Origin of the sequence: Algoriphagus taiwanensis (genome assembly GCF_036245645.1) — a bacterium.
In the GTDB taxonomy this organism is placed as follows: Bacteria; Bacteroidota; Bacteroidia; order Cytophagales; family Cyclobacteriaceae; genus Algoriphagus; species Algoriphagus taiwanensis.
The window spans coordinates 173,015-403,700 of record NZ_BTPE01000002.1; the positions used below are offsets into that span (position 1 = coordinate 173,015).

Sequence of the window (230,686 nt, forward strand, 5' to 3'; positions counted from 1 at the left end):
GAAGAAGAAATTGCCGAAGAATTGGAAATAGAGGTAGAAGCCAAGTCTCAGGAAGAAGAGGTTCCTGAGGAGGAAGTTCCCTTGGAAGTGCCTAAAAAAGAAGCAGAGGAACCCTCTGTGGCTAAAGAAGATCCAAAGAAATCTTCAGGCTCATTTTTTGACCAGTTTGACTGATGGGGAAAGTAGCACTGGAAGGGATTGAGTTTCATGCCTATCACGGAGCCTATCCGGAGGAATCTATTTTGGGAAATCGATTCACTTTGGATTTGGAGTTGGAGACTGACTTTAAAGATGCGATGCTCTATGACAGCCTGAAGGACACCGTGGACTATGCCAAGCTATACCAGTTGATCAAAGCCAGAATGGATGTGAAGGTAAAACTGCTCGAGCACCTAGGTCATCGGATTGTTTCCGATATTTTGGAGACTTATCCCAAAGTAAAAAGCGTCAAATTAACCCTGAAAAAGCATCATCCAGCACTGGGCGGAATAGTGCAGTACTCTGCCGTGACTGTATGCTTTCCTGAAGATTTTGCCTGAATTCCATGTTTTCAAGAGCTGAGCTATCCAAAATCCGGACTGAGTTCTGGATTGCTTTTGGGCAGTACATGAAGCCCGTTCCCAATGCCCAAGGCCGAAAAATCAACTGGCCCAATTACAAAACCGGAATCAAGGATATTTACTTTCGAATGCGTGCTGAGCGGGGCTATGCCTCTATCGGTATCGAGTTGGGACACGGGGATCCTGAGCTTCAGGAATTGTTTTTTGATCAGTTCAAAGAATTGAAAAACTTACTCAAAGGAAGTCTAGGGGAGGAATGGGACTGGAAACTGCATGATCTCAACGAGAATGGACAGCCGGTCACCAAAATCGAAAAAGTCCTGGAGGGTGTTCAGGTAACAAATAGGGAAGACTGGCCGAAAATCATTTCCTTTTTGAAACCACGAATCATCGCTTTGGATGAGTTTTGGGACAATGTGAAGCCCGGATTTGAGGATTTTTAGAGGGATTTTTTAGTATAAGTAAAGGTCTCAATTTGGGCTTCGGCTCCATTCGAGATATTGACCTGGAAAACCAACTGATCCCCTTTTCGCTCGATGGTCATTCCATTGAGCCAGACCTTTTGATCACCCATCTCGATCAACTCAAAAGTCGTCCATTCTTCCTTTTCCTCCCAGCCCGAAAGATCCGCTCCAAAGTGCTTCAGCTTCATGCTTACACTTTCCCCTTCTTGGACCAAATTCATGAATTCCGAGAAAATCAATTTGCCCTTTTCCCAAAAACGGAAGGTGCCAATCATATGCCCATCGACTGCCGGCATCCAGACCTCTTCGCATTCACCCCCCAGTCCCGGACCGGACCAATAGCCCACCATCCAGCTAAAGTCTTCAACAGTGCCTTTCCCGGGAGTTTGATTGGGTTCAAGACTCCTGACTTGAGCAGTAGTAAAGTAACTGATGGTCAGAAATAGAAAGAGGATGGATAGTGCCTTCATATTCAAAGTGTTGGTTTTGAACAAAAGGTACACAAAAAATCATTGATCGTGACGCTTTGGAATGTCCGGATTGACAAATGTAAAGCCCCGTGCTTCCTCCCCTTCAAAGAAATCAATCTGCATTCCCATCAGAAACATGTAATGCTTTTTTTCGATCAAAACGGGGATTCCGCTGATTTCAAACTGCTGATCCTCAGGCTTGGGCTTATCAAATCCCAAAGCATAGGACATTCCACCACATCCACCGCCTTTCACCCCCACACGAAGAAAATACTCCGCAGGGATGTTTTTGTGCTGCATGATATGCTTGATTTCGGCTTCTGCTTTGGATGTGATCTGAATAGGGATAAGCATGCTTGGGAAATCGGTTTTTTGGAGTTTTGGTTCAGAAATTTTAGCAAAAATACCCTTTGGGCCGGTTTTTTGAGCAATTAGAATTGCGCATATTCGAGCATCAAAACTTAACCCATGGATTTTCTTTTAGAACTGTTAAAAATCATCCTTCCAGCTGGAGCTGTATTGTACGGCATGTATCTGGTGGTGATGTCCTTTCTTTCCAAAGAAAGAGAAAAAATGCTGGTGGACCTCAAAACCCAAAATACACAACTAGTCCTGCCTATTCGGCTTCAGGCTGCTGAAAGGCTCTGCCTGCTTTTGGAACGAATTTCTCCCAATAATCTGGTGCGAAGATCCAATCCCTCTCAATTTACTGCTGCCGAACTGCACCCGATGTTGCTTTCCGAGGTAAGAGAGGAGTTTAATCACAATCTGAGTCAGCAGGTATATTTCAGTGAAGAGACATGGGAAGCCGTAAGAAGAGCTGTGGAGGATGTGATCACTTTGCTAAATATGAGCCGGCAGGAATTGGGTCCTGATGCCTCGGGAATGGAACTGGCGAAAGCTATTTTCACCCAATTTTTGGATAAAAAAAATGATGCTATAGGCTATGCTTTGAAACAGGTCAAGTCAGAAATTCAATTATATTTCTAATCCCATGGCTAAATTTTCTGACCAGTCCTCGAGTATTCTTGATCGTGCCAAAAATCTCTTTGGCAAGCAGGTGGATGCCATTGTCCGACAGGAACAAAAGGTGGTCGAACTCCTCCATGGTGTCAAAGAAAAGCTGGCTAAGCTGGGAGATAATCCTAAGGTCAAGAAACTGATTGAGCCGATTTCGATTTTGATCCGAATGGTCAGAGCTCATTTTAGAGGAGAGCATCGGATTGCTTTCTCCACCTTGGGATTGATTATTCTGGCCTTGGTTTATTTTTTGTCTCCGATTGATTTGATTCCTGATTTCCTCGGATTTTTTGGATTCGCTGATGATTTATCAGTCGTAATGGCCGTTTTTGCGAAAATCAAGGATGAAGTCGATAGTTTTTTGGATTGGGAAAGAACCCAATTGTAACTTCTCCTGTTTGGCTAGGGAAACAAACCAACACAGATTTTATGGAGCAGCATTTGGGATCGATCACTCGAGACCTGATTCATCATTCGATGAGCTATCAGGAATACCGAACTCTTATTGATCAACTTTTGGCAGAAAATAAAACAACAGGACACAATCACTCAGAAGCGTATTTGGACTACACCAGGATGAATGTAAAGCGGATGAACCGCTGGGACAAAACAGCCAAGGTTTCACCTTTGCTCAAAGAAATGGTGGAGGCTATTCAGGAGGATCAAATCTGGCTGGCCATCACCGAGGCTTGGTGTGGAGATGCTGCACAAAATATTCCTTATTTGGTCAAATTGGCTGAACATAACACAAGAATCCAAGTCAGGTTTATTCTCAGGGATGAGCATCCTGAAGTGATGGATGAGTATTTGACCCATGGCACTCGTTCTATTCCAAAAGTAATCGGGATGACTGCTGATTTGAGCTGCGAATTGTTTACCTGGGGACCAAGGCCTGCCAGCGCGCATGAATTGGTCTTGGAGTACAAGAGAGATTCCAAAGGGATGAGCTACAAAGAGTTTTCAGAAACTTTGCATCTTTGGTATGCAAGAAACAAAAATCAGGAGCTTGAAGCTGAGCTATTGCCTCTGATCCAATCGACCTTAGTTTCATGAAATGCCCATGTGAATTACTTCTCACCACAAGGATTCAATTTAAAGGCATTCCATTTGGGCTATAAGGGAAAATTATAATCCTATGAAAATAGCAATACTATCAGGCACTTCAGGACTGGTCGGCATGCAATTGCTGCATCAGCTAATGAAAAGCAGCTATTATGACTTTATCCTGAGTGTGGGTCGGAGAAAACTGGCCTTGAAACATGAAAAGCTTGTACAGATAGAGGGGGATCTTTTTTCGCTCTCCTCGTGGGACTGGGAGGAGAAAGTTCGTGCCGAATCATTTGGAGGAGCTTACAATGGATTTATTGATGCCATAAAGGCAAAATCAGCCGAGATTCATGCTTTTTCAAGCTTGGGAACCACCATCAAGGTGGCGGGTTCAAAGGAAAAATTCTATGCTATTGACCATGATTTGGTAATCGGTTTTGCTGCTTGGGCCAAAAAGCTGGGCGCTTCCAGATTTCTTTATGTTTCGGCAATGGGGGCAGATGCTACTTCATCGATTTTCTACAACAAGGTCAAAGGGGAAACGGAAGAGGATTTGAAAGCCTTTCAGTTTACCTTCCTTGGCTTATTCAGACCTTCTCTTTTATTGGGAAATCGGTCCGAGTTTCGTTTCGGCGAACAAGTTGCATCCATTATCATGAAGCCATTGGTTTGGCTGAAGTTGGCTAAAAACATCCGTCCCATTTATGACTATCAGGTAGCCAAAGCAATGGTGAAAACAGCTCTTTCTACCACTTCAAACCCGTTTGAAATTATTACTTCCGGCCAAATGCAAGACCTCAGCCAATGATAGCCGTCATCCAAAGAGTAAGTGAGTCTTCGGTCAAAATCGAAGGAAAAGTAAAAGCTATAATCGGTTTGGGCCTGATGGTGCTTTTGGGAATAGAAGATGCCGATACCCAAGAGGATATCGATTGGCTTTCCAAAAAAATCGTCAATCTGCGGATTTTCCCAGATGAGAATGAGGTGATGAATCGAAGTCTTTTGGATGTCAATGGAGAGATTTTGTTGATTTCTCAGTTTACCCTGCACGCCAGTACCAAGAAAGGAAACCGGCCTTCTTACATCAAAGCGGCCAAACCGGATTTCGCCATTCCCATGTACGAAAAAATGATTTTGGCCCTGGAGAGCGAACTGGGAAAAACCATCGGCACAGGGGAATTTGGGGCAGATATGAAGGTGAGCTTGGTTAATGACGGACCGGTGACCATAGTGATTGATTCCAAAGACAGAAAATAAAAAAGTCCTCAACGATTGCTGAGGACTTTTAGCATTAGGTTTTGGTTCAGTTTAATTTTCGTTGGATACAAACCCAATAGGAGCTAGCAAGACTTCTCCCTTGGCAATGTCGATTCCTTCACCCTGGGTTCTTGCGGTGATTCCAGGAGTGTTTCTAGGCAGGTCGTATCTTTCGCCTCTACTTGCACTGGTATATCCCAAGTCTCTCACAGACCCGGCTGTAATTCTACTAAGCGGATTTACTCCAAGGTTGATAAATCCAGTCATCAGTTCATTTCCTAAAGTGGCTTCATCCCAATGACTAAATTGGGTTCCGGGGCCAAAATCACCCTCAATAGGCAGGAAGTTTAGACCACCTTCTGCATTCCAGAAAGTATTGGCCATTTTTCCGTCAAAATAAGGAAACCCTTCAGGATTGAATTTTCTCAATTCTCTGATTGCAGGAACATTCCACAAGGTACCTACTCCCAAAACGTGGCCCATTTCATGGACAATTACTTCTTCAAAAAGGTCGAAAAAGTCCAATAAGGCCAAATCATCTGTGTCAAAAAACATTACTCCAGAAACAGGGAGATTGTCAACATTTCTGACGAATACAGGGCCTGCAGCACCCAATGTACCCCCCGGGCCATCAATCGGTATAAGGGCTACTTCGATAATCAAATCATCAATGGTCTCTCCATCAGCCACTGGAGGTAGACCAATAAAGGCAGAAGGAAGTGTCGTTGTAATGGACGGTACATCGCCGATAATAATGCCTTCCCATCTTCCCGCAGCATCATCAAACACCTGAAATTGTCTTTGAGTTACAGGAGTTACAAATTTTAAAGTGATGTTGAATCTACCTCGATCAGGACCACCGGCTTGGGTAGCCCTTCTGTCATTGACCATAGGGGCTGAGTCATCATCATATTTGGCCAAAATATTTACCGGACCGGAAGAGGGTTTCCAGAGAGTCAATTTTTCAACTTTTTGGTCTACATCCTGAATGACAACAGGAGCCTCTGTGTCTTCAGTACAACTGGCAAAAACAGCCAAAACAATGCCTGCAGATAGCAGGCTCTTCCAGGAAAAGTCCCTGAAATTAAGGACAGTGAATTTTTTGTGCATACAAATAAGATTTGGTTAAATAGAAATTTTAAAGAATTAATCTACTCATTAATATCACAAATCAAAAAGCAAAGGAATTGTTATCCTTTTTCCTTGATTTATTATAAATCCAATAATTCGAGGAAATTGAGTTGTTTATCCCTTAATTGAGGCAAATGATAGTGCAGGATGGTCAATATATTTTTTTTCGATTTTTTTAATCTCATCCTGGCATATGAACCTTCCCTACTTCTTTTTCCTATCCTTTCTTCTGATTCAAGGATCAAATTATACCCTTTCAGACAAGAGAGACTCTCCAAATCTAATCATCGTCCTAGCCGACCAATGGCGTGCTCAGGAAATGGGCTATGAAGGGCAAAAGCAAATCATCACTCCCAATCTGGATCGATTTGCCAGCCAAAGCCTGATTTTCGAAAATGCAGTGGCTACACTTCCGGTTTGTGCGCCTTGGCGGGCGAGTTTTCTTACCGGGCAATACCCTTTGACCCATGGGATTTTTTACAACGATAAGCCGCTCCCCAATGAAGCCTTGACTTTGGCTGAAATATTAAAAGCGGAAGGATATCAGACGGGATATATCGGAAAATGGCACCTGAATGGGCATCAAAGAGGGGAGGAGCCTTTTAGCGGCCGGGACAAGCCTGTGCCAGCAGATCGCAGGCAAGGCTGGGATTATTGGAAGGTTCGGGAAGTGACTCACAATTACAATAACAGCTTTTACTTTGATGAAAAGGATGAAAAGCATACCTGGCCTGGCTATGATGTCTTTCCCCAAACAGACAGTGCGATCAGTTTTATCTCCAAAAACAAGAAGAATCCCTTTGTCTTGATGCTTTCTTACGGACCTCCTCATGATCCCTATTTTTCGGCTCCTGAGGAGTTTCAGAAATTATACAATGCTTCCAAGCTTCAGCTCCGGCCCAATGTGCCTGAAGAGTTTCAGGACAGCGCCAGAAGGGTTTTGGCGGGATATTATGCTCATGCGACAGCCATAGATCATGCTTTTGGCAAATTGATCAGGTCCTTGGACAGTTTGGGGATTTCGGATCAAACCTTGGTATTATTCACTTCCGAGCACGGAGATATGCTGATGTCCAAGGGCGTATTGAAAAAGCAAAGGCCCTGGGATGAAAGCATCAAAGTACCCATGCTTATCCGGTATCCTGAAAAACTTGGAAAAAGCTCCAGAAGAATCAAAAATCCCATTGGAACTCCGGATCTTTTGCCTACTCTCCTAGGTTTGAGTGGGGTAAAAATCCCGGAATCTGTGGAGGGTAGGGATTTTTCAGAGGAATTACTTTCAGGAAATGATATTTCTTCGGAAGCTGCACTGATTATGCTTCCGGTGCCTTTTCATGAGTGGAGATTTGGAAATGGGGGTAGAGAATACCGAGGAATCCGAACCGATAGATATACCTACGCAAAAGATTTAAAGGGGCCTTGGCTGTTGTATGACAATCAAACCGATCCATATCAGATGAACAATCTGTCGGGTAATCCTGAATTCAAAGAACTTCAGGATAGGATGGAAAAATTGCTCCAAAAAAAATTAGCGGAAAGAAAAGATGAATTTCTTCCCGCCGATGAATACATGACCCGATGGAATTACCTCTACGATCGAAATGATAGCATTCGTGCCACCAATTATTTGGAGATCAATAGGCTACCTTAAATCAGAAATGCTTCCATCCTTGGGCTTTGATCTGCACAGCCGTTCCGCTTTTGGTGACTAGATATTTGCCTTCCTCAGCTTTGGTGATGTGGCCGATAAAGTGGATATCCGGATGCTTTTCCAGCTTCGCAAAGTCCTTCTGATCAATGGTGAAAAGCAATTCGTAATCCTCACCTCCATTTAAAACACAGGTAATCGGATCCAGATTGAGTTCTACTGCCGTATCAAAGGTCTGCTTGTCTATCGGAAGCTTGTCTTCGTAAATGGTCGCTCCGACTCCGGAAGCTTTGCAAATATGGAAGATTTCGGAAGCCAAACCATCCGAAATATCCATCATGGAGGTAGGTACAACACCCAGTTCTCTCAATTCATGAATGATATCCATTCTTGCATCTGCTTTGAGCTGTCGACCTGTTACGATGGTGTATTTTTCCAATTCAGGTTTCATGTCGGGATTTGACAGAAACACCTGTTTTTCTCTTTCCAGAATCTGTAAGCCCACTAAAGCCGCTCCTAAGTCCCCAGTAACACAAAGAATATCATTGACCTTGGCTCCTGATCGATAGCTGAGTTCTTCTTTTTTAGCTTCACCAATCACGGTGACGGAAATGACCAAACCACTTCTGGAAGCAGTCGTATCACCGCCTACTAAATCCACACCATAATGTTCGCATGCGGCATGAATCCCGGAATACAAAGCATCTACCGCTTCTACAGAAAATCGGTTGGATAGCGCAATGCTTACCGTGATTTGCTTGGGAATAGCATTCATCGCAGCAATGTCTGAGACATTTACAGCTACCGCTTTGAAACCCACATGAGGAAGGGGAGCATAGGCCAAGTCAAAATGTACTCCTTCCAAAAGTAAGTCAGTCGAAACGACCTTTACATGATCTCCTGCATCAATCACCGCTGCATCGTCTCCTATCCCTTTGAGGCTGGAAGAATTTTTGATCTTTACTTGGCTATTCAAATGATCAATCAGGCCAAATTCACCCAATTCACTGATTTCTGTTCTCTTATTCGACATTCGGATTTACGATTTATTTTACCTTTTATTTCCCGCAGATTTGCACAGAAAAAGACACAGATTTTAGCATTTTTTTTCTAACTCTTTTGCCTCCTTTTCAGACTTCTGAATTCATCTTTCTGACTTTCAGAATTTTTGCGAACTAAGACTGCCTATTTCTTTTCCTGGCATAGCTCCACCAGCACTCCATTGGTACTTCGCGGATGCAAAAATACCACTAATTTATTGTCGGCACCTTCTTTGGGTGTTTCATTCAGGATTTCAAAGCCTTCCCCTTTTAGTCGGGCTACTTCTGCACGGATGTCCTCTACGTCAAAGGCAATGTGATGAACCCCCTCTGACTTTTTCTCCAAATACTTGGCAATCGGGCTGTCAGGACGGGTAGCCTGAAGCAATTCCACCTTGGTTTCTCCCACTTGGAAAAAGCTGGTTTCCACGCCTTCTCCTTCGACGATTTCTGTCTTAAAATGCTCTTTGCCAAGGAGTTTTTTAAAAAGTTGATTGGATTTTTCTAAATCCGCCACGGCAATTCCGATGTGTTCGATTTTCCGAAAGTTCATAATTTGTATCTTTGTAACTGAATCTTTTTGGGAAAGCGCATGTTTTCCCATCGTTCGAAAGTACTATCAAAGGTAAAGTATAAAAGCTATGATCATCGTTTCAGATAAGGCAAAGGATCGAATTCTTGAATTAAAAAGAGAAGAAGGCCGTACAGAAAATGAAAATATTCGGGTTTCTGTGAAAGGTGGAGGCTGTTCTGGATTGATGTATGATTTGGGTTTTGATGCTCAAATCGTCGATACCGACCACGTTTTCGAGGACAAAGGAGTGAAGATTGTTGTCGATAGAAAAAGTCTTCTTTATCTGGCAGGAACTACCCTGGAATTTTCCGATGGGTTGAATGGAAAAGGGTTTCAATTTATCAATCCGAACGCAAGCCGTACCTGTGGATGCGGGGAAAGCTTTTCCGTCTGATATTCATCCCTTTTATCAACTCTAGTGAAGGCAGCTCAAACAAAAGCTGCCTTTTTCTTTTTATCCTTGGTAAAAATTAAAAATCACCGAGGCTGAATTGTCCTCAATCCTTACCTTTGCCCACGATAAAAAACGACCCAAATATGGAAGAACAAGTCAAAAAAATAGCCCTGAATGATCTGCATGTAGCCCTAGGAGGCAAAATGGTTCCTTTTGCCGGTTTCAACATGCCCGTACGCTACAGCTCGGATAATGAAGAGCATCTCTGTGTACGAAATGGAGTAGGGGTTTTTGATGTGTCTCACATGGGTGAGTTTTTTGTGGAAGGTCCTCATGCCTTGGACTTGATCCAGAAAGTGACGTCCAATGATGCTTCCAAACTGGTGGTAGGTCAGGCTCAGTATTCCTGCTTCCCCAATGAAACCGGAGGAATCGTGGATGATTTGATCGTTTACAAGTTTTCCGACGAGAAATACATGTTGGTAGTTAATGCCTCCAACATCGACAAGGACTGGGCTTGGGTGAATAAATACAACACCATGGGAGCCAAATTGACCAATGCATCAGAACAGTATTCTCTTTTTGCCGTGCAGGGTCCAAAAGCAATTGAGGCAGTTCAGTCCCTTACTCCTGTCAATCTTTCTGAAGTGAAATTCTACCACTTTACCGTAGGTGAATTTGCGGGAATTCAGGATGTGATTATCTCCGGAACAGGCTACACTGGTGCGGGAGGATTCGAGATTTATGTGAAAAATGAAGATGCCGACCACGTTTGGAAGGCGATTTTTGAAGCAGGAAAAGACTTTGATATCAAGCCGATTGGACTTGGCGCCAGAGATACCTTGAGATTGGAGATGGGCTATTGCCTGTATGGAAATGACATCACAGACACGACTTCTCCGATTGAAGCGGGTTTGGGTTGGATTACCAAATTCACCAAGGATTTTACCAATTCCGAAGCGTTGAAAGCTCAAAAAGAAGCCGGAGTCGAGCGAAAACTGGTGGGCTTCATCATGCAGGAAAGAGGAATCCCTAGAGGTCACTATCCGATTGTGGATGCTGCCGGTGAAGTAATCGGGGAGGTCACTTCCGGTACTCAATCTCCAAGCATGGGCGTGGGTATTGGTTTGGGTTACGTTAAAACCGAATTCAGCAAGCCTGGAACTGAGATTTTTATCCAGGTTAGAAATAAAAACCTGAAAGCTCAGGTTGAAAAACTTCCCCTTTACAAAGGCTAATGCATCAGGTCGAAATCTGTTTCAGTCCCGACCTGATTCAGCATCATGAGTTGGAAGGCAAAATCGTAGTGGTAGTCGATATTTTTCGGGCTACCTCTACGATGGTAGCTGCCCTCGCCAATGGAGTGAAGAGAATTCTTCCTTTTGCGGATTTGGAGTCTTGCAGAGTCATGCAGGATCAGGGTTACCGAATCGCCGGAGAAAGAAACGGACATACAGCTCCGGGTTTTGAATTGGGAAATTCCCCCGTTGCCTTTTTGAATGATGCCTATGCTGGAATCCAGTTGGCGATGACCACGACCAACGGAACTCAAGCAATCGAGAAGTCAAAAGGTGCTGCAGAGATCCTAATTGGAGCATTTCCTAATCTTCAAGCCACTGTAGCCTATATCCAAGCTCAGCAAAAAGATGTATTGATCCATTGCGCAGGCTGGAAAGGCCGGTTCAATCTGGAAGATTCCCTATATGCCGGAGCCTTGGTAAAATCTCTAGAATCTTCTCACAGCGCCGTTGAGGACGGAGCTTTGGCCATGAAGTCACTTTTTGAGCGGGAAGGACATCGTTTGAAAGAGTATCTTTCTCAGGCTTCCCATGCCAAAAGACTCCAAAACCACGGGATAGAAAAGGATATTGAGTTTTGTCTGACTTATGACCTGTATGATCTGGTGGTCAAAGTGGATCAAAATGGGTTCTTGGTAAGCATTTGATATTCTTCAACTAAATTTTAAAACACTAATTTTTTTCTTAGATTATAAAAGAAATTTGGGCCATGGTTTATTTGACTTGGAGCTTACTCAATCTCTTTTTTATTCTTTCTTTTTTCTTTTTCGCAATCACCTTGATAGTCAAGGGTAGGAAATATTTAAAGTCTTATTCGAGGCCTTTTGTAATCTTCGTCCTGATTTTTGGATCCATAGGTTTTTTGAATTCTGCAAATAAAAGAGGGGAAGTAAAGGCCAAAATAAATCAAAGACCATCCAAAATGAGTGTGCTTCCTGTGAAGGAGGGGCTAAGTACTGATTTAAGCTTGACTTTAATCCAAGATATTGAGACAGGTGAAATCAACCAGGAATTTTCTTCATCCAACCTGCATGGTTTGGTCTTAGGTCTAAAATGGAATCATCTTCAAGTGATTGAAAAAAATGGGGTTCTTCAGGTGGAAGGTTGGTATGATTGGTACTTGATGGGGAATCGGGTGTTTACCAACTTTGAGACGTATTCAATAACCGAAAAGAATTCTGTCTTAAGGTGACCTTTGTCATGAATTAAAAGGAGGTTTTCCTTTAGTATTGTCAAAAGAACAAAACCCAGAAATCATGATCAAAAAGCATCCCCTAACGGAAGAATTTCCAGAATTTGAAAATAAAATCCTTGAGCTCAAGGTCGATAATGAGCATTTTAAGAATCTCTATGAAGCCTATGATGAGGTAGATCATGAAATCTACCGGATTGAGTCTGATGCCGAACCTGCCTCTGACGAGACAGCCAATCAGCTTCGAATCAAAAGACTTCATTTGAAGGACGAGATTTATAAGTTTTTGAAAGAGAATTAATTGGGAGCCCGGCTAGCCGGGCTTTTCTTTTTTTAATCAAGTTCCTCTCAGCTTTTTTTGAGGCCTCCTACCCAAATTTTCCCTAGATAGATGAGAAGAGTGTTATCTTCCGTTTCAGAAAATTTGAATCCAAAACCATGAAAAACACCTTTTTGATTCTATTGGGACTGATTTTACTTTTCTCCTGCGGGGAAAAAGAAACCCAAAAAGAACTTCCAAGAATCGCGATTGCAGGATTGGCGATAGAGTCCAGTACTTTTTCACCAGCCAGATCTACCGCTCAGGCTTTCCGGGTTCGAACAGGAGAGGAGATTTTTTCTTATTATCCTTTTATGGAGCCGGACTCTGCCAATCGAAAACGGGCTCACTGGTTCCCAACCCTTAGGGGACATGCGATACCTGGGGGCATGGTCACCAGAGAGGCTTATGACTCCTTGGTAGGGGTGACTTTGGAGATGCTTCAAGCTAATTTGCCTTATGACGGACTGTTTTTTGATATTCACGGAGCAATGAGCGTGGAAGGGTTGGATGATCCGGAGGGTGATTTTATTCTTAAAGTGAGAGAAGTGGTGGGGCCGGAAACGCTTATTTCTACCTCTATGGACCTGCATGGGAATGTCTCTCCAAGACTCGCAGAGCAGTCGGACCTGATTACCTGCTACCGAATGGCTCCTCATGAGGACGCTTTGGAGTCCAAAGAAAGGGCTGTGGACAATTTGTTGGAGCGACTGGAAAGCGGTAAGGGCAAACCAAAATACAAGGCTTGGATTCCTGTACCGATTTTGCTTCCGGGAGAAAAGACAAGTACCCGAATCGAACCTGGAAAGGGGCTTTATGCCAAAGTGGATCCAGAAACCAAAAAAGAAGGAGTCATCGATGCCGCCATTTGGATCGGCTATGCCTGGGCTGACGAACTCCGAAATCATGCCGTGGTGATGGTTACAGGCGATGATGAACAGCAGGTGAAGGAAAGTGCAGAATACCTGGCGAAGAGCTTTTGGGAAGTAAGAAATGAGTTTGAGTTTGTGGCTCCCGTGGCCTATTTGGATGAAAGTCTGGAGATGGCCTTGAAGAGCGAAAAGAAGCCATTTGTCATTTCGGACATGGGGGATAATCCCACGGCTGGTGGAGCTGGAGACGTGACTTGGACTTTGAATGAGATTCTGGAAAGACCGGAGTTTAAGTCTGAAAATGGTCCTGAATTGATCTATGCATCGATTCCTGGACCAGAGCTTATTGAAAATGCCTTGAAGGCAGGAGTGGGCAATCCTGTAGAAGGAAAAGTAGGAGCGATAGTGGATGATCGATTTGCTCCTCCGGTTTTGCTGAAAGGAACTGTGGAATCTATCAAAGAAGGAGACAAAGATGCCGATGTGGAAGTGGTGGTAAAGGTCGGTTCAGTGAAAGTAATCGTGACACAACGCCGGAAGCCTTATCACTATGAAAAGGATTTTACAGATTTAGGGTTGAAACCAAGAGAAACAGATATTTTGGTGGTGAAAATTGGGTATTTGGTACCTGAACTCTACGATCTAAGAGGGGATTGGGTGATGGCCTTGACTCCGGGAGGAGTGGATCAGGATTTGGAGCGATTGGGCTATAAGCGGATCAATCGCCCGATGTTTCCTTTAGATAAAGACATGGCTGATCCTGACTTGAGTGTGAGATGGATAAAAAGCTCTTCGGAGGTTATTGGGAAATAAAAAATTACCCGAGGTGAATGCCTCGGGTTTTTGTTTATTTCAGCTTCTCATTATTTCTGTGCCGATCCAGATCCCGGACATTTTTCTTCTCAAAATTCTTTTGCAGTGCCTGAGTCAAATCCACCCCGGTTTGATTGGCTAAACAGATCAGTACCCAAAGCACATCTGCCATTTCATCTCCGAGGTCTTTTCCTTTATCGGATTCTTTGAAAGATTGCTCACCGTAAGTTCTGGCCATGATTCGGGCCAGTTCCCCTACTTCTTCCATCAAGATGGTCATGTTTGTCAGTTCATTGAAATAACGAACGCCGACCGTTTTGATCCATTGGTCTACCAGTTTTTGAGCTTCTGAGAGGGTGATTTCTTTATTTTCCATACTATTTCTTTTTCTTCACCGGAAGTCTCATGAAAATCTGAGGAATTGCCTTTTGCAAATCAGCCTCCAAGTCCGTTTCAAATCCTAACTTTTCCTGAGCCCATCCTCTCCAGAGCAGTCTTCCTGTTTGGGTTTCCAGCATTTCTATGGTCAGAATGCCCTCATCGTATTCTTTGGTGACCATTTGTCCACCGGACACAGGTACAGCTCCTCCGACGTAATAGCCGGGTCCACCAAATCCGATCCCCATGCTAACTGTAGGAGTTCTATTGTAGGATATTTTATGCTCTATTTTCGTATCAAACTGGAAAACTACCTGTGGATTGATCGTATCGAGTTGAAAGCCTCGGGCTCGGATTTCGGCGTCCGCATGCTCCAAAATGAAGCGTGCATATCGTTTTTCGTTTTCCTGATCCTCACTTACAAAATGCTTGAGGTTGACCCAAGCATAAGTTTGGTATTGATCAAGGTCCGCACCTTTTGCTTTATAGGAATTCGTTGTAAAACTCGAGCAACTGACTAAGCCAATCCAAACGAAAGAGATCAGGATGAAGGAGAAAATTGAATTTTTCATGAGGTCAAAATAAAAGCTCAGAGAATGGATTTTCCCTGAGCTTTTGAAGATAAAAGGAATCAAATTAATTCCCCATAAATACGTATCCCAAATTGATGGAAACGTAGTTTTGGGAAGCATCCAAATCTCCCGCTCCGAAGGCCATATTGTATCTGGCAGCGATAGAAATGGCAGAGAAGGTACTCACTTTGTAAAGGAAACCAATTTGCGGAGTCAGTCCGAAACTGAAGGCGTCCTCTTCCCATCTGTAAATTCCCATGTCCGTGGCTCTTTGGGTGTAAACACCCCCGATAGCCGCACCGATGTAGGGATTAAAATCATTTCCCGGCTTCAGGTAATAATCTGTCGCAAACATTAATGGGGCGCTATTGGTGTAGCGGTATTGCTTTCCACTGATGGCGTTGTTTCTGAGAGTGTAGGTATCGTAGGGTTTTTCTTGATAGAATACATTCCAACCGGCATAAAAACCTACTCCCAAGTTGGGTTTTACCAATTTTCGGTAATCAAAGGCAATTCCTCTAAAGCTAGCGGAGGAGATGTATTCTCCTAAATCCCCGGTAGGAATCCCGATAGAATAGGAAGTGGTGCTGAGGCTTTGTGCAGAAAGATTATTCCACACACAGGCCATAACAAAAGCGGCGATAATTAGTGTTTTTTTCATCTTTCTGATTAGTTAAGGTCGAGGTAAGTAGATTGTTCAAAAGCTTGATCGACCGCTTTATTTACTCGGTCTACATTGTTGGATCCGGAAAGCAAACCATTTCCGACCATCAACCAGGCAGTTTCAGATTCTCCCACGATATTCGTTCTTTCAGGATCGCTTAAAGTGATAATCACTGTACCTGTTGTAATGGTAGAGACAGTGAAATAAGGAGGGTAATACCAGCCCCAACCCGGATAAAATCCGCCATACCACCAGTCATACCAGTAGGAATAATAAACAGAGGTTGATTTGGTTGCTGAAGGAGTAAGCAGCATGCTTGGATTTTGGGAAATTTCCACTCTAGTCCATCCAAAGTTCTGCATGTTGGCTTGGATATTTTGCAAAATGGGTTGGGCAAATCTATCCTCCATGTAGATGTAGGTAGTATCCCCATTTTTGATCTCCACATCGATCACAATTTTGTCAGGCATTGCAAAAGTGGACTTGCTGTTGAAGTCAAAATCATCCTTTCTGGTCGTGTAGACAATGTCCGTGTCTTCGTAAAACTGGACCCCACCCGGATAGCAGCTTCCAAGTAGCCCTAAGACTAAAAGAAAGAGAAGTCGGTTTAGTGTTTTCATAGATAATACTGGATATAAATTAAAACTGCTTTAAAAGTAGTAGAAAGGTATTTGAAAAGCATAAATACCTTTTGTTTTACGGTAAATTACACGTTAAATCGGAGTCAAATTCAGGTTTTTATTTCTCCTAAAGGGTATTTGCCAAGAAATGGATGAATTGCTGTACCTCTTCTTCTGAATTGTAAATATGAGTGGAGACTCTGATAGCATTTAGGTTAGCTTCATGAATCAGCCTGACTCTGAAGCCGGCCTGACCCATTAATGTGTTTAATTCTTCCGAGCTTAAACGGTTTGAGCGAAAGGTTACCATCGAAATCCGGGAAGAAGATTCTTCTGGAGTGAGGATTTCTATCTTTTCACCCAATGTCCCTAGCCCGTCAAAAAGTAAACCCGACAATTGGCGAATTCGCTGCTCTACTTTTGCTTTTCCTATTTCCAGATGAAAATCCGTTGCGGCTTTGACTCCTGCAAAAAGTGCCTTGCTTTGGGTCCCATAGTCATAGCGATGGGCTGTAGGTACATATCCTTTGAGCTCCGGTGGATTACTCAGCATATCCCAACCTAGATCAGAATATCCCCCGATTTGTATCGCCTGAAGTTCGTCCAACTTTTCTCTTTTTACATACAGAAAACCGGTTCCACTAGGTCCAAGAAGCCATTTGTGAAAGCATCCTGCGTAAAAGTCACATCCCAAACTGGTCAAATCCAAGTCAAAAGTCCCAGCGCCATGTGCTCCGTCAATTGCCGTGAATATTCCTTGGTTTTTGGCAAATTCACAAATCTGCCGAATGGGAAAGACCAGGCCGGTAGTACAAGTGATATGAGGGATGGCGATCACTTTGGTCTTAGGGCCACAGAGTGATTTGATCAGGTCAAAGTTTTCCTCTTGGGTATTTTTGGGGCTGAAGGTTTTGAGTACGATTCCATGCAATTTGGCCCGATTGAGCCAGGGAAGGGCATTTCCGGCGTGGTCATGAGTCGTGAGAATTACCTCATCTCCAGATTTTAAGGGCAGGCCCCAAGCCATGATATTGATCCCTTCGGTTGTATTGTGGGTGAGACTCAACTCTTCGGTTTCCACGTTTAGAAATCGTGCCAGGTCTGCACGCTCTTTGTTCGAATTCCCATATTCTCCGGTAGTAGACACGGATAAATTGATCTCTTCCAGTTTTTTTAAAACAGGGTAAGGAGCAGGACCAAAAGTTCCATTGTTGAAATAAACCCGGCTTTTGGATAGGGGAAAGGCGTCCCTGATTTGTTTCCAATATTCGGATGGAGATAAGTCGGATTTAGGAAAAAGAAAATCGGGTAAAGGTGGGGTTAGTTCTGGTATTCCAGGAAGGATCAGACCCAAACCTAGCTTTTGCAGAAAAGTACGACGCTGATTCATGTTGCCTTTCATTCTTTTGAAAAAGCTATGAAATCTCCATCTACTTTTCCTTCCATCCATCCAAAAATTCAAAATTTTATGGTTTTGGGGATTCGAACCTCGGTCAATAATCAGATATTGAATCTCTAATCCCAGAATCCTTTGATGAATCCAAAAGCCGAATCCGTTGAAGAGTATTTGAGTTGGTATGAAGGACCAATTCGCGAAAAGCTGGAGCAGATCAGGGCTATTTTGAAGGAAGTAATCCCCGAGGCAAAGGAGGTGATCAGCTACCATATGCCTGCTTATCGTACTTCAGAGGTTTTGGTTTATTTCGCCGGAGCAAAGAATCACTTGGGCTTTTATCCAACCAATACTCCGATTGTAGAATTCAAAAAGGAACTCGAGGGCTACGTAACTTCTAAGGGAGCTATCCAGTTTCCCTACGACCAGCCACTGCCGGTGGATTTGATTAAGGAGATTGCAATCTTCAGGCTGGAAGAAGCCAAGTTCAGAGCCGAGAGAAAAAAGCCTAAGAAGTGACTATTCCAAGGTGAATATCCGGTCAACAGAATCCGGGATATCTTCCCGGTAGTGACTTACATAAATCAAGGTAAGTCCAGTTTTTTCGAGAATTTTTTCTATTGTGTGTTTGAAAATTTCCCTTTGTCTTTCGTCCATTCCCTGAGAGGCCTCATCCAGAATGAGAAGTTTTGGAGCTTTGATCAGTGCTCTGGCAAGGAGAGCCCAACGCTGATTTTCCAAGGGAATTCTTTGGATAGGATGGTGTAAAAAGGGTTTTAGCCGAAACAAATCAACCCATTCTTGGATTTTTGACTCTTGTTCAGAATTCAATTTCTTGAACAATCCCATGGTGTCAAAAAAGCCTGAGGCGATGACTTTGTAGACCGTTTGGTTGGCAGGAAAAAAGCGGACCAGCTCCGGTGCAACAAACCCGATCGGTTTTTTGACTTCCCAAATGCTTTCTCCCGATCCTCTTTTTCGTCCAAAAAGCCAAAAATTCTGTGAGTAGGCCTGTGGGTTTTCCCCGATCAAAAGACTGATCAAGGTGGATTTCCCGGAGCCGTTTTTACCCCTCAACTGCCATCGGTCTCCAGCCTCAATGGTCCAGTCGATTTGACCCAGAATTACTTTTTCACCATACTGAATATGGATATTTTCGAGGCGGATAACCTCCTCTTTTGGGATATGAAAATTGGCACAAAGTCTTTCCAGCAAATCCATATCCCAAGGCAACTCCTGAGTAAATCCAGAAGATTTGGGATATTCCTTAATAGGCCAAGTTTGGGTAATCTGTCCCAATCCCAATTGGGCGATATGGGTAATGCCGTCCGGAATTTCCGTCGACGGAATCGTAAGAAGGACATGAATTCCTTTAGAAATTATCTCTTTTAGAAAGTCACCAAAGGCAGCCCGACTTTCTTGGTCCAAGCCTGTCATCGGTTGATCCATGAGGTAGATTTTGGGTTGTCGAAGTAGTCCCAAAGCCAAGGCCAGGCGTCTTGTTTCTCCATTGGAAAGCTTCAGAATCGAAGAGTCCAAAAGGGGAGATAGGCGAAGCAAATCGGCTACCACTTCCAAGCTCCACGGGCCTGGAGTTGGGGTGGAATTTTGGATCAGATACTCTTTGACAGTGGCAGTTTCATCCGCCTCAGAACTGTTGAACCGTTGCTGAAAGTAGAAGTTTTGGAGGTTGGATTTGTTTCGGAATCGGTACTGTTGGGAGACATAAGCGATCAAGTCCCGGAAGCTGTGGACAATCCCTTCTTCGGTTTTTTGGATAATGTATTGGTCTGCAAAAGGTCTTTCAATCTTCCCTTCGGGCAGGTGAGTTGTCCCTCTTAAGGTCTCCAAAAATGCGGTCAACTCTCTTCCTGAATCCCCCGTGATGGCCCAATGTTCTCCTTCTCTCCAAGTGAAATTGAGATCTTCAAAGCTGGCTTTCCCAAGGTAATTCACTCGGGCATTTTCGATTTGAAGCAGAGTTTTGGAAGTCAAGGATTTAGGTTTTGAGATACTGATCTAATGTAAGTCCTTTTGAATTGATAATGAAAAAGAAGGAGTTTTTGCTTCAAATTGATCTAAAAGTAGAGTCATTTAATTAATTGATTATCATAAAGTAAAAAGGCTTTAGCTAATTGGTTGCTAAAGCCTTTTTTTATCAATCATTGGGATAGGGTACATACACAAAACTGGTAAATGCCCCGTCGATCACAAAGAGACAACAGAATTCGTCGGGGTCTTTGTAGGCTTTTTTAAACTCATCTAAAGCTTCTTCGGCGATCAGTTTCCGCTGCACAAATTCATCCACGTAAGTGATGAAATAATTCCAGTCCAGGTCTTTCTCCGCCTTGCCGATAAAGATCTTTCCTATGGGTTGCATGTCCTTAGAAATCGGGAAAATCGGATAGTCGGAAAATCCTCTGGACCGCACTTGATAGGAGGCCTCTTTGAGCACATCACAGATCTTGACAAAGTCGCTGGTAATCGTGCCGAGGTATTTACCGCTGAGTTCGGGATCGTTGAAATCTGAGATCATGATTTGAGGGTTAAGCGTACGACATTTTCGACATGGTAGGTCTGGGGAAACATGTCCACGGGTTGGACTTTTTCTACCTGATATTTTTCTCCTAAAAGTGCCAAATCACGAGCCTGCGTGGCCGGGTTGCAGGAGACATAGACGATGGTCGGAGCCTCGAGACGGAGGAGCATTTGAACTACCTTTTCATCCATCCCTGCCCGTGGCGGATCGGTGATGATTACGTCCGGTTTGGCATGGGTAGAGATGAACTCTTCGTTGAGGATATCCTTCATGTCCCCAGCGTAGAAAAGGGTGTTTTCAATGCCGTTGATTTGGGAGTTGAGTTTGGCGTCTTCGATGGCCGCTTCGACGTATTCGACCCCGATTACTTGCTTAGCTTGTTTAGCCACAAAGTTGGCAATCGTGCCGGTTCCGGTGTATAGATCATAGACCACTTCATCACCTTTCAGTTGGGCAAAATCTCGGGCTACTTTGTAGAGTTCGTAAGCCTGCTCGGAGTTGGTCTGATAGAAAGACTTGGGACCGATTCGAAATTTCAATCCTTCCATCTCCTCTTCGATATAAGGAAGTCCTGAAAAGGTCACCAACTCCAAGTCATGGAAGGTCTCGTTGCCTTTGGTGTTGATGACGTAGAGGAGGGAGGTGATAGATGGGAATTGCCTTCTCAAAAACTCCATCACCAGCTTTATTGACTCTTGGTCATTTTCTCCAAACTGGACAATAACCATCGTCTGATTGGTGCTGGTCGTCCGGATAATGAGATTTCGGAGTAAGCCAACTTGCTCCCGGATATCGTAAAAGCTAAGCTTGTTTTCCAAAGCAAATTCCCGGAGTGAGTTTCTAACCTCATTTGAGATCCCACCTTGCAAATAGCAATGCTCGATATCGATGATCTTATCAAACATCTTCGGGATATGGAAGCCCAATGCATTTCGGTCAAATTCTTCCTCAGAGCGGATTTGATCGAGAGTCAACCACTTTTTATTGGAAAAAGTAAAGTCGAGTTTGTTGCGGTAGTATTGGGTCTTTTCCGAACCCAAGATCGGTGCCACTTCCGGGATAGGCACTTTGGCTATTCGCTGAAACTGATCCAAAACTTGCTGACGCTTATAGGTCTTTTGCAGGTCGTAGTTGATGTGTTGCCATTTGCAGCCTCCGCAGGTACCAAAGTGGGAACAGAAAGGTTCGATCCGGTCTTTGGAGAACTCATGGAATCGGATCGCTTCCCCTTCCATAAAGGAGCTTTTTCCTTTGGTAATCCGAACATCTACCACGTCTCCCGGTGCGACGTTGGAGACAAACACCACCTTGCCTTCATGATGTCCCACGCATTTCCCTTCGGAGGCGATGCGCTCGATCAGTAGGTTGGTGATGACCTTATTTTTCATTTTTCTCGACATGGGCGCAAAATTAGGGAAAATGAGGCAGAAGACCTTTGGGGTTTTCAAAACCCCGAAGGTCTAGGATTAAATGAATTCGTCAATTCCCTCGATTCCCTATCTTTACCCTCAAATTTTACCCATGAATTTCAAAGACAAAGTCGTCATCATCACCGGTGCCACTTCTGGAATCGGCGAGGCCTGCGCTGAGGTATTTGGTCGACAAGGTGCCAAAATCGCCATCACCGGAAGAAATCCCCAAAAGCTGGAGCAGACTACCCTAAAACTCCGGTCGCAACACATCGAAGTTCTTCCAATCCTCGCAGATGCCGGTTCCGAAGCTGATAATCAACGAATGGCTGAGGAGACACTTTCGCATTTTGGCCGGATCGACATCCTGATCAATAATGCGGGGATTTCCATGCGAGCACTTTTTCAGGATCTGGACTTGGAGGTTTTCAGGAAGGTTATGGATACCAATTTCTGGGGTACGGTCTATGCTACCAAGTTTTGCCTTCCGGCTATTTTGGAGTCCAAAGGCTCGATCATTGGTATTTCTTCGATCAATGGCTACCGAGGCACTCCGGCACGCACGGCCTACACAGCAAGTAAATATGCTATGAATGGCTTTTTTGAAGCACTTCGGACCGAAGTTATGAAAAAAGGCGTCCATGTTCTCGTGGTGGCTCCTGGCTTTACATCCTCTAACATCCGAAATACAGCGCTCACTGCTGACGGTTCCTCTCAGGGTGAATCTCCCCGTGACGAGTCGAAAATGATGACCTCGGAGGAAGTGGCAGAACATATTTTGAAAGCTACCCGCAAACGGAAGCGAGATATCGTTTTGACTTCTCAGGGTAAATTGGCTGTGTTTCTAAACAAATGGATGCCGGGAATTCTCGACGGAATTGTCTATAATCAGATGGCCAAAGAAAAAGACTCGCCCTTTAAATAAATGCCCGAATCCATCTTCCAAACCTACCTGAATCGGCTCACGGATCTGTCAATTAAAAACAGATCTTTGTATTTGCCGAAGTTGGAAGGGTATGGGATGCTGGATTTTCGGGATTTTGATTTTTTGACTGGGGAACCTGCCTTTGAAATTCTCAGAAAGTCCATCGAAGGTAAAAAGAAAATCACGCTCACACCTGATCTCGATCCGAGGTCAGGGGATGCCAATCAGGTGTCCAAGTCACTTTCCCGAATGGCTTTTCGGGACCAGTTGACTCAGGAAGAAACCGGGGAGCAAAGTCTCTATCTGGCCTGGCTCTTTGCCGAGGGAAAGCTGATCAACGGGCAGATCATCCGCAGTCCTTTGCTTTTAAAACCTGTTCAACTCAGTAAGGAAAATGGCTTTTGGAGCTTGATTTCGGAAGAAAACTGGCAATGGAATCCTGCGTTTTTGCTGGCTTGGAGGCATGCCACTGGTCAGCAGTTGTCTGATGATTTTTCTGATGAACTTCTGGAAAATCTGCCCAAGGATGCGCTGGAGTTTCGGACGGCATTGGCCAAACAAATTCCCGAGCATTTCGCTATTCAGGTTCAATCCAACCTGCTGGAGGATCAGATTCTTCCTTTTCCTAATTCCCAGATTTCTCTTGATCAGGAGCGTTTTTCCGAAGGAAAAGTGAGCCTAAAACCTTATGCGGTATTGGGTCAATTTGCCCAAAAGGGGAGTTTTTTGTTTTCAGATTACGAGATCTTGATGCAAGACCATTCCGAAAGTTCGCTGGAGGAATTGTTTCAGCACCTTTTTCTTTCTGAGGAAAAGGAAACGCAGATTCGGGAGGAAAATCTTTTTCCGGTCTTTCCCCTTGATGCTTCCCAGGAAAGCGCATTGATCAAAGTTCGCCAAGGAAAAAGCCTGGTGATCCAAGGTCCTCCCGGAACCGGAAAGTCCCAATTGATTGCCAATCTGATCTCGGATTATATCGCAAGAGGTAAAAAAGTCCTGCTGGTTTCCCAAAAGAGGGCCGCTTTGGATGTGGTATTTGAGCGATTGGAAAAAGCAGGTTTCGGTTCTTTCCTTGGTTTGGTTCATGATTTTCGGGGAGATCAGAAAGCCCTTTTTGAAAAGATCAAAACCCAGATTGAGTCTGTCGAGAACTATCAAAGTCAAAATCGGGGAATCGATGCGATCCAATTGGAGCGGGAACTCAGCCTGCTTTCCAAAACAATTTCCAGACTTTCGGTAAAGTTTGAAGAACTTCGAACGGCCCTATTTGATGAAAAGCCTGCCGGGCTTCCTATTAAAGCGCTTTACCTTCAGGCGGATTTGCGCCAAGCCTCATTTTCGCATCCTCTTTTGCTTCAACTGGACATGGAAAAAGCAAAGACTTTTGAACAGGATTTGCGGGTTTACACGGGCTATCAGGAAAAATTTAAAGGAAATTTTTGGGAAAAACGTCACTCTTTTTCGAGGGTTCAACCCGCTGATTTTGCCCAAATTTCTGGTGCGCTAAATGGAATTGAGAATCATCGAAAACAGCTTCCTGAAGTTCTGAAGGGTGAAAAAGGTAAAAATGTTCTTTGGTCCGTCTGGTCTAGTCGGGGGTTTTTGGAGAAGGTTGAAAAGCTTCAGCTTACTTTAAATGATCTTGCTGATCCGGAGAGAGACTTTGCCTTGGTCTTTCAATCCAAAGAACAAAAAGCTCTTCTCAAGATTCGGAAATTTCTGATTCAGGCAATAGCGACTTCTCAAAGCTGGAAACTGGAGTTGGGACCTGATTTGGCAGGTTTGAGCAAGGAACTGGAACCATTGATTCCGCTTTCAAAAAGTTTTTTCGGAAAGCTTCAGGCTAGGTTTTCCAAGTCGAAATTTCCGCTGGTTTTTCGAGCCTTAGCCCAAAATTACCTGACTTTTGAAACTCAGCTCCTTCTTGCTATTCAGCTAGAATCCGAGTCAAAAATCCAGATTCAAGCTCAGGCATCTGAGCTGCCGAAATCGTATTTTTTTAGTCCCACGGGGCAATTTTCAAGTGATTTGATTCAAGTTGAAAAGCTTCTGGCTTGGAAAGAAAACTGGGAAGCCATTTTTGAGATTCAGGAATTGTTGGATTGGAAAAAGCTAACCTTTTCAGGGTTTAGAACTGCTTTGGATCAGATTCAGACTTGGTCTGAAAGCTTTTCATCTGATTTGGTGTCCTATCGGCTTTGGTTGCATGAAGCGCAGTTTTTGGCACTGATGGAAAATGGTTTGGAAAAGGCATTTTACGAGAATCCGCTGAATTGGCCATCGGTTTTTGCTGAATTGAAGGCCTTTGATCAGTTTTTGGAAGAATGGAAATTCAGAGAATTGGGTGAGCATTTGGTGGAGAACTTTTCCGATTTGAGCTTGATTCAGCATATTTCAATCTTTTGGAATTCTTGGCGATTGGCTTGGATAGGGGAGATTGAGCGGCAGCATCCGGTGTTGAGCGAAATGGGGTCCCTGCGTCTCAGTCATGAAATGGAGGAACTCAAAACTTCCATTCTTGAAAAGCGAAAAAATACCCGGCATTTGGCTTTGCTCAGGCTTCGGGAGCGGGTGGCCGAGCACCTGGATTACAATAGACTGGGCAATCGCCTGACTTATCGGGAACTGCTTCATCAAGTCAGTAAAAAGCGCCAAAAATGGTCTATCCGGAAGTTGGTGGAAGAGTTGGGAGAAGAGGTCTTTCGGGTGCTTCCATGCTGGTTGGGCAGTCCGGAGACAGTCTCGGCAGTTTTTCCAACAAGTCAAGTGTTTGATTTGGTCATATTTGACGAGGCTTCCCAGTGTCCTGTCGAGCGAGGCTTGCCGGCTATGCTGCGAGGAAAACAGGTGGTTGTGGCCGGTGATTCCAAACAGCTTCGACCTTCGGATTTTTATCAGGTGAAGTGGGAAAATGAGGAAGAAGGGATGGAGTACGAAGCTGAGTCTTTGCTGGAGTTGGCAGGCCATTTTTTTGAAAATTTGCAATTGAAAGGGCATTATCGCTCTGCAGACCCTGCTTTGATTCACTTTTCCAATTCACATTTTTATGGAAATCGACTTGAAACCTTGCCTGATTATGACACGGTCAAGGCTGGAAAAACTCCTTTTTTCTGGGAAAAAACAGAAGGAATCTGGGAAAATCAGATCAATCGAACGGAAGCGGAAGCGGTCTCGAATCGAATTCAGGTGATTTTGAAAGAGACTCCCCAAGACTCCATTGGGATTGTAACAGGTAATTATTTTCAGATGGAGCTGATTCGGGAACTGCTTTGGAAAGGAGGTTATCAGGATGCAGTCATCAAAGTTCGGAATATTGAAAATGTGCAGGGCGATGAATTCGATCAGGTGATTTTGTCTTTGGGGTACGCGTCTAATCGGGAGGGAAAATTGGTGACCAATTTTGGTCTCTTGGGCAAATCCGGTGCTGAAAACCGGTTGAATGTCGCCATCACCCGCGCCAGGAAAATGCTCCATGTCATTTCTTCCATCGAGCCGGAGGATTTCCGTCCCGGTCAATTGAGTAATCCGAGTTTGTCCTTGCTTCGGGAGTTTTTGGCTTTTGTGAAAGCGCAAAGCAAGACACGGAAGATTCCTGCCCTAGAGGTCAAAGTACCTGGTTTTGAGTTGGATTGGAGTTTGAAGAATCAGCTATTAAATAAAGATGATACTTATTCCAAAGAGATTCCTTCTGCGGTGATGGATTTGATGAAAACTGATTCCGATGGAAATCAGACTGCGATTTTGACCGACGATCAACGGTTTTTTGATGCACCTTCAGCCAAAGCAGCTATGGCTTACCATCCGATTTTACTGGAGGAAAAAGGCTGGAAATGGGAGTGGATTTGGAGCAGATTCTGGAAGGCAGAAAGATGAAGTCAGAAATCTGAAGAAAGTTAACAGTAGGCAGTCTCAGTAGGCAGATTTTGGAAGACTGATGGCTTAAATTAGAAAACTGATAAGAATAAGCAGTTTCGAAGTTCTGAATTTATGTCGAGAGAGAAGTTTAAATTATTAAGGGGCTGGATTAACCATTGAAAAAGCATAAAGCAAATCGCGACTATCTTTTACTGATTATTTTATAGGGAGTGATTTATCATTCCTTATAATATATTTTTTGATTTAATGAATGAATATTGATTCATAAAATAATTTTGAAATTCCAGAAGTCTCGCTTATGTCTAGCGTCTTACGTCTATCATCTTTATTCATATTTTTGATTGATTTTTCATTCATTAAATTGTAAAAATGAGTTTTATGTATGATATTTAATGCATGGATATCGCGCAGCTTTCAGATATGGCCATTCTTCGCATGATCGGGGACTTCATCAAAAAGAAGCGGATGGCCCTCAATAAGACTCAGGATGAGATGGCTACAGAGGCCGGGATGAGTCGTTCTACCCTCAGTTTGCTTGAGCGCGGGGAGAAGGTTCATTTGCTGACTTTGATTCAGGCGCTTCGGGTTTTGGATGAGTTGCAGTTGCTCGAGGCTTTTGAGGTACGTCAGCAGATCAGTCCTCTCGAATACATCAAGCTCCAAAAGAAATATCAGCGGCAGCGGGTAAGGCATCCGGATATCGCAGCCGAGGATGATCGTCCTTCAGAATGGTAGTCGCAGCGGAAGTTTGGCTTTGGGATCGCTTGGCTGGTGCAATCCTTTGGGATGAGACACAGCAATTGGCAAGCTTTGAGTTTGATCAGGGCTTTTTGCGCTCGGGCTGGGATATAGCACCTGTCACTATGCCGCTGAGACAGGGCAAGCGTTTGTATTCTTTTCCGGAAATCAGGCGAGGGCGAAATGATGCCTTTGATACCTTTAAAGGCCTTCCCGGACTTTTGGCGGATATGCTTCCCGACAAATACGGCAATCGGCTCATCAATGCCTGGCTGGTGCAAAACGGCCGACCAACCGACAGTCTCAACCCTGTGGAATTGCTTTGTTTTATTGGAAAGCGGGGAGTAGGGGCACTTGAGATCAAGCCTTCACTTCGATCAGAAAGCAGTACTTCGAGTAATCTGGAACTGGATAGTCTGGTATCCATCGCCAACAAAATCTTAAACAGTCGTGAAAGTTTTCAAACCGACCTTTCTCAGGAGGAGGAAGAGGCCTTGGCCGACATTCTTAAAATCGGAACTTCTGCAGGAGGTGCTCGTGCAAAGGCAGTAATCGCATATAATCCTAAAACCGGGGAAGTAAAAAGTGGACAGGTGAAAGCCCCCAAAGGATTTACCTATTGGTTGATCAAATTTGACGGGGTGACGGACAGTCAGTTTGGAGCTTCGGTGGGGTATGGTCGGGTAGAAATGGCTTATTATCTGATGGCCAAAGAAGCTGGAATCGAAATGAATGAATCCCGGCTTTTGGAGGAAAATGGGCGGGCTCACTTCATGACTAAGCGATTTGATCGGACCGATACCGGTGACAAAATCCACATGCAAAGCTTATGTGGGATGCGACATTTTGATTTCAATCAGGTGGGCGTTTACAGCTATGAGCAGGTTTTTGAAACGATGCGGATGTTGAGATTGTCCTATCCTGAGGCAGAACAGATGTTTATCCGTATGGTCTTCAATGTCCTTGCCCGCAATTGCGATGACCATACCAAAAACTTTGCTTTTCTGATGAATCAAAGCGGAAAGTGGACACTTTCTCCAGCCTTTGATATTTGCCATGCCTATCGGCCCGGGAGCTTATGGGTGAGCAGCCAATCCCTTCAAGTCAATGGAAAAAGGGAAGGAATAGGCGATGTGGACTTTCTGGAAATAGCCCGGAAAATGAATATCAAAAAGCCGGAAGAAAAGATCGGTCAGGTCAGAAAAGCAGTGAAGCGGTGGAATGAATTTGCTGATGAAGTCCAAGTCGATCCCAAACTCCGGGATTCGGTCCAAGCGACTCTTTTGGTTTAGTCTTGGGGTTTTGCCCCTGCTCCTCTGAGATTGACCAGTTTGTTCAAGGTCTGAAACCAAAATGGAGCACCCACAATTCCTGCGATAATCGAGAAAATCAATCCTAAAATCTTGTTTGTGAATTCTCTGAAACTCAGTTCCCCGTCCCCTTTTTGCCATCCAAAGGGAAGCTTTGTAGCATCCAAAGATGCCTGTATTTCCTTTAATTCATTGATTTTAAGATCAATTTTGGCTTCTGTGCTTAAGGAATCAGGAAGAGCAGCTTGATTATTTGGATCGAGATTCTCAATATTCTCACTGATCCGATCTGCTAATGCCGCGGACTCTGCGGGGTGGTTGTATAGATATTGGATAATGTTGATTGAGTCTACGTTGAGGAAAATGACCACAGCTGTTGAAATGATGACGATGAAAAATTGAGCTTTCTTTTTGTAGGTTCCGGAAATCCTGTCCATGCAGTCATTAAACCAGCCTTCAATATCTCTCCGTACATCCTCTAGGCCATTTTTGGCTTCTGAAATGCTTTGAAGCAATCTTCTTTTCAAATCCTCGGGAAGGTCTGAAGCTCCTACAGATTCTTTAAGGGATACCAAATCATAAGGCATTTCTTTTTTGTTGACCAAGTCCAGTAAGACTCCCGAAAAAACCTTGGAAGGGATATAACTTGCCCTTCTTCCCTGGGCAGTCAACCCGTCAATTAATCTGTGATTAAGGAATTTTTCTCCCAGATTATTTTCCCGAAAAGTATCCTTAAGCCACTTTTCCAGATTTTCGGCCCTCAGGTCCAGATAGTGGGCAATCAATTCTTGGATGGTCGAACAGGCTAGGGCAATCAGAAAGTAAATAAAAACCAGACCGATGACAAGGTTGAGGATAGAAGAGAAGTCCATGGATAAGAATTTATGGTTGCAACTGGAAAAATTTACCTTGATTTACAGAATATACTTCTGAAAATCAATAGGTTGCTGGAAATTTTTTACGCCAAGTCCAAAGCCAATAAAACCCTAATTTCCGCAAGGATTGGCCATAATCGGAGCAAGTTCCTGATTGTAGACATTCATTTTTTTAAAGAAAACCTGCTGGGAATCGTCTCCATATTGCCTGTCGATTTCTGTGAATTTGTCATAAATCCCTTCGAAAATCGCCAACAGCCTTTTTTGACAATCCATCGTTTTTTGCTTTGCATCCCGCTCTTTAGAGTCCAGGGAGTTACCCAGAAGGGCTTTTTCATCTTTCAAAATGCTTTCCTTGAGTTCAAGCTTTTGAATTTCCACAAATTCATTCCCTTCAAACATGGACTCCATTGCATCCTTTGCTGATTCTATGGAACCTTGTTTTTTACTAAACTCCTTAGACTTGCTGATAGCCTTGGATTCCAAAACCTTCCTTTTTTCTAAAATCTGCTTTTTGATTTCTACAATTTCCACATCGATTTGTGCTCTTCGGACACTGTTTCCTTCTGGCGAAGCTGTGGCCAGGCGCTGTCTGGCAGCAGCCTCCTGCCTGGCTAGAGCATCTTGCTCTTTGGCTCTGGCTGCATCCATTTTTTCGCCGGTCTCTATGATTTTTTCCTCGATCTTTTGTTGCAGTGGGGTGTAATCTTTTCCATTGAAAGAAAGGTTTACATCTTCGATTTTTTCCAGTCTGGAGACATAATCATCACTTTCCCAGCCGGTGATCAAGTAGGTTTGGTTTTCAAAGAAAACATAGCCTATTCCAAAAGGACTCATGATCAGCATTCGATTTTCAGGATTCATCTGAAAGTCTGTGTTTTTGGAAAACCAAACCAACATATGGCCACCTTCTTCCAGATTTACTCCTTGAAAGCTTTCTGATGGAAATTGAGATTTATCACCCACGTAGGTTTTATTTCCATCCCGCTCCATGTAGTCTTTGAAAAATTGGGGCTCTGTGACTCCTTCCAGGTAATCCGGCAAATAGGAAAGCATTTCCCAAGTAATCATGGCGATTTTGTCTCCGGTTCGCTGTCGGGTCGAATAGGTAAAAAACTCCCCCGTTTCCAATTCCACAGCAAAGTCCATTTCATTGAACAATTCCGAACCTTTTTGTCGCTTGAGCTGCTCGGCAAGATCTTTATCCATTCCGAACAGGCCATTTTTGGTGTTCATGTAGAAATAGGAATTGACTTGGATCTCGGAGGTTTTGGCCGTGAAGTAGAATTTTTTGTTGAAGAAAAATTCCTGATCAAGGGTGAAAGGGGACTTGAGTGAAATCTCCTGCAATTGGAATTTGTCCTTATCCGATTTTTCCTTAAGGCCTTGAGGCACTTGTGCTAGGGAAAAGTGGAAAATTAGACTAAAAACCAGGGAAAGTGCGACGCGGGTCATAGTGACATTCTTTTCCCCTAACTAGCAAGTCTAGTCGAAAAGTCCCTGTAAAAACCCGCTAAAATCACATATATCCCACTATGCTATAAACGGTAATTCCGATCCATTCCTTAACCAACTTGTGCCAATAAGAAATGGAATCCGCATCAGGAAAGAGCAAGGCCGGTAAATCATATTTCACCTCATGGGAATAATAGTCCACTGGGAAAGTCACTGTTTGCAACCCAACTTGATCAAAACATCCCTTAGCCCGCTTCATGTGAAAAGCCGAGGTAATCAATACAAATTCCTGATCGGTGGAGATTCCATTTTTCTCCAAAAAGGCCTTGGTAAACTGTGCACTTTGGGCTGTGTTTTTACTCTGATCTTCGATTAGAATATCCGATTCAGGCATTCCAGTCATGAGCAAAAACCGTTGGAGCACTTCCGCTTCCGATTGGGGATTGACTGGATTTAGGCCTTGACCTCCGGTAATCAGGATTTTTTTGATTTTGCCCATGCGGTAGAGTTGGAGGGCATGGGTGATGCGGTCGGCCCCTTTATTGAAAAAGGTTCGGTCGTAAGCGGTTTTGCTCAAGTTGGTGACTCCGGTGAGGACAATGCCGATTTCATGGGTTTCAATTTCTTCAAAAGACTTGAAATCGGGTTCCCAAGCCAATAAAGCCAGATTGGAAAGGAAGGGATTGGTGAAAAAAAGCAAGAGTCCGATTCCTGCCCAAAGCAGCTTTTTACCCCATTTTCTCTTTAGAAAAATCATCCCTGAGACAATCAATATCAACACAATCGTAAGAGGCATCGCCAAAAAACTCAGAAACTGGGAGAGGTAGAAGAACATGTAGGTGTGATAATTTTATTGACAAAAAAGGGTTTTAATGATCAATTTTCAAATTCAATGGACAATGTTCAAGGTCGTTGCGATTCTTGACCATTGGTAATTGAGTTTGGTTATTGATAATTGGGCATTGATTTTTCTCCCAAGGTAATTATGGTAAATTGAATCAATAATTTAGAGCATGATGGAAAAGGATATTCGTTGGATTCAGCGCTTGGATAACTTTCAAAAGGCAGTTAATCTGCTATTGGAAGTAGAATCGATGGATTTGGGCGAGCTTTCTCAATTAGAAAAGGAGGGGATTGTCCAGAGATTTGAATATACCTTGGAATTGGGATGGAAGACGCTGAAGGATAAAATGGAGTCAGACGGCTTGATTTTGGATCGGATTTCTCCAAAAGTAGTGTTAAAGGAAGCGTTTCAAACCAAATACATTGATCAGATTGATATTTGGATGGAGATGATTAATGACAGAAATTTGCTGAGTCATAGTTATGATCTGGAGACTTTCGAATCGGTAATTCCTGATATTCAGTCTATTTACACACCTTTATTAGCCACTTTGGCAAAAAATCTTTCGGAAACGCAATGATGAAAAACTTTGGCCTAAGCGATAAATCCTTCGAAATCCTAACGAGCATTTTTAGTACTTGCCCTGCTATTTCTGAGGTGAAAGTTTATGGATCTCGTGCCAAAGGAACTCACAACGAACGAAGTGATTTGGATTTAGTGATCATGGACGATCTCGACCGAAAGACTTTGGGTAATATTTGGATGGAGATTAATTCCAGTGATTTTCCCTTAACCGTCGATCTTCAAGTTTGGAAGGATATTAAAAATGAAAACCTGAAAGATCACATTCGTAGGGTCGGAAAGCTGTTATATTCCGCTTCACGACAGAAAATCAGGGTTTAGCTCATTTCGTGAATCTGTTGCTAATTAGCAAATTCCCTCCAACAACAGCGAAAATCAATCCTGTCAAAGTGACTATCAGGGTAACTTCTGAACTTAATTTGGGACTCTCAAACCAAATAGAAAGGACATAGGAAAGAAGGGAAATCACCCCCATAACGGTAAACAATAGAAAGCCAAAAAAGGGTAATCTATTCATCTCTGCGTTTTCTCGCTCTTTTTGAGATAGGCTATTGTACCCGGCAAGGATATTTGGATAAACTCTGATGATGAGTCCAACTGTCAAAAAAATAACACCTGAGATAATTGATCCCATGATTTTCTGGTTTTAGCGTAGTTGTTAAATCGTACTTTTAAGATAGTTGAAGAGCTTTGAAAAACAAGTTTTTCACTAATTTATTATTACCACCATTATTTTATCGGCTATCTGTATTTTTGACCATGCTTTCAGACCAACCTAACCTAGTACCTCATTTAGAAAAACTGGCCGCCCAATTGGAGGGCAGTTTGCAGTTTGACCGACTCACCCGGACCCTGTATGCCACTGATGCTTCCGTCTATCGGGAGATGCCTTTGGCCGTGGCTTTTCCCAAGTCTGAGTCGGATATTCAAAAGCTAATTCAATTTGCTACCGAGCATGGCACCTCGTTGATTCCCCGGACAGCCGGAACTTCCCTTGCCGGGCAATGTGTGGGTAATGGTATCGTGGTCGATGTATCCAAGCATTTCACTCAAATCTTAGAATTCAATAAAGAAGAGCGCTGGGTTCGTGTACAGCCGGGGGTCGTTCGCGATGAGCTGAATCGATTCTTGAAGCCTCATGGTCTCTTTTTCAGTCCGATTACGTCCACTGCAAATCGTGCGATGATAGGGGGAATGGTTGGAAATAACTCTTCAGGGACCACTTCGATTGTATATGGGGTGACTCGGGACAAGGTGATTTCCCTGAATACCATTCTAAGTGATGGGAAGAAGGTGGTGTTCGGAGAGATATCTCAGGATGAGTTTGATCGTAAATGCGGGCAAAAAGACCTTGAGGGCACGATTTATCGTCAAATCTTCGACGAGCTCAACAATCCCGAAATCAAGGAAGAAATCCATGCCCAATTTCCCAAAAAGTCCATTCATCGCCGAAATACTGGCTATGCGGTCGATGAATTGCTAAAGGCAGAGCTTTTCGAAGGCAAGGAAAAATTCAACTTCTGTAAGTTGTTGACAGGTTCGGAGGGGACTTTGGCTTTTACCACCGAAATTAAAATCAGCCTAGACCCACTTCCTGACCCGGTGGAAATAGTAGTCGCAGCCCATTTTGAAAGCATTCATCAGAGTATGAAATCCGCTCAGGTCGCCATGAAGCATCCGGCAACTGCGGTGGAACTGATGGATAAAATCATTTTGGACTGCACCAAAGAAAGCATCGAATATTCCAAAAACCGCTATTTCGTTGAGGGTGATCCAGAGGCGATTTTGATGATTGAGTTTCGGGGCAAAACGCTGGAAGAAGCCATGGCCAAAGGTGAGGCGTTGGTAGCTGACTTGAAAGCAGGCGGTTATGGCTATGCCTATCCAATTATCGAGCCGGCCAAAGTTGCCTCTGCATGGGCTCTTCGAGCGGCAGGGTTAGGATTGTTGGGAAATATTCCCGGGGATCCCAAGGCTGTTGCTTGTATTGAAGATACGGCAGTAGATATTGAAGATTTGGCCGATTACATTGACGAGGTCGATGCGATGATGGAAGGTTTTAACCAAAAGCCGGTTCACTATGCCCATGCGGGTGCAGGTGAGATTCACCTTCGGCCTATTTTGGATTTGAAGAAAGCCGAGGACGTGGAGGAGTTTTACCAAATTTCCTTGGCCTCAGCCAAATTGGTTAAGAAATACCAAGGTTCGCTTTCCGGGGAACATGGAGACGGACGGGTGCGAGCGGCTTTTATTCCGCTGATGGTAGGAGAAAAGAACTATGAGCTTTTCCGTCGAATCAAATACACCTGGGACCCGAAAAACATTTTCAATCCAGGCAAAATCGTGGATGCGGCTCCCATGAATCAATTTCTCCGTTATGAACCGGGAATGAAAACTCCCGAGCATCAGACGGTTATGGATTTTTCCAATGTGGGGGGAATTCTTCGTCTGGCAGAAAAGTGCAACGGATCCGGAGATTGCCGAAAGCTGCCGGGTTCTGGAGGGACGATGTGTCCGAGCTATATGGCTACCCGAAATGAGCGGGATACTGTGAGAGGACGGGCCAATACATTACGTGAGTTTTTGACTTTGGATAAAAAGGAAAATGCCTTCGACCATCCCGAGATCAAAGAGGCCCTAGACCTTTGCTTGAGCTGTAAAGGCTGTACCGCCGAGTGTCCCTCCAATGTGGACATGGCGAGCATGAAGGCTGAATTTCTCTACCAATACCAAAAAACGAACGGAGTACCGCTTCGATCCAAGGCTTTTGCCTATATCAATGAACTGAATGGACTGGGCTCTATCGTGCCAGGAATTGCCAATTTCTTCCTGAGTAATTCTCTAACCGGGGGATTGATGAAATCGGTCTTAGGAGTGGCTCCCGAGAGAAATTTGCCGGAGATTAGTTCCATCAGTCTCCGAAAGTGGTACAAAAAGAATTATACCTCCCTTGCTGGACCTGCAAAGCCGATCAAGTCCGTGTACTTTTTCGTCGATGAGTTTTCCAATCACAACGATACCCAAATCGGGATAAAGGCGATTTCCCTGTTGAAAAAACTGGGCTACGAAGTCAAGGTGATCGATCATGAGGAAAGCGGTCGTTCCGCACTTTCCAAAGGTTTGTTGCTCAAGGCCAAAAAACATGCAGAAGCCAACGTGAGGATTTTCACAGATTTGATCGATGGAAATACCCTGTTGATCGGTTTAGAGCCTTCGGCGATCTTGAGCTTCCGGGATGAATATCCACGAATTGTCAGTCCTGAGTTGGTGCCTGCAGCGAAGAAACTCAAGTTTCATGTGAAGTTGATCGATGAGTTTTTGGGTCAGGAAATAGCTGCCGGAAACATCAAGGCGGAGCAATTCACTACCAAAACCCAAAAGATCAAGCTCCACGGGCATTGCCATCAGAAAGCACTTTCTTCTTTGACCTGGACGCAAAAGATCCTTTCCCTTCCTGCGAACTATTCTGTAGAAACGATCCCAAGTGGTTGCTGTGGGATGGCAGGCAGCTTTGGCTATGAGGCTGAACATTATGAAGTTTCTCAGCAAGTGGGAGAGTTGGTGCTATTTCCGGCGGTAAGAAAAGCCGAATCAGATACCCTCATCGCTGCGCCAGGAACTTCTTGTCGTCATCAGATTGCCGATGGTACGGGACGCAAAGCCAAGCATCCGGTGGAGATTCTTTGGGAGGCGCTCAACCTTTGATCCCGAACCTTCGGGATCGAAGGTTTTGTAGCCTTTGCTATCCTGCTTCTCCGGAAGCAGGATTTTTGCTTTTACAGCCTTTCCAAAAGCTGAATGGGTGTCAAAATGGGAAGATGCGGCTTGGAATGTTTTAAAAATTTCTGATCGTTGGTCACGATTCCTTCCATATCAGAATTACTGCAAATAAAATAGGGGATAGCATCCTCGATATCATCAAATTCTGATTCAATAGCACTCAAAACTTCGTATTTGGAACCATCCAAGAAATCAAACCTTCTAGCAATTACCCCGGCGATTTGTTTGGTTACTTCCAAGCCTTTTGCAAGCTCGAGGTAATAGCAACAGGTCTGTAGAACTGAAATGGAAACAAAACCTTGAATTTTCCCTTCTTCGAGTTTTTGGAATAGTTCGTTCAACTGATCTTGGTTGGGACTTCTTTCCAGAAAAAAATCCAAGATCACATTTACATCAAAGAAGATCTTCATAGCCCCATTTCTTCGCTTTTGCCCGGTAATATTCGTCTTTCCAATCCATTCCTTCTGGAAATTCGATCTTGGATTTTGGTAAGGACTTCATGTACTCCACCAATGTCATCCCATTAGGCAAAGTGGGGCGAGGCTTGAGCAAAGTCTCAAAATGCTCCTGAACCAAATCTGATACGCTTCTATCTTTTGACTCAGCATAGGCTTTGATTTTTTCCAGAAGATTTTCCTCGATGGTGATGTTGAGTTTCTTTTTCATAGTTATGCGTATGAATGCTCTAATGTACGTATAAAAGTCTGGAAATGATGCCAATCTCCATAGCTAAAGCCTTTATAAATAGTGAACCAGATTTGCTTCAAAAAGTGTAATTCTTGCTTCCTTATCTTTGGATTCCCTAATTTTTTAAATGAGTAATTGGAAATCAGTCTGAATCAGCCTTTTCTCACCCGAACACTAAACAGCCAAACCATCAGGAAACAGGCAAAGGGAAGGAAGAAAGAAAAGTTTACCTCAGGAACTCCCAAAATTTGGGTATCCGTGTAGCCCTTTCCTCCCAAATCCAAAATCATCCCCTGCAATGTTGGCATAATCGCTCCCCCGACAATCGCCATGACTAAATAAGCCGCTGCAAACTTGGAATCCTCTCCCAATCCTTCCAAAGCGATTCCATAAATCGTGGGAAACATCAAGGACATGGCAAAGCTGATTCCTACCAGAGAATAAAGCCCAGTCATTCCTTCCAGAAAAATAGCGCCTAAGGTGAAAATCATGGCCAGAATGGAAAAGGAAGCCAATAATTTTGGAGGTGAAATGATACGGAGCAAAGCGGTGCAAATCCATCGCCCAATCAAGAAGACACCCAGGGAAGCATAGGCATAATTGACTGCATCATAGGTAGAAATCCCGATCGATTCTGCATACTGGTAGATATACGTCCAGACCATGATTTGCGCTCCCACATAAAACATCTGGGCTAGGGTTCCTTCCACAAAATTCCTATTTCTCAAAAGCCTTTTCATGGTAGGCCCAAAGTTGATTTTCCCATGAGAATCCTTGTTTTCGGGCATTTTGGCTAAGGCAATCACGACCAAAATTCCCAAAACCACCAAGCCCAACATCACATAAGGATTTCGAATCACCAGAAGATCATTGGTTCTTACTACGGCCTTGGATGCAGCGTCCAAGGTGTCATAAATCAAATTGCCATTTTCATCCAGATTATTGGATTGGAGGGAGTTGAGAATGAAAGTTTTGGCTACAAAAAGCCCTGCCAAAGCCCCCATGGGGTTGAAAGCCTGAGCTAAATTCAGTCGCTGAGTGGCAGTAGCTTCGGGCCCCATGGACAGGATATAGGGGTTGGCAGTAGTTTCCAAAAAGGCCAAACCAAAAGTCAAAATGTACAAGGCAGCCAAAAAGAAGCCATAGCTTTCCCAAGATGCTGCCGGAAAAAACAATAAGGCCCCGAAGGCATAAAGGCCCAAACCCAACAGAACCCCGGTTTTGTAGCTGTACTTTTTTATAAAAAATGCAGCAGGCAAAGCCATGGTAAAATATCCTCCGTAGAAAGCCAGTTGCACCCAAGAAGCCTGGGTATTATTCAATTCTAAAACCCTCTTGAATGCAGCCACCATCGGATTGGTGATGTCATTGGCAAATCCCCAAAGCGCAAATAAAGACGTGATCAGGACAAAGGGGAATAATAGGTTTTTTGGAACTAAGGCAGGTTTTTGGCTCATAAGGATCGGTCGAGATGGGTATAGCCACCGTCCACGTAGAGATGCTGTCCGGTGATATGGGAGGCCTTATCGGATAGAAGAAATATCGCCATGGCAGCGATTTCTTCTGAAGTAGTCATGCGCTTTCCCAGAGGGATTTTTTGGTTGATTTCTTCCAGTTTTTCATGAGGATTTGGAAAAGACCGGATCCAGGATTCATACATCGGAGTATAGACTTCGGCAGGTAAAATCGCATTGACCCGAATCTGGTAGGGTAGGAGTTCCACCGCCCATTCCCGGGTGAGGGCTAGTTGGGCTCCTTTGGCAGCCACATAACCTGAAGTCCCTCCCTGACCGGTGACGGCAGTTTTGGAAGAAATATTCACTATAGCCCCTTTACTTTTTTTCAGATAGGGAAGTGAAAAATGCGCCAAATGATAGTAGTGAAATAGGTTGTTGGCGAGGGATTGAGCAAATGCTTCCGGGCTTCCCTTTTCCAAACCAACTCCGTCATTGGCACCTGCATTGTTGACCAAGCCGTCGATTTTTCCAAATCGATTCATTGTATGGTCTACCACCTCTTTGGCTTGATCAGCAGAAAAAAGTCTAAAGGGAAGATGTAAAGCTTTTCCCTCAGCCAAATCAACCAAAGCTTTTCCTTCTTTTTCCGAAGGATCAATGATCACAGGAAAGGCACCTTCTTCGATGAGTCCTTTGGAAATAGCTCCTCCTATGCCTTTGGCACCGCCGGAAACCAGAATGACTTTCCCTTCTAAATTTAGATTCATGGCTCAGGATATTTGGTAAAATTCCAGTGCAGTTTCCCCCCAAATTCTGTCCTGCTCGGAGGAGGAAAGTTGGGAAGTGAAGTCTTCGATAACCCGAAAAACCTGTTCGTATTCTCCAGTCACCAAACAAACCGGCCAATCTGACCCAAACATTAAGCGATCCGGGCCGAATAGCTCCAAGCTGATTTCCAAATAGGGAAATAGGTCCTCAGGTTTCCATTTTTTCCAATCTGCTTCGGTAACCATTCCCGATAGCTTGCAAAAGACCAATTCCCGTTCAGCAAGGGGTGAAATCAGCTTTTTCCAATCTTTCCATTCTCCAGATTTGATATCCGGTTTGGACAAATGATCGATGACAAACCGCTGATTTGGGCATTTCTTTATCAATTCCAAAGCAGATTGAAGATGTCGGGGAAATGTCAGAAGATCGTATGTATAGCCTTTTTCGCCTAGTTTATGGATACCTCGGATGAATTCTTCCCGAAGCATGTATCGAGGGTCTTTGCTTTGCAAAACCTCCCTAAAGCCCACGAGATGAGGATTTTCGGTGTAGTTTTCCAAGACCTTTTCCAGGTCATCCCTGCCTAAATCTGCCCATCCTACAACTCCCAGAATCCATTCATGCTGATCCGCGAGATCGAGAAGAAAGTCCGTTTCACGCAAGCTTTCCTCAGCCTGGACTGCTATACAACCATCAATTTTGGCGTCTTGAAGCAGGGGAAAAAGATCTCCTGGAAGAAAATTTCTACGGATCCTTTTCATGTCATCAGTGATCCAGTCCTGTCTTTTGGGATCATACTCCCAAAAATGCTGATGGGAGTCGACTTTCATGCTTCCGGGTCGTTGATGGCTACTTGCTTGGAAACACCAAGTCCTTCAATACCGAGTTCCACCACATCTCCATCTTTGAGATATTGAGGTTCAGGCTTTAGGCCCATTCCTACCCCGGCGGGAGTTCCGGTAGAAATCACATCTCCTGGTAACAAAGTCATGTATTGGGATAAATGCTCGATCAATGTGGGGATATCAAAGATCAGGTCAGAGGTATTGCTGTCCTGAAGGATTTCCCCATTCAATTTGAGCCAAAGTCTCAGATTATGTGGGTCTTTAATTTCCTCTTTGGTGACCAAAACAGGTCCTAGAGGGGCGAAATGATCGGCACTTTTTCCTTTCACCCATTGACCTCCGTGGTGCAATTGGAAATCTCGCTCACTCACATCGTTGTGAAGGCAATACCCTGCGATATAGTCGAAGGCATTTTCCTTTTTTACATATTTTGCCCTTTTGCCAATGACTACTGCGAGCTCGACTTCCCAGTCTGTTTTTACTGAGTTTTTTGGAATAAAAATGGGATCATACGGACCGCAAAGGGAAGAGGTGGCCTTCATAAAAATGATGGGTACCTCCGGTACAGCCATTCCAGCTTCTTCAGCATGCTTTCGGTAATTAAGCCCGATGCAAATGATTTTGGAGGGTCGGGCAATCGGAGAGCCTAGCCGCAATCCTGTGGGGATTTCTTTGAGCTGTTTTTGGTTGGTATTTAGCCAATCAGTGAGTCGCTCTAATCCATCAGAATTAAAAAAATCTTCATTCCAGTCTTCTCCGAAACCGGAGCAGTCCAGGTTTATTCCTTCAGGTGTTTGAATGCCGGGAAGTTCTTTCCCTTTTTCTCCAAATCGAATAAGTTTCATGAGGTTATTTAGGTTTTTGGTTTGAAAGCTAAATGGAGACTACATTTTGAGGCCCATAAAACCTCCATCAATATTGAAATTGGCGCCGGTGATGAATCCTCCAGCATCTGAGCTGATAAAGTAAGCTAGTTCTGCGATTTCTTCCGGAGTTCCCATTCGACCTATGGGTTGGGTAGCGGCGAGCTTATCGTACATTTCCTTTTCCTTTCCGGGGTAGTTTTTAGCCAAAAACCCATCCACAAAAGGAGTATGGACCCTGCCTGGAGAGAGGCAGTTGCAGCGAATTCCCTGATCAACATAATCTCTGGCCACGCTCAAGGTCATAGACAGAACAGCGCCTTTAGTCATGCTGTAAGCAAATCGGTCGGGAATCCCAATGGTGGCTGCTACTGAACATAGATTAAGAATAGAGCCTCCGCCATTTTCTATCAGTTTGGGTAGGGCCGCCTTGATTGCGTGAAAGACTCCTTTGATATTGACCGAATATAATCTGTCAAAGTCTTCGTCGGTGGTGTTTTCTACCTTTCCGATATGGGAAATCCCGGCATTATTGATCAAGACATCTATTTTTCCCGGAATGGAATTGATCCCATGTCTTACGGCTTCGTAATCGGTTAGATTGATTTCTAGGAATTTTACCGGGTAGCCTTTTTCATGTTCCTCAAGTTGTAGCTTGGTTCCTTCCTGATGGTTGGTGTCAATAAAATAGACAGTACTTCCTTCTGCTGCGAATTTTTTGACCATGGCTAAGCCTATTCCGCTAGCTCCTCCGGTGATTAAGACAGTTTGGTGTTTCATAGGTTAATAAGCTTATAAACGAACCACTTCCCCTGTTTTCACCGAGTCGTCGCAGGCGAAGGCAATCTTCAGACTGTTCAGCGCATCGTCTAAGTGGTCAGTTAAATCCAGGTTTTCTTCAATAGCCTTGAGAAAATAGGCCTGCTCCCGGTTACAAAGTTCCTGATGGTTGGGCTCATCTTTCATGTCGATCCATTCATCAGATTTAGTGAAATGGTTTTTATCATCTAAATCCGCATGGTGAACACGGATGGATTCAGTTTTGGTATGGGAATCCACGTCATCGGATTTACCTGATTTTCCAGCTTCCTTTGCCACAATGGATACCGCTCCCTTGGGGCCGAAAACATCTTTGACAAAAAAGGCAGTCTCGCTGACCATAGGACCCCAGCCAGCCTCATACCAACCGACCGAACCGTCTTCAAACCGGATTTGGAGTTGACCATAGTTATAATTGTCCTTGGCAATATCCTCGGTCAATCTGGCACCAATAGCAGAAACCCAAACGGGTTTTGACCGGGTCATCTGACACATGACATCGATGTAGTGGACTCCACAGTCTACGATTGGACTTAGGGATTTCATCAAATTTCGATGTACGTCCCACATGAATCCATGACTTTGCTGATTGAGATTCATTCGCATGACCAGAGGTTTTCCCAACTTTTGGGCCTCTTCGATAAAGCGAATCCAAGAGGGATGATGCCTCAAAATATAGCCAACAACCACTTTTTTATTTTTTTCCTTGGCTTTGGCAATGATCCTTTCGCAGCCTAAAACAGTATCAGCTAGTGGTTTTTCGATAAAAATATGACATCCTGCCTCCAAAGCCCTCAAGGCAAATTCCTCGTGAGTATCTGGGTAGGTCGAAATACACACCGCGTCGGGATTGGTCTGCAGAAGAGCCTGCTCGTAGTCTTCGAAAAGGGGATAGTCAGTGTTCAGTTTTTGGTTTAGCCGGACTTTGCTCTCTCCTCGGGCTACTAATCCACAGATTTCAAATTCTGGCATGTGGTAGTAGGCTGTGGCATGGGAGGCTCCCATATTTCCGCATCCGACTACCAGGATTTTGATTTTTTGGTTCATTAGGCTGGGTTGGGTTTATTCCTCAATAAGCTTATTAAATTCCTTTTTTGAAAGATAAATGATGTCAATATCCAAAGTGATTGTGTGTAGTGGTTGGTCATTTTCATCTCGTTTGACTGAGACAATTTGATCAACGATTTCCATTCCTTTGATCACTTTTCCGAAAATGGTATAATTCCCATCCAGTCTACTTAACCCTTCCTTATTTTGGACTATATAAAACTGACAGCGGGCTGAAAGCTTTCCGGGATTGTCATCCCGGCCGGCTCCTAAGGCCCCATAGGTATGGGTAAGTTCAGGATGAAATTCTGGCTCGAGCAGGTATTCCGGGTCATTAAATCCCTCTGGTGTATCCGGGCATCCTCCCTGAGCTACAAAATTGGGAATCACCCGGTTGAAGCTGAGGCTATCCCAATACCCGGCTTCTGCCAATTGAATAAAACTTTGTTGATGCTTGGGGGTCCTGTCGTCCAGTTGGATGTAGATTTCCCCCAAGGGAGTTGAAATCTTTCCTACGGGGATTTGACTCTTTAATTGCTGGGAATGACCTATACCTCCCCAAATTAGAAAAAGTAAGAAAAGGATAAATCGGATCATAAGTTGCCGAGTTTTGTTTTGTCTTTTCAAGGTACAAATCCACAGCTAATTCCGAAAAATCTAACGTTAGACTTTACTTAACCTTTGCTTTTTAATTGGTTATCCACTGGATTAGCATACATCGCTAAAAAGTTTTTTACCAAAAAATCATTCTTTGCATCCACTTTTTCTTCCAACCTTTTGACAAAAGCATTTTTCTCTTCTTCGGTGTAGTTTTCCCTATAAGTTGAAGTTCCGTTCAGGAGATCATGGGAAATATAATTACTTGGCCAGAGTCTGTATCCTGCCCATATTTTTTGATCAATGAGCCCAGCTAAATCAGTTAGTTTTTCTCCCAGGTTGATTTCAGAGGCATTTATTTTTTTTATTTCCTCGTCCAAAAAGCCATTTACTTGGATGTGAATTCTCTTTTTCGTTCCAAGGATGCCTCTCAGCAAATTCAAAAAATCTTCATTCTCACTTTTGACATATTTTTCCTCTCTCGCTTTTGCCATTAATTCGGGCATTTTTAATACATCCGTCGGGTCATATTCATAGGAAATGGAAACAGGAACCAGCTGGATTTTTTCAAATAAATCGAACGGGTTTTTGCCCTCTTCTGACAAGGTGAGCATTTTTAAAACACCCTTGTGGGTACTGTCATTTCCATCCTTAGTCCTGCCTTCCTTTTGGGCAGTCCAAACAGATCTGTTTTCCTTGAGTAAAGATTTTCTTATAAACTCTGATACCAATTGGGAACTTTCAAACAAGGCTCTTCCAGTCAATCCTCTTCTAATGGCAAAATTTCTATTAAGCTTGGAAAGCACATGTAAGAAAGGCTGACGGATCAAGTTGTCTCCGATGGCCGAAGTGGTCATGACTAACCCATTTTCATACAATGCAGCATTTAGCAGAGATGTGTCTAGGATAATATCCCGATGGTTTGAAATAAATAGGTAGGCTGTGTTAGGTTTCAAGCATTCAAAACCACCGATGGTTAATCCATCAGAGCTTTTTTCCAAAACCTTCTTAAGGGCAGGATAAATGAAATTGATCTGAAAATCCCTTAGAGAATGGGTATGAAGCATTAGATCCTTCCAATGTTCCGTACGGTCATTAGGAAAAGCAAAATTCATTATAGCATCCAGCATGGGATCGTCAATGATCTGCTTGATGGCAGTATTGACTTCGGCATCATAAAAAGGTCTGATAGAATCGAATTTTGACATAATTGGGGTGAAAATCTGGCTGCAAAAAGCAGAATTTTATGCAAATCGCGAAATGGATTGGGTCTAAAGGTAGACGTAAAAAAAGGAGATCAAGGTCAGTTTTTGATAAATGATATCAGGGTTTTCCAAAAGATTCCGCGTTTTTAAACCACGAACTGAGTAAAATCAGGAATGAAAATAAGCTGTTTTTGTATATTCTCAACCGAAAACCCAAAGCTATGAGAAACCTTCAAGCAGTCGCCTACATCCTGATTATAGTAGTATTTGGAGCCCTGTTGATGAAGGAAGGGTCCTTTATTCTAGTGCCCTTGGTATGGGGTATTTTTTTTGCTTTTGCACTGAATCCCATGGCTGTTTGGTTTGAGAAAAAGGCTATTCCCAGAGGGATGTCTATTGCTTTGTCCATTTTGCTGGTAAGCTTGGTAGTCCTAGGAGTTTTTTACCTTTTGCTCAATCAGATGATCGGATTAATCCGGGAAATTCCCGAAATCGGAGAAAATCTCCAGCTAAAAATCGAGCAATACTCAGACGAGATTTCTTTGATTTTAGGAGAGGGTTTTACCGACCCTGACCATAAATCTGAATTTTGGTCGATTCTTAAGCCTGAAAACTTCAATCAAACTCTGTTTACAACCGGTAAATCTTTGACACTTGCCGGAATTATTCCGCTCTATATTTTTCTCCTGTTGTACTACAAGGATTTTTTTGCTGAGTTTTTGGTGAGGATTTCAAAGGAAAAAAAAGAGGAGGTGATGGCATGGATTAGAGATTCTGGGATAGTCATTCAATCTTACCTTATTGGAATGATTCGGGTTACTATAATTGTAGCCATTCTTTCGGGCATTTTTTTCTTTTTGATTGGGGTCAAATACTTTTTGCTATTTGCTGCATTTATTGCCATCATGAATCTGATTCCCTACGTAGGAGTGGTGGTGTCTTCCTTTTTTGCGATTTTGTATGTGTTTTTGACGAGTGACACACTTTTTTATCCCTTGATTACCTTTTTTGTTCTTTGGGGTATTCAGCTATTTGAAAATAATATCATCACTCCCTTGGTGGTGGGAGCAAAGGTTCAAGTCAATGCTCTAGCCGTTATTTTAGCGATTCTCCTTGGAGGATGGCTTTGGGGCGTATCAGGTATGGTTCTATTTATTCCCTTGGTTGGAGTTTTGAAAATTACCTTGAGCAGAAGTGAGCAACTCAGGCCTTTTGCCTACCTTCTTGGGGACGAAATTCCAGTCACAGAAGAAAGTGAAAACTTTGTGAAGATTCTTTCCCGGAAGCTTAGGCGTCAAAAGTGATTTTTCGAAAAGGATTGAGCATGTGGGATGTCCCGGAGGAAAAGAAAAGAGATTTGGGCATAAAAAAACCTCTCAGTTATTGCTGAGAGGGACTGCGTGCGCATGAGAAGATTCGAACTTCCACACCCGAAGGCGCTGCCGCCTGAAGACAGTGCGTCTACCAATTTCGCCACATGCGCAAGTGTCAATAAAACTAAGTCGGGGTGGCAGGATTCGAACCTACGACCTCCACATCCCAAATGTGGCGCGATACCGGGCTACGCTACACCCCGAACTTTAAGAAATCTTTTGGATTAAGGCCATATGCCTCAGGCGGTAATTTTTTCGGAGTCGTTTTTGAATCCAAATTCATTGCAGAGAGTGGGGGATTCGAACCCCCGGTACGGTTTGACCCGTACGACAGTTTAGCAAACTGCTGGTTTAAGCCACTCACCCAACTCTCTTTCCCATTGGCCTTCCGCCAAAGTGATGCAAATATAAGCCAATTGAGAAGATTTAAACAAGAGCTCTGGCAAAATGGAGTCATCTTTACTTTTGGCTGATTTAAAGCTCTGAAAATCAACAGAAATTTTTTTGAAAAAAGTAAAATACCCAGTTGTGGGTATTTTTTTCTCCATGATCTCTTCTACTTTTATTGCATAAACCATTATTATTATGATTATTCAAACTTTGAATGCCAAATTTTTGATTGAATCCTCATCTGATTGTGATGGATGCTTAATGGTTTATTCTGACAACTCCGAGCAACTTCAACGGCTTTTTGGCTCATCAGTACATCATTCGCGCAATTTCAGCGAAATGCCTTTTCTGACCAAAACCTGCAAACAGGATTTTGCACATACTTTGATTCTTTTGGTAAAGGAAATTGACTATTCCAATTTTCCTTCAATATCCGGTAACCTGCCTGTTATCTCCCACTTATCCTAATTTTTCCTTCGTTCGAAAATTTTTTTTTAAAGATTTTTTATAGGATTTTGGATCAAAAACATTTTTCATCTTCAAAACAACTTTTTTTCTATCATAAAATATAATTCTGAATAAGAGCGAAAAATGATATAATATTTTTAGAATAATTACTTTTTATTATTAAAATTTTTTTAACCATATTTCGACTGTCACCCAATTTATTGCTTTGATCTGTACTGAGAACATAGAAAATCTCATTCCTGAATCCCTAATGAATTCTGGACATTTCTTCTTCGTCATTATGGACGTGGAGGGAAAGGTGCTGAAGTCTAATGGGCTTTTTGAGAAAATAGCACCTCGGTCTACTAATCGAGAGTTTTGGAACTTTTTATCTCTGGATACAGCAGAGGAATTTTGCTATTCGCTAGAACTGATGTTGGGCGCTCCAAAAATAAGACGTCACCTGATGCTTGAGCACCCTCTTTGCAATCAAGACTCCTTTTCTCAAATCTGGTGGGAGTTTTCCGTAGTCACTACTCCTGAGGGGGATATTTCATCGGTGATTGGGATTGGAGTGGGCATTCAGCTATTGGAAGATGAAATGCCTTGGGATAATCTGGTAGATGTTTTGGGTTTTGGCAAGCTGGTATTGGACAGAAGGCTGAGAATCACTTCATGGGATAGCAGGGTGGAATCTTGGTTTGTCAAAGATGGTTTGGCATGGAAGAATAAAGATCTCCTGCAGACTGCAGAGTTTGGAGATGACCCCAACTTGTTTTCCAGTTTGCAAAAATTGCTTGAGGGAGAAAACCCAGTCTTCTTTACCTTTATTGGAAATCAAAGGGAGTTTGCCGGACTACTTTACAAGTCGGGACAGGAGTTTCATTTCTTTATGGGACCCAAAGAAAAAAAACCTGCTGAGGCCTTCTCAAAAAGGATATTTTCTCAAAAGGAAATTAATCTGATTCCTGGTGCAGTATTCATTTTGGACAAGGACTCCTGTTTAGTTCAGCAAAACCAATCTGCAAAAGAGTGGTCAGAAGTACTTTTTGGGAATTCATGGATTGAAGGAGAAAATTTTGATAAATCAGGCAGTTCGATTGATTCCGTTAAGCTAAAGTACGCCATTAATGAAGCCTTAGAGGGAAAGCCATTCCTTTTCGAAATCCGGCGATTTTCATCAGGTAGTCAGGCTCTGTTTTGGGACGTGACGGTCAATCCGATTTTTGAAAATGGGGAGGAGATTCAGGGAGTATTTATCCATATTTGGAATAATTCCAACTTCCAAAATCAGGTGCTCAGGCTTCACCAAGAAAATGAGAAACTCAGAAGTCTTGCTTTGCAGCCCTCTCATATTTTACGAGGACCTCTATCCAGTATGCTTGGTATTTTAGACTTGATTGATTTTCAGTCTCTCCATGAAGAGAATAAAAAATTGATTGGCTATTTAAAACCATTAGCCGAGGATTTGGACAAAAAAATCCGGGAACACGCCAAAAAAACGGGTAACCTCTAATTAAGGGGAGGTTATTTTTTTAAAATCTTCAGTCCTAAAGCTTCAATTCCTTTTACCTCTTCCTTTCTCATGTATTGGACAAGTTTTACCCTTACCGTTTCTTCTGAAAGTGTAAGGGGTAACGTGTCATATTTAGTATAGGTATTTCCAAAACCCTTTCCCAAAGGTTTGCCGCTCTTGCTGTCGAATAAAGGGATATTGATCAGTTTGTTTGATAGAATTCTCATGGAGGTGTCCTCCATGAGAAGCCGAACATAAAGATTTGAGAAGGGATAAGAATCAGCGTATCGGACCGCAATCAAATCAGTTTTCATATCGGTTTCCAAGGAGCCAATCTCAAAGGAAAGCGTGTCGGTGACTTGCCAGGAATCCCCTTCAATGGATTGGAATTCTTCAAATAGGCGATCACCTCCACACGAGGATAATAGCAAAGTGAATGAAATCAACCCCAAACACAAATACTTACTCATTGCTTCCTTTATTTGGATTTTGATTTCTCCTTGGGGGAAACTTCCTTTTCTTCTGCTCCTGAGGATTTTCCCCTTGAGCTGAAGGACTGCTTTTCGGTTCTGCCCCCTGTTGATTGACGTTTGGCTTTTGATTGGGATTGGGCCTGTTTCTAGGCTTCTTTTTTCTTCTGTTTTCCCGATTAGGCTGAGGAGTGGAAGATTGATTTTTCTCCTGAAAATCTGCCCGTGGACGTCTGGTATTATCAGAAGAACCTGATTCTTCGTTAGAGCGATTGGGTTTGGGGCTCTGTCCTTGTTGAGATACTGCTTTTTGTTCTCCCTCCGTGGGTCGGGTGTCTTTGCTGCGTTTCTTTTTCTTCTTTTTCTTTTTAGCAAATTTTTTGTCCAACAACTCCAATTCTCGGGTGGATTGAGCGGCAAGGTCTTCCAACTCGTCCGCCTTGTCTACTTGCAAATTGAATACCTTTTGGCCTTTTTCGTTGATGGCTTGAATTTCTCTGACTCTATCGCAAGAGATGCTATGCCAGTCGTTGTCATTGTTGTAGCTAAACCACATCAGTTTTCTGAAGATGTCGGTTTTTTGGAGTTTGGCAGGGCCCTGTTCAGTCTGTAGAGGACGATCAATGGATGGAATATCTTTGATTGCATCCATGTAGGTGTCCAGCTCATAGTTGAGGCAGCATTTCAGTCTTCCACACTGTCCACTGAGCTTACTTGGGTTCAAAGAAAGGTTTTGATATCGGGCAGCAGAAGTGGTGACATTTTTGAAATCGACCAGCCAAGTGGAACAGCAAAGTTCCCGTCCGCAGACTCCGATTCCTCCTAGTCTCCCGGCCTCTTGTCTGAGGCTGATTTGTCGCATTTCTACGCGGATTTTGAATTCCCCAGCCAATACCTTTATCAGTTCTCTGAAATCTACCCGGTCTTCTGCGGAATAGTAAAAAGTAGCCTTGGAGTTATCGGCTTGGTACTCCACATCAGACATTTTCATTTGCAGACCAAGCTCATCTACGATTTGCTTGCATCGATAGAGTGTGGGAATTTCCCGGTTTTTGGCTTCTTCCCATTTTTCTATATCCTTTTCATTAGCTAATCGGTAAATCCTCGTGATGTTATCATCGTTTCGGATTTTCCTTTTTTGCATTTGAAGTCTGACCAATTCCCCTTGGAGAGAAACATAGCCGATATGATGTCCACTAGGTACATCCACTACGACAGGGTCACCGGTATTGAGGGAGAGGTAATCTACGTTTCGGAAGTATTCTTTTCTTCCTCCTTTGAATTTGACCTCAACAATATCAAAATTATCGACCTGCGGGATTCCCAAGTGGGAAAGCCAGTCAAAAGAATTCATTTTATTACAATCGCTCGTGCCGCAGGTGCCGTTGTTTTGGCATCCACCTGTTCCTCCGGAGGAGGTAGAGCAAGTACTGCATCCAGACATAATTTATATTCAGGGCTTTCGCCTCGTTTAGTTTTGGGTTTATTTCATCAATTTCAAAATATCCTGGCCGATGTCTTTTCTAAAATAGACTTGGTTCCAAGAAATTGAATTTACTGTGGAGTAGGCATTGTTTAAAGCCTCTTCCAAGGTATTGCCTTTTCCCGTCACTGCAAGGACACGGCCACCTTGATTGGTAAGCTTTCCTTCCGAATTCCTTGCGGTACCTGCATGGAAAATAATCCCTTTTGGCTCTCCCTCTGGAAAAGAAATGGGGAATCCTTTTGGGTATGATCCGGGGTAACCTCCGGAGACCATGACCACTGTGGTGGAATAATCCGGAGAAATTTCCAATTGGTATTGATCAAGATTTCCTTGGCCCATTGCATGGAGCATTTCGAGGAAATCACTCTCGATTCTGGGAAGAACAGCTTCGGTTTCAGGGTCTCCCATTCTCACGTTGTATTCAATTACATAAGGATCTCCGTTTTTATTCATCAAACCGATGAAAAGAAAGCCTTTGTAATCGATATTTTCCTTGGCCAATCCGTCGATGGTCGGTTTTACGATGCGCTCTTCTACTTTTTTCATGAAGTCTTCGTCCGCAAAAATCACAGGACTCACTGCACCCATACCTCCGGTATTCAATCCGGTATCCCCCTCACCGATTCTCTTGTAATCCTTGGCTTCCGGCAGAATTTTATAGCTTTTTCCATCAGTAGCTACAAATACAGAAAGCTCAATGCCGGTTAAGAATTCTTCTACGACCACTTTTGAAGATGCCTCACCAAACTTCGCCTCCAAAAGCATTTCCTTCAGGGAAGATTTGGCTTCTTCCAGAGTCTGACAGATCAACACCCCTTTTCCTGCTGCCAATCCATCGGCTTTGAGTACAATAGGAAGAGATTGCTTTTCCAGATAGGCAAGACCGCTTTCGATTTGGTCTGGGGTGAAAGTTTCATAGGCGGCCGTGGGCACACCGTTTCTGAGCATGAATCGCTTAGAAAAGTCTTTACTGCCCTCCAATGTCGCTCCCAAGCTACCAGGACCGACTACAGGAAGCTTGGCCGTCTCCCGCTGTGATCGAAGATAGTCAACCAATCCTTTGACCAAAGGCTCTTCCGGGCCTACGACCACAAGGTCTATTTTCTCATTTAGTATGAACTGGTGCAAGGCTGGAAAGTCTGTGGCAGAAATAGCCACATTTTCAGCAATCTCTGCTGTACCTGCATTGCCTGGTGCCACAAAAAGTCTGGAGCATTGGGGACTTTGTGCCATTTTCCAAGCGAAGGCATGCTCTCGTCCTCCGCTACCCAATAAGAGTATATTCATTTAATCGTTTCGGTTATTTAATTGGCATGTTGGGAAATAAACTTGATCCTATAGACCCGTAGCTCGTCTTCTGCGAAGTCTTCGTCACTCAGTTCTTCCAGTGCCGTTTTGATGTGATCGGTTTCTGCATTCATAAAGTAGTCATGGAGAATCTCCTCTCGCTCCTCATCCATGATGTGGTGAATGTAGTAATCGATGTTGAGTTTGGTACCGCTGTAGATAATCTGCTCCACTTCTTGGAGTAGTTCATCCATGGAAATATTGAGATTTTCGGCAATCTCATCCAGGTCGATTTTGCGGTCAATCTGCTGGATAATGGAGATTTTTACTTTGGATCTGTTGCCGGATGTCTTGACTACGACATCTGAGGCGGTTTCGATCTCGTTTTCCTCTACATAGTTTGCAATTACCTTGAGGAAGGGTGCCCCAAATTTGGCCACTTTACCCATGCCCACTCCATTGATTTGAGCGAGTTCCTCACGGGTGGTGGGGTAGACTGTGGCCATTTCTTCCAAAGAGGGATCTTGAAAGATGACGTATGGAGGAAGCCCTTTTGCGCGGGCTACTTTTTTCCTCTCGGCTTTAAGAAGTTCGAAAAGCTTTTCATCGTAAGCCGGACCTGTAGATACGGTGACTTCCTGAGTTTCTTCCTCAGTTAGCTTTTCAAAGTCATGATCTTTGAACAGATCGACAGAGAAAGGAGAGTCCATGTATTCCTGACCCTTCTGAGTCAATTTGAGCACTCCGTAGTTTTCGATGTCCTTTTCCAGAAAAGCCAAAATCATGGCCTGTCTGATGATGGATATCCAATGTTTCTCCTCTTCTTCTTTGCCTTGACCAAAAACAGGTAGGAGGTCATGCTTGTAGCTGGAAACGTATTCGTCCATTTCTCCGCGGATGACTTTGACCAAATGGGTAAGGTTGAATCGCTCCTTGGTCTGCTGCACTGCTTGAAGGGCTGTAAGCAAAAACTCCATTCCCTCGAAGGTTTCTCTTTCTCTTTTGCAGTTGTCACAGAATCCGCAGTCTTCCTCCATCATTTCGCCGAAATAATTGAGGATAAATTTCCTTCTACAAACGCCTGTTTCTGCATAAGCAGCCATTTCCTGCAGAAGCAGTTTGGCGTTTTCCCTTTCGGTTACTGCCTTGTCCTTGTTGAATTTGTCCAGCTTGATGATGTCCTCATAGCGATAAAACATCAGACAATGGCCTTCAAGCCCGTCACGACCTGCTCTTCCAGTCTCCTGGTAATAGCCTTCCAGAGATTTTGGCACATCGTAGTGAATCACGTATCGGACGTCAGGCTTATCAATCCCCATCCCAAAGGCGATGGTGGCTACGATGACATCGAGTTCTTCGTTTAGGAAATCATCCTGAGTTTTGATCCGGACAGCTGAGTCAAGCCCCGCATGGTAAGGTGCAGCATTGACTTGGTTTACCTTGAGCAGTTCGGCAATTTCCTCTACTTTCTTTCTACTGAGGCAATAAATGATTCCCGATTTGCCTTTGTGCTGCTTGATGAATTTGATGAGTGCTTTTTTGCTCTCATTCTTCACCTTGGGCCGCACTTCATAGAAGAGATTGGTTCGGTTGAAAGAAGATTTGAACACATCCGCTTCTTCCATTTGTAGATTTCGCTGAATATCCTGCTGCACCTTGGGAGTAGCTGTGGCAGTAAGGGCAATGATCGGAAGATTGGGGGCGATTTGCCCTACAATGGATTTGATCTTTCGGTATTCAGGTCTGAAATCATGTCCCCATTCTGAGATACAATGAGCTTCATCGATAGCTACAAAACTAAGCTTGGCAGTTTTGAGAAAGGTGATGTTTTCCTCTTTGGTGAGGGATTCAGGGGCTACGTAGAGTAGTTTGGTTTTCCCTTTCAATACCTCACTTTTGACTTTGGTGGCTTCTGCTTTTGTAAGTGTAGAGTTCAGAAAATGCGCATTAATTCCAACAGCATTCAACTGGTCTACCTGATTTTTCATCAAGGCTATCAAAGGAGAAATCACAATGGCCGTACCCTCATTAACTACTGCAGGGAGCTGGTAACACAAAGATTTTCCTGCACCGGTGGGCATGATCACAAACGTGTTCCGCTTATTCAGCAGATTGTCTACAATGGGTTCTTGATTCCCACGAAACTGGCTGAATCCGAAGATTTTCTTAAGGTCTGCTTTGACTTTTTCCTCCACTTGAAGAAAGGGCTAGTAAGGTTATAATCCCAGTAAACAGGATTGAATGATTAGTTTTTTACCTTTGTACAAAATTAATGATAAACGCAGGTAAAATTGAATTTAGCTAAAAATATTAGAAATACTGCTTCCCGGGTTTTGCAAAATGAGGCAAATGCGATTTTGGGGGTAGTTGATTTTTTAAATGGAGATTTTGAAGCATGTGTGGAGCAGATTTTGGCTTCCAAAGGACGAGTCGTGGTGACCGGTGTAGGCAAAAGTGCCATCATCGCCAACAAGATTGTGGCTACGCTCAATTCCACAGGAACACCCGCCTTGTTCATGCATGCCGCGGACGCTATTCATGGTGATTTGGGTATGGTGCAAGAACATGATGTGGTTATTTGTATCTCCAAATCCGGAAATACTCCGGAAATCAAAGTTTTGGTTCCTCTTCTCAAAAAGCTGGGTTCGGTCTTGGTTGCCTTGGTTTCCAATGTGAATTCTTATCTCGCTGAGCAGGCAGATTTTGTTCTGAATGCGACCATAGGAGAGGAGGCTTGTCCGCACAATCTGGCTCCGACTACAAGTACTACTGTTCATTTAGCCTTAGGCGATGCCTTGGCTGTTTGTTTACTTGAGGCAAGAGGATTTACTTCAGATGACTTTGCCAAGTATCATCCTGGAGGGTCTTTGGGTAAGCAGCTTTACCTGAGGGTAAATGATATTCTTTCCAAAACCCAAGTACCTGTGGTATCTGAAGAGGCCAGTCTTGCGGAGGTCATTGTGGAAATATCAGGAAAACGTTTGGGTGCCACTGCCGTACTAGATTCAGTAGGTAATCTGAAAGGGATTATTACTGACGGTGATTTGCGGAGAATGCTTCAAAAAAGCTTGGATATCGCCAATCTCAAAGCCAAAGATATCATGACTGTCAACCCAAAAACCATTGATGCGGATGAATTTGCCATTCGAGCGCTCAATTTGATGCGCAATCACAATATCACGCAGTTGGTTGCTTTGGACGGGGGAAAAATCGGAGGATTTATCCATATTCATGACCTGATGAAAGAAGGAATTGTTTAAGCCAAGCATGAAGCAAAAGCCCTATATCGTAATTATGGCCGGGGGAATAGGTTCCCGTTTTTGGCCTTACAGCCGGAAAAATAAACCCAAGCAATTTCTGGACATCTTGGGTGCCGGTCGTTCACTTTTGCAGATGACCTATGATCGATTTAGAGAAGTGGCTGATCCAAGTCGGTTTCTTATCGTCACACACAAGAATTACCTTAATCTCGTACTTGAACAACTTCCGGAATTAAATCCTGATCAAATCCTAGCCGAACCCCTTCAGAAAAATACAGCTAATTGTATCGCATATTCGGCTTATAAAATTCACGCTTTTGATCCAGAAGCTACCTTGATTGTCACTCCTGCGGATCATTTGATCCTGAGAGAAAACCGGTTTCAGGAATCCATCCAAAAGGCTTTGGACGCAGCCCAAGAAGAGGGACATTTGATTACGATCGGGATCAAACCCAATCGGCCTGAAACGGGGTATGGCTACATCCAGTACCATGAGGATATTCAGCAAGGCTCTGCTCAAAAAGTTAAAACCTTCACAGAAAAGCCCAATTCCAAGCTTGCAAAGGCTTTTTTTGAAAGTGGGGATTTCGTCTGGAACTCGGGGATGTTTGTCTGGAAGGTGAAAAGTCTCATAGACGCATTCAAAGCTCATATGCCGGATGTGGCCGAGGTTTTTGAAGAGGGCTCGGAGCACTTTGGTAAAGCCACGGAAGAGGAATTTTTAAACCGGGCCTATACTCTCGTCAAAAATATTTCCATTGACTATGGGATCCTTGAAAAGTCCGATCAAGTCTACGTAGTGCTAGGGGATTTTGGATGGTCAGATTTGGGTTCTTGGAGAAGCCTTCATGAAATCAGAGAAAAGGACGAACATGACAACGTCGTCGAAGCCAATGGGATGCTATTTGACACCCATCACTCTTACATCAAATCTCATTCAGAAAAGTTGGTGGTAGTTCAGGGACTGGAAAATTACCTGATCAGTGATACAGACAATGTCCTTCTGATCTGCAAGCTTGACGCCGAGAAGAAGTTCCGGGAGTTTGTAAGCAATGCCCGAAAGAAAGGGGAGGACTTCGTTTGATTTAGTATTCCGGTTCCAGAATCAAGCTTTCTTCTAGGGTAGCAATTAGTTTCAGGGTAGTTCCTTTTTGCATGGGAGAGGTTGAGATCTGCAAATCCCCTTTGAGGATTTTGGCCCGTGAATTCATATTTCTCCAGCCGTTTCCTTTTCCTTTTTTGAGTTGATTCAGGTCAAATCCCGAGCCGTTGTCTTTGATTTGGAAAAGCAGTTGATTCCAATTTTTCTCCAGGATTACTTCGATTTGATCAGCATCCGAATACTTGATGATGTTATTGATCCACTCCTGAGCTAGTCGATAAAGCGACACCTCCTGAATATCGCCCAATCTTTCCTCCAAGCCCGTCGCTTTCACCCGAATGCTGACTTTTCCTGTATCATTGATTTTCTGGGCAAATTCACGGATTCCTGCTTCTATCCCAAATCGGATCAGTGTGTCCGGCATCAGATTGAAACAGATCGCCTTCAACTCGTCATACATTCCTTCTAAGATTTGAGTCGAGGACTGGAAAATATTTTTTTCGTCCAATAGTCTCGATTCCAGCGACTTGATATTTAGCAGGAGCACGGTGATCATCTGCCCCAAACCGTCATGCAGGTCTTGGGCAAACCGTTTTCTTTCCTGTTCCTGTGATTGAACGGTCGCTTTCAATTCAGCTTCCTGAAGTTGGATTTCTCCTTCTTTTCTTAAAATCTCCTGCTGTTTGGAGGCTTTATTTTTTATCAAAATTGCCAGAGTAATAAGCAACAACACAAAAATCACCAAGATGCCAATGATCAGATAGTTTCTTTGATTGATTACATTTTGCTCGGCGAGTTGGGCATTTTGAAGGGCGATTTGCTGCTCCTTCTTTTCAGTTTCGTATTGGATCAAAGTTTCTGCGATAGCCTTTTCTTTTTCCTCCTGAAAAAGAGAATCCCGGTATTGATTGGCGAGAACCAACTGATCATAAGCCAGAGCCTTTTTGTCCCAGCTTTCATACAGATCGGCTAAATTTTTTCTGATATCATAGAGCTCATAGGTATTTCCTGTTTCGGAGGAGAGTTCCAAAGCAAGCATGAGGTTCCTTTCTGATTCTCCGTAATTGCCGACCGAATGCCAAAAAGAAGCCAAGTTCAAGTGACTGTCACTTTGAAGTGTAGCGTTATTCAGTTTTTTGGAGATGGTCACGGCCTGAGTGAGGGCAGCCTTAGCATCTTCGTTTTTCTCCATTCGTTTATAGAGGTTGCCCAAATTGGTGATCAATTGCCACTGCACAGTCAGGTTGGGATTGGAGTTGGGAAGTAATTCCAGACCTTGCTTATAGTTGATCAGGGCGGAGTCATACTTCAGGGCATTTTTGTAAACGATCCCGAGATTGTTGAAAACCCTTGCCATGCCCAAGGAATCTTGGAGTTCTTTTCGGGTTGCAAGGGTGTTTTTGTAATAACCAATTGCACGGTCAGAGTCACCGATTTCGTCCAATACGGTTCCGATCGAAAGCTGAATTCTGGACAGGAGGATTAGGTTGTCTTCATTTTTTTCCTTGGAGACTTCAGCTTCCTGAATTCTCAAGGCTTCGAATAGATGCTCCAGACATTCATCAAATTCCCCCAAGCGTTGGTAAGATTGGCCCAGACGATTCAGGGAATTGATCTGATTGGATGTAGAGATGTTCTCCAGCCTCAATACTTCCTGAAAATAATAAATGGAGCTATCGTACTGTCCCAAATAAAAATGGCTGCTTCCGATCAGATTGAGCTTATCATATGAATCTTCCTGAATGGAATTGGCCAGCCAAATTGCACTATCATACTTTCGCTGCTGATAGAATTCTTGTGCTTTTTCTAGGGGTTGTTGGAAAAAAGTAAAAACAATCAAAAATAGGGTATTCAACATGGTTTAGAGGAGTTTTTATCCTCGAAAAATAGCCAAAATTGAATGCAGAACAAGTTTTTTATTTTTAATAACGACTGAATAATCAACCCATCTGAAAAACAAATTGAAGCCACCCTTCTCTTTTGGTTATTTGTAAAGGAGAGCGGATTAATTGAGGATTTGTAAGAAGGAAAATTCAGGATTTGCCTATCAAATGGCTTGGTTCCAATTACTTTTTTCTCTGGCGAATGACTTCATAAATAGCCACTCCGGCGGATACCGAGACATTGAGGCTTTCAATTTTTCCAGCCATCGGGATTTTTACCTTTTGATCTACAATCCCCATGATTTCCTGAGAAATACCGTCTTCTTCTGAACCTAATACCAAGGCAACAGGAGATGATAGGTCCGCTTCGTACATGATCAGTTCGGTCTTTTCTGTGACTGCGACTAGGGCCAAGCCCATCTTTTGCAAATCCCTGCAGGCATAAAAGAGGTTTTTTACCCGGGCTACAGGAAGAAAATTAAGCGCACCGGCTGAAGTCTTCACCGCGTCGGAGTTGATCTGAGCACTGCCTCTTTCAGGAATGACGATCGCATCCACTCCGGCGCACTCAGCAGTTCTGGCGATTGCACCGAAGTTTCTCACATCCGTGATGTGATCCAAGACCAGAATAAATGGAGCCTTACCTTCAGCATAGCAAGTATCGATGACATGATCCAGAGAAGCATATTCGATAGCCGACATCTGGGCAATGACTCCCTGATGATTTTTTCGGGTAATTCTGTTCAGCTTGGCTTCAGGCACCCGAACCACCGGAATTCCTGCGCTTTTACAAAGCTGAAGCAATTCCTTGATCAGATCGTTATTGAGTTCTTTTTGAACCAAGGCCTTATCGATCTCTTTGCCTGCATGAATGGCCTCCATGACTGCACGGGTTCCAAAAATAAAATCCTTATCGTGGGCTCCTTTGTCTATCAGAAAGCCATCCTTCCGCTTCTCCATTGGGAAATGTTTTTGAACCAAATCGGCTGATAAGCTCTGGACCGGTTCAAGGTGTAGAAATGTGGGGTCAAAAGGGTTTTTGACCGGACAAAAGTAAACTTAATTTTCGAGGTAGCATCCATGCCGGCGTAAGTCCACACTTCACGGTCCATAGAAAAGTTGACTTCCTGAGGTGGTCCCATGACGATATAAACCATTCCTCGGTCTGTTTTCCAGCCTTCTTTAAAATCAGTAAACAGAATATTTGAAAATTCTACCATCCGGAAGTAGTTGCGGATCAGCTCTTTGGCAGTTTCCGGGTTTCTAGTTAAAGAGATCCAATATTCATCCAAAGCTTTCTTTTTGTCTGATGCCAAAAGAAGAGTCTCATGTTCCTTGCGGGTAGAAATATAAGTGACCATCTGGATCATTTCATCCCAGTCTTTCACTTTTGGGAAAGCGTCATGAGTGGATTTCAAAAGAATTCCTGTGGGGGCAAGTGTGTCGGTTTGGAAGAAATAGTAGCCTTCCTCCTCGATTTCTCTTGGAGTATTGGCAAAAAAGTCACCCTGATTAATTACTTCCAGTTCTTTGGGGACATCTGCGGGGCGGGTTTCCATTGGAGGAAAAGGCACGTCAAACTTAATCGGGTAGTAAAAACTATGAATGCTTGGTCTTCTTACTGTTTTGAAAAGCAAGGATTCTTTGATGTTTATGTAATTCTGATCGAATGGAACTTCATTGGAAAAATAAATTCCAAAGTCCGGAATGGATGAAATGAATGGGCTTTTCAGATCGGTGTGGTACACGTATTCATCTCCCTGTCTGGTGTCCAAAGCTGTCAGTAGCACAACAGCAACTTGGGTGGAGGGCTTTAGGCTGATGGTTTTTTCAAAAAACCAATGCCTGTCTGTATCGGTGAGTAAATCTGCCGAAGTGAGCAGATTGACCTTCTCGGATGAAATTTCTTCATCGTAGGAATTTAGAAGCGAATAGCTGAAGCTGAAAGAATTGAAATCAGGTTTCTCTTCGATCTTTTCAATGACAAACTGAACCTTGAAGGTGGTATCATTGACTTGAACAGGAATCACCTTCAATCCAAGCCGTGAATAAAGAGAATACCTCAAGGACTGGTCTAGAGTCGATAGGGTTTTCTGTGCGGAAGCAATTGAAGTTGAAAAAATAAGTAAGATTAGGATGAATAAGAGGGGTTTTCGATTCATTGGGTACAAGTTCAGGTTTTAAAAATTAGCCTTACTTTTGCCAAAATACTAAATTTTAGAATGGCTACCTACACAACGGAAATCGCATCCGATAAGTTGATTAGTGATAATCCTATTCATCAACGCTTATTGAAAGCATACCTCGCGGCAAAGCCCTGGATCAGTGGAGATTTGCTGGAAATCGGCTGTGGAGAGGGGAGAGGTGTAGATGAATTGCTACCCCTTGCAAAAAGTTACCTAGGCTTGGATAAAATCGGAGAAGTGATCTCCATGCTCCAAAGCAAGTATCCTGGTGTAGATTTCAGGCAAGCCGTAATTCCGCCTTTTGATGGATTTAAAGAGGAGAGCTTTGATACGATCGTCAGTTTCCAGGTGATTGAGCACATTGAGAATGATCGACTTTTCTTGGAAGAAATCTACCGAATGCTTCGCCCGGGAGGTAAAGCGGTTATTTCAACTCCCAATAATACGCACACCCTTTCCAGAAATCCTTGGCACGTAAGGGAGTACCTTCCTCATGAATTGATTCAGCTTGCCTCGGGGATTTTTGACCGGGTAGAGGCTAAAGGAATCGGAGGGAACCAAAAAGTGTGGGATTACCACGAAGCCAATCGAAAGTCCGTGCAAAAAATCATGCGTTTTGACGTGTTGGATCTTCAGCATCGACTCCCCGCTTGGGTATTGAGAATGCCCTATGAGGTTCTGAATCGGATCAACAGGAACCGACTTCATCAGCAACGGGGAGAGTCTGTAGTGACCATTTCCCACGAGGATTATCCTCTTGTAGAGAATCCTGAAAAAGGACTGGATTTATTTTATATCCTTTGGAAAAAGGAATAGCTGTAAAAACAAAGAGAGTCGGGATTTTCCCGACTCTATTTGTTTTATCTTCTTTCCAGAATTCCCGGTTCTGAGCTTTCGCTTCCAATCAGGCTTTCCAATCTGAGTTTGAGATTTTGGGCTTCTTCCTGATAGCCTCTTTCTTCGAGAAGTGGAATGAAATACTTCACCATTTCGATGGAGATCATCATTTCCCGATCATAAGCTCTATCCTCCTGAGTATAAAACTCGATCATATCGAGGGACTTTTTGGAGATTTTGTCCACAATATCCAAAGCCTTCTCATCTTCTCCTACTTCAAAGAAAAGAGGTACGGATTGCCCGCTACTCAGATCGTAAGGAATGGCTTCATTCGGCATTACCTCCAGATTGCGATTAAGTACCTCTGCGGCTTCTTCCAGTTTGTCCTCATCCAATAGTGCCATGGCAATGCTATTGGCCACACTTCGGTGATTAGAGGCAAATCTGCGATATTCCTCATCCAGATAAGCATTTGGGTTATCCATGCCTCGGAATGCAAACTTTTCCATGAAGTTTTCATAGGCTATGTCTGTATTGACCAATTCTTCCCGAATGTAATCCGGCTTTCTCACAGGCAATAATCGGTAAGCCATACCTTCCATTACCACATGGTTGGAAATATTCAAGGAAATGGTAGACAGGGAGGTGTTGTTGAAATAAATCGGCCTGTCCCAGTTGTTGCTCACGATCAGGTCTATCAGCATCATATTGCCTTTGGTCAGGTAGTTGCCTTTTACTTGGAGATTGATTTGCGGAGCAAACAACTCTTTGAATTGTGGGGGAACGATTTCATCTTTATAAAGGAAGCTACTGTCTACTTCTAGAATCAAATTTCTGGAAGGAACCATATTCACCACGCTTTTTCCTCCGGTTTGCATTTTGAGCAAGTCTGAACCAGAGTTGAGCAGTTTCAGGTATTCTTTTGCGGAGATTGCATTTAGATTTTCCCGTTCCATGACGTAAAGGACATCATTGGTGCCTTTTTGGTAGCGTTCTTCAGATAGGGAGAAGGGGAGAGGATCAGATTCGTCTGCCTTCTTGGTCATCTGCTCCACATACCAGTCCGTATCAAAGTAGCTCAGTACAATCACCCGCACGTCTGTACGGAAGCCTTCCACCTCCTGCACGTACCAAAGCGGGAAGGTGTCATTGTCTCCACCGGTGAAGAGGATGGCATTCGGTGCGCAGGATGCAAGGAAATTTCGAGCCGAATCGACTGAGAAATAGCGTCCTTTTCTGTTGTGATCATCCCAGTTTTGTGCGCCCATAAGACCGGCAACAGGCAAAGTAAGCAAGGTGGCGATGATGCCTCCAGTTCCCAGATTCTTGGTCAGCTTGCCAAAAGCATGAGCCAGACCAAGTACTCCCAAGCCTGCCCAAATCGCAAAGGCATAGAAGCTACCCACGTAGATGTAATCACGCTCTCTAGGCTCCACCGGAGGTGAATTCAGATACAGCACCAATACCACCCCCATCATGAGGAAGAGCATCAGGTTCACATAGAAAAACCTCGGATCTTTTCTTGCTTGGAAAAAGAGCCCAATCAGCCCCAAAATCAAAGGCAGCATGAAATAGTTGTTATGCCCTTTGTTTTCGGTAATGTAGTCGGGGTATTTGTCCGAGAAAGAATCTGCCAGACTGATCCATGGAGCATCGGTGAAGTCACTTTCTCGTCCTGAGAAATTCCACATGAAATACCTCCAGTACATATGCCCAAGCTGATGGCTCAGCATGAAATAAATGTTATCACCAAACGTAGGTTCTTGACCTTCTCTCAGTCCCAGCTTGGAGCGGTAGATTCTTTTGTGATTTTCCTGAGTGGAATAAATCCTCGGTAGTATGGTTGTCTTTTCTGGATCGTAGGTGTTTTTCAGCTCATAATCCACAATCTCATACCGGTCTTTTCCTTTCATGTAGATAGGGGCTCCTTCTTCTTGAGAAACCAGCTGAGCGGTGAAATACTGCCCATGCAAAAGAGGCCGATACCCATACTGTTCACGCTTCAGATAAGAGACGAAGCTGATGATATCTTTGGGAGCGTTTTCATTGATGATGGGATCCTGATTTGCCCGCACGATGATCAGGGTATAGCTGCCATATCCGATAAGTATAAAGACCAGGGAAAGTAAAATGGTATTGAGCGTTACCTTTGCTTTCTGAACAGAATATCGGATTCCGAAAATCAATGCTCCCAAGAAAAGGGCAATAAACACCACGATCCCTGCGCCAAAAGGCAATCCCAGACTGTTGACGAAGAAAATCTCCATCGAACCCGCCAAAGAGGGAAGTCCGGGAATGATCAGATTATTGATGATAATCAGTGCTATCCCACCCAAAAACATGGCGTAAATCGCTCCTTTGAGAGTTGGGCTAGGATACTTTTTGAAATAATAGATCAAAGCCAAGGCTGGAAGCGTAACTAAATTCAGCAAGTGAACGCCTATAGAAAGCCCGACTAGGTAGGCGATGAAAATCAACCATCGGTTTTCCTCTTTCGGATCTTTGATCACATCCCACTTCAAAAATGCCCAAATCACAATTGCTGTAAAAAAGGAAGACATGGCGTATACCTCAGATTCCACCGCAGAAAACCAGAAGGAATCAGAGAAGGTGTAAATCAAAGAACCTACGATTCCTGCTCCCATCAAGGCGATGACCTGACCTTTGGACTCTTGTCCATCCTGAATCCCAAAGATCTTTCTGCCGAATAGGGTGATTGACCAAAACAGGAATAAAATGGTGAATCCGGAGAAAAGCGCACTTCCGATATTCATCCAATAGGCTACCTGAAGTCCATCTCCCATAGCCAAAAAGCCAAACATTCGGTAGACCAATAGCATGAATGGAGCCCCTGGAGGGTGAGGTACCTGAAGCTTGTAAGAAACTGCGATAAACTCTCCCGGATCCCAGAAACTGGCGGTTTGTTCTACAGTAAGGACATAGACCAAGGTAGAAACAGCAAAAATGATCCACCCGGTTAGATTATTGATCTGCTTGTAATTGAGCATTAAATCGGAAAATTAGACGGGCGAAAATATAAAATTTTACTCCAATTCAGGGGATTTTAGGACTTTTTAAGGGGGGAGAAAATGCTTAGAATTTGGATGTGACAAAAATTACTGTTCATGCGGCGCTTTTGGGTGTAGTTTTGTTCCATCATTTCAAACTCCAACAATTATGAGTGCACAACCAAAAACATTTCAGGAACTGATCGATGGAGATACCCCGGTATTGGTGGATTTCTTTGCCGTTTGGTGTGGTCCCTGCAAAATGATGCAACCCATTTTGGAAGATACCGCAAGACAATTGGGAGATAAAGTGAAAATCGTCAAAGTAGACGTGGACAGGAATCCTCTTGCAGCTAGCAAGTTTCAGGTTCGTGGAGTGCCGACTTTGATTTTGTTTCACAAAGGAAAAGTCGTTTGGAGACAATCCGGGGTAGTTCCTGCCCATCAGTTGGTCCAAATCCTCGAGTCCAATTTGCTGGCAAATGCTTGATGTCCATGTGACAAAAGTCATTTTAGCCCAAGAATCAGAAAAATAACTTTACACTACCTTTTAGAAAAAACAAACACAGCAAGGCTATGAAAATAGAACAGATTTATACCGGATGTCTGGCACAAGGTGCCTACTACATCGAATCAGAAGGAGAAGCAGCAGTCATTGACCCTCTCAGAGAGGTGCAGCCTTACATCGAAAAGGCTGAGCGAAGAAACGCCAAGATCAAATACGTATTTGAGACTCATTTTCATGCTGATTTCGTGTCTGGGCACAAAGATTTGGCTGCCAAGACAGGAGCCAAAATTGTCTACGGACCTACCGGTATGAAAATGGGCTTTGATGCCATCGTAGCAGAAGACAATCAGGAATTTACTCTAGGCAAAGCTAAAATCAGAGTAATCCATACTCCAGGTCATACCATGGAGTCAGTTTGTTACCTTTTGGTCAACGAGGAAGGAAAGGAAGAAGCCTTGTTTACCGGGGATACATTATTCATCGGAGACGTTGGGCGACCTGATTTGGCACAAAAAGTAATCAAAGACCTGACTCAGGAAAAGCTCGCCAGTCATCTTTATGATTCCTTGAGAAATAAAATCATGCCGCTTTCGGATGACTTGATCGTTTATCCGGCTCACGGTGCTGGTTCTGCCTGCGGCAAAAATATGAGCAAGGAAACTTCCGATACCCTGGGTAATCAGAAAAAGACCAATTACGCTCTTCAGCCGATGAGCAGAGAAGAGTTTGTCAAGGAAGTGTTGACAGGCTTGACTCCTCCTCCGGCTTATTTCCCACAAAACGTGCTGATGAATATCCAAGGATATGACAGTATCGATGAGGTATTGGAGAGAGGTATCAGACCTTTGAGCCCTGCCGAATTTGAAGTTGCTGCCAACGAAACCGGAGCCTTGATTTTGGATACCCGGGAAGCGCAGACCTTTGCCAAAGGATTTATCCCGAATTCAATTAATATCGGAATCGACGGAAGCTTTGCCGTATGGGTAGGGGCTATGATTCCGGACTTGAAGCAGGAAATCCTGGTAGTGGCAGACGAAGGAAGAGAAGAGGAAGTCATCACCAGATTAGCCAGAGTGGGATATGATTTTGCCATAGGTTACCTGAAAGGTGGCTTTAAGGCTTGGAAAGATTCTGGACAGGAAGTGGATTCCATTACTTCCATCACTGTGGACGAATTGGCAAAAATTAAAGAAGGAGATTCTTCCATTCATATTCTTGATGTAAGGAAAAACTCCGAGTTCATGTCCGAGCATGTAATCGATGCAGAAAATGCGCCGCTTGACTACATCAATGATAGCATGCTCAAGGTGAAAAAGGATCAAACCTACTACGTGCATTGCGCAGGTGGATACCGGTCTATGGTATTCAATTCCATACTCAGAGCTAGAGGGTATGACAACCTGATCGATATTGCAGGTGGATTCAAGGCTATCAAAGAGTCTGGCAAATTCAAAGTTTCGGACTATGTGTGTCCTACTACCCTCTTATAAGATTACGCAAGAGAAGTTGCATCACCTAAATGGCAGACCTGAGTGTCTGCCATTTTTAGTTTAATGATAGGAGATGTGATCAAAGTCACCAATTTCCAAGTCCATTTATGAAGAAATTTGCATCAGTTGTTTTCCTCTTTGCCTTGGTAGTTTCCTTGGTGTTGATGCCAAAAGCTTATGCCCAGCATCATGAAGCAAATGTGGATACAAGCTCAAACGAAAAGTTGTTTGGGAAAATATTGAAAACCGGACAGTTTGAATTTCACCTGAGGTCCTATTTCATGCATACTGAAAATCAGCCAGGCTTGCTCGACTACTCCACTTGGGGAACCGGTGCGGGATTGGGTTATTTCAGTCCAAGATGGAAAGGGTTTGGTGTGGGATTTAGTGGTTTTTTTGTTTTCAGATTTTTTGAAAACAACATCACCAAACTAGATCCAGCAACGGGTTTGGCCAATCGATACGAGCTTACCTTGTACGATGTGCATCACCCCGAAAATTACCATGACATGGATCGATTGGAGGAGTTTTACATCTCCTACGAAAAGGATAAATTCTCTACCTGGTTTGGACGTCATCATTTCGAAAGTCCTCTGCTCAACGCATCGGACAATAGAATGAGACCCAATCTATTCAGTGGAGTGACGGTAAACTACCTGCCAGGAAGGTTTAACCTTACTGGAGCTTGGTTTAATCACGTCATATCCAGAGGGTCTTTGGAATGGGTGTCCATTGACGAGTCTTTTGGCTTTTATTCCACAGGAAGAAATCCGACAGGATCGGATGAATCGTACAAGCATCATGTCCACTCAAAAGGAGTGGGGGTATTAGGTATCGAGTATTTTCTTCCCAAAGGAAAAATCCGATCCTGGAATTATTGGGCAGAGGGAGTGTTTGCCACGACATTCGGAGAAGTGACAGGGTCAACAGAGCTGGGAAAATCAGGCCAGTTCCACTACGGAGTGCAGGGTTTCTACCAATCTGCTTTGGGTGACGGAGGGAATCCGGACCCGAATAAGGCTTACACTCTTCCGGGAGAAAAAACTCACGGGGTTGGGCTCAGATCGGGAATTCAATGGGGGCATAATATGTTAAGCCTAAACTATCTCGGAATTTCGGATCAGGGAAGATTCCTGTTTCCGAGAGAGTGGGGAAGGGAGCAGTTCTTTGTCACCTTGAGGAGGGAGCGTTTTGAAGGAATGGGCGGAGTGAATGCAATCACCTTGCTCTATGACAAAACCTTCATTCATGACAAGCTGAAAGTGTCTTTAGGGGCTGGACATGTGACTACTCCCAATCTGGAGGAAATCCAACTGAATAAATATGGACTGCCTCATTACTATCACTTCACCGGTTTGATTGATTATCGCTTTGATGGATTCTTCAAAGGTTTGGACTTGCAGTTTTTGGTGGCTCACAAAAGAGAGGATACCGATCAGAAGCTGGGTCAGGAGTACGTGATCAATCGGGTCAATATGACCAACATGAATATTATTCTGGATTATAGATTTTAATTAATAAAAAAGAAAAATGGATCAATTTATTGAATGGATTAGTCAACCTTGGCCCTGGTATGTAGCAGGACCAATGATCGGGCTCACTGTCCCGGCCTTGTTGATTGTGGGGAATAAGACGTTCGGGATTTCTTCCTCCTTGCGTCATATCTGTGCGGCTTGTGTGCCGGCTGGAATTCCTTTTTTCACCTACAACTGGAAAAAAGAAGTTTGGAATCTCCTCTTCGTGCTTGGAGTAGCTATTGGTGGCTTTTTGGCTACCAATTTCTTGGCCAACCCCAACACGATTGTAATATCTGAAGCCACTCAGGCAGACTTGGCGGCATTGGGAATCACCAATTTCTCTGATTTGATGCCTTCTGACCTGTACACCTGGGAGTCGGTATTCACTGCCAAAGGACTCTTGTTCTTTGTATTCGGAGGCTTCTTGGTAGGTTTTGGTACCCGATATGCCGGTGGATGTACTTCAGGTCATGCTATTATGGGGATCAGTTCCCTGCAATGGCCCTCTGTAGTGGCTACGATCTTCTTCATGTTAGGAGGATTCTTGATGACCCACGTACTGATGGGACCTTTAATGAAACTTGTCGGATTCTAAAAAATTAAAATCATGTCAAAAGTATTGGAAAAGAAACCTCAAGTAGCCGATCCGCACTGCGTGGCTCCTAATCTCAGGGAAGATCATGATCGAGGTCTTGAGTTATTGAAATATCTGATTATCGGAGTGGTATTCGGAATTGTATTTGTCAAAGCTGAAATCATTTCTTGGTTTAGAATTCAGGAAATGTTCAGACTTCAGTCCTTCCACATGTATGGAGTGATCGGGTCAGCTGTAGTGACAGGAATTATATCTGTTCAGCTCATTAAGAGATTGAATGTGAAAACGATCCACGGAGAAGACATTGTGATCCCAGATAAGGTCTTTAGAAAAGGCCAAGTCATCGGAGGATTTATTTTCGGATTGGGCTGGGCGATTACTGGTGCATGTCCAGGACCGCTTTTTGCTCAAATAGGAAGTGGATATACTGTCGTATTGGTCACCCTGATTTCTGCCTTGGCAGGGACTTGGGTATATGGGAAGTTTGCCAGTAAACTACCCAATTAATTAACTTCAAATATACAAACTAGCCATCCCACGATTTGGGATGGCTTTTTTATTGAAATACCTTTTTGATGATAAAGCGGATCAGAAAAATGATGGTGAGGACAATTCCTCCTACGATGACAAATTCCATGTTGGCGTTTTTTTAGAAAACTTCATCAGAGGCGGAATGGTTTTTTGATTCTATAAAAGATATTTTTCTTTCCAGTGTCTATTTAAAAGGAAAGAATTTCTGACTTTGATTTTTCCGGCCTGTTGCTATTTTTCAAACACAGGCTTAAGTAATCACTATTATTTCCCGGTCATCCATTAAGAATGGAAATCAAGCCAATCTGCGTAACTTTGTGCGCTTTCTACCTTACCTATTTTCATGAATTACCTTCTCAAAAGAAGAATTGCCCTTGGGTCCATGTTCTTTTTCATCGGACTTTGTTTTGCTTCCTGGGCAGCAAGGATTCCTGATATTCAAGCCAAATTTCAGCTTTCAGAAGGGCAATTGGGGACGATTTTACTCTGCTTACCCATGGGCTCTATGATAGGGCTTCCAATTGCCGGCTGGTCAGTGCATCGTTATGGCAGCCGAATTGTGATTCTCATCGGCAGCTTTATTTACGCTCTTACACTTCCTCTGATTGGCCTCGCACCTACTATTTGGGTGATTGTACCGGTGTTGATTCTTTTTGGGATGCTGGGAAATATCATGAATATCTCACTGAATACTCAGGCTTTGGGTTTGGAAGATCAGATGGGGAAAAGCATTTTAGCATCTTTTCATGGTTTGTGGAGTCTGGCAGGGTTTACTGGGGCAGGAATCGGTGCGGCAATGATTTTTTTGAAATTCAGTCCGGCAGCCCACTATGCTGTGGTTACTTTGATCTCGGTCGTTATTGTTCTTTTCGCTCAGAAATTTGTCCTCAATGACAAAACCGACTCGGAAGATGGAAGTGGGTTGGTACTCAAGCGCCCTGATGACCTCTTGCTCAGAATAGGGCTAATTGCTTTTTTGGGGATGATGACAGAAGGATGCATGTTTGACTGGAGCGGGGTTTATTTCAAGAAAATTGTCTTGGCCCAGCCAGAGTGGGTGGCTTTGGGCTACGTTTGTTTTATGGGGGCCATGGCTTCCGGAAGATTTTTGACTGATAAGGCTACTGCCCGCTTTGGGAGAGTGCCCGTTTTACGGTTGAGTGGATTGATGATTTTCGTTGGACTGTTGCTCTCTGTGGCTTTCCCGATGCTTTGGGTTGCGGCTGTTGGATTCCTTTTGGTGGGCTTTGGTGTTGCCTCGATCATTCCTGTATCTTATGGGATTGCCGGTCGGTCCAAATTGTATCCACCGAGCGTGGCCCTAGCCTTGGTGTCTACGATCTCTTTCTTTGGATTTTTGCTGGGACCTCCTTTGATTGGTTTTGTTGCAGATTTGTTCAACCTGAAGTTTTCCTTTGCCCTGATTGCTGTGAATGGATTGGGGATTGTGCTCCTGAGTAGCATCCGGAAGCAGGTATTTTTCACTGACCAAAAACCCGCAGAAGCATGAGCTATCCGGAGAATTTCCAGTTTGCCAAAAAATTTGAAGTCGGTTCTTACCAGGTTCATCCTCATGGGTCGATCCGGCTGAGTTCCTTGGCAGATCTGCTCCAGGAAATTGCCTGGAGACACGCGGATTCCGGAGACTTCGGAAGAAATCTCCTAGCCAATCAACAAATGTGGGTACTTTCCCGACTGGAAATGAAAATGATCCAACCACCCAAATGGGGAGATCCGCTACAGATTTTTACTGGTGGGAGAGGTGCCGAAAAGCTGTTTGCTTTTCGGGAGTTTTTGGTTTGGGATAAAAACAAAAGACCGATAGCCCGGGCAATGTCATCTTGGCTTTTACTGAATTCCGAAACCAAACGGATTCAGCGTCCTGAATCGGTTTTGCCTCCTGAACTCTTCGATCCCAATAAAAAACCGGCTTGGATTCCTGAAAAATTGGAGTTGGCAGGTGAAAAAATCAAAGAAGAGACGATTCGGGTGCAGAATTCGGATTTGGATCTGTATCAGCACGTCAACAATACGAGCTACATCCGCTGGGTGGAGAATCTCCTGGCTGAAACTTCTCTTTTTCCCAATCAGATCAAAATCAATTACCTCTCCGAATGCCATGCCGGAGATCAGGTTACTTTGGGTTTATTTCGGCTTGAAGAAGGATATTTCGTCTCAGGCACAGCAGGAAATAAATTTGTTTTCCTCGCTGAGGTATTACAATTAAAGACTTGAAGGCATAGGAGAATCTCCTGCTGTTATCTGAGTCTAAGCTTGGGTTTTTATCGGAAATAAAGCTCAGAAACCCACTCGCTTTTGTGATGTTGATCACATCTTTCCTGCCTCAATCCTTTCCATTTTTGTATCTTAGAAACTTACTCAGATTACTATGATGCAGCCATTTGTCAAGTTGATCACCCTTCTGGTAGCCTTGCTAGGTTTGGCTACGGCCTTGGTTGGAGTGGTTGGTTTTGTGGTGTTCCTTTCTTTCTCAGGAGTACAACTTCCACCTCTTTCCTCTAGCCCTGTATCTGTGGCTCAGGCAGTCGCCGAAATTCCTGCTGTAAAGGCACTAATGGAACCTGAAGGAATGTGGATAGCACCAGACCTGTCTAATTTAGAGGGAGATCCTGATGCAGAGAAGATCAAATACGGACGTGAGCTTATAGCCAATACTGCAGAATACTTGGGGCCAAATGGGAAAGTAAAAGCGATTTCCAATGGGTTAAACTGCCAAAACTGCCATCTCCAGGCAGGTACAGCTCCTTTGGGAAACAACTACGGTGCTGTGGCATCCACTTATCCCAAAGTGCGGGCTCGCTCTGGACAGTCTGAGGATATTCCGAAGCGAATCAATGATTGCTTTGAGCGGAGCTTGAATGGTCAGCCTTTGGAAAGAGATTCAAAGGAAATGATTGCCATGGTCGCCTATATGGAGTGGCTGGGCAAAGAAGTTCCCAAAGGGGAAAAGCCAAAAGGAGTAGGAATCTATGAAGTTCCGTTGTTAGATAGGGCCGCAGATCCGGTTAAGGGCAAGCTGGTTTATGATAATCAATGTGTGAGTTGCCATCAGGCTGATGGACAGGGAATGCCAAGACAAGATGGATTGGGTTACATTTATCCGCCGCTTTGGGGAGATCATAGCTACAATCAAGGCGCTGGACTCTTCCGATTGTCAAGGTTTGCAGGCTACGTCAAAGCAAACATGCCTTTGGGGGCCACTTATCAGAATCCAATGCTAAGCGATGAGGAGGCTTGGGATGTCGCAGCTTATGTGAACAGCCTGGAGAGACCTTCCAAAGATCTGTCAGGAGATTGGCCTGATATCTCCAAGAAGCCCATGGACCATCCATTTGGTCCTTTCTCTGATGATTTCACTGAGGAGCAGCACAAATTTGGCCCTTTCAAGCCCATTCAGGAGGCCAAACAAAAAGCCAGCAAGTAATGCGATTTTCTTTTCTATTATCCCTACTCCTTTTGATAGGAGCAGGTGTGGTATGGGCTCAAGAGAAGGAAAGAAAGCTTGAACTGAGTCCAGATCTTCACTTTCGGACTTTTTGGATGAGTACTGCTTATCCTGGGTTGGATTTCAAAGAGGATTATGCCCTCGGAATGAGTCTCAATCTGGGAGGAAAAATTAAATACAGAGAAAACTGGACTTTTCATGCCGGATATCGGGTCTTTGCCAATGCATGGAGCTCGGATATTTGGGAGGCGGATCCCCTTTCATCCCAGAGTAATCGCTACGAGACAGGCCTTTTTGATCTGCTGAATCCAAGAGATCGGTTTTTTGGCAGGCTGGAAACTCTCTCTTTGGAATATTCCCAAGACAAATTTGGTGTAAAATTCGGTCGCATGGGCGTCAATTCAGATTGGATTAATGCCCAGGATGGGAGATTGGCTCCCACTGCAGTCGAAGGAGGATACGCTTGGTTTCAACCCGATAAGCGCTGGAAACTCGGAATTTGGGCGATTGGGAGAATGAATATTCGAGGAAGTAAGGACTGGCTGAATCCGGGAGAAACTGTAGGAATTTATCCTCAGGGAAGAACAGAAGGTGGAAAGCCTGCTAACTATTTTCAGAATACGGAGAGTAAGTCTTTGGTAATCGCAGAGGCTGATCGCATGTTAGAGGGCGGGGCGAAAATCCATTTTTCTACAACTATTGCTCAAAACCTGTTTTCCACTTATTGGTTGGCCTTTGAGAAAAACCGAAAGGGAGAAAAAAGAGCCTTGTTTTACGGATTACAAGCAGGACTTCAGCATGGTCTGGGAGAGGGGGGCAATCCTGATTTTGATTTGAGCTATAAGAATCCTGAGGATTTAAATTATGCTGTATCTGGAAGACTGGGCTGGAGTACCTCAAAATGGGTTACCCATCTCAGTTTTACGCAGGTAGGAGGAGACGGCAGATGGCTTAGTCCCAGAGAATGGGGGAAAGATGCCTGGTACACCTTTATCCCCAGGGAAAGAAATGAAGGATTTTCCTCTATCCAAGCTCTTGTGGGATATGGGGAGTATAGAATGGAAAAAATCCCGATGCAGCTCTACGTTCACGCTGGGGTCCACTGGCTAGCCGATGTGGATAATTCTGCAGGGAACAAGTATAATTTTCCGAGTTATTATCAGATGAATTTGGGGCTGAAGTATCAGGCAAAAAAGGTCAAAAACTTGGATTTTCATCTGATTTTGATGACAAAGCAGCCCTTGAATGGGGAGGACTTGTCCAATAATCAGATTTACAATAAGGTGGAGTTACTCCATATCAATGGGATCATCAACTGGAGGTGGAATTGAATCAATTCAGAGAGTTGGACAGAACCATTTCTAGGCCTAGATATGGATATTTTCCTAGAAAATTAGGAATTACAGAATGTTAGCCTCACCTTTGTCAGGTCGAAAAGATGTTTTCGACACTTGGCAACAAGTCATAGCATCGGCGATTCACCTGCCACAAGTAGCAAATCAAGAGTTCTCCAACATCAGGTTTTATTCTTCTTCTTCTACTTTTTTGATTCGAAACGGATCTTGATCTTTTTCAGAATTAAAACCTGCAGTTTATAATCAACACGAGAACCTTAGATTACCATTTATCATCAAAATTTCGTTTTCTTATTAAGACCATTCGATTTTCGGAATCAGCTCTTTCTGATTTCTCTGTTACCTTGCGCAATCGCGTAAATACCTATTTCAAGTCCACACAACAGACAAAGTTTGCAAACCGGGAAATGGTCCTCAAGACCATTTTTATGCTAGCCATCTATTTTGTGCCGGTTTTACTTGTCATCACCGGCGCGGTAGATCAGACTTGGCAACTCTACGCCTGCTTTATTTTAAGCGGCTTTGGCATGGCAGGTATTGGGATGGGGATCATGCATGACGCCATTCACGGTACATATTCCAGAAGGCCCCTGATCAATAAGCTTTTGGGCTATACCCTGAATATGGTAGGGGCTAATGCCACCGTTTGGAGGATTCAGCACAATGTTCTTCATCATTCTTATACCAATATTCATGAAGGGGATGATGATATCAATGCACCTTTCTTTCTACGCTTTTCTCCCAATGTGGAAAAAAATAAGCTTCATCCTTATCAGCACTGGTATACCTGGTTCTTTTATGGACTTTCCACGCTCTCTTGGGTGACTAGCAAGGATTTCATCCGCTTGAACCGCTATTACAAGATGGGCTTGCTTAAAGGAGAAAATGTCTATCGAAATACGGTATTCAAAATTGCCGCATGGAAGCTGGTTTATTTTGCATTCACTTTAGGACTTCCGATTGTCTTCTCTCCATTTGGGGTTGGACATATTCTTTTGGCCTTTTTTGTATTGCATTTTATCACCGGTTTGAGCATTTCCTTGGTCTTTCAGACAGCCCATGTGATGCCGGATATGGCATTTCCTCAGGCAGATGAATTTGGGATGGTCGAAGGGGAACGAATGCTTCATCAACTGGCAACCACGTCAAATTATTCCGAGAAAAGCAGAATTTTCTCTTGGATGATCGGAGGCTTGAACTACCAGGTAGAGCACCACCTTTTTCCAGATATCTGCCACGTGCATTATAGGAAAATAGCTCCGATCGTAAAAGCTACCGCCGCCGAGTATAATATTCCATACTTTTCAAAAAAGACATTTTTTGATGCTTTGAAGGCACATTTTCAGATGCTTCATTTCCTTGGAAATGCTGAGCTGGAACCTGTCAAGGCCTAATTAAAAACTCATGAACACAAGAAACAGAAATACTGCCAGGCCGAATACAGCACCCCGAGGAGGGAATGTAGACAGGAGGCAGAAAAAGAAAAAAGAGTCTTCCTTGGATCCCAAGCTTTTCGAGAAAAGAGCCAAGCCAAGTGGACAAGAAGGTTTTAGGACTGAAAAGTCCTTTGAGGATCTTCCCTTAAGCCCCAAAGTACTGAGCAATATTCAGGAAAAAGGATATCAGACATTGACTACCATTCAGGAGCAGTCCATTTTGCCTCTTTTGGAAGGAAGAGACATGATGGCTATTTCCAAGACAGGGTCCGGTAAAACAGCCGCCTTTTTGATTCCTATCATCGAGCATGCACTGAAAGACCCTAGAAACTACACCGCTTTGGTGGTGACGCCTACCCGGGAGCTTGCTTTGCAGATCGAAGAGGAATTCAAAAGCCTGACTTCAGGACTTCAATTGTACTCTGCTACCTTCATCGGAGGTACCAATATCAATTCTGACCCGGCTAAACTCAGCCGAAAACTTCAGGTCATCGTAGGGACTCCGGGCAGGCTTCTGGATCTCAGTGACCGCAAGGTTTTGGACCTTAGGAAAGTCAATACCCTGGTTTTGGATGAATTTGACCGAATGCTGGACATGGGATTTGTCCATGATGTAAACAAGCTGGTCAATCGAATTGGAACCCGGGATCAAACTTTGCTTTTCTCGGCCACATTGGAGCCAAACCAGAAAAAACTGATCGACGGATTGCTCAAAAATCCTGTAGAAGTCAAGGTGGATAGCGGCTCCGGAACCAATGAAAATATCGAACAGCAAACCATCCGGGTCCCAGAAGGCAAGGATAAGTTTGAAGTTCTCGCAGAGCTATTCCTGAATCCGGAAATGGAGAAGGTAATCCTATTTACCGAAACTAAGAGGCTGGCCGATAGGCTGGCAAAAAAACTGAATCAGTCGGGAATTCAAGCCGGACAGATTCATGGGGATAAGTCCCAGAATTTCCGAAATCGAATGATTGACGAATTCAAGTCCGGGGCTATCCGAGTGCTGGTTGCTACTGACGTGGCTGCCAGAGGGATCGATGTCGCTGATGTGAGTCATGTGATCAACTATCAGCGCCCGATGACCATGGATGCATACATCCATCGTATTGGCAGGACAGGCAGGGCCGGCAAGGTAGGCCATGCCATCACATTTGTAAACTAACCCCATTGCATGTCAAAAAATCAAAACACATTCATCAAAAAACAAAAAGCTGAGCTCAAAAGGAGAAAGCAAAAAGAGAAATTCGAAAAGAAACTGGAGCGAAAAGCACAGCCCAAAGACGGAAGTCTGGACAACATGATCGCTTATGTGGACGAATTCGGAAATATCTCGGACACGCCTCCTGCACCGCCAGTAGAGAAAAAAACAAATTCAAATCAATCCAATCAAAACAGAGTAAAAACAAATCAAAATTACAGAAATCATGAATGAAGGAACAGTAAAATTCTTTAACACTACCAAAGGTTTTGGATTCATCACGCCAGCTGACAACACTGAAGACGTGTTTGTACACCACAGTGGCTTGGTACACGAAATCCGTGAAAACGACAGAGTTACTTTTGACAAAGTTCAAGGTAAAAAAGGCGTAAACGCTGTAAACGTAAAAGTGGTAAGATAATCCAATCCTTGGATTTGATTTTAAGGCCCGGCTTGGTTTGCTCCAAGTCGGGCTTTCTTATGATATGGCGACTATATTGGTGAGGGGTTTTCCTTCTTCAAACTCAGTAATGTTTCTCAGCGTCGTCAGTGCGATTTGATCCAAGGCTTCCCGAGTAAGGAATGCCTGATGGCCGGTGATCAATACATTGGGAAAGGTCATGAGCCTGGAGATTTGCTCATCCTGAAGGATTTCTTCCGATAGATTTTTGAAAAAAATGTGCTCCTCCTGTTCGTAAACATCAATTCCAAGATATCCGATTTTTCTGGTTTTGAGGGCCTTGATCACAGCTTTGGTATCGATGAGTGCTCCCCGGCTGGTATTGATCAAGGCAACTCCATCTTGCATTTGCTGAAGCGTCTTGGAGTTGATTAGATGCCGGGTCTCTGGAGTGAGCGGGCAGTGGAGGGAGATTACATGGGATTTTGACAAGACTTCTTCCAGAGGCAAATAAGTAACCCCTATTTTTTTCATATCCTCACTGGGAAAAAGGTCATATGCCAAAACTTTGGCTCCAAATCCCTTGGCTATCCGACAAAAAGACTTGCCAATGGCTCCTGTCCCGATGACTCCGATTGTTTTTTCATAAATATTGACCCCTGTCAGCCCTTCCAAAGAGAAGTTGTTTTCTCTTACCCGGTTATAGGCTTTGTGGGTTTTTCTCAACAAGGTCAGCAAAAGGGCAAAGGCATGCTCGGCGACTGCCTCCGGACTATAAGCTGGAACACGCACGATCGAAATCCCCAGGTTTTTGGCGGCTTCCAGATCCACTTGGTTGTAACCGGCGCAGCGAAGAGCAATCAGCTGAATTCCCAAATCACTCAATTTTTTGAGTGTAGGCGCGTCCAATGGATCATTTACAAAGGAACAAATGGCCTGATGTCCTTCAGCTAGGGCCACGGTCTGTCGATTGAGCTGAGGTTCCAAAAAGCTGAATTCATGACCGAAGTCGGATGCATGCTTCAAAAAGCTTTCCCGGTCATAGGATTTGGTACTGAAAAAGGCGATTTTCACGGGAGTGGGAGGGATGAAGATGAAAGATAAATTTGCCTACAATTAAATAAATACCAATGAAAAAGCCATTTTACCTCATTATCCTTTTCCTATTGGGTGCAGTAGCCTGCGGACCCACCGAAAAACAACCTATTGTAGAAGACTCTATGCCACCAGAAACACAAATTATCGAGACTCCCATTCCCGACTCTGTCCTGCGTCATGTAGTACTCTTTGGATTCAAGGAAACATCCAGTCCGGAAGATATCCAGAAGGTTATTGATGCTTTCAAGGCTCTTCCTTCCCAAATCTCTGAAATCAAAGGATTTGAGTGGGGGGTCAATTCCAGTCCAGAAGGATTGAATCAAGGGCTGACTCATGCCTTTACCCTTACCTTTTATTCTGATGCTGATCGGGATGCATATTTGCCCCATCCTGCACACAAAGAGTTTGGAGCCGTTTTAGGCCCGCATTTGGAGAAGGTGACTGTGCTGGATTATTGGACTAAACCTTGATCAACGGTCTACCGGGAGGGTGCCGCCGTCTGAGCCTGCACTCTCCTGTACGTTAATTACTTCTGTGACTACAAATACGCTAGTCCCTCTCCAAGGCAGCATTCCGTTGTATTCTTTGTAGCGGAGTTCAAGGTGCTTTCCGGAATTTCTCTCCAGCTGAGCGGCAACTTCGGGATCGGTCACGCTGAATCTGAATTCATTGCTTTGGAGGGCCCCTGAAGTAGGACTTTGGAAGCCCTCTTGTACCATTCTGCCTTCGTAGGTCTTAAAGACCACCCCTTTTTTCACAAAATAGTTGAGGCTCCCTGCCTTTACTCCTTCCCCGAAAACAAAATAAAATTTCCACCAGAAAAAGATTCCGAGTACCAAAATCAGAATCAAACCTGAAATCCAAGCAAATTTTTTCATGATTCAATCAAATGAAGTTTTCGAAATATAATCAGGATTTTAAAATTCACTAGAGGCTGGAATTTTTAAACTTCGAAAAAAATTCAGGGTTTATTCTTCATGCAATCCTCCCTTTTCCCAAATCAAACTGAAAATCTTCTCCCATTTCAGGGAGAAATGTACTTGTTCCCTGATTTTTTCGCCAAAGAGCAGGCGGATCATTTTTTCGCAAAGCTCAGCGCTAGTTTGGAGTGGAGACAAGAACCAATTTGGATGTTTGGGAAAAGAGTCATGCAGCCTAGGTTGACGGCTTTGTACGGTGATCCAGAGAAGCCTTATGGATACTCAGGTATCCAAATGACCCCATCTGGATGGACTCCGGAATTGAGACATATTTTGGATTCTATTCAGGACTTTTCGCAAGCTGAATTCACCCATGTGTTATGTAATTTTTACCGGGATGGGAATGACAGCATGGGTTGGCATAGGGACAATGAAAAAGTTTTGGGGGAAAATCCTACAATAGCTTCGGTGACCTTTGGGGCAGAAAGAATTTTCCAGACTCGACCTTATTCTGAGAAAAGCCCCAAGCTCGACATATCCCTGACTCACGGGAGTCTTCTCCTGATGACTGGCGAGAGTCAGCACTTTTGGGAGCATCAACTTCCCAAGGCGAAAAGAGTCAATCAGGCGAGGATCAATCTGACCTTTAGAAGGCTTCTCTGAGGTGTAGACTTGTGACTTTTTCCTATCTGACAGGGATCTTTTTAGAAAAAAAGAGTGTCCTTGATCGCCTCAAGGTAATTCAGCTCCAATGGTTTTTCGATGTATTCGATGATGCAGGAGTACTTCAATGCTTTTTGTTTATCAGCCAGATTGACTGATGAAGAGATGATAAAGACTTTGATGCGTTGAGATTGATTCAAAGATTCTACGAAATCCGCCACCACCCAACCATTTGTTTCAGGCATATATAGATCCAAGAAGATAAGGATGTTCTCATTGGTCTCTTTGTTTTTTTCCAAATATTCAATGGCTTCTATTCCGGAATTAAAGCATTTAGGATCAGCATGAAACCCGGATTTTTTGGCGATCAATTTATGTATGAATTGATAATTGGAATCATCGTCCACGATGAGCAGGTCGAAATTCATTTTATTAAAGATTGGAATTTAGAGGTCTAATGAAATTTGATTTTGGTTGGATTTATCTGAGATATCTCTGATGATTTGATCAAGTTCTAAAGCTGCATTATAAGATATTTCCAGAATTTCTCTCAACTCCCCATCACATTTTTGCATGTCCATCGAATTGATGAGATCCAAAGCCCCCATCATCTTAGCAAGGGGAGCTCTCACAATGTGGGATTGAGTCCATGCGATCTCTTTGAGTGTTTTATTTTGTTGGAGAAGGGCCTCGATGTACTTGGACTTTTCGGTAATATCCCTGTAAATATTCATTACTGTACATTTTCCCTCGATTTCAATTTTGGTTGCTTTCACTTCGACGATTCGCTGTTCTCCGTCCTTTCGTTTGATTATTGTTTCAAAAGAAATTGAACCCTTTTCCTTGAGCAATTCAAATTTTGAATTAAAATATTCGGGGCTCATGTTGAGATCCACATCTTTGACACTGAGCTTTTCAAGCTCTTCTTTGCTATATCCCAGCATTTCCTCCGAGGCGGAATTGGATTCAAAAAATAATCCAGGACCACTTTCATCGATATGAAAGAGGTTAATGTTATCCAGATTGGATTCGAAAAGTTGACGAAATTTCTTTTCGTTTCGCTCCGCTTCTTCTTTTGCTTTTACCAATTCCACTGTTCTTTTTGCCACGATATCTTCCAGGTGATCGTTTGTGTTTTGAAGCTGGTCCAGTAGTGATTTGTAAAGGAGTTGATTTTTTATCCTCAGTTTGACTTCATTGAAGTCAAAAGGCTTAGTCATGAAGTCATTTGCCCCATTGGAAAGGGCTAAATCACGGGATTTTGGCTCTGCATCTGCAGTGATTACAATTATCGGGAAATATCCGAACTGGTTTTTTTGATTTTTGATTTGATCCAGAATATCAAATCCTGAAATCTTTGGCATCATTAAATCAAGCAATAGCAGGTCTGGTTGTTTATACAGTAATCTTTGGAGCAAAGCTTCAGGATCATTGGTAGTCCAGATGTTATTGTATCCTGTTAAAATCAAAAGATTTTCCAGGAGAAAGGTGTTTTGAATGTTGTCGTCGACAATGTAAATCAGTGGATTTGAGATTTCTCCGATTTGCTCCTGATTATTCATGGGATTTAAGCTTATTGTGACTGAGGATTAATTGCATCAATTTGTCCCAGTCGATGGGTTTGGTGATATAATGGTCTGCTCCTAAACATTTCAATTCGTTAAGTTGCTTGGAGTCAGTGTCTGCACTGATTATGATGACGGGAATGGATTGAGTCGATTGATTATGTTTAAGCTCTTTCAAGACTTCTTTTCCATTTGTGTCATTGAGTCTAAGGTCCAGTAGAATTAAGTCTGGACGATGGGAAATAGCCAAGCCTAAAGCTTCTTTTTCAAATTTTGTTTCAATTATTTCATGATTGGGGTTGGCATTGTTGATCAAAGCGGAAATCAATTGGATGTTAACCTCATTGTCCTCTACCAAAAGGATTTTTAATGGTATATTGGACTTTTCGATTGCCATAATATCCTGAAAAGCAAAATCACCTTGAGTGCTTGGAGAATAGGTCGGCAAATCTATCCAAAAGGTACTTCCAATACCGATTTGACTTTTGACACCCACATCTCCTTCCATGAGGATTATGAACTTCTTCACCACAGAAAGACCCAAGCCAGTTCCTTCAATAGAGGAATTTTCCAATCCTCCTCTTTCAAAGGGGTTGAAAAGTTTTTCAATTGCTGATTCTTCAATTCCAATCCCAGAATCTTCGACTGATATTCTTGTCATTTGAGTGGATGAAGAGGCTTTTGATTCAGGGGTGATTTGGATATTGACTATACCATTTGGCTTATTGTACTTGATGGCATTGTTGATCAAATTGAATAGGATCTGTTTCAACCGATGGGGATCGGCATTCACATAATTTGGAGTTCCGATCTCAGAGTTAAAATTTATCTTGATTCCTTTTTGGTCGGCTATAGGAAGCAGGGACTCTGTCACTTCCTGAATAATTCCTCCTACCTCAAGGGACTGGGTATGGATGGAGATTTTTCCGGCTTCAATGCTGGATATGTAAAGCACTTCATTGATCAGATTCAGCAGATGATTTCCGCTTTTGAGGATATATTCAATGTTTCTTTTCTGGTCATCTCTGAGAGGGGTGTATTCCATGAGCTGCGCAAATCCCAAAATAGAATTCATCGGGGTTCTGAGTTCATGGCTCATTCTGGAAAGAAATTCACTTTTTGCCCGATTGGCTGAATCCGCTTCGCTCTTGGCTTTTTCAAGTTCTCGGGTCCGTTCCTCTATTCGGGTTTCCAAGTTTTGGTTTAGTTCCAAGATTTCCCTCTCGTATTGCTTTCTCTGAGTGATATTCGAATCTGATCCTCTGTAGCCTCTGAATACCCCATCTTTATCAATAATGGAAGTTCCAAAAGTCTCAACCCAGATGATTTCACCGTCTTTTCGCTGAATAGGATTTTCCCAGTTTTTCAAACTTTTACCTGAATGAAGATAAGCCAATCCTTGTGTTTTGAACTCTTCAAAATACTCTGGTGGAAAAAGATCGTAGAAGTATTTTTTTCCAATCAACTCCTCAGGCTCATATCCAAAAACAATCTTTGAAACAGGACTTATATAGGTGTATAGTCCCTTATCATCGGTCTCCCAAATTACAGCCCCACTATGCTCGGCGATTTGACTAAACCGCTTTTCACTATCCTCGAGTGCTTTTTGCATTTTTCGGGATTCGGTTATATCCTTCCAAGCCGCAAAAAGTACCATTTCCCCATCCATCTCGATTTGGGCGAGCTTGACTTCCGACAAAAATTCTGTCCCGTCAATTCTTTTATTTAACCATTCAAATTTTTCAATCTGATTTACTTTTGCCGATTTCAGGATTTTTCTGGCCTTTTCACTACTTAGTTCTCCGTCAGGTTGGTATTCTGGAGATATTTCTTCTGCATGTTTTCCAAGTAAATTTTCTCTTGTACCCCCGATCATTTTCTCTGAAGTATGATTGCATTCGACAACAACCCCATCCTTGATCACCAAATATCCGTCGGGAGCCTCTTCAAAAAGGAACTTATATTTCTTTTCACTTTCTTTCAGTTCTTTTTCAGCTTTCTTGATATCAGAAATATCCAAGCCCTCACACTGCATTTCATAGGGATTGCCAAACGAATCAGTCAAACAAACAAATTCCCAACGAGTAGTCATGATGCTCCCATTTTTATTGGGTTTATCCAGTTCTACCTGATAAGATTTCCCAGGGTTTGCCATACATTTTTCTACCGTTTTTATGGCCTTTTCCACGTCATAGGTGCATATTGAAGAGAGAGAATCTGATTTGTGAAGGCCTTTGTTTGTATATAAATATCCAAAGTCCTCCTCAAACTTCCTGTTCCAAAAAGTGTGGAGCCCCTGAAGATCCGTACGGATTATATAGTTTGTCTGTGAATTGAGCAGGCTTTGTAGTCTACTTTGACTTTCCTGGATTTTTGTGAGGTTCTCTCTTGAGTTTACGGCTTGCTGAAGTGTGTAGAGGATAGTTTCTATAAAATCGTACTCTTCTTTGAGAAATCGATCGTTTTCCTTGATAAAAACATTCAGGAAAAACCAATCCCCGGTATCCAGCTCGGTTTTTCTGCAAATTGAATTGCCAGTCTCAAGAAACGGATCTGTTTGAAAGGATTGGGTTTTCCATGAGATTTGAACGGATGTTTCTTCTGGATTCAAAAATCCGGCTTGGATCACTCCCGCACTTCGTTGCAGTAAATCATTAATGGACACGCTGCTGTCATTGCCGAGTGCAGAGACTTGATATATAGCCCGAAGTTCCTTTTGCCTTTCTCTCTCGTTTTTTTCAATTAAGAATCGGCTGTGTACGTTGGAGAGGATGTCTGAAAAAATCCTTAAAATGGACAGTTCTCCTTCGGAGTATCGATGGATTTTTTTTACGGAATCCAAACCCAAGAAGCCCAGACATTGGGACTGATACATGATGGGCATGGTAAGAATACTCTGAATCCCCTGAGGTTCCAGGGTTTTTCTCAGTTGGTCTTCCGGGTCAAGTTTTGCCACCTCCTCCACATAAATCGGCTCTCCTTTTTTGTGGGAGTTGCCCCAGTGTTCCATTCCCTCCATACTGTAATTTTGGAGGTATTCGATTTGAGGCTCTATCCCATCTGCACACCATTCATAGGTGTTTGAGGTGGTGTGGGATTCCCAATCGTATTCGAAAATGTAGATTCTGTCAGCTTCCACAAATTTCCCTAGGCGCTCCAAATTGGTTTGGATTCCTAATCGGATTTCTTTTTCCGATAGATTGATAAACGAGCTGGAAACCTCCACCAGAGTCTGATTAAGCTTGGTTTCTTCCTCCAGTTTTTTTTGGGCTCGAATTTGATTGGTGATGTCAGAAAAAAATACGGAGACTAGATTTGGTTTTTCATCACTTGATAGGTTACTGGGTATTGCATTGATAATTATCCATTTATAGTCCTGAAGAATTGGGTTGAAGACTCCCATCGTTACCTTTTTTACCGATTTCCCGGTCTTCAGAGCGATTTGTGCAGGATGCTCTTCACCAGGAAAAGGGGAGCCGTCTAAGTAAATAGCATGCCAGCTAGGGTCAAATGAATCAAGACCCGTCAATTGATTAAGCGATAAGCCTAAAATTTTCTGCGCAGCTTTATTTGCATCTATAATCTTCCCTTCTCCATCATGAAAGACAACTCCTTCATCCAGAGATTTGAACAAGATTCTATAGCGGTCATTTTCACCATTTAGTTCTCCAGGTGCTGTCATAAGTTAAGCTATACTGTTTCGCAATAGGTTTTTTGGATCCTATTGAGGGCATTTTTAATTATTTAGTTTTATTAAGATCTTTATCTAGAAGGGAAAAAACCAGGTCTAAAAAAATGGCGATAAGTGAAATAGATGAAAGAATTATCTTGTTTTATATGAATATAATTCAACAATAATTAGAAAAATGCAGATTTTGGATTTTTATCAAAAATTTTTTTTAAATCTAGCCTTTACACAACTAGATTCAATCCAAAAAAAAAGGTTGGAGAATTTCTCCAACCTTTCCGAACAAATTTTCTGTCTCTTTAATCTACCAGCCAAAGGAATTCCCCATAGCCTTGGGCTTCCATTTCTGATTTGGGAATAAACTTCATGGCGGCAGAATTCATGCAATACCTCAAGCCTGTCGGCTCCGGTCCGTCATAGAAAACGTGTCCCAAATGGCTGCCTCCTAGCTTGCTTCTTACTTCCACTCTAGTCATGCCCAGCGTTCGGTCTATGGGCTTATCGATGATTCTGGCATCAATGGGCTTGGTGAAGCTCGGCCAGCCTGAGCCCGATTCATATTTGTCCTTGCTGCTGAAAAGGGGAGCACCCGATACGATGCACACATAGATTCCTTCTTCCTTATTGCCATTGTATTCATTTTGGAAGGCATACTCCGTTTCATCCTCCATAGTTACTTCATATTGAAGTGCGGTGAGGGTCTTTTTCAATTCTGCTTTGGAAGGAGCGGTATACTTCTTCTCGCTCAGCTCTGGCCAATGCGCCTTGATGAAAGCATCTCTTCCGGAACCGTTTCGGTAGGCATAGTATTCTTTGGGATTCTTTTTGTAATAATCCTGATGGTAGTCCTCAGCCGCGTAGAAATTGGTGTATTTGATGATCGGCGTTGCGATTGGTTTTTTGAATCTGCCGGACTTATCCAGTCTTTCTTTGGAGGCTTCTGCTACTTTCTTTTGCTCAGCATCATGGTAGAAAATCGCTGATTCGTATTGGGAGCCCCGATCATAAAAGGAACCTCCCACATCGGTGGGGTCGTAGGTCTGCCAGAAGATATCCACCAGTTCAGCATAGCTGATGACTTCCGGGTCGAAGGTGATCTGAACCGATTCGCGATGAGAAGTTTTGCCAGAGGAGACTTCTCCGTAGGTAGGGTTCTTTTCTTTGCCTCCCGAATAGCCGGAAACCACAGAAATAACCCCGTCCAATCCTTCAAAAGGAGCTTCCACGCACCAGAAACACCCGCCGGCAAACGTGGCTAATTCGGATTTGGCTGAGAATACGGCTACTTCTTCTTCGGTTTCGGCCGGTAAAGATTCATTGGTCTCGTTTTTTACAGCAGGGGAATTTCCACAAGCCATAAACAGGGCGAGGAACAGCCCAAAGACGGGAAGTTGTAATTGAAATGATTTGTTCATGTGTGAATTTACTTTTCCTAAAGGTGAAAATTGGGTCGGTTTTTGAAAGAAAACCAATCCAAACGATTTTGTGTTTCGCGCAACATCCAAATTAATGTTAATGCCCGAGGTCTCAAATACGAGCATAGATTCATTTTGGATGGTCGTCTAGGTTACAAAATCAGTTTTGGCTGGGACTTAATAAAAAAAACTATGCGCAAATCGATCTTTCTTTTCCTGTTCGGTTACTTCCTTGTACTGACTCCGCTAATTGCTCAGCAGGGAAGCGGATTCGGGGTAAAAGGTGGTTTGAACTTCAATACCAGTGGGAAGTACTTCCGGGATGCAGGTGATATTTTTACCAATCCCGGTGAGAATATGGGTTATCATTTGGGAGTTTTTTACCAGTTGACCAGCTATGATATTTCCCTGAGACCCGAGTTGATTTATACCAAGACAGAATTCAATACGGATTTGGGAATGGCAAAATATCAGAAGATTGACCTTCCTGTTTTGGTGAAGTTGAGGTTGTTTCAGATTATCGGTTTTTCAATAGGACCTTCCTTTCATTACACGTTTGATGAGAAGTTTTCCGCCCCTGAGCTATTCGAAAATTCTGATCCGTTTTCTCTGGGCTTTCAAATGGGCCTGGGTGTCAACTTTGGCCCCGTCGGGCTTGATTTGAGATTCGAGCGGGAGCTAAATGAGCGTAAATACACCTTGGATAATGTCTTGGGGAAAGAGGAGTTTAAAAATCAGCAGCTAATTCTTGGCTTGTCTTTCATGATTCCTTCCAAAAACTCAAAATAATTCCACTCCTTTAAAATTCTTCTGTTTTACTTTTTGATTTCCTTATTTTAAGAATTCTAAATATGCTTAAAATGGAAAAAAGACTAATGGCATGGGTAATGCTGGGATGGATGCTGTGGGGATGTGCCAAAAAGGAGGAAGATCCTTTTGCAACAGTCCGGCCGGAGGAAAGCCGATTTACCAAAATCACCTTGGTAGAACGACTCAATGAACCGATGGAACTGGAGGTTCTGGACAATCTGGACGTATTGTTTATCGAGCGGGGAGGAAAACTCCGAAAGTATGTGGCCGCAGAAGGGACAATAGAAGAAATCGGAGAACTTGAGGTCAATATCAATGGGGAGGACGGCCTACTTGGTCTGGCCAAAGATCCAAACTTTGAGCAAAACCAATGGATCTATTTGTACTATGCTCCGGTGGGAGAGCCTGCAATCAATCGCCTTTCCCGGTTCACTTTGGTAAATGGTCTGCTTGATAAGTCTACCGAAAAAATCATGCTGGAAGTGCCTGTCTTCAGAGGTTGCTGCCACTCCGGTGGATCGCTTGAATTCGATTCCAAAGGCAATTTGTTTTTGAGCATGGGAGATGATACGACTCCTTTTGAGTCGGATAATTACAATCCTATCGATGAACGATCAGGTCGTCCAGAAAATGTCGATGCGCAGAAAACCTCCGGAAACTCCAATGATTTGCGGGGATCTATCATTCGGATTACCCCACAACCTGATGGAACTTATACCATTCCCCAAGGAAATCTTTTCCCTCCAGGTACCCCAAATACCCGACCTGAAATCTATGTGAAAGGCAACAGAAACCCCTTTCGAATTTCCGTGGACCAGAGAAACGGCAACCTGTTTTGGGGTGAAGTGGGGCCTGATGCCTCAGTGGATAGCTTGAAGCGGGGACCTAAAGGCCATGATGAGTTTAATCTGGCTACCAAGCCGGGTTTTTTTGGCTGGCCGTATTTTGTGGGAAATAACAAACCTTATTGGAAGTACGACTTCGAAAAGCAGGAAAGTCTCTTTGAGTTTGATCCTCAAGCTCCTAAGAATACTTCCCCCAATTCCACAGGGATTGAAACTTTACCTCCCGCTACTCCAGCCTTGATTTGGTATCCCTATAATGAGTCAGAGGAATTTCCCATGCTAGGGACCGGAGGGCGAAATGCCATGGCTGGACCGGTGTACTACCGGGAGGATTACGAAAAGTCAGAGGTTCATTTTCCCGGCTATTTTGACGGAAAGGTATTCTTCTATGATTGGATGAGAAACTGGATTTTCACGGTGAAGCTGACTGAAAATTTCGAGTATGATACCATGGAGCGATTTATGCCTTCGACGGTTTTTGACAAGCCGGTGGATATGCAGTTTGCCAAGGATGGTTCACTGTATATTTTGGAGTATGGGACTTTTTGGAGTGCTCAAAACGATGATTCTGGTATTTATAGAATTGAGTTTGCATCGGGCAATAGAAAACCTGAGGCCAAAGCCACTGCCAATCAATTGACCGGAGCTTTGCCACTTCAGGTTCAGTTTTCTTCAGAAGGAAGCCGGGATTCAGATGAGGGAGATCGAATAGCGTTTCTTTGGGATTTTGGAAATGGAAAAACTTCCTCTGAAGCCAACCCTAATTTCACATTTGAAGAAGCAGGGGAGTATGCAGTGACCCTTACGGTGAAAGACAAAGAAGGAGCTGAATCTCAGGCTCAATTGATGATTTTGGCAGGGAATGAAACCCCTCAGATCAATTTGGATTGGAAGGGGAATAGAAGTTTCTACTTCGGCAAGGAGTCCATTCCCTACCGAGTAGTGGTGACTGACCGGGAAGATGGTGCCGTGGATTCCTCAAGGGTTGCTTTTTCTATTGACTATCTCGAAGGTGGCTTTGACCGCGTAGAGGTAGGGCATAAGGAGGAAGTATTCAGCCCGGGAGAAAATTACATCACCCAATCTGGCTGCAAGGCCTGCCATGCGATCAAGGACAAGTCCATCGGTCCGGATTATACCTCAGTTTCTGAAAAGTACCTGAACCAGCCTGATGCCAAAGAATACCTAATTGAGAAGATTACGAATGGTGGAGGAGGAGTCTGGGGTGAGCGGGTGATGCCCGGTCATACCCATCTGCCTGCTAATCAGATCGAGCAAATGGTGGATTATATTTTGGGTCTTTCCGATCCGAATTCAGGGCAAAGAAGCCTTCCTCTTGCTGGAACTTACCCGATTGATCGGGTAGATCTTCAAGAGGGATACTATATCATTCAGGCGAGTTATCAGGACTTGGGAGCCAATGGGATTCCACCTTTGCAGTCCAATGAACAGATTATCCTGAGAAATTCCCTACAGCAGGCCTCCTTAGCCGATCAGTTGGAAGGAGTAGCAAAAGCCAATGGCCCACAATACCAGTTTGTACGCTATACTGCTGCAGGGGCTTGGATCAAATACGAACAAATTGATTTAACGGAAATCTCTTCACTGGAACTGACTTTGAACCCCGGCAATACCCAGGGGAAAATCCAAGTCAGAATGGGTAGTCCCGAAGGTGAACTTTTGGGTGAAACGGTGCTTCTTTCCAAAGAGGATAGACCCAAAACTCAGGAAGGTCCATTCTTCCCGGTTACTATTTCTCTAAATAAAAAATCAGGCTTCCATGACCTGTATTTCGTGTTTGTTTCTGAGGGCGATGTCTCCATTTGGAATACTTTCAATATGAATACGATAAGATTTGTCAGGGAATAGAAATCAAAAAAGATCTCAGTCGGCAAAGGCTGAGATCTTTTTCTTCTAAGATGATTTTGAATACTTGGGGCTTTGCCAGTAACCTTCCTTGAAGGTTAAAAGAACTAAATAATGCTGATTTTTTGCATACTTCGGTCTTCCGTCATCGGTCATCTGGCCCAAAATCTGAGGAGTAGACGTTTACTGTTAAAATATCGCAAACTCAGATTTTAATTTCTTTCTTATTCCAAATGAGAGGCAAAGAATTCCTTGAGTCGGATAGCTTCTTCGTTGTCCACTTTTTTGTCTTCCAAGACTGATTTTACCAAGGGAAAGAGCTCATCAAAAGGAGGATGCTTCTGAAGGTGAGTATTCTTTTCCATCCATTGATTGAGTCGATAGATTTCATAAGTATTGACATCTCCACTTGCCAGAATACCCTGAAAAATACCACTCAGGAAGTAGAGATTGGGTTTTTCAAGTTTCTCCGAGCCCACATCTCCCACAAATTCCCGAAGGATATTTTTCATTTCTTCCAGCTCCTCGTTGTTTACCTTACCGTCCTCAACAATAGGGCGAATTTTTTCATAGAGACTTTGGAAGTTCTCGTTTTCACAAAGGGGTTCATTAGTGTAGCACCAGTCTTTTAGTGCTTCGTATTCGTTTTTATTGACTACTCCATCCAGGGAAACGCCATAGATCAGTCCTGCCAGTTGATAAGCTGCTTTTTGGGTTGCTTTGTCATTCAGGTTCATGGTATTTGGGTTTGTTTTGAAAAATAAATCACTTCTTAATTTAAGGCCCTTTAAGGGAATTTTTAAATTTAATTTCGATTAAATGAAGATTCTCTTTCCATTAAGCTGTTAGGTTTAAATAAGATCTTTCTACTCAAATCCTTTCTAAATCACCCCCAATGACACTTGTCTGCCAGAAAAGCCTTTTCTCTCTCGATTCGGACGTTTCCTATCTCAACAATGCTTACCGAGGTCCTATTCTAAGAAAGTCCGAAGAGGCGGCTCTCAGGGATTTGGAAGGGATGAGAAAGCCCTACCTTGTTCAGTCGGAGGATTTTTTTCTGGGTGTAGACCGAGTGAAGAGCCTTTTTGCCCAATTGATCCATAGTCAAAAGGAGCAAATTGCCCTAGTTCCGAGTACTTCCTATGGCTTTGCGGTTGCGCTGAATAATATGATTTCTGCTTCCGGGAAAAAAGCCATAACCGTAAGTGATGAATTTCCGAGCGGGTATTTTTCTTTGAAAAATTGGGCAGAAGCAAATGACGGGAAACTGGTAGTCATTCATCCGGACTCTAAATCTGAATCCTTCGGGGCAGACTGGAATGAACGAATACTCCAGGCCATCGACGGGGAAACATCCGTAGTGTTGATTTCTTCGGTTCATTGGATGAATGGGGTAGCTTTTGACTTGGAGGCAATAGGGAAAAAATGCTGCGAAAATGGGGCAGTATTTATCGTAGATGGAACTCAGTCAGTCGGAATGCAGCCTATGGATGTGGAGCGCTTCGGAATAGATGCCTTGATTTGCGCAACTTACAAATGGCTCCTTGGGCCTTATTCCTTGGCTTTGGCCTATTTTGGGGAGCGCTTCAATTCGGGAAAACCTTTGGAAGAATCTTGGATGAATCGAACCAACTCCCGAAATTTTTCAGGTCTCACTGACTATCAGGAAACTTATCTTCCCGGAGCTGCTAAATATGACGTGGGGGAGACGAGCCATTTCCTGACGCTTCCGATTTTGGAGCAATCCCTGATTCAGATTTTGGAATGGACTCCTGAAGCTATGCTCTCCTATGCCCGAGGGCTAAAAGAAAAGTTAGCCGAGTTTCAGCTGGAGCGAGGGCTTCATCTTTCCATGGATCGCCATAGTTCCGATCATCTGTTTGCTTTAACCCTGCCCACCGGTAGTGACCCTCAGCAAGTCAAAAAACAACTGGAACAGGCCAAAGTCTTTGTTTCCGTTCGTGGTACATCCCTTAGGGTTTCGGTCAATGTCTTCAATGAGGAAAAGGATGTGGAGAGATTGAAGGGGGCTTTGATATCTTGAAATCAGGTTGGGAAACTGAATTTCACCTAAAATTCAAACTGAACACCGTCTTCTTATCCGGCTCGGACTCCACGGTCAAGCTGCCCCGATGTAGGTTCATAATCTGTCGGGAAATGGCAAGGCCGATTCCTGAACCGGTTTTTTTTGTGGTGTAGAAAGGAACAAAAATTCGCTCCAAAGCTTCGGGGACGATCCCAGGGCCATGGTCTTCCACCTGTATCTGAATTCCCAAATCTCCCTGACCTACCGCTCTCAAACATACCTGACGGTCGGCTCGAGTCTGAAGAGATTCGGCCGCATTTTTCACCAAATTGATCAGAATCATCGAGATCTGATCGGGATCGCAGAGCACCGTCAAATCCTCGGGGAGAACCTGAGTTTGAACTTCCACCTGGAGGCTTTTCAGGTCTTCTTTCATCAATCCCAAAACATTTTCAAAAAGCCCTTTCACTGCAACTTGCTCCTTTTTGGGAACAGGTATGTTGGTGTAGTCACGGTATGCATTGACAAAGTTGACCAAGCCCTTACTTCGATTGGCGATCGTGTCCAATCCTTCCTGAATATCCTGAAAACCGTCTTTTTTGATCAGCATACCTTCCTTTTGCACATAGCTGTCCTCGTCGAGAATGGTCCGTAGCGACTCAACCAAACTGGAAATCGGCGTGATCGAGTTCATGATCTCATGCCGGAGTACTTTGGTCAGGTTTTGCCAGGCTTCCAGTTCATTGGATTGGAGTTCGGCATTGATGTTTTGGAAGGAAAGCAAGGTCCAACTTTGCCCGCCCATCTTGATCGAAGTGGACTGAATGATCAGATGTATGGAAGGATTGACCCGAAAAGAGAGTCTTTGTCCGGGTTTGATGCCCAAAATCTCTTCCAAAAGTTGGGGAGATAATCGGCCCAAATCACTGATATTTCGAAATTGGGGAATTTGAAGCAGGTGCTTTGCGGCATTGTTAATCACGCCGATATTGCCTTCTGCATTGAAAGAAATGATCCCGGTATTGATGTGCTGAATGATTACCTGGAGAAAAAGCATCTGCTCTTCTTTCTCTGCCCGGGTTTGCTTAAAAACCTCCATCACTTCGTTGAAAGCCGTGTTTACCTCACGAAAGGAAGCCCCCATCTTGCTGTCTGTGGTGAAGGATGAGGAAAAATCAGCGAATCGAATGGAGTCAAGAAATCTCGCCAACTTTTGGTTGATGGAGTTGACAAAATAGATCATTTCCCCAGTCAGGAGAGCGGCTACCATAACCAAAAGAAATGGCGCCAGAAGAAGATTTTGACTCAAATACAGCCAAATGGCCAGAAATAAAGCCGAAACGATCCCCAAAATCCTCAGGGAAATGCCAAAGGAGAACTTCTTATAAACCATATTTTTCCAGCCTTCTGTAGAGCGAAGAACGGGTAAGTCCGAGTTCCTCGGCAGCACGGGTAATGTGACCGTTATGCTTTTGTAGCGCTTTGCGGATTAAAATGCGCTCTACGTCTTCGATGTTGAGATGCTCCAAGCTGACGTTTTCCTCGGATTTTTCGGGTTGTCCCATCTTTTGGAGGAAAAGGTCTTCAGGCTGCAGGACGTTGTGATTGCTCATGATTACAGCCCGTTCGATGCTATGCTGTAGCTCGCGGATATTTCCCGGCCAATGGTACTTAGTCATCCGTTTGATCAGAGGCTCTGATGCTTTTCGGATATCCTTGTTGTATTTTTTGGAATAGTAGCTGATAAAGTGGTCAGCCAAAAGAGGAATATCCTCCACTCGCTCCCGTAGTGGTGGCAAGGTGATTTCAATCGTATTGATCCGATACAGTAAATCCTGCCGGAAGGTATTGTCATAAACCATATTGTACACCGGCATATTCGTGGCCGAGATCAGTCGGATATTCACGTCCACGGGACGGTTGGCACCGACTCGGGTGACTTGGCGATTTTGAAGGGCCGCCAAAAGCTTGGCCTGAAGGGGAAGTGGTAGATTCCCGATTTCGTCCAGGAAAAGTGTTCCTTTATGTGCCTGTTCGAAGCGTCCTGCGCGGTCCTCTTTGGCATCGGTGAATGAGCCTTTCTTGTGTCCAAACAGCTCGGATTCGAAAAGTGTATTGGTGATGGATCCTAAATCCACCCCTACGAAAGCCTCTCTGCTTCTTCGGGAATTTCGGTGAATGGCCCTTGCGATCAGCTCTTTTCCTGTTCCGTTCTCTCCCAAAATCAAAACATTGGCATCAGTTCCCGCTACGCGCTCGATGGTTTCAAATACCTTTTGCATGGCAGGACTTTGACCGATAATATCTTTGAATTTGTTGTCAATGTCCTGCTGAAGTGTTTGCTTTTGATCTTTGAGCAGATTGACCTCCAGTTTTTTCTGACGGAGTTGGAGCGCAGAATTAAGAGTCGCCAGCAGACGCTCATTTTCCCAAGGCTTGAGTACGAAGTCTGTGGCTCCTTCTTTGATGGCCTTTACAGCCAAGTTCACATCGCCATAGGCAGTAATCAATACCACGACCGCTGATGGATCAAGTTCCAAAACCCGATCAAGCCAATAAAATCCTTCCTGGCCCGAACTCACATCTTTGGTAAAGTTCATATCCAAAAGGATCACATCGTAGTTTTCATTGTGGGTGAGAATGGGCAGGAGATCGGGGTTGGTCTCGGTGTCCACTTGGGCAAAATGCCTTTTGAGAAAAATTTTCGCGGCCTTTAGCAGGTCCTCGTTGTCATCCACGATCAGGATTTTACCTATTCTTTGCTCATTCATGTCCTACAGTGCTTACTGATTAGTAATTAAAAGGTATATACCAGTTATTCTAAAAGTCTGCCGAAAATCAATTACGTAAGTTTTTTTTCAAAAAGTGCCATTTCCGGACAATTTTGGCCGTTTTTAAAGCGGATAGTTCTCATTTTTTGAATTGGAAAAGAAAAGGCTTGAACCAAGTTTTGTTCGCTGGCGGACGAAAATGTTCGAGTCAGCTATTAGTCCTTTGGAAAAAAAGTCCTTTTTCAGCCGTAAACAGCCCTTTTTGGATGGCACAGCAATTGGCAAATGGTGTAAAGCCAAAAACAGGCAATAGTACACATGGACAGAAAACTGGAAAAAAAGACGTGGACTCCCCGAAGAATCGCAGCCGTGCTCGGTGGCGTGTTGGTATTGGGGGGAATTATTTATCAGCTAGGTTTTGCCGACCACCGATCTACGATGAATGTAGAAAAGGACCGACTCAGTATCGGGACAGTCAAGACCGGTGAATTTACCGACTACATTTTGGTCTCAGGGCAGATTGAGCCAGCCAGAACTGTCTTCCTCGATGCGATAGAAGGCGGGGTAATCAATCGGGTAGTCAGAGAATCAGGTGCCTTGGTCAAAAGAGGAGATACTATATTGATTCTCAACAACTCCAATCTGCAGCTGGACGTGATGCAGAGGGAAACCATGCTCTATGAACAGATCAATAACCTTCGTCAAACCCGACTTCTTCTGGACCAAAACGACCTGAATCAGCAGGGTCAATTGGCTGAGATCGACTACCAAATCAGCTTGCTAGAGCCTCAGTATCAACGTTTCAAGGAATTGCATGAGAAAAAGTTGGTTTCAGATCGGGAGTTTGAAGAGGTCAAAGAACAATATGAGTACAATGTAAAGCGTCGCAAACTCACCTATGCCTCCTACCGTAACGATTCCATCGCCCGGTCCATTCAGCTCAATCAGCTGAGGATGTCCGAAAATCGGATGCAAGCTTCCTTGACAGGAGTAGGCAATATCTTGGACAACCTGGTCATTACTGCGCCTATAGCCGGACAATTGGCCACTCCGCAGCAGTTGGAGATCGGACAGGCCATCAATCCCGGACAGCGCTACGGGCAGATTGATATTCTGGATGAATTCAAAGTAAGAGTGCCTGTGGACGAGCTTTATCTTCCCAGAATCAGCACAGGCCTTCGGGGTAAGTTTAGTCTCAGTGGCAGTGAGTACGAACTGGAAATCAACAAAATCTATCCAACCATTACCAACGGGCGATTTGAAGTGGATATGATTTTCACGGGAGAAAGACCTGAGGGTATTCGCCGAGGTCAAAGTGTGAGAATCCGATTGGAACTGGGACAAAGTGAACAAAGTCTTCTTTTACCCACAGGTGGATTCTTCAAGGATACCGGAGGCAACTGGGTTTTTGTACTGAACTCTTCGGGTAATGCAGAAAAGCGGAATATCCGATTGGGTAGAAAAAATCCTGAATTCTATGAAGTTCTGGAAGGCCTGGTTGAAGGTGAAAAAGTCATCATCAGCGGGTACGAGAATTTTGGGGACAATGAGGTGCTTGAGTTGAAATAGTTTGGAAGTCCGATGTCGGATGTCGGGTGACCGATGCGTATTTGAGTCTTATGGTATTCAAATTATTTTTAACTGTAAATAATTGATTTTCAATAGTTAAAAAAGACTTGTCATGGAAGAATATCAAGCGCATTTCAAATTTGAAAACCTTAAGATTTGGCAAAAGGCCATGGATTTTGGAGAAATGATTTTTGACGAATCAAGAAATTTCCCAAAAGAAGAGACCTATAATCTAATTTCTCAAGCCAGAAGAGCCGCCGACTCGATAGCTCTGAATATTGCTGAAGGGTCAATCTCTCAGTCTAATCCTGAGTTTATCAAATTCATCAATTATGCCGTCAGGTCTTTAGCTGAGGTTGTGACTTGTCTGCATAAAGCAAAACGAAGAAACTACATCAATTCCGAAGTATTCAAGCAACTATATCAGGAAGCTTTTCATCTTATGAATATGCTTCAATCCTTTAAGTCAAAAATCAAATAATTACTATCAACTTCCGGTTGACGACATCGGACATCCGACATCGGGCATCGGACAACTATCAAAAAAATGGAAAACGTAATCAAAACCGTCAATCTCAAAAAACTCTACACCACAGAGGAAGTAGAAACTACCGCATTGGACGGAATCCAAATTGAAATTAAAAAGGGAGAATTTGTCGCAATCATGGGACCTTCTGGGTGTGGTAAATCCACTTTACTGAATATCATCGGCCTTTTGGACAATCCGGACAGCGGAGAGTATCATTTCCTGGACCAGGAAGTCGCCAAGTTTTCGGAGAGACAGCGGTCTTCTTTGAGAAAAGGAAATATCGGATTCGTATTCCAAAGCTTCAATCTGATTGATGAATTGACGGTTTTTGAAAATGTAGAGCTGCCTTTGCTTTACCTGAAAACCCCAGCCGACGAGCGAAAGAAAAGGGTGGAAGAGGTCTTGACCCGAATGAATATCATGCATAGAAGAAATCACTTTCCTCAGCAGCTTTCCGGTGGTCAGCAGCAGCGTGTGGCTATTGCCCGGGCGATAGTAGCCAAGCCTTCTGTAATCCTTGCCGATGAACCTACAGGTAACTTGGACTCTAAGAATGGTGAAGAAGTAATGCGCCTTTTGGAAGAACTGAACAACGAAGGAACCACCATCGTCATGGTAACTCACTCTCCTCACGATGCCAACTATGCCCACCGAGTCATCAACCTATTCGATGGCAAAGTGGTGACGGAAAATATTAGGGAGCAGTTTCATGTTTGAAGCAGGGGAGTATGGGAGTAAGGAAGCAAGGAAGTTAATTTCCGCCTGAATTTACGTTTCCATTTCCCGTGGCCTTCTTGGTTTTCAGAGTGGCCCGAAAGGCTCCCATACTATTCATCAAGGCATAGGCTTGGGAGTAGAAGTTCGAAAATTTAGCTTCAGTTAGATATTTCCTTCTTCTTGCTTTGTGCAAACAGGTGACAACTTCAGCCAGAGATCGTAAGGAATAACCAGTGAATTTTCGGAACTCCTTGGTTGATTGGCCAGTGGACCCTTCTGCGATATTTAAGGCTATGGAATCAGCAGCCCGACGTATTTGAGAAATCAAATTGAATTTTTCATCACTAGGAAATTTGCTCGATGCTTCAAAAATCAGCTCCCCAAAACCCATAGAAGTATGCCAGATTCTCAGTTTTTCAAATTTAAAAGTTTCCATGATTGTCTAGATTTATTGATGTTAAACAATTGAAATTCAATTTATTGAAATCCAAAATACTTTAAAACATCCCCCAAAAATTCTATTCGACATTCTCGTCAACTTCCATACCCCCAACTCCCATACCTCCTAACTTCCATACCCCCAACTCCCACACCCCCATACTTCCCAACTCTATGCTTTCCAACTATCTAAAAATCGCCTTTCGTGGCTTTGCCAAGCACAAGCTTACCTTTTTTATCAATCTTTTTGGATTGGCTTTGGGCCTTTGGGCAGCCATTCTGATCGGATTATGGGTGGATTCAGAGCTCCGTATCAACCGTGAATTTGCTGATATCGATCGGATTTATCGGGTGATGGAGCATCAACACTATGGTTCCGAAATTTTCACCACTACTTCTACCCCGGGAGTTTTGGCAGAGAGTATGAAAGAGACACTTTCAGAGATAGAGTTTGCCTCTACTTACACCTGGAATCAGACGCAGCTTTTTATCCAAGGAGACCAGCGAATCAAGTTGGATGGAATCTATGCGATGCCCGATTTGATCCATATTTACCAGTTTGAAGTGCTGGAAGGAGATCCCAATCGCATGCTGACGGAAAACAATCATGTGGTCTTAACTGAAAAAGGGGCTATTTCTCTTTTTGGACGAACTGATGTGGTAGGAGAGGATGTCGAGGTGAGGCAGGGAACAGATGTCAAAAATTTCATTGTTCAGGGAGTATTGAAAGATTTGCCTTCTAGTGCAACCCTGAAATTTGACTATTTATTGCCCTATTCTTTGTTTTTCAAGGAAAATGATTGGTTGGCTGAGTGGGGGAATAATGGGCCCAGTACTGTTCTCAAACTAAGGGAAGGAGTAGATGGAGAAGCCTTTTCCAAGAGTATTTCCAATTATATCGCTGAGAAAAATGATGGTTCAAATGTGGACTTGTTTGCCTATCCTCTCGGTGATCTTTACCTCTATGGACAATGGAACGAGGGTAAACCTGTAGAGGGCAGAATCAAAAATGTGAAACTGTTTGCCATGATCGGAATTTTTGTTTTGGTCATTGCCTGTATCAATTTCATGAATTTGAGTACTGCAAAATCTCAAAAGAGGGCCAAGGAAGTCGGAGTACGCAAAGTTTCCGGAGCTAATAAAAACTCCTTGATTTTCCAGTTTCTCAGTGAGTCGCTGCTAATCACTTTTTTTTCGGCTGCTTTTGCTGTGATTTTGGTTGAGCTTACTCTTCCCGTTTTTAATAATTTGACTGGGAAGGAAATGTTTGTGCCCTATCTATCGGGATGGTTTTGGATCAATCTTTTTGGCATCATCCTGATTACCGGTTTGATCGCTGGAAGTTATCCTGCATTCTACCTTTCGGCCACTAAAGTGGTATCTGTTTTCCGTTCTTTTACCAAATCGGGTAGAGGAGTGGTTCTAGCCAGAAAAGGCTTGGTATTATTTCAATTTATACTGGCCACCATCCTGATTGTTTCCACCTTGGTGGTTTATCAGCAGATAAGTTATGCACTCAATCAAGATCTGGGCTATTCTAAAGATCAATTGATCCAAGTCCCCTTGGAGGGGAAGCTTCTGGAGGATTTTGATATTTTCAAATCCGAGTTGGAGCGAAATGAAAACATTTTGGCCGTCTCCAGATCTTCATTTGGGTTTTTGGGAAGGAACTCCAATACAGGTGGAGTTGAATGGGATGGCAAAGACCCGGAAAATGCCGCTTTGTTTGAGATCATTCGGGTAGATTATGATTTTCTTGAATCCACTGGGCTTCAATTGGTAAAAGGTAGAGAGTTCTCGAGGGAAAATGGAACAGATTCGGTTTCAGGTGCCATATTGAATGAAGCAGCCCTTCGACTGATGGAACAGGACAAGGAGGGGCAAGAATTTTTCAGGCTTTGGGAAGAAGAAAGGAGTATCACCGGTGTGGTCAAAGACTTTCATTTCGAAAGCTTTAGACAAAATGTAGCTCCAGCCATCCTATTGCTGGATCCGGATAATACCTGGCAGGCTTTTGTCAAGGTAAATACCGAAAAGATTCAAGAAACGGTGGAATTTTTGGAGAGTACTGGCAAGAAACTCAATCCCGAGTTCCCATTTGAGTATAGCTTTATGGACGAAAATTACGCTCGCTTGTACCAGGAAGATGTGCGGCTAAGAGACTTGGCGCAATATTTCAGCATTTTGACCATTTTGATTTCTTGTTTGGGACTCTTGGGATTGTCTGCTCATGTAGCTGAGCAAAAGACCAAAGAAATCGGCATTCGCAAGGTATTGGGAGCTTCGACCTTTTCCATCCTTCAGGTAATCAACCGGGAATTTATTTTGATCGTAAGTCTTTCGATCATTATTGGTTCTGGAGTTGCCTTTTGGGTCATGGAAGATTGGCTATCCGGCTATCAATATCGGATTTCATTTGAGTGGTGGTTTATTCCTTTGGCAGCTGGGGCTATCATGGGAATTGCCTTCCTCACTGTCACCCTTCAATCACTAAAGGCTGCACATTCCAATCCTGTCCAAGCCATCAAGACAGAATAGATTCTGGTCGATATCGGGCGTTTTTGTTCGCTGAATTGGAATTGACTCCCCAAAAAATACTGAAATCAAGGGTTTTGGGGAGTTTTTTTATGGCACAGAAACTGGCCTTCATTTCAAAGATCTTTAGCTTTTATAACCTATGCTGAAAAACTATTTCAAAATCGCCCTTCGAAATCTGCTCAAAAGAAGACTTTTTTCTCTGGTAAATATTCTGGGGCTTGTGCTCGGACTTTTTTGCTTTTTGGTATTGCAGGCCTTTGTGGTCAGCGAATTTTCCTTCAATGATTTTCATGTCAATAAGGATCGGATTTATCGTTTGGTGGTTCAAGAGGGAAGTGGGGAATATGAAACCTATCTTGCTCCGGGATATGCAGGAATAATCGAGAGTAATTTCTCTCAAGTGGAAGCGGCTGATCGATTTGCAGGCTACATAGGCGGAGGACTGGTAGCTATTCCGGGTACTGATTTGGCTTTTAAGGAAAATGCAATCGGATTTGTTGAAGGTGATTTTTTCCAAAATTTCTCTTTTAGCCTGAATAGAGGCTCGGGAAATCTGGACCAACCCTATACGGCTGTTCTGACAAAGGCATTGGCCGAAAAATACTTTGGTGCAGAAGACGCTTTGGGTAAAGCCATTTCACTGAGCAATCAATTTGGGAAGGCTGATTTTACTATTACGGGGGTTCTAGATAAGATCCCCGCCCAATCGGATTTTGAAGGGGATATTTTCCTCTCTATTCACACCTTGGAGCGCCCCGAATACCGAAAAGGGAATGGCTGGGCAGACCCCAACGGCTTGGAGTCTGGTTTCGTGAATATGTTTTTACTGGTGAAGGAGGGAGAAAATCCTGAAAGTTTGGAAGCCCAGATGACTGATTTTATCCGGCAAAACCCCAATACCAAGGAGGATCAGATTTTTCTTCAGCCTTTGGAGGAAATTCATTTGGGATCGGGAATTTCAGACCCCCTTCCCAAAACTAGTTCAATGGGTAGCGTTTTGGTTTTTCTAGCCATGGCAGTTTTGATTCTTCTGATCGCCTTTGTCAATTACCTAAATCTTTCCTCGGCAAACCTCCTGACTAGAATCAAGGAAATCCGAATGAGAAAGGTGATGGGGGCATTTTCTTGGCAGTTGGCTCACCAGTTTATGGTCGAGACACTTTTGCTGATTGGGGTTTCCTTGGGCCTAGCTCTGGTTCTCTTTCAGCTTCTCAGTCCATTTGCCAGCGAATTGTTAGGCAAGCCAATCGCAGAAAATATCTGGGTTCAACCTTGGGCCATCGGAATGCTGGTAATGATCGTGGTTGCCGCTGCAGCTTTTTCCGGTGGCTATGTAGTTGTTCTTTCCGGGCAATTTGAGAAAAATTCTAAGCTTCGATTCTCAGCAAAAGACCAGCAATGGGGTAGAAAGGCCTTGGTAGTCTTCCAGTTTGTGATTTCCATCGGGATTATTTTGTGCACACTGGTAATCCAGGATCAATTGAGTTATATGCAAAGTCAGCCTTTGGGCATGGAACTAACCCAAAGAGTCATCATAGAAGGTCCTGAAGATTTTCAGGGAGATAAAGCCGGGAAAATGGACGCTTTCCGTCAAAGGCTTCTCGCTCAAAGTTTCGTTCAGGGTTTGGCCGGATCTAATTCCCTGCCGGGTTACAGCTATAATTTTTCGGCAGGAGGAATCACCCCCTCAGTTCCAAGACCGGAGGACAAGGATTACAACTACTCCATGTTTATCATTGATGATCAGTTCATTTCTACCTACGGCATCGAAGTATTGGCAGGAAGGAGCTTTAATCGGGGAGAAGCGGAGGCCAATTGGAACAACCTTAGAAAAGTCATGCTCAATTCCAAAGCGGCAAAGCAATTGGGATTTGAAAGTCCAGAGGCGGCCGTAGGCCAATCGATTTTGTGGGGAGAGCCTTTTGAGGTGGTAGGCGTGATAGCCGATTACCACCACATGTCTTTAAGAGAAGAAATCAGTCCGTTGGTTCTCTTGGCTGCTGAAGCCTCCGGTTATTTTACTTTAATTCTGGACAATTCGAATATGTCGGCCCAAATCGGGGAAATCGAAAAAATCTACAAGGAGGTATTCCCTGGAAATCCATTTACCTATTCTTTTTTGGATGAAATCTACGGCCGACAATACCAGCAAGAGCAGCAGCTTAGCCAGGCTTTCAGCGTTGCAGGCGGCTTGGCCATTTTGATTTCCTGCTTGGGACTATTTGGGCTTTCAGCCTATTCGGTGCAGCAGCGAACCAAAGAGATTGGGATTCGAAAAGTATTGGGTGCCAGTACTCCGAGTCTTCTAACCCTGATCAGCAAAGACTTTCTGATTTTGGTAGTGGTAGCCATGCTTGTTGCATTTCCACTTGCTTATTATGCCACGCAAGGCTGGCAGGCTGATTTTCCTTATCAGGCTGGATTTTCGGCATTGACTTTTGTTCTAGCCGGAGTCGGTTCCATTGGCTTGGCCCTATTGACCGTGGGTTTTCAAGCCATAAAAGCCGCTTGGTCCAATCCTGTAGAGTCCATTCGCAACGAATAGTGTCCGAACTGTTCGAAAGCAAGACAGGTAAGTTTTTTCCAAATACCTAAAAAGATGCCTCTGGAATAGTCCTGGAGGCATTTTTTGATTTTTTGACCGAATTGGAATCCTGCTTGCAACCTTTTTTTTCAGAGCTGCATCTCAGAAGTAGAAAACTAAACCAACTCATTTTTCCTGCCAACTAAACCAACCCCAGCTATGTGGAAAAATTATTTCACTATCGCCCTACGCAATCTCCAGCGTAATAAAATCTATTCAGCCATTAACATCATCGGTCTGGGACTGGGCATGGCGGCCAGTATCCTGATCGCGCTCTTTGTGCTTGATGAGTTGAGCTATGATCAGTTTATTCCCAACGGACATCGAATCTACCGCGCCAATGTCAGTGGGAAAATGAACGGAAATGAATTCACTTCCTCTACCTCAGCCACCCCTATGGCTCCCACGATGCTAAATGAACTTCCACAAGTGGAAGATGCAGTACGATTTGGGCTAATGAGAACCTTTCCTTTCCGATTAGAGGAGAAGGCCTTTACCGAGCCCATAGTGCTGGCGGCAGATCCCAACTTTATTGAGTTTTTTGGATTGGAAATGCTCAAAGGGGATCCAAAAACTGCTTTGGTGGGTCCCGATCGGGTTGTGCTGACTCAAAGTGTAGCCGAAAAATACTTTGGTGCGGAAGATCCGCTAGGCAAGTCCATTTTGAGCGGTTCTGAAAATAAACCTTTGGAAGTCACTGGTGTCGTAGCTGATTTCCCTACCAATTCCCACTTGGCTTTTGATGCGATAATTTCCGGAGAAAACTTTTGGTACTTCGAGCAGGAAAACTGGACGAGTAATAACATCTACACCTATTACCGATTGGTGGAGGGTACTGATCCTCAGCAAATCCAGCAGGCCATCAATGGATTTGTGGAAAAATACGTGGGAGAGGAGATTTTGGCCTTTTTGGGTATTCCTCTGAAAACGTTCCAAGAGCAGGGTAACGATTATGGGATTCATACCATGCCGCTTCAGGACATTTACTTAAAGTCAAATACCGATGACGAAATCAAAGCTTCCGGCAATGAGCAATATCTGATTCTTTTCACTGCCATTGCAATTTTCATCCTGTTGATCGCCTGCATTAATTTCATGAATCTGGCCACTGCCCGATCTGCCAACCGGGCCAAAGAAGTCGGAGTCCGAAAATCCATTGGAGCAAACAAGGGAAGATTGGTCGGACAATTCCTGGCCGAATCGCTTTTGTATTGTGTTTTTGAAGGAATTCTGGCCTTGGGAGTAATTCTGGTTTTGCTCAAACCATTCAATGCCTTGTCAGGGAAGGATCTTGGGTTCGGATTTTTGATCCAGCCTCAATTTTTGCTGGCTTTCGTTTTATTCCTTTTAGTGGTAGGCTTGATTGCAGGTTCCTACCCTGCATTTTACTTGACCTCCTTTTCTCCAGTGACGGTTTTGAAAGGAAAACTCAGAAGCGGAGTAAAGCGCTCCGGGCTGAGAAGTGGACTGGTGGTGTTTCAGTTTTTTATCTCCACCATTTTGATCATTTCCAGCATGGTGGTCTACAAGCAGCTGGGATTCATGCAGGCAAAAAACCTGGGTTTTGACAAGGAAAATGTGCTTTCTCTGCTTCATGTGCGGTCTTTGGGCACCAATCAGGATGCCTTCAAGCAGGATTTGTTGAGCCAAACGGGCTTTATCGAAGCTAGCTATGCGAGCAGTTTGCCTCCTAATACCAATTGGAATTCTGTAATGCGAACCAAAGACAAGCAGCAGGATATTCTTTGCAATATCAATGTGGTCGACGAAGATCATCTGAAGACTTTGGGGCTGAAGTTGGCTTCCGGTAGGTTTTTCTCTCGAGAAATCACGGCTGACACCGGCTCGATTCTAATCAATCAGGCCGCTATGGCTCAAATGGGTTGGACTGAGTTGGACGGCACACAGGAAGTCGGTGGCTTTTGGAGCGAAGATGGCTCGATTACTTATCGCAAGGTGGTTGGGGTTTTGGAGGACTACAATTATGAGAGCCTTCGCCAAAATGTCCGACCACTGGTAATGATGCTGGGAACCAGAAACGACTTCAACGAGATGGCGATTCGCCTGAGTCCAGGTAACTATTCGGATCAGATTGAGGTCTTGGAAGAAATTTGGAAAAAACACTCAGGAGGGGCTCCATTTGAATATTCTTTCTTGGATGCTGACTTTAATATGCTATTTCAGAAGGAGCAAAAGATGGGCAATATCATTCTCATTTTCACAGTTCTGGCTATTGGAATTGCATGTTTGGGATTGTTCGGCTTAGCGGCCTACACTACCGAGCAGCGTTCCAAAGAGATCAGTATCCGAAAAGCCTTGGGTGCTTCTATGCTTAATCTGGTGACTATTCTCAGCAAGGATTTTACTCTGTTGGTTCTGATAGCCTTTGTCTTGGGCGGACCGATCAGTTATTATTTCCTGGAAAAATATTGGTTGCAAAATTTCGCCTATCGAACAGAGATCGGTTGGTGGATGATTTTGGGAGCTGGTTTGATTTCCATTTTCATCGCTTGGCTCACCGTCAGTTACCAAAGCTTCAAAACAGCCGCTTCCAATCCAGTCGATTATTTGAAGAATGAATAATTGAACCGAAATCGGGGATTTTTCCTAAAAAACTAAGTCAATTCAAATCGTCCGCTCACGGGCAAAAAGCGCTGGCAACGGACAAGAGAAATTAAAAAATGTCGCTTTAAAGCAGTTCAAGGCAGATTTTGCCTTGGCATCATTCATGAAAAATAAATAATCACTAAACCAACCCAACTTCTAAAAACTATGAATCTTCAAAAATCTTTCCTCGCACTTTTACTCTTCCTGATGGGAAGTGTGCTGTCCCTTGCCCAAAATTCGGAGACCAGAACTCCTGGCTCTTTTACCCAAGTAGAAAACTCGGGGAGCTGGGATATTTATATCACCAAAGGGGCTAAGGATGAAGTCAGACTGGAATCTAGATCTTTTGACCTCAGCAAAGTCATTACAAAGGTTGAAAACGGACAATTGAAAATCCGATTGGAAAAAGGCAATTGGAGAAATGTGGACTTGACGGTCTATGTGACTGTCCGTGAACTCAACTCGGTAGGAAATGGAGGCTCTGGAAACATGTACTTGGAGTCTGATTTCGGTTCGGATTCATTCAACATGGGACTTTCCGGTTCTGGAAATATCCTGGCCAAAAATCTAAATGTTGGAAAAATCAATATTGGCATGAGCGGATCAGGAAGAATTGAAATAGACGGAGGAACGGCAGATAAAGCTACTGTAGGTCAATCCGGTTCCGGGGATTTGGATGCCTTGGATTTCACCGCTGACATTGTCGATATCGGAAAATCCGGCTCAGGAAATACTTCCATCGGAGTCAATGATTCTCTAACTATCGGCTCCTCAGGTTCAGGCAATGTCTACTATCGAGGCAATCCACAGAAGCAAAGCATCGGAGTGTCCGGTTCATCCCGAGTGATCAAGAAATAATACCCACCCAGCCCTATAATGAATAAAATGCCGGTAGAGTGCTGCTTTATCGGCATTTTTTCTTCCTAAAAAAGAAAAGCCATGTTTAAAAATTACTTCAAAATCGTCTTCCGAAACGCCAAAAAGCATCCCATGTATGTCCTGATCAATTTGATCGGGTTGGCGATTGGGATGGCGGTGAGTATCATCATTTTGCTCTATGTGCAGTTTGAGCTGAGTTATGATAATTACCATCCTGATGGGGATCGACTGTATCGGGTTTCCCGTGCATGGTTTAATCCCGACGGACAAATCAGCCTTCATTTGGGGCATACGGCACCGCCTTTTGGTCCCCTGATCAAATCCGATTTTCCGGAGGATGTGGAAGTTTCTGCCCGGCTTTTCAACTTCAATCCCCTGATCAAATCAGGAGGAAATGCCTTCGAGGAAGAACGGTTTTTCTTTGCGGATCAAGAGGCCTTTGATGTTTTTGGTTGGGAGGTGATCTCGGGAGAGGGAAAATCTGCCTTGGATCAAGCCGATGGATTAGTCCTGACGGAAAGCACTGCCAAGCGCTATTTTGGAGATGCACCGGCTGTTGGGAAAGAGCTCTTGGCCCTGCTCAATGGACAGGAAGTGACTTTCCAAGTCCGCGGGGTGATGAAAGACATGCCGGAAAATTCCCACTTTCATGTGGACTTTTTGGCTTCCATGGTACCTGTAGTGCAGTTTTATGGTGGTTTGGAAGCCTTCATGTCCAATTATGGCTCGAACAACTTCTCTACCTATATCAAGCTCCGGGAAGGACTGGATTACAAAGACTTCGAAGCAAAACTTCCCAGTTTGATCGATCGGCATATGGGAGAAACCCAATCAGGAATCCCCATGTCCAAGGGAACACAATTGTTTCTTTGGCCAATTCAGGATATCCATTTGTACAGCAATCTGGATTCTGAGATCGAGGCCAATGGGAATATCGATTATGTCTATATCTATTTGGCAGTGGCTTTCTTCATTCTGCTTATTGCCTGTATCAATTTTATGAATCTCTCCACCGCCCGCTCTTCTTTACGGTCGATGGAGGTGGGGCTTCGCAAAGTCATGGGTGCAGACCGAGGTTTGTTGGTTAGACAGTTTTTGGGGGAATCCTTTGTCATGACTGGGATGGCGATGCTTTTTGCTTTGATTTTGGTGTTTTTGTTTTTGCCAACCTTTGCTAACTTTTCTGAGCGGCCATTGAGTTTGAATTTCTTCCAAAATCCTCAATATTTCCTGGGAATTCTAGGAATCATGGCCTTTGTGGGTTTGATTTCAGGGAGTTATCCGGCCTTGTTCTTATCAGGCTTTATGCCTGCCAAAGTGTTGAAAGGCGCTTTCAAAGCAGGAAAAGTTCATGAACGATTTCGCTCCGTTTTGGTTGTTGGTCAGTTTGCGATTTCGGTGGTGCTGATCGTTGCAGTATTGGTGGTAGTCGGACAGCTGAATTTTATGGTGGGGAAAGATTTGGGTTTTGAAAAAGAAGACGTGGTCTATTTGCCTTCTAATGCTGAGATTCAAAATAACTACCTCATCCTCAAAGACCGATGGGAAAATCATCCCGGTATCCAGTCTGTTAGCATTTCAAGTCGGGTTCCTTCTGGAAGATTGCTGGATTCACAAGGGGCAACTGCCGAAGTGAATGGTGAAATGAGCCAGCTCAACATTCGGATTGCCGATATCCATGTGGCGCATAATTTTCTGGACACTTACGGCATCAACACGGTTGCCGGAAGAAACTTTAATTACGACTTGGCAAGTGACTCGACGGAAGCCTTTATCCTCAACGAGACGGCTGTCCGGGAGATCGGCTGGTCCAGTCCGGAGGATGCGGTTGGGAAACAGTTTTTGTATGGGGGGCGTCGGGGATTTGTGACTGGAGTCATGCAAGATTTCCACTTTGAAAGTTTGCATCAGCCGATAGTTCCGATCGTCTTCTTGATCGCCACCGATCGAAAGAATCCGGTCAGTTTTAAGATTCAAGCTGATCAGCGTGAACAGGTCATGGCTTACCTGGAGGCAGAATGGGCTCAACTGAGACCTGATTTTCCTTTTGAGCCGACCTTTGTGGACGAGGGCTTCAACAGACAGTATGAAGCAGAAGATCGGGTAAAAACAATTTTTACTTTCTTCTCAGCTTTGGCCGTATTGATTTCCATTTTGGGACTTTTGGGATTGGTCACCTTTGCGACTGAGCAAAGAACACGAGAAATCGGAATCCGAAAAGTGATGGGTGCCGAGACTGGAAATATTTTACTTCTTCTTGGAAAAGACTTCCTGAAGCTGGTAGGAATCGGCTTTTTGATCGCTATTCCGATTTCCTGGTTTGGGATGAATAGCTGGCTGGAGGATTTTGCCTACAGCATCGGAGTTCATTGGTCCGTGTTTCTTTGGGCTGGATTGGGTGCCGGAGTGATTGCCGCAGTGACGGTAGTGTCCCAGACGATCAAAGCAGCCTGGGCCAATCCAGTAAAGAGTATCAAGAATGAGTGATGAAGCAGGAGGCAGGGGAGTATGGAAGTATGGGGGAAGATGTTCCTCAGAACCTTGGTAAATTAAATCAAAAGGTAAAATTCAGCAGTCTGAAAAATTTCCATTGGCCTAACTTAACTTCCTTACCTCCCAACTTCCTTACCTCCTAACCCCTTTACATCAAAAATCCATTTTCTACTGGATAAGGTTCTGGAATATCTTTTTCGTCTAGCATTTCCAAAAGGTCAATCTCTATCACTCGGGTTATGGAGGAGATCGGAACGTCATTATATCCTGCTTCAAACGGATTTTCTGAAAAATCCCCAATTCGATCTACCAGGAAAAAAATCCAAATAATGATTCCTGAGAAGGGTACCGTCAACCAATAATGCATGGCTGGGGATTGTTCAAAAATATCCAAAAGGCCCAAGGGAATCAGAGCACAAAAGATGTAGGTAATCCAAAGTCCGGTGGAGGCATATTGTCTGGGAAATGGAAAATTTTTGATTCGTTCGCTCATTCCTTGCGTGTCGTAAAACCGGCTGATCAATTGGTGCAACCACACCTGTTTGTAAGAATCCAAAGCCCCCGATTCATGGATTTTTTCCAGCTCCAGACTTTGCCTTTTTAGCAGTTGGGTGGGAAAGTTGGAATAGGTCTGAATTTGCTCCCATTCTTCTGGGGAGAGGTATTTTGTGATTTCCGGATTCAGGCCATCCTTAATCTCTTCTTTGAAGGCGGGTGTGAAGACCATTTTCTCCACCGGCAAATTATGCTCCCAAGATTTTCCTTTTCTTAGGGCATGTTTTAGCGCTACCAGCCACGCCAGATGCCTAAAAATCATCTCTTTTTTCCAGGAAAAAACCACTTCACTCCCTGGTAAGGAAAGAATAGCCGTGGCAAAAGTCCTGCTGTCATTCACAATAGCTCCCCAGATTTTCCTGGCCTCCCAAGCACGATCGTAGGATGAGTTGTTTTTGAAGCCCAGGAAAAAGGCGACAGCTACGCCAATTACAGATATTGGTTGCCAAGGAAGGGAAAAGGGGATGGGAGAAATCTCATATAAAAAGACAATCAATGCAGAATAGATCAATCCATTGATCAGGGATTTTTTGGACCAGCGGACGGTCATCCAAAGGCTATAGTTTCTTTTGACGTACATGGGCTGATAATTTATTTAAGCTACTGATTTCTGTCCAATTTCCTTTTTTCCTAAGGAAAAATAGAATTGCCCGTCAGCGGACAAAAACGTCCGAGTAGAAAGCGAGAAATGCTGAAAATGACGTGTTTTAAGGCTTTTTTGCGGGATTGGTTCTGGCATAGATGTAGAAAAGATAACTGAATAATTACCTAGAATATCATGTGGAAGAACTACTTTAAAATTGCCGTCCGAAACCTACTTAAACACAAACTCCACACAGGAATCAACCTGATCGGTTTGTCTTTGGGCTTAGGAGTGAGTATTCTGATTTTTTTCTTCGTTCAGTTTGAGCTGAGCTTTGATGCATTTCATCAGGATTTGGATCGGATTTATCGGGTCAAAACCCATGAACGGATAGATGGGGAAATGAAGGAAACCTATTCTTCTCCGGTAGTTCTTGAGTCGGCTTTTAGACAGGAGTTTCCCCAGATTGAGGCGATTTCCGGTGTGACCAATGCAGATGTGCAGGCGGTCTTACCTGACCAAAGCACCCAAAACCAGCGAATTCGCTTAGTGCACCCAGACTTTTTGAAAATGCTCAATTTTCCTTTGTTCAAAGGTGATCTCTCTACCCAGCTGGTAGACAAATATTCAGTAGTTATCACCGAGGAAGCGTCCAACCGATATTTCGGTTCGGATGAGCCTATAGGCAAATCTCTTCAGCTTAAAATGGGAGAGGACTTTGTGGATTACCGGGTTACCGGACTCCTGAAAAATCCTCCCGCGAATAATTCCATCCCTTTTGAAATCCTCATGCCAATCGCAAACATGGATTTCTTTGCCGATGAAGAGAGTCTGGCTTCATGGTACAATGTATGGGGATTTAACCTCCTCAAGCTCAATTCACCGGATCAAGCAGAATCAATCCATCAAAGCATGGAGGCCTTCATGAAAAAATCCTTGGGAGAGGATTACGAAGAAGGTGGGCTATATTTTACGCTTACTCCATTGGCAGATATGCACTTTGCTGAAGGTGCCGGAAATGGAGCAGTAGAAACCACTCAGAAATCCCTGCTTTGGATATTGTCCGGGATAGCCTTTCTGGTTTTGCTGATTGCCTGCATCAATTTTACAACCATGGCTATCGGGAGAGCGACCTCCAGAGCCAAAGAAGTTGGAGTAAGAAAGACCATGGGAGCCAGCTTCAGTCAGCTGATCAATCAGTTTTTGACCGAGGCCTTTTTGACGACTTTGCTGGCTTCGGTGTTGGGTGTAGTCCTGGCCGAATTGTTCCTGCCTACCTTCAATGATCTATTTCAAAAAGAACTCGATATCATCTATGGCCCAGCCCAGTTTGGGATTTTGGTGGGGCTGATCGTGTTGATTTCTGCCATGGCCGGAGCCTATCCTGCCTTTTTCCTCTCCGGATTGCGTCCAATCAAGGTTTTGAAAGGAAACCTTTCCATTCACTTTGGAAAGCAGGGCCTGCGAAAAGGTTTGGTTGCTTTTCAGTTTTTTATCTCCTTTTTGCTGATTGCCTCGACCTTGATTATGGTCAATCAGATGAATGCGATTCGGGATTACGATTTGGGTTTTGACCAAGATCAGGTGATGGTTGTGGATATGCCGGATTATCCTTCCAAAAGTTTTGTGACCTCTTTGCAGGAAAGCTTCCGGACTGCCGAGAGCTTCAGACAAACGCTTTCTTCCCGAACAGAAATTGCCTCTACCGCTTTAACGGTGGCCACCTACGGGGATGATGCCTTTTGGCAGGTGGCATTTCCATTAGAAGACGGAACCCAGTTTTCTTTTAAGGTCAACTTTGTGGCAGGGGATTACATGGAAACTCTCGGGATGGAAATCATTGAGGGAAGAAACATAAACCCTGCAGTAGGTGCAGACAGTAGCGCCCTGATCATCAATGAGGCTTTTGCCCGGGCGTTCAATTGGGACGATCCTACCGGAGAAATGCTCCCAAGAACTGATTTTGAACCCCATCAGATTGTGGGGGTGGTGAAGGATTTCCATCATGCTTCCCTGTATCAGCCCATCGAGCCGGTGATGATCGCCAAATCTCCCATGGCAGTATTCAGTGGGATTACCAACCTGATGATTAATTCCAGTACCAATCCAAAGCTGCTTGTCCGGGCTGCGGGAGAAGATGTCAATCAAGTAAGGGGAGTAATCGAGGCCGAGTGGGAAAAGCAGTTTGCCGGTTTGCCATTGGAAATATCTTTCCTGGATGAAACGGTGGAGGCACAGTACCAGTCTGACCGAAGACTGGGGAAAATGGTTTTTATCGCGGCCTCCCTTGCGATATTGATCGCAGCTATGGGATTGTTTGCCATGGTGGCTTTGTCGATAGCCGGGCGTACCAAAGAAATCGGAATCCGAAAAGTACTTGGTGCCTCCAGCTGGAGTATTTCCTGGCTTTTTGGAAAAGAGTTTATGGTCACCACGCTCGCCGGGGTGGTTGTAGCACTTCCTCTTAGTATTTATCTGATGCAGGGTTGGTTGGATCAGTTTGCAGTCAAAGGATGGCCTTCTTGGATCAGCTTTGTGATTCTGGCTATTGGTGGAATTGCATTTACCCTGGCGCTAGTCTATGCCCAATCGCTCAAAGCCACCTTGACGAATCCTGTAAATACCTTGAAGGATGAATGATATTGAAGGATCAAGTATCAAGTATCAAGTATCTGGTATCAAGATATTAGATACATGAACCAAGATGCGAGAAGCGAGAAGCAAGAGACAAGAAATGAGAGATAAGAACCTAGAGGCAAGAAGTGAGTAGCATTGATGGTTGACGATCTAATTGAACCTTTCATCCTTTCAGTCCAAATTTTCCAATATTTCAATTTTAAAATTTTCCAACCCAGACCATGCTCAAAAACTATTTCAAAATCGCTTGGAGAAACCTGCTGAGAAACAAACTCAGAACGGGAATTCATATCCTGGGGCTGTCCCTAGGGATTTCGATCTGCTTTCTGATCTTCAATGTGGTGTGGCATTCGTATAGTTTTGATAAGTTTCACCCGGACGCTGAGCGGATTTTCAGGGTCAATACGCTCACACAATGGGATATGGGGGAAAGCTATCCCAACTCAGGAACTCCGGGTCCATTGGGAGAAGTGATTGATTCGGAAGTTTCGGCTGTGGAGACCAAAGGAAGACTCTACACGCTTTACCAAACCCTGGTTACCATACCTGAAGGCAATAAGGTTTTGGGCAGAACGAATGAGGTTACTTTTGCAGACCCTGGATTTTTCAGGATTTTCCCTAGAAAATGGCTTGCAGGCAATCCCGAAGAAGCTTTGAAGAATCCAAATTCAGCAGTCATCACCAAGAGCAATCTTAATCGATATTTCCCCGGTGTGGCGCCTTTTGATGCGTTGGGAAAGGAAATCATATGGATCGATGCCGATTCGATTTCTGCACAGGTCACGGGCGTGGTGGAGGATTACACGGAAAATACCGACTTGATTTTTAGAGATTTTATTTCCTATTCGACAATCTCTACTCCAGAACAGCAAGAGTGGTTTGGCTTGCATCATTGGGGAAGTGTGAATTCAAGTTCTCAGCTTTTTGTCAAAATCAGAGAAGCAGGCCTTAAGTCAGAGTTGGAAAAGGCGCTGGCACGAATTGCCGAGAAAAACTACAGTCCGGATGAAGAAGCTACTACCAGTTTTTCTGCAGAGCCGCTCAGCGATATTCACTTTGGCCAAAACTTCGATGATAGCTCAATTTCCAAGGTCTTCCTCCACGGGATGATTTATATCGGAGCGATTATCCTGATCTTGGCGACCTTGAATTTCGTCAATTTGGAAACGGCTCAGGCTATCGGACGCAGCAAAGAGGTGGGAATCAGGAAAACACTGGGTGGAAGGAGGAAAGAGTTGATTCTTCAGTTTTTGTCTGAAACTTACTTGATGGTCTTGATCGCATTAATCTTGGCCTTGGGTTTGGCGGAGTTGTTCAGGAATTTATTCGGCGACTATCTTCCTTCTGGATTCCAACTGAATCATCTTTCGTTTCCAAATCTGATCTTTTACGTGGTTTTTCCTTTGGGAATTACCTTTTTGGCGGGTATTTATCCAGCCATGGTTCTTTCCTCTTATCAGCCAGTCCGGGCGATCAAGGGAGAGAAAATTTCTACTTCCCCGGGATTTTCATTGGGAGTTTTTCTTCGAAAAAATCTCATGGTCCTTCAATTTTCTTCTTCCATTTCCTTTATCATTTTGGTATTGGTTCTTCAGGCTCAACTTAGATATATCAGTAGTCAGCCCTTGGGATTTGAAAAGGATGCAGTGCTGTATGCAAACCTGCCGTTTATGACTGGCGAGGATCAGATGGTTCGTCTGCGGCAGGTGATCAGTCAGCAAAGTGGGGTGAGTGGAGCGGCCTTGAGTGGTAGTTTGGTTTCTTCTAACAGCCTGTGGACTTCCGATGCTTGGATCCCTGTGGATACCACAGAAAGTCAGCTGTTTACCCAAGTAATGAATGTGGATTCGGCCTTTATTCGAGTAAATGGGATTCCTCTGCTTGCAGGTAAAAACACAACAAACCGAGCTGATGAAATCCTAGTCAATGAAAATTTCCTGAAAGAAGCGGGTTTTTCTGACTTTGAGGATGCGATCAATAAGAAAATAAGGTTTGGAAGAGAGGAACGAACAATAGTTGGTGTGGTAGGTAATTTTCATTCCAGAACCCTTCGCGAGGAAATTCGCCCACTTTTATTGACGTATAACCCGGAATATTTTCAAACGATCTCAGTCAAGCTCCGATCTGGGCAGAATCTGGCTCAAGCCAAGTCGGATTTGGAGAGGATTTATAAAGAAATCTATCCCTTCGAATCTGAAGAATTTCAGTTTTTGGATGAAGAGATTACCCAGTTGTATCAAGAAGACGTCCGAATCCGAAATGTGATGAGCGCAGCGACTATTCTGGCCATTTTGATCTCGGCCATGGGCTTATTTGGACTTTCGTCCTACACTATTTCCCAGCGCACCAAGGAAATCAGCATCCGAAAAGTGCTCGGAGCATCCCTGATGCAGATTTTGACCTTGATATCTAAAGAATATGTGGTGCTGATTCTGATCGCATTTACTCTTGCCATCCTTCCGGCCTATTATTTTCTGAAGGATTGGTTGGGAGGATTTACTTATCGGATCGATATGCCTTGGGTACTTTTTGGCCTTGCCGGATTTGGGGTTTTGTTGCTTTGCCTGCTGATTGTAGGGGCTCATTCCCTGCTTGCCGCCAAAACAAATCCTGCCCATGTGCTTAAAGATGAATAAAATAGCCTGCCTGCCTTTCTTTTTCGGGAAGGCAGGTAGCTATTGACCTTTTTTGAAAATTTTAAATAAGTTTTCCCTATTTTCTCTTTTTTTTATTTAGTCGGGTTGCAAAAAACGGGAGCAGTCGATTATCTTACAGGACTTTCCACTTCTTTGGGATATCTCTGCTTTTCCTATGAAAAAATTCCTGTTAGTTGTCTTTCTGGTATTTCTACTGAGTGATGCGGAAGTCTCCGCTCAGCAGAATACAGAGCCTGATTTCGTTTCCCTTTTCAATGGACAAAATCTGGATGGCTGGGTAGGGAATAAATCTTCCTACCGTGCCGAAAACGGCCTGATTATCATTGATCCCAAAGGCGGGGGAGGAGGTAATCTTTTTACCGAAAAAGAATACGGAAATTTTATTCTCCGTTTTGAATTCCAACTCACACCTGGTGCCAATAATGGTTTGGGAATTCATGCCCCCTTGGAAGGAGATGCGGCCTATGTAGGAAAGGAGCTTCAGATTTTGGACAATACTGACAAGAAATACGAAAAGCTCAAGGAGTATCAGTTTCATGGATCAGTCTATGGGGTAATTCCTGCCAAAAGAGGCTTTTTGAAGCCTGTGGGTGAATGGAATGTACAGGAAGTCATCGTGGAGCATCCCAAAATAAAAATCATGCTCAATGGAGAGATCATCCTAGAGGGGGACTATCTGGAAGCCAGCAAAAACGGAACCTTAGATGGCCGCGATCATCCGGGACTTCAAAGGTCCTCGGGGCATATTGGCTTCCTCGGCCATGGAGATGTGGTTCACTTTAGAAATATCAGAATCAAAGAATTGAAATAACCTTTAGCATAAACCTTTAAAAATGACAAAGAAATTCCAAGTGATCGACCGGCGTGACTTTCTCAAAAGATCCGCTCTCGGTGCAGTAGGGCTGGCATTGGCACCTTCTCTTATGGCCAAAGCCAAAGGAGCCGGTAAACTGAGAACTGCACATATCGGCCTGGGAGCCATGGGAATGGAAGACCTGAAAGCTATTGCTTCCCATGAATTGGTAGAGGTGGTGGCCCTTTGCGATGTAGACAAAAATGCCCTTGTCAACGCCACCGCACTGTATCCCAATGCCAAAACCTATGCAGATTACCGTGTTTTGCTGAAAGAAATGGAAGATGAGATCGATGCTGTGATCGTATCCACTCCTGACCATACGCATGCACCGGCTTCATTGATGGCTATGAAAATGGACAAACCCGTCTACTGCCAAAAGCCCTTGACCCACCATGTGACTGAGGCAAGAGCCATGAAGAAACTTGCGGAAAAGAAAAATCTGGTGACTCAGATGGGGATTCAGGTTCATTCCTTCTACGATTACAAGTTGGCTACTCTCCTGATTCAGTCCGGAATTATTGGAAAGGTTCATACTGTACGAGCTTGGTCACCCAAAAACTGGGGAACGGATGAACCTACTCCCACTGGCAGCGATCCGGTTCCGGCAAATCTGGACTGGAACCTTTGGTTAGGTACGGCTCCTGAGCGACCTTTCAAGGAAAATGAATATCATCCTGGCAATTGGAGAAAGGTATTGGACTTTGGCTGCGGTACCTTGGGAGATATGGGAGTTCACATCTTTGATACCCCATACAATGCGCTACAGCTGGACGTTCCGATGACGATTACCAATGAGTGCCGTCAGCCTACGGGTTATGGATTTCCGGAAAATAACATCGTGACTTATGAGTTTCCTGCCACCCCTTACACTGCAGAGACCCTGAAGTGGGTATGGTATGATGGCCCGGGAGCACCTGCAGATCATGAGGATTTGAAGCTTCCCAACGGAGATAAGCTGCCGGATCAAGGTGCCATGTTTATGGGTGAAAAGGGCCGATTGCTCCTTCCTCATTTCCAGCAACTTCCCCGTCTGATCGTGGATGGGCAATACAAGGAATTTGACGTGACTCCTTTCAATTTGGGTGCACCTGTCAAGGACTATGCAGGGGAAAGCAAGAAGCACTACCATCAGTTTGTAGATGCTTGTCTTGGCACAGCGGAATGTTCGGCTCCCTTTGAATATTCAGCCCGATTGACAGAAACCATTCTCCTCGGGGTGATTGCAGGCCGGTTCCCTAATCAGACTTTGCATTGGGACAGCAAAAAGGCAAAATTCGCTGAGAAAGAAGCCAATAAGTTTTTGGGCGGAAAGTATCGGAAGTTTTAAGGGAGTATCTAGTATCTAGAACCTAGGATCTAGATTTAAGACTCGAGAAGTAAGTATTTAGGATCTAGAGGTAAGAATTGAGATTTAATCGGCTCTCTATTTGGGGAGAAAAGAAGTAAACTGATCATGCCCTCCCATTACTGCCCACTGGTTACTGAAACCTGCCTACTGCAAACTGCCTCCCGTTTTGTTCGCCAGCGAACAAAAATGTTCGAGATATTTGATTCCTTCATTAGTAAAAATAGCCTCTGAAGCTAATTCAGGGGCTTTTTTTATGGCATAATAGTGGAAAAAGGAGAAAGCGAAATTCAGTTTTGGATTTTGAAAATCTGGACATACATGGTGCCGGGCCAAGAAATCAAGACTGAAGGATTGCAAAATTGAGTCTTTCCATCCGCCTCGGCGGACAAGTGTTTCAACTATCTCAACCTTCCAATTCCTATGTGGAGAAACTACTTTAAAATATCTTTTCGCAACCTTCAAAAAAGGAAGTTGTACGCAGGAATCAATCTGCTTGGGCTGACTGTGGCCTTGGTGAGCTTTTTGGCTATTTCCCTATATATCTACCACGAATGGAGCTATGATCGAATGTACTCAGATTCAGAGCGCATCTTTAAAATCAATCAGGAGTTTATCTCTGGGGGTGAAAAGCAATTGGTGGGCACTTCTCCCTCCATTCTTCCTGTTGTGTTGAGGGAGGAGTTTACCGAAGTGGAAAAGGCGACTTTGGTCTTTGATTTGGGTATTTTCTCCAGTGCTATGATCGACGCAGGGCAAGGCAATCAGGAGGAATCCAAGTTTGCCTTCACAGATGAATTCTTCTTCGATGTATTTGATTTCAAGCTTTTGGCAGGCCAAAAAACCGGTTTGCTTCAAAATCCCTTTGAGATGGTTTTGACCAAAAGTACCGCTGAACGCCTGTTTGGGAGTGTAGCCAATGCCATAGAGAAACCTTTGAAAGTAGATGGGAGAGACTACCAAGTGAAGGGAGTGATGGAGGACTTCCCCAGCAACAGTCATTTGGAATTTGATTTTTTGGCATCCTTCAAAACCCATCGCCACGGGAAAGAACCGGAGTGGTCTCCCAGCAATTATTACAATTATGTCAAATTAAAGCCGGGAGTAAGTGTAGCTGACTTTGAGAAGAATTTGGCTGAAATGGTTGATCGATACCTTGGAAGTGATCAAGAGCAGTACGGATTTCAGACCGATTTTTACACTCAAGCTGTCACATCCATCCATACCGGAGACCCCAATCTTTCTCCCATCAAGCCGGGGATCAATCTGAAGTACCTTTACATTTTTGGTGTAGTCGCTCTATTGCTCATCATGATCGGAGTGATCAACTATGTGAATCTAGCAACTGCTGAAGCGACTGAAAGGAATAAAGAAGTGGGGCTCAGAAAAGTAATGGGAGCCACTCAATCCCAGCTTTTTGGGCAGTTCGTTTCCGAATCCATGATTTTGACTGCAGCTTCCTTGTTCATTAGTTTGGTAGTTATCTATACCCTAAGCCCGATTATTTCAGATTGGGTAGAGGTTCCTCTTCAAATGGAGTTGTTGGGTAGTCCTGTGGGTTTGGTCTTTTTGGCAGGGGTGTTATTAGCTGTAGGTTTTTTCTCAGGGGCTTACCCATCATTGATCTTGTCCCGGATGGAGCCGATTCGGGCCTTAGGCAACAAAATTAAATTGGGCGGAGGTGCCTGGGTCAGAAAATCTCTGGTTGTATTCCAGTTTTTCGTGTCCATGGGGCTATTGATTTCCACCTTTGTGGTCAAAAGTCAGCTGGATTTCATGCGTGAGGTGACCTTGGGGTACGATAGAGAACAGCTAGTCGCCATCAGTTATCCTTATCAATCCAGAACCAAAATGCCTGCGATTAAGGAAGAAATGAAGCGAACTGGGGCGGCTGTATCCGTTGCCCAGGCTGCTGATATGCCAATTCATATCAAAGCAGGCTACAAAATCTTTCCCGGAGGGGACAATCAGCGAGAGTTGATGATCACAGGTTATGCAGTAGATCCTGATTTGGTTTCTACGCTAAACCTTCAACTTCTGGCTGGGGATAATTTCACCGAGTCTGACATCCAAAGGAATCAAATGGAGGATGGAAGTGAAGAATTCCCGATTTTGCTCAATGAGTCTGCCGTACGGGAAATGGGTTGGACAGCGGAAGAGGCTGTAGGCAAGCGGATCAATCTCGGCTACATGAGCAATTCGATTATCAAAGGGGTGATTGGAGACTTTTACTTCAATTCCTTGCATCAGAAGGTTGGTCCATTGGTGATCTTTCATGACCCTATGGAGGCTAATGTTCTTTTGATCAAGCTTCCTGCCGGAGATCCTGCTAACCATTTGGCAGCTTTGGAGAAAATCTGGAAAGAGCAAGTTCCTGATCGTCCTTTCAATCCTCAGTTTGTGGATCAGGCTTATGCCAATCTCTATGCTTCGGAGGAAAGGTCAAGTTTGGTGTTCACAATATTTGCAGGAATCGCGGTATTCATTGCCTGTATTGGTCTGTTTGGACTGGTATCTTATGTGGCATTGAGAAGAACCCGGGAAATCAGTATTAGAAAGGTTTTGGGTGCTACCCCTGCTGATGTGCTTTCGGTATTGGCTTTGGACTTCATGAAGCTGCTGGGAATATCTTCCTTATTGGCGATTGCATTTGGTCTTTGGTTTTCCAAAAACTGGCTGCAGGATTTTGCCAATCAGACTACCATCGGCTGGGCTCCCTACGTCCTTGCTATTGCGACGGTTTTGATTTTGGCCATGCTCACTATTTTCTACCGCACTTGGAAAGTATATCGGGTCAATCCCTCTCAAACTTTAAAATCAGAATAGACTTATTTCATATTTCATGATCGAACTAAAAAACATAGACAAATTCATTGAGTCCCGATTTCAGCGGATTTTCCTTCTCAAAGGAATCAATCTGACTATTCAAGAAGGGGAGTTTGTTACCCTGATGGGACCTTCCGGGGCAGGTAAATCTACCCTGCTCAATATTCTGGGTCTTTTGGATGAAGACTATGCCGGGGACTTCTTTTTCGGAGAAAAAAACATCCGTCAGATGAAGGAAAAAGAGCGATCCAGTCTTCACAAAAGTGAATTTGGTTACATCTTCCAAGCTTATCACCTGATCGATGAGCTTACGGTATACGAAAACATCGAAACTCCGCTGCTGTACCGCAAAGTGTCTTCTTCTGAGCGAAAGAGCATCATTGCTGAACTCTTGGATCGCTTCAATATGGTGGCAAAAAAAGATCTTTTTCCGGCACAGCTTTCCGGTGGACAGCAGCAGTTGGTCGGGATAGCCCGAGCTATAGCAGGCCGGCCAAGAGTTCTTTTGGCTGACGAACCCACCGGGAATCTTCACTCGGCTCAGGCCAAAGAAATCATGGAGGTATTTCAGGATTTGCACAAGGAAGGCACCACCATCATTCAGGCAACCCATGCCAGGGAAAATGCCGACTACGGCACCCGATTGATTCACTTAGTAGACGGAAGAATAGACAGCGATGAAAAAATCAGCTAAGCATTTACTCCCGGTGCTTCTGGCACTTGGGAGCTTTTCAATAGTACAAGCACAGGACACCCTTCAACTCAACTTCAGAGACGCGGTGATTTTGGCTTTGGAGAAAAACTTGGAGTATCAGATTCAGGTCAATCAGATGGAGGTACTCCAAAAGGAAAAGCAAGTGGCCATGCTTTCCCATTTGCCTTCTGTGGGTGTTAATTCCAATTTTCTCCGCCAATCCGGACAGCAGTTTCAGCAAGTGGAAGGCGAAATCGTCGTAACCAATGTGACCAATGATATCATCAGCGGAAATCTCAATGCAAACCTGCCCGTGTTTAATTCAGGCAGAAGAATTCTGGATACCCAATCAGCCAAACTTGCCTATGAAGCTGGAGAAAAGGGGCTGGAGCGGGCCAAGCAGCAGATTACATTCGATGTGGCTGGACGCTATTTGCAAGTTTTGCTGGATATGGAGTTGCTGAGAATTGCCCGACAGAATACGGCCAACCAAAAGGAAATTCTCAGGCAAATTGAGGGCTTTGTAGATGCGGGACTTCGTACCGTGTCCGACTTATACAATCAGCAATCTGAGGTGGCTAGGGTAGAGTCCGTGGAAGTGGATGCCGAAATTGCACTGGAAAATGACCTTTGGGCTTTTACTGAATATCTTCAGCTTGATCCCGGTGTGGTTCCTGCTTTGGAGGCCGTGGACCCGGCTCAGGCCTTGAGAGAATTTCAGGAATATGGAGTGGAAGAGCTGTATGATTTGGCGGTCCGAAACCGAGCCGATAAAGCACAGCAGACTTTATTGAAGGATTCCTTTCAAAAGGATCTGAAGGCAACCAAAGCCATGTATTATCCCCGAATCAACGCATTTTACAATTACAACACCTTCTTCACCTCATTGGATGATCGATCGATTCAGGAGCAGTTTTTGAAAATCTACCCTCAAAATACCTTGGGATTCAATCTGATCATCCCGATTTTCTCCAATTTCCAAAGCAGGCTGGATGTGGCAAGAAGTAAGGTAGCTTACCAAAATCAGGTTTTGAGAGAAAAAGCCATAGACAGAAAGGTCTATCAGGATGTGAAGCTTTCTCATCAAAACTATCAGGCTGCCGTGAGGAAAGAGAGCAATACCCAAGTGCAAGTACAAGCTGCCGAAGAAGCCTATAAGGCCGTTCAGGAGCGGTTTAGACTGGGATTATCCACTTTTGTGGACTTGGCTACCGCAAATCAGCAACTGGTAAGGGCGCAGGCCGATCAGGCTCAGGCATTGTATACCATGTTCTTTCAGGATGTCTTGATGAGATACTCCTTGGGTACTTTGGATTTTATCCAAGAATAGGGAAAGCATAAATAAAGCGGGCCTTTGGAGCCCGCTTTTTTCATTGTGGTAGTTTATTGGTTTGGTTTTTCCCTTACAGCATCGCAAAAAACATGTCAAGATCAGGAATCAGTACGATTCGGGTCCTTCTGTTTAGGGCCATGTTTTCTTTGGAGTCATTTTCCACGAGAGGCACATAGCTGGACCTCCCTGCTGCGATCATTTTTTCAGGAGCTACCCCATACTTCAGTTGCAGTTCTCTTACTATGGAAGTTGCGCGCTTTACGGAAAGATCCCAATTATCCTGAACCACTGCATTGGAGATTGTTCTCGGGTCAGTGTGGCCTTCGATCATGACCTGAAGGCTAGGCTCTGCATTGATGACCTCAGCCAGTTTGGAAAGCAGTGGATTTGCTTTAGCATTCAATCGGTAGCTTCCTGTATTGAACAGCAGTCTGTCTGAGACGCTGATCATGACCACCGTCTTGTCAATATCAATCTGCACGTCGTCTTCCGATCCATCGGATTCTGCGGTGATGTTTTGTTTGATATTGTACTCAATCGCAAGGTTTACTGAGTCCTCCAAGGTTTTAGCCTCAGCAAGTTTCGCAGGATCCACCTTGTTCAGGGTTTCTATCATTTTGTTTCTGGAGTTTTTTGACATCACTGCCGCTCCTTCGATGGATAGCATGGAGCTATTGGCGTCGCTTAGCTGATCATTGACTTCTCTGAGAGAGTTAATGCGGGCATTGTACTCGGCTATACGTGCTTCGATCGCGGCCATTTTTTCTTCCAACTCCGCTTTTTCCTGATTGGTGGTGGCGAGCTGAGCTTGAGTTTTGAAGAGATTGCTCTCCAATTCGGTGTACTTCTTTTTGGAGACACAGGAAGCCAAAAGTCCGAGGCTGAAAATTCCTGCTACGATTAATGATTTTTTCATGGTAGAATAATTTGTTGGTAGGCTCCATATTTTTCAAATGGTCTACCAAAAAGGACTTGGATGGATTTTTAAAATCTTAAAAAGTGTTAAAAAGTCTGTTTAGAGAAAATGGGAAAGGTTTTTTCATGGTGAAATATTTTTGAGTTTAGCCAAAAAAAATCCCCAAGCCTTGACAAGCTTGGGGATTCTTTAAAGGAATCGGGGATCATTCTCCTCGTTTCAAAATCTTAAATTCATTCATCACCCGGTAAGCTGCACGGGTAATGTCTGAGGGAAAAGTAGGGGAGTCAAAGTCAAAGTTTGCCGCAGTATACCCTTGCCAAATGGTGTTGCCCTTTCTGCTGTCGATTACATAAATGACAAGCATGCCGTTGTTTTCTGCGTATTTGACCATGTTGTAGGTTTCGTCTTTTTCCTGTTCCCGCTCGATCTCGCCTTCATCATTTCTGTAGGTCATTCCTGTGCGGTTAAGCCAATAGTCGAATTCCGGCTGTACATACCCTCGATAGCGAACCGAATCGGTGAAAATCTTATAGCTCACCAGCATGTCTGCTTTGGAGTCTTCTTCCCTGAATCCCTGGGAGCCGAGTCGGGCACCTATGGTGGCATTGAGCACAGGAGCGATAACCGTGGTGTCGATATCCTCAGACTGCACAAATGCGAAGGTCTTATACTTTTTGAATGAGCCTGTATAGTTGTAGTCGTAGTCCGTTACGTAGTCTTTGGAAGAAAAACAGGAAGCACAAAAAATCAGGACTAAAGCCGGGAGTAGAGTTCGGTATTTCATGGTGGTCAAGCTAGGTCTTGCCCGAAGGCAAATTCAATGTTCTTTAAACAGGGTAATCATTTATTTGTTTGTCAATTCTCTATTAATCAGATGACTAGAAACAATCAAAATTTAAATAAAACTCACTTAAAAGTCTATTCTTTTTATTTGTCCTGAGAAAAAATTGGCCAAAATGTAGTTTGCGCGACTTGAATTGTGATTTGAAATGGCTGTATGAATAAAAGTCGGTAGTTAAAAAAGGTCTGTCTTGTAAATTTATTCCATGAGTTTGAGTGACAAAAAGAATAGAGGTCTGGATTTGGTGGATCGGGTCAAGGCTTGCCAAATCTGTGAGGGAAAACTTCCCTTGGGTCCTAGGCCTGTATTTTCCATTCATCCCAAAAGCAAAATCCTGATCATTGGTCAGGCACCGGGAACCAAAGTGCATGCCACCGGAGTGCCTTGGAATGATCCAAGTGGAGAAGAACTCCGCCGATGGCTGAATGTGGACCGGGATATTTTCTACAATCCGGAGATTTTCGGGATTATGCCCATGGGATTTTGCTATCCTGGTCGGGGAAAAAGTGGAGATCTTCCGCCCATGGCGGAATGCGCCCCCAACTGGCACGGACAGCTGAAGAACCTGATGCCTGAGATTAGCCTTTCACTTTTGATTGGGAGCTATGCTCAAGGATACTATTTAAAGGATCGGATTAAGCAGAACCTGACTGAGACTGTTCGAGCTTTTGAAGAATATCTGCCCGAATTTTTCCCTTTGGTGCATCCTTCGCCAAGAAACCGGCTTTGGATGAAGAAAAATCCTTGGTTTGAGGAAAAAGTAATTCCTGAACTTCAGGCTTTGATTCACCAATTTTTGTCTTAATTTTAAAAAATTCATTTTCTTACTTTAACTCTTTATGAAAAAACATTTTCTAAGCCTTTTGGCCTGTGTATTTTTTCTGTGCTCCTGCGATAAAGCTTCTCCAGAAAAACCAACTTCATTTTCCCTCGTTTTGCAAGACTCCCTGCTGATAGATCAGTTGGAGCCACGGTACTTGATTGATTATGATGCTGCGAAAGGACATTATTTGCTTTCCAGCAATTCCTACTACCAGTACATGGAAGTGGATGAATCAGGCAACATTCTCAGCAAGGACAGTATTCCATGGGATGGTCCTGAGGCCGTCTCCATGATTTTGGGAATGGGATATGCAAATGGAAAAGTGGCCTTAGTAAGCGATTCCAAGGGGTTTCTTTTTTATGAAAATGGAAGACCTGTCGATGAATTGAAAGTCCCTTATGCCTACACTTCATTCAATTTCCTTCCAAAGTTATCTCTTCTGCCTTGGAAAGGAGGTTTTCTTTACCCTCGCTTCATGGCGGAAAGTGAGCATGAAGGAGGATTTACAGATGAGTTTTACAGCAAAACGTATTCAGACCCTCTTTTCTCCTTCCAAAAGGAGGGAGACTCCATCCGATTTATGGTGTCGCTTCCAGAAGAGGCTCAGTTTCTAGACGGACGATTCCACGGGAGTCTGGTGCTCGTCCCCTTTCTGAAAGGGAAGGATTTGTATCTGCTGGATTGGATTCGTCCGGAGATTTTGCATTATAGGGACGAAGGAGGGGAGTTTATCCATCAGAGGACGATCAATCTGCCTTTTGACAAGTGGGTGGGATATGATCCGGTGCCGATGAACCAAGCCTCATCTTTCTATGAGAGTTTTGGAAAGAAAATGCCGGGAACTGTACGCGATATCTTAGCTGTTGGAGACTATTTTTTGGTTCAGTATCAAAACGGGATTTCAGAGGAACTTTTTCCCCAAGCCAAAAATGAATCAGGAAGAATGGACCCTGAAAAGATCTATCAGCTCAATCCTCCTTTGCTTGCCGTTTTGGATCAAGAACTTAATGTACTGGCGAAAGGAATCGAACTTCCTCAGGGCGTGAATGGGCAAATGGTAGTCAATAAGCAAGGGGAGCTGGTCGGAATGAAAAATCCGAGCCTTTCTTCCACCGAAGAAGAAGGACTGATCCTATACCGGATGAAACTGATTGTGGATTAAAGACAGGAAGCCAAACCCTCTGCGAAAGGGGTGGGTTTGATTCCGAATTCTTTTTTGAGTTTGGAAGGATCCAGGCAGTAATCCATGGCTGTTTGGTATTTGAGTTCCCGTACTTCCTTTAGCGGGGGAATAAACAAGCCCAGTAGCCAAACCAAAAAGCTGGGCATGACCATCAGTTTGGTGTTTTTGCCTAGTTTTTCATTGAGCATTTGCGTGATTTCCTGAGCGCTGGGATAGCTGGGGTCTGTAGGGAGGTTCCAAGTTTGATTCCATGCATTTTCCTGAAGGGAGAGAAAGGCCGTGGCTTTTCCAGCATCGGGAATGTAGGTAAATGAGTGTTTTTTATCTCCTGCATAGGTCCATTGGGGATTCTTTCCGGCTTTCACTCGCTCGATAACCAATTCATTCAAAAAGCTGTTTTTGGCTTTAGGACCATAGAAATCAGCCGCTCTTACTACCATGGCCTGAAGCTGTTTCTGCTTTACAGCCAGCCAGAGCATTTCCAGAATTTGCTTTCTGACTTTCCCTTTCCTGCTTTTGGGGTTCATTGGAGTTTCTTCGGTAAGATGGCCCACTTTTCCCGGATCAAGGGCATACATGTTGTCAAAAAAGACCAGGCGGCATTGTTTGGCTATGCATGCTTCCAAGGTGTTTTTCATGATGATCGGCCAGTCTCTTTCCCAGATTTTGGCAGAATAAGTGATTCCAGCGCAGAGATAGACGATTTCTGCACCCTTTACCGCTTGATGCACTTGTTGGGCATTTAGCAAGTCAGCCTGCATAAGCTCGTCCGATTCATTGACTTTATTGGGATTTCGGCTGACTTGTCGGACTGAGATTCCTTTGGAAAATAGCGCTTGTGAAATGGCATTGCCAATGTTGCCATTGGCGCCGAGGATTACGTGAAGTGGCATGGCTCGCTGGATTATGTGATATAATTTACAGCTTTCAGGAAGTTAACTCCTTTACTTTGCCCCGGTTTTTAATAAAAGAGTATGAAAGAATTTTGGAACGCCCGATATCAGGAAGAAGCCTATGCCTATGGTAAAGAACCTAATGTATTTCTTCAGAAAGAACTGCCCAAGCTAAAGCCGGGAAAGGCGCTGTTTCCGGCTGAAGGGGAAGGCCGGAATGCAGTTTTTGCTGCTAGGTTGGGATGGGAGGTTACTGCTTTTGATTTTTCTGAAGAGGCTAAAATAAAGGCAGAAAAACTTGCCAAAGAGATGCAGGTAAATCTGGATTATCAGGTTTCGAGTCTTGAGGAGTTTTCAGCAGAGCCTGAGTCCTTTGACCTTTTGGTTTTGATTTTCGCACATTTTCCGGCAGGGAAAAGGAGAGAGTTTCACAGAAAGCTAGTGACATTTGTTAAGGCGGGAGGATTGCTGATTCTGGAAGGCTTCTCCAAAGATCATCTTCGCTTCAATTCAATCAATGCAAAAGCCGGAGGGCCTAAAGATGAATCCATGCTTTTCAGTTTGGAGGAATTGAAGATGGATTTTATGGGGATGGAGTTCCTGATGCTTGATGAATTGGAAACCGTTTTGAAAGAAGGGGAATACCATGATGGTAAGTCGGCTGTGGTCAGATTGCTCGCCCAAAAGTGACTTTGGTCTTCCGAATTGCTTTTTTAAACTAATTTCCTAAATTCCAGAAAACTTTTTCATTATGCTAGCTGAACAAAGACAATGCTTACACTGCGGAAAACCCATTCAAGGTCGATTGGATAAGAAGTTTTGCGATGATTCCTGCCGCAACACTTACAATAATTCCCAAAATGCCATATCCACCAATCTCATCCGAAATATCAATCATGCTTTGAAGAAAAATCGGAACATTTTGGAAAGTTGTATTCCGACGGGTGAAGTATTGGCCAAAGTGCCTAAAGAAAAGCTTCAGACAAAGGGTTTTAGCTTTCGTTATTATACCCATACCTATCAAAACAAAAAGGGCAATCTGTACCATTATTGCTATGATTATGGATACCTCGAACTGGACAATGACTGGTTCTTGGTAGTAAAGGGGAAAGAATCCTGATGTTTAACTTTTTTAAAAAATTTAAAAAAGTCTGCTTCTTTTCTTTTATTTTTCCCGTATGAATTCCAATCAATTTGATGCGATCGTAGTAGGCTCAGGAATCTCCGGAGGATGGGCTGCCAAAGAACTTTGTGAGAAAGGCCTGAAGACGCTGGTTCTCGAAAGAGGGCGCCAAGTGGAGCACCTGAAGGACTATCCGACCATGACTTCGGCCCCTTGGGAGATGCCCCATCGCAATCAGATTCCTCTGGAAGACAAAAGAGAAAATCCGGTGGTCAACCGCTGCTATGCTTACAAAGAGGATACTCAGCACTTTTTTGTGAAAGATTCCGAGCATCCCTATGTGCAAACCAAGCCCTTTGACTGGGTTCGCGGATATCAGGTTGGAGGAAAATCCCTGATTTGGGCCCGACAGACCCAGCGATGGAGCAAATATGATTTTGAAGGACCTGCCCGGGATGGATTTGCCGTGGATTGGCCGATTCGCTATGAGGACATAGCACCCTGGTACAGTTATGTGGAGCGGTTTGTAGGAATCAGCGGAAACTACGATGGCTTGGATACCTTGCCGGATGGGGAGTTTTTACCCGCATGGGAGATGAATTGTGTGGAAAAAGAAATCCAAAAGCGGATTTTGGACGCTTATGGAGACCGAAAGTTTGTCATCGGCCGATGCGCTCACCTGACTCAGCCCAAGGAAGTTCACGTCGCACAAGGTCGGGGGCAGTGCATGGCAAGAAATCAGTGCTATCGAGGCTGTCCTTTCGGAGGATACTTCAGCAGCAATTCTTCCACTCTGCCTACAGCAGCCAAAACCGGCAATTTGACCCTTCGGCCGGATTCGGTAGTTCATTCCCTGATTTGGGATGAGGAAAAAAACAAAGTCACCGGAGTACGGGTCATCGATCGGGTCACTCAGGAAGCGAAGGAGTACTTTGCCAAGGTGATTTTCCTGAATGCCGCCTGCCTGAATACGAATTTGATTTTGATGAATTCCATTTCCAATCGTTTCCCCAATGGACTGGGGAATGATTCCGGTTTGCTGGGCAAATACATTGCTTTCCACAACTACCGGGGGACGATCAGTGCAGGATTTGAGGGTTTCGAAGATGGATACTACTATGGACGGAGACCCACCGCGGTGATGCTGCCCAATTTCCGGAATGTGAAGAAGCAGGAGACGGATTTTCTCAGAGGCTATATGACCTTCTACTCAGCGGGAAGATCAGGATGGGGAGGGGCAAGAGATTTGCCTTTTGGAGCTGAATTCAAGGAGGCCAATTCCGTTCCTGGTTCTTGGTCTGTATTTATGATGATGCAGGGAGAGACCATTCCAAAGGAAAGTAACCAAGTCAGATTGAGCACAGATCAAAAAGATCCATGGGGTATTCCTCAACTGGAAATCGATGTGGCTTACGATGATAATGACGAAAAGGTCCTTGCTGATTTTCTCCAGCAGGGTGAGGAAATGCTGACCAAAGCAGGCTGCATCGATATCCGAAAATCAGACAGCAAGCAAGCGCCCGGACTGGATATCCATGAAATGGGAGGGGTAAGAATGGGTCGGGATCCTAAAACCTCTCTTTTAAACGGGTTCAATCAAATGCACTTGGCTTCAAACGTCTTTGTCACGGATGGAGCTGCCATGACTTCTACAGGCACCCAAAATCCTTCCATTACCTACATGGCCCTCACTGCCCGGGCGGTGGATTATGCAGTGCAGGAATTGAAAAAGGGGAGTATTAAGTAGGGGAGCAGGGGAGTTTGGGAGTATGGGGGTAAGGAAGTAAGTAAGGTTGAATACTTCTATTTCCCATTCCTAGGTCATGGGCTATTTTCCAAACTAAAATTTCCCTCTTTTGCTCTTTCAATTTCGAATATGGAACATCGAATTTCGAAGGAAGAAGGATCGAAGCCGTTTTCCAACCTTCCCCCTTTTCAATTTTCCAACTCTGCTGGTACTTCCAACCTCCCGACTTACCCGCCTTTCAAGTAATTTTTATTGGGCGTTCTTTAACTTTTGCGAAATTCCCTTCCAAAATCTCTCAAACCCAAAATCATCCCTATCATGAAAAAAAATCTGCTATTTCTTTTAGCATTCCTTACTATGCCCTTGCTGACTTGGGCAAATATTAATTCCCAACCTACCCCCGGAAGCTACAAACTGATCGTGGAAGGATTTGACTGGGGACCTGCGGTCAGTAGACTGGTACTCAGCATGGATCAGCCGATCGAAGAGCCAAGAGCCTCTGATTTTGAAATCTTTGTATCCAGATCATCCTCCCAGGGAGAGATTCCCGAAGCTGCACGAAATGGAAAACGAACTGTGGTTACTTCTTATTCATCAGACTCTGATGGGAACCGACAGGATGATGGAAAATTTTTGACCTTGGTTTTGGCAGTAAGCCCCAATAATCCGATTATGTCCTCCATGCAATACCTCAGGATGGGGAATCGCGCTTCCAATGTCTGGATTGACTATCAGGTCACCGTGCTTCATGCCAAATCCGGACAAGTTTGGAACCAATCCAACGGGACTTTACAGCAAGACTTAAAGGAATTTGACCTTAGTGGAAAATTCACCCATCAGAATACCACTTTAACCTACGGCGCTTTTGCTCCAAAAAATGTGACCGGCAAAGCTCCTTTGATCATTTGGCTGCATGGTGGAGGAGAGGGAGGTACTGACCCAAGCATTGCTCTTTTGGGAAATAAGGCATACAATTATGCCTCTCCGGAAATTCAAGTGCTTTTTGGAGGTGCTTATGTTTTGGCTCCTCAGACTCCTACTTTTTGGATGGATTCAGGACAGGGAATGACCAGAGGTCAGGTCAATGATATTTACAATGCCGCAGTCTTTGCTTTGATTCAGGACTATGTGGCAAAAAATCCCGGAATTGACCCTAATCGAATCTATGTCGGAGGTTGCTCCAATGGAGGCTATATTTCCTTGAAATTGATCTTTGAGCATCCGGATTATTTTGCAGCTGGCTACATCAGTGCTTTGGCTTTCAATAATGAATTCGTCACCGATCAAATGGTCCAAAAGATTAAGAACGTGCCCATTTGGTTTGTTCACTCCAAGGATGACATGACTACAAAACCTGACGAAACTGTAGTTCCACTTTTTGATCGATTAAAGAAAGCAGGAGCGAAGAATGTGCATTTCTCCTACTATGATAATGTCACTGATGTGACAGGCCTATACGGTGGGGAAGATTTCCGATACAATGGGCATTGGTCTTGGGTCTATTCCCATGCCAATACCGCCAGGTTGGATTTGGATGGTAAGCCTGTGATGGTGGATGGAAAGCCGGTTACCATCATGGAATGGATGGCAGCACAGCGAAAGAAAAAGTAAAAGGTGGTTGGTGGGGACACCAACCACGGCGAAAATCGAAAACTTTTCCAAAGTTCTAAACTTTGGAAAAGTTGAATCCATTTTCAGTTATCCTGCTTTTCCGAAAGCAGGATTATTTTTGGCTAGTCCTGCTCCGATAGCCATCGGAGGAGAAGCAGGACAGCTTCCTTTTCTTTAAAATACATTTCTCGCGAAGCCGCTAGGGCTCTAAGATTTTTGGCTTCTTTGCGACTTGCCGTCTTAGCGAGAGCATATTTTAACTTGCCAAGCTTCTGTAGAAACTGGATAGCCATTAGGTCTTTTTATTCGTAAACTTACTTCATGAAATTTTCCGAATTGATTAACACCGATTGGGCACAGAAAGCAGAAAAGCAGGGTCGTCTGACCGCTGAGATGCTCGAACTGATTTACCTTGAAAAATGGTTCAAGCTATTCGTTCCAAAGGAATTAGATGGGCTTGGATTGACCCTTCCGGAAGCTTTGCAGTTGGAGGAGCGAATTGCCCGGCAGGATGGTAGTTTGGGATGGACAGTGACCCTCTGTGCCGGAGCGGCTTGGTTTGTGGGGTTTTTGGATCAGGAACTGGCAAAGGAAGTTTTTGCTGACCCCAAAGTTTGTCTAGCGGGCAGTGGATTTGTGGGAGGAAAAGCAGACCTGATTGGGGAAGAGTATCTCATTTCCGGTCAATGGACCTATGCTTCGGGAGCTTTGCATGCCACTCATTTCACCGCCAATTGCGAGATTTTGGAAAACGGCAAACCGCTTTTGGACAAAAAGGGAAACCCTGTCGTCAAAGCATTTATTCTCAAAAAGGAGGAAGTTCAAATTCTCGATGGCTGGAGCTATATGGGCATGGTCGCTACGGGAAGTCATGCCTTCAAAGCCGAAAACATCAAGATTCCCTCCAATCGATCCTTTGAAATTCTCCCCTCGAAGGTCAAGCTGAAAAGTCCCATCTATCGGTACCCCTTTTTGCAATTTGCCGAGGCCACTTTAGCTGTCAATATTTTGGGGATTTCCCTGCACTTGCAGGAATTGATTTCCTTGACCTTCTGGAAAAGAAACGAAACCAGAAAGTACGATGAAAAGCACCTAAAATACTTCCGAAAACAGGAAAAGAAAGCTCTGGAAAAGCTGGAGAAGATGAGAGCTGATTTCTATGAGGTGGTTTCAAAGTCTTGGAAAGAACTCCAAAAAGAGGATAAAATCTCCAAAAAGACGCTCAGATCGGTCAGTAAAGTCAGCCGAAAGCTCACCTCCGCTTGCCGTGAACTCAATGCCAAAATGTACCCTTTTGCCGGGTTGGAAGCGGCCAAGACTCATACCGAACTCAATCGGGTTTGGAGGGATTTTAATACGGTCAGTCAGCATGCGCTGTTAATTTTTCCTTTTAACGATTGAAAGATTGGGTTGAAAGGCAAGGAAGCTTTGAAGTAAGGAGGTATGGGAGAAAGGGAGTCTGGAAGTTAGCTTCAGAGATATCCACCTGAAAAGTGTTCAAATCTAGGTTACCGGTTCGTAAATCGTAATTCGTAAATCCCAAATAAGCCGACATTTCCAGTCAAGTCCCTTTTCTTTTCTCAAAATAGGGTTAAAATAAGCTGCTTGATTTTGACAAAATGCTTGACAGGGAAGAGGAATATTTCAAAGGAAGGGGTGCACAGATTCAGTCTGGCAACCGATTTTTAGCCAATAGGATCGTAACGGAGCATATAGAGGGGATTGACGAGCCACTTTTGCTTTCTCCCAAAACCGAAGTCCGAATCGAGCATCCCAAGACCATTGTCAATCCCATTACCAGTCCTGATATCGGGTTGAGTTTTTCCCTCAATCCCTATCAGGGCTGTGAGCACGGCTGCATCTATTGCTATGCACGCAATTCCCATGAATACTATGGATATACTGCGGGTTTGGATTTTGAAACCAAGCTGATGGCCAAGCCGGATGCACCTAGACTTTTGGAAAAGAAACTCTTGTCCAAAAGCTGGAAAGTGGCGCCGATTTCCCTTTCCGGGAATACGGATTGCTATCAGCCTTTGGAGAAGGAGATGAAGATTACCCGAGAATTATTGAAGGTTTTTGTCCGGTACCGACATCCGGTAGGATTGATCACCAAAAACAGTCTGATTCTTCGGGATTTGGATCTTTTGAAAGATTTGGCCAGTGAAAACTTAGTGCAGGTTTATCTTTCGATCACCACCTTGGATGATGAATTAAGAAGGAAAATGGAACCGAGAACTGCCAGTGCGGCCAAACGACTGAAAACCTTGGAGTCTTTGGCGAAGGCTGGAATTCCGGTAGCAGTCATGAATGCTCCGATCATTCCCGGGCTGAATCACCATGAAATACCTGCTATTCTAAAAGCCTCCTCAGACCATGGGGCCAAAGGAGCGGGGATGATCGTGGTCAGACTTAATGGCAAGCTCGAGGAGATTTTCAGTGACTGGCTGCAAAAGAACTACCCCGACAGATTCCAGAAAGTCATGCATCAGATTGCCGAACTGCATGGTGGAAAAGTGCAGGACAATGAATTTGGAAGGCGGATGAAAGGGGAGGGAGTGCTGGCAGAAAGTATCCATCAGCTTTTTCGACAAGCTAGAAAAAGATATTTTCAGGATCGTTCTATGCCTGAGTTTAACCTGAAAGCTTTCCGAAAAGGTGGGAATTTGAGTTTTGACTATTGATCAAACGGCTTGTCCGAAAGTCAGCAAATTATGGTCTGGGTCTAAGACGGAAAATTCCATTTGTCCCCAAGGCTTAGCCTGAAGGGGTCCATTGGGATGAATAGGAACTTTTCGGTCTAAAAATTCCCGGTAAAGGCCTTTGATATCAGAAGTTCGGATATACACTTGCCCGTAGTTTTCCAAAGGATTGAGTTCTGGAAAGAGAAAAAAATGAAGCTCCACTTGATCTTTTTCCACCATGAGATATTCAGGGTAGTTCCCGCTTCCCATGGGCCTAAATCCGAGTAAATGGATGTAAAACTCCTCAGTGATTTTTTTGTCCCGCATGGGAAGTTTAGGATGGATGGTTTGTAGCATGGGGCAAATTTGTATGCGCTTGGTTTTTCCTCCAAAATTCATCCAATAGCTCAGCAAAAACCTTGGGAGAATCGGGGTCAAATCGAAAATAAAGGCAAGGTTCGATCAGCTCTAGTTCCATCAATGCAAAGGTGTTTTTCGTTGTCCTGACCAAATCAACCCGGGCATAAAATGGGGGCTGAGGCAGAGCAGCCATTGCTTTTTCTGCAGCTTTGAGAAGCCCTTCCTCAGGTTTAGAAATTGGAATAACTCCACCACCATGTTCTTCCTGAACCCGAAAATCTCCTTTTCCGACCGTTTTCAGGATGGTGTGGCTGAGTTTTCCATTGAAGTACATCAGAGAAAACTCCCCTTCCTCAACCACACTGTTCATGAAGGGTTGGAGCATGCCTACCTTATTCTTGAAAAAAGGAAGGACTATCGTCCAGGATGCTTCATCTGATTTTTTGATCCGAAAAGTATCATCTGCATTGGCACCAATCTGAGGTTTTACAATCAACTCATCGGTTTGAAATACTTCAAACGCATTTCGAATGTCTGCAAGTTGGAGGAAGGAGGGCTTGATCGTGGGAACCAATTCCACGCCCTTGGACTCCAATTCGAAAAGGTAGCTTTTGTTAACATTCCAATGCACCAATTCCAGGGAGTTTAAAAGAATGGCATTGGATTGATTGATTTTGTAAAGCACTCGCAGAAACTCCGTGAGGTGATTTTGGTAGTCCCAAGGGCTGCGGATGACTACCAAATCAAATCGGTTCCAGTCCGTGTCTTGATTCCAGGGAATGTTTTGAACAGTCCAGCCCAATTCTTCCAAATATGGGTGAACCAAATCATCATCGATAAACCAACCCTCGGTATTCGAAATGGAAAGAAAAGCGCATGCAGGCATAGAGGCAATTTTGTAGAAAAGTAAGCAAAAATTCTATTCGCGCTTATAGATTGATTTTCCTTCTTTGATTGTCTGCATGACTTGAATATCCTTGATGTCATCCGGATCTACTTTCAGCGGATTTTTATCCAAAATGACCAAATCTGCCAGTTTTCCGGCTTCCAAACTCCCTTTTTTATCCTCTTCGAAATGCTGATAAGCCGACCAGATCGTGATCGCCTGAAGTGCTTCATAGGGATTAAGTCTTTCACTTTCTCCGATAATTGCACCTGATCGGGAGGTGCGATTCACTGCTGTCCACACGACTCGCATCAGGTTGGGCAATGCCACCGGAGCATCGGTGTGGATCGTGACTTTCATTCCTTTATCCAAAGCAGTCTTCACCGGGCTGATTTTATTTCCCAATTCATCCCCGATGATCTGCTTGTGCCAGTCTCCCCAATAGAAGGTATGTAAAGGAAATAGTGAGCCGATTACATCGAGGTCTTTGAGTGAATCCAATTGATCTTCCCGGACATATTGCCCGTGAATCAGGGTGTTTCTTCGATCACCCAGTCCGTATTTTTCTACATTAGGTCTAAGAGTTCGGATCAATTGATCAATCGCAGCATCCCCATTTCCATGAGCAATTACCTGCCAGTTGTTTTGAAAGGCTTTTTCCAAATAGGCTTGAACCATGGAATCTTGGGGAATGGCTGGATAGCCTGCATAATCTTTGCCTTGTCCGTCGGGTGGAAGTAGGTAGGGCGTAGTCCTCCAGGCAGTTCTTCCTTGGGGAGAACCATCCAGGGTAATCTTCATTCCACCGATTCGGTAGTGATTGGTGTATTTCTTGGAATTCCAGGGAGTACTCATGTATGGATCCACAAAGAGATAGTCGATGTAGCTAACTACATCAATTTTCAGCATGCCTTTTTCAGCCTTATTGACCAGATCTTCATGGTTTTGCATGGCTCTTCCTTCCTGCGCTGTGGTGTACCCAAATGAGATGGCCATATTTTGACCTGCTTCAAAAAACTTATTCGCTGCGGCCATATCTTTTGGCATCAATCCATACATCATATTGGGTATGGCCGCCAGTTCTTCCAGCACTCCATTTGGAGTTTTTCCATCTTCCTCTCTTCGGATGATTCCCCCTTCCGGGTCAGGGGTATCGGCAGTGATGCCAAGAATTTCCAAGCCTTTGGAATTGACTACGGAAAAGTGTCCGGAGATATGGATGATCATGATGGGAAACTCAGTGGTCACTTGATCCAGGTCATGCCGGGTGGGGAAGCGTTTTTCTTCCAAAACCGAATCGTCAAAACCAGTTCCAATGATCCATCCGGTCAAGGCCCGGTTTTCAGGTGTGTTCCATTCCTTCAGAATCTGAATCATGGTTGGAATGTCCTTACAGCCAGCATCCGGTGGAGGTAGAAGTAGGGCAGCAATGGCCTGAAGACCAAAATTGGAAAAATGGGCATGTCCGTCGATAAATCCCGGGAGTAAAGTTTTTCCCTGAAGATCTACGGAAGCTGCATTTTTTCCAGCCAATTCCTGAGCTTCTGCCAGTGAACCCACGAATAGGATTTTTCCCTCTTGCTCCACCAAAGCCTCGGCGTATTCGGGTTGGTCTCCGGCCAGGGTAAGTATATCACCGCCAGAGTAGATCGTGCTTGGCGATTCATTTTTTGGGTTTTCGCAGCTCCAAAAAGTCACCATTGAAACTAGAAAAATGATCAATCCTTTAATTTTCATCGTCTTAACTATTAAAATTGGAAAGGTTGGAATTAATTAAAAATAGATAAAATAACTATCGGAGAAGAGGAGTGAGATCTGATTTTTAGCATGGGAAAAAATATTTTTTTCAGATGTTTAACCAATTTCCCTATCTATTGGACTAAAGCCCGGGAGGTACAAAGTGGCTTTGTCAAGCGTGGAATTAGAATTTTAAAAAGTGGATTTCTCTATTTCGGAATCACGTAGCTGGTGATTGTCTGAACTTTTTTTGCGCTAGCACTGGTAAAAACATAAAAATCTGCAAAACCAAACCTTTCTCCGTTTTCCATGACCATTTCTCCATGGACTGCGGCCTCCTTTCCGTGGGTAAGAATCTGGTGAATATGCAGTTCAGCGGCTGCATTTCCCATCATTTCCCCGAGGGTCGAAAGGAAATTTTCCTTGCCCTCGACAGGCGTATCTCCCACCAATGTCCAGGTGATATTCTCAGCCAAATAGGGCCGGATTCGCTCCAAATCATAGGAGGAAAAGGCAATGGTCAGGTCTTGGACGAGCTTTCCCTTGGGGGAATTGCCGTCTTGCATCAGGAGGAAAAGTTTCATAGGAATTGGGGGTTTTGAATCAAAAGCTACTGATTTTTAGATAAAAGTGAAAAGGGACTTACTGTCAAGGATAGGTATCTTGTTTCCTGATTTGGAAGAAAAATTCACTATAGGCAGTCTGATTCTATGACAGAAATCCCACTGCTGACCCAACAATCCTCATAGATCGAACAGTAGCAGACTTCTATCCGGATTTTTCCTTCGCGCAGTAATTGAAGGAAGTAACCAATAGTCTTCGGGCTGCTGGTCTGAAACAGCTGAATATTTTCACCTACCATAATCACCTGTCCCGGAAATAGGGAGGAGTAATTGAATTCGGATTGGAGAGAATCCGGCACATAGTCCATTAGATTTTGAATTCCCTCTACCTCCTTTTCATTGATTTGTACCTTTACTCCTTTCACCAAAGCAGGGCCGACCCCTTTATTGATTAGGTTCAAAGCCAAATAATCACTGCTCCAGGTGGGGCCAAAGGTCACATGAGGCCACACCGACATCATCTGTTGGGTTTTCATCAGACTGGACTGGTAGAGATAAACAAAAAGAGTTAGAAAGCTGATCAATACAGCCAAAAAGGCCATAAGCAGTTCCGGTTTCACTTTTTTTAAAAATTCAGTTTTGGAAGGTTTTTCGTCCATGGCTTCTGGTTTGGGGACTTGAGTAAACCGATCAATTGCTGGCAGAAAAAGGCCAGAAAACTGAAAATCGAAAAATTTTGGGAAATAGTCCACTGGATTTCAAAAAATCTGTTTCCTGGAATAAGGAAGAATATTATTTTGGAAAGAGCTGTGTTTTCTGTTTTAGCAGTGTAATTAAGTTGGGTTTTTAAACTCTTCAGCTTTAAGGAAGTTTTCTCCTCATGAAACCCTGCGCCATCATCGACGAATCTGATTTTCCACTGGTTTATATTCGATTTACAGGAAACTCGAGTACCGACGAAAACTTCCCCTCCTATTTGGAAAAGACCAAGGCCTGCTATCGGCATCAGCAGCCCTTATCTATCATTTTTGATGCGACAGAGGCAACTCTGCCCTCCCTTTCTCATCAAAAAATGCAGGCTCAATGGCTCAAAGAAAATGAGGAGTTGATGAAGGAATTTTGTCGGGGAACTGCCTATGTGATTCCTCAGGCGGCTATCCGTGCTGTTTTGAAAATGATCTTTTCCTTTCAAAAGCAGCCTGTGCCCTATCAAATCTTTAAGACAGCAGAAGAGGCAAAATCTTGGGTGAGTAGTTTGTAATTGAGAATAAAAAGAGGATCCTTAAAAGGACTTACTTTTTTACCTCAAAGGGTTTGCTGAAAACAAGGCCCGAATCTTCTCAATCTGCTGGTCGATGTTTTTGATTTTGGCAATGCTATAGATCAGGCTTCGTTTTTTGCCATCTGTCAGAGAATCAAATTTTGACTTCGCAACTTCATCCTGGGCTAAAAGTGCTTCTAAAACTTCCGGAATTTCAACGCCCAAAGGATCGGGGTCAGGATATACCTCAAAATGTATATTCTCGCCTAATTCTTTCCCCAACTCCTCCAAATGCCGGGTGGCCAGGATGATAAAGAAGTTTCCATCTCCCAAGTGATTTAACCCGCAGCGGAAAGTGATCTTTTTCTCCAAAACACAGATCAGTCGGGTGGCTTTTTTCTTTTCCCACTGATTGACAGTCTCGGCATCCAAAGTCAGATAAAAATATCCTCCTTTTCTTTTTTCGAGCTGTCGGATGGGTTGGGAAGCGAAATAGATTTGCATGGGCAAGAGTCAAATTTAACTCAAGGATAAAACACCGAAGTTGACAGAAGGTTATTCGGTTTGATAAAGAAAGAGGTGGAGAGTTGGGAGGATACTCGATGTATTAAGAAAGCTGAAGAAGTACGTTTTTTCTGCCTAGTGGGCAAAAAAAGCAAGCGAAGGGATTACCTCCGCCAGCCATTTAATTTTTTTAGACTTTTCATCCCACTATTCGATGATCTTTGGTCACATACTTTGCATAAACCAATAATGCCCCGATTACCATGATATTTCTGAAGATATTGAGCATATCATTTTCAGATTCTACAGCTCTTGGAATATGAACCAAGAGAATCATCAAAAAGACATACAGGGTCATCAGAAGGGTGCTCAGCTTATCGTATTTTCTCAAAAGCGCACTCACAATAAAAGCCAGAATACATACGCCGCAGAAGTAATTCCAAAACAAAGGGCCGGGTAGCCAAGTGGGTACAAAGCTGGCTCCGATTTCTGGCTGTCCAAAATGAAGCCCCACGTACATAAGGAAGGATAGGGGAAAGAGCCATCTTCCGAGATTGAGTAGCTTTTCCATCCCTTCAAAGTTCAAAGGGTGATACTTCCCGGATTTCTGTAAACCCAGTCGGACTCATCAAGATCGGGCAGGACTTGGCCCATTCACTTACTTCTTGGATGGAATCGGCCTTGCAGATCAGATAGCCGGTGACCATCTTTTTTTCCAAAATGCAGGGGGTATTTTCTTCGCCTTGGTTACTGACCAGCATTCCCTGGTATTGGATGGGTTTGGTGGAGATTAGCCTGCCTTTCAGGGCGATTTGACCAATCCAGGCTTGCCAGGCTTCCATCCCTTTTTTCATTTGTTCGGGATCAATTTGGTAACGGCCATCTCCGGTTTCGTTCCAAAAGAGTAATAAGAATTCTTTCATGATTTTGAGATTTGATTCGGTATCAAAGCTCAGAAAGAGCGATTCTTTTTCTCTTGACAATTGTCAAGGTTTTACAATTTGGATTTGAGGCGAGTCATGGTTTCCGGGCTGATACCTAGATAGGAGGCAATTAATTTGCTGGAGATCCGGGATTTGAGTTTGGGTTTGTTTTCCTGAAACCACTTGATCCGCTCAAGCGCATCCATTGAAGTGAGCGTATTGACCCGATAAACAGTGTTGTTGTAAGAAACTTCCAGGATCTGTTGGTAGATCGCCGCAAACTGGGGCACTGCTGTGGCGAGTTGTTGAAAGGAAGCATAACTGATTCTCAGCAGTTGGCAAGGCTCTACACACTTGATGAATTCGGTGGAAGGGATTTGGTTTTGAAAACCAAATATGTCTGTCACCCATTGGTCTTCCACATAAAGCTCCCGGGTAGATTCATTGCCATTTTTGTCAATCACATACACTTGCAGGCAGCCTTCTACCAGAAAATAAACATATCGGCAAACCTCACCTGCTTGGAGAAGGTGCTCTCCTCGCTTGGTGGAAATCGGCTCGAAATGTGGGATGACCAGATGGAGATTTTCCGGCTCTTTGCCTATCCGACCAATAATATGCTGCCTGAGTTTTTCAACCATTATATAAAAAGTAAAAGTCCTGCTTCGTTTTAAGATACAAAAATCACATTTTTTTTTTCTGAACGGGTACTTTAAAAACTATGCTTGGTCAAATGCTGATTCTACACTCAGAGAGAGTGTTTGGTTTTATTCATTTCAGTAACCTCTGCACGATAATTCGGTGTTTTCGCTGAAGAACGATAGGGTAAAAATTGAATAGAAGGTTGATAGCACATGTCCATAGCGACAAGGATATATGGCCTTTGACCCATAAGAATATGGCGATCAAGCCTAATAAGACAAAGGCTGCCAAATGACCGAATTCGGATTGTTTGGTATTGTAATCAAACAGTTTTAAGCCTGTTTTGGTACCATTGAAATACTTTTTGTTGTCGGCCCCGCGATAAAAGGTTTTCAATAAGAAAATCCTGAAAAAAGAGACTCCTAGCAGGTCGTACACGCGATTGAGCCTGTTGGTATTTTTGATTTTATAATAAGAGCTGGGTAAAAGTTTGCTTGTGGGGTAAGCAAAACCCAAGAAAGCTACCATTCCTGTTGTCACTAGATTAAATGCAAGGGCCGCAGCAAAATTGGCAACTCCAGACAATTCTTCAGGATTGAGTTTCTGAAAAAGTACGAGAAGCTTATAGACATTGTGAAGAAATACGAGGGAGAGGAGGGTCAGCCCGATTTTTTTTAAAATTTGCTTCGTTACCGACATCTGAGCGGGATTAATCTAGTTGGGTTTTACTGTAAATAATTTCCAAGGCATCGTAAATGCTTTTGGGCAAAACCGAGTGATGACCTTCATTTTCGTATTCGAGGTAGGTAAGGTTAAGTTTGGGATTGCCTTTCGGATTGAGGTATTCAATAAAAGTAGGCATTGGATCTTTCATCATTTTTATTTCTTCCGTACCCATCGCTACAAACATATTTGCCAATGATTTACTGATGAAGGATTCCCGATCTGCCAATAATTCGGATTGATTCCACCAGATAGATGGAGCGATCAAAATATACTTTGAAAACAGTTCGGGGTGCTGCAAGTAGGCGTATGCGCCAAATAATCCGCCTAAAGAATGTCCTAAGATTCCTCTGGAAGAGCGATCAACTTTATACTCCCTTTCAATGGTTGGAAAGACTTTCTCCTTCAAAAATTGAATAAATTCTTCTGCTCCTCCTGTGGTTGATTTATCTAGTGGAACTGCCCCGTTATTAAAAACTATGTTCAAATTAAATTTAGAGGGGGTAAAGTCCATGTTCCTCTGTCTGTTCCAATCCACTTCATTTCCTACTGATGAAATCCCAACCAGAATCACATCAAGCATAGTGTTGCTCAGGGATTTGTTCGAGAGGCTTTTTACCCGATAGCATCCCGGGACTAAGTCTCTCAGCCACCAAGCATCTAAATAATACATTACAGGATATTCCTTTTCTGCCTGGTAATCAGGTGGTAAAGTGATGATCAATTCATAGGATTTTCCAGCAGAGTTCTTGATTTCTTTAGTGACAGTTTGTGGTAGATTACTTTCAAATGAGTGGTTTTGAGCAAATATTTCTGATTGAAATAAAGCAAGAGGCAGAAGGAAAAAGAAAATCGATCGGTTCATGAAGTCTATTTTGGTTTGAAAAATGCTGCTTTTAGGCAGGTAAAAGTCTGCAGTCAGTCCGAATATATGGAAAAATGATCTAAAAGGGTTGAAATGGGCAGTGATCTCGGAATAGGAAAGATCTAACCTAATGCTGAACTCAAAGACTTCCTAACCGACCCAAGCAGGTTTGGGATTTTTTAGAGACAATTTGATTTGGGTTTTTGCCAGGGATAAGAAAAGAGGCTGACTCAAAAGTGAATTTTGGCACATTGAGCTAAGTCGAAATAGCCTCAAGAAGCTGGAAATGGCCTTCGACTCCTGTCACCCTGAGCACTTGAGAGACGGGAGTCTCGAAATCGAAGGGTCATTCTGACAGCGAAACGATTTATGACACAGCCTCCGGGCCAGATTGAAGGGTAGGAAAATTACGCTTAGTCCCTATTCCAATTCAAACATGGGGATTAACCCCAAAGCCTAGAGGTAAGGATTCAATTATCTTCCTCTTTCAGGTATTCGTAGATTTCTTCCTTTTCAGACTCGGTCAGTCGCGTGCTGCTTTTGGTTTTTTCCAAAAGTTCGGCCTTGTATCGGGTTAGTTTTTCTTGGTCGCCGATCTCTTGGGCATAGCCGATCAGTTCGATATGGAAATCCAGATAGTCCGGATAGTATTCCAAACCCATTTCAAAGAAGTCCATGGCTGATTTATAATCCTGCTCTCCGGCAAATTGGGAGGCTAGGGAGAAGATATGCGTGACGCTGGGATTCATGTCCAAACCCACTTCAGCACTTGCCTTTTTCAAATCAGCCTTGAAGTCTTCAAGGGGCATTTTTGAATTTTCAGCTTTTCCCTCTTCGTGAAACCACCGGTCCAAAATGGAATTGTAGGGAGAAAAGGCATCGATCAAAATGGGAGGCACGGACACCCAATAATTGGTCATATGATTGGCATTTGGGGTTTCCTGAAGGTCAATTTTGACATGCTCAGGCCAGGTTCGGGTTTTCAGCAAGCTGTCCATGCTTTTCATCTCTATCCAATAGGTGGATTCCTCAAGGGTGGTTCCGGCAGTGAAGTAATAGTGAAAGGGATGAGGAAATGAATTTTTATCAGTTAGTAAGTCAAAAAAGAGGGTTTGGGTCAGCGGTTTATCGTCAAAAAAACCACTCAAAGAGACTGCATTATGGACTTGATTGGGTCTTTGGAAGGTCAGGTAGTTGACCAGAAATCCCGTACGGGAATGACCGATCAGGGTGAGGTAGTCATTTGCCTTGTATTGGGCTTTGACCATGGGGAGGAGCTCTTCAAAAAGAAATAACTCCATCCGCTGAATGCCTGACAGGGTATTGTCAGGTTTGGTTTGGCTGGAGGTAAAGTAGCGTCTGTTTTGGAAGTTGAAAGGAACGCCTAAAATGATGGATTCCGGCATCTGAGTCTCACTGGTCAAAAGATCTATGGAGCTGATCAGCAGAGGATAGGTTCTTTCGTGTTGACTGTCAAAAATCAGGGTGATGGGATAGTCTGTGGATGCGGCGGAAAAAGCCTGCGTTTCCGGGAGGTGAAGATTGATGGTGATGGTTTCCTGCAGATGCTTGGATTCAATCGTGATCTGCTCATTGGAATACAAGCTGTAATTCTGTGCATGTAGGGAACTGAAACCAAAAATCAGAACCCAAGTCAAAATCGAGTGTTTCATAACGTCGAAAAGGTTAGAGGTCGGTAGGCCAAGATATTAAATAATCGTAAAACCGATGGAAGAGTAACTCTCATGCTCAGGGATTGTTGGCGATCTCGAAAGATTATATCTATACTCAAAACGGTGTATTTGAAGTCATTGCATTGGAATTGATCGAAAAGTAGGCGAGGATCAAGCCCAAGCCAATAAGGCAAAGGATGTCCCGATCACTATCGTCAGGTAAAGCGCGATCAAGATTAGATTCAGCTTCATTATCTTGGAATAGCTGACCTCCGGGGCATTGATGACCGACTTGACCATCAGGATATTTTGCAAGGAAATGCAGTTGCCGATCGCACTCCCAGTATTTAACAGGGCAGAGAGCAAAAACACATGGGCAGCAGCAAAAGCGGCCGATTGAATCGTGTTTCCGAAAATCAGATTGCTCATCGTGGCACTTCCGCTCAGGAAACTACCCAAAACTCCCAAGACCGGACTGACAACCAATTTGGCACTTTCGCTCAAACCCGAAAGTTGCGTTTGGGTAAGCAAGGCAATATCGATTCGGACCACTTGTGCATAGCAGACCAAAAGAAAGATGGTTAGGACAGTTTTGGATACGATTTGGCCGGTGTGCTCTAGGTGATGCCCAAAAGACAAAGAGCCCTTCCTTTGGGTTTTGATATACAAGTGGTACACCAGCGCCGTCAAAATGAAAACTGCCCCAGGCTGATACAAGGATACAGTTCGGGTGTCTGAAGTGATGGACCAGGAGATCTCAGAAAAGAAAAACTTGGAAGCCAAAAGCAGGACGATGAAAATGAGATAAGGATAAAAAGTGTCAAGCCAAGATCGCAATGGAGGATTTTCTTCCTTGGAAACAAAAAAGAAGGTGTAAAGCAGCATCCCGATAATGCCCGAAATCACGGATGCATATTCTATCGTCAGCGATCCGGTAGCAAGGTAAAGCAGGGCATAGATCATCCCTGCACCCAAGAGCATCTTCCAGTTTTTTGCCCAGTTTATTTGGGTTTGTTCGGTTTTTTCAAAGAGAAATGCGAGGAAAAAAGGGAGCAGAATGGCCGGAATAAAGTTGAGCAATACCGTAAATCGGACCGCTGCGTCGGGTTCAAAAATTCCCAGGCCGATTTTTAAAGGCGTTCCTAAAGCCCCAAAAGTGACTGCTGTGGTATTTGCTGCCAAGGGTATGATAATGCAGGTCTGCGGCCGAAAGCCCAAAGTCAACAACATGGGGGTGATCAGCATGGCGGGAATTCCAAACCCGGCAACTCCCTCCATAAAGCTGCCCAAAAAGTAGCTGAACAGAATGATCACCGTCAACCTGGAAGAAAACCCCGAAGTGATTTTATTGAGTGTGCGAAAGTGATCGTTGGATTGTAAGAGGTGGAAAAGAAGATAGGCGCCAAAAAGCAGCAGGGCCAGCTCGATACTGATGACAGTGCCATTGATGGCGGGATTGGCAAAATAGCCAAAGTCCACGCCGGAGGATAATTTTAACCCGATCAGAAACAACAAGGCCAAAGTGGCTCCTAGCCAAAGCTTTCTAAAGAAAAAGGCCCCAACCAACAGGAAACCGAAAGAGCCAAGCGTCGCTATCCAATCCATAAAATGAATTTTAGAAAAAAGATAAACCCTAAATCGAGCTTGTCGAAGTTGGGATCAAGCCTTCAAAATAGAAATTCAAGGCTAGCTTTGAAAATCAAGGCAAGGGTATAAAGTTATTAAGGAGCAATTTTCTTGGCCGGGAATAGCTTATTGCCATATCAAGACCTAAAATCCGCCAATGCCTTTGATGAACTTTAAAGATGGAAGGAAGGGACTAGGCTTAGATGGGAGGGGAGCTTACGGCACAAGCTTACTTTGTAACCAGAATCTATCCGTGTAAGATTGACTCAAACTGTGAAATGGATTTTATCTGAACTTTTGGAAAATCTATTTCCTTAAGCTCTTCAAAATGTTTGTCCTCTGTGAGGATGAAGTCAGCATTTGCAGCTATTGCACAGTCTACAAACTTATTGTCGTCTGGATCAGCCGAGATTAAATTAAATCTGAATGAAGGAATGGTTTGGACCAAATTTTCTAAGTTTTCCAGTAATCCCAAGATATTTTCGGAAACGGTTGTGCCCATGTGTTTTTGGATAATTTCGGAGTATTCGGACAAAATCTCCTTGGAAACTATTAAATCAAACTTTTTTGTAATAATCCCCTGAAAAATCCAGTGGTAGGGAGATCGGCTCGATATACTCACCAATAGAACATTTGTGTCAATGACAATCCTCATTGCCCATAGGGAGTCCTCTCGGAGTCATTTAAAATTGACTTTAATTTTTCCTCATCCCAATTTTCACTTTCCCATACTTTATCAGCGGCTGAGATGGCCTTTTTTGAGAAATAGTCCAATAAAAGGGCTTTAATTTCTTTAAGTTCCGATTCAGAGAGATTGTGTGAAAACACCTTCAGCAGCTCAAGTTGAAGGTTAGTTAATGGGGTTTTGAGAGCGTTTTCCATAGTATTCATTCCGAAGGGTGTTCTAATTTAATGAAAATGTGAAAACGGTTTTCGAAAATTATGCCAAGCCTTAGTTCATAAGGCGAAATGGGTGGTGGGATTGGTTCCGATTTCTATCGTGGATCCTTCCCATTGGCCACTTTTATTTCAAAGGTAAATGAAGCAGGCTAAGGATAGGAGAGTATAGAGTTAAGAAGGAGCAATTTTCTTGGCCAGGTGTCGCTTATTGCCATATCAAGACCTAAAATCCTCCAAGACCTTTGCTGAACTTAAAGATGGAAGGAAGGAGCTACGCTTAGAAGGGAGGGGAGCTTACGGCACAAGCTTACTTTGTAACCAGAATCTATCCGTGTAAGATTGACTCAAACTGTGAAATGGATTTTATCTGAACTTTTGGAAAATCTATTTCCTTAAGCTCTTCAAAATGTTTGTCCTCTGTGAGGATGAAGTCAGCATTTGCAGCTATTGCACAGTCTACAAACTTATTGTCGTCTGGATCAGCCGAGATTAAATTAAATCTGAATGAAGGAATGGTTTGAACCAAATTTTCTAAGTTTTCCAGTAATCCCAAGATATTTTCTGAAACGGTTGTGCCCATGTGTTTTTGGATTATTTCGGAGTATTCGGACAAAATCTCCGTGGAAACTATTAAATCAAACTTTTTTGTAATAATCCCCTGAAAAATCCAGTGGTAGGGAGATCGGCTCGATATACTCACCAATAGAACATTTGTGTCAATGACAATCCTCATTGCCCATAGGGAGTCCTCTCGGAGTCATTTAAAATTGACTTTAATTTTTCCTCATCCCAATTTTCACTTTCCCATACTTTATCAGCGGCTGAGATGGCCTTTTTTGAGAAATAGTCCAATAAAAGGGCTTTAATTTCTTTAAGTTCCGATTCAGAGAGATTGTGTGAAAATACCTTTAGCAGCTCAAGTTGAAGGTTAGTCAATGGGGTTTTGAGGACATTTTCCATAGTTATCGACTTGTTAGAACTCCAATTTAATTAAAAACCATAATTTTCTGATTTTTGGAAATGGGTAAGTTTGTAGTTTCATCGCATGGTGAATTCGAAAAGATAGTAGCGCGAAGTTACTCCCGTACAATTGTCGGGACTTTACCAAGCACCTAGTTGAACTTCAAAGCTTCATAATGGAGTCTAAGCCCATTGTGGGATTTTCCTTTTTATTGGTTTTACCCAGGAGGAAGTATTTCAAAGTCACCCTGATCAAATTGTTTGATGACCTCGAGTGAACCTTTTGTGGGTTTCCATTTTAGGATTCGTTGGGCATAGGACGAATCATATACTCGATCAATCGATTTGGGAAACTCCCAGCCTCTTTTATCAAACTCCTTCGCAAGAAGGGGCTGACGCAGCCGAATCACAAGTTCCGGGTTTTCATAGAGCATTTGACTGTCGGACTTTTCAAACGGGGTCATGCCCGAAATAACGTAAATATCAAAGAAGTTCTCCTTTTTCCGCTGCGCTGCCAATAGGTGTGCTTCTGCCACATCCCGGTAATCAACTCCCCGATGAAGTCTGTAGACTGCCATCGTATGGACAGGTTCGGGAAAGCACCGGGACATCCGAATCACGCTTACTGCCAGGTCTTTGCTAGCATAATCCTTGACAATTTGCTCGGCGGCTAGTTTGGTCTGATGGTAGATGGTTTTTGGTTCTGGTGGTGTTTGTTCGTCTATCCATACCGCCTGTTCTTTACCATAGGTGGCGTATCCGTACAATGCGGTAGTGCTGGTAAACACTAGCTGTGAAACACCCGATTCCAATGCTGCTCTAGCTATTTTTTCGGTGGCATAGACATTAATTTCATAGAAATCCCTTTCAGAGGCTATCCCTACGTGAGGTGCGTGCAGGGCTGCGGTATGAAAGACCGTGTCCACTCCTTCAAAACTCCTTAAAAGCTGGTCATAGTCTCTGACATCCACGATCTTCGAAGTGGCAGACGAGGGCGAGATGTCCAGGCCTTCAACACGGAAATTTTGGCAAAGTTTCCAATGCAAAGCACGTCCAATTCTCCCGCTGCTACCGGTTATTGCAATTTTATCCATGGGTTTTGAAAGGTCTGTTTAGATAAGAGATGGGATTTTCTAAAGTGACCGGTTTAGGGCTTCGATGAGATTTATTTCAATTTTAAATCTCCTGATCCGAAAATGGAATGTTCGGGTAAAAAAAAGAGGCTTTTTCGGAATGGCTTCCGTCTGAGATGGGTAGCTTTTATAAGGTAGGGATCATTTCCACCAGTATTTCATTTCCAGATTGATCGAAATAGGTGCAGGTCATTTGGTCCAGGTCAACTATCCATTTTTCAATGCCGGTTTCAGCACAATGGTTACAAAACGTGAAGTAGTCCGTTTCCCCTTTTTGGTGGATTTTTAAATAGTGAATGAACTGGTCTTTGTTGCTCGTATCAGCTAGGGACAAATCTTCATATTTCGGTTGGGATTTGATTACAAAGCCATTCGTTCCGAAATACTTGGTGTGACTGTCTTTAACCCAAGTTTCAAATGCCAGAACTCCAATTTCCTTGATTTCCTGAATGTATTTCGGGAAATCTGCCCCGGATTTCACTTTGCTATGGGCCGATTCGATTTGCTCTAGTGTAAACATGTTCCCTTGAATTGATTTTATTATTACCAGTTTTATTCTTTCTCAATATAATGATCTTTGCAGCTAACTGAAGAGCTGATTGAAATTACAAATTCCACCCAGACCTTTGTTGAACTTCAAAGATGGGAAGAGGAAACTACGCCGAGGAGGGGGACCACCCAGCCCTTTGCTGAACTTCAAAGAAGGAAAGAGGAAACTACGCTTAGATAGGAATAGCTTATTGCCATAACAAGACCTAAAATCCGCCAAGGCATTTGCTGAACTTTAAAGATGGAAGGAAGGAACTAGGCTTAGATGGGAGAATACTACGCTTAGCCCTAAATTAAACTTCAGGGGTGCAGAGACTAAGCCGAGCAGGGAAACTAGGAAATTGTTCCTATCCAAACCCCTGCAATTAAAGTCAAAACACTAAATGCCCATTTCTTAGTTTCATCGTCATATTTTTTTGATAATATTACAAATAAAGCAGCAATACAGAAGATTCCAGAAAAAATAACTTTTATCCAAAATTTTTGTGTGATGAAATGTTGATCAATGTTAGGAGTTATGTGATTAGAAGTTATTTTTTCTTTATACATAGCAAATTCCTGCTCAATATTGCTAAACATATAATTAGTGTCAATGATAATTATAGTATCCCTTATTTGTTTATTCGCAAAGTCTAAATATTTTATTTCTTCTTCAATTTTATTTTCTATTTCATTTAGAATATGACTAACTGTGTCTTCCCTAACCAAATAACTTGATTCAATGTAATTATTTTTCCCTAAGGGTAGTGTTAGGTTTAAAATTATAAATGTGAATATAACAAGGGTTATTATTATGCTTAGTATTTTTATATTTTTCATTGTTTTGTTGTTAACTTTAATAGATTGAATATTAATTTTTATGTATTATTTAAAAAGTAAGCTAATTGATTTATATTATTTATTTAGATTTTTTTGTTCTTTCAATGTTTTAATGACTTAATCAAATCAAGGGGTTATTGAGCTTAGTGCCTCCGCTTGGAAGGGAATTGTAAATTTCACCCAACACCTATTTGAACCTAATGGATAAGTGATAGAAACTTAGCCTAGAGGGGAATGGAATTTCAAATTCCCCCAGTCCAGTTATCCTTTGCAGTGCTTGGGTTCATCCCTATTTTCGATAGTAATTCTTCTTTAGAGTGTGTCTGTAGATATACTATAAAATTTACATCTACAACAGACAATTCACTGTTGGAGTAGTCGAGAATTAAAGGTTGAAGTTTATGTTTGAATTGAACATTTTGAACTCTTTCAAGTGCTTGATTAACATTGTTTTGTTGTAAAGTTGATGCTCTAGGATGCTCAGATTTTATTCTGTGAAAAATTGTATTTTGTGAAATCCCATTTCTTAATTCATCAGAACTTGCATTTACAACAGTCCACATTATCCACTTATACATTTCTAGTTCTGTACTAGAAAGTCCTTCTGAAAATTTTGATAAGAATATACTGTATCTACCTGCCTGATCATCTGCGATTTCTTTTGCTAGTTCCCTAACTTGTTCTACCGTTCCAATTGTTTTTGATTGATCTTGAGTTTGCCAAATTTCATATTGTTCACAAAGCCTGTAACATAATTCTTGCAAGAGGCCAACATTATCCTGAGAAATTTTAATTATTTCATTTTCGACATCTTCTGAAAAATCTATATTTAGTAAAGGTTTTCCATTATTTATAACCATTTGAAGATATTCGTCAGGCCATTTATCTACATTTATGTTTGTCAATCTTCCATTTAAATCTCCGTTATATAATAGAAGTCTATTTGTTTCAAGCCAAACTCCGATAATAATAAAAACAAATTTTGATGTTTCGTGGATTACTTTCAAGTCAAATGCAAACTGTTTCTGTACATCTTCGTCTAGATAATGAAAATCTTCGATTACAATAAATTTATTGAATCCACTTTCCTCTAGAACTCTTACAAGATCATTAGGGTCATCAGGGTCTATTTCAAGTTTCTTATAAAATATTGATGTTTCCCTTTCTTTTGTGCCTTCATATTCAGTTTCTCCTTTAGCTTTTGTGAGTAATGGAATTCCCCCTTCTGCTGAAATGTTGACAGTAATTTTATTAGTGCCTGAAGTTGTAATTGATTTTGAAACTTCGTACTGATAATTAGCATTTTTAAGAATCAACTCATATAATTTTGATCTAGATGTGTCTCTTGTGCATTGTACTAGTACATATTCTTCCTCAGTTAAATGATTTTTTCTTAAACATGTTTTACCTTGCTTGGACCCTCCATGAAGCACAATGTGCTTATCTCTTGTAATGTCATTTACAAATCTGTCATCGACCTTAGGTCTTGTTTGATAAGTTAAAGGAACTTCTCTTGAATTACCGTATACATCAGTTAATTTATTGATTTTTTCTGCTTTCATGAGTATTTGAGTAAATATTGTTTATTCGTTAATTTTTATTTCTTCCTCTCCATCACCATCACCACCCGATTTGGAATATACAGATGCACTTGCTGATCCTTGTCGGTAGGGTAGGTAATGGATGTGTCCAGTCGCGCGAAGCCTCCGAATTCTTTTTCATCCGAGTCGAGCAGAATCCGATAGGTTCCTTTCTTGGGAACCCGAATCGGAAATCCGAAATAAGACTCTGTAGGATGGAAGGAAAACACAAAAATCAAATCGCCCCGCTCGTAGGCCAGGATCTTTTTGTCCGGTTCGAGGAAGAGTTGGGTAGCCAGTCCGGCTTTTAGGAGTTGGTGGTCTTTGACCAGTTGTATCATCGCCTTGTCCCAAGCATCGAGTTGCCGATAGCGTAGGTGAGGGGTGTCTACCAGAGACCATTGGCGACGGGCATATTGATAGCTCCAGTCATTACCCAGTCTGGGGAAGTCGACCCACTCCGGATGCCCAAATTCATTTCCGATAAAGTTGAGGTAGCCTTCTCCTCCCAGAGAGATGGTAATCATCCGGATCAGCTTGTGCAGGGCGATGCCCCGGTCCACCACCAGATTCTGCTCCAGTACAGACATGGAGAAATACATCTCTTTGTCCATCAGCCAGAAGGCCAGACTTTTGTCTCCGACCAGCGCCTGATCGTGGCTTTCGGCATAGGCGATGGACTTTTCCCGGAGGGGTCTGTTGGTCAGTTCGTGCCAAAGCTCAAAAAGATCCCACTGCTCGTCCAGCTTGTGCTTGAGGGTTTTGATCCAGAAATCAGGAATCCCCATGGCCAGACGAAAATCAAAGCCAATACCTCCATCGGCCACTTTTCTGGAAAGTCCCGGCATCCCGCTGACTTCCTCCGCGATGGAGATGGCATGGGGTTTAAGCCCATGAATCAGCGTATTGGCGAGCTGGAAATAAAGCAAAGCGTCTTCGTCCACGCCGGCATCGAAGTATTTCTCTGCCGAGTCAAAGGAAGTATGTCCATGATGATGATACAGCATAGAAGTGGCTCCATCAAACCGGAATCCGTCAAAGTGAAACTCCTCGATCCAGTATCGGATATTCGAAAGGAGGAACTGCTGTACTTCCCACTTGCCATAGTCGAAAAGCTTGGAGTCCCAGCCCTCGTGGTAGCCTCTTTCCCCGGGATGGAAATATTGCGCATCCGAGCCGTCAAATTCATTCAGGCCTTCATTCACATTCTTGACCGCGTGGGAGTGGACGATGTCCATGATCACAGCGATTCCCATTTCGTGGGCGGTATTGATCAGGGATTTTAGTTCTTCTGGCGTGCCAAAACGGGAGGAAGCCGCAAAGAAGTTGGACACATGGTAGCCGAAGGAGCCATAATAAGGATGCTCCATCACGGCCATCATTTGGATGGCATTGTAGCCTCCGGCTTTGATCCGGGGAAGAATGTTTTCTTCAAATTCTTTGTAAGTGCCAACCCCCAATTTCTCCTGAGCCATTCCCACATGGCATTCGTAGATCAGAGGCATGGCTGCAATGGACTTTAGATTAAAATCCTGATCAGTCCAGGTGAATTTTTCTTCGGGAAACCAAAGTTGCCCGGCAAAGTCGTGGGTCGTTTCATCCTGCACTACGCGGGTGATGTAGGCCGGAATGCGGTCCAAGTCGGAATCATTGGCTCCGATGACTCGAACTTTGATTTTGCTGCCATGAGTAAAGGTGTGCTGGTATTGATCAAAAGGCAGGAAAATCTCCCAATCGCCTCGATGGTTTCGGCGCATAGGATGAGAATTCCGATCCCACCAGTTGAAGTCCCCCATAAGAAATAGGGCCTTGGCGGCAGGGGCCCATTCCCGATAAATCCAGCCTTTTCTCAGCTTGTCGTAGTGGATACCATAATACTCATGCATCCGGGCGAATTCCAAGATGCTTCCTGAGAAATCGTTTATGGCTTGAATTGCGGACTGAAACCGTTGGTAGCGCTGCTCAATGATGGAAGCATAGGGCTCCAGCCAGGATTCGTCGGTAAGGATTTGCAGTGGTTGTTGGCTCACAAAAAGTAGGTTTTGAACTGGATGAAATTAGGGAATTTTGTCAGGATTGGAGGCTGTGATTTAAAAAGTTGATATCAAAAGATTGATTTTCTCGTAACTTGATAAAAAAAACAGTCATGCGTACATCTGAAATTAAACAAGAATTACATTCCTTGATTGAGAATTCGGATTCCGAATTGCTTGAGGTGATATATTCTATTTTAAGAAAAAATGATAATAAACTAATCCTCAGTGAAGCTCAGGTTGCTGAACTTGAAAGAAGGTATGAGGCTCATTTAAAAAATCCATCCGAAGGATCTGGTTGGGAAGAAGTAAAAACTCGAATTTCTAGAAAATCTAAATGAGCTTTAGGCTGATTATCAAACCTCAAGCAGAGCAAGATATTCAAGATATTTTTGATTGGTATGAGCGAAAAGCAGTTGGGTTAGGAGAATATTTTTTAGAGGATTTAGAATCTAAATTTAAGAAAATAGTAGATCGTCCAGAAGTGTATCAGATTCACTATACTGATTTCCGCTTTGCTTTTTTAGAACGATTCCCCGTCTCAATACATTTCAAAGCTGAGGTAGATACTATTTATGTTTTTGGGGTTTTCCCGACTGCTGAAAATCCAAAAAAGTGGAGAGGGAACTAGTTTATAAAGGCTGCAATAATCAATGCCGCTCATACACCATCTCCGGCTCCAATACTTCCACATTACCCGCCTCGTTGATTTGATCGAGTTGGACTACTTTCAACTCGTTAATCAGCATGGGGTCATATTTGGCAGCTACGCGGATGTAATTTTCGGTGAATCCGTGCATTTTTCCATTTTCCACATCCTCTTCGAAAAGTACGGTGAAAGTTTTGCCCAAATTTTCCTCGTAGAATTTTCTTCTTTTTTTCTCAGAAAGAATTCGGAGCATTTTGGACCGCTCGTTTCTCTTTTTCATAGGTACCACTCCATCCATTTCTGCGGCCCGGGTATTGGCGCGCTCGGAATAGGTGAATACATGCAGGTAGGAGATGTTTAGCTCGTTGAGGAAATTATAGGTCTCTAAAAATAACTCGTCCGTCTCTCCGGGGAATCCTACGATCACGTCCACCCCGATGCAGGCCTGCGGCATGAGGGTTTTGATTTTGGAAACTCGGTCTTCGTAAAGCTCCCGAAGGTAGCGACGTCCCATCTTTCTTAATATGGTGTTGGAACCTGACTGGAGGGGGATATGAAAGTGAGGCACGAATCGCTTGGATGTTGCCGTAAACTCAATGATTTCATTGGTCAACAGATTGGGTTCGATGGAGGAGATACGGAATCGATCAATTCCTTCCACTTCGTCCAAGGCATAGACCAAATCAGCAAAACGCTCATTTCTCTTTCCATCCACAATACCGAAGTCACCGATATTCACTCCGGTAAGCACGATTTCCTTCACATCGGTTGCAGCGATTTCCCGGGCAGAAGCCAAAACTGATTCGATGGTATTGCTTCGGCTTTTTCCTCTTGCCAAAGGAATCGTACAAAATGCACAGCCATAATTGCATCCATCCTGAACCTTCAGGAAAGTTCGGGTGCGGTCATTGATAGAATAGGCATTATTAAAGGTGCGGGCTTCGGTGATTTCGCTGGCAAGGACTTTTGCCTCTTGCTCTTTGGCGAAGTCGCCCAAAAGCTCATGCAAGCGAAATTTCTCTGCAGCACCCAAAACTGCATCAACCCCTTCGATTTCGGAGATTTCGGTGGGTTTGAGCTGGGCGTAGCAGCCAATGATCGCCACATAGGAATCAGGAGATATTTTTTTAGCCTCCTTCACGATCTTTTTACACTTCTTGTCGGCATTTTCGGTGACCGAGCAGGTGTTGATGATGAAAATGTCGGGATTTTCCTGAAAATCGACTTTCAGGAAGCCTTTTTCCTCAAATTGTCTGGAAATTGTAGACGTTTCTGAGAAATTCAGCTTGCAACCGAGCGTATAGAAGGCAACTTTTTTCAATTTTCTCCTTTGGATAATGAATGCGCAAAGGTAAGTAATCCTCAGCTTTTTACAATTTTCCTAATTCTCCGTCCAAAACACACTTTTTTCAGGGGTTTGGTCTTATTTTGAGCTGTATTTTTTGAAAAAAGTGGAAATTTTTTGAAAAAGTAGCTCAAAAAATAGCCGATCTCATTTTCGAGTACATATTTTTCTATTTTTGTGGGTGTATTCTTAAACCACAATTTGTAGATATGGCAACACTAAGACAATCAGCCTTGGCCATGGTTCAGGCCAGACAGCGGGTAGCAGTAACCCCGCCCTCCTCCAAAATTTCAGACTACTTCGGCACCAATGTATTTGGAATCGCTCAGATGAAGCAGTCTTTGGCTCCATCCGTTTTCAAAAAGGTGATGGAAGCAATCGACAAAGGATCCAAAATCGATCCGGCTACCGCTGAGGAAATCGCATCTGCTGTCAAAGTGTGGGCTATGTCCAAGGGAGTGACTCATTACACTCACTGGTTTCAGCCTTTGACCGGCGCAACTGCCGAGAAGCATGACTCTTTCTATGATGCACATGCCGGTCTGGAAAAATTCAAAGGTTCTGCATTGGTTCAGCAGGAGCCTGATGCGTCTTCCTTCCCTAACGGAGGTATCCGCTCTACTTTCGAAGCTCGTGGATATACTGCCTGGGATCCTTCTTCTCCGATTTTCATTTTTGAAAAGACACTTTGTATTCCTACCATCTTTGTTTCTTACACAGGTGAGGCATTGGATTACAAAACGCCTTTGTTGAAGTCTATGGAGGCAGTAAACGATGCCGCTGTAGCCATCTGCCAGCTTTTTGACAGAAACGTAAGAAAAGTGACTCCGTCTTTGGGTGTGGAGCAGGAATATTTTGTAGTTGACAAAGCACTTTTTGCCGCAAGACCTGACTTGGTGATGGCTGGCAGAACAGTCTATGGACATACTCCAGCAAGAGGTCAGCAATTGGAGGACCACTACTTTGGTTCTATCCCAACTCGAGTGAAAGACTTCATGATGGATTTTGAAATCGAAGCACACAAGTTGGGCATTCCGGTTTCTACCCGTCACAATGAGGTGGCTCCGGGTCAATTTGAGGTAGCTCCGGTATTTGAAGAAATCAATAAAGCTACTGACCACAATCAGTTGCTGATGGATATCATGGACAAAGTGGCTGAGAAGCATGGTTTCAAGGTGCTTTTCCACGAGAAGCCTTTTGCCAATGTAAACGGAAGCGGTAAGCACAACAACTGGTCTTTGATTACAGACACAGGTGTAAACCTTTTCCAGCCTAGCAACTCTGCAAGAGAAAATCTACAGTTCTTGGCGTTTTTGGTAGCGACTGTAAAAGCAGTCTATGATCATGCAGACCTTCTGAGAGCAAGTATTGCTTCTGCCTCCAATGATTTCCGTTTGGGAGCCAATGAAGCGCCTCCTGCGATCATGTCCGTATTCTTGGGTGCTACCCTGACTGAATTGTTGGATGAATTGGAGAAAAACGGAAACGTGAAGATCGAGAAGGGTGATAACATGTACATGAAGTTGGGTATCTCCAAGATCCCAGAAATCATTCTGGACAATACCGATAGAAACAGAACTTCTCCATTTGCTTTCACTGGAAACAAGTTTGAATTCCGTGCTGTAGGTTCTTCTGCCAACGTAGGCGGACCGATGACTACCTTGAATGTGATTGTAGCTGATGTGCTCAAGCAGCTCTACAAGGACATTGAAAAGGAGATGAATGCCGGCAAGGAGAAGAAAATCGCCATTGTCAATGTGCTGAGAAAGTACATTAAGGAGTCCAAGAAAATCAGATTTGAAGGTGACGGATACTCTGACGAGTGGGCACAAGAGGCTGAGAAGAGAGGCTTGTCCAATCTGAAGTCTACTCCTGAAGCATTGGATGTGTACACCAAGAAGGCAACCAAGGAGCTATTTGAGCGCCATAATGTCCTAAATGGAGTGGAAATCCACGCTCGTCATGAGATCGAATTGGAAGCTTTCATCAAGAAAGTGCAGATCGAAAGCCGAGTGATGGGTGATTTGGCCCTAAATCATATCATTCCTACTGCAATTCTTTATCAAAATAAGCTGATTGAAAACGCGAACGGTCTGAAAGGTTTGGGATTGGATAATGCAGCTGCTGTAGAGACTATCAAAGAAGTCTCCAAGCATATTGCCAACCTCAAGACTGCTGTCACCGAGATGGTAGAAGCGAGAAAGCAGTTGAATAAGGAAGATGATATCATCAAGCGAGCTAAGGGATATCAAAAGCAAGTTAAGGAAGCCTATTTTGATAAGATCAGATATGCGGTAGACAAGCTTGAGCTTTTGGTAGACGATGAGAGCTGGCCTTTGGTGAAGTATCGCGAGATGCTTTTCATTCGATAAGTATAGCTTAGTATTTATTCTCGAAGCCATCCCTTGATTCAGGGGGTGGCTTTCTTTTTTTAGAATTTTCCTGACTAAGCTTTGATTTTTGTATAGAAAATTGGATTATTTCTAAAAGTATTTAGACGAAACGATCATTTTTAAGATAAGTCCGGAGAAAAGGTGATTAATTGATAAAAAAAGGCTCCTTTTCAATAAAAAAAAATATCACAACTCCAACTTTTAAAAAAAAATTAAAAAAGAATTCAGAGAAAGTGTAAAAAAAATTAGAAATTCTTTTGTCTGAATGCTTGAAATCTCTAGCTTTAAGGCTAATAAATAAAATATGGTGGTGAATTGGGTCATTGTCAAAATGTTTGGCTGAAACTCATTTTGTCACACTTTTTATCCGTTTGGTTTTCATTTTAAAATAAAATATATGGCGAATAGTTTACTTGATCTTTTCTCCAAAAAGCATCCGGATCTCCGGATAGAGTCAATCCAATCATTTATAACCTATAATTACCAGCTATGAGAAAGTTTCTAGCAAGTGCTTTTCTGTTGGTTTTTACGCTGGGAGTGGTATTCTCGGCGCAAAGCCAAGAGAGGGTGTTGAAGGGAAAGGTCACTGCTTCGACAGATGGCCTTCCTATGCCAGGGGTCACGATCCTGGACAAAAGTAATCAGCGGGGTACCACGACCAATGTGGACGGGGAATACTCCTTATCGGTGACGGATCAGTCCGTCTTGGTATTTTCTTTTATCGGATTTACTTCCAAAGAATTTACCGTTGGAAATCTGTCCGAGCTCAACGTGGTGTTGGATGAGGATGCGAGTGAATTACAGGAAGTGGTGGTAACCTCCTTTGGTATGCAGAGAGATCAGAAATCACTGGGATATTCTGTGACTCAGCTTTCCGGAGACAAGTTTACCGAGTCTCGAGCCATCAACTTGGGCAATGCATTGACAGGTAAAGTGGCAGGGGTAAACGTAACTCCACCTTCTACCGGTGCTGCAGGTTCTACCCGAGTGGTAATTCGAGGAGGTTCTTCTTTGACGGGCAATGACCAGCCTCTTTATGTGGTCAACGGTGTTCCAATCGAGTCTGGTAACTTAGGTTCTGCAGGTCTTTGGGGTGGTAACGATGCTGGTGACGGTCTTTCTGCAATTAACCCTGACGATATTGAGTCTCTCTCTGTATTGAAAGGAAATACTGCAGCTGCTCTCTACGGAGCACGTGCAGCTAATGGGGTTATTATTATTACCACCAAAGGCGGTTCTGCCAGAAAAGGCATTGGAGTTTCTTTCAATTCCAACTTCACAGTGGAAAATGTAGTGGATGAGACCAATTTTCAAAGAATTTATGGTCCGGGTCAGGACGGCAGAAGACCGCTAACTCAGGACGAGGCAATCAATACTGCAATCAATGGCTGGGGAGCTCGATATGACGGAGCCGCGGCTATCCAATTTGATGGACAGCAAAGACCTTACTCTTACCTTGGAGAAGACTTTTCTGATTTCTACAGCGCCGGACATACATGGAATAATTCCATTGCATTGTTTGGTGGAAATGAAAGCACCAACTACAGATTCTCTTTCTCTAATCTGACCAACGAAGATGTAGTGCCTAATGCAGGTTTTGACAGAAATGTGGCCAACATCAGTGTCAACAGTAAGCAGGGTAAGTTTACCCTTGCGGTAACAGGGCAGTATTCCAAACAAGAAGCTACCAACCGTCCAAGACTATCTGACTCCCCTGGAAATGCCAACTTCTCCATGGTGGTGAAGCCGGGTAATATTCCTTTGGATGTAATCAAAGGCGATCCAAATAAGCCGGGAGCACTTCCTGATGGAACAGAGCTTCGCTATCAGTCAAACGTATTCCAGACCAACCCGTATTGGGCAACTTATCAGTGGGGTAGAACTGATGTCACGGATCGTATCTTAGGTAATATGTCTTTGAGATATGATTTCACGGATTGGTTGTATGCTCAGGGTAGATTTGGTACAGACTACCAGGTAAGAACAGATGATGCTTTTGAGGCGTATGGAACTGCATTTAAGCCTAGAGGAAGTTTCAACACCACGACACAAAGTATCCGAGAAAACAATGCCGACTTTATGTTGGGTTTTGAGAAGACCTTCGGTGATTTTGATGTGGATGGATTTGTAGGTTCCAACATCATGAGAAGAACCATAGAGTCAAAAAGAGGTGGAGGAAATGACTTGGTTGTTCCATTCTTCCACTCTGTGACCAATGTGGCTGCTCCGACTTTCGGATATGGATTCTCTGAATTGGGTATCAATTCCTATTTCGCTGCCGCAAACGTAGGGTATAAAAACATGATCTTCCTAAACTTGACCGGAAGACAAGATCAATTCTCCACACTTGCTCCTGAAAACAGCAAATTGTTCTACCCATCAGTAGGTCTTTCTGCTGTCATCTCTGACATGGTCAAAATGCCGGAATTCGTCACTTTTGCAAAACTTAGAGGTAACTGGGGACAAGTAGGGGGCGGTGCTCCAAACCCATACGCACTTAACTTGACTTATGGATTGGTAGGTGCAGGTCACTTGGGAGGTAACTTGGGCCAAATCAACAATGGAGCCATTCCGAACGCAAGTCTTTCTCCGTATCTCTCTACCGAATATGAAATCGGTGCGGATATCCGATTCTTCCAGAATAGATTGGGAATTGATGTGGCATACTACAATAGAACCACAACAGACGATATCCTGAATACCAGCATTTCGGCTACCTCCGGGTTTGGTGCTACGACCATCAATATCGGGGAATTGCAAAACAGAGGTATTGAATTGTTGATCAATGCTACTCCGTTAGCCGGGGAATTCAGATGGGATATCTCCTTCAACTTTGCCAATAATCAATCAGAAGTGTTGAGCTTGGGTACCAATGCGGCAGGTGATCCAATTGAATTTATCAACCTGGATGAAGCCAGAACCAGAAGAGAGCGAATCAGACATATTGTTGGTCAGCCTTTGGGTATGATTGCTGGCTTCAAGCATCAGCAAATCAACGGTCAAAAGGTATATGATGCCAATGGCTATCCTGTGACTACTCCAGGTTATGAGACTATCGCAGAAGGTCGTCACCCTATCTCCGGTGGTTTGACCAATACTTTCTCTTACAAAGGATTCAGATTGATGGCTTTGATCGACTTTAGACAAGGCGGTTCTGTGATGTCGGGGACAAACTATTTCGCATACCAGTTGGGCTTGCATGAAAATACACTCAATGGAAGAGATGGTGGCCTTACCGTATCTGGTGTAACACCAGAAGGTACTCCAAACACTTGGACTATTCCTGCTAATCCTGCTGACCCAACGCAATACAGAATTGATAACTACTGGCAGCGATACTCTCAGGTAACAGAGTATGTGGTTTATGATGCCTCTTTTGGTAAGTTGAGAGAATTCTCTTTCGGATATACTTTCCCGAACTCTTTCATCCAGAAGACTCCATTCCAGTCTCTTTCCCTGTCTTTGGTTGGTCGTAACTTAGCCATCCTATGGTCTAAAACTCCAAACATCGATCCTGAAGCAGCTTATACTACTTCCGGAAATGCTCAAGGCTTGGAGTTCTTCTCGGTTCCTGCAAACAGAAGCTTTGGATTCAATCTTTCTGCCAACTTCTAAGAAGGTCTAACCCTAAAACTATTTGAAAATGAGAATTATCAATAAAATATCAGGTTTGATGCTGGCAGCCTTGCTTTTTGCTACCTCTTGTAGCGAGCAGGACCTCCTCGACCTGAACATCAATCAAAATGCTGTCGAGACTATCGATATGCAGTACCTGTTTTCTCTAGGTACGCTCAGAATCGGCGGGGAATATGAAAACACCCGGGCGAATATGCTCTATGCCGCTACAATGATTCAGCATACAGCTTCTACTGCGGGTTATTTCAGTGGAGATAAATACTTCTACAGCGCCCAATATTCTGGGGCTTATATGGAAAGACACTTCACTGATGTTATCCGGTTGTTTTCTGAAGTAATAAGAAAAACAAATGACATTCCTGAAGAAGCCAATGTCAATGCTGCTGCAACTGTTTTGAGAGTATTTGACCTTCACAGAATGACTGATATGTATGGGGATATTCCCTATACGCAGGCTGGATATGGCTTGGAAGGAGAGGAAAACTGGTTTCCAGCCTATGAACCTCAGAAAGAGGTTTATTACAAGATGATTGACGACCTGAAGGCGGCAAGAGATAGATTCTCTGCCTCTGCAAGGCCATTAGGTGTTCAGGATTTTGTATATGGAGGCGATATTGCCAAGTGGAAAAAGTTTGCTAACTCTCTTCTGATGAGAATGGCCTTGAGGATTTCAAATGTGGATCCGGCCAAGGCTCAGGAAGTATTTACAGAAGCCATGAACAGCGGAGCTTTTACCAGTAATGATGATGTGGCATTCATTCACTATTCTCCAGGACCTCAAGGTGTAAATAGAAACGGATTGAATGATGGATACTGGAACACTTACAAGTACTCCAGAGACTGTAAGATTTCTGAGACTTTCATGAACTGGATGACAGTAAATAATGATCCAAGAAAAATGATCGTGACCGGTGGTGTAGGTAATCCTGAAGATGCTTCTACGTGGATTACTGATCCGGAAAAGCAAATCGGTATGCCTAATGGATACAATTCTACCAATATCCGAGAAGTGGTTCCTCCAGGTACTCTTGATGGTTTTTCTGTTGTTCAGCAAAACTTCTCTATGCTTAACCTTAAGTATTTGGATTGGGAAGATCCTTATTTCCTGATCTCTTATGCTGAGGTTGAATTGATGAAGGCTGAGGCAGCGATGAAGGGCTGGATTGGCGGTAGCGCTGAAGGTTTCTTCGATGCTGGTGTTACTGCTGCAATCAATGCTTGGACCTATTTCGACCCATCATTCGCAGTGACTTCTGAAGAAATCTCCGATTACATTGCAGGACGTGGCTTTGCCGCAGCTTCCGCTGAGGATAAGATGAGGCTGATCGGTGAAGAATACTGGGCAGCTACTTATCTAAACGACATCGAGTCTTGGGCCAACTGGAGAAGAACAGGATATCCTGTATTGACTCCTACCCAAGATCCAAACGCTGAAGAAGGTAACTTCATTCCTAGAAGATTGAGATACTGGGAGTCAGAGATCGGTTCCAATCCTGAGAATTACCAAACCGCTATCTCCCGTATGGGAGGCGACCTTTTCGCTACCAAAATGTGGTGGGACGGAGGAAATTAATTTTCAGTTAAACTTATATTGGACAGAGGTTTTGGCTTGGACCAAGGCCTCTGTCTTTTTTTACTTTGTGTCAAAATGAAACCCATGAAAAGAACCTCACTTCTTGCCATCGCCTTTCTGATGACCTTGCTTAGCTGCACTTCAGATCAATCTTCTCCTGTAATCGTGGCCTATGTGGCCGGCTGGAAGAAGGTGGATCCCAAGCGAATCCCAGCTGAACGGGTTACTCACATTAATTATGCATTTGCCCATGTAGACAGTTTGGGCTTGATCGCACCGATGGAGGAGAGGCACAGGGAGCGGGATAGCCTTAACTTCATTGCACTTAATTCTCTAAAAAGCCGTAATCAAGAGCTAAAGATCTTGGTCTCAATAGGAGGATGGACCCACAGTAAGGGATTTTCTGATGCTGTTTTGACCGAAGAAGGAAGAAAAAAACTCACCCAATCCGGTGTGGATTATCTGATCAGACATCAATTAGATGGTTTGGATTTTGATTGGGAGTACCCTGCGCTACAAGGGGATAATAACCCCGTAAGGCCTGAGGATAGAGAGAACTTTGTACTCATGCTCAAAAGCTTCAGAGAAGCACTCGATTCTTTGGGTGCCTTGCATCAAACCCACTACCTGACCACAATTGCTTCGGGGGGATTCAGAAGATATTTGGAAGTGAATAACCTAGCAGAGGCCCAGAAATACCTGGACTTTATCAATATCATGGCTTATGATTTTTACACGGCAGGAGATAAAACCACCGGCCACCATGCCAATCTGTTTCCCAATGGGGCAAAGGGAAGGTCTGCTTCCACTGCGGTTGAGGAGCATATTGAATTTGGTGTCCCGGCAGAAAAATTGGTTTTAGGCGTACCTTTTTATGGAAGAATGTGGGGAAAAGTCAACCCTGAAGAAAACGGTCTATTTCAACAGGGAGAATTCAAGATGGGATTACCTTTTCACCAGATTTATGCCTTGGGGATGAATTCCAAGTTCAAGCGGCATTGGGATGAAAAAGCTCAGGCTCCTTATCTGTACTCAGCGCAAGATTCAACTTGGATCACTTATGAAGACCCTGAATCCATTGCCAAAAAAGCTCAATACATCAGACAAAAAGGGCTGAAAGGAGCTATGTTTTGGGAGCTCTCAGAGGATAATACCTGGCTTTTGATCCAGTCTCTTTATGAAAATCTGAACCCCGGAAAAGACTTTGCAGTCACAGCCCAGCCTCCTGTTTCGGGCTCTTAATTGAAAATTATCAGTATTTGAGGCATTTGGAGCATTCCTCGAACAATAAAACAATCCAATGAAGAAATATTTTGTCTTAGTCTTTTTTTTGCTTTTGACCGGGATGTCTCTTGGCCAACAGCGTTATGATTTGATCATAGTGGGTGGAGGAGCAAGCGGCACTGCGGCTGGAATTGCTGCAGGGAGGTTGGGAACTCAGACTTTGATCATCGAGTCTACTCCCTGGCTGGGAGGGATGCTTACCTCCGCCGGTGTGTCTGCGATTGACGGAAACCACCGATTGCCTTCAGGCATCTGGGGAGAATTCAAATCCAAACTGGAGATCCATTATGGAGGTCCGGACAAGCTGTCCACAGGCTGGGTGAGCAATACCCTTTTTGAACCCAAAGTAGGGAATGAAATCTTACAAAAAATGGCCGCAGAGGTGCCTTCTCTTTCGGTTACTTTTGAATCAGATTGGGAAAGTGCTGAATACAAAGAAGGTCTTTGGACGGTGGTTTTTTCCAAGGGAGGAAAAAAAACAACTGTACAAGCCCCCATTCTGATCGATGCTACAGAATTGGGAGATGTGGCTGCATCACAGAACCTGCCTTACCGTCTAGGAATGGATGCTCGGGCTGAAATAGGAGAGGAGTTTGCTCCTGAGATGGCAAACGATATTGTGCAGGACCTGACCCTAGTGGCTACCCTTCAGGATTATGGGCCTGGAGTAGATAAAACTATTCCCCGTCCTGATAATTATGACCCACAGGAATTTGCCTGTGCCTGCGCTCATGCAGACCCGATTACAGACAATGCTCCCACGCTGGATTGTGGTAAGATGCTTGATTATGGCAAGCTTCCCAATGGAAAATACATGATCAATTGGCCCAATTGCGGAAATGACCACTACGTCAACCTCGTGGAGTTAAGCCCTGAGGAGCGGGCTCTTGAAATCGAAAAGGCCAAGCAAACTACCCTTCGTTTTGTCTATTACATTCAGAATGAGCTGGGCTTTTCACACCTGGGTTTGGCCGAGGACGAATATCCCACTGCAGATGATCTTCCCATGATTCCTTATCATCGGGAATCCAGAAGATATCATGGGATGGTGGACTTTACTTTGCCATTTGTCCGAACTCCATATGCTGCCCCAAGTCCGCTCTACCGAACTGGCGTAGCAGTAGGTGATTACACCATCGACCATCATCATAAAAAGAACTTGGATGCTCCTGCGATCGATTTTATCAAAATCAGAGTTCCATCTTACAATGTTCCCCTAGGCGCTTTGGTGCCCAAAGACCATCCGGCTTTGATTTTGGCAGAGAAAAGTATTTCCGTATCCAACATTGTTAATGGAGCTTCCCGTCTTCAGCCGGTTGTTTTGGGAATTGGCCATGCTGCCGGGGTCTTGGCTACTGTCGCTCTGGAGGAGAAAAAGCCCCTTCAGGAAGTTTCAATCCGAAAGGTTCAGGAAAAGCTGTTGGGGCAGGGAGCCTTTATCATGCCCTTTTTGGACATGAATCCGAGTCAGCCACATTTTTCTTCCATGCAAAAAGCTGGGGCAGCAGGGATATTCAAAGGGGAAGGCGTACCCTATCTTTGGGCAAATCAGACTTGGTTTTATCCTGATCGATTAGCTACGGAGTTTGAAGTAGTGGATGGTCTTCGGCCTCTGTATCCTGAACTGAAGGACTTTTGGGGAGCGTCGGGAGATTATTTGACCGGAGCAAGATTGTTGGCTTTTTTACAGATGATCCAAAAGGATTTAACTGAAAAGGAGATACAAAATCTTTGGAAAGAGACTCAGCTAGAAGGGGAATTCCTTTCCAATAGCGTCTTGAACCGGAAGGAAGTATCGGTGATTTTGGACCGGACATTGGGATTTTTTGAAAAAGAAATAAGCTGGAAGGGGAATTTTGTAGATTAATTATTAAGTTGATTGAAAATATCAGTGATGAAATTTCAACTTACTCTTTTTCTCTTTCTGGTGCTTTCTTTTAGCGTACATGGTCAATCTTTCTTTCGATTGATTGATAAGAATTCAGGCGCTTTTTTGAAAGCTTATGATGCTGAAATCATTCAAGATGGATATATCAATTTCGCTTCCCTGAGCGATACTCAGACGGAGGTTTTGTCTATTGCAAGGCCCTATTCTGAGTCTCGTATTTCCGGCGAGCATTCTTATTATTTAAGCATCGAAAGAAGGGATTATATGCCTTTTTGGCTTGAAATCGACTATTTTAGTAAGGATACCTTGGATGTGTTTTTGGAAAGAGATCCTAATTTTAAAGAAGAAGAAAAAGATCTGTATTTTGATTGGTGTGGGGTTCCAATCATGAGTGATTATTACCCCAAGCCTTTTCGAAGTTGGGATTATTTGCCCGATGAGATTGAAGGAAAAATAAAAGTAAACCTGATCCGAAGGATTGGAGAAAAGGCCTTTGAAAAATTATATATTTCCACGGCTCATGAGTTTGACACCGACTTGATGAACCGGCTAGGAGTGAGAAATTCCTATCCTTCTGGCAGCAAGTCCTACCGTATTTGCCTTTCTTTTTCTGATCCAGAAAAGGGGATTTCTCAATTCACCACTGAAGTAGTTTATCTGGATAATGGAACGCAGATAGTAGCCCCGAAACTTCCCCATTTCTATGGGTTTAGAGAAGATGATTTTTCCAATTGGAATTTTTTGGACCTTGAAGAGATTAAAAAGTCAGTATTGAATGAATTCGCTGACCAATCCAATTTGTCCAACGCAAAATTCGAATATTATCCTCGAACCGATACTTTTTCCTGGGTTTTTGAAAAGGATTTGGGAAAAGATGAAAAAGGATGGAATAAAATTCGAAGCATTCAAGTAGATGCGTTTACCGGAGAGTTGTTGGCGGTATTTTACGATAAGGAAATGATCATTGTGGATTGATCATCTATTGGGATATTGAAGGCAGCTGTTTTAGGATGAAATAGGCAATCCTTTCCCCTTGCTCCACGCCGTTTTCTATCGCATCACGATAATGAATTCCTCCATAAAGTCGGGAAATAGCTGCTTCCTGAGAGGCTTGGAGGAATGAATCAAAAGGTCTCTCCGGCAATCCAAAGTAAAGCTCTGAAGTGTCCAAAAAGGAGAAATTGTCTCCAAAATATGCTGTCAAAACTACAGCAGAAGCCGTGGAAATGACGGAATGTCCTGAAGTGTATTCGGGAAAAGGCGGAGTCTGTAGCAAAGGTCTCCAAGACTGATCGACTTTCTGGTTAATGGCAGTTTCAGGCCGGATGCGATTGGTGTCGTATTTAGCTTTCCAGCAGGATACGAAAGCATCGTGCAGGGTCATCCCAACTAAGGCGTGAATGTAGGCCGTCTCAGCAAAGCTTAATTGGGCTTTTTGAGCTGCAATACCGGTGATTCCTATCCAATGTCCTCCCGGAGATATTTTCTTCACCCCAATGGCCATATGGCCCGAAAACTCAACCTTGAAAGGATTGCAATCCCAGAAGTTGGCGATCAGTTTTTCTTCTTCGGTGAGATTTTGGGTCACTGTGTACACCTCTTCCAATTGAACCTGAAAAGAACTTCCTTTGGTCAAATCAAAAGGCGCCATGGGTTTGGGATCAAACTCTTCAAGATTTTTGATAAAAAACGTTTTCATGGTTTTCCATTCCGGTTCCACAGGGGCCATGTAGGCCGGGGGAGTCGGATACCAATATCCCTCGCCTTCTTTTGGAGTATATCGGGGAAGGGCAGTCAATTGGATATACCCGTCTTTTTGGGCATAGCTGAGGACAAAGTCAGCGATTTGCTGAGCAAGGGACAGGTGGAAATCCTGGTTCTTTTTGGAGATGATTTTGTTTTTCAATCCCCAAGAAATCCAATCCGTTTGTGCCTTTTTCAAGAGGTACCCGGATGGCATTACCTTTTCTCCTACTAAAAACATGGCGTAAATCGCAGAAAACTCAAAATTGCTGATTCCCGAAGTGGAGGGATTAAATCCGGCAGTTTGAATAGGCGTGGAAGGAAGAAAATCTTCGTTCCTGAAATTCTGATCCGACTGCTTCATCGCCAGGTAGCTTGCCAAAGTGGTGTAGGCATAAATTCTTGCTGCCACGGGCGGACTTGCCACATCAGTGACCATCACTTCCGTAATTTTAAACAGCTGATCTGCATAAATCTTTGGCCAATCCAATGACTTTTTCTGAGCTGTTGAAGCAAGAGAAATGAAAAAAAGAATCAGAAAGGCAAGTCGGTTTTTCATTTTAGAATAAAGGTTTTGACAGGCTCTTGATTGATTCCGAATATCAAATAGTGGGATTCTCCTGATTTCACTTCAAGAATGGATCTAATATCCCCCCGAATAGAAATTCCTGTCTGAGAAGGCAGAGCTGGAGAGAAGTCCCCTTTTCCGTTTCCCAAAAGGACCAAGCCCTGTCCGGCGTCTATTCTACCAATTCGAATTCTGCTTTGATTTTGGTTTCCTCCCAAGATCAAATCCAAATGACCATCCTTATTGAGGTCTGTGCTGTGGATGGAGAATACAGGAAAGGACTGAGCTAATTTAGGCAACTTCTTGGGTACAAACCCTTGACTCGTATTTTCCAATAGAATTGTTTCCAAGGTTTCAATTTGGAGCTTTTGTGCTTGATCCAATTGATCCTTAGAGAACAAATCCTTCATTTCGGCTTTGGAGTAAGAAGCGTAATCCGTGAACTTGCTTCGCATACTGACCATTTGGTCCAAGAGTTCGTCCCGGCTTGGGAAGGGGTAATTTCCTTCTCCGATTTGACATTCGATAATGGGGTCAATGCTCCCATTTTGGTCAAAATCATAAGCATACAAGGTCATTGGAGCATCGGGACTGGCTTTCAGTTGAGAGTTGAGTCCGAAATTCCCCAAGATTAAGTCCAAATCTCCATCACCATCCCAATCCACTTGATGAAGCGAATGCCACCAACCGGAAAGCTGAGGTGGGAAATAAACTTGACTTTGGTCGGAAAAGGCCCCATCCTCTTGGATCAGTGCTTTAGGAGACATCCATTCGCCAACCAAAATCAAATCTTCTTTTCCATCCCCATTCAGGTCCTGAGCGGCTACTCCGGTGATCATTCCAAGCCTCGAATCGGGTAGGTATTGGGAACTTTGATCTGAGAATCCTCCTTTTCCATTGTTTATCAGAATTTTGGATTCGGGAGTCTCCGGGTATCTTCCCGGCACAATTCTCCCTCCTACAAAAAGATCAGGGAAACCATCTTGGTTTACATCCAGTGTAGCGGCTACTCCTGTGCTAATCGTGTAGGATGGAAAGTCTGCATTAGGTACCAAAACCCCCTGACCATCATTGAGGAAAAGCCGGTCTTTGAGTCCTTCATCTTCTCTCAGAAAGTCATGGTAGCCCCCACTTCCGAGGAATAAGTCTAAAAATCCGTCTCCATTGAAATCTTCCATTACAACGGCTCCATCCACGAAACCTGAGGAAGATCTAAATCCCCGGTAGGCCTCCCATTTTCCCTGATCAAAAGAAAATATTCGGCCGGCAGCCCCTTTATTGCCTCCGATGAATACTTCCGGGATTCCGTCTTTATTCAGATCTCCCGAAGCCAAAATGGGTCCCAAGTGGCTTGGCATTGTAAGCAATAAAGGCTGTCTTTTAAAATCGTTGACAGGGGATAGGGAGGGGTTGAAATCCAGCGATTGAGGCAACTCCTCTGCCAAAACTCCCTGTTGCTTTGATCTGGAAACAGGCTTAGCACCAGTCGATTCAAAAGTCAGTAGCTGATTGGATTGGAGATTGAAGTACTTGCTTTCGGATTGATTGGGCCATAAGACTTTGAGACTGTCGAGAGTTTCTATTTCTCCTAATCCTAAATGTAAAACGGGGCTAACTGAGGATTGAAAGCCTCTTACCGGGTTTTGTTCCAGAAAGAAGGTTTTTCCTTGTGCATAGGCCCACACTTGTGCACCAAGGGCAAAAGTGTTCTTTTGGGGGCCTTTTAAAGAGAGTTTGAGCCAGTTTCCGGTATTGCTTTTGTTTTCGTAAATGGAAGCGATTTCATTGATGTGACTGACCACTAAGTCCAAATCCCCATCCCCGTCCAAATCTGCATAAGCTGCCCCTGAAGAGAAGCCTTTTTCGCCCAATCCTGAGGTAGAGGACAAATCCCTAAACCTTACTTCTCCCTGATTTTCGAAGAAATAATTGTGAACAGGGGTCGAGGTCATGGAAGTGACCAAGTGAAGCGTGTCGGCATTCTCCTTAGCCACAGCTTGTTTGAAATAATAGTCTCCCTTGTATTTCAAAAAGTCCCGATTGGTATAGTCCCGGTAATACCCATTGCTTACAAAAAGATCCTTTTGGGAGTCATTGTTGGCATCAAAAAACAAGGCAGACCAACTCCAATCTGTATTGGAAATCCCCGCCATCTGACCTATTTCGGCAAACTTTCCCTCTCCCAAATTGAGATGAAGCATGTTTCGCATCAGTTGGTGATGGAATTTGCGTCGGATCATCAAATCGTACTGCTCATAATTTTCCGGACCATAGAGAAGTTTTTGCCGCTCGTTGTCCTCTGGAAGCATGTCCAAGGTGAAGATCTCTTGTTTCCCGTCATTGGTGATATCCGCAATATCTGCTCCCATGGAAAAATGGGAAATATGGGATAGATAATCGGTCAGAAGGTCTTTGAAGGTTCCGTTTCCTTGATTGATGTAGAGATAGTCTTGTTCGATGTAATCATTGGTCACCAGTATGTCTGGCCAACCATCTTGGTTGATATCTGAGCTTACCACGCCTAATCCAAAACCTAAAGCAAAGCCCTTTATACCAGCTTCTTCGCTTACATCGGTAAATTTTTCTCCGTCATTGCGGTACAGTTTATCTCCAGCTGTAGGGTGTCTTCCACTTCTTGCAGCATCAAATTCCATCTCATTGATGACTTGGATATTGTGATTCAGTAGAAAAAGGTCCAAATCCCCATCCAAGTCGTAATCAAAAAACAGGGCTTGGGTGCTATTTGAGGCATCAGCAATTCCATACTTTTCTGCCTGATCCTCAAACTTGAAATTGCCCTTGTTGATCCAAAGCTCATTTTTCCTTGAGGACTCAGGGCCTTTTCCGGAGTAGCACACATAGATGTCCAGAAGCCCGTCACCATCCACATCGGCCATGGAGACTCCTGTCGTCCATGCATTTTTGCCTTGGGTACCTGATGACTTGGATACATCTTCAAATTTGAGCTTCCCAAGGTTTTTGTAAAGCCGATTAGGGACCATGTTGCCGGTAAAAAACAAGTCCTCCAACCCGTCATTATCTAAGTCTCCGACAGCAACGCCAGCTCCATTATAAAAATACTCGTAACGCAGAATGTTGTTTTCCCTGTCTTCTTTGAGTTGGTTTTTAAAAGTGACTCCAGAGGATTTGGGATTTAGTTTTTCAAATTGTGTGGGGTTATTTTGAGCTAATCCCTCTAATCTTCCCAAGCTTAAAAGAAAGAAAAAGGTAAACCCTAAATGAGAGAAAGTAGAAAAGGGACTCATGATACGATGCTCTTCGAAAGAGCATTTTTTTAATTCAAAATATCTTCAAATAGCTTCTCGTTTACTACAGCTACTCCTCCCAAAAGCCCCACATCTTTACCCAGTTTATAGAGGGAAAGTTGGGTTTTCTCCCGGGATTTGGCCATGCTGTAGACATTGAGAGCCTGTTGGATCGGGGTAATCAGGTATTGGTCTGCTTCGGCAACTGACCCTCCGATAATGATCAGCTCGGGATTGAGAAGCTGAATGAGCATGGAAATTCCTCTCCCCAAATCTAATCCTGCCTCGGAAAGGATAGTAATAGCTCTTTGATCACCTGCCAAAGCAGCCTCTACTACCAGACCAGGCTCCATTTCCCCGCTATGGTCTCTCACCATCCTGGCAAGGATGCTGTCCTTATCGAGTTTGAGCGCCTCTTCTGCCATTCTCACGATGGCTGTTCCGGATGCGACGGCTTCGAGACAACCTCGTTTCCCACAAGTGCAGATGACATCTCTTGACTCGAAAATAGGAGAGTGGGAAAATTCCCCCGCAAAACCTGATGAACCTTGGTAGATTTTGCCGTCAATAATGATTCCCAATCCTATGCCCCATCCTATGAAAAGGCCAAGAACATTCTTGTGAGAACTTTCAGCTCCAAATTTGAACTCGGCAAGGGTCATAGCTCGGGCATCATTTTCCAAAAAGACTTTCTTCTGAAACCTGGATTCCAGATTTTCCAGCAAAGTCTTCTTGCCAAATCGGAGATAGGTGTAATTGATTCCCGATACTGAATCTACCAAGCCAGGCATAGAAACGCCAATAGCTATGATTTTTTGTGAATCAATTCCTGATTTGGAAAGGTAATGGTCGATTTTGTCACTCAGGTCATCAAAAGTTTCCTTTTCATTATTGAGTGTAATCTTAAAGGATTCCTTTTGGAAGGCTAATTCATGCTGACAGGAATACAAGGCAAGACAAACATTAAACTTGGAAAGGTCCACTGACAAGACATAGAATGCGTCTGCGGCTAATCTATATAGATCAGGTTTTCTTCCTCCTTGAGATTCTGCCCGGCCTTGTTTGATTACTTCGCCGGAATTCATCAAGTCGTTGAGCAAAGCATTGACTGTAGGAAGAGAAATACCCACCTCATTGCAGATTTCGCTGGCTGTATTAGCACCTTTGGAGTACAGGTTCTTAATGATCTTGATTTTGTTGAGGTAGCTTTTGATTTCTACCACACCTTCCATTTTGGAAATCGTCTCTTTAGGATTGATTAGGTTCATAAGGTCAAAGAATTGACTCAAATAAGCGAAATTTTATATTTCCTGAAAGTACTTTTTTTAAAAAATCAAGGAATATGGCCAAAAAGGTTTCAAAAATTAGAAATTATTAAATCATCTACAGCCTATTAGTCAAAGAATTGGGCTTTTTCTAGTTTCTACTCCGGGATGGAAAAATAACTTACCTGACTCTTGAGAACTGCTCAAGTGCTATTTCATAAGGAATATGCAAAGAGAGAATGGATTTTTTGGGAAATAAAAAAACCCGGGAGGTGTCATCCAAAATCCCGGGTTTTCAAAAATTGTTGTAGAGTCCGTAGCTCAATCACCCTTAAATAAACATTACGTCTATTCCGTCTATCGGACAAGATTAAAAAGTATCTAAATTTACATGTAAAATTTTGAAATCCAAATTTTTAGATTCAAAAATGTGATTTCAATGTCTGAAATACATTTTTTACAGTTTTTCAATTTTCTTGGCGATCTCCTCAGCTTCTGCCATCATTTTATCGGCAGCGGTCCGGTTGGAGTGAGATAATTTATGAGCCTCACTCAAGAGCTTTTTGTAAGCTTCTTGGAGTTTTTCTTTTTCGGTTTTCTTTTTGAACAGTCCAAACATAGTTTTTTATTTTCCTAACCCGAGCTATTCAGTTTTGTTTAGTTTCGAATCAGAGGCACAGAACTGTTGACTACTATTTCATCTTCTTTGAAATTGATCAAATCTTCCAATCTTCCTGCTGTGTTGTAATATCTCCAAGGGCCTTCTTTTTTGCCGCTTACCATGGCGCCTTCCGAGGCTTTTCTGCCGTTTTCGTGATAAAAAGTCCAAACTCCATCTGCTTTTCCGGATTTGTAGTTGCCTTCGGATTCTTTCTGTCCAGTTACGTAATAGGTGATTCTTGTCCCGTTTCCATTGGTCAGAGTTCCTTTGTCCAATTCTTTTTCACCGTTGTATGAGAAGTAGGGGCCTACTTTCATCAAGCGGCCATTCTCCCAAAACTCTTCCTGAGTTAGCGTTTTATTGTCATAAAAAAGCCCCCAAGTACCATCTTCAAATCCAAGCTTGTAGGCACCCACAGATTTGAGCTGCCCACCGTCGTAGTAATAAAACCACTGTCCGTTTTCCATTCCCAGGATATATTCACCTTCAGCAATGAGGATTCCTATTTTATTGAAGTATTTCCAAAGGCCAGTCTTCAGGTCATTTTTATATTCTCCCACGGAATAAAGTCCACCATCGGGAAAGTAACTTTTCCATAGTCCGCTTTTTGCTCCGTTTTCATATTGACCTTGCACAGAAACATCCCCTGATTCATGGTATTCGATGTAAGGACCCACAGGAACCCCCAATTCGAATGTTTGCCTTTTGGCCAAATTCTTATTTTCAAAGTATTCTTCCCAAGTTCCCACAGCGATGTTGTTTTCATAGATCTCTATGCGAGCGACTCTGCTGGTGGAGTAATAGTAAGTCCAGGTTCCGTTTCTGTTGCCGTTTTCATCGTATTTTTCTACTGCTTCCAGGACTTTTGATCCAGGAAAATATCTTTTCCATTCTCCTACTTTTTTTCCCCTTTTGTAGGTGCCGACTTCAAGCGGGAGATTGGGTAAAGAATAAGTTTTAAAGGCTCCGTCAAATTCCCCTTTTACATTGAATGCCTCTGTAATTAGATTTCCATCGGGGCCGTATTCCAAATAAGGACCTTCTTTTAGGCCTTTGACATAAAACTCGCTGATGGCCAATTCTCCAAATTCGTAATAAGTGACCCATTGACCGGATTTCAGGCCATTTTCATATTGACCTTCTACCCGGACTTGTTTGGGCCTAACGTAGTCGGGTGAATTGGCTTTTCCCCAATATTCTGTGTATTTACCTACAGGTATACTGTCTTGAAAGACCATTTCTATCAATGGGGCTCCCTCAGTATCGTAATAAATAGCCGGTCCAAATGGCTTATCTTCTCGGTAAGAAATGGATTGTTTCTTCTTTCCATTGGGGTAATAAGTGATCCATTCTCCATCTCGCTGACCAGATTTATAGGTTCCTTGGAGAATAAGCGTGTTGGTTTTGGGATTATAAAATTTCCAAAGGCCTGTTTTTATAGCTCCGTCGACTACTCCTGTTCCCATCAGGGTGGAGTCTCTGTTATATTGCCTCACAAGTTGTGGCTCTTGGGCAAATGCGTAAAAATTGATCAGGACAATAACTACCGAAAGGATATGTCTCATTTATCTAGGGTTCAGTTGGGGTAATCAAACAAGGGAGAAAATTTTAGATTTTTTTCTCCTTCATTTTCAACGGAGGAAATCCATTCCTGTTTGAAATTAAGTTATTCCTTTTTTCTTTCGAGGGATGAGTGCAGAATTTCTGCCACTTTTTTTATTTCGGAAGTGATGGTATTCAAATTGGTCTGAAAATCACTTTTTAATGGAATGGACTTCAACCAAACCTTCAAACTATTCTCTAAATCAGGGATTTCGGTCAATTTATCGGTAATCTTTTTTTCCAAAATCATTTCGGGGTAGTCCCATGGAGATTCAGAAAGGGAAAAAGAAAATCCAGATTCCAGCAAGGCTTTATTTCTATGGAAATTATTATCTCCTAAGATCAGGAATAGATAAAGTCCATGACCAAACCAGTTTAGACAGCGGATATTTACCCCTGATTCAGGCGAAAAGTCCCTAATCAAGTCCAAAACCTGATAGGGAAAACCCAAAAGATCATTTCCTTTGGAGACCTTCTTTCCTTTGGATTGAGGATGAATCGATTTTAAAAACTCATTTTCGAAATGATTCCCGATGGATTCCAACAAAAACAAAAACTCTGATTTGAGCTTGTTTTGTCGTTTGATGAGCTCTTGATTCAACCAAAGATCAAGATCCAACTGGGGCATTTCGCTGTCCTCGTTTACCATCTTAAAAGTGCTGATGCCCAGGCAAAGCCAGACCCAAAAGCAGCCAGACAGACCAAATCATTTTCTTTGAGTCTCCCTTGTTCCCAAGCCTGAGATAAGGCAATAGGAATGGTTCCTGCGGTGGTATTTCCCAAGTACATGATGTTGTTAAAAACTTTCTCGTCAGGAAGTCCAAGTTTCTTTTGAATGTATTGACTGATCCGAAGATTGGCCTGATGAGGTACCAGGAGGTCTATTTCCTCTTTGCTGATTTGGTTGTGTTCGAGTGCCTCTTCGATAACCTCAGCAAATCGGACCACGGCATGTTTGAAGACAGCATTTCCATTCATTTTGAGGAAAAAATCTCCCCGATCTATCATTTCCTGTGATATGCGAACCTTACCGCTTGAGCTTGGTGCTATACAATAGAGCTCCTCGGCAAAATTCCCGTCCGAATGAAGGTGCGTACTCAGGATTCCCGGCTGATCTTCTTCCACCGCACCCAATACTACGGCACCTGCGCCATCCGCAAAGATGACCGCGCTGGATCTGCCTTCATCACTTTTGTCCAAAGCAGAAGATTGGATCTCTGCCCCGACTACCAGGACCTTTTTATACATCCCTGTCTTGATAAACTGGTCTGCGACAGAAAGAGCGTAAATAAAGCCCGAACAGGCATTTCTTACATCCAATGCACCAATGGTATTCAAGCCAAGCTCTCGCTGAAGCAAGACACCGTTTCCCGGGAGAAAGTAATCTGAAGTAATGGTAGCAAAAACGAGGAAATCAATCTCTTTGGGATCTACCTTAGCTCGCTCCATAGCCATTTTAGAGGCTTTGGCAGACATATTGGTGACGGTGTCTACTCCAGGAGTAAACCAGCGACGTTCCTGAATCCCGGTTCTTTCCACAATCCATTCGTTGCTGGTATTCATCATTTGAGAGAGTTCCTCATTGGTCACTATCCGCTCGGGCACATAATGACCTGCTCCTAGGATTCTGGATTTTTTCATGGGTATTTGGGTTTATTTTTCCAACACATTAAAAAGGACCGACAATATCGGAACAAGATGCCATTCCGACAAAAAAGAAAAGCAAACGAAGATGGAATGACCTTACCCAAACAGGGTGTAATTCCCATGCTGATCCATAGGAGAGGTCCTTCGGATGATTCCTGCCGAATCATTCTGAACGGAATTCACCAATGGGGATACAGTATAGCTTTGCATCAGGTCTGATGATGCCGGCTTCAGCATGGCTAAAAGCTCAGTTTCACTGCTGTATTTATCCAGCCATTTTTTTTCATTTTCCCGAGTCAAAATCACTGGCATCCGATCGTGAACTTCTTCTACCACTGAATTAGGAGTGGTTGTCAAAATCAAAAAAGTATGTTGAATCTCACCAGTGAGGCCTTCGTATTCCTCCCAGATTCCAGCAAAGGAGAAAAGAGATTCGTCTCTTAGCGTGAATCGATAAGGGATTTTGGTTTTTTTGCCCAACTTCTTCCATTCGAAAAATCCGTCGGCAGGCACAATGCATCTTCTGCTTTGAAATGATGTTTTAAAGGAAATTTTCTCGTGGACAGTTTCGGCTTTGGCATTAATCAGCTTTTGAGCAACAGGTTTGTTTTGGCCAAAGTCCGGTGTGATTCCCCAGTAAAAGAAGGAAAATCCTTTAGGGCTGTCCGAAGTGATGACCGGAACGAGCTGTGTGGGAGCGATATTATACCTAGGCTTGAAATCGGCGAGCATTTCAGCTTGAAATCTTTCCTCGAGGTCTATTTTACTTTTGCTAAGTGAATATCGTCCACACATGATCGGGGTATCTTGGTTATTTTGGGGAAGTTAGAGATCGGCTGTTATAAATTCAACTGCTCTTTGCTCAGAATAATGGCTTTTTTCTGAATGTCTTGGAGTAAAGCCCACATGCCCTCCGTGTTTTGGGATTTCCAGATGTACGGTTTCTGATTTTCTGCAAATTCTCACCGGAAAGCAGGTTTCGCTCAAGAAAGGATCATTTTGAGCATTGAGAAGGAGTGTGGGTACTTCAATTTGGTCTAAGAACTGAACGGAGGAATTGACCTCGTAATATTCAGCCGCATCCTGAAATCCATGCAGGGGACCTGTGAAAAAGTCGTCAAAATCTCTGAGTGTCTTTACTTTGGATAGGTCTTGAATGGGCAATTCTCCGGGGAATAGTTGGGATTTGCGAATCACCTTTTCTTTCAGTGTGGATAGAAACCGCTTGGAATAAATGATATTTTCTCCCGATGAGATTTTATCGCAGGATTTGGCCAGATCTACCGGAACTGAAATCGCAACAGCTTTCCTGATTTTGGGATTTCGGATTCTTTTTTCTCCCAGATACTTCAAAGTCAGATTTCCTCCTAAGCTAAAGCCGATCAGGTTGATCTCCTGATATTTTTTGCCTGCGTGATCGACTACTGTATCCAGATCATAGGTGGCGCCACTGTGGTAAAAAATCGGCTTTTGGTTCATTTCTGTTCCGCAACCTCTATAGTTCCACGCTAGGACATCAAACCCTCTTCGGATAAACTCTCGAACCATTCCAAGCACATAGGGGCGGGTACTGTTGCCTTCCAAACCGTGGCTGACAATGACCAATCGTTGACTACCCTGTGAATACCAATCCAGTTCCAAGAAATCACCATCAGAAGTTTTTATTTTTTCATGATGGGGTTTTTGTGGAGATACTTTTCTGAAAAATGCGGGATAAATGGTCTCCAAGTGTCCATTGAAGAGCCACTTAGGGCGGATGAACTGTGAATTGCTGATGACTGGCATTGCTCTGCTTACCCAAAAACCATGCTCAAAATAGAAGATATAAATTTGAATAAAGCGTTTTTAAAAACTATTTTTGGACACTTTATTAACGAACAAGCTCGAAAAATTACCTATGGCCGAAATAATCAGAATGCCAAAAATGAGTGACACCATGGAAGAAGGGGTGATCGCTTCTTGGTTGAAAAAAGTAGGAGATTCTGTAAAACCTGGAGATATCCTTGCTGAAGTCGAGACCGACAAAGCAACCATGGAGCTGGAATCCTATGAGGAGGGTGTACTTTTATATATAGGAGTAAAAGAAAAAGATTCTGTCCCTGTCAACGGGATTATTGCTATCATCGGTGAAAAGGGAGAAGATTACCAACATCTTCTAAACGGGGCTTCTGAGGCCCCTGCAAAAAAGGAGGAAAAAGAAGAACCCAAAGCTGAGGCTCCCAAGAAATCTGAAAAAGCTGCTGAAAAAATCGATACCTCCAGCATCAATGCGACCGTGATCACCATGCCAAAAATGAGTGATACCATGCAGGAGGGTACGATTGCATCTTGGCTGAAGAAGGTTGGAGATGCAGTAAAAGCCGGCGAAATCATCGCCGAAGTCGAAACCGATAAAGCTACCATGGAATTGGAGTCCTATGAGGATGGAGTTCTTCTCTATATAGGTGTAGAGGAAGGTAACAGTGTCCCGGTAGATGGAGTCATTGCTGTCATCGGTGAAAAAGATGCAGATTATAAAACCCTGCTCAAGGCTCATGAAAACGAAGGATCAGCTGAGGAAACCCCCGAAGAGCCAAAAGCTGAGACTAAAGAAGAACCAAAGAAAGAGGTTAAAGCGGAGGCTACAACTCCATCACAGCCAGTTCAAACCGCTTCAGGAGAACGTGTAAAAGCCTCTCCTTTGGCTAAAAAAATTGCTGAAGAGAAAGGATTTGATATACGCCAAGTGCCAGGATCCGGAGAAGGCGGAAGAATTGTTAAAAAAGACGTAGAAAACTTCGTTCCTGCTGCTGCAAGTCCAGTTGCCACTCAGGCTTCAGGCGCTTCTGCTGCTCCTGCTATTGGCCAAGAAAGCTATCGAGAGGAGAAGGTGTCTCAGATGAGAAAAACCATTGCCAAGCGATTGGCAGAGAGTAAGTTTGGCGCTCCTCACTTCTACCTGACCATGGAAATCAACATGGACAAGGCCATGGAAGCAAGAAAGAGCATGAACGAGATCTCGCCGGTGAAGATTTCCTTTAATGATATGGTCATCAAAGCTGCCGCTGCTGCATTGAGACAGCATCCAAAAGTGAACTCTAGCTGGTTGGGTGATAAAATCCGATACAACGATCACATCCACATCGGTATGGCGGTAGCTGTTGAGGAAGGTCTTTTGGTTCCGGTGATACGATTTGCTGACAATCTTTCCCTTTCTCAAATCTCCAATCAGGCAAAAACCCTGGGAGCAAAAGCCAAGAATAAGGAATTGCAGCCTAAAGATTGGGAAGGAAATACCTTCACTATTTCCAACTTGGGTATGTTTGGAATCGAAGAATTTACCGCCATCATCAATCCACCGGATGCCTGTATTTTGGCAGTGGGCGGAATCAAAGAAACCGTCATTGTCAAAGATGGTCAGATGAAGATTGGCAACGTGATGAAAGTGACGCTTTCCTGTGACCACAGAGTAGTGGACGGTGCGGTAGGTTCTGCTTTCTTGCTGACCCTGAAAAGTTTGCTCGAAGATCCAGTCAGAATATTGATCTAAAAGAAATACCTGTCAAAAAGTCCTGTTTTTACAGGACTTTTTGCTTAAGAACGGTTATTGAGTATAGAGGATATCCAGATACTTGTAATTAGGAATTAGTTTTTGCTGTTTTTTAGAAAAACTCCTGATACTTATCACTGAGTAACCAATAACTATTAACAGAACCACATGGAAAAAATCAAATCAACAACGGTAGTGGCGATTCGGCACAATGGCGAAGTAGTCGTCGGTGCGGACGGACAGGCTACCTTAGGGAATACAGTTGCAAAAAGTTCAGTAAAGAAGATTCGTGTACTTCAGGGTGGAAAAATCATCACTGGATTTGCCGGTTCTACTGCTGATGCTTTTACGCTTTTGGAAAAATTTGAAGAAAAGCTCAATTCCTTTGGGAATAACATGAAAAGAGCGGCTGTAGAACTAGCCAAAGAATGGAGAATGGATCGAATGCTCAGCCGACTTGAAGCTATGATGATAGTAGCTGACAAAGACGATATTCTGATCATTTCCGGTACAGGAGACGTAATCGAGCCGGATATGGAAATTGCCACTATTGGTTCAGGAAGTATGTTTGCACAGTCTGCGGCAAGGGCTTTGAAGAAATTTGCACCTCAGCTAAGCGCGGAACAAATGGTCAGGGAGAGTCTTCATATCGCAGCTGATGTCTGCATTTATACCAATCACAATTTGGTCGTAGAGAAAGTAAAATCCTGACTTTCCCAGTTCAATTGAATTAAAAGCCGGAATTCTTTTCCGGCTTTTTTTCTTTTTCCCTAAACCTGTTGCCTAAGCTGGATGTTATAGGGAAGAATACCAATAAGTTCATGGAAAAGACAACTGTCAAAAAAACTTCAAAGAAAGACATTCAGCAATTGATTTTGGATGGATTCAAAACCTATGTCTTGGAGCATGGGGCTGAGCCTAAATCCATTTTCAAGTTTACCAAGGACCTCAAAATGAAAGAGGAAGAGTTCTACACCTTTTTCACATCTTTTGAGTCTGTCAAATCTGCTATTTGGGTTTCAATTTATGATTCCACCCTTCAGGCGGTAGAGAGTCAGGAAGTATTTAAAGAATACAGCGCCAGAGAGAAGTTTCTTTCCTTCCTTTTCACCTGGATTGAAGAACTGAAAAAAAACAGGTCGTATCTCCTCAGCCTGTACGAGGATAAGTCCAAATCATTCAAAGGACTGCCTGCAGATGCCCGTGAATTCAAAGAGAAGTTCAAGGATTTTGCAGGAGAGATTATCTTGGAAGGAAAGGAGACTCAGGAAATAGCCAGCCGTCCGATTATTTCTGACAAATACGACGAAGCTCTTTGGCTTCAGGTATTATTCGTGTTCCGATACTGGCTGGATGACCGAAGTCCACGATTCGAAAAGACCGATGCCGCGATCGAAAAATCCGTCAATTTGGCTTTTGACCTCATGGGGAAAAGTGCACTTGACAGCTTCTTGGATTTTGCCAAATTTCTATATCAAAACAAATAAATCATGGCTGGAAAAGTAAAAGAACAGGAAGCCATCCCGGTTTCCAAAGTGCAGCGGGCGGCCAAATTTATCTCCACAGGTGCAAAAGTAGGAGGAAACTACGTGAAGCATTATGCCAAAAAGATGGTCAATCCTTCTTTGGACAAGGAAGTGCTTCATCAAAACAATGCAGAAGATATTTACAATTCGCTCAGTCAGCTAAAAGGATCTGCACTCAAAGTGGCTCAGATGATGTCCATGGACAAGAATCTATTGCCCAGAGCCTATCAGGATAAGTTTACTATGGCTCAGTACTCAGCTCCGCCTCTCTCTTATCCTCTGGTTGTCAAAACCTTTCAAAGGTATTTTGGAAAAACTCCTGAGCAAATGTTTGACACCTTCACCCGCTCAGCTGTCAATGCAGCCTCTATCGGGCAGGTACATCAGGCTACGCTTCATGGGAAAACTCTTGCAGTAAAAATTCAATATCCCGGAGTAGCTGATTCGGTAAGCTCTGATCTAAAGTTGGTTCGTCCTTTTGCATTGCGCCTTCTCAATATGAATGAGAAAGAGCTGGATCACTACATGGAAGAAGTGGAGGAGCGATTGGTAGAGGAGACAGATTATCACTTGGAAGTGGAGCGTTCTCAGGAGATTTCCGCTGCATGTGCTCACATCCCCAATCTCCGGTTTCCAACTTATTATCACGAATTCAGTGCGGAGCGAGTGATTACCATGGATTGGATATCCGGCAAGCATATCAAGGAATGGATGGAAACCAATCCTTCTCAAGAATTAAAGAATCAAATCGGACAAGCCTTGTGGGACTTCTACCACCATCAGGTTCACAATTTGAAGCAAGTCCATGCAGATCCTCATCCGGGAAACTTTATTGTGCAAGATGATGGTGTCTTGGGAATTATTGATTTTGGCTGTGTCAAAGTCATTCCTGAGGATTTTTATCAAGGGTATTTTTCCCTGATCAAAAAGGATTTGGCAGTGAAGGAGGAAGAATTGAATCAAATCTTTTATTCCTTGGATTTTATCTCAGATAAGGATACACCTGAAGAAAAGACCTATTTCAAAGGAGTTTTTAAGGAAATGATTTCTCTTTTGGGTAAGCCTTTCCATGTGGATCGTTTCGATTTCTCAGACGATAGCTATTTTGAGCAAATCTTCCAGCTTGGAGATCGTATTTCGAATGACAAGATGTTTAAGAAATCACGACAGGCGAGAGGTTCGCGCCACGGCTTGTATATCAACAGAACCTATTTCGGCTTGTACAACTTACTAAATCAGCTACAAGCAGAGGTAATCACTACCAAGCCGGAATGGCTGAAGTAAATGAAAAAGGGAGATAGTTTCTCCCTTTTTTTATGGTTTGGTGTAAGTGACTCTATAAATGCAATTGGCCATGTCGTCGGAGATCAGGATGCTTCCGTCGGGTAGTTCCTGCACATCTACCGGGCGGCCCCATACTTCCTGACTTGCTTCATCAAGCCAACCTGAGGCAAAAGTTTTTCTTTCTGTCACCTGACCGTTGCTATTTACCTGAACCCAATCCACTTCGTATCCTGATTTTTTGCTGCGATTCCAGCTGCCATGCTTGGCAATGATTGCGTTGTTTTTAAATGTCGTTGGGAACATACCTCCCTCATAAAATCGCATTCCAAGCGGGGCGGTATGAGCTCCCAATTTGGCAACAGGTGCCACATAGGCTGCGGCTTCTTTTCCTTTTCCACCAAATTCAGGATCCTTTACATTTCCTGCGTGCCAATAAGGGTAGCCAAAATGCTGTCCTTTTTGGGTTGCCCGGTTCAATTCACAGTCCGGAATATCATCTCCCATCATATCCCTACCATTGTCAGTAAACCAAAGCTCTTTGGTCACCGGATGCCAATCAAAGCCGACCGAATTTCTGACTCCATGAGCAAATACTTCTGGTTTGCTTCCTGCTTTGCTTACATCCAATCGGGTGATGCTGGCAAAAATTTCATCTTCTGATTCACAGATATTGCATGGTGCGCCCACGGGTACATAGAGCATCCCATCCGGACCAAAGGCAATAAACTTCCAGCCATGATGTCTTTCCGTAGGATATCCATCGTAAATGACCTCGTATTTTGGATTGTTGAGATTGTTTTTGATGTCTTTGAACTTGAGAATTCTGCTGACTTCTGCCACATAGAGGTCACCATCTTTGTAGGCTACTCCATTGGGCATCCTCAGTCCTTCAGCAAGGATGAATTTGGAGTCAGCCTTGCCATCGGCATTTTCATCGACGAGGGCAAAGACACTGTTCCCTTGTCTGTTGCCGACAAAGACAATTCCTTCCTCAGACATGGCCATAGAGCGTGCATTGGGTACGTCTGCCGCCCAAACCTCTATTTTAAACCCGGGAAGTAGGCGGATTTGATCCAGTTTGACATCCGCTTTTGCTGATCGGATATCCCTTTTGTTGCTGCTATTGGCGGTTTTGACCTGAGAAAGCTTCCCTTGACAACTCCCGGAAAGGGTGATTATTGAAAGGGAGAAGAATAGGATTGAAATTCGAAATAGTCTCATAGATGATTTTATTTACAGCATTTAAGCTAAAACCTTTCAGATTGTTTTCCCAGAGAAGCGGTATAAGCGGGCCTTTGGTTATTTTTGAGGCATGTTATCGATTAGTAATCTTTCTTATTTCATAGGCGGGCGTGCACTTTATGAAAACGCCAATTTACATATCAAACCCAAAGACAAAATAGGACTTGTCGGCCAGAATGGCACAGGCAAATCCACTTTGCTGAAAATAATAAACGGAGACTATCAGGCTACGACAGGGGAGGTGCAGAAAGCAAAAGATTGTACCATAGGCTTTCTGAATCAGGATTTGCTTTCCTACCAGTCAGATGACTCGATCCTCAATGTTGCATTGGAAGCTTTCAAGGAGACTTTGGCACTACAGGAAGAAATCGATAAGGTACTCAAGCAGATGGAAACCGACTATTCGGACGAAATCATCAATAAACTGGCTCAGCTTCAGGATCGCTTTGAAAGTAATGAAGGCTATACCATCAAGGCAAAAGCGGAGGAAGTATTGGAAGGGATTGGTTTTAAGACAGCTGATTTGTCAAAGCCACTTCGTCAGTTTTCCGGAGGCTGGAGAATGCGGGTCATGTTGGCCAAACTTCTATTGGAAAAGCCATCCTTGCTTATGCTCGATGAACCGACCAACCACTTGGACCTACCTTCTATCCAATGGGTAGAAAACTACCTGAAGAATTACGAAGGCGCGGTGGTAGTGGTATCTCACGATCAGACTTTTTTGGATAATTGCATCAGTACCACTGTAGAGGTAGCCAATCAGACCCTGACTACCTATCCGGGCAATTATTCTTTCTACAAAGAGGAAAAAAAGCTGAGGATGGAGCTCCAGCAAAATGCCTATGAAAATCAACAGCAGATGATCAAGCAGACGGAGCGATTTATTGAGCGATTTCGGGCAAAGGCCACCAAGTCCAACCAAGTCCAATCCAGAATCAAGGCTTTGGAAAGAATGGACAGGGTACATGAGGTGGTAGACGACGAGGCATTTGTGAATTTTAAATTCAAATTTTCTCAAAAATCCGGAAGAGATGTCGTCATTCTGGATCAGGTTTCCAAAGCCTACGGAGATTTGAAAATCCTGCAAAACACCACGGCAAGGATAGAAAGAGGGGATAAGATTGCTTTGATCGGAGCTAACGGAAAAGGTAAATCCACCCTTCTCCGAATCATTGACGGGTCTGAAAAGATCCAGGGGGTACGCACCGAGGGGCACAATGTAATCAAGTCCTTTTTTGCACAGCATCAGTTGGAAGCCCTGACCTTGGACAATGAAATCATCCAGGAAATGTCTCAAGCCGGAAGCGGAAAGACCGAAACAGAGCTTAGAAATGTGTTGGGTTGTTTTCTCTTTACCAATGATGAGGTGTTTAAGAAGATCAAGGTGCTCTCAGGAGGAGAAAAATCCAGAGTTGCTTTGGCGAAAACCCTGATTTCTGAAGCTAATTTCCTGCTTTTGGATGAGCCTACTAACCATCTTGATTTTCAGTCAGTTAATATTTTGATTCAAGCGCTACAGCAGTACGAAGGGACATTTATTACCGTATCCCATGATCGTCATTTTATCAAAGGAGTAGCCAACAAAATTTGGTATATCGAGAATCACGAGATCAAGGAATATCCCGGTACGTATGAGGAGTACGAATTTTGGAAAAGTCAACAGGTAGAAACCCCTTCCCAGGAGCTTAAAACCAAACCTTCCAAAACATCCACTGCCCAAACCTCTTCTCAGAGAGATCCAGAGGCACAGCAGATAAAACGAGATTTGAAGAAATTGGAGGAACAAGTAGAAAAGATTGAAAAGGAGATCGAATCCTTGGAATTATTGAAAGCAGAAACGGAAGTTTCTTTGGCTGATCCGGATATTTATTCAGATGAAGAAAAAGCCCGTAAAATCCAGGAAAGCTACGAGCATATCCAAAGAAACCTTTCTGAAGCCAATAGTAAATGGGAGGAACTTGTAGAACAAGTCTCCACTTTGCAGGAAAAACTCGGCTAATCCACTGGTCTACAGCCAGAATTCTTAATTTTAGAGATGAAGAAAAATATATTCCTTCTTTTTTTCTGCCTTCTTTCTGGGGCTTCTTTCGCCCAGATCCTAGAGGATAGGGTGTACTCCGAGCATATCCAATCCGTTCGTCTTTTTCCTTTGGGGTTAAATCAGGAAAGTATGCTGGATGCACCAGTAGTGGGCATCAATGATTCCCGGCCTTTGGTTTTGTTGTTTGATGATTTGGCATACGATCCTGAGCTTTACACCGCAAAATTGATCCATTGCAATGCCGACTGGCAAAAGTCTTCCCTGCGGGACACAGATTTTTCTCCCAACTTCAACCAGTTCAATGTAGATGACTACGAATACTCAGTGAATACAAGAATACCCTACATCCACTATCGTTTTGAGGTTCCCAGAGTTACCAAATCTGGAAACTACATTTTGCAAGTGTATAGAAACAGGAATGAGGACGAGGTGGTCCTTACCCGTCGTTTTATGGTTTATGAGGAGCTTTTTACCGTAGGGGCAGCTGTTGTACCCCCTACACAGACGGAAGAACGACGAGCTTTGCAGCAGATCAATGCCGTGGTCAATTATTCGAAGGTAGATGTGGTTGACCCCACTACTCAGATTAAAGTTTTGATTCGCCAAAATCAGCGTTGGGATAATGCCAAATATTTGTCTAAACCGACTTTTTTAAATCAAAATGCAAAGACCATGCGCTTTGAGCCCTTTGATGGCTCCAGTACTTTTCGAGCAGGAAATGAATTTAGATTTGTGGATCTGAGGTTCATTAGGGCTACGGGTGCCAATGTCGCATCTGTACAGGTAGAGGAAACCATAATTTTTGCAGAAACCCTTTTAAGTACTCCCCGACCTGGTGGCGTTTATTCCCAGTATTTGGATTTGAATGGGCAGTATGTAGTGGCCACCAATGATCGCCCAGGAGGAAATCCCGAAGTGGAGAGTGAATACATTTATACGACCTTTTATTTTCGGGCAGACCCGGGAAGAGAAATCAAAATGTTGGGTTCGCTCACCCAATGGGGGAATTCTCCCGAAGCGGCAATGAAATACGATCCCAAAAACAATGTTTATTCTACTTCTTTGCTTCTCAAACAGGGGTGGTATGATTTCCAATTTGGCCAATTGACTTCCGATGGCCTAGACACTGATCCTATGGAGGGTAGCCATTTTGAGACCGAAAACGAGTATGAAGTTTTGGTCTACTATCGAGGCTTGGGATCTAGATATGATCAGTTGGCGGGCTATGTTTATCTCCAGCCCAATCGTAGAAGGTTATAAAAAAATCCCCTTTGAAAAAGGGGATTTTGATGTTTAAGAATCTTGACTTTCGTCTGAGGACTCATCCTCCGTATCCGTAGGAGCTACATTTTGCCTTACTCTCTCTGTTGGTTTGTAAGGAACGAAGCCTTCTCTTTTGAATTTATAAGGAGTGGTTCTGTTGCCTGATGGATGATTTGCTAAATCAAGCATACCAAATCCTTTGTGGGTAAAGGCACCAAGACCGCATTTGAAAACGAAATCTTGCACTTCAGGAGCAGCATAAAGGGTGAAAGGAAGGGTATATCCTCTTACCTCATACTTCACATCCATGTCGTAAACTGCATAGATTCTAGCAAATTTCTTCTGTTGTTCTTTCAGCTTGTTCACATAGACCATGTCAGGAACTACCTGGAACTTGTAGAAAGATTCCATTTGCTCTGGTGTGTACCATCCTGATCTTTCCATTCTAGTCAAGGTAGACTCGTACAAAAGATCAGAAAACTCATCGCTGTCAGGATTGATAAATCTTTTTCCAGCTTCCTCATTGAATGCAGGGGTGATCAAGACAAGAGGAGAGATGCAGACGAACTTATTGGAGGTTTCCAATTCCGGTTCTGTTTCGATCTCCGTGTATTCCGGAGAAAGAATCAGGTTTCCCAACTCAATCTTCGAAGTAGCAAACACTTGCTCAAGAAGGTAATCCATAAACTCTTCACTCTGAGAGGAGAGTACTAGTGTGACCAAGCTTGAATAGTAGTGAAGGCCACTTCTACTCACTTTAGTCTGACCTTTCAGGCCAGAAAAGTTGAAGTAGTTGTAGTTGAAGAATTCTTCACGCCCACCTTTTACGATCAATCCTTTTAGGAACTGCGCCAGTATATACTGGTGATGAAAGGGAAGGTAGGATCCCTTGTTTTTTAGTGAAAATATTAGTCTAACTCTCACGGGGTATTAAAAATAAAATGAGACAATTGTTATTAAAATACTTATTTTTTTGGGTGGATAAGCAATGCCAAAAGTACAAATAAATTTGAAAAAAAGTCAAACATTGAATCGAAAATGCATGATATCACCGTCTTGGACGACATATTCTTTGCCTTCAATGGAGATTTTTCCATTTTCTCTGCATCCCGCTTCTGTTTTGAATTGTTGGTAGTCTGTGAGCTTTATTACCTCCGCTTTGATAAAGCCTCTTTCAAAATCAGTATGAATTACCCCAGCTGCCTGAGGAGCTTTCCATCCTTTGCGAATAGTCCAAGCCCTTACTTCTTGAACTCCTGCAGTGAAATAAGTAATGAGATTCAATAATGCATATGCACCTGAAATAAGCCGATTTAATCCGCTCTCTTCCAATCCATATTCAGAGAGGAACATGGCTTTTTCTTCAGCATCTTCAAATTCCGCAATTTGAGATTCGATGGCAGCACAAAGGACAATCACATCTGCATTTTCCTCTTTTACTTTTTCCCGAAGTGCATCTACATATTTGTTGCCGGTAAGGATACTTCCTTCATCCACGTTGGCCACATAGAGAACAGGTTTTATGGTTAGGAGGTGAAGATCTCTTACCGCTTCCAAATCCTCCTTTTCCACCTCAATTGCTCTTGCATTGAGTCCCGACTGAAGACCAGTTTTGAATTGATTTAAGGTTTCCAATTCTTTCTTGGCCTTAGCATCTCCTGATTTGGCAATCTTTTCGATTCGCTGGATTTTTTTCTCCACAGATTCCAAATCTTTCAGCTGAAGCTCCGTATCAATGACTTCCTTGTCAAAAATAGGGTCAACGCTTCCCGCTACGTGGACGATATTGTCATCTTCGAAGCATCGGATGACGTGAATGATGGCATCCACTTCCCGAATATTGGCCAAAAACTTATTTCCAAGCCCTTCACCTTTGGAAGCACCTTTCACCAGACCGGCGATATCCACAAATTCGATGATGGTAGGAACTACTCGCTGAGGACTAACCAAGCCTTCCAGTATTTGTAGCCTCCTGTCTGGTACGGTTACGACTCCGACATTGGGTTCTATAGTGCAAAAAGGAAAGTTTGCTGCTTCTGCTTTGGCACTGGAAAGTGCATTAAACAAGGTGGACTTACCCACATTTGGTAGTCCTACGATGCCACATTGTAAAGCCATTAATTTTATGCTTTGATTTTGAAAATTCGGTAAGATTTGTACCCGGAGTAAAGTTCCATTACAGAGACTCTGAAAATGGTATAAACCGGTATGGCAAAGATCATCCCAAGGACGCCGGCGATTTTTGCCCCGGCAAAGATAACAACAAAAATTTCAAGGGGATGTGCTTTTACGGATTTGGAAAAGATCATCGGCTGAAGGAGCACATTATCAGTGATTTGTACTACAGCAAATACAGAAATGATCTTGATGAAAAAGTAGGTGTAATCCTGTTCTGTAGGGAAAATGCCTGTGGATAAGCCTACAATTATTCCAAAAGCAGTCCCAAGCAAAGGGCCTGCATAGGGGATGAGGTTAGCAACTGCTGCAAAAAGTGCAATCGTAAGTGCATACTCTACACCTACGATAGAAAGCCCCAGGCTGGCAATAAAAAAGATGGATAATAGCTGAATAAAAAGCCCCGTCAAATAGTTGGAAAGAAGCTTTTCGACCTTGGTAAACGTAGCTACAGATATTTCAAAGTAAGCATTGGGAATAAGGTCGAGGAGATTTCTTCTTAGGAGACCGTTTTCTAGCAGGAGGAAAAAAGTAATGAAAAATACGGCCATGATTCCTATGAATATTCCACTGGTCAGGCCTATGAAATCTCTGATGAACCCACCGAAATCAATGTTTTTGACGGCGTCAATCACTGAAATTTTGATTTCATTGAGAAGATAGCCCGGTTGGTTTTCCATTAGTTTGTTTCGCTGAAGGAACACCTCCACCGTGTCCAATGGGCCTTGCATTTGAGCATATATGGTCTCTAAATCGAGCCCTGCCAAAATCTCGATTTGATCATTGATCAATGGAAAAAACAAAAGGCTGAGTAAGAAAATCAGAAGTAAAATGGCCGAAAAGGACAAAAGAATGGCTATCCATCGAGCAATGTGCCACCCCAAAACGTGAATGTCATGAAGTCTGTTGGTCAGTGGTCTCAGCAAGGCTGCTAAAATCAAAGAGATCACCAGATAGGAAGTGATATTGGAAAAATACCAGCCAAATACCAAGAAGGCTGCAATAAACAGAATGATGTATAAGAAAAACCGCTGCATAAGGGCAAAAGAAAAGGAGGCAGTGCCTCCTCAAATATAAAAGAATTGAAAAACAATCAGTGGATTACTTAATCCCATCTGAGTTCATCATTCATTTCACTTTCTGAGTCCTCATTTTCGTATTGCTCAAAATCAAAATCAGGCAAAAGATCATTTTTCACATGATCAACAGCCTCATTCAATGCATTGACAAATTTGAAGAAGTCTTCTTTGTAAAGGAAGATTTTATGTTTTTCGTAGCTGAAGCTATCCCCATTCATTCTTCTTTTACTCTCTGTAATAGTCAGATAGTAATCATTTCCTCTTGTAGATTTGATGTCAAAGAAGTAAGTCCGTTTACCTGCTTTTACTTTTTTGGAGAAAATTTCCTCTCTGTCGTAACCTCTATTATCTTCCACAGTGCTTTCTTTTGGGGTTTTAAAACATTCTAAATTAAGGTTCTAAGATAAAAGAAAACCTACTTAGAATTCAAAACTGCTCTTCCTTTTTTTTAAAAATGTGTAGAAAAACAGGTATAAAGTGTTTAAAATCAGAAATAAATATCGATTTTCTTCCGAGACTATAATTAATTTCATCTCGTCTTTTTTTGAATTTTTCCAGTGATTATTCCATAAAAAAACAGCAGACGTATTAGGTCTGCTGTCTCTGTTTTCAGATAAAGTTGGGAACTTATTCCCCGTGGAGATAGGCCTTTTTTGCCAATAGTTCGTCTTCAGTCTCTCTGTGGTCAGGATCATCTACACAGCAATCCACCGGACAAACAGCTGCACATTGTGGCTCTTCATGGAATCCATTGCACTCGGTACACTTGGCAGTCACAATATAGTAGAATTCGTCAGAAACCGGAGTTTGCTTTTCCGAACCACTGACTACTGAGCCATCCTCCAAAGTGACCTCCTTGAGAGCAGTTCCTCCTCCCCAAGTCCACTCGACACCCCCTTCATAAATTGCTGTATTAGGACATTCAGGTTCGCATGCACCGCAGTTGATGCATTCGTCTGTGATCATTATAGCCATGGTCTATTCAATTATTTCTTTCCAAAAGTACTACGTGGATAACATTAAGGCAACAAAAAAGTTGTCATACTAATTAATTTAAAATTATTCCATCCTTTTTTCCTTTTGGGTACCTTTGCCGCATGATGGAATCAATTACTTTCTCAGAAAGAATAAACAGCTTGGTGAAATTGGGCGCTCGACTGTCCAATTTGAGCGGGGAAGAAAGGGAGGATTTATTCAGAAGAGCTTACAACCAAAACAATTGGTTTGACGAAAGGTCGGTCAGCCAAGCTTTAAAAGGTCTGTGTCTCTTACTTGAGGAGTCCAATCTCAAAAAGTGGCTCTCCCAGTACAGGATTGAAGAGCCTAAGCGACCCAAATCGATCGGATTGCTCATGGCAGGTAATATACCCGGAGTTGGTTTTCATGATTTGATGTGTGTTTTGATTTCGGGGCATGTTGCGTCGGTCAAATTGAGCTCAGGAGATTCCTTCTTTTCCAAATGGCTAATCGATCAACTATTGACCATTCAGCCGGCATTTTCTGGGCAAATTCAAATTGAGGAAATGCTCAAAGGTAAGGAGGCTTACATCGCTACAGGAAGTGATAACTCTTCTCGGTATTTCCATTACTATTTCGGAAAGTATCCCCACATCATTCGAGCCAACAGAAGCTCAGTGGCTATCCTTACAGGAAATGAGTCTGATGAAGAATTGACCGAACTGGGGAAAGACATCTTTTCATTTTTCGGATTGGGTTGTCGAAATGTCTCCAAGGTTTTTGTCCCCAACGAGCAAGTGCTTCATCGCTTGCTGGACAATATGGAGAGCTTTAGATATGTGATGGAAAACCACAAGTACCTCAATAATTATGAATACAACAAAGCCATCTATCTGGTCAATAAAGAAGATCATCTGGATAACGGGTTTCTCCTTGTCAAAGCAAGTGAAGCTTTAGTGTCACCTATAGCTGTCCTTTTTTATGAGATTTATTCAGACCCAACCGAACTGGACCGCAGACTTGTCGATCTAGAAGAAAAAATTCAATGTATAGTAGGAGATCAAAGCAGCCATCCAGAAAGAATACCCTTTGGAAAAGCCCAAGAGCCCAAACCTTGGGATTATGCAGACAATAAGGATACGCTGCAGTTTTTATTGGATTTGGATTAGTCTTGGACCTGAGGTAATTCCGCAAGGGGAAGGGAAAAACAGAATTTTGACCCTTTTCCCCATTCGGATTGGATTTGAAGTTGCCCTTTATTCTTCATGATGTATTCTTTGACCAGGATCAACCCCAGACCAGTTCCACTTTCATTGTTTTGACCACGAGTGGTAAAGGAAATCCCGGAATTCAATTTTTCAAGATTTTCTTTAGAGATTCCAATTCCCTGGTCCTCGACACAGATGGTGACCCATGATTCCTCTACTTGAGTTGAAATCCTAACTTCACTGCCTGCATCTGAAAATTTGATGGCATTGGAAATCAGATTCCTTAGAATCAACTCCATCATGTTTTTGTCAACTGTGACCATAATCTCCTCGCTCAGATCAAGTTCGAGCCTTATTTTCTTTTCTTTGGCTATGCGGCTGAGTAGGTTGCTCTGATTCCGGATAAGAGTAGAAATATTCAAAGTCTGAGAATCCATGTATTCACCTCTTAGTTGAGAGCTTGTCCAGGCCAGGAGGTTTTCCAAAAGGATGGCCACATGCTCCATGTTTTTGGATATCTCAGGAAGCATTTCAATAAACTCCTGCTCGGAAATCAATCCATTTTGGGTAAGGTGAATCAACTCTTTCACTCCAAAGATGGGGCCTTTCAGGTCATGGGAAATGATGCCAAAGAATTTATCCTTTAGGTCATTTAGCTGCTGAAGCTCTCGGGCCTGCTTTTGTAGTTTTTCTTTCGAATTTATGGACTCCGTGATATTTTCAAATAAAAGTAAGGTCCCTGAGTAGAGCTGATTCTTGTTTCTCAGTGGGACAGACTCAATTTTGAGGGTTATTTTTTCTCCCTCAATTTCCATGGCACTTTCTATCGTTTTTGGTTCGATCTCGTCAATCAATTCTAAAATTTCAGGTCGGTTTCCGAATAGTTGGCTCGCTTTTGCTCCCAATTTAAATTCTTCCGGCTGGGAACATAGTTTTTTTGCGGCACTGTTGTAGTCCACTACTCGATGATTGAAATCGAAGACAATAAGACCTCTTGTGACCAGTTCCAAAATCCGGTCTCGAGCAATTGGCTGTACTCCTAAAAGATTAAACCTTGCTATAAAATATCCCAAAATTAAATAACAGGTCAGAAAAGCGAAGGGGGTCAAGTCTAAGCCTTCGTAAGGTTTGAAAATTGAGGTTTGATAGAAGATGTTGAACAGAATCGGAATCACGCCGCCTGCGATCAAGATTTTGGTTTGAAGTTTAAATCTCTTGTTGGAGAAACGATACCTTTTCCATAACAAAATTGTGCCCAGGAGATAGGTCAGGTAGGCATAAATTGTTTGGAAATAGTACCAAGGTCCTTTTTCAATTCCCAGAAAGAAGTAATCCCCTGACTGGATTAACCAATTGCTTTTGTAATGCCAGTGATGAAGGGAATTGGTCAAGACAACCAAATAGGTAAGCGCAGGAATTACAAATAGGGCAGGGACAACCCATTTAAGCTTTTTAGGATCAAAATCTGTGTATTTAAGAGAGAAAATCAGCCAAAAGGTGGGAGCAGCTAACAATCCCAAATATTGTACCTTGCTCCAAAGCAGCATATCTTCTACGTTTTTGGACGTCAATTCTATTCCGTAGAAAAAGCCCCAAAATGAAAACGCAAGCAAGGTCAAAGCCATCCACTTAATGGAACTTTGAAGCTTCAAAACCAAGATGATTGAAAGAATTCCCCCTACTAATCCAAAAAAAAGGAGAAAGCTTGCAAATGGGTTGGTTAGGAATTCCATAATTTGAATTCAGACTTTGGGTGTATCGTCAGAGGACGAATCTAGTTTATTGAAATAAGTTTAACTAAAAAAAAATTGAAAAAAGGAAATATTAAGAAAGACTTTGGGTATTTGGCCTCTCCTTTTGGTCTGGTCATGTTTTTGACATTTTTCACTTTCTTTTTGGTCATCAGAAAAAATCTGTCGGAAGGACAACTCTGGATTGATGCTGTTTCTGCTTCATTTAACGCTTGGCAGTCTGGTTTTTTTAGTCTTCTGGCCTTTACAATGCAGATGATGATGGTGCTGGTCTTTGGGTATGCTTTGGCCATTTATGAGCCTGTACACGCCTTTCTTTTATCTCTTGCCAAAAGACCTTCTTCTCTCCCAAGTGCTGCTTTGCTAGTGGCTGGGATGACTATGGGAGCAGGTTTGCTCAATTGGGGTTTCGGGTTGGTTGTCGGAGCTATTTTTTCAAGGATGGTTCATGAAGCCCTTGTAAAAAATGGAATTAAGTCAAAACTTGAACTGCTAGCAGCCTGCGGATACCTCAGTTCTGCGGTGTGGCACGGAGGATTGTCGGGCTCCTCACTCTTGGCTATTGCCGAGTCCGGACATGCATTAGAAAGCAAAATAGGAATCATACCTGCCTCAGAAACAATTTTTTCCACCACCAATCTTTTGATTACGGGCGGTTTAGTCAGCATGTTTTTGTTGCTAGCCTATGGATTAGCCAAGGTGACCGTAGGAGAATTGGACCTTGGCAAAGGCCGAAAGTTGGAACCCATATCCAAGGGTGAGGAAAATCCTCTTGCAATCTGGGCGGGTTTGTTGATGATTTTCACCCTTGGAGCAGGAATACTATCAGGTCAGTTGGCAGGATTGTCTTCCATTTCACTGAATTGGGTGATTTTTCTCTTTTTCACCTTGGTTTTGTTAGCCTATGGAAGCTGGGAAAAATTTACCATGGCCGTCAGCAGGGGCCTGAGAAGTGCCTTGGATATTTTTGTTCAGTTTCCGTTTTATGGAGGAATCATGGGGTTGATTGTAGGATCGGGCTTGTTGTTGGACTTTTCAGCATGGACTTCTTCGCTCTCGGGAGATCGTAGCCTGGGCATTTTTACTTTTCTGTCTGCTGCTCTTGTCAATTTCTTTGTGCCATCCGGAGGAGGGCAATGGGCCATTCAAGGGCCATTGATTATGGAGTCTGCCGGTAATTTGGGAGTTCCATTTCACAAAATGGCTCTTGTATTTGCCTATGGAGATGAGATCAGCAATCTTCTTCAGCCTTTTTGGGCGCTTCCTCTTTTATCCATTTCAGGGGTATCGGTGAAAAAGCTCTTGCCATATTGCTTTCTTTTTTTCCTTTTTGGATTTGTGTTTCTATGCCTGATGATCTGGTTTGTGGTATGAAGTTTTGGCATTTAGAATTCATAAAATGAAGCCTCAGGAAACCATTAGACAAATTCTCGGGTTTAAAATTTGTGGGTTTTACCTATATTCGCAATCGAAATTTTGAACCTTTTATCCACCTAAATATCCAAAATAATGGCTTTTGATATAGACATGATCAAAGCAGTCTATGATCGGTTTCCCGATCGTATTGCTGCAGCAAGAAAAGCTGTAGACAAACCCCTGACTTTGACAGAGAAAATTCTTTATGCTCACTTGACCGAAGGACCTGCCTCCAAGGCCTATGAAAGAGGAAAATCCTACGTAGACTTTCAGCCTGACAGGGTAGCCATGCAAGATGCTACGGCACAGATGGCTTTGCTCCAATTCATGCAAGCAGGTAAGGATCAAGTAGCTGTCCCCTCTACGGTTCATTGTGATCACTTGATCCAAGCTGAAGTCGGAGCAGAAAAAGACTTAAATAAAGCCAAAGACAAAAACCGTGAAGTGTATGATTTTCTGGCTTCTGTATCGAATAAATATGGAATCGGATTTTGGAAACCAGGCGCGGGAATTATTCACCAAGTGGTATTGGAAAATTATGCATTCCCAGGTGGAATGATGATCGGTACTGATTCCCACACACCAAATGCTGGTGGGTTGGGAATGGTGGCTATTGGGGTAGGTGGTGCTGATGCTTGTGATGTGATGGCAGGTCTGCCTTGGGAGTTGAAATTCCCCAAACTGATCGGAGTAAAACTCACCGGTAAAATGTCCGGATGGACAGCTGCCAAGGACGTAATTCTCAAAGTGGCGGGAATCCTTACTGTAAAAGGAGGAACTGGTGCAATTGTCGAATATTTTGGTGAAGGCGCAAGATCTCTTTCTGCCACAGGTAAAGGCACCATTTGTAATATGGGCGCTGAAATCGGTGCAACTACTTCCATTTTCGGATACGATGAGAAATCAGCCGCTTACCTCAAGGGTACCGGAAGAGCAGATATCGCTGAGATGGCCGATGCTATTGCCGAGCATCTCACTGGAGATGATGAGGTGTATGCAAATCCTGAAAAATATTTTGATCAGGTTATTGAAATTAATCTTTCCGAACTTGAGCCTCATGTAAATGGTCCATTTACTCCTGATTTGGCTTGGCCAATTTCCAAATTTGCCAATGCTGTGAAGGAAAACGGATGGCCTGCAAAGTTGGAAGTAGGATTGATTGGTTCTTGTACCAATTCCTCTTACGAAGACATTTCCCGTGCTGCATCTTTGGCTCAGCAAGCTGTGGACAAGAAACTGACTGCCAAGTCTGAATACACCATTACTCCGGGATCGGAGCAGGTGCGATTTACTGTAGAAAGAGATGGGTTTTTGGACACCTTCGGTAAAATGGGAGGCGTAGTCCTGGCCAATGCCTGCGGTCCTTGTATTGGTCAGTGGGCCAGACATGGAGCAGATAAGCAGGAGAAAAACTCCATCATTACCTCCTTCAACCGAAACTTTGCCAAGCGTGCAGATGGTAATCCCAATACCCATGCCTTCGTAGCTTCACCGGAGATTGTGACTGCATTGGCTATTGCAGGCGATTTGACCTTCAATCCAATCACGGATACCTTGACCAACGCTGATGGAGAGCAAGTGAAGCTAGAAGAGCCTCGTGGACTTGAAATGCCAACCAAAGGCTTTGCCGTAGAGGACGCAGGCTATCAAGCTCCTGCAGAGGACGGGTCCAAAGTGGAGGTCATCGTAGACCCCAAATCCGATCGTCTACAGCTGTTGGAATCATTCCCGGCTTGGGAAGGTACTGATCTGAAAGGGTTGAAGCTGCTAATCAAAGCAAAAGGCAAGTGTACTACTGACCATATTTCTATGGCAGGTCCTTGGCTGAAATACAGAGGCCATTTGGATAATATTTCCAATAACATGCTAATCGGAGCTGTAAACGCCTTCAACGATTCTACGAACAGAGTGAAGAACCAACTAACCGGAGAATACGGAGAAGTTCCAGCCACTCAGCGTCAATACAAAGCCAAAGGAATCGGATCCATTGTGGTAGGTGATGAAAATTACGGCGAAGGATCCTCCAGAGAGCATGCTGCTATGGAGCCAAGATTCTTGGGAGTTCGTGCTATTTTAGTGAAGTCTTTCGCCAGAATTCATGAAACCAACCTGAAGAAGCAAGGCATGCTGGCACTTACATTTGCCAATCCTTCCGATTATGACTTGGTTCAGGAAGATGACTCAATCGATATCAATGGTTTGACTTCCTTTGCTCCAGGAGAGCCTTTGGAGTTGGTGCTTAATCATTCTGATGGCAGCAGCCACACTATTTTGGCTAATCATACTTACAATGAAGGTCAGATCGAATGGTTCAAAGCAGGTTCTGCACTTAATCTGATTAAGGCAGGGGCTAATTGATCTAAAGTTTACATCTAGCCGCGGTCAATTTGTCCGCGGCTTTTTTATTTCCCGAGTATGTTGAGATATATCCTTTTTTCCTTAGTCCTATGTTTGGGATTGGCGCTGACATCCCGAGCTCAGGATAAAACAGAGCGGGAAGTGGGCGTAAAGCCTTCAGAAGTTCCCGATCCGGCTAAGAGCTGGTTGAAGGATGCTTTTGAAAAAGTAAAAAGGCCTAAATGGTTTTTGGAATACTCACAGGATGGACAGGCTTTTGAAGCCAAGTTTTGGTGGGAAAAGCATTACCACAGTGTCAAGTTTGACTCTTTGGGCAAGCTGATGGACGTAGAGATAGAAATCTCCAAAGATGAAATGCCCCCTACATCTTGGGAAGAAATCCAGGGATACTTTCAGTCGGAATTTGAGGAGTTTTCGGTGATGAAGATTCAAAGGCAACTGATAGGAGATGAGTCCGATTTGGAGGATTTTTTTGATGAAGAGGAGACTGAAGGAGTCACTATCCGCTACGAAATTGTCTTTCAGGGGAAAAAAGGGGCCTGGCAGATTTGGGAAGGATTGTTTGATGAGCAAGGTGCGTTTATTTCTATTGTCCGAGTTCAAATGAGGTCGGTTGATAATTTGATTTTTTGATGAAAAGAATTTCCTGTATTGTATTGATGTACTTTTTGGTGATTGGGAATGTGCTATCCCAGTCTAGACAGACTTTTTTTACCGGATTTTTCCCGGAAGCCTCCCTTACCAAGAAATTGTCTGAGACGCAAAAGGTCAATTTTAAAATCGAAAATCAACATATAGTATTTGATAATCGCGACGATAGTGCTGAAAATCCTCAATTTTCGCATTACCGAACCGATATTATGGGCTTTTTTGATCAATCACTGAGGCCGGGAATCAGTGTTGCCTTGGGTCTATTTCATCGGTTTCAAGAGGGTGAAGATGGAAATCGGATTATTCAGCAGCTGGCAATCCTGCAAAAAGGCCGGAGCTTAAGAGTAAATCACCGGTTTAGAACAGATCAGACTTTTACCAGAAATCAACCCTTAGAACTTCGGTTCAGGTATCGTCTTTCCGTTGAGATACCCTTAGAAGGGGCAGAAGTGGACCCCGGAGAATTTTATTTGCTGAGTTCGGCTGAGTCCATTTTTAGCCACAAAGGAGGCGAATATGAAATTGAAAACAGGCTTGCTGCGTCCCTTGGAAAATTTTTTAACAGAAAGGAAAAATTGGAGTGGGGAGTGGATTATAGGACAGATGGATACCTTCAGGATGGCTTCCGAACCCGTTTATGGGCTAAAATCAGCTATTACTATAATTTTTGAGAGAAAAATATTTTTTCGAAATGTAAAATATTTGCTATGAAATGCAAATTGATGTATGTTTACTGCTGAATCTTTATAATTCAATCACCCAAAATAAATATCCATTTTCGCTCAAAGGTAAATGCAGGAAAGGGGCATCAACAGTACATTCAAAAAGATCATCTATGAATCTTCCGAAATGGTGTTTCTGGCGGATGATACTTACCCCTATTCTATTTTTTACGGTAATGAGGCTTTTGAAAACCTGATAGGAGAGGGGCTTTCTGATCGATCCTTAGTAGGACTTGATTTGGATATTACCTCATATATCTTCAAAGAAGAATTGGTGCTTACTTTCGAAGACAAGGATTACTCCTTCCAGCTTGAGCTTCCTCATGAGACAGGTTCCAATTACTACCTCTTTTATAAAGGGAAGGAAATAAAAACGCACGGATTACCTTCGAAAAAAGAAGCTTATCAGTTTTTTAGATCTTCTCTGGATTTAATTGCCCTTGGTAAAAACGATCACTTGACCTTTGTCAATCCTTCTGTAATCGCCACATTGGGCTATCAGCCGGAGGAATTGTTGAACACCAATCTTTGTCCTTGGATTCATCCGGAGGAGTTGCAAGACTTACAGAATCTCTGGAAAACTCTTCGTCAAAAGCCCGGAAATGCACTTCAGACAATTCGGTTCAAAAATAAAAGTGGAGAATACCGCTGGCTGGAATGTTCCATTCAAATGGACCCTGAGCTCTTTTTTGTCATTGCCAGAGATGTCACAGACAAAAAGGCAATTGAGCTAGATCAAGAAAAACAAGAAGAAATTTTATCTCTGAAAAAAAGCGGAGGAATCTCAGCTAAATGGTCCTTTGAGGCTATTTCAGGGCTAAAACTAGAAAAGCCCTTCGATGAATTTGTACAGCATCTCCACCTGACTGAATCAGAGAAAAATCAACTGACTCAGCATTTGGAAAAGGAAGGAAGGAATCTTCTTTCTCATCCGGATCAGCTAGAGGGAAGTGGAAAAATCAAGCTCGGAGAAAAGCTCGCAGAATTTAACTTTTTCCGATCTTCCTTTTCCTCAGGTTTGATTTATGGAGTCATTTGGGATAATTCTGAGTTAGAAAAGCTCAAAATTGAACTTGCCCTACATCAGACCTTGTGGCAGGATAGCCCGGAGGCAGTACTTGTAGTCAATCCTGAAGGCGAGATTATTTCTCTCAATGATGAAGCAAAAAGGCTTTTAGGCTGGGAAAATCTAAGCCCAAAACACTTGTCCGAGCTCAATGTGTTTTTTGATAAGGGTGAAAATTGGACAGACTGGGTCAAATCGCCTCTGGAGGGAAGTTTTGTCAATAGATTTTCCACTCTATGGATTGATGAATCGGGGAAGCAGCTGACCCTGGAGGTGGCGACAAAGCCAACGGAAGTTGAGGAAAAGACATATATCTCGATTTCTTTCAGAAATATTTCCGAAAAAATTAAGCTGGAGAAATCCCTGGAAGAAAGCAGTGATTTCTTGATGAATCTGACCGAGCAAGTTCCGGGTGGTTTGTATCAGTTGGTTTTGGATGGAGAAGGACAAATGAATTTCTCATTCTTGTCTAAAGGAATTCATTCTGTATTAGGTCTTTCCGATCAGGATTTGGGAGAGTTCAAGGATATATCCAAAGCTATCACCAAGGTACATCCCGAAGATCTGCCCCAATTGATCATGAGCTCTGTGGCCTCAGCAAGAAAGATGGAACCTTGGCAGTGTCAATTCAGAGTGCGTACTCAGCCTCAATCAGATTCTTACCGATGGGTATTGGGTGCAGCACGCCCTCAGGCATTGGCTAATGGGGACATGGTTTGGTATGGGTATTTGACAGATATTACCAAGCAAAAAGAATTTGAGGCCAAACTGGATGAGGCTAGAAAAGCAGCTGAAAAGGCCAATCAAATCAAGTCGGATTTCCTCTCCATGATTTCACATGAGCTTAGAACTCCACTCAATGCAATATCCGGATCTGTCTATTCTTTGTTCCAGGAGAATCCAAGTGAGTCTCAGAAAACTGCCCTGAACACGATCAATTTTGCAGTGGATAATTTGATCATCATGATCAATGACCTGCTGGATTTCCAGAAGATCGAAGCAGGAAAATTATCCATTGAGTCCAATCCATTCCATCTCAAAGATCTATTGGAGCAGGTGATAAAAGGCCTCACCTTTCATGCCCGTGACAGCAGGAATCAGCTTCAGCTTCATCTCTCAGATGGTTTGGATATTCAGGTCAAGGGTGATAAGACTCGACTTTCTCAAGTTCTTAATAATCTGATTACGAATGCCCTGAAATTTACCAATGAAGGTAAGGTAGATGTAAAGGTGGATTTGGTAGGAACCCTCAGAAATAAAGTGAGAGTTTACTTTGAAGTAAAAGATACCGGAATCGGAATTGCTCCAGAAAATCAGGAGAAGATTTTCAATGACTTCGACCAGGTCAAGCCTACCTTCAGTACCAAGTATGGGGGCACTGGTTTGGGCCTCTCCATTACCCGAAAACTTTTAGCCCTTATGGGAGGTAAGATTCAGCTTGAATCTGAAGTGGGTAAAGGTAGCCGCTTTTTCTTCGAACTTGAACTGGAAAAGGCAACTGAAGCATCTATCCTCAATTCCACTCCAAAGATTGAGTCCAGAAGTTTTGATAAACTTCACCTGCTGATGGCTGAAGATAATGATGTGAATGCCTTGGTTTTGGGAAAAATAATCAAAAAGTGGGGCTATACTTACGACAGAGCTATTCATGGCCTAGAGGCCGTTGAATTTGCTCAGAAGCATAGTTATGACTGTATTTTGATGGATATTCAAATGCCGGAAATGGACGGCTTTGAAGCCACGGAAAAGATCAAAGCCATGTCCAATGTGCCTGTAATCGCATTGACCGCCGCTGCCAAACTTGAAATCATGAGTAAGATCGAAGAAATCGGATTTGATGGCTTTGTGGCAAAACCAATTGACGCAGCCGAACTGCTCAAGAAAATCAAAGAAGTGATTTTAGTAGGTTCTCAAAGGGCCTGAGCTTTTAGGAAGTATTCCTGAACCAAATCCATTTCCGGATAGCTTTTTTCCAAATCTGAAAGGTATTGCAAGGCTGAAATTTTATCTCCTTTCATGACATAATAAATCCCTTTATTTCTAAGTGCAAATGGATTTTTTGGATCCATTTGAATGCTTTGATTGATCCAATCCAGCCCTTCCTCTTTTCGGTCTAAAAATAATAAATACAACCCTTTATTATTGTAGAAATAAGCATGCCTATTGTCCAGAGTGATGGCTTTTTCCACAGCTGTCAAGGCTTGTTCGTAGTTTTCCTCGTCAAAGAAAATCATAGAACGAAGGTTGTGCAGGTTAGGCTCAGAAGGATTGATTTGTTCTGCCTGATCGAGTTTTGTCTTAGCTTCTGTGTAGTTTTTTTGGTAATAAAGGATGGTTGCCTGATTGACCCATAGGTCAGAATTTTCCGGGTTTAGTTGGGTCGCTTTTTGAAAAGCTTCGAGAGAGGCCGGGAAGTTTTTAAGCTTTTCTTGGGTAAGCCCCTCGAGGAAAAATGATCGCCAGTCCTTTTCATTTAAAGATATCAGACGATTGGCATCCTCCTGGGCTTTATAAAATTCCCCATTGTCAAGATAGGTTAGGCCTCGTTGGAAATAAGCCTCAAAATAGTCGGGCCTGTAGCTAATCGAACTGCTGAAATCGTGAATGGCTTCATCCAGCTGATTGAGCCTTAAATGAGCTAAGGCCTTATTGAAATAGGCGTCAGAATAGGTTGAATCCAAAGCAATAGCTTCCTGATAAAAACCAATGGCAGACTTAGGATCGTTTTCATCCAGTTTTTCATTTCCCTTGAGGAGAAACCTGCCTTTTTTATCCTCCACGCTGTCGCAGGATGCCAAGAATAATAGAATTAAAAAAATAGCAGTAAGTCTATTCGGAGCTTTCTTCTTTTTCAGCAAAGTAATCATCATCGTCTTTTTCTTCTCCTAATAGCAAAGCGAAGGGTTTGGTTTCTTGAGATAGTGAAAATATTTCCCTAAGGATAGCCAAAGTAGGAATAACCAAGATCATTCCTGCAATACCCCAAATTGATCCTCCCACCAAAAGTCCCAAAAAGGTGATGAAAGCGTTCAAATTGACATTTCCTCCGACAATTTTGGGCGTCAGGAAGTTTCCTTCCACCAGTTGGATCACCTGGTATGCTCCGAATATCAAAACAGGATAAATTAAACCATCCATAGTCAAGAAGGAGTAAGTCATGGGCAAAGTCACACCGATTAGTGGCCCGATGTAAGGGATGATATTCAATATCGCACCCAGGATTCCAAAGAACACCGCATGTTTAACCCCAATGATGGTGTAAGCTGTGATATTTAAAATCGCCAAAATTACCATCACTTTGCCTACACCCACGATGTATCCTTGGATGACCTTCCTTAGATTGGTGATTCGCATCTTTACCAAGGCAGGATCATGATTTCTGTAAATCATTACCATCATTTTGGTCAAATGCTCTCGGTACAGTAGGAAGAAAAACATGAATATGGGGATCAAAATCAGTCCTGACATGGATCCTATCGCATTAAGTGCAAAGGAAGTGATACTGCTGCTATGCTCATTGACATATTGCATCAGAGCATCTGATTGCACTTTCTCAGACAAATTTTCCTGAATCCCGAAGGTAGAACTTGTCCATTCATCAAATTCATTTGCTACAGTGACCAACCGATCTGAGGTATTGGAAAAATCCTTGGTAAAGCTTACCACATTGCCAATTATAAATCCCAGTAATCCTGCCACAAATGCAATCATGATCAGCAGTGAAAATACGCAGGAGAGCGTTCTGGGTATTTTATATTTTTCCATCAGATTACCCAATGGAGTGAATAAAATGGCAAAAAAGCCTCCCATGAATAAAGGAACCAACAAACTCTTGCCCACTATCAGGAAAAACACCAAAATGATAATGAAAGCCATTACTGAAAGTGCTTTCAAATAAGCGGGGAGGTTCAAGGGTTTTTTTTGCATTTTGATTTAATTCAAGGTCATTGGATGATTTTGCCGTTGATCAGTTTTTTGGTTGAATATTTGGCTGAAGTGGAAAATTTAATCCATCCATTTGGAAAATCCTATTTACCCTGAATTAATCCCGATCGTTTCATCAATGCATCTGGTTTCGGGTCTCGCCCTCTAAACCGTCGGTAAAGGATCGAAGGATGCTCACTTCCTCCGGCACTGAGGATATTTCGAGCAAAGGATCGAGAAGTCTCCTGGTCAAATACACCCTTTTCTTGAAACAACTCAAAAGCATCTGCATCCAGTACTTCGGCCCATTTGTAGCTGTAGTATCCTGAACTGTATCCGCCTTGGAAAATGTGGGAAAAACTAGTGCTAACCATCGTGCCGGGCACTTTTGGGAGCAAATCGGTTTTTTTCATGATGTTTTCTTCAAACTCCCGAATATCACTAATCTCCTCGGGAGATTGGCCATGATAGGCCATGTCTAATAGCCCGAAACTCAACTGTCTCACCGTCTGATATCCTTGCTGGAAATTTGACGCATTTTTGATTCTCTGGATCAAATCCTCTGGTATGGCTTCCCCTGTCTCATAGTGTTTGGCAAAAAGGTCCAGACAATCCTTTTCGTAACACCAGTTTTCGAAGATTTGGGAAGGCAATTCTACAAAGTCCCAATACACACTCGTTCCGGACAGGGTCTCATAAGTGCCTTTGGCCAGCATGCCATGAAGAGCATGACCAAATTCATGGAAAAGGGTAGTCACTTCATTGAAGGTGAGCAGACTGGGTTTGCTTTTGGTGGGTTTGGTAAAATTGCAGACAATGGAAATGTGTGGTCGGCTATCTGCTCCGGCCACTTCATATTGCCCTTTGTAGGAGGTCATCCAAGCTCCGTTTCTTTTTCCCGGTCTGGGGAAAAAATCCGCATAAAACACGGCCAGGTGAGCTCCATACTCATCTTTTACCTCGTATGCGGTCACATCCGAATGATAGACAGGAATGTCTTTATTTGCAATGAAGTCCAATCCATAGAGGCGCTTCGCAGTCTGGAAGACTCCATCAATCACTCGCTCAAGCTGGAAATATGGGCGAAGAATCTCGTCATCCAGAGCATATTTCTCTTTTTTGAGTTGCTCAGAATAGTAGGCAAAATCCCATTTTTTCAAATCAGCCAACCCATCTTTCTTTTTGGCAAATTCCAAGACTTCTTGTACCTCGGCTTCAGCTTTAGGTTTGGCTTTTTCCAATAAGTCATTCAAAAACTCCATCACCTTGGCTGGACTCTTGGCCATTCTTTCTTCCAAAACAAAATCGGCATGACTTGCATAGCCTAGAAGTTGAGCTCGCTCAAATCTTAGCCTAAGGATATCCTTGATGATTTGCTGATTATCCAATTCATCTCCCTTGGAAGCCTTGGTATTGAAGGCCATGAAGAGAGTTTGTCTCAGACTTCTGTTTTTTGCATAGGTCATGGCCGGAATGTAACTCGGATAATCCAAGGTGAAAGCCCAAGAACCGGGTTTTCCTTTTTCTTCTGCAATCTGCGCAGCCGCTTCCTTGATTCCCTCAGGAAGCCCATCCAATTCTTCTTCTCTATCCACAAAGTGAACAAAGCGGTTAGTCTCTGCCAATACATGCTCCCCAAATTTCAGACTGAGTTGAGATAGCTCCTGATCTATTTTTCTCAGCTTTTGTGCTTCTTCAGGATTGAGTTTGGCCCCATTCCGGACAAAGGACTTGTAGGTTTTTTCCAAAAGCGTGGATTGTTCCGGGGTCAAATTGAGAGATGATTTTTGGTTGACCACTTCTTCCACTTTCCGAAAAAGCTCCTGGTCCAGCAGGATGTCATTGGCATGTTCGGTCAGTAAAGGAGAAATCTCACGCGCCAATCGCTGGATTTCATCGTTGGTTTCTGCCGAATTGAGGTTGAAAAAGATAGCCGAAACCACACCAAGCTTTTTCCCTGAGCGGTCAAGAGCCTCGATGGTATTTTCAAAGGTACTTTCAGGTTCAGCTTTGATTTGCTCAATTTCCTTCTTGGCTTGAATAATGGACTCTTTGATGGCCTCTAGGAAGTGCTCGTTTTTGATCAGATGGAACGGTGGGGTATCAAAAGGGGTGGCAAAATCTGCCAAAAGTGGGTTATGCATTGCTTAATCAGGTATTAATTTTCTAGCCGGTGATATCCTCCGCAATTTACCCAATGTTTTTGTCCCTGTCATCCTACTTTGAGCATTTTCCTCCTTTCATTGGCTTGGAATAGACAGATTAAAAACTGGTAGAAAATGCGTTTTTAATTTTCCGCTTCAGCATTTTTCAATTCAAGCTCCAAGCGAATTCAAGCTACCTTTTGGTAAATAAAGAACTATGAAAAAGACAATCGGACTTTTGATTGGAATGTTGATTTGGGTGATCACGGCATCTTCCCAAGTCTTGGTCAGAGATGGACTGTATTTCAATCCGGCAGGTAGGCAGGTTTGGATTATGGATATGCAGGGAAAAGAGTATCCTCGGGCCTTGTTGTATAAGGTTTCCAAAGATTCCCTGTTTTTTGTGGAGACTATGAGCAAAAAGATGACTTCGGAGTCAGTTCCAACTGAAATCAAAAGCATCCACTATTCTCAGGTCAAGTCTTTGGTAACCCTGCGAAACTCACCCGGGAAGCAAGGGGCTTTAGTAGGTGGGATTTTGGGAATCCCGCTAGGCATTGGAATTAATGCTCTGGCTGACCAGACGGTAGAATCTACTCCGGTTTTGGGTTCTTGGTTTGTAGACGCATATGATCAGCCTTCCATGGTTTTTGGATCTTTTGTTTTGGGAGCAGGAATTGGTGCTGGGGTTGGAGCTTTATTGGGAGGTTTGGCCAAAAGGAAATGGGAAATAGATGGATTCTATGAGAGATATCAGGAAGCCATCTTGGATTTGGATAAACGTGCTTTTTGGTCAAGGACAGCAGGAAAAAGAAGGTCTTCCAATTAAGTTTTCTTCTTTTTCCAAAAATAAAAAACCGGGACTAGCCCGGTTTTTTTCTTTAAAAGTCACAACTCATTTCTTCCATTCCGATAGGGGCTCCGTCAGGAATACTCAATACATCCTGAGCAGGGAATTCGACAGGAAGCTCTAAGAAGGTTTTGATTTTATCAGAAAGATAATCCCGATGGGCTTTGGTGATTCCACTGCTTCCTTCCATAGCTGAAATTTTTTCCAACTGCATGCGGGCAATTGCTCTCACAGTTTGTGCAGCATCTGGGTTTTTGGACAGATTGATCAGATGGTCCACCAATTTGGATTCGGTCATCCACTTGATCTCATTTTTCAGTCCTCCTGGATTGGAGTTGGAAAATACCTGGGATGTAACCTGATTCAAGACGGTTTCCAAGCTGGGTAGATTTGGGTCGACTAGGTTTTGAAGGTAAATTCGATTAGCCCGGCCTGATTCGAAAAGGAAAGTGAAGGTGGCGTCCACCACATTCTCTGCAGGTGCAATTGGGTCAAATACAGGGCCCGTTCGGGAAGGAAATGTTTCTCGGTTTTTACCATATCCATATGGCCGGGGAGGAATCAACGCCAGAATATGAGAAGGTACTTCCAATTGGTTCGGAGAAATCCCTGTCAATAAGGCTTCCAATGCTTCTTTTTGAAGAGAAGCTGGAATCCACTTCTGATTGGGCTGATTGTCACCTTTTACCTGATAGTTGTAATCCATGCCCCCAATCAACTTGCTCGTCGCTTCTAACTGATAGCGATGCATAAGATAAAGCGGCACGAATACCTCTTCCAAAGTAGCTAGAGGCTCCCCATTGCGGATAGCATTAAGTCCAAAGGTCTTCATTCGGTTTTCCCGAACTTTGAGCAGACGCATATATTCTGCTGGAGCGGAAATGCCATTATCCCAAAGGTGCGATCGAGGATGAGCACCGCTTGGGTCTCTAGAATCAGAGTCAGTGATAAATTCAAAACCTGCAGAATAGGTGTCCAGCAAAGTTTTATTCAAAAACTCCTCTTCGGACTGCCCTGCAGCTGGGGTACCATATCCATAAGTGATTGCCCATTTGTCCCAATCACCGATTTTCAAATCATAAGAATCTGAAAAATCCAGCTCCCCATTAGCATTTTCTTTGATCAAAGGATAGGGGTAGTCCATCACAGAAGATCTGCCATTGGCAGAAGTGGCGTAGCTGTGGGCCAGTCCGATGGTGTGACCGATTTCATGAGCCGAAAGCTGCTTCAGGCGTGTCAGTGCCATTTCCATCATTCTTGGGTCCACAGGCTTACCCTCTTCAAAAGGCTGTATCAATCCTTGGGCAATGAGGTAATCCTGTCTCACTCTCAGAGATCCAAGTGAAACATGCCCTTTCAGGATTTCCCCGGTACGAGGATCTCTCACACTTGATCCATAAGACCAGCCACGGGTAGAGCGGTGTACCCATTGGATGACATTGTATCTCACATCCAGCAAATCCAGCCCTTCCGGAGCCAATTCCACACGGAAGGCATTTTTAAATCCTGCCGCTTCAAAAGCCTGGGCCCACCAATTTCCTCCTTCTATCAAAGCAGAAGCTACAGGCTCAGGAGTGCCTCTATCCAAATAATACACGATGGGTTCTACCACTTCTGATACCGCAGCTGTGGGATCTTTCTTTTCCAATCGATGTCTGGAAATAAACCTTTTTACCAAAGGTTCATCTATAGGGGTGGTGTAGTCCTGATAACTGATGAAGAAAAAGCCAGCTCGAGGGTCAAACTTTCGCATGGCATAAGGCTCAGGAAGCTCGATAAAGGAATGCCTCATTCGTACAGTCACTGCCTCAGGACTTGGAGTTACCGAACGCAGGTAGGCACCTGCACCCGTTCCTGTGAGAGTGATGGTCGCTTCGACTTCTGTGTTTTTGGGGAAGTTTTTGGTCATGGGATAATATAGCGCTGACCTACTCTCATCTACCCGATAATTACCCTGACGGCTTCTGCTAAGACGCTCACTGACTCCATGAGCATCCTGAAGGTAAAATTTAGTAGCTTCTACATAGTGTGTGCCTCCTTCAGATTTGGCGATTTCAAATCCCCAAAGCGTGGATTCTGCAAAAGCATCCTTGATGGATTTGGCTTCGGAGGGATTGTCTGTGTAGGCCCGGAATCCATAATTCTTATGAACCAGGAAGAGCTTGTTGCCTGATTTTCTAAACTCCACTACTCGTGTATCTCCCAATTGACCTCGGTCTAGACCGATATCATTGGAGCCGATACCTGCAGTGAGAGAGTTGACATAAAGGAATTCGGTATCCAGAGATTGTATCTCGAGATAGATTTTCCCTTTTTCTTCGTCGAGATAGAAAGGGACAAACCCTTCTTTTTTCACCATTTTGGAAAAGTCCAGACTTTGTCCAAACCCGGATACCCAAAACAGAGTCAAAAATCCGACAAGGCTGTATAGTTTTTTCATCTGTATATTTTTTGATTTTTATTGGTCAGATGGAATCTTTGACGATTAACATCATCATTGCCATATGAAGCTAATGACAATTTTAATCGTGTCGATTTCATAAGCGTTTTTGCTTTTGGGACAAATTATCAAATACCCGCCTACTTTTTTTACCATCAATGGAAAAATCACTTCAAAAAGTAACGAATCATCAAGGAAGAGTCGGTTTGTCTGGGACCATCTATGGTTTGCAACCCGGAACTGATCATATCCCGGTCCGAATAGCGGGTTTGTGAGATTCTCAAATAGGCTGTGAGTTTGGGATTGATTTGATATTGCCCCAGGATATAATAGCGAATTCCTCTTCCTGAAAAGGCAGGAATGGAAAAGGTCCAAAGCACATTGTTTTCGAAGGCATACAGTCTGTTATCGTAAGTTTCGGCATCAAAAATGGCCCATCTGCCGGTGAGTCTCCACGCTCTTCTTCCATACTGGATATCCTGCAGCGCCATAAATCCTTGGGTTTTTACCCCTTGAATCGTCACTTGGCTCCAAAGTACCCTTGAACGGATAAATAAATTGGTACTCAGGTGGGTTTCCAAGCTCAGCATTCCGTTTTGCTTGAGTACTGGCTCGACTATATAGGGCAATTGGGGATCTCCCGAATGGTTCAGATTTCTGTCTTTTTGTTCCTGACGGATTTGAATGAATGCCAGCAGATTTCTTTTGGGTTGATAGCTGATCCGTGCCAGCCATTCATAGCCTTTAGACGGGGCATACACCCGATACCTCAGCCAGGGGAATTTGAAATAATCATAATAAGCATTGATTTTCCAGATTTTCGAAGGACGGATCTGAATTCCCATGTATAGCCCCTGTTCGTTGATTGGTCTAGTGCTTTCAGCAAAGCCCGAGGAGTAAAAGCTGTGGAAATTGGGGTCGTATTTTCTCCATAAAAGGGAGAAGTCGATCTCTTTGGACAAGCTACTGACCAGTCCCAAAACAGTACCGGTGCCTCTGCTTTGCGAAATAGCCGATTCACCAAAAAGGAAAAAGTTTTTCCAATTGTAATTGAAATAAACGCTGGCCACTCCGTTGGAATTTCCTGAAAATTCCCTGGTATTATACACCCGTTCACTTCTGACCCAAGGTCTGTCAAACCTTGAGGCCAAGGCATTGGCGCCTACTTGCCATCGGCCTGAAGAGTGGGCGTATTGGATATTACCACCGATGTTGGATTCCCGAATTTGATTTTTGGTACTGATTTCACTCAGTGTTCGGTGTAGTCCGGTTTGGGAAAGGGAGCTTATGGTTTCCACGACATTTTCCAAAGTGTCGAGAGCGGATGCAATTCTTCCATCTCTTGGTGCATGGGAAGCAATGGCGGTCACTGTCCAGTTTTTCCATTGTCGGGTCAATCCCAAGCCTCTGAAAAATCCAAACTCCAAAGCTGCGGTATAAGGTAAAATACCAATGCTGCTTCTTCTTACAGTAGGGACGGTTTCAGCCCCTTTTCCCAAAGTATACCCGGCTCCAAAAACCAAACCCTGCCCAAAACTGGCTTGAAAATCTCCCAAAGCAATGGTCCTCCATTTGCCTACCTGATACCGCGTAAAATGGAAGGAGAAGAAGTTGAATCCATATCGTGCGGTCTTTCCATCCCAAGTAAACTGCTCCCCGGCGTCTTTTTCCAAGGTGACGCCCAAACTGAAATCCCTGGGGTGTTGGATTCTGAATCGGAGATAAAGTTCATTAGGATCTCCCAAATATCTTGTGCTCATCCTTCCATTGGAAAGCGTATCTGCCGGGGTGAAGCCGCGCCGCCTTTCCCATGTTCTCCTGTGCCTGAAAAGTAGGTAAGCGTTTTCTTCCTGCTTTAATCTTTGCCAAAAAGGAACAGGCTTTCTGTTTATCTCTCCCAAAGTCACAAAAGGAACCAATGCCTCGATCAGAGCAAGATCAAACTCAGGAATGGCCTGAAGTTCATAAATGGAGATTAATGGTCCGAATTTTTCCCGATAAGCCAGAAAACTTCCCACTTGCAGGGGAGAAAGAAGATAGCTGGCTTGAAGGACTTCTGAATTGGCTTGATTGAGATTGATGGGGTTTTGGTATAGTTGAAAAAGTGCTTCATAGATTGCTTCGTAGTCAATATCCTCATCCTGAACAGGGAAAAGCCGCTCGATGAAGCTTTCCAAATCAACTGGCGGGTTGTCTTTTTGCTGAGCTAGGCAGATTCCGGGGAGAAAAAGAAAAACCAAGCAAAGTAAGATTCTCATCATTTTCCCAGTTTATATCCCAAACTCAAGTGATGAGAGACTCCCAAGGCGGTGTTTTCTCCAAATGCATAATCAAATCCAAATCGGTCCCTTCTCAAACCCAACCCAAAATTGATCCGTGAAGGATTGCTTCCCACACCAGCCCTGAGAAAAATCCAATCTTGAAGCTTGTACTCCAATCCAGTCCTGAAAATAGGCTTGGTTTCCACTTCTTTTTCTATTTCTGCAGAAAGGGAAAGCTGATCAGATGCCAAATAAGAAATTCCCATTTGGATCAAAGTGGGTAGAAGCTGCTCAGAGTTTCTGCTGAATTTTGCTTGATTGAGATTGGAAAAATGAGCTCCCAAAAATGTCTTGGGGCCTAGTTCTGCCACTCCTCCCAAAGAAATCAGAAACGAATGGGCACTACCAAACCCTTCTATCTGAGTTTGAAACCAATCCAACTTGACCCCAAGGGAGACAATGCCCAGGGTATTGGAAAATCCAATTCCCAGAATTTGCTGATTGAAGAATTGATCCCCAAAACTGCTGACTCCCAAGCCAAAAGTCCCCACCTTGCTTTTAATTCCTCCGGCAAGGCTGTAAGTGCTCAGCTCTTTCAATCCAAACCTGGAATCATATCCTGCCACCAATTCACTTTCTTCCAGCCGGTCCAGATTTCCTACATTATTGAAAAAGGTCCAGGCATCTCTGGTAAACAAACGAAGCTGACCCATTCCTTGGCTTCTCGCACCATAGGATTGGGTAAGTGGGTCTGTTTGACAAAAAGCTAAATGTGTAAAAAGACCCAGGAAGCATAAAAGTATAATTTGCCTCATGGTAGGAATAAAAGTATAGATTCAATTTACTAATTAAGTAAATGAAAGTGTTCTTTGATAGGAGAAAAAGTTTAAGGAAACAGGAAAGTAATTTCCTGATGCTAAGTGGATCGAAGGATTAAATTAGAAGGGAGCTCTGAAATTGAAAAAGATGTTGCCTTCTCCCTGATTGTTGACTGAGTATTCCAGGCGAAGTACTGCATCGTAAAAGCCTACAATGTCAATTCCTGCTCCATAGCCAAAAAGGTATTGATTGGTCAAGCGTGCATTTTCAGGGATTTCATTTCGGTCTGTGACATAGCCGTGGTCAAAGTTTCCGCTGAGGTACATTTTGAAAGGAAGTGTGTTGAACTGGTCTCCGGGAAGATACCTGGAGATATCAATTGCAAAATCCAAAAACTTGTATCGCACACTGTTCTTTTGGACATACAGTTGCTGTCCCTCGATTACATTCAGCTCATATCCCCGAATAAAATTTGGGTTATACCCAATCCCCCTGACCAAAGTGTAGGGTTGTTGGTCACTAAGGAACCAAACTCCGGTGAGCCCAGCTGCAAAATGAATCCGCTCGGTAAGAGGTTTATAAATGTTCGCATTGATATTGATTTCTATTTCATCAATGTCCTCGGTGTTGAATATCCCGTATTTGGTTGCCGAAATCTGTAATAATTCCCCATCTGTGGCATAAGCGACATTATCCCGCTTATCGTGCCTAAACGAATATTGGAAATAGGCATAGCGAAGGTTGTTTTCACCGTGTTGGAAGTAATTCGGGTTTTCGTTTAAGACATCAGGATTGATCCAGGTGTAGTTGTATCCCAGGGTGACAAAATGGAAATTATAGAAGGTTCTTCGATAGGTGTATCTCAAGGCAGTGGAGAAGTTTTTCCTCAACACCTCCTCCATTTCGTTGGTGTAGAAGACCTGTCGATTAAATTCCGATTTGATGGGAATGGTTTTCTGGTCGGCGTAGGTCAGCTGAAATGCAAGTCCGTGTTTCTGCTTTTTGTCTATATAAGGTTTGGAATAAAGCATATCCAAGGCCTTGGTAAATCCCAACTGTCCGGAAAATCGAAGTTTTTCATTTCTTCCACCCACGTTGGAATGGCTGACTCTGAGGCCGTAGTTTACCCTTGACCAATCTCTGCCTTGGTTGGTCCACCATTCAGCAAAGTTTCGATCTGCGAGTTGGAAGATAATGGAGGGTAGAATATACCATCGCTCCTTGACCGAAATGAGGATTTCTACTTCCTCTTCTCCCGTAAACAGGGGAGTGATTTCTACTTCCGTAAAAAGTCTGAGGTTATAGATTTTCTGCTGATCCGCTTGGATGATACCAACAAAAGTCTCCCAATCGTAATAGTAATCTGTAGTAAAATCAAGCTCCCTCAGGATGACACTTTTTTGGGTTTTCTGATTTCCTATGATAAAAATATTATTCACCTTCACTCGCTCCGGTGCTCCTGGGTTGACCGGTGCGTAAGAGGTATCCTGTGCCAAGACCGGAGTTCCGGTCCCGATACCCAACAAAAACAACAGAATGAATAAATATTTTACAAAAGCCGACAATGGAATTCTCTTTCTTTAATTTTGGTTTTCCCTTTATACGATAAAAGGCCAGCGAGAAGATGATCAAAACCTACATCAGAAAGATAGCGATATTTCCAGTGCTGGTGTATCAGTATGTCATTTCTCCGCTTTTTCCTGCCTCTTGCCGCTATACACCTACCTGCAGCCAATACATGAAAGAGGCGATCCTGAAGCATGGCCCCATCAAAGGTGGTTGGTTGGGGTTCAAAAGAATCGGACGATGCCATCCTTGGGGAGGGCATGGTCACGATCCGGTTCCCTAGATTTTTTCGGTTTTAAATCCTGTTTTCAATGCTCTGAAAATCAGAAAAATGCCCAAAAGAACGAGAGGAACACTTAGGATTTGTCCCATATTGAACTGCATTCCGCTCTCGAAATCGACTTGGACTTCTTTGTAAAACTCCCAGATAAAGCGCATTCCAAATACTGAAATCAGGAATAGACCTAACAAGAGTCCATCAGGGAGATTGGATTTGAACTTGATCCACAACGCCAGAAGTACGAGGAAAATAAGGAAATAGGATGCTGCCTCATAGATCTGGGTTGGATATTTTGCCTTTCCGAAGGTACGGACGGTCACCAGATAATTTCCGGGTTGTTCTTTGATCTCATAATCCAGAGGAGTTTCTGCAGGCTCCGCCAAAAACTCCTGAGAGGAATTGAAGCGGGTAAGTGCATACTTGATGTCTTGCTCCAGAATCTGACTGAGCTCTTCTTGGGAGAAATTCCCTTTGGAAATGACCAAATCAAAATTCACAGGTACGATACCATTTCCGGTCAGCTCCGAATCTCGGTCAGCAGGTTTGTAGGCGTCAATGGATTCAATGGGTACTTTCAGGTTTTGAAGAATTTCTTCTGTATCTCTTGCGAAAACAAATCCAGAATCACTTCCCGAGTCTTTTCCCACGATCTCAGAGTTCATCAAGTTTCCTACCCGAATCAAAGCACCGGTCATGGCAGTCACAATAACTATTCGGTCTACTACCCACAGGTAGCTTTGACCTGGTGTACGCTTGGCATAAAGCCAAAGGGCAAATAAAATGGCCACAGCAGCTCCATGGGAGGCAAGTCCACCTTCCCACACTTTCAAGATGGAAAGGGGATTGCTGAGATATTTGTCCGGTTCGTAGAAGAGTACATGACCCAACCGAGCTCCTATGATGGTAGCCAAAACCATGTAAATGGTCAATTTGTCCACTAATCTTTCATCCTGTCCTTCTTTTTTGAAAAAGTAAACCATGATTTGCTGGGAGATTATAAATCCCAAGGCAAAGAGTAAACTATACCATCTGAGCCTTTCAAATCCTGAAAAAACGGCCGGATTGGGGTCCCATACGATGTAGCTAAGAATAAATGAAAGCATAAGATTTTTATTAAAGTTGGTCTAATTGCCGGAGTTCTTCCTCAAACCCACCGGATAAAATTGGGAATCTATACCAAGTTTTGGGATCGACATTGAACTCGTCCAAATGAAAAGACGGAGCCAATCTCTCTCTTTTCCATTGATTACGGGACCAAAGTCGGAAGAATTTTTTAATGTACCCCTTCAATTGTTCAGGATCTAGGTCAGTTTCAGTTTTGAGTAGCTCAAAGGTATCCATAGGAGATCTACGGTCACGGATGGCCAATCGCTCAATTTCTACCAGCAGGGAATAGGGCATCAAGTCTGTTTCATCCGTTTGGGTATTCTCGAGAGGTCGTAACTCTGCGGTCGGGGTTAAGCTATTCACAGCAGCAAGTCCAGGTCTGTCCAATTCTTTTTCAGCCCACTTGAGCCAGTGGATGATGAAATGCTTGTCCACTGCAGCTATGGGGGAAATACTTCCACTGGTATCCCCGTCCATCGTAGTATATCCTACATCCCCTTCACTTCTGTTGGAGGTGGAGAGAAGTAGGGCTTGGTTGAGATTGGCCAACATCCAGATGATTGGAGAGCGCGTACGAGCTTGGATATTTTGCAAAGTGATGTCGTCCTTTTCCCAAGTCAGTTTTCTGCCAATGGCCTTCTCGATTTTTTCAGTGTAGGAGCTGACTTCTTCGTCTATAGTCCAGGAATAAAATTTTGCACCCAGGCTTTCAGCCAGTGTTTTGGCAGAATTGAAGGTGTCTTCTGATGAATTCCTAGTCCCTTGATAGGCTGTAGTCAGTAAGAGTCCAACCAGTTCTTTTTTAGGATCTTCAGTTTGAAAGGAGTGTACCAAGCCGATTTTTTCCAAAAACTTCTCCAGACCCAATTCATCCACTCCTCTACTCACCATTTCAGCGACAAGCACGGCAATGGTGGAGGAATCGGCTCCGCCTGAAAGAGATAACACAAACCCCTTGCTCTTGCTTTTTCTCAGGTAATCAAAAAGGCCCAAAGAAGATGCTTGGACAAATTCCCATTCCTTAGCTTGAATAGGGGCTGGATTTTGTTCTTTATTTTCTAGGGTGAATATCAGGACCTGAAAGTCCTGAAAAGAAAGCAGCTGATTTCTGCCAAGGATATTCCCATCTTTTGCCAAAAGGATTTCCCCATCAAAAATCATCCTGCCGGATTCATTGCCCAATAAATTGACATAAGCATAATAGCAGTCAAAAGTCTTCGAGCTAAATTCAATTAATTCTTTTCGCTCCAAGGTTTTCTTCATTGCAAAATGTGAAGCGCTTGGATTGAAAATTAAATCAACTTTTCGGTCCCTCAGCCGATATCCCGGTCGCACTGGACCTCTCCATGCATCTTCGCAGATTTCAAAGCCATAGTGAATTCCCTGAAGATGGAAAGTAAGATCACCGAATGGGATTTTTTCTCCCTGCCACTCCAATTGAATGACTTCGTGAGCTTGCCAAGGGGTAAACCATCGAAACTCGTAATGCACCCCGTCAATCGCCATGAACTGCTTGGCGACAAAACCTTTTAAAATCCCATTTTCAATTACAGCGACGGTATTATAGACTTTGTCAGCCATTCTCACCGGTAGGCCAACAGCCACGGTAATTCCCTGACAGTACGGAATCAACTTCGCCAATTGTGAAAGTGCCTTCTGGGGGTACCAGTAACTTAAAAAGAGGTCCTCTGAGCCGTATCCCGTAATGGCCAATTCCGGAAAACATACCAAATCTGCACGCTGTTCTTTGGCAGCTGCTATTGCTTTCAGGATACGATTGAGGTTGCCTTCCCAATCCAATGGGGTTTGGTTGACCGTAGCACAGGCGATTCTTAAGGGATTCATTCGGTTTTGAAAAATCGGAAGTTAGGGATTTAGCAGATCGAGTTGTTCGCAGGCTATTCGTGAGGCGTCTTGTTCGGCTTTCTTTTTTGTAGCGCCTTTGCCTTGGAACACCTGACTGTTTTCTACTCTAAGCTCTACAACAAACTCTTTGAATTGTTGGTTGCCATTTACTTGAATTACCACAAAATCTACCTGTTTGTTCTCTTTCTGAGACCACTCAATGATTTTACTTTTGTAATTGTAAATGGTGCTGACCATTTCATCCAAATCCATGTGAATAAGAATACGGGTAAGGATCAACTTTTTGGTAAACCGATAACCCCTGTCCAAATAAACAGCCCCAAGAAAAGCTTCGAGTATGTCACCATAAAGGGATTTATTTCCGGTAAACTGCCGACTGTCGATCACCAGATGTAGGGCGTTTTTAAGGCCGATTTTGATGCCTATTGAATTGAGGGTTTCTCTATTTACCAGCTTGGAGCGGGTTTCGGTCAAAAAGCCCTCATCCCGGAAAGGATATTTTTTGAATAGATACTCTGCAATGACTGCGCCCAAGACTGCATCTCCGAGGAATTCCAATCGTTCATTGGAAATTTTGAGGCCCTTGTAGCTTTCTTCATTGAGTCCGGCTGGAGTAAGTGCTAGTCGAAAAAGGGATAAATTCAAAGGCTTGCGTCCAGTGATCATTTTGATCGAGGAGGCAAGCCTTTTGTCTTTGGTATTGAAGAAAAGAGTATGAAATCCGAGTCTCTGAAAGAGTTTCACTCTGCTCAGTTATATTTTTTGAAAATGACGGAACAGTTGTGACCTCCGAATCCAAAGGTATTGCTCAAGGCAAAATTGATATCTCTTTTCTGAGCTTTGTTGAAAGTCAAGTTTAATCCTGGATCAAAAACTTCATCATCCGTGAAGTGATTGATGGTAGGAGGGACTAGGCTATTTTGAATAGCCAAAATTGAGGCAATGGCTTCAATAGCACCTGCCGCACCGAGTAGGTGTCCGGTCATGGATTTGGTACTGCTGATGTTGAGCTTGTAAGCATGCTCTCCAAATACCTTCTGAATAGCCTTGGTTTCACTTACATCCCCGAGCGGAGTAGATGTGCCATGAACGTTGATGTAATCAATCTGCTCAGGCTTTAACCCAGCATCTTCCAGAGCGATTTCCATTACACTGCTGGCACCCAGACCTTCTGGGTGAGGGGCAGTGATATGGTTGGCATCGGCAGTCATTCCACCACCTACCAGCTCCGCATAGATTTTGGCTCCTCTTGCTTTGGCATGCTCCAGTTCTTCCAAGATCAATGCTCCAGCGCCTTCTCCAAGGACAAATCCATCACGATCCTTGTCAAATGGACGAGAGGCCGTTTCTGGAGATTCGTTTCTTTGGGATAGTGCTTTCATGGCATTGAATCCTCCAATTCCAGCTTCTGTTACAGCTGCTTCGGAGCCTCCACTGATAAACAGGTCGGCCTTTCCTAGGCGGATGTAATTGAAAGCATCAATAAGAGCATTTGTAGCAGAGGCACAGGCTGATACAGTAACAAAGTTGGGTCCTCTGAATCCATACTTGATGGAAATGAAGCCCGCAGCAATGTCAGCGATCATTTTGGGAATAAAGAAGGGATTGAATCGTGGAGTACCGTCTCCTTTGGCAAACTCGGTGACCTCTTCCTGGAAGGTGCGAAGTCCTCCGATACCGGAACCCCAAATTACGCCTGCACGGCTTTTGTCAATGCTTTCCAAATCGATACCCGAATCTGCCATAGCTTCATCAACCGTGATCATGGCATATTGGGTGAAGGGATCCATTTTTCTTGCCTCTTTCCTGTCGATGAAATCCTCTACATTGAGGTTTTTTACTTCGCAGGCAAATTGGGTCTTGAAAAGTGAAGCGTCGAACCGAGTGATAGGCGCAGCGCCGCTCACACCACTAGACAAGCCTTTCCAAAATTCATCTTTGGTATTGCCTATTGGTGTGAGAGCACCTATACCCGTTACAACAACTCGTCTTAAATTCATGTGCTGAATTTACTGGATTGAATTATTTTACGTTAGCCTCAAGGTAAGTGATAGCCTGGCCTACTGTGCCAATCTGCTCAGCTTGATCATCTGGAATAGAAATGTTGAACTCCTTTTCAAACTCCATGATCAATTCTACAGTGTCCAGAGAATCAGCGCCCAAATCATTGGTGAAGCTAGCTTCCATAGTCACTTCAGACTCTTCTACGCCAAGTTTGTCAACAATGATGGCCTTTACTTTTTGTGCAATTTCAGACATTTTGTGATCAGTTTAGTTAATAACACTCCGCAAAGAAATATATTTAATGCCTAATTGACAAAGAAAAGATTGAAGTTAATTTATGGTCTGATGCATGGTCTTTGCTCTAGATTTTTATCCCTAACTTTGCTTTGATCTGTTTTTTTTCTGAATGAAGAAGGCCAAATTATTTATAGAACCCACTTTTGACTTCAATTTACTGGGGATTGTCTCTCCTGTAAAAGACTATAAATTAGCCTGGCTGATCAATCGAACCCTTCAAATCAATCTGGTCAGATCGGAGGATCTTCTCATTGAATTCCTCAGCAATCCCAATCTGGAGATTTCTCAGTTTTTTCTTTCTTTGCCTCATGGTTTTATTCAACTTTTGAAAAATAAATCACTCAATTCTTCCCAGCAATTGGCATATTTGATCCCTGAACTCAGAAATATGGATTATTTCCTGCTGATTCAGGACGATACAGGACTGATTGATTTGGGAGATTATTTGAAAAAGCTTGCCGATAACCCATTCATCCAAAGTGTAGTCAAACTTGATGTGTCCAAACTTAAATCAAAAGAGAACCTATTAACTTATTAAAAAGCGCAATGAGCCCACTTCCGTTCAAAAAGACAAAGATTCTAGCCACCATAGGACCCGCTTCCAATAATTACGAAATGATCAAAAGCCTGGCTGCTGCCGGTGCCAATGTTTTTCGACTCAATTTCTCTCACGGAAGCCATGAAGTCCATCAGGAGGTCGTTCAGATCATTCGCAGAGTCAATAAAGAACTCAATTGCCATCTTGGGATCCTTCAAGATCTCCAAGGTCCTAAAATCCGCGTCGGAGAAGTCGAAAATAACGGGGTAGAAATCAAACCCGGTGAGCAGATTACCATCACCAATGAGCCTGTGGTCGGTACTTCTTCTTTGGTATCTACAGTCTATCAAAATCTTCCTCAGGACGTGGTTCCTGGAGATAGAATTTTGATCGATGATGGAAACCTCGAGGTGCTCGTAAATAGCACTGACGGAAAAAATGTGAATTGTACCGTGGTCCATGGAGGCATTCTCAAGTCCAGAAAGGGAATCAATCTTCCCAACACCAAAGTTTCGGCTCCTTCCTTGACTGAAAAAGATTTGGAGGATTTGGAATTTGGACTTAGTCAGGATGTGGATTGGATTGCCTTGTCTTTCGTGAGATCAGCAGACGATATTTTGGATTTGAGACAGAGAATTCAAAAAGCAGGTAAATTCTGTAAAATCGTTGCAAAGATCGAAAAGCCTGAGGCCTTGGAAAATATCGACGCCATCATAGAAGCCACCGACGCGATCATGGTCGCTAGAGGTGATCTCGGGGTGGAAGTGCCTATGGAAATTGTACCCCTATGGCAGAAGAAAATGGTCCAAAAGTGTAAACAAGCTTGCAAACCGGTCATCATTGCTACCCAGATGATGGAGAGCATGATCCAAAATCCAAGACCAACACGAGCAGAAACTAACGATGTGGCCAACGCGGTATTGGACGGAGCAGATGCGGTAATGCTTTCTGCTGAGACTGCTTCAGGAAAATACCCGGTCAATGCGGTAAAAGCCATGACCAGTATTATCACCTATTTGGAGCAAAACGCAGAGATCTATCACAATCTGTATAAAATTCCGGAAGAGGATCCTACATTCCAAAGCAGCAATTTGGTTTTGATGGCAGCCAGACTTTCCCGAAATGTGAAAGCCAAGGCGATCGTAGGAATTACCTCCTCAGGTTTCACCGGATTCAAAATCGCTTCTCACAGACCCTTTGCCAATATTTTTGTTTTCACCAGAAATGAAAAGCTTCTGACTCAAATGGCTTTGGTTTGGGGAGTAAGAGCATACTACTATACCAATCAGATTTCGACGGATGCCACCTTTGAGGATATTGAGAATACGCTGAAGCAGGATGGACATGTGAAATCGGGAGATCTGATCATCAATACAGCAAGTATGCCTCTCAAGCAAAAAGGCAAAACCAATATGCTTAAAATCCATGTGGTAGACTAAGCGAGTTAATCTTCAGATCAAGGGGTGAATTAATCAGTTCACCCCTTTTTTTATACAATTCGAAGGAAGGGGGCGGACAAATGTTTAATCTTTTTGTTCATAGGCTAAACAAAAATTAACTACCTATGACAAAACTCTTGCGATTTCTATTAGTAGGATCTTTCTTTTTCACGATCCTTTCCTGTAGCGAAGACTATCAAGGACCGATTCCTTATCCTACCTTGATTGAGGCTGCTAATGAAGCAGGTCTTACCACTTTGGTAACTGCTGTACGTGCCATCCCTGGTTTGGAGGCTACTCTTCAAGACCAGCAGGCAATTACTGTTTTTGCACCAACCAACGATGCTTTTGCTAATGCTCTGACTGCATTTGGAGCAACTGATCTTAATGACTTGGTGGCAAAATTGGGAGGTCCTGCAAATCTTCAGACCGTTTTGGGATTCCATGTGGTTCCTGCTGTTGCCTTTTCAAGAAACTTGAATGAGGACAATACCTTTACCACACTAGCAGGACAAACCCTTCGCGTAAGATCTACTCCAGGTTCTGTCACTGTCACTGATGCTGCCGGAAATGTGGCTCAGGTTGTTCAGGCAGACGTGGAAATCGAAAATGGGGTAGTCCATGTGATTGACCGCGTTTTGCTTCCTGAACTTGATTTGCCTAAGCCAACTCTCGTAGAGGCTGCTACCGAAGCTGGTTTGACTACTTTGTTGACCGCTGTCACTGCAGTAGATGGCTTGGCTAATGCCCTCCTTTCTGCTCCTGCGATCACTGTTTTTGCACCTACCAATGAGGCCTTTGCAGCTGCATTGCAAGTTTTTGGAGCAAGTGACTTGAACGAATTGGTAGTAAAAATCGGAGGCGTTGAAAACTTAGAAAAAGTTCTTGGCTTCCACGTGGTACCAGCGGTAGCTTTCTCCACTGACCTAGCAGCGACAAATACTTTCACTACCCTTTCCGGACAGGAAATTACAGTGGAACGCGCTGGCGGTACGGTGACTGTCACCGATCAATTAGGTAGAACTGCTCAAGTGGTAGCTGCTGATGTGGAAATTGCCAATGGGGTAGTCCATGTGATCAATGGAGTGATGCTTCCTGATTTGATGCTGCCCAATATTGTAGAAGCTGCTCAGGCCGCTGGCCTATCTGTCTTGTTGGACGCAGTGACTGCTGCTGATTTGGGAGGAGCTCTACTGAATGCTGATGCAATCACTGTCTTCGCACCAACCAACGATGCTTTTGTAGCTGCCCTTCAGGCATTTAATGCTGCTGACCTCAATCAATTGGTAGCGAGAATTGGTGGCATGGAAAATCTTCAAGCTGTTTTGGGCTTCCATGTTGTGCCTGCTGTTGCTTTCTCAACGGATTTGGCAGCGACTAACACATTTACTACGCTTGCTGGTCAGGAACTGACAGTGGCAAGTTCTGCATCCGGAGTAACTGTGACTGATGCATTGGGCAATACTGTAAACGTAGTTGCTGCTGATGTAGCTATTTCCAATGGTGTTGTTCATGTCATCGACGGTGTATTGCTTCCTGAATTGGATCTTCCAAATGTCGTAGAAGCTGCGCAGGCTGCTAATTTGACTGTCTTGCTCGACGCTGTTACTGCTGCAGGCCTTGGAGGCACACTCCTTGATCAAGAAGCAATGACCGTATTTGCTCCAACCAATCAGGCATTTTTGGATTTGCTAGAAGCTCTTAACTTGGGATCCTTGCAAGAACTGATCAACACCTTGGGTGTAGATGCGGTGACCAAAGTGTTGGGCTTCCACATAGTACCTGCCACGGCCTTCTCCTTTGACCTGGCAGAAGGTGCGCAGCAAGTGCCTACCTTGGCCGGTGAAAACCTGACTGTAACCAGATCCGGAAACAATGTGACCGTAACCGATGCTTCTGGAAACACCTACAATGTAGTAGTTGCTGATGTGGCTATTGAAAATGGGGTGGTTCATGTCATCGACGGAGTGGTTTTACCAACGCTCTAACAGAATATCCAAATCAATAATCTTTAGCAAGGGGGCAGATTTTCTGTCCCCTTGTTTCAAAAAATAAAGTGCTCAAGGAAAAGAAGGGAAAGAGCCATGTTTAGTCACCGATTGAGTTATTTCTTTGCCAGTTTGTTAGGAATCTATTCCTTTCTGAACATTTATTTTCTCGATGGGGATCGACTTTACGCAGCCAAACTGGACGCTCTCCCACTTTTTGTTTTGATTCTTACCTTGACACTCTCTGTGTGGTTGATTAACAGATGGGTACAGAATAGATTTTCGGAGAAGTTCAAGAAAATTCACCCCTTAGTTATCCAATTCGCAGCCTCACTGGTTTTGGTTTTGGTACTTTCTTTAATTTCATCCGAAATATCAGGATTAATTTTAGGTGGGCCTTTCGCTTTTTCATTCCAAAATTTCCTTTTGACGGCTGCCTTCAGTTCCAGAATTAACCTTTTCCTGAATTGCCTAAATGCCATCTATTATTTCAGTGAAAAGCTCAAAGAAAAAGCGGTGGAGTCCGAAAAGCTCAAAACGCTAAACTCCGAGGCACGGTATGAATCAGTCAATTCTCAACTTAATCCTCACTTCTTTTTCAATAATCTGAGCGCTCTCTCAGTATTGATCCACCAGGATGTAAAACTTGCCGATCAATATTTGCAAAAGTTAAGCGAGATCTATCGATACATTCTTAAGAATCGCAGCAGTGAACTCGTTTCACTTCAGGAAGAAATCGCCTTTCTCGAGAAATATCTGGAGCTATTGAGTATTCGATTTGAAGATTCTTTAAAATTTTCCATTCAGATTAAAAAAGAGTGTTTGGACACCATGATTCCTCCTGCTGTACTTCAGCTTTTGGTAGAGAATGTGGTGAAACACAATTACTTCACTAGAAAAGAGCCGCTGGAAGTAAGGGTGTTTTGTGAGGAGGGAATTCTTAAAATTTTTAATAAAAAACAGCCCAAAAAGGCAGTTGAGGTTTCGACAGGCATTGGACTTCAAAACATATCCGACAGATATAGGTTTCTAAATCAAGAAATCCGAATTCTGGATGAATCGGATCATTTTCAAGTTGAACTGCCCTTAATCGATGACAAAAAAGATATTGCTAGTAGAAGACGAGCCCTTAGCACAAGCTAGAATCGTATCTATTATCCAGAAAGAAAGGCCAGATTGGAAAATACAGGAGGCCGTACAAAGTGTTTCGGAGCTGAAACAGCTACTAGAAGGCCCTTTTGAATTTGATTTGATTCTCTGTGATATTCACTTGGCAGATGGATTGAGTTTTACGGCTTTTCAAAATAAAGAAATTACCATCCCCATTATTTTCATCACTGCATATGATGAATATGCCCTCCAGTCCTTTGAGCATAATTGCATCGATTATGTCTTAAAGCCAATTCAAGAGGATCGCTTGCTCAAAGCTTTTGACAAAGCAGAAAAGTTTGTGACTTCAGGCGAACCAAAGACTTTGCCTCCCAACTTTTTTGATAATTTCATATCACATTATGCTCCAAAAGCCTACAAGAAGCGTTTTTTGACCAAATTGGGAAGTAAGCTAGTATTTGTCAATGCGGAAGATATAGCCTACTTCTTTGCAGATGGAGGGGTTACATTCTTGGTTGAGACAGGTACTTCCCAGAAATTTGTGGTCGATTACTCTCTCAATGAGCTCGAAAGTGAGTTGCTTGACCCCCAAAAATATTATCGGATCAATCGATCCATGATCATCAACTTGGATAATCTGATAGAAATGAAGCCCTACCACAATGGAAGATTGGTGCTTTCTCTCAAGGCTAGGTCTGAGGATGCGATCGTGGTAGCTCGTGAGCGAGTCAATGAGTTTAAATCTTGGATTAATCAATAATAGCCCATGAAAAAACGACTCTTTTTAATCGGTATCCTCGGTTTCCTTTTTATGCATCCGATTTTTTCCCAGACTTTGGACCAGGTTTCCTATGATTCACTCAAGCAGGCCATGATAAAAATGGACCAAGAACTTTATCAGGTGCAGCTCAATCTACATCAGTCCCAGCGTCAGTTGAAAACCGGGATTTTGGTCGCTACATTGGGGTACACGGTGACGATCATCGGTGGACAGCTTTTGGGGACAGAGCCTGAAATAGGGGAGGCTTTACTTTACGTGGGAGGTGCTACAGGGATTGTCGGTACGGTTATTCTTTTTAAAGGCTTCAAAAAAATCAGCTTGGGTCCGCCTTTGCCCAGAAATTAGTGTAGCGCGGCTCAACTTTCCTTTGCTACATCCGCATCAGGTCCTTGTGGACTGACCATGATTACCTTTTCCCGGTCTACCATTACTGCACCAGCAGGTGAGCCTTTTACCTTTCTCACATACTTGGCTTCAGTGTAAATGACTGGAGCCAGACTTTCATTCTTAAGCTTGGAATAATAAGCTGCCAGTCCTGCAGCTCTTTCCAAAACCGGATTGGGAACCTTCGGCATTCCCTTGGTTCTCACGATCACATGCGAGCCCGCTGCCTGCCGAGCGTGAAGCCACAAATCATCTTTGTGGATGTACCCGCGAAGCATTTCATCATTGTCCTTGGCTGATTTTCCCACCCAAATGGTATATCCTTCAAATTCAAAAATTTTGAAGGGAAGCCCGGTGTTTTTCGGGTTAGATTGCTCGGATTTGTTCAGGTCCTTTTTGTAGGATTTCAATCCTCTGAATTCCTCAATGGATTCTAAATCCTCTATTTTCTGAAGCAATTCTTCCAACAGCTTCTCCTTGGCGGCCAAGGTTTTTTCGATCTGATCAATTTCAAGCTGCCGGTTTTTTGATTTTCGATAGAGGGATTCTGCTAGGTCTTGCGGTTTTTGATTTGGTTTTAGTTTAACCCAAACTTTCTCCCCTGAATAAAAATTCTCCAGTTCTGCTTCTGTTTTCCCTGCTGAAAATTGGTACAGATTGGCCATGATGACATCGGCCAATTGGGAGGGCGGCGGTGAATCAACGAGTTCGCCAAGCTTCTGCCGGGACTTTTGCAGGTAGTTTTCTGTCCTCTTGACTTGATCTTGAAGACTTCTTAGCAATTGGTTTTTGCCTTTATTAAAATTCCCCCTTACCAGTGCCAGATAAAATAGCTCATTGACTGCTTCAAGTGGGTCAGAGAAGGTTTTTAATGCGTTTTCTGTTGGTAAAAGCGTGAGTTTGACTTGGTCTTGCTCCTCGACCAAGCTGAAAAGAGGGCTGTCCAAAAGGTCCAAAACCTCCTGCATCCATTTCCATTTTTCTTCCAAGTTCAATTCCGGATAGCCTTTTTCTTTCAGCCATTTTCTTGGCTCAGGGCCTAAAGTGGGGAGAAATTGACTTGCATTTCCCTCCAGAGATTTAAATCTTTCCCAACTGATATCCAGCGGATTAGAAAGTTTGCCAAAGAGTAGATCTTTGTCTTCCGAAATTTCATTGCGAAACAAAAGAAGGGGAGGACTTCCCTCTTCAGAATAGAGGAGTACATTGCTCCTGTTGCCATGAAGCTTGAATACCAACTTTTTCCCTGAATTCAATTGAAAATAGAAAGCCCTTTCGTAGTCCATGACCTTAACTTCCAGAATTTGGTCATTCAAGAGTTCTGGAAAGAGATCAATGCTGTTTCTTTTTGCCCGCTGAAACTGCCCAGGGAAGCTTAAATAAATGTCCGGTGGTAAAAGGTGTGCTCGGACAAATCGGATGCTGTCTCCAATGGTAACTTCCAAAATCAATTCATCCTTGCTTTGGGAAAAGCAGGAAGCGATAATTCCTCCTTTGAATTCTCTTTCCAAAGCAGGACAAAGAAATCTCAGAAAATGATAATTCAGATGCATCAGAGCAAATTAATCGTCAAGCCGTCATAAGCTAGTTTGATTCCTTCAGGAAGCTGCTTGTTGATTTCAGCATGCAGACCAAGCTTATGAGAAATATGCGTGAAATAGGTGTTTTTGGCACCAATTCTTTGAGCTTGAATAATGGCCTCTTCCAGGGTGAAATGGGAAATATGAGACTCTTTTTGGAGGGCATTCAACACGAGAGTTTCTGTGCCTTCCAGAAGTTTAAATGATGACTCAGGGATAAAATTTGCATCGGTGATGTAGGAGAAGTCTCCTATTCGGAAACCCAGCACAGGCAATTTATAGTGAAGGACGGGAATGGGAGTGATTTCGGTTCCGTTGAAGTGGAAAGGGTTCTCATCGATTTCCACGCAATCCACCTGAGGAACTCCGGGATATTTTTGGGCGCTGAAGATGTAGGAGTATTCACGCTGGATTTGGTCCAGTACATTTTTTCTCCCAAAGACAGGCATACTTTTCTGTTGTCGGAAGTTGTATGGGCGAATGTCATCCAATCCGGCAGTATGGTCCTTGTGCTCATGCGTGAAAAGGACCGCATCAAGGCTTTTGATCCCTTCCCGGATCATCTGCATCCGAAAATCCGGGCCGGTATCGATCACTAGTGATGTCCCTTCAGTTTCAATGTGAATGGAGGTTCTGAAACGCTTATCTCTAAAATCCAGCGAGGTACACACGGCGCAGTCGCAGGTAATCACGGGTACACCTTGGGAAGTGCCTGTTCCTAGAAAGGTTACTTTCAAAACTTGAGGGTAGTTTGTTGTAATTCAGTGAGAAAATCCTGACTGCTCTTGTCTTTAAAATCTTTGGGGTCAAATTGTAGCTCTCCGAGGATGTCGATCAGGGCATTTATTTTTCCCTCCAGAGGAAAATACTTATTGATGATGACGATTTTGGTGTCTTTGAGCAGGCAATAACCGGATTTGAAATTCCCCTTTTCGTACCTCAGGATATATTCTGAAGAGGAAAACAGGTTTTCCAGTTTGTCCAAAAAGTGTTTGGTGTATTTGACTGCCATGAAGCTTAACTCAGGTGTTTTTTTACCGTGGCCAAAACCTGATCATAATCCAGCGGCTTTTGGATGAAATCATCAAAACCCAATTTTCGGAACTGCTCAGGGGAAAGATTGTTCACATTTCCGCTAATGGCAATTACGGGAAGGGATTTTTTCTGGGGGTCATCCAAGGTGCGGATTTTGCGGATGCATTCCACTCCATCCATTACGGGCATTGTGATATCCAGCAGAATAAGGTCAAACTCTTCCTTATCCAGTAAATCCAAGACCAATTGACCATTTCGAGCTGCCTTCATTTCATAATTTTCAAAAGCCAGAACATTCTTGGTCAGGTTGATGATGATGGAGCTGTCTTCCCCTACGAGTACTTTTTTGTTTTTACTCATGATTCAAAAATAGTTTGTTGATTTAAAAATCGATTGAATTCTTTGATTTCATTTTCCAGGTTTTTGCCGAGTTCATTGGTCTGAAAGGCGGGATTGGACTTTAATTCTGCTTCTCCGGTTTGACATACCGAGAAAATACGCTGAGCGCCCAGAGTCCCTGAGTTACCTTTTAGCGTGTGCAAGCTCGCCAAAATCTCCTCGGGATCGGACTCCTGATTCTGCAAGAGTTGTAAGGTTTGATTGCATTCTTGAAGAAAATCTTCAAATACTTTCTTTAAAGTACTTTTTGAATTGTACTTAAATAGTTGCTCAATGACTCCTAAATCCAAAACTTGCTCAATTCCCGGATTTGATTTGAGAGGTTTGGAGGTGACTTCTTTGGTTAAATGCATTTGAATGGTCTCCAGAAATTCCCTCGGACGAATGGGCTTGGTAATCAGATCATCAAATCCTTGCTCCAGGAAATTTCCCCGCTCGCTCTCTTCTGCATAGGCCGTCACGGCCACTATCGGGCAGGACTGATGAGCTTGGGATTTTAATTCTTTCAATGCCGTAAACCCATCCATTTGAGGCATTTGAATGTCCATCAAAATAAGGTCAAACTCGGAACGAATGGACTTTTCCAGAGCCTCCAATCCGTTTTTTGCAGATTCATAGGCATGAAGCTGACCGATTAGATTTTCGAAAAGCTTCCTGTTGAGATCGTTGTCTTCTACGATTAATATCTTTTTGCTTTTCATAGCTTAAGTTTGGATTTTTGACAGCGTTACTTCTTTTCCTCGGTTTGTCTGACAAAAAATTCCTTATCCTAGTAGTCGGTCCTACAGCAGTGGGCAAAACCGCTCTTTGTATAAAACTAGCCAAAAAATTTGAGACCGAAATTATTTCTTGCGATAGCAGGCAATTTTACAGGGAAATGAACTTGGGGACAGCAAAGCCTTCACAAGAGGAACTCAGTGAAGTGCCACA

204 protein-coding genes and 3 tRNA genes (2 of these 207 cut by a window edge) are annotated in these 230,686 nt (G+C 43.4%); 99 read left to right on the plus strand and 108 right to left on the minus strand.

What is annotated here, in order from left to right; genetic code table 11:
• The 3 genes in view from AAA938_RS02960 to AAA938_RS02970 are tightly spaced (at most 5 nt apart) and all read left to right on the plus strand, a layout consistent with a single transcriptional unit that may run on beyond the window.
• On the plus strand, window positions 1-174 hold the 3' end of the coding sequence (locus tag AAA938_RS02960; RefSeq protein ID WP_338227139.1) for a DivIVA domain-containing protein. It extends 813 nt beyond the left edge of the window; the window shows 174 of its 987 coding nt (coding positions 814-987); the start codon falls outside the window, past its left edge; the stop codon is at window positions 172-174.
• On the plus strand, window positions 174-539 hold the full coding sequence (gene folB, locus AAA938_RS02965) for a dihydroneopterin aldolase (RefSeq protein ID WP_338227140.1): 366 nt from the start codon (window positions 174-176) through the stop codon (window positions 537-539). Before AAA938_RS02960 ends, folB begins: the two co-directional genes overlap by 1 nt.
• A 5-nt stretch (window positions 540-544) precedes the next feature.
• Window positions 545-1,003 carry a DUF4268 domain-containing protein gene (locus AAA938_RS02970; RefSeq protein WP_338227142.1) on the plus strand — a complete coding sequence of 153 codons (459 nt, stop codon included), beginning with the start codon at window positions 545-547 and terminating at the stop codon, window positions 1,001-1,003.
• On the opposite strand, the gene AAA938_RS02975 is transcribed toward AAA938_RS02970, so the two are convergent.
• Window positions 1,000-1,494, minus strand: coding sequence for a DUF6265 family protein (locus AAA938_RS02975; protein WP_338227143.1), 495 nt, complete (start codon window positions 1,492-1,494; stop codon window positions 1,000-1,002). The two genes, AAA938_RS02970 and AAA938_RS02975, sit on opposite strands and share 4 nt — an antisense overlap.
• A 39-nt stretch (window positions 1,495-1,533) precedes the next feature.
• On the minus strand, window positions 1,534-1,848 hold the full coding sequence (locus AAA938_RS02980) for a HesB/IscA family protein (RefSeq protein ID WP_338219238.1): 315 nt from the start codon (window positions 1,846-1,848) through the stop codon (window positions 1,534-1,536).
• 114 nt (window positions 1,849-1,962) lie between these two features.
• On the opposite strand from AAA938_RS02980, the gene AAA938_RS02985 reads away from it, so the two are divergent.
• The 5 genes from AAA938_RS02985 (at window position 1,963) to dtd (ending at window position 4,818) form a co-directional block, all read left to right on the plus strand.
• Entirely contained in the window at window positions 1,963-2,484 is a 522-nt protein-coding gene (locus tag AAA938_RS02985) for a DUF7935 family protein (protein ID WP_338227145.1), read from the plus strand.
• Between the two features lie 4 nt (window positions 2,485-2,488).
• The gene (locus AAA938_RS02990; RefSeq protein WP_338227146.1) at window positions 2,489-2,902 is read left to right on the plus strand and encodes a YkvA family protein; all 414 of its coding nucleotides are present in this window, start codon (window positions 2,489-2,491) and stop codon (window positions 2,900-2,902) included.
• Window positions 2,903-2,943: 41 nt separating this feature from the next.
• Window positions 2,944-3,567 carry a thioredoxin family protein gene (locus AAA938_RS02995; RefSeq protein WP_338227147.1) on the plus strand — a complete coding sequence of 208 codons (624 nt, stop codon included), beginning with the start codon at window positions 2,944-2,946 and terminating at the stop codon, window positions 3,565-3,567.
• Between the two features lie 82 nt (window positions 3,568-3,649).
• Entirely contained in the window at window positions 3,650-4,369 is a 720-nt protein-coding gene (locus AAA938_RS03000; protein ID WP_338227148.1) for a Rossmann-fold NAD(P)-binding domain-containing protein, read from the plus strand.
• Complete coding sequence (gene dtd / locus AAA938_RS03005; protein WP_338227149.1) at window positions 4,366-4,818, plus strand: D-aminoacyl-tRNA deacylase; 453 nt, start codon at window positions 4,366-4,368, stop codon at window positions 4,816-4,818. Before AAA938_RS03000 ends, dtd begins: the two co-directional genes overlap by 4 nt.
• 51 nt (window positions 4,819-4,869) lie before the next feature.
• Here the strand turns inward: dtd and AAA938_RS03010 are convergent, their stop codons facing one another.
• Window positions 4,870-5,928, minus strand: a complete 1,059-nt coding sequence (locus AAA938_RS03010) for a leishmanolysin-related zinc metalloendopeptidase (RefSeq protein ID WP_338227150.1) — start codon at window positions 5,926-5,928, stop codon at window positions 4,870-4,872.
• 214 nt (window positions 5,929-6,142) lie between these two features.
• On the opposite strand from AAA938_RS03010, the gene AAA938_RS03015 reads away from it, so the two are divergent.
• The gene (locus AAA938_RS03015; protein ID WP_338227151.1) at window positions 6,143-7,600 is read left to right on the plus strand and encodes a sulfatase family protein; all 1,458 of its coding nucleotides are present in this window, start codon (window positions 6,143-6,145) and stop codon (window positions 7,598-7,600) included.
• A gap of 1 nt (window position 7,601) precedes the next feature.
• On the opposite strand, the gene thiL is transcribed toward AAA938_RS03015, so the two are convergent.
• Together thiL and mce are read right to left on the minus strand one after the other, a co-directional pair.
• Window positions 7,602-8,630: a thiamine-phosphate kinase gene (gene thiL / locus AAA938_RS03020; protein ID WP_338227152.1), complete on the minus strand. Its 1,029-nt coding sequence runs from the start codon at window positions 8,628-8,630 to the stop codon at window positions 7,602-7,604.
• 152 nt (window positions 8,631-8,782) lie between these two features.
• The gene (mce, locus tag AAA938_RS03025; protein WP_338227153.1) at window positions 8,783-9,190 is read right to left on the minus strand and encodes a methylmalonyl-CoA epimerase; all 408 of its coding nucleotides are present in this window, start codon (window positions 9,188-9,190) and stop codon (window positions 8,783-8,785) included.
• Window positions 9,191-9,278: 88 nt separating this feature from the next.
• Between mce and AAA938_RS03030 the strand changes: the two genes are divergently transcribed.
• The 6 genes from AAA938_RS03030 (at window position 9,279) to AAA938_RS03055 (ending at window position 14,099) form a co-directional block, all read left to right on the plus strand.
• The gene (locus tag AAA938_RS03030) at window positions 9,279-9,605 is read left to right on the plus strand and encodes a HesB/IscA family protein (protein WP_338227154.1); all 327 of its coding nucleotides are present in this window, start codon (window positions 9,279-9,281) and stop codon (window positions 9,603-9,605) included.
• A 143-nt stretch (window positions 9,606-9,748) separates the two neighbouring features.
• Entirely contained in the window at window positions 9,749-10,843 is a 1,095-nt protein-coding gene (gene gcvT / locus AAA938_RS03035; protein ID WP_338227155.1) for a glycine cleavage system aminomethyltransferase GcvT, read from the plus strand.
• Window positions 10,843-11,550 (plus strand): 2-phosphosulfolactate phosphatase, encoded by a 708-nt coding sequence (locus AAA938_RS03040; RefSeq protein ID WP_338227156.1) that lies wholly within the window; start codon window positions 10,843-10,845, stop codon window positions 11,548-11,550. Before gcvT ends, AAA938_RS03040 begins: the two co-directional genes overlap by 1 nt.
• 275 nt (window positions 11,551-11,825) lie before the next feature.
• A complete protein-coding gene (locus tag AAA938_RS03045; protein ID WP_338227157.1) occupies window positions 11,826-12,095 on the plus strand; it encodes a hypothetical protein in 270 nt (89 codons plus the stop codon).
• A 64-nt stretch (window positions 12,096-12,159) separates the two neighbouring features.
• A complete protein-coding gene (locus tag AAA938_RS03050) occupies window positions 12,160-12,396 on the plus strand; it encodes an HP1242/YdcH family protein (RefSeq protein WP_338227158.1) in 237 nt (78 codons plus the stop codon).
• A gap of 137 nt (window positions 12,397-12,533) precedes the next feature.
• Window positions 12,534-14,099, plus strand: a complete 1,566-nt coding sequence (locus AAA938_RS03055; protein ID WP_338227160.1) for a M81 family metallopeptidase — start codon at window positions 12,534-12,536, stop codon at window positions 14,097-14,099.
• Between the two features lie 34 nt (window positions 14,100-14,133).
• Here the strand turns inward: AAA938_RS03055 and AAA938_RS03060 are convergent, their stop codons facing one another.
• From AAA938_RS03060 to AAA938_RS03080, 5 genes are all read right to left on the minus strand, one after another.
• A complete protein-coding gene (locus AAA938_RS03060; protein ID WP_338227162.1) occupies window positions 14,134-14,475 on the minus strand; it encodes a nucleotide pyrophosphohydrolase in 342 nt (113 codons plus the stop codon).
• 1 nt (window position 14,476) lies between these two features.
• The gene (locus tag AAA938_RS03065) at window positions 14,477-15,049 is read right to left on the minus strand and encodes a DUF4136 domain-containing protein (RefSeq protein ID WP_338227163.1); all 573 of its coding nucleotides are present in this window, start codon (window positions 15,047-15,049) and stop codon (window positions 14,477-14,479) included.
• A 64-nt stretch (window positions 15,050-15,113) separates the two neighbouring features.
• A complete protein-coding gene (locus tag AAA938_RS03070; RefSeq protein ID WP_338227165.1) occupies window positions 15,114-15,710 on the minus strand; it encodes an OmpW family protein in 597 nt (198 codons plus the stop codon).
• Window positions 15,711-15,718: 8 nt separating this feature from the next.
• Entirely contained in the window at window positions 15,719-16,333 is a 615-nt protein-coding gene (locus AAA938_RS03075) for a DUF4136 domain-containing protein (RefSeq protein WP_338227167.1), read from the minus strand.
• Window positions 16,334-16,460: 127 nt separating this feature from the next.
• Entirely contained in the window at window positions 16,461-17,723 is a 1,263-nt protein-coding gene (locus AAA938_RS03080; RefSeq protein ID WP_338227168.1) for an aminotransferase class V-fold PLP-dependent enzyme, read from the minus strand.
• Window positions 17,724-17,867: 144 nt separating this feature from the next.
• On the opposite strand from AAA938_RS03080, the gene AAA938_RS03085 reads away from it, so the two are divergent.
• Entirely contained in the window at window positions 17,868-18,245 is a 378-nt protein-coding gene (locus tag AAA938_RS03085; protein ID WP_338227170.1) for an iron chaperone, read from the plus strand.
• Here AAA938_RS03085 and AAA938_RS03090 read toward each other — a convergent pair whose 3' ends face one another.
• The 3 genes from AAA938_RS03090 to rlmD all read right to left on the minus strand — a co-directional run bounded on the left by AAA938_RS03090 (window position 18,246) and on the right by rlmD (window position 21,665).
• Window positions 18,246-19,721 carry an ATP-binding cassette domain-containing protein gene (locus AAA938_RS03090; protein ID WP_338227171.1) on the minus strand — a complete coding sequence of 492 codons (1,476 nt, stop codon included), beginning with the start codon at window positions 19,719-19,721 and terminating at the stop codon, window positions 18,246-18,248.
• A 163-nt stretch (window positions 19,722-19,884) separates the two neighbouring features.
• Entirely contained in the window at window positions 19,885-20,262 is a 378-nt protein-coding gene (locus AAA938_RS03095) for a hypothetical protein (protein WP_338227172.1), read from the minus strand.
• On the minus strand, window positions 20,259-21,665 hold the full coding sequence (rlmD, locus tag AAA938_RS03100) for a 23S rRNA (uracil(1939)-C(5))-methyltransferase RlmD (protein ID WP_338227173.1): 1,407 nt from the start codon (window positions 21,663-21,665) through the stop codon (window positions 20,259-20,261). Before rlmD ends, AAA938_RS03095 begins: the two co-directional genes overlap by 4 nt.
• 121 nt (window positions 21,666-21,786) lie before the next feature.
• On the opposite strand from rlmD, the gene AAA938_RS03105 reads away from it, so the two are divergent.
• The 4 genes from AAA938_RS03105 (at window position 21,787) to AAA938_RS03120 (ending at window position 28,505) form a co-directional block, all read left to right on the plus strand.
• Window positions 21,787-22,599, plus strand: a complete 813-nt coding sequence (locus AAA938_RS03105) for an SDR family oxidoreductase (RefSeq protein WP_338227174.1) — start codon at window positions 21,787-21,789, stop codon at window positions 22,597-22,599.
• Entirely contained in the window at window positions 22,600-26,472 is a 3,873-nt protein-coding gene (locus tag AAA938_RS03110; protein WP_338227176.1) for a DEAD/DEAH box helicase, read from the plus strand. It abuts the gene before it with no gap.
• 399 nt (window positions 26,473-26,871) lie between these two features.
• Window positions 26,872-27,210 carry a helix-turn-helix domain-containing protein gene (locus AAA938_RS03115; RefSeq protein WP_338227177.1) on the plus strand — a complete coding sequence of 113 codons (339 nt, stop codon included), beginning with the start codon at window positions 26,872-26,874 and terminating at the stop codon, window positions 27,208-27,210.
• A complete protein-coding gene (locus AAA938_RS03120) occupies window positions 27,204-28,505 on the plus strand; it encodes a type II toxin-antitoxin system HipA family toxin (protein ID WP_338227178.1) in 1,302 nt (433 codons plus the stop codon). The genes AAA938_RS03115 and AAA938_RS03120 overlap by 7 nt, the downstream gene beginning before the upstream one ends.
• On the opposite strand, the gene AAA938_RS03125 is transcribed toward AAA938_RS03120, so the two are convergent.
• The 3 genes from AAA938_RS03125 to AAA938_RS03135 all read right to left on the minus strand — a co-directional run bounded on the left by AAA938_RS03125 (window position 28,502) and on the right by AAA938_RS03135 (window position 31,688).
• Window positions 28,502-29,395, minus strand: coding sequence for a hypothetical protein (locus tag AAA938_RS03125; RefSeq protein ID WP_338227179.1), 894 nt, complete (start codon window positions 29,393-29,395; stop codon window positions 28,502-28,504). The two genes, AAA938_RS03120 and AAA938_RS03125, sit on opposite strands and share 4 nt — an antisense overlap.
• A 114-nt stretch (window positions 29,396-29,509) precedes the next feature.
• Window positions 29,510-30,853 carry a hypothetical protein gene (locus AAA938_RS03130; RefSeq protein ID WP_338227180.1) on the minus strand — a complete coding sequence of 448 codons (1,344 nt, stop codon included), beginning with the start codon at window positions 30,851-30,853 and terminating at the stop codon, window positions 29,510-29,512.
• 64 nt (window positions 30,854-30,917) lie between these two features.
• Entirely contained in the window at window positions 30,918-31,688 is a 771-nt protein-coding gene (locus AAA938_RS03135) for a YdcF family protein (protein ID WP_338227182.1), read from the minus strand.
• A 178-nt stretch (window positions 31,689-31,866) separates the two neighbouring features.
• Here AAA938_RS03135 and AAA938_RS03140 point away from each other — a divergent pair, with 178 nt between their 5' ends.
• Both AAA938_RS03140 and AAA938_RS03145 read left to right on the plus strand, forming a co-directional pair.
• Entirely contained in the window at window positions 31,867-32,277 is a 411-nt protein-coding gene (locus AAA938_RS03140; protein ID WP_338227183.1) for a nucleotidyltransferase substrate binding protein, read from the plus strand.
• Window positions 32,274-32,600, plus strand: a complete 327-nt coding sequence (locus AAA938_RS03145) for a nucleotidyltransferase domain-containing protein (RefSeq protein WP_338227184.1) — start codon at window positions 32,274-32,276, stop codon at window positions 32,598-32,600. Before AAA938_RS03140 ends, AAA938_RS03145 begins: the two co-directional genes overlap by 4 nt.
• Before the next feature lies 1 nt (window position 32,601).
• Here AAA938_RS03145 and AAA938_RS03150 read toward each other — a convergent pair whose 3' ends face one another.
• Window positions 32,602-32,913 (minus strand): DUF3784 domain-containing protein, encoded by a 312-nt coding sequence (locus AAA938_RS03150; RefSeq protein WP_338227185.1) that lies wholly within the window; start codon window positions 32,911-32,913, stop codon window positions 32,602-32,604.
• Window positions 32,914-33,038: 125 nt separating this feature from the next.
• Here AAA938_RS03150 and AAA938_RS03155 point away from each other — a divergent pair, with 125 nt between their 5' ends.
• Entirely contained in the window at window positions 33,039-35,984 is a 2,946-nt protein-coding gene (locus AAA938_RS03155) for an FAD-binding and (Fe-S)-binding domain-containing protein (RefSeq protein WP_338227187.1), read from the plus strand.
• 71 nt (window positions 35,985-36,055) lie between these two features.
• Here the strand turns inward: AAA938_RS03155 and AAA938_RS03160 are convergent, their stop codons facing one another.
• From AAA938_RS03160 to AAA938_RS03205, 10 genes are all read right to left on the minus strand, one after another.
• Window positions 36,056-36,469, minus strand: a complete 414-nt coding sequence (locus AAA938_RS03160; RefSeq protein ID WP_338227188.1) for a type II toxin-antitoxin system VapC family toxin — start codon at window positions 36,467-36,469, stop codon at window positions 36,056-36,058.
• On the minus strand, window positions 36,453-36,725 hold the full coding sequence (locus tag AAA938_RS03165; RefSeq protein WP_338227189.1) for a DUF6364 family protein: 273 nt from the start codon (window positions 36,723-36,725) through the stop codon (window positions 36,453-36,455). Before AAA938_RS03165 ends, AAA938_RS03160 begins: the two co-directional genes overlap by 17 nt.
• A 173-nt stretch (window positions 36,726-36,898) precedes the next feature.
• A complete protein-coding gene (gene fucP, locus AAA938_RS03170; RefSeq protein ID WP_338227190.1) occupies window positions 36,899-38,203 on the minus strand; it encodes an L-fucose:H+ symporter permease in 1,305 nt (434 codons plus the stop codon).
• Window positions 38,200-38,970 carry an L-fucose dehydrogenase gene (locus tag AAA938_RS03175; RefSeq protein WP_338227191.1) on the minus strand — a complete coding sequence of 257 codons (771 nt, stop codon included), beginning with the start codon at window positions 38,968-38,970 and terminating at the stop codon, window positions 38,200-38,202. The genes fucP and AAA938_RS03175 overlap by 4 nt, the downstream gene beginning before the upstream one ends.
• A gap of 3 nt (window positions 38,971-38,973) precedes the next feature.
• Window positions 38,974-39,801 carry an amidohydrolase family protein gene (locus AAA938_RS03180; RefSeq protein ID WP_338227192.1) on the minus strand — a complete coding sequence of 276 codons (828 nt, stop codon included), beginning with the start codon at window positions 39,799-39,801 and terminating at the stop codon, window positions 38,974-38,976.
• Window positions 39,798-40,661: a fumarylacetoacetate hydrolase family protein gene (locus AAA938_RS03185; RefSeq protein WP_338227193.1), complete on the minus strand. Its 864-nt coding sequence runs from the start codon at window positions 40,659-40,661 to the stop codon at window positions 39,798-39,800. Before AAA938_RS03185 ends, AAA938_RS03180 begins: the two co-directional genes overlap by 4 nt.
• Before the next feature lie 39 nt (window positions 40,662-40,700).
• Window positions 40,701-41,459, minus strand: coding sequence for an SDR family NAD(P)-dependent oxidoreductase (locus tag AAA938_RS03190; protein WP_338227194.1), 759 nt, complete (start codon window positions 41,457-41,459; stop codon window positions 40,701-40,703).
• Window positions 41,460-41,471: 12 nt separating this feature from the next.
• Window positions 41,472-42,545 carry a Gfo/Idh/MocA family protein gene (locus tag AAA938_RS03195; protein ID WP_338227195.1) on the minus strand — a complete coding sequence of 358 codons (1,074 nt, stop codon included), beginning with the start codon at window positions 42,543-42,545 and terminating at the stop codon, window positions 41,472-41,474.
• Between the two features lie 15 nt (window positions 42,546-42,560).
• Window positions 42,561-43,142, minus strand: coding sequence for a peptidylprolyl isomerase (locus AAA938_RS03200; RefSeq protein WP_338227196.1), 582 nt, complete (start codon window positions 43,140-43,142; stop codon window positions 42,561-42,563).
• Window positions 43,143-43,219: 77 nt separating this feature from the next.
• Entirely contained in the window at window positions 43,220-44,350 is a 1,131-nt protein-coding gene (locus AAA938_RS03205) for a 1-acyl-sn-glycerol-3-phosphate acyltransferase (protein WP_338227197.1), read from the minus strand.
• Window positions 44,351-44,568: 218 nt separating this feature from the next.
• Between AAA938_RS03205 and AAA938_RS03210 the strand changes: the two genes are divergently transcribed.
• Window positions 44,569-45,651 (plus strand): AI-2E family transporter, encoded by a 1,083-nt coding sequence (locus AAA938_RS03210; RefSeq protein WP_338227198.1) that lies wholly within the window; start codon window positions 44,569-44,571, stop codon window positions 45,649-45,651.
• A 97-nt stretch (window positions 45,652-45,748) separates the two neighbouring features.
• Here the strand turns inward: AAA938_RS03210 and AAA938_RS03215 are convergent.
• The 4 genes from AAA938_RS03215 to AAA938_RS03230 all read right to left on the minus strand — a co-directional run bounded on the left by AAA938_RS03215 (window position 45,749) and on the right by AAA938_RS03230 (window position 46,298).
• Window positions 45,749-45,830, minus strand: a tRNA-Leu gene (locus tag AAA938_RS03215).
• A gap of 19 nt (window positions 45,831-45,849) precedes the next feature.
• Window positions 45,850-45,923 (minus strand) — tRNA-Pro (locus AAA938_RS03220).
• A gap of 82 nt (window positions 45,924-46,005) precedes the next feature.
• A tRNA-Ser gene (locus AAA938_RS03225) sits at window positions 46,006-46,094 on the minus strand.
• Window positions 46,056-46,298 (minus strand): hypothetical protein, encoded by a 243-nt coding sequence (locus tag AAA938_RS03230; RefSeq protein ID WP_338227199.1) that lies wholly within the window; start codon window positions 46,296-46,298, stop codon window positions 46,056-46,058. The genes AAA938_RS03225 and AAA938_RS03230 overlap by 39 nt, the downstream gene beginning before the upstream one ends.
• A gap of 530 nt (window positions 46,299-46,828) precedes the next feature.
• On the opposite strand from AAA938_RS03230, the gene AAA938_RS03235 reads away from it, so the two are divergent.
• Window positions 46,829-48,073 (plus strand): nitrogen regulation protein NR(II), encoded by a 1,245-nt coding sequence (locus tag AAA938_RS03235; RefSeq protein WP_338227200.1) that lies wholly within the window; start codon window positions 46,829-46,831, stop codon window positions 48,071-48,073.
• 11 nt (window positions 48,074-48,084) lie between these two features.
• On the opposite strand, the gene AAA938_RS03240 is transcribed toward AAA938_RS03235, so the two are convergent.
• The 4 genes from AAA938_RS03240 to recQ all read right to left on the minus strand — a co-directional run bounded on the left by AAA938_RS03240 (window position 48,085) and on the right by recQ (window position 53,511).
• Complete coding sequence (locus tag AAA938_RS03240) at window positions 48,085-48,543, minus strand: gliding motility lipoprotein GldH (RefSeq protein WP_338227201.1); 459 nt, start codon at window positions 48,541-48,543, stop codon at window positions 48,085-48,087.
• Window positions 48,536-49,897: a PSP1 domain-containing protein gene (locus AAA938_RS03245; RefSeq protein WP_338227415.1), complete on the minus strand. Its 1,362-nt coding sequence runs from the start codon at window positions 49,895-49,897 to the stop codon at window positions 48,536-48,538. The genes AAA938_RS03240 and AAA938_RS03245 overlap by 8 nt, the downstream gene beginning before the upstream one ends.
• Before the next feature lie 129 nt (window positions 49,898-50,026).
• Window positions 50,027-51,316 carry a phosphoribosylamine--glycine ligase gene (gene purD, locus AAA938_RS03250; RefSeq protein ID WP_338227202.1) on the minus strand — a complete coding sequence of 430 codons (1,290 nt, stop codon included), beginning with the start codon at window positions 51,314-51,316 and terminating at the stop codon, window positions 50,027-50,029.
• Window positions 51,317-51,333: 17 nt separating this feature from the next.
• Window positions 51,334-53,511, minus strand: coding sequence for a DNA helicase RecQ (recQ, locus tag AAA938_RS03255; RefSeq protein ID WP_338227203.1), 2,178 nt, complete (start codon window positions 53,509-53,511; stop codon window positions 51,334-51,336).
• 96 nt (window positions 53,512-53,607) lie between these two features.
• Here recQ and AAA938_RS03260 point away from each other — a divergent pair, with 96 nt between their 5' ends.
• Together AAA938_RS03260 and AAA938_RS03265 are read left to right on the plus strand one after the other, a co-directional pair.
• Window positions 53,608-54,576: a KpsF/GutQ family sugar-phosphate isomerase gene (locus AAA938_RS03260; RefSeq protein ID WP_338227204.1), complete on the plus strand. Its 969-nt coding sequence runs from the start codon at window positions 53,608-53,610 to the stop codon at window positions 54,574-54,576.
• Between the two features lie 7 nt (window positions 54,577-54,583).
• Window positions 54,584-55,660, plus strand: coding sequence for a mannose-1-phosphate guanylyltransferase (locus AAA938_RS03265; protein ID WP_338227205.1), 1,077 nt, complete (start codon window positions 54,584-54,586; stop codon window positions 55,658-55,660).
• Window position 55,661: 1 nt separating this feature from the next.
• Here AAA938_RS03265 and AAA938_RS03270 read toward each other — a convergent pair whose 3' ends face one another.
• The 3 genes from AAA938_RS03270 to AAA938_RS03280 all read right to left on the minus strand — a co-directional run bounded on the left by AAA938_RS03270 (window position 55,662) and on the right by AAA938_RS03280 (window position 59,723).
• Complete coding sequence (locus AAA938_RS03270; RefSeq protein WP_338227206.1) at window positions 55,662-57,536, minus strand: tetratricopeptide repeat-containing sensor histidine kinase; 1,875 nt, start codon at window positions 57,534-57,536, stop codon at window positions 55,662-55,664.
• 208 nt (window positions 57,537-57,744) lie between these two features.
• Window positions 57,745-58,521 carry a 23S rRNA (guanosine(2251)-2'-O)-methyltransferase RlmB gene (gene rlmB, locus AAA938_RS03275; protein ID WP_338227207.1) on the minus strand — a complete coding sequence of 259 codons (777 nt, stop codon included), beginning with the start codon at window positions 58,519-58,521 and terminating at the stop codon, window positions 57,745-57,747.
• On the minus strand, window positions 58,494-59,723 hold the full coding sequence (locus AAA938_RS03280; RefSeq protein ID WP_338227208.1) for a GWxTD domain-containing protein: 1,230 nt from the start codon (window positions 59,721-59,723) through the stop codon (window positions 58,494-58,496). Before AAA938_RS03280 ends, rlmB begins: the two co-directional genes overlap by 28 nt.
• A gap of 60 nt (window positions 59,724-59,783) precedes the next feature.
• On the opposite strand from AAA938_RS03280, the gene AAA938_RS03285 reads away from it, so the two are divergent.
• Window positions 59,784-60,563: a class I SAM-dependent methyltransferase gene (locus AAA938_RS03285; protein WP_338227209.1), complete on the plus strand. Its 780-nt coding sequence runs from the start codon at window positions 59,784-59,786 to the stop codon at window positions 60,561-60,563.
• Window positions 60,564-60,607: 44 nt separating this feature from the next.
• Here the strand turns inward: AAA938_RS03285 and AAA938_RS03290 are convergent, their stop codons facing one another.
• Entirely contained in the window at window positions 60,608-63,592 is a 2,985-nt protein-coding gene (locus tag AAA938_RS03290) for a glycosyltransferase family 117 protein (RefSeq protein ID WP_338227210.1), read from the minus strand.
• Between the two features lie 169 nt (window positions 63,593-63,761).
• Between AAA938_RS03290 and trxA the strand changes: the two genes are divergently transcribed.
• The 13 genes from trxA to AAA938_RS03355 all read left to right on the plus strand — a co-directional run bounded on the left by trxA (window position 63,762) and on the right by AAA938_RS03355 (window position 76,109).
• Entirely contained in the window at window positions 63,762-64,082 is a 321-nt protein-coding gene (gene trxA, locus AAA938_RS03295) for a thioredoxin (protein WP_338227211.1), read from the plus strand.
• 86 nt (window positions 64,083-64,168) lie between these two features.
• A complete protein-coding gene (locus AAA938_RS03300; protein WP_338227212.1) occupies window positions 64,169-65,590 on the plus strand; it encodes an MBL fold metallo-hydrolase in 1,422 nt (473 codons plus the stop codon).
• Window positions 65,591-65,697: 107 nt separating this feature from the next.
• Entirely contained in the window at window positions 65,698-67,104 is a 1,407-nt protein-coding gene (locus tag AAA938_RS03305) for a hypothetical protein (protein WP_338227213.1), read from the plus strand.
• A gap of 16 nt (window positions 67,105-67,120) precedes the next feature.
• Complete coding sequence (locus AAA938_RS03310; RefSeq protein ID WP_338227214.1) at window positions 67,121-67,702, plus strand: YeeE/YedE family protein; 582 nt, start codon at window positions 67,121-67,123, stop codon at window positions 67,700-67,702.
• Window positions 67,703-67,714: 12 nt separating this feature from the next.
• On the plus strand, window positions 67,715-68,209 hold the full coding sequence (locus tag AAA938_RS03315; protein ID WP_338227215.1) for a YeeE/YedE family protein: 495 nt from the start codon (window positions 67,715-67,717) through the stop codon (window positions 68,207-68,209).
• A 367-nt stretch (window positions 68,210-68,576) separates the two neighbouring features.
• The gene (locus tag AAA938_RS03320; RefSeq protein WP_338227217.1) at window positions 68,577-69,743 is read left to right on the plus strand and encodes an MFS transporter; all 1,167 of its coding nucleotides are present in this window, start codon (window positions 68,577-68,579) and stop codon (window positions 69,741-69,743) included.
• Window positions 69,740-70,468: an acyl-[acyl-carrier-protein] thioesterase gene (locus tag AAA938_RS03325; RefSeq protein WP_338227218.1), complete on the plus strand. Its 729-nt coding sequence runs from the start codon at window positions 69,740-69,742 to the stop codon at window positions 70,466-70,468. Before AAA938_RS03320 ends, AAA938_RS03325 begins: the two co-directional genes overlap by 4 nt.
• 154 nt (window positions 70,469-70,622) lie before the next feature.
• Window positions 70,623-71,678, plus strand: a complete 1,056-nt coding sequence (locus AAA938_RS03330) for a c-type cytochrome (protein WP_338227219.1) — start codon at window positions 70,623-70,625, stop codon at window positions 71,676-71,678.
• Complete coding sequence (locus AAA938_RS03335) at window positions 71,678-73,030, plus strand: hypothetical protein (protein ID WP_338227221.1); 1,353 nt, start codon at window positions 71,678-71,680, stop codon at window positions 73,028-73,030. The genes AAA938_RS03330 and AAA938_RS03335 overlap by 1 nt, the downstream gene beginning before the upstream one ends.
• A 452-nt stretch (window positions 73,031-73,482) precedes the next feature.
• Window positions 73,483-74,448, plus strand: a complete 966-nt coding sequence (locus tag AAA938_RS03340; protein ID WP_338227222.1) for a fatty acid desaturase family protein — start codon at window positions 73,483-73,485, stop codon at window positions 74,446-74,448.
• 10 nt (window positions 74,449-74,458) lie between these two features.
• A complete protein-coding gene (locus AAA938_RS03345) occupies window positions 74,459-75,652 on the plus strand; it encodes a DEAD/DEAH box helicase (protein ID WP_338227223.1) in 1,194 nt (397 codons plus the stop codon).
• A 9-nt stretch (window positions 75,653-75,661) separates the two neighbouring features.
• Window positions 75,662-75,922: a cold-shock protein gene (locus tag AAA938_RS03350; RefSeq protein WP_338227224.1), complete on the plus strand. Its 261-nt coding sequence runs from the start codon at window positions 75,662-75,664 to the stop codon at window positions 75,920-75,922.
• Window positions 75,915-76,109, plus strand: coding sequence for a cold-shock protein (locus tag AAA938_RS03355; RefSeq protein WP_338219166.1), 195 nt, complete (start codon window positions 75,915-75,917; stop codon window positions 76,107-76,109). The genes AAA938_RS03350 and AAA938_RS03355 overlap by 8 nt, the downstream gene beginning before the upstream one ends.
• Window positions 76,110-76,166: 57 nt before the next feature.
• On the opposite strand, the gene AAA938_RS03360 is transcribed toward AAA938_RS03355, so the two are convergent.
• Window positions 76,167-77,162, minus strand: a complete 996-nt coding sequence (locus AAA938_RS03360) for a 2-hydroxyacid dehydrogenase (protein ID WP_338227225.1) — start codon at window positions 77,160-77,162, stop codon at window positions 76,167-76,169.
• A gap of 56 nt (window positions 77,163-77,218) precedes the next feature.
• On the opposite strand from AAA938_RS03360, the gene AAA938_RS03365 reads away from it, so the two are divergent.
• Window positions 77,219-77,656: a Dabb family protein gene (locus AAA938_RS03365; protein ID WP_338227226.1), complete on the plus strand. Its 438-nt coding sequence runs from the start codon at window positions 77,219-77,221 to the stop codon at window positions 77,654-77,656.
• Here the strand turns inward: AAA938_RS03365 and AAA938_RS03370 are convergent, their stop codons facing one another.
• A complete protein-coding gene (locus tag AAA938_RS03370; protein WP_338227227.1) occupies window positions 77,657-78,064 on the minus strand; it encodes a hypothetical protein in 408 nt (135 codons plus the stop codon).
• A gap of 99 nt (window positions 78,065-78,163) precedes the next feature.
• Here AAA938_RS03370 and AAA938_RS03375 point away from each other — a divergent pair, with 99 nt between their 5' ends.
• Window positions 78,164-78,769, plus strand: a complete 606-nt coding sequence (locus tag AAA938_RS03375) for an alpha-ketoglutarate-dependent dioxygenase AlkB family protein (protein WP_338227228.1) — start codon at window positions 78,164-78,166, stop codon at window positions 78,767-78,769.
• Window positions 78,770-78,810: 41 nt separating this feature from the next.
• On the opposite strand, the gene AAA938_RS03380 is transcribed toward AAA938_RS03375, so the two are convergent.
• The 4 genes from AAA938_RS03380 to msrA form a co-directional block, all read right to left on the minus strand.
• A complete protein-coding gene (locus AAA938_RS03380; RefSeq protein ID WP_338227229.1) occupies window positions 78,811-79,197 on the minus strand; it encodes a response regulator in 387 nt (128 codons plus the stop codon).
• Window positions 79,198-79,215: 18 nt separating this feature from the next.
• Window positions 79,216-80,331 carry a response regulator gene (locus AAA938_RS03385; RefSeq protein WP_338227230.1) on the minus strand — a complete coding sequence of 372 codons (1,116 nt, stop codon included), beginning with the start codon at window positions 80,329-80,331 and terminating at the stop codon, window positions 79,216-79,218.
• Window positions 80,324-84,016 (minus strand): PAS domain S-box protein, encoded by a 3,693-nt coding sequence (locus AAA938_RS03390; RefSeq protein WP_338227231.1) that lies wholly within the window; start codon window positions 84,014-84,016, stop codon window positions 80,324-80,326. Before AAA938_RS03390 ends, AAA938_RS03385 begins: the two co-directional genes overlap by 8 nt.
• 305 nt (window positions 84,017-84,321) lie before the next feature.
• Window positions 84,322-85,437, minus strand: a complete 1,116-nt coding sequence (gene msrA / locus AAA938_RS03395) for a peptide-methionine (S)-S-oxide reductase MsrA (protein ID WP_338227232.1) — start codon at window positions 85,435-85,437, stop codon at window positions 84,322-84,324.
• Between the two features lie 192 nt (window positions 85,438-85,629).
• Here msrA and AAA938_RS03400 point away from each other — a divergent pair, with 192 nt between their 5' ends.
• Together AAA938_RS03400 and AAA938_RS03405 are read left to right on the plus strand one after the other, a co-directional pair.
• Window positions 85,630-86,226 (plus strand): outer membrane beta-barrel protein, encoded by a 597-nt coding sequence (locus AAA938_RS03400; protein ID WP_338227233.1) that lies wholly within the window; start codon window positions 85,630-85,632, stop codon window positions 86,224-86,226.
• Between the two features lie 71 nt (window positions 86,227-86,297).
• Window positions 86,298-88,961, plus strand: a complete 2,664-nt coding sequence (locus AAA938_RS03405; RefSeq protein ID WP_338227234.1) for a PQQ-dependent sugar dehydrogenase — start codon at window positions 86,298-86,300, stop codon at window positions 88,959-88,961.
• Between the two features lie 221 nt (window positions 88,962-89,182).
• Here the strand turns inward: AAA938_RS03405 and AAA938_RS03410 are convergent, their stop codons facing one another.
• Window positions 89,183-89,695, minus strand: coding sequence for a hypothetical protein (locus AAA938_RS03410; RefSeq protein WP_338227235.1), 513 nt, complete (start codon window positions 89,693-89,695; stop codon window positions 89,183-89,185).
• 158 nt (window positions 89,696-89,853) lie between these two features.
• Between AAA938_RS03410 and AAA938_RS03415 the strand changes: the two genes are divergently transcribed.
• Window positions 89,854-91,002 (plus strand): aminotransferase class V-fold PLP-dependent enzyme, encoded by a 1,149-nt coding sequence (locus AAA938_RS03415; protein WP_338227237.1) that lies wholly within the window; start codon window positions 89,854-89,856, stop codon window positions 91,000-91,002.
• 22 nt (window positions 91,003-91,024) lie between these two features.
• Here AAA938_RS03415 and AAA938_RS03420 read toward each other — a convergent pair whose 3' ends face one another.
• Together AAA938_RS03420 and AAA938_RS03425 are read right to left on the minus strand one after the other, a co-directional pair.
• The gene (locus AAA938_RS03420) at window positions 91,025-92,377 is read right to left on the minus strand and encodes a sensor histidine kinase (protein ID WP_338227238.1); all 1,353 of its coding nucleotides are present in this window, start codon (window positions 92,375-92,377) and stop codon (window positions 91,025-91,027) included.
• Window positions 92,367-93,755 (minus strand): sigma-54-dependent transcriptional regulator, encoded by a 1,389-nt coding sequence (locus AAA938_RS03425; protein ID WP_338227239.1) that lies wholly within the window; start codon window positions 93,753-93,755, stop codon window positions 92,367-92,369. The genes AAA938_RS03420 and AAA938_RS03425 overlap by 11 nt, the downstream gene beginning before the upstream one ends.
• 318 nt (window positions 93,756-94,073) lie before the next feature.
• Between AAA938_RS03425 and AAA938_RS03430 the strand changes: the two genes are divergently transcribed.
• The 3 genes from AAA938_RS03430 to AAA938_RS03440 all read left to right on the plus strand — a co-directional run bounded on the left by AAA938_RS03430 (window position 94,074) and on the right by AAA938_RS03440 (window position 96,570).
• A complete protein-coding gene (locus AAA938_RS03430; protein WP_338227240.1) occupies window positions 94,074-95,324 on the plus strand; it encodes an efflux RND transporter periplasmic adaptor subunit in 1,251 nt (416 codons plus the stop codon).
• A gap of 112 nt (window positions 95,325-95,436) precedes the next feature.
• Window positions 95,437-95,805 carry a four helix bundle protein gene (locus AAA938_RS03435; RefSeq protein ID WP_338227241.1) on the plus strand — a complete coding sequence of 123 codons (369 nt, stop codon included), beginning with the start codon at window positions 95,437-95,439 and terminating at the stop codon, window positions 95,803-95,805.
• 66 nt (window positions 95,806-95,871) lie between these two features.
• Window positions 95,872-96,570: an ABC transporter ATP-binding protein gene (locus AAA938_RS03440; RefSeq protein WP_338227242.1), complete on the plus strand. Its 699-nt coding sequence runs from the start codon at window positions 95,872-95,874 to the stop codon at window positions 96,568-96,570.
• 34 nt (window positions 96,571-96,604) lie between these two features.
• Here the strand turns inward: AAA938_RS03440 and AAA938_RS03445 are convergent, their stop codons facing one another.
• Window positions 96,605-97,006 (minus strand): four helix bundle protein, encoded by a 402-nt coding sequence (locus AAA938_RS03445; RefSeq protein WP_338227243.1) that lies wholly within the window; start codon window positions 97,004-97,006, stop codon window positions 96,605-96,607.
• Between the two features lie 176 nt (window positions 97,007-97,182).
• Here AAA938_RS03445 and AAA938_RS03450 point away from each other — a divergent pair, with 176 nt between their 5' ends.
• From AAA938_RS03450 to AAA938_RS03470, 5 genes are all read left to right on the plus strand, one after another.
• The gene (locus AAA938_RS03450) at window positions 97,183-99,546 is read left to right on the plus strand and encodes an ABC transporter permease (RefSeq protein ID WP_338227244.1); all 2,364 of its coding nucleotides are present in this window, start codon (window positions 97,183-97,185) and stop codon (window positions 99,544-99,546) included.
• Window positions 99,547-99,685: 139 nt separating this feature from the next.
• The gene (locus tag AAA938_RS03455) at window positions 99,686-102,091 is read left to right on the plus strand and encodes an ABC transporter permease (RefSeq protein ID WP_338227245.1); all 2,406 of its coding nucleotides are present in this window, start codon (window positions 99,686-99,688) and stop codon (window positions 102,089-102,091) included.
• 198 nt (window positions 102,092-102,289) lie between these two features.
• On the plus strand, window positions 102,290-104,713 hold the full coding sequence (locus AAA938_RS03460; RefSeq protein ID WP_338227246.1) for an ABC transporter permease: 2,424 nt from the start codon (window positions 102,290-102,292) through the stop codon (window positions 104,711-104,713).
• A gap of 189 nt (window positions 104,714-104,902) precedes the next feature.
• A complete protein-coding gene (locus AAA938_RS03465) occupies window positions 104,903-105,595 on the plus strand; it encodes a head GIN domain-containing protein (protein ID WP_338227247.1) in 693 nt (230 codons plus the stop codon).
• An 81-nt stretch (window positions 105,596-105,676) separates the two neighbouring features.
• Window positions 105,677-108,103 carry an ABC transporter permease gene (locus AAA938_RS03470; protein ID WP_338227248.1) on the plus strand — a complete coding sequence of 809 codons (2,427 nt, stop codon included), beginning with the start codon at window positions 105,677-105,679 and terminating at the stop codon, window positions 108,101-108,103.
• A gap of 154 nt (window positions 108,104-108,257) precedes the next feature.
• Here the strand turns inward: AAA938_RS03470 and AAA938_RS03475 are convergent, their stop codons facing one another.
• Complete coding sequence (locus tag AAA938_RS03475) at window positions 108,258-109,244, minus strand: bestrophin family protein (RefSeq protein WP_338227249.1); 987 nt, start codon at window positions 109,242-109,244, stop codon at window positions 108,258-108,260.
• Window positions 109,245-109,442: 198 nt separating this feature from the next.
• Here AAA938_RS03475 and AAA938_RS03480 point away from each other — a divergent pair, with 198 nt between their 5' ends.
• From AAA938_RS03480 to AAA938_RS03510, 7 genes are all read left to right on the plus strand, one after another.
• Window positions 109,443-111,887 (plus strand): ABC transporter permease, encoded by a 2,445-nt coding sequence (locus tag AAA938_RS03480; protein ID WP_338227250.1) that lies wholly within the window; start codon window positions 109,443-109,445, stop codon window positions 111,885-111,887.
• A gap of 218 nt (window positions 111,888-112,105) precedes the next feature.
• Window positions 112,106-114,520 (plus strand): FtsX-like permease family protein, encoded by a 2,415-nt coding sequence (locus AAA938_RS03485; protein WP_338227251.1) that lies wholly within the window; start codon window positions 112,106-112,108, stop codon window positions 114,518-114,520.
• 175 nt (window positions 114,521-114,695) lie between these two features.
• Entirely contained in the window at window positions 114,696-115,352 is a 657-nt protein-coding gene (locus tag AAA938_RS03490; protein ID WP_338227252.1) for a 3-keto-disaccharide hydrolase, read from the plus strand.
• Between the two features lie 22 nt (window positions 115,353-115,374).
• Complete coding sequence (locus tag AAA938_RS03495) at window positions 115,375-116,724, plus strand: Gfo/Idh/MocA family oxidoreductase (RefSeq protein WP_338227253.1); 1,350 nt, start codon at window positions 115,375-115,377, stop codon at window positions 116,722-116,724.
• A gap of 441 nt (window positions 116,725-117,165) precedes the next feature.
• Window positions 117,166-119,568 carry an ABC transporter permease gene (locus tag AAA938_RS03500; RefSeq protein ID WP_338227254.1) on the plus strand — a complete coding sequence of 801 codons (2,403 nt, stop codon included), beginning with the start codon at window positions 117,166-117,168 and terminating at the stop codon, window positions 119,566-119,568.
• A 16-nt stretch (window positions 119,569-119,584) separates the two neighbouring features.
• Window positions 119,585-120,262 (plus strand): ABC transporter ATP-binding protein, encoded by a 678-nt coding sequence (locus AAA938_RS03505; protein ID WP_338227255.1) that lies wholly within the window; start codon window positions 119,585-119,587, stop codon window positions 120,260-120,262.
• Window positions 120,246-121,592 carry a TolC family protein gene (locus AAA938_RS03510; protein WP_338227256.1) on the plus strand — a complete coding sequence of 449 codons (1,347 nt, stop codon included), beginning with the start codon at window positions 120,246-120,248 and terminating at the stop codon, window positions 121,590-121,592. The genes AAA938_RS03505 and AAA938_RS03510 overlap by 17 nt, the downstream gene beginning before the upstream one ends.
• A 73-nt stretch (window positions 121,593-121,665) precedes the next feature.
• Here AAA938_RS03510 and AAA938_RS03515 read toward each other — a convergent pair whose 3' ends face one another.
• Together AAA938_RS03515 and AAA938_RS03520 are read right to left on the minus strand one after the other, a co-directional pair.
• A complete protein-coding gene (locus tag AAA938_RS03515; RefSeq protein WP_338227257.1) occupies window positions 121,666-122,511 on the minus strand; it encodes an OmpA family protein in 846 nt (281 codons plus the stop codon).
• Window positions 122,512-122,716: 205 nt separating this feature from the next.
• A complete protein-coding gene (locus tag AAA938_RS03520) occupies window positions 122,717-123,298 on the minus strand; it encodes a DUF4136 domain-containing protein (RefSeq protein WP_338227258.1) in 582 nt (193 codons plus the stop codon).
• A gap of 262 nt (window positions 123,299-123,560) precedes the next feature.
• Here AAA938_RS03520 and AAA938_RS03525 point away from each other — a divergent pair, with 262 nt between their 5' ends.
• Window positions 123,561-124,160, plus strand: a complete 600-nt coding sequence (locus tag AAA938_RS03525) for a uracil-DNA glycosylase family protein (RefSeq protein ID WP_338227259.1) — start codon at window positions 123,561-123,563, stop codon at window positions 124,158-124,160.
• Between the two features lie 34 nt (window positions 124,161-124,194).
• Window positions 124,195-125,340 carry a hypothetical protein gene (locus tag AAA938_RS03530; protein ID WP_338227260.1) on the plus strand — a complete coding sequence of 382 codons (1,146 nt, stop codon included), beginning with the start codon at window positions 124,195-124,197 and terminating at the stop codon, window positions 125,338-125,340.
• Here the strand turns inward: AAA938_RS03530 and AAA938_RS03535 are convergent.
• Window positions 125,337-126,254 carry an NAD-dependent epimerase/dehydratase family protein gene (locus AAA938_RS03535; protein ID WP_338227261.1) on the minus strand — a complete coding sequence of 306 codons (918 nt, stop codon included), beginning with the start codon at window positions 126,252-126,254 and terminating at the stop codon, window positions 125,337-125,339. The two genes, AAA938_RS03530 and AAA938_RS03535, sit on opposite strands and share 4 nt — an antisense overlap.
• A gap of 81 nt (window positions 126,255-126,335) precedes the next feature.
• On the opposite strand from AAA938_RS03535, the gene AAA938_RS03540 reads away from it, so the two are divergent.
• The 6 genes from AAA938_RS03540 (at window position 126,336) to AAA938_RS03565 (ending at window position 133,419) form a co-directional block, all read left to right on the plus strand.
• Window positions 126,336-126,944: a class I SAM-dependent methyltransferase gene (locus tag AAA938_RS03540; RefSeq protein WP_338227262.1), complete on the plus strand. Its 609-nt coding sequence runs from the start codon at window positions 126,336-126,338 to the stop codon at window positions 126,942-126,944.
• Between the two features lie 61 nt (window positions 126,945-127,005).
• Window positions 127,006-127,374 carry a DUF2116 family Zn-ribbon domain-containing protein gene (locus AAA938_RS03545; RefSeq protein WP_338227263.1) on the plus strand — a complete coding sequence of 123 codons (369 nt, stop codon included), beginning with the start codon at window positions 127,006-127,008 and terminating at the stop codon, window positions 127,372-127,374.
• Between the two features lie 58 nt (window positions 127,375-127,432).
• On the plus strand, window positions 127,433-129,124 hold the full coding sequence (locus AAA938_RS03550; RefSeq protein WP_338227264.1) for a GMC oxidoreductase: 1,692 nt from the start codon (window positions 127,433-127,435) through the stop codon (window positions 129,122-129,124).
• 318 nt (window positions 129,125-129,442) lie between these two features.
• Window positions 129,443-130,735 (plus strand): prolyl oligopeptidase family serine peptidase, encoded by a 1,293-nt coding sequence (locus tag AAA938_RS03555; RefSeq protein WP_338227265.1) that lies wholly within the window; start codon window positions 129,443-129,445, stop codon window positions 130,733-130,735.
• A gap of 321 nt (window positions 130,736-131,056) precedes the next feature.
• Window positions 131,057-132,136 carry an acyl-CoA dehydrogenase family protein gene (locus AAA938_RS03560; protein WP_338227266.1) on the plus strand — a complete coding sequence of 360 codons (1,080 nt, stop codon included), beginning with the start codon at window positions 131,057-131,059 and terminating at the stop codon, window positions 132,134-132,136.
• A 218-nt stretch (window positions 132,137-132,354) separates the two neighbouring features.
• Complete coding sequence (locus AAA938_RS03565) at window positions 132,355-133,419, plus strand: PA0069 family radical SAM protein (RefSeq protein ID WP_338227267.1); 1,065 nt, start codon at window positions 132,355-132,357, stop codon at window positions 133,417-133,419.
• On the opposite strand, the gene AAA938_RS03570 is transcribed toward AAA938_RS03565, so the two are convergent.
• The 5 genes from AAA938_RS03570 to AAA938_RS03590 all read right to left on the minus strand — a co-directional run bounded on the left by AAA938_RS03570 (window position 133,420) and on the right by AAA938_RS03590 (window position 137,624).
• Window positions 133,420-133,776 (minus strand): bleomycin resistance protein, encoded by a 357-nt coding sequence (locus AAA938_RS03570; protein ID WP_338227268.1) that lies wholly within the window; start codon window positions 133,774-133,776, stop codon window positions 133,420-133,422.
• Window positions 133,754-134,665, minus strand: a complete 912-nt coding sequence (locus AAA938_RS03575; RefSeq protein WP_338227269.1) for an ATP-grasp domain-containing protein — start codon at window positions 134,663-134,665, stop codon at window positions 133,754-133,756. Before AAA938_RS03575 ends, AAA938_RS03570 begins: the two co-directional genes overlap by 23 nt.
• Before the next feature lie 33 nt (window positions 134,666-134,698).
• Complete coding sequence (locus tag AAA938_RS03580; RefSeq protein ID WP_338227270.1) at window positions 134,699-136,402, minus strand: amidohydrolase; 1,704 nt, start codon at window positions 136,400-136,402, stop codon at window positions 134,699-134,701.
• Between the two features lie 209 nt (window positions 136,403-136,611).
• On the minus strand, window positions 136,612-136,986 hold the full coding sequence (locus tag AAA938_RS03585; RefSeq protein WP_338227271.1) for a nuclear transport factor 2 family protein: 375 nt from the start codon (window positions 136,984-136,986) through the stop codon (window positions 136,612-136,614).
• Between the two features lie 107 nt (window positions 136,987-137,093).
• A complete protein-coding gene (locus tag AAA938_RS03590) occupies window positions 137,094-137,624 on the minus strand; it encodes a hypothetical protein (protein WP_338227272.1) in 531 nt (176 codons plus the stop codon).
• Between the two features lie 221 nt (window positions 137,625-137,845).
• Here AAA938_RS03590 and AAA938_RS03595 point away from each other — a divergent pair, with 221 nt between their 5' ends.
• A complete protein-coding gene (locus AAA938_RS03595; protein WP_338227273.1) occupies window positions 137,846-138,226 on the plus strand; it encodes an STAS/SEC14 domain-containing protein in 381 nt (126 codons plus the stop codon).
• 39 nt (window positions 138,227-138,265) lie between these two features.
• Here the strand turns inward: AAA938_RS03595 and AAA938_RS03600 are convergent, their stop codons facing one another.
• The 16 genes from AAA938_RS03600 to AAA938_RS03675 form a co-directional block, all read right to left on the minus strand.
• Window positions 138,266-138,730 (minus strand): YdeI/OmpD-associated family protein, encoded by a 465-nt coding sequence (locus AAA938_RS03600; protein ID WP_338227274.1) that lies wholly within the window; start codon window positions 138,728-138,730, stop codon window positions 138,266-138,268.
• Window positions 138,731-138,929: 199 nt separating this feature from the next.
• A complete protein-coding gene (locus tag AAA938_RS03605) occupies window positions 138,930-139,301 on the minus strand; it encodes a DoxX family protein (RefSeq protein WP_338227275.1) in 372 nt (123 codons plus the stop codon).
• Between the two features lie 4 nt (window positions 139,302-139,305).
• Window positions 139,306-139,653: a YciI family protein gene (locus tag AAA938_RS03610; protein ID WP_338227276.1), complete on the minus strand. Its 348-nt coding sequence runs from the start codon at window positions 139,651-139,653 to the stop codon at window positions 139,306-139,308.
• A 71-nt stretch (window positions 139,654-139,724) separates the two neighbouring features.
• Complete coding sequence (locus AAA938_RS03615) at window positions 139,725-140,294, minus strand: Crp/Fnr family transcriptional regulator (protein ID WP_338227277.1); 570 nt, start codon at window positions 140,292-140,294, stop codon at window positions 139,725-139,727.
• A 130-nt stretch (window positions 140,295-140,424) separates the two neighbouring features.
• Window positions 140,425-140,994, minus strand: a complete 570-nt coding sequence (locus AAA938_RS03620) for a glycosyl-4,4'-diaponeurosporenoate acyltransferase CrtO family protein (protein ID WP_338227278.1) — start codon at window positions 140,992-140,994, stop codon at window positions 140,425-140,427.
• Between the two features lie 10 nt (window positions 140,995-141,004).
• Window positions 141,005-141,883 (minus strand): alpha/beta hydrolase, encoded by an 879-nt coding sequence (locus tag AAA938_RS03625; protein ID WP_338227279.1) that lies wholly within the window; start codon window positions 141,881-141,883, stop codon window positions 141,005-141,007.
• A 470-nt stretch (window positions 141,884-142,353) separates the two neighbouring features.
• Window positions 142,354-143,556 carry an alpha/beta hydrolase-fold protein gene (locus tag AAA938_RS03630; protein WP_338227280.1) on the minus strand — a complete coding sequence of 401 codons (1,203 nt, stop codon included), beginning with the start codon at window positions 143,554-143,556 and terminating at the stop codon, window positions 142,354-142,356.
• Window positions 143,557-143,727: 171 nt separating this feature from the next.
• Complete coding sequence (locus tag AAA938_RS03635; protein WP_338227281.1) at window positions 143,728-145,161, minus strand: L-lactate permease; 1,434 nt, start codon at window positions 145,159-145,161, stop codon at window positions 143,728-143,730.
• A gap of 268 nt (window positions 145,162-145,429) precedes the next feature.
• Window positions 145,430-145,837, minus strand: coding sequence for a putative toxin-antitoxin system toxin component, PIN family (locus tag AAA938_RS03640; RefSeq protein ID WP_338227282.1), 408 nt, complete (start codon window positions 145,835-145,837; stop codon window positions 145,430-145,432).
• The gene (locus AAA938_RS03645) at window positions 145,834-146,073 is read right to left on the minus strand and encodes a hypothetical protein (RefSeq protein ID WP_338227283.1); all 240 of its coding nucleotides are present in this window, start codon (window positions 146,071-146,073) and stop codon (window positions 145,834-145,836) included. Before AAA938_RS03645 ends, AAA938_RS03640 begins: the two co-directional genes overlap by 4 nt.
• A 334-nt stretch (window positions 146,074-146,407) precedes the next feature.
• Window positions 146,408-146,815: a putative toxin-antitoxin system toxin component, PIN family gene (locus AAA938_RS03650; RefSeq protein WP_338227284.1), complete on the minus strand. Its 408-nt coding sequence runs from the start codon at window positions 146,813-146,815 to the stop codon at window positions 146,408-146,410.
• A gap of 445 nt (window positions 146,816-147,260) precedes the next feature.
• Entirely contained in the window at window positions 147,261-148,136 is an 876-nt protein-coding gene (locus AAA938_RS03655) for an NAD-dependent epimerase/dehydratase family protein (protein WP_338227285.1), read from the minus strand.
• Between the two features lie 166 nt (window positions 148,137-148,302).
• Entirely contained in the window at window positions 148,303-148,695 is a 393-nt protein-coding gene (locus tag AAA938_RS03660) for a DUF1398 domain-containing protein (protein WP_338227286.1), read from the minus strand.
• A gap of 362 nt (window positions 148,696-149,057) precedes the next feature.
• The gene (locus AAA938_RS03665) at window positions 149,058-149,543 is read right to left on the minus strand and encodes a hypothetical protein (protein WP_338227287.1); all 486 of its coding nucleotides are present in this window, start codon (window positions 149,541-149,543) and stop codon (window positions 149,058-149,060) included.
• 242 nt (window positions 149,544-149,785) lie between these two features.
• Entirely contained in the window at window positions 149,786-151,105 is a 1,320-nt protein-coding gene (locus AAA938_RS03670) for a hypothetical protein (protein ID WP_338227288.1), read from the minus strand.
• A gap of 35 nt (window positions 151,106-151,140) precedes the next feature.
• On the minus strand, window positions 151,141-153,153 hold the full coding sequence (locus tag AAA938_RS03675) for an alpha amylase C-terminal domain-containing protein (RefSeq protein WP_338227289.1): 2,013 nt from the start codon (window positions 153,151-153,153) through the stop codon (window positions 151,141-151,143).
• A 116-nt stretch (window positions 153,154-153,269) separates the two neighbouring features.
• Between AAA938_RS03675 and AAA938_RS03680 the strand changes: the two genes are divergently transcribed.
• Both AAA938_RS03680 and AAA938_RS03685 read left to right on the plus strand, forming a co-directional pair.
• The gene (locus AAA938_RS03680; RefSeq protein WP_338227290.1) at window positions 153,270-153,497 is read left to right on the plus strand and encodes an addiction module protein; all 228 of its coding nucleotides are present in this window, start codon (window positions 153,270-153,272) and stop codon (window positions 153,495-153,497) included.
• Window positions 153,494-153,787, plus strand: coding sequence for a type II toxin-antitoxin system RelE/ParE family toxin (locus AAA938_RS03685; protein WP_338227291.1), 294 nt, complete (start codon window positions 153,494-153,496; stop codon window positions 153,785-153,787). Before AAA938_RS03680 ends, AAA938_RS03685 begins: the two co-directional genes overlap by 4 nt.
• A gap of 19 nt (window positions 153,788-153,806) precedes the next feature.
• Here AAA938_RS03685 and mtaB read toward each other — a convergent pair whose 3' ends face one another.
• Window positions 153,807-155,126 (minus strand): tRNA (N(6)-L-threonylcarbamoyladenosine(37)-C(2))-methylthiotransferase MtaB, encoded by a 1,320-nt coding sequence (gene mtaB, locus AAA938_RS03690; RefSeq protein WP_338227292.1) that lies wholly within the window; start codon window positions 155,124-155,126, stop codon window positions 153,807-153,809.
• A 233-nt stretch (window positions 155,127-155,359) separates the two neighbouring features.
• On the opposite strand from mtaB, the gene AAA938_RS03695 reads away from it, so the two are divergent.
• From AAA938_RS03695 to AAA938_RS03720, 6 genes are all read left to right on the plus strand, one after another.
• Window positions 155,360-157,522, plus strand: a complete 2,163-nt coding sequence (locus AAA938_RS03695; protein ID WP_338219097.1) for a glutamine synthetase III family protein — start codon at window positions 155,360-155,362, stop codon at window positions 157,520-157,522.
• Between the two features lie 510 nt (window positions 157,523-158,032).
• On the plus strand, window positions 158,033-161,158 hold the full coding sequence (locus AAA938_RS03700; protein ID WP_338227293.1) for a SusC/RagA family TonB-linked outer membrane protein: 3,126 nt from the start codon (window positions 158,033-158,035) through the stop codon (window positions 161,156-161,158).
• Window positions 161,159-161,186: 28 nt separating this feature from the next.
• Complete coding sequence (locus AAA938_RS03705) at window positions 161,187-162,752, plus strand: SusD/RagB family nutrient-binding outer membrane lipoprotein (RefSeq protein ID WP_338227294.1); 1,566 nt, start codon at window positions 161,187-161,189, stop codon at window positions 162,750-162,752.
• An 84-nt stretch (window positions 162,753-162,836) separates the two neighbouring features.
• On the plus strand, window positions 162,837-163,994 hold the full coding sequence (locus AAA938_RS03710; protein WP_338227295.1) for a glycoside hydrolase family 18 protein: 1,158 nt from the start codon (window positions 162,837-162,839) through the stop codon (window positions 163,992-163,994).
• A 58-nt stretch (window positions 163,995-164,052) separates the two neighbouring features.
• The gene (locus AAA938_RS03715) at window positions 164,053-165,903 is read left to right on the plus strand and encodes an FAD-dependent oxidoreductase (protein ID WP_338227296.1); all 1,851 of its coding nucleotides are present in this window, start codon (window positions 164,053-164,055) and stop codon (window positions 165,901-165,903) included.
• A 27-nt stretch (window positions 165,904-165,930) separates the two neighbouring features.
• On the plus strand, window positions 165,931-166,899 hold the full coding sequence (locus tag AAA938_RS03720; protein ID WP_338227297.1) for a hypothetical protein: 969 nt from the start codon (window positions 165,931-165,933) through the stop codon (window positions 166,897-166,899).
• A 4-nt stretch (window positions 166,900-166,903) separates the two neighbouring features.
• On the opposite strand, the gene AAA938_RS03725 is transcribed toward AAA938_RS03720, so the two are convergent.
• The 9 genes from AAA938_RS03725 to AAA938_RS03765 form a co-directional block, all read right to left on the minus strand.
• Window positions 166,904-168,226: a vanadium-dependent haloperoxidase gene (locus tag AAA938_RS03725; RefSeq protein WP_338227298.1), complete on the minus strand. Its 1,323-nt coding sequence runs from the start codon at window positions 168,224-168,226 to the stop codon at window positions 166,904-166,906.
• Entirely contained in the window at window positions 168,223-171,501 is a 3,279-nt protein-coding gene (locus AAA938_RS03730; protein ID WP_338227299.1) for a VCBS repeat-containing protein, read from the minus strand. Before AAA938_RS03730 ends, AAA938_RS03725 begins: the two co-directional genes overlap by 4 nt.
• Before the next feature lie 29 nt (window positions 171,502-171,530).
• Window positions 171,531-172,769, minus strand: a complete 1,239-nt coding sequence (locus AAA938_RS03735; RefSeq protein ID WP_338227300.1) for an ROK family transcriptional regulator — start codon at window positions 172,767-172,769, stop codon at window positions 171,531-171,533.
• Between the two features lie 454 nt (window positions 172,770-173,223).
• On the minus strand, window positions 173,224-173,385 hold the full coding sequence (locus AAA938_RS03740) for a Lacal_2735 family protein (RefSeq protein ID WP_338224502.1): 162 nt from the start codon (window positions 173,383-173,385) through the stop codon (window positions 173,224-173,226).
• Between the two features lie 38 nt (window positions 173,386-173,423).
• Window positions 173,424-174,992, minus strand: a complete 1,569-nt coding sequence (locus tag AAA938_RS03745) for a toxin-antitoxin system YwqK family antitoxin (protein WP_338227301.1) — start codon at window positions 174,990-174,992, stop codon at window positions 173,424-173,426.
• Between the two features lie 101 nt (window positions 174,993-175,093).
• Window positions 175,094-175,678, minus strand: a complete 585-nt coding sequence (locus tag AAA938_RS03750; protein WP_338227302.1) for a hypothetical protein — start codon at window positions 175,676-175,678, stop codon at window positions 175,094-175,096.
• Window positions 175,672-176,670, minus strand: a complete 999-nt coding sequence (locus AAA938_RS03755) for a 3-oxoacyl-ACP synthase III family protein (RefSeq protein WP_338227303.1) — start codon at window positions 176,668-176,670, stop codon at window positions 175,672-175,674. Before AAA938_RS03755 ends, AAA938_RS03750 begins: the two co-directional genes overlap by 7 nt.
• Before the next feature lie 102 nt (window positions 176,671-176,772).
• Entirely contained in the window at window positions 176,773-177,471 is a 699-nt protein-coding gene (locus AAA938_RS03760; protein WP_338227304.1) for an SOS response-associated peptidase, read from the minus strand.
• A 30-nt stretch (window positions 177,472-177,501) separates the two neighbouring features.
• Window positions 177,502-178,461 carry a YheT family hydrolase gene (locus tag AAA938_RS03765; RefSeq protein WP_338227305.1) on the minus strand — a complete coding sequence of 320 codons (960 nt, stop codon included), beginning with the start codon at window positions 178,459-178,461 and terminating at the stop codon, window positions 177,502-177,504.
• Between the two features lie 112 nt (window positions 178,462-178,573).
• Here AAA938_RS03765 and AAA938_RS03770 point away from each other — a divergent pair, with 112 nt between their 5' ends.
• From AAA938_RS03770 to AAA938_RS03785, 4 genes are all read left to right on the plus strand, one after another.
• Window positions 178,574-180,205, plus strand: a complete 1,632-nt coding sequence (locus tag AAA938_RS03770; protein ID WP_338227306.1) for a pyruvate dehydrogenase complex dihydrolipoamide acetyltransferase — start codon at window positions 178,574-178,576, stop codon at window positions 180,203-180,205.
• Window positions 180,206-180,373: 168 nt separating this feature from the next.
• Window positions 180,374-180,916, plus strand: a complete 543-nt coding sequence (gene hslV, locus AAA938_RS03775; RefSeq protein ID WP_338227307.1) for an ATP-dependent protease subunit HslV — start codon at window positions 180,374-180,376, stop codon at window positions 180,914-180,916.
• 110 nt (window positions 180,917-181,026) lie between these two features.
• Window positions 181,027-181,692, plus strand: coding sequence for a TetR family transcriptional regulator C-terminal domain-containing protein (locus tag AAA938_RS03780; protein WP_338227308.1), 666 nt, complete (start codon window positions 181,027-181,029; stop codon window positions 181,690-181,692).
• Between the two features lie 3 nt (window positions 181,693-181,695).
• A complete protein-coding gene (locus tag AAA938_RS03785) occupies window positions 181,696-183,015 on the plus strand; it encodes an ABC1 kinase family protein (protein WP_338227309.1) in 1,320 nt (439 codons plus the stop codon).
• 30 nt (window positions 183,016-183,045) lie between these two features.
• Here AAA938_RS03785 and AAA938_RS03790 read toward each other — a convergent pair whose 3' ends face one another.
• A complete protein-coding gene (locus AAA938_RS03790) occupies window positions 183,046-184,236 on the minus strand; it encodes a PQQ-dependent sugar dehydrogenase (protein WP_338227310.1) in 1,191 nt (396 codons plus the stop codon).
• A 91-nt stretch (window positions 184,237-184,327) separates the two neighbouring features.
• Between AAA938_RS03790 and abc-f the strand changes: the two genes are divergently transcribed.
• Window positions 184,328-186,256: a ribosomal protection-like ABC-F family protein gene (abc-f, locus tag AAA938_RS03795; RefSeq protein WP_338227311.1), complete on the plus strand. Its 1,929-nt coding sequence runs from the start codon at window positions 184,328-184,330 to the stop codon at window positions 186,254-186,256.
• Window positions 186,257-186,292: 36 nt separating this feature from the next.
• On the plus strand, window positions 186,293-187,558 hold the full coding sequence (locus tag AAA938_RS03800; protein WP_338227312.1) for a type IX secretion system plug protein: 1,266 nt from the start codon (window positions 186,293-186,295) through the stop codon (window positions 187,556-187,558).
• Between the two features lie 33 nt (window positions 187,559-187,591).
• Here the strand turns inward: AAA938_RS03800 and cas6 are convergent, their stop codons facing one another.
• The 5 genes from cas6 to AAA938_RS03825 form a co-directional block, all read right to left on the minus strand.
• Window positions 187,592-188,485, minus strand: a complete 894-nt coding sequence (gene cas6, locus AAA938_RS03805; RefSeq protein ID WP_338227313.1) for a CRISPR-associated endoribonuclease Cas6 — start codon at window positions 188,483-188,485, stop codon at window positions 187,592-187,594.
• A gap of 96 nt (window positions 188,486-188,581) precedes the next feature.
• Window positions 188,582-189,679, minus strand: a complete 1,098-nt coding sequence (gene ychF / locus AAA938_RS03810; RefSeq protein WP_338227314.1) for a redox-regulated ATPase YchF — start codon at window positions 189,677-189,679, stop codon at window positions 188,582-188,584.
• Window positions 189,680-189,684: 5 nt separating this feature from the next.
• Entirely contained in the window at window positions 189,685-190,773 is a 1,089-nt protein-coding gene (locus tag AAA938_RS03815) for an AI-2E family transporter (RefSeq protein WP_338227315.1), read from the minus strand.
• 68 nt (window positions 190,774-190,841) lie between these two features.
• Window positions 190,842-191,171 (minus strand): DUF3276 family protein, encoded by a 330-nt coding sequence (locus AAA938_RS03820; protein WP_338227316.1) that lies wholly within the window; start codon window positions 191,169-191,171, stop codon window positions 190,842-190,844.
• 271 nt (window positions 191,172-191,442) lie between these two features.
• Window positions 191,443-191,790, minus strand: a complete 348-nt coding sequence (locus AAA938_RS03825) for a 4Fe-4S binding protein (protein ID WP_338227317.1) — start codon at window positions 191,788-191,790, stop codon at window positions 191,443-191,445.
• A 122-nt stretch (window positions 191,791-191,912) separates the two neighbouring features.
• On the opposite strand from AAA938_RS03825, the gene AAA938_RS03830 reads away from it, so the two are divergent.
• Window positions 191,913-192,941 carry an aldehyde dehydrogenase family protein gene (locus tag AAA938_RS03830; RefSeq protein WP_338227318.1) on the plus strand — a complete coding sequence of 343 codons (1,029 nt, stop codon included), beginning with the start codon at window positions 191,913-191,915 and terminating at the stop codon, window positions 192,939-192,941.
• Here AAA938_RS03830 and AAA938_RS03835 read toward each other — a convergent pair.
• Window positions 192,938-194,713, minus strand: a complete 1,776-nt coding sequence (locus AAA938_RS03835) for a sensor histidine kinase (protein WP_338227319.1) — start codon at window positions 194,711-194,713, stop codon at window positions 192,938-192,940. The genes AAA938_RS03830 and AAA938_RS03835 overlap by 4 nt on opposite strands.
• A 75-nt stretch (window positions 194,714-194,788) precedes the next feature.
• Here AAA938_RS03835 and AAA938_RS03840 point away from each other — a divergent pair, with 75 nt between their 5' ends.
• From AAA938_RS03840 to AAA938_RS03860, 5 genes are all read left to right on the plus strand, one after another.
• A complete protein-coding gene (locus AAA938_RS03840) occupies window positions 194,789-196,105 on the plus strand; it encodes a TIGR00366 family protein (protein ID WP_338227320.1) in 1,317 nt (438 codons plus the stop codon).
• Between the two features lie 135 nt (window positions 196,106-196,240).
• Window positions 196,241-198,505: an aconitate hydratase gene (locus tag AAA938_RS03845; RefSeq protein ID WP_338227321.1), complete on the plus strand. Its 2,265-nt coding sequence runs from the start codon at window positions 196,241-196,243 to the stop codon at window positions 198,503-198,505.
• A 57-nt stretch (window positions 198,506-198,562) separates the two neighbouring features.
• A complete protein-coding gene (locus tag AAA938_RS03850; RefSeq protein ID WP_338227322.1) occupies window positions 198,563-199,138 on the plus strand; it encodes a hypothetical protein in 576 nt (191 codons plus the stop codon).
• Window positions 199,138-199,827, plus strand: a complete 690-nt coding sequence (locus AAA938_RS03855; RefSeq protein ID WP_338227323.1) for a DUF2490 domain-containing protein — start codon at window positions 199,138-199,140, stop codon at window positions 199,825-199,827. The genes AAA938_RS03850 and AAA938_RS03855 overlap by 1 nt, the downstream gene beginning before the upstream one ends.
• Before the next feature lie 121 nt (window positions 199,828-199,948).
• On the plus strand, window positions 199,949-202,867 hold the full coding sequence (locus AAA938_RS03860; RefSeq protein WP_338227324.1) for an ATP-binding protein: 2,919 nt from the start codon (window positions 199,949-199,951) through the stop codon (window positions 202,865-202,867).
• On the opposite strand, the gene AAA938_RS03865 is transcribed toward AAA938_RS03860, so the two are convergent.
• From AAA938_RS03865 to AAA938_RS03875, 3 genes are all read right to left on the minus strand, one after another.
• On the minus strand, window positions 202,855-203,742 hold the full coding sequence (locus tag AAA938_RS03865; protein WP_338227325.1) for a tetratricopeptide repeat protein: 888 nt from the start codon (window positions 203,740-203,742) through the stop codon (window positions 202,855-202,857). The genes AAA938_RS03860 and AAA938_RS03865 overlap by 13 nt on opposite strands.
• Window positions 203,743-203,773: 31 nt before the next feature.
• The gene (locus AAA938_RS03870; RefSeq protein WP_338227326.1) at window positions 203,774-204,871 is read right to left on the minus strand and encodes an AI-2E family transporter; all 1,098 of its coding nucleotides are present in this window, start codon (window positions 204,869-204,871) and stop codon (window positions 203,774-203,776) included.
• Between the two features lie 101 nt (window positions 204,872-204,972).
• The gene (locus tag AAA938_RS03875; RefSeq protein WP_338227327.1) at window positions 204,973-207,012 is read right to left on the minus strand and encodes a M3 family metallopeptidase; all 2,040 of its coding nucleotides are present in this window, start codon (window positions 207,010-207,012) and stop codon (window positions 204,973-204,975) included.
• Between the two features lie 217 nt (window positions 207,013-207,229).
• Between AAA938_RS03875 and AAA938_RS03880 the strand changes: the two genes are divergently transcribed.
• Window positions 207,230-207,841 carry a hypothetical protein gene (locus tag AAA938_RS03880; RefSeq protein WP_338227328.1) on the plus strand — a complete coding sequence of 204 codons (612 nt, stop codon included), beginning with the start codon at window positions 207,230-207,232 and terminating at the stop codon, window positions 207,839-207,841.
• 52 nt (window positions 207,842-207,893) lie between these two features.
• On the opposite strand, the gene AAA938_RS03885 is transcribed toward AAA938_RS03880, so the two are convergent.
• The 4 genes from AAA938_RS03885 to AAA938_RS03900 form a co-directional block, all read right to left on the minus strand.
• Complete coding sequence (locus AAA938_RS03885) at window positions 207,894-210,302, minus strand: zinc-dependent metalloprotease (protein WP_338227329.1); 2,409 nt, start codon at window positions 210,300-210,302, stop codon at window positions 207,894-207,896.
• A 167-nt stretch (window positions 210,303-210,469) separates the two neighbouring features.
• Window positions 210,470-212,563, minus strand: coding sequence for a ComEA family DNA-binding protein (locus AAA938_RS03890; RefSeq protein ID WP_338227330.1), 2,094 nt, complete (start codon window positions 212,561-212,563; stop codon window positions 210,470-210,472).
• Window positions 212,560-213,378, minus strand: a complete 819-nt coding sequence (locus AAA938_RS03895) for a PorV/PorQ family protein (RefSeq protein WP_338227331.1) — start codon at window positions 213,376-213,378, stop codon at window positions 212,560-212,562. Before AAA938_RS03895 ends, AAA938_RS03890 begins: the two co-directional genes overlap by 4 nt.
• Window positions 213,379-213,501: 123 nt before the next feature.
• The gene (locus tag AAA938_RS03900; RefSeq protein WP_338227332.1) at window positions 213,502-214,947 is read right to left on the minus strand and encodes a BamA/TamA family outer membrane protein; all 1,446 of its coding nucleotides are present in this window, start codon (window positions 214,945-214,947) and stop codon (window positions 213,502-213,504) included.
• Window positions 214,948-215,006: 59 nt separating this feature from the next.
• On the opposite strand from AAA938_RS03900, the gene yidD reads away from it, so the two are divergent.
• Window positions 215,007-215,231 (plus strand): membrane protein insertion efficiency factor YidD, encoded by a 225-nt coding sequence (gene yidD, locus AAA938_RS03905; RefSeq protein WP_338227333.1) that lies wholly within the window; start codon window positions 215,007-215,009, stop codon window positions 215,229-215,231.
• Here the strand turns inward: yidD and AAA938_RS03910 are convergent.
• The 5 genes from AAA938_RS03910 to AAA938_RS03930 are packed head-to-tail and all read right to left on the minus strand — an operon-like array spanning window position 215,228 to window position 220,460.
• A complete protein-coding gene (locus AAA938_RS03910) occupies window positions 215,228-216,331 on the minus strand; it encodes a prolipoprotein diacylglyceryl transferase (protein ID WP_338227334.1) in 1,104 nt (367 codons plus the stop codon). The genes yidD and AAA938_RS03910 overlap by 4 nt on opposite strands.
• A 10-nt stretch (window positions 216,332-216,341) precedes the next feature.
• On the minus strand, window positions 216,342-218,180 hold the full coding sequence (gene nadE, locus AAA938_RS03915) for an NAD(+) synthase (protein ID WP_338227335.1): 1,839 nt from the start codon (window positions 218,178-218,180) through the stop codon (window positions 216,342-216,344).
• A 21-nt stretch (window positions 218,181-218,201) separates the two neighbouring features.
• Complete coding sequence (rnc, locus tag AAA938_RS03920; protein WP_338227336.1) at window positions 218,202-218,945, minus strand: ribonuclease III; 744 nt, start codon at window positions 218,943-218,945, stop codon at window positions 218,202-218,204.
• Window positions 218,946-218,950: 5 nt separating this feature from the next.
• A complete protein-coding gene (fabF, locus tag AAA938_RS03925) occupies window positions 218,951-220,201 on the minus strand; it encodes a beta-ketoacyl-ACP synthase II (RefSeq protein WP_338227337.1) in 1,251 nt (416 codons plus the stop codon).
• Between the two features lie 22 nt (window positions 220,202-220,223).
• Window positions 220,224-220,460 (minus strand): acyl carrier protein, encoded by a 237-nt coding sequence (locus AAA938_RS03930; RefSeq protein WP_026950184.1) that lies wholly within the window; start codon window positions 220,458-220,460, stop codon window positions 220,224-220,226.
• Between the two features lie 151 nt (window positions 220,461-220,611).
• Between AAA938_RS03930 and AAA938_RS03935 the strand changes: the two genes are divergently transcribed.
• The 6 genes from AAA938_RS03935 (at window position 220,612) to AAA938_RS03960 (ending at window position 226,703) form a co-directional block, all read left to right on the plus strand.
• Window positions 220,612-221,040 (plus strand): IPExxxVDY family protein, encoded by a 429-nt coding sequence (locus AAA938_RS03935; protein ID WP_338227338.1) that lies wholly within the window; start codon window positions 220,612-220,614, stop codon window positions 221,038-221,040.
• Window positions 221,041-221,048: 8 nt separating this feature from the next.
• Window positions 221,049-222,479: a pyruvate kinase gene (pyk, locus tag AAA938_RS03940; RefSeq protein WP_338227339.1), complete on the plus strand. Its 1,431-nt coding sequence runs from the start codon at window positions 221,049-221,051 to the stop codon at window positions 222,477-222,479.
• A 125-nt stretch (window positions 222,480-222,604) separates the two neighbouring features.
• A complete protein-coding gene (locus AAA938_RS03945) occupies window positions 222,605-224,467 on the plus strand; it encodes a fasciclin domain-containing protein (protein WP_338227340.1) in 1,863 nt (620 codons plus the stop codon).
• Between the two features lie 96 nt (window positions 224,468-224,563).
• Window positions 224,564-225,610: a sensor histidine kinase gene (locus AAA938_RS03950; protein WP_338227341.1), complete on the plus strand. Its 1,047-nt coding sequence runs from the start codon at window positions 224,564-224,566 to the stop codon at window positions 225,608-225,610.
• On the plus strand, window positions 225,561-226,337 hold the full coding sequence (locus tag AAA938_RS03955; RefSeq protein WP_338227342.1) for a LytR/AlgR family response regulator transcription factor: 777 nt from the start codon (window positions 225,561-225,563) through the stop codon (window positions 226,335-226,337). Before AAA938_RS03950 ends, AAA938_RS03955 begins: the two co-directional genes overlap by 50 nt.
• Before the next feature lie 6 nt (window positions 226,338-226,343).
• The gene (locus AAA938_RS03960) at window positions 226,344-226,703 is read left to right on the plus strand and encodes a hypothetical protein (protein WP_338227343.1); all 360 of its coding nucleotides are present in this window, start codon (window positions 226,344-226,346) and stop codon (window positions 226,701-226,703) included.
• 11 nt (window positions 226,704-226,714) lie between these two features.
• Here the strand turns inward: AAA938_RS03960 and AAA938_RS03965 are convergent, their stop codons facing one another.
• The 5 genes from AAA938_RS03965 to AAA938_RS03985 are packed head-to-tail and all read right to left on the minus strand — an operon-like array spanning window position 226,715 to window position 230,457.
• Entirely contained in the window at window positions 226,715-228,295 is a 1,581-nt protein-coding gene (locus AAA938_RS03965) for an NFACT RNA binding domain-containing protein (protein ID WP_338227344.1), read from the minus strand.
• Window positions 228,295-229,059, minus strand: coding sequence for an MBL fold metallo-hydrolase (locus AAA938_RS03970; protein WP_338227345.1), 765 nt, complete (start codon window positions 229,057-229,059; stop codon window positions 228,295-228,297). Before AAA938_RS03970 ends, AAA938_RS03965 begins: the two co-directional genes overlap by 1 nt.
• Complete coding sequence (locus AAA938_RS03975; protein WP_338227346.1) at window positions 229,056-229,334, minus strand: hypothetical protein; 279 nt, start codon at window positions 229,332-229,334, stop codon at window positions 229,056-229,058. Before AAA938_RS03975 ends, AAA938_RS03970 begins: the two co-directional genes overlap by 4 nt.
• A gap of 5 nt (window positions 229,335-229,339) precedes the next feature.
• Window positions 229,340-229,717, minus strand: coding sequence for a response regulator (locus AAA938_RS03980; RefSeq protein WP_338227347.1), 378 nt, complete (start codon window positions 229,715-229,717; stop codon window positions 229,340-229,342).
• Window positions 229,714-230,457: a response regulator gene (locus AAA938_RS03985; protein WP_338227348.1), complete on the minus strand. Its 744-nt coding sequence runs from the start codon at window positions 230,455-230,457 to the stop codon at window positions 229,714-229,716. Before AAA938_RS03985 ends, AAA938_RS03980 begins: the two co-directional genes overlap by 4 nt.
• A gap of 17 nt (window positions 230,458-230,474) precedes the next feature.
• Between AAA938_RS03985 and miaA the strand changes: the two genes are divergently transcribed.
• Window positions 230,475-230,686, plus strand: partial view of a tRNA (adenosine(37)-N6)-dimethylallyltransferase MiaA gene (miaA, locus tag AAA938_RS03990; RefSeq protein WP_338227349.1) — the 5' portion only. 754 nt of this gene lie beyond the right edge of the window; 212 of the gene's 966 nt are visible here — the first part of the coding sequence; its start codon is at window positions 230,475-230,477; its stop codon lies beyond the right edge, outside the window.

Coding starts and splice junctions, on each gene's coding strand:
- AAA938_RS03045 (WP_338227157.1), top strand. CDS start 11,826: ATGAGTGTGCTTCCTGTGAAGGAGGGGCTAAGTACTGATTTAAGCTTG.
- AAA938_RS03540 (WP_338227262.1), top strand. CDS start 126,336: ATGAAAGAATTTTGGAACGCCCGATATCAGGAAGAAGCCTATGCCTAT.
- AAA938_RS03950 (WP_338227341.1), top strand. CDS start 224,564: ATGTTTAGTCACCGATTGAGTTATTTCTTTGCCAGTTTGTTAGGAATC.
- AAA938_RS02975 (WP_338227143.1), bottom strand. CDS start 1,494: ATGAAGGCACTATCCATCCTCTTTCTATTTCTGACCATCAGTTACTTT.
- AAA938_RS03060 (WP_338227162.1), bottom strand. CDS start 14,475: ATGGAAAATAAAGAAATCACCCTCTCAGAAGCTCAAAAACTGGTAGAC.
- AAA938_RS03470 (WP_338227248.1), top strand. CDS start 105,677: ATGTTTAAAAATTACTTCAAAATCGTCTTCCGAAACGCCAAAAAGCAT.
- AAA938_RS03245 (WP_338227415.1), bottom strand. CDS start 49,897: ATGAATTCTTTTGACTGGCTTTCCCACTTGGGAATCCCGCAGGTCGAT.
- AAA938_RS03870 (WP_338227326.1), bottom strand. CDS start 204,871: ATGCAAAAAAAACCCTTGAACCTCCCCGCTTATTTGAAAGCACTTTCA.
- AAA938_RS03450 (WP_338227244.1), top strand. CDS start 97,183: ATGCTTTCCAACTATCTAAAAATCGCCTTTCGTGGCTTTGCCAAGCAC.
- AAA938_RS03790 (WP_338227310.1), bottom strand. CDS start 184,236: ATGAGACTATTTCGAATTTCAATCCTATTCTTCTCCCTTTCAATAATC.
- AAA938_RS03345 (WP_338227223.1), top strand. CDS start 74,459: ATGAACACAAGAAACAGAAATACTGCCAGGCCGAATACAGCACCCCGA.
- AAA938_RS03095 (WP_338227172.1), bottom strand. CDS start 20,262: ATGATCTCAGATTTCAACGATCCCGAACTCAGCGGTAAATACCTCGGC.
- AAA938_RS03075 (WP_338227167.1), bottom strand. CDS start 16,333: ATGAAAACACTAAACCGACTTCTCTTTCTTTTAGTCTTAGGGCTACTT.
- AAA938_RS03730 (WP_338227299.1), bottom strand. CDS start 171,501: ATGAGTCCCTTTTCTACTTTCTCTCATTTAGGGTTTACCTTTTTCTTT.
- AAA938_RS03520 (WP_338227258.1), bottom strand. CDS start 123,298: ATGAAATACCGAACTCTACTCCCGGCTTTAGTCCTGATTTTTTGTGCT.
- AAA938_RS03480 (WP_338227250.1), top strand. CDS start 109,443: ATGTGGAAGAACTACTTTAAAATTGCCGTCCGAAACCTACTTAAACAC.
- AAA938_RS03350 (WP_338227224.1), top strand. CDS start 75,662: ATGTCAAAAAATCAAAACACATTCATCAAAAAACAAAAAGCTGAGCTC.
- AAA938_RS03420 (WP_338227238.1), bottom strand. CDS start 92,377: ATGGTTTATAAGAAGTTCTCCTTTGGCATTTCCCTGAGGATTTTGGGG.
- AAA938_RS03105 (WP_338227174.1), top strand. CDS start 21,787: ATGAATTTCAAAGACAAAGTCGTCATCATCACCGGTGCCACTTCTGGA.
- AAA938_RS03320 (WP_338227217.1), top strand. CDS start 68,577: ATGAATTACCTTCTCAAAAGAAGAATTGCCCTTGGGTCCATGTTCTTT.
- AAA938_RS03755 (WP_338227303.1), bottom strand. CDS start 176,670: ATGAAAAAATCCAGAATCCTAGGAGCAGGTCATTATGTGCCCGAGCGG.
- AAA938_RS03770 (WP_338227306.1), top strand. CDS start 178,574: ATGGCCGAAATAATCAGAATGCCAAAAATGAGTGACACCATGGAAGAA.
- AAA938_RS03745 (WP_338227301.1), bottom strand. CDS start 174,992: ATGAGACATATCCTTTCGGTAGTTATTGTCCTGATCAATTTTTACGCA.
- AAA938_RS03525 (WP_338227259.1), top strand. CDS start 123,561: ATGAGTTTGAGTGACAAAAAGAATAGAGGTCTGGATTTGGTGGATCGG.
- AAA938_RS03670 (WP_338227288.1), bottom strand. CDS start 151,105: ATGAAAGCAGAAAAAATCAATAAATTAACTGATGTATACGGTAATTCA.
- AAA938_RS03030 (WP_338227154.1), top strand. CDS start 9,279: ATGATCATCGTTTCAGATAAGGCAAAGGATCGAATTCTTGAATTAAAA.
- AAA938_RS03605 (WP_338227275.1), bottom strand. CDS start 139,301: ATGGAAAAGCTACTCAATCTCGGAAGATGGCTCTTTCCCCTATCCTTC.
- AAA938_RS03845 (WP_338227321.1), top strand. CDS start 196,241: ATGGCTTTTGATATAGACATGATCAAAGCAGTCTATGATCGGTTTCCC.
- AAA938_RS03130 (WP_338227180.1), bottom strand. CDS start 30,853: ATGACCCGCGTCGCACTTTCCCTGGTTTTTAGTCTAATTTTCCACTTT.
- AAA938_RS03630 (WP_338227280.1), bottom strand. CDS start 143,556: ATGAAACACTCGATTTTGACTTGGGTTCTGATTTTTGGTTTCAGTTCC.
- AAA938_RS03210 (WP_338227198.1), top strand. CDS start 44,569: ATGAGAAACCTTCAAGCAGTCGCCTACATCCTGATTATAGTAGTATTT.
- AAA938_RS03510 (WP_338227256.1), top strand. CDS start 120,246: ATGAAAAAATCAGCTAAGCATTTACTCCCGGTGCTTCTGGCACTTGGG.
- AAA938_RS03875 (WP_338227327.1), bottom strand. CDS start 207,012: ATGCATAACCCACTTTTGGCAGATTTTGCCACCCCTTTTGATACCCCA.
- AAA938_RS03270 (WP_338227206.1), bottom strand. CDS start 57,536: ATGTTGAATACCCTATTTTTGATTGTTTTTACTTTTTTCCAACAACCC.
- AAA938_RS03175 (WP_338227191.1), bottom strand. CDS start 38,970: ATGAATCTAAATTTAGAAGGGAAAGTCATTCTGGTTTCCGGCGGTGCC.
- AAA938_RS03725 (WP_338227298.1), bottom strand. CDS start 168,226: ATGAAAAACCGACTTGCCTTTCTGATTCTTTTTTTCATTTCTCTTGCT.
- AAA938_RS03780 (WP_338227308.1), top strand. CDS start 181,027: ATGGAAAAGACAACTGTCAAAAAAACTTCAAAGAAAGACATTCAGCAA.
- msrA (WP_338227232.1), bottom strand. CDS start 85,437: ATGAACAAATCATTTCAATTACAACTTCCCGTCTTTGGGCTGTTCCTC.
- AAA938_RS03145 (WP_338227184.1), top strand. CDS start 32,274: ATGATGAAAAACTTTGGCCTAAGCGATAAATCCTTCGAAATCCTAACG.
- AAA938_RS03850 (WP_338227322.1), top strand. CDS start 198,563: ATGTTGAGATATATCCTTTTTTCCTTAGTCCTATGTTTGGGATTGGCG.
- AAA938_RS03945 (WP_338227340.1), top strand. CDS start 222,605: ATGACAAAACTCTTGCGATTTCTATTAGTAGGATCTTTCTTTTTCACG.
- AAA938_RS03515 (WP_338227257.1), bottom strand. CDS start 122,511: ATGAAAAAATCATTAATCGTAGCAGGAATTTTCAGCCTCGGACTTTTG.
- AAA938_RS03860 (WP_338227324.1), top strand. CDS start 199,949: ATGCAGGAAAGGGGCATCAACAGTACATTCAAAAAGATCATCTATGAA.
- AAA938_RS03165 (WP_338227189.1), bottom strand. CDS start 36,725: ATGAAAAAGAAACTCAACATCACCATCGAGGAAAATCTTCTGGAAAAA.
- AAA938_RS03285 (WP_338227209.1), top strand. CDS start 59,784: ATGGCTACCTACACAACGGAAATCGCATCCGATAAGTTGATTAGTGAT.
- AAA938_RS03980 (WP_338227347.1), bottom strand. CDS start 229,717: ATGAGTAAAAACAAAAAAGTACTCGTAGGGGAAGACAGCTCCATCATC.
- AAA938_RS03015 (WP_338227151.1), top strand. CDS start 6,143: ATGAACCTTCCCTACTTCTTTTTCCTATCCTTTCTTCTGATTCAAGGA.
- AAA938_RS03155 (WP_338227187.1), top strand. CDS start 33,039: ATGCTTTCAGACCAACCTAACCTAGTACCTCATTTAGAAAAACTGGCC.
- AAA938_RS03415 (WP_338227237.1), top strand. CDS start 89,854: ATGACACTTGTCTGCCAGAAAAGCCTTTTCTCTCTCGATTCGGACGTT.
- AAA938_RS03910 (WP_338227334.1), bottom strand. CDS start 216,331: ATGCTTTCATTTATTCTTAGCTACATCGTATGGGACCCCAATCCGGCC.
- AAA938_RS03595 (WP_338227273.1), top strand. CDS start 137,846: ATGAAACCCTGCGCCATCATCGACGAATCTGATTTTCCACTGGTTTAT.
- AAA938_RS03110 (WP_338227176.1), top strand. CDS start 22,600: ATGCCCGAATCCATCTTCCAAACCTACCTGAATCGGCTCACGGATCTG.
- pyk (WP_338227339.1), top strand. CDS start 221,049: ATGAGCCCACTTCCGTTCAAAAAGACAAAGATTCTAGCCACCATAGGA.
- AAA938_RS03310 (WP_338227214.1), top strand. CDS start 67,121: ATGGATCAATTTATTGAATGGATTAGTCAACCTTGGCCCTGGTATGTA.
- nadE (WP_338227335.1), bottom strand. CDS start 218,180: ATGAATCCCTTAAGAATCGCCTGTGCTACGGTCAACCAAACCCCATTG.
- AAA938_RS03265 (WP_338227205.1), top strand. CDS start 54,584: ATGAAGCAAAAGCCCTATATCGTAATTATGGCCGGGGGAATAGGTTCC.
- trxA (WP_338227211.1), top strand. CDS start 63,762: ATGAGTGCACAACCAAAAACATTTCAGGAACTGATCGATGGAGATACC.
- gcvT (WP_338227155.1), top strand. CDS start 9,749: ATGGAAGAACAAGTCAAAAAAATAGCCCTGAATGATCTGCATGTAGCC.
- AAA938_RS03890 (WP_338227330.1), bottom strand. CDS start 212,563: ATGATGAGAATCTTACTTTGCTTGGTTTTTCTTTTTCTCCCCGGAATC.
- AAA938_RS03625 (WP_338227279.1), bottom strand. CDS start 141,883: ATGAACCGATCGATTTTCTTTTTCCTTCTGCCTCTTGCTTTATTTCAA.
- thiL (WP_338227152.1), bottom strand. CDS start 8,630: ATGTCGAATAAGAGAACAGAAATCAGTGAATTGGGTGAATTTGGCCTG.
- AAA938_RS03700 (WP_338227293.1), top strand. CDS start 158,033: ATGAGAAAGTTTCTAGCAAGTGCTTTTCTGTTGGTTTTTACGCTGGGA.
- AAA938_RS03800 (WP_338227312.1), top strand. CDS start 186,293: ATGAAGAAAAATATATTCCTTCTTTTTTTCTGCCTTCTTTCTGGGGCT.
- AAA938_RS03685 (WP_338227291.1), top strand. CDS start 153,494: ATGAGCTTTAGGCTGATTATCAAACCTCAAGCAGAGCAAGATATTCAA.
- AAA938_RS03650 (WP_338227284.1), bottom strand. CDS start 146,815: ATGAGGATTGTCATTGACACAAATGTTCTATTGGTGAGTATATCGAGC.
- AAA938_RS02985 (WP_338227145.1), top strand. CDS start 1,963: ATGGATTTTCTTTTAGAACTGTTAAAAATCATCCTTCCAGCTGGAGCT.
- AAA938_RS03570 (WP_338227268.1), bottom strand. CDS start 133,776: ATGCTACAAACCATCCATCCTAAACTTCCCATGCGGGACAAAAAAATC.
- AAA938_RS03495 (WP_338227253.1), top strand. CDS start 115,375: ATGACAAAGAAATTCCAAGTGATCGACCGGCGTGACTTTCTCAAAAGA.
- AAA938_RS03335 (WP_338227221.1), top strand. CDS start 71,678: ATGCGATTTTCTTTTCTATTATCCCTACTCCTTTTGATAGGAGCAGGT.
- AAA938_RS03710 (WP_338227295.1), top strand. CDS start 162,837: ATGAAAAGAACCTCACTTCTTGCCATCGCCTTTCTGATGACCTTGCTT.
- AAA938_RS03205 (WP_338227197.1), bottom strand. CDS start 44,350: ATGTCAAAATTCGATTCTATCAGACCTTTTTATGATGCCGAAGTCAAT.
- AAA938_RS03565 (WP_338227267.1), top strand. CDS start 132,355: ATGCTTGACAGGGAAGAGGAATATTTCAAAGGAAGGGGTGCACAGATT.
- AAA938_RS03930 (WP_026950184.1), bottom strand. CDS start 220,460: ATGTCTGAAATTGCACAAAAAGTAAAGGCCATCATTGTTGACAAACTT.
- AAA938_RS03880 (WP_338227328.1), top strand. CDS start 207,230: ATGAAAAAGACAATCGGACTTTTGATTGGAATGTTGATTTGGGTGATC.
- AAA938_RS03825 (WP_338227317.1), bottom strand. CDS start 191,790: ATGGCTATAATGATCACAGACGAATGCATCAACTGCGGTGCATGCGAA.
- AAA938_RS03660 (WP_338227286.1), bottom strand. CDS start 148,695: ATGTTTACACTAGAGCAAATCGAATCGGCCCATAGCAAAGTGAAATCC.
- AAA938_RS03200 (WP_338227196.1), bottom strand. CDS start 43,142: ATGATCCGATTTATCCTTTTCTTACTTTTTCTAATTTGGGGAGGTATA.
- AAA938_RS03385 (WP_338227230.1), bottom strand. CDS start 80,331: ATGAATAATCAGGAGCAAATCGGAGAAATCTCAAATCCACTGATTTAC.
- AAA938_RS03235 (WP_338227200.1), top strand. CDS start 46,829: ATGAATTCTGGACATTTCTTCTTCGTCATTATGGACGTGGAGGGAAAG.
- fabF (WP_338227337.1), bottom strand. CDS start 220,201: ATGAATTTAAGACGAGTTGTTGTAACGGGTATAGGTGCTCTCACACCA.
- AAA938_RS03765 (WP_338227305.1), bottom strand. CDS start 178,461: ATGCCAGTCATCAGCAATTCACAGTTCATCCGCCCTAAGTGGCTCTTC.
- AAA938_RS03440 (WP_338227242.1), top strand. CDS start 95,872: ATGGAAAACGTAATCAAAACCGTCAATCTCAAAAAACTCTACACCACA.
- AAA938_RS03590 (WP_338227272.1), bottom strand. CDS start 137,624: ATGGACGAAAAACCTTCCAAAACTGAATTTTTAAAAAAAGTGAAACCG.
- AAA938_RS03785 (WP_338227309.1), top strand. CDS start 181,696: ATGGCTGGAAAAGTAAAAGAACAGGAAGCCATCCCGGTTTCCAAAGTG.
- AAA938_RS03120 (WP_338227178.1), top strand. CDS start 27,204: ATGGTAGTCGCAGCGGAAGTTTGGCTTTGGGATCGCTTGGCTGGTGCA.
- AAA938_RS03885 (WP_338227329.1), bottom strand. CDS start 210,302: ATGAAAAAACTATACAGCCTTGTCGGATTTTTGACTCTGTTTTGGGTA.
- AAA938_RS03230 (WP_338227199.1), bottom strand. CDS start 46,298: ATGGTTTATGCAATAAAAGTAGAAGAGATCATGGAGAAAAAAATACCC.
- AAA938_RS03125 (WP_338227179.1), bottom strand. CDS start 29,395: ATGGACTTCTCTTCTATCCTCAACCTTGTCATCGGTCTGGTTTTTATT.
- AAA938_RS03610 (WP_338227276.1), bottom strand. CDS start 139,653: ATGAAAGAATTCTTATTACTCTTTTGGAACGAAACCGGAGATGGCCGT.
- AAA938_RS03580 (WP_338227270.1), bottom strand. CDS start 136,402: ATGAAAATTAAAGGATTGATCATTTTTCTAGTTTCAATGGTGACTTTT.
- AAA938_RS03485 (WP_338227251.1), top strand. CDS start 112,106: ATGCTCAAAAACTATTTCAAAATCGCTTGGAGAAACCTGCTGAGAAAC.
- AAA938_RS03150 (WP_338227185.1), bottom strand. CDS start 32,913: ATGGGATCAATTATCTCAGGTGTTATTTTTTTGACAGTTGGACTCATC.
- mce (WP_338227153.1), bottom strand. CDS start 9,190: ATGAACTTTCGGAAAATCGAACACATCGGAATTGCCGTGGCGGATTTA.
- AAA938_RS03390 (WP_338227231.1), bottom strand. CDS start 84,016: ATGACAGCACCTGGAGAACTAAATGGTGAAAATGACCGCTATAGAATC.
- AAA938_RS03550 (WP_338227264.1), top strand. CDS start 127,433: ATGAATTCCAATCAATTTGATGCGATCGTAGTAGGCTCAGGAATCTCC.
- AAA938_RS03300 (WP_338227212.1), top strand. CDS start 64,169: ATGAAAATAGAACAGATTTATACCGGATGTCTGGCACAAGGTGCCTAC.
- AAA938_RS02995 (WP_338227147.1), top strand. CDS start 2,944: ATGGAGCAGCATTTGGGATCGATCACTCGAGACCTGATTCATCATTCG.
- AAA938_RS03050 (WP_338227158.1), top strand. CDS start 12,160: ATGATCAAAAAGCATCCCCTAACGGAAGAATTTCCAGAATTTGAAAAT.
- AAA938_RS03750 (WP_338227302.1), bottom strand. CDS start 175,678: ATGGTAAACGAGGACAGCGAAATGCCCCAGTTGGATCTTGATCTTTGG.
- AAA938_RS03065 (WP_338227163.1), bottom strand. CDS start 15,049: ATGAAAAATTCAATTTTCTCCTTCATCCTGATCTCTTTCGTTTGGATT.
- AAA938_RS03760 (WP_338227304.1), bottom strand. CDS start 177,471: ATGTGTGGACGATATTCACTTAGCAAAAGTAAAATAGACCTCGAGGAA.
- AAA938_RS03705 (WP_338227294.1), top strand. CDS start 161,187: ATGAGAATTATCAATAAAATATCAGGTTTGATGCTGGCAGCCTTGCTT.
- AAA938_RS03000 (WP_338227148.1), top strand. CDS start 3,650: ATGAAAATAGCAATACTATCAGGCACTTCAGGACTGGTCGGCATGCAA.
- AAA938_RS03180 (WP_338227192.1), bottom strand. CDS start 39,801: ATGAAAGTCGACTCCCATCAGCATTTTTGGGAGTATGATCCCAAAAGA.
- AAA938_RS03640 (WP_338227282.1), bottom strand. CDS start 145,837: ATGAGGATTGTCATTGACACAAATGTTCTATTGGTGAGTATATCGAGC.
- rlmD (WP_338227173.1), bottom strand. CDS start 21,665: ATGTCGAGAAAAATGAAAAATAAGGTCATCACCAACCTACTGATCGAG.
- dtd (WP_338227149.1), top strand. CDS start 4,366: ATGATAGCCGTCATCCAAAGAGTAAGTGAGTCTTCGGTCAAAATCGAA.
- AAA938_RS03085 (WP_338227170.1), top strand. CDS start 17,868: ATGAATCCAAAAGCCGAATCCGTTGAAGAGTATTTGAGTTGGTATGAA.
- ychF (WP_338227314.1), bottom strand. CDS start 189,679: ATGGCTTTACAATGTGGCATCGTAGGACTACCAAATGTGGGTAAGTCC.
- AAA938_RS03855 (WP_338227323.1), top strand. CDS start 199,138: ATGAAAAGAATTTCCTGTATTGTATTGATGTACTTTTTGGTGATTGGG.
- AAA938_RS03330 (WP_338227219.1), top strand. CDS start 70,623: ATGATGCAGCCATTTGTCAAGTTGATCACCCTTCTGGTAGCCTTGCTA.
- AAA938_RS03325 (WP_338227218.1), top strand. CDS start 69,740: ATGAGCTATCCGGAGAATTTCCAGTTTGCCAAAAAATTTGAAGTCGGT.
- AAA938_RS03735 (WP_338227300.1), bottom strand. CDS start 172,769: ATGAACCTAATCAATCCTAAAGAGACGATTTCCAAAATGGAAGGTGTG.
- AAA938_RS03410 (WP_338227235.1), bottom strand. CDS start 89,695: ATGAACCTGAATGACAAAGCAACCCAAAAAGCAGCTTATCAACTGGCA.
- AAA938_RS03080 (WP_338227168.1), bottom strand. CDS start 17,723: ATGAATCAGCGTCGTACTTTTCTGCAAAAGCTAGGTTTGGGTCTGATC.
- AAA938_RS03070 (WP_338227165.1), bottom strand. CDS start 15,710: ATGAAAAAAACACTAATTATCGCCGCTTTTGTTATGGCCTGTGTGTGG.
- AAA938_RS03460 (WP_338227246.1), top strand. CDS start 102,290: ATGTGGAAAAATTATTTCACTATCGCCCTACGCAATCTCCAGCGTAAT.
- AAA938_RS03135 (WP_338227182.1), bottom strand. CDS start 31,688: ATGTTCTTCTACCTCTCCCAGTTTCTGAGTTTTTTGGCGATGCCTCTT.
- hslV (WP_338227307.1), top strand. CDS start 180,374: ATGGAAAAAATCAAATCAACAACGGTAGTGGCGATTCGGCACAATGGC.
- AAA938_RS03585 (WP_338227271.1), bottom strand. CDS start 136,986: ATGAAACTTTTCCTCCTGATGCAAGACGGCAATTCCCCCAAGGGAAAG.
- AAA938_RS03010 (WP_338227150.1), bottom strand. CDS start 5,928: ATGCACAAAAAATTCACTGTCCTTAATTTCAGGGACTTTTCCTGGAAG.
- AAA938_RS03375 (WP_338227228.1), top strand. CDS start 78,164: ATGCAATCCTCCCTTTTCCCAAATCAAACTGAAAATCTTCTCCCATTT.
- AAA938_RS03490 (WP_338227252.1), top strand. CDS start 114,696: ATGAAAAAATTCCTGTTAGTTGTCTTTCTGGTATTTCTACTGAGTGAT.
- AAA938_RS03365 (WP_338227226.1), top strand. CDS start 77,219: ATGAAAAAGCCATTTTACCTCATTATCCTTTTCCTATTGGGTGCAGTA.
- yidD (WP_338227333.1), top strand. CDS start 215,007: ATGATCAAAACCTACATCAGAAAGATAGCGATATTTCCAGTGCTGGTG.
- AAA938_RS03830 (WP_338227318.1), top strand. CDS start 191,913: ATGATGGAATCAATTACTTTCTCAGAAAGAATAAACAGCTTGGTGAAA.
- AAA938_RS03055 (WP_338227160.1), top strand. CDS start 12,534: ATGAAAAACACCTTTTTGATTCTATTGGGACTGATTTTACTTTTCTCC.
- AAA938_RS03835 (WP_338227319.1), bottom strand. CDS start 194,713: ATGGAATTCCTAACCAACCCATTTGCAAGCTTTCTCCTTTTTTTTGGA.
- AAA938_RS03645 (WP_338227283.1), bottom strand. CDS start 146,073: ATGAATACTATGGAAAACGCTCTCAAAACCCCATTAACTAACCTTCAA.
- AAA938_RS03655 (WP_338227285.1), bottom strand. CDS start 148,136: ATGGATAAAATTGCAATAACCGGTAGCAGCGGGAGAATTGGACGTGCT.
- rlmB (WP_338227207.1), bottom strand. CDS start 58,521: ATGGAGAAGCGGAAGGATGGCTTTCTGATAGACAAAGGAGCCCACGAT.
- AAA938_RS03635 (WP_338227281.1), bottom strand. CDS start 145,161: ATGGATTGGATAGCGACGCTTGGCTCTTTCGGTTTCCTGTTGGTTGGG.
- AAA938_RS03530 (WP_338227260.1), top strand. CDS start 124,195: ATGAAAAAACATTTTCTAAGCCTTTTGGCCTGTGTATTTTTTCTGTGC.
- AAA938_RS03160 (WP_338227188.1), bottom strand. CDS start 36,469: ATGAAGATCTTCTTTGATGTAAATGTGATCTTGGATTTTTTTCTGGAA.
- AAA938_RS02980 (WP_338219238.1), bottom strand. CDS start 1,848: ATGCTTATCCCTATTCAGATCACATCCAAAGCAGAAGCCGAAATCAAG.
- AAA938_RS03425 (WP_338227239.1), bottom strand. CDS start 93,755: ATGAATGAGCAAAGAATAGGTAAAATCCTGATCGTGGATGACAACGAG.
- AAA938_RS03240 (WP_338227201.1), bottom strand. CDS start 48,543: ATGAGTAAGTATTTGTGTTTGGGGTTGATTTCATTCACTTTGCTATTA.
- AAA938_RS02970 (WP_338227142.1), top strand. CDS start 545: ATGTTTTCAAGAGCTGAGCTATCCAAAATCCGGACTGAGTTCTGGATT.
- AAA938_RS03430 (WP_338227240.1), top strand. CDS start 94,074: ATGGACAGAAAACTGGAAAAAAAGACGTGGACTCCCCGAAGAATCGCA.
- AAA938_RS03400 (WP_338227233.1), top strand. CDS start 85,630: ATGCGCAAATCGATCTTTCTTTTCCTGTTCGGTTACTTCCTTGTACTG.
- AAA938_RS03370 (WP_338227227.1), bottom strand. CDS start 78,064: ATGAAAAAATTTGCTTGGATTTCAGGTTTGATTCTGATTTTGGTACTC.
- AAA938_RS03475 (WP_338227249.1), bottom strand. CDS start 109,244: ATGTACGTCAAAAGAAACTATAGCCTTTGGATGACCGTCCGCTGGTCC.
- AAA938_RS03455 (WP_338227245.1), top strand. CDS start 99,686: ATGCTGAAAAACTATTTCAAAATCGCCCTTCGAAATCTGCTCAAAAGA.
- AAA938_RS03615 (WP_338227277.1), bottom strand. CDS start 140,294: ATGGTTGAAAAACTCAGGCAGCATATTATTGGTCGGATAGGCAAAGAG.
- AAA938_RS03740 (WP_338224502.1), bottom strand. CDS start 173,385: ATGTTTGGACTGTTCAAAAAGAAAACCGAAAAAGAAAAACTCCAAGAA.
- AAA938_RS03575 (WP_338227269.1), bottom strand. CDS start 134,665: ATGCCTGCATGCGCTTTTCTTTCCATTTCGAATACCGAGGGTTGGTTT.
- AAA938_RS03955 (WP_338227342.1), top strand. CDS start 225,561: ATGACAAAAAAGATATTGCTAGTAGAAGACGAGCCCTTAGCACAAGCT.
- AAA938_RS03600 (WP_338227274.1), bottom strand. CDS start 138,730: ATGCAAATCTATTTCGCTTCCCAACCCATCCGACAGCTCGAAAAAAGA.
- AAA938_RS03545 (WP_338227263.1), top strand. CDS start 127,006: ATGCTAGCTGAACAAAGACAATGCTTACACTGCGGAAAACCCATTCAA.
- AAA938_RS03435 (WP_338227241.1), top strand. CDS start 95,437: ATGGAAGAATATCAAGCGCATTTCAAATTTGAAAACCTTAAGATTTGG.
- AAA938_RS03680 (WP_338227290.1), top strand. CDS start 153,270: ATGCGTACATCTGAAATTAAACAAGAATTACATTCCTTGATTGAGAAT.
- AAA938_RS03040 (WP_338227156.1), top strand. CDS start 10,843: ATGCATCAGGTCGAAATCTGTTTCAGTCCCGACCTGATTCAGCATCAT.
- AAA938_RS03815 (WP_338227315.1), bottom strand. CDS start 190,773: ATGCAGCGGTTTTTCTTATACATCATTCTGTTTATTGCAGCCTTCTTG.
- AAA938_RS03190 (WP_338227194.1), bottom strand. CDS start 41,459: ATGAAACACCAAACTGTCTTAATCACCGGAGGAGCTAGCGGAATAGGC.
- fucP (WP_338227190.1), bottom strand. CDS start 38,203: ATGAGCCAAAAACCTGCCTTAGTTCCAAAAAACCTATTATTCCCCTTT.
- AAA938_RS03695 (WP_338219097.1), top strand. CDS start 155,360: ATGGCAACACTAAGACAATCAGCCTTGGCCATGGTTCAGGCCAGACAG.
- folB (WP_338227140.1), top strand. CDS start 174: ATGGGGAAAGTAGCACTGGAAGGGATTGAGTTTCATGCCTATCACGGA.
- AAA938_RS03560 (WP_338227266.1), top strand. CDS start 131,057: ATGAAATTTTCCGAATTGATTAACACCGATTGGGCACAGAAAGCAGAA.
- AAA938_RS03720 (WP_338227297.1), top strand. CDS start 165,931: ATGAAATTTCAACTTACTCTTTTTCTCTTTCTGGTGCTTTCTTTTAGC.
- AAA938_RS03315 (WP_338227215.1), top strand. CDS start 67,715: ATGTCAAAAGTATTGGAAAAGAAACCTCAAGTAGCCGATCCGCACTGC.
- AAA938_RS03465 (WP_338227247.1), top strand. CDS start 104,903: ATGAATCTTCAAAAATCTTTCCTCGCACTTTTACTCTTCCTGATGGGA.
- AAA938_RS03665 (WP_338227287.1), bottom strand. CDS start 149,543: ATGAAAAATATAAAAATACTAAGCATAATAATAACCCTTGTTATATTC.
- AAA938_RS03355 (WP_338219166.1), top strand. CDS start 75,915: ATGAATGAAGGAACAGTAAAATTCTTTAACACTACCAAAGGTTTTGGA.
- AAA938_RS03935 (WP_338227338.1), top strand. CDS start 220,612: ATGAAGAAGGCCAAATTATTTATAGAACCCACTTTTGACTTCAATTTA.
- AAA938_RS03380 (WP_338227229.1), bottom strand. CDS start 79,197: ATGAATTTCGACCTGCTCATCGTGGACGATGATTCCAATTATCAATTC.
- AAA938_RS03535 (WP_338227261.1), bottom strand. CDS start 126,254: ATGCCACTTCACGTAATCCTCGGCGCCAATGGCAACATTGGCAATGCC.
- AAA938_RS03340 (WP_338227222.1), top strand. CDS start 73,483: ATGCTAGCCATCTATTTTGTGCCGGTTTTACTTGTCATCACCGGCGCG.
- AAA938_RS03115 (WP_338227177.1), top strand. CDS start 26,872: ATGGATATCGCGCAGCTTTCAGATATGGCCATTCTTCGCATGATCGGG.
- AAA938_RS02990 (WP_338227146.1), top strand. CDS start 2,489: ATGGCTAAATTTTCTGACCAGTCCTCGAGTATTCTTGATCGTGCCAAA.
- AAA938_RS03715 (WP_338227296.1), top strand. CDS start 164,053: ATGAAGAAATATTTTGTCTTAGTCTTTTTTTTGCTTTTGACCGGGATG.
- AAA938_RS03965 (WP_338227344.1), bottom strand. CDS start 228,295: ATGCATCTGAATTATCATTTTCTGAGATTTCTTTGTCCTGCTTTGGAA.
- AAA938_RS03555 (WP_338227265.1), top strand. CDS start 129,443: ATGAAAAAAAATCTGCTATTTCTTTTAGCATTCCTTACTATGCCCTTG.
- AAA938_RS03960 (WP_338227343.1), top strand. CDS start 226,344: ATGAAAAAACGACTCTTTTTAATCGGTATCCTCGGTTTCCTTTTTATG.
- AAA938_RS03975 (WP_338227346.1), bottom strand. CDS start 229,334: ATGGCAGTCAAATACACCAAACACTTTTTGGACAAACTGGAAAACCTG.
- AAA938_RS03185 (WP_338227193.1), bottom strand. CDS start 40,661: ATGAAACTTATTCGATTTGGAGAAAAAGGGAAAGAACTTCCCGGCATT.
- AAA938_RS03140 (WP_338227183.1), top strand. CDS start 31,867: ATGATGGAAAAGGATATTCGTTGGATTCAGCGCTTGGATAACTTTCAA.
- AAA938_RS03445 (WP_338227243.1), bottom strand. CDS start 97,006: ATGGAAACTTTTAAATTTGAAAAACTGAGAATCTGGCATACTTCTATG.
- AAA938_RS03505 (WP_338227255.1), top strand. CDS start 119,585: ATGATCGAACTAAAAAACATAGACAAATTCATTGAGTCCCGATTTCAG.
- AAA938_RS03620 (WP_338227278.1), bottom strand. CDS start 140,994: ATGTCGGTAACGAAGCAAATTTTAAAAAAAATCGGGCTGACCCTCCTC.
- AAA938_RS03305 (WP_338227213.1), top strand. CDS start 65,698: ATGAAGAAATTTGCATCAGTTGTTTTCCTCTTTGCCTTGGTAGTTTCC.
- AAA938_RS03290 (WP_338227210.1), bottom strand. CDS start 63,592: ATGCTCAATTACAAGCAGATCAATAATCTAACCGGGTGGATCATTTTT.
- purD (WP_338227202.1), bottom strand. CDS start 51,316: ATGAATATACTCTTATTGGGTAGCGGAGGACGAGAGCATGCCTTCGCT.
- AAA938_RS03195 (WP_338227195.1), bottom strand. CDS start 42,545: ATGAACCAAAAAATCAAAATCCTGGTAGTCGGATGCGGAAATATGGGA.
- AAA938_RS03500 (WP_338227254.1), top strand. CDS start 117,166: ATGTGGAGAAACTACTTTAAAATATCTTTTCGCAACCTTCAAAAAAGG.
- AAA938_RS03405 (WP_338227234.1), top strand. CDS start 86,298: ATGGAAAAAAGACTAATGGCATGGGTAATGCTGGGATGGATGCTGTGG.
- AAA938_RS03895 (WP_338227331.1), bottom strand. CDS start 213,378: ATGAGGCAAATTATACTTTTATGCTTCCTGGGTCTTTTTACACATTTA.
- AAA938_RS03985 (WP_338227348.1), bottom strand. CDS start 230,457: ATGAAAAGCAAAAAGATATTAATCGTAGAAGACAACGATCTCAACAGG.
- AAA938_RS03280 (WP_338227208.1), bottom strand. CDS start 59,723: ATGAATCGAAAACCCCTCTTATTCATCCTAATCTTACTTATTTTTTCA.
- abc-f (WP_338227311.1), top strand. CDS start 184,328: ATGTTATCGATTAGTAATCTTTCTTATTTCATAGGCGGGCGTGCACTT.